The sequence below is a fragment of the Bacillus horti genome, from assembly GCF_030813115.1.
Lineage (GTDB): Bacteria > Bacillota > Bacilli > Caldalkalibacillales > JCM-10596 > Bacillus_CH > Bacillus_CH horti.
In genome coordinates this window covers 1-177,439 of sequence record NZ_JAUSTY010000009.1, presented here as the reverse complement: position 1 = coordinate 177,439, position 177,439 = coordinate 1, and the positions used below count along the sequence as shown (strand labels likewise).

Annotated in this window: 144 protein-coding genes, 13 tRNA genes, 1 pseudogene and 2 riboswitches; of the genes and pseudogenes, 18 read left to right on the top strand and 140 right to left on the bottom strand. The window is 40.5% G+C overall.

Annotated elements, in window-relative coordinates; all coding sequences use genetic code 11:
- The 15 genes from J2S11_RS12360 to J2S11_RS12290 form a co-directional block, all read right to left on the bottom strand.
- Positions 1-1,865 (bottom strand): hypothetical protein (locus tag J2S11_RS12360; RefSeq protein WP_307394958.1); only part of this gene is annotated, 1,865 nt, incomplete at its 3' end.
- Between the two features lie 22 nt (positions 1,866-1,887).
- Positions 1,888-3,720: a hypothetical protein gene (locus J2S11_RS12355; protein ID WP_307394957.1), complete on the bottom strand. Its 1,833-nt coding sequence runs from the start codon at positions 3,718-3,720 to the stop codon at positions 1,888-1,890.
- 18 nt (positions 3,721-3,738) lie between these two features.
- Positions 3,739-5,487 (bottom strand): fibronectin type III domain-containing protein, encoded by a 1,749-nt coding sequence (locus J2S11_RS12350; RefSeq protein WP_307394956.1) that lies wholly within the window; start codon positions 5,485-5,487, stop codon positions 3,739-3,741.
- 173 nt (positions 5,488-5,660) lie between these two features.
- The gene (locus J2S11_RS12345; protein WP_307394955.1) at positions 5,661-6,953 is read right to left on the bottom strand and encodes a hypothetical protein; all 1,293 of its coding nucleotides are present in this window, start codon (positions 6,951-6,953) and stop codon (positions 5,661-5,663) included.
- Positions 6,954-7,016: 63 nt separating this feature from the next.
- A complete protein-coding gene (locus tag J2S11_RS12340; RefSeq protein WP_307394954.1) occupies positions 7,017-7,223 on the bottom strand; it encodes a hypothetical protein in 207 nt (68 codons plus the stop codon).
- A 197-nt stretch (positions 7,224-7,420) separates the two neighbouring features.
- Entirely contained in the window at positions 7,421-8,773 is a 1,353-nt protein-coding gene (locus tag J2S11_RS12335) for a hypothetical protein (RefSeq protein ID WP_307394953.1), read from the bottom strand.
- 19 nt (positions 8,774-8,792) lie between these two features.
- Complete coding sequence (locus J2S11_RS12330) at positions 8,793-9,227, bottom strand: hypothetical protein (RefSeq protein WP_307394951.1); 435 nt, start codon at positions 9,225-9,227, stop codon at positions 8,793-8,795.
- Positions 9,228-9,240: 13 nt separating this feature from the next.
- Complete coding sequence (locus tag J2S11_RS12325) at positions 9,241-9,705, bottom strand: hypothetical protein (protein WP_307394949.1); 465 nt, start codon at positions 9,703-9,705, stop codon at positions 9,241-9,243.
- Between the two features lie 87 nt (positions 9,706-9,792).
- Positions 9,793-12,849: a M23 family metallopeptidase gene (locus J2S11_RS12320; RefSeq protein WP_307394947.1), complete on the bottom strand. Its 3,057-nt coding sequence runs from the start codon at positions 12,847-12,849 to the stop codon at positions 9,793-9,795.
- Positions 12,850-12,854: 5 nt separating this feature from the next.
- Complete coding sequence (locus tag J2S11_RS12315; protein WP_307394946.1) at positions 12,855-13,952, bottom strand: S-layer homology domain-containing protein; 1,098 nt, start codon at positions 13,950-13,952, stop codon at positions 12,855-12,857.
- 1 nt (position 13,953) lies between these two features.
- Positions 13,954-14,571 (bottom strand): S-layer homology domain-containing protein, encoded by a 618-nt coding sequence (locus J2S11_RS12310; protein WP_307394944.1) that lies wholly within the window; start codon positions 14,569-14,571, stop codon positions 13,954-13,956.
- Between the two features lie 54 nt (positions 14,572-14,625).
- Positions 14,626-17,028 (bottom strand): coiled-coil domain-containing protein, encoded by a 2,403-nt coding sequence (locus J2S11_RS12305; protein ID WP_307394942.1) that lies wholly within the window; start codon positions 17,026-17,028, stop codon positions 14,626-14,628.
- A gap of 83 nt (positions 17,029-17,111) precedes the next feature.
- Positions 17,112-17,354 (bottom strand): hypothetical protein, encoded by a 243-nt coding sequence (locus tag J2S11_RS12300; RefSeq protein ID WP_307394940.1) that lies wholly within the window; start codon positions 17,352-17,354, stop codon positions 17,112-17,114.
- Positions 17,355-17,422: 68 nt separating this feature from the next.
- Positions 17,423-17,881: a DNA polymerase III subunit gamma/tau gene (locus J2S11_RS12295; RefSeq protein WP_307394939.1), complete on the bottom strand. Its 459-nt coding sequence runs from the start codon at positions 17,879-17,881 to the stop codon at positions 17,423-17,425.
- A 188-nt stretch (positions 17,882-18,069) separates the two neighbouring features.
- Entirely contained in the window at positions 18,070-19,179 is a 1,110-nt protein-coding gene (locus J2S11_RS12290; protein ID WP_307394938.1) for a hypothetical protein, read from the bottom strand.
- Positions 19,180-19,454: 275 nt separating this feature from the next.
- Here J2S11_RS12290 and J2S11_RS12285 point away from each other — a divergent pair, with 275 nt between their 5' ends.
- The 4 genes from J2S11_RS12285 (at position 19,455) to J2S11_RS12270 (ending at position 22,762) form a co-directional block, all read left to right on the top strand.
- Positions 19,455-19,625 (top strand): hypothetical protein, encoded by a 171-nt coding sequence (locus J2S11_RS12285; RefSeq protein ID WP_307394936.1) that lies wholly within the window; start codon positions 19,455-19,457, stop codon positions 19,623-19,625.
- Positions 19,626-20,486: 861 nt separating this feature from the next.
- Entirely contained in the window at positions 20,487-20,756 is a 270-nt protein-coding gene (locus J2S11_RS12280; protein ID WP_307394934.1) for a helix-turn-helix transcriptional regulator, read from the top strand.
- A gap of 799 nt (positions 20,757-21,555) precedes the next feature.
- Positions 21,556-22,092, top strand: a complete 537-nt coding sequence (locus tag J2S11_RS12275; protein ID WP_307394933.1) for a sigma-70 family RNA polymerase sigma factor — start codon at positions 21,556-21,558, stop codon at positions 22,090-22,092.
- A 163-nt stretch (positions 22,093-22,255) separates the two neighbouring features.
- The gene (locus J2S11_RS12270) at positions 22,256-22,762 is read left to right on the top strand and encodes a metallophosphoesterase family protein (protein WP_307394932.1); all 507 of its coding nucleotides are present in this window, start codon (positions 22,256-22,258) and stop codon (positions 22,760-22,762) included.
- A gap of 40 nt (positions 22,763-22,802) precedes the next feature.
- Here the strand turns inward: J2S11_RS12270 and J2S11_RS12265 are convergent, their stop codons facing one another.
- The 12 genes from J2S11_RS12265 to J2S11_RS12210 all read right to left on the bottom strand — a co-directional run bounded on the left by J2S11_RS12265 (position 22,803) and on the right by J2S11_RS12210 (position 37,217).
- Positions 22,803-24,152, bottom strand: coding sequence for a Zn-dependent hydrolase (locus J2S11_RS12265; RefSeq protein ID WP_307394930.1), 1,350 nt, complete (start codon positions 24,150-24,152; stop codon positions 22,803-22,805).
- A 9-nt stretch (positions 24,153-24,161) separates the two neighbouring features.
- Positions 24,162-25,193 carry a threonine aldolase family protein gene (locus J2S11_RS12260; protein WP_307394928.1) on the bottom strand — a complete coding sequence of 344 codons (1,032 nt, stop codon included), beginning with the start codon at positions 25,191-25,193 and terminating at the stop codon, positions 24,162-24,164.
- A gap of 188 nt (positions 25,194-25,381) precedes the next feature.
- Positions 25,382-26,593 (bottom strand): M20 family metallopeptidase, encoded by a 1,212-nt coding sequence (locus J2S11_RS12255; RefSeq protein ID WP_307394926.1) that lies wholly within the window; start codon positions 26,591-26,593, stop codon positions 25,382-25,384.
- A 262-nt stretch (positions 26,594-26,855) separates the two neighbouring features.
- Entirely contained in the window at positions 26,856-27,221 is a 366-nt protein-coding gene (locus J2S11_RS12250) for a DUF423 domain-containing protein (RefSeq protein WP_307394974.1), read from the bottom strand.
- Between the two features lie 183 nt (positions 27,222-27,404).
- Entirely contained in the window at positions 27,405-28,259 is an 855-nt protein-coding gene (locus tag J2S11_RS12245; RefSeq protein WP_307394924.1) for an amidohydrolase family protein, read from the bottom strand.
- A 93-nt stretch (positions 28,260-28,352) separates the two neighbouring features.
- Complete coding sequence (locus tag J2S11_RS12240; protein ID WP_307394923.1) at positions 28,353-31,541, bottom strand: GNAT family N-acetyltransferase; 3,189 nt, start codon at positions 31,539-31,541, stop codon at positions 28,353-28,355.
- 283 nt (positions 31,542-31,824) lie between these two features.
- Positions 31,825-31,965 carry a hypothetical protein gene (locus tag J2S11_RS12235; RefSeq protein ID WP_307394921.1) on the bottom strand — a complete coding sequence of 47 codons (141 nt, stop codon included), beginning with the start codon at positions 31,963-31,965 and terminating at the stop codon, positions 31,825-31,827.
- A 308-nt stretch (positions 31,966-32,273) separates the two neighbouring features.
- Entirely contained in the window at positions 32,274-32,429 is a 156-nt protein-coding gene (locus tag J2S11_RS12230) for a hypothetical protein (protein WP_307394920.1), read from the bottom strand.
- A 326-nt stretch (positions 32,430-32,755) separates the two neighbouring features.
- Entirely contained in the window at positions 32,756-33,295 is a 540-nt protein-coding gene (locus tag J2S11_RS12225; RefSeq protein ID WP_307394918.1) for a 1,2-dihydroxy-3-keto-5-methylthiopentene dioxygenase, read from the bottom strand.
- Between the two features lie 83 nt (positions 33,296-33,378).
- Complete coding sequence (locus tag J2S11_RS22400) at positions 33,379-34,659, bottom strand: 2-hydroxy-3-keto-5-methylthiopentenyl-1-phosphate phosphatase (protein WP_307394916.1); 1,281 nt, start codon at positions 34,657-34,659, stop codon at positions 33,379-33,381.
- A gap of 3 nt (positions 34,660-34,662) precedes the next feature.
- Positions 34,663-35,901 carry a 2,3-diketo-5-methylthiopentyl-1-phosphate enolase gene (locus J2S11_RS12215; protein ID WP_307394914.1) on the bottom strand — a complete coding sequence of 413 codons (1,239 nt, stop codon included), beginning with the start codon at positions 35,899-35,901 and terminating at the stop codon, positions 34,663-34,665.
- Positions 35,902-36,026: 125 nt separating this feature from the next.
- Entirely contained in the window at positions 36,027-37,217 is a 1,191-nt protein-coding gene (locus J2S11_RS12210; RefSeq protein WP_307394911.1) for a pyridoxal phosphate-dependent aminotransferase, read from the bottom strand.
- A 150-nt stretch (positions 37,218-37,367) separates the two neighbouring features.
- A riboswitch (SAM riboswitch) is annotated at positions 37,368-37,550 on the top strand.
- Between the two features lie 115 nt (positions 37,551-37,665).
- Between J2S11_RS12210 and mtnK the strand changes: the two genes are divergently transcribed.
- Both mtnK and mtnA read left to right on the top strand, forming a co-directional pair.
- Positions 37,666-38,919, top strand: a complete 1,254-nt coding sequence (mtnK, locus tag J2S11_RS12205) for an S-methyl-5-thioribose kinase (protein ID WP_307394909.1) — start codon at positions 37,666-37,668, stop codon at positions 38,917-38,919.
- Positions 38,885-39,973, top strand: a complete 1,089-nt coding sequence (mtnA, locus tag J2S11_RS12200; protein WP_307394907.1) for an S-methyl-5-thioribose-1-phosphate isomerase — start codon at positions 38,885-38,887, stop codon at positions 39,971-39,973. Before mtnK ends, mtnA begins: the two co-directional genes overlap by 35 nt.
- Positions 39,974-40,324: 351 nt before the next feature.
- On the opposite strand, the gene J2S11_RS12195 is transcribed toward mtnA, so the two are convergent.
- The 4 genes from J2S11_RS12195 to J2S11_RS12180 form a co-directional block, all read right to left on the bottom strand.
- Entirely contained in the window at positions 40,325-41,050 is a 726-nt protein-coding gene (locus tag J2S11_RS12195) for an HAD family hydrolase (RefSeq protein ID WP_307394904.1), read from the bottom strand.
- 59 nt (positions 41,051-41,109) lie between these two features.
- Complete coding sequence (gene trmL, locus J2S11_RS12190; protein WP_307394972.1) at positions 41,110-41,577, bottom strand: tRNA (uridine(34)/cytosine(34)/5-carboxymethylaminomethyluridine(34)-2'-O)-methyltransferase TrmL; 468 nt, start codon at positions 41,575-41,577, stop codon at positions 41,110-41,112.
- Positions 41,578-41,776: 199 nt separating this feature from the next.
- A complete protein-coding gene (locus J2S11_RS12185; protein ID WP_307394902.1) occupies positions 41,777-42,730 on the bottom strand; it encodes an amidase domain-containing protein in 954 nt (317 codons plus the stop codon).
- 71 nt (positions 42,731-42,801) lie between these two features.
- Complete coding sequence (locus J2S11_RS12180; RefSeq protein WP_307394900.1) at positions 42,802-44,247, bottom strand: aminotransferase-like domain-containing protein; 1,446 nt, start codon at positions 44,245-44,247, stop codon at positions 42,802-42,804.
- 164 nt (positions 44,248-44,411) lie between these two features.
- Between J2S11_RS12180 and J2S11_RS12175 the strand changes: the two genes are divergently transcribed.
- Complete coding sequence (locus tag J2S11_RS12175; protein ID WP_307394898.1) at positions 44,412-45,029, top strand: LysE/ArgO family amino acid transporter; 618 nt, start codon at positions 44,412-44,414, stop codon at positions 45,027-45,029.
- Between the two features lie 104 nt (positions 45,030-45,133).
- Here the strand turns inward: J2S11_RS12175 and J2S11_RS12170 are convergent, their stop codons facing one another.
- The 7 genes from J2S11_RS12170 to J2S11_RS12140 all read right to left on the bottom strand — a co-directional run bounded on the left by J2S11_RS12170 (position 45,134) and on the right by J2S11_RS12140 (position 54,578).
- Positions 45,134-45,661: a hypothetical protein gene (locus tag J2S11_RS12170; RefSeq protein ID WP_307394896.1), complete on the bottom strand. Its 528-nt coding sequence runs from the start codon at positions 45,659-45,661 to the stop codon at positions 45,134-45,136.
- 168 nt (positions 45,662-45,829) lie between these two features.
- The gene (locus J2S11_RS12165) at positions 45,830-45,988 is read right to left on the bottom strand and encodes a GNAT family N-acetyltransferase (RefSeq protein WP_307394894.1); all 159 of its coding nucleotides are present in this window, start codon (positions 45,986-45,988) and stop codon (positions 45,830-45,832) included.
- A gap of 119 nt (positions 45,989-46,107) precedes the next feature.
- On the bottom strand, positions 46,108-46,821 hold the full coding sequence (locus J2S11_RS12160; protein WP_307394892.1) for a GNAT family N-acetyltransferase: 714 nt from the start codon (positions 46,819-46,821) through the stop codon (positions 46,108-46,110).
- Entirely contained in the window at positions 46,805-49,279 is a 2,475-nt protein-coding gene (locus tag J2S11_RS12155) for an MFS transporter (RefSeq protein WP_307394890.1), read from the bottom strand. Before J2S11_RS12155 ends, J2S11_RS12160 begins: the two co-directional genes overlap by 17 nt.
- Positions 49,272-50,495, bottom strand: a complete 1,224-nt coding sequence (locus J2S11_RS12150) for an ABC transporter substrate binding protein (protein ID WP_307394888.1) — start codon at positions 50,493-50,495, stop codon at positions 49,272-49,274. Before J2S11_RS12150 ends, J2S11_RS12155 begins: the two co-directional genes overlap by 8 nt.
- 90 nt (positions 50,496-50,585) lie before the next feature.
- Complete coding sequence (gene alr, locus J2S11_RS12145; RefSeq protein ID WP_307394886.1) at positions 50,586-51,764, bottom strand: alanine racemase; 1,179 nt, start codon at positions 51,762-51,764, stop codon at positions 50,586-50,588.
- A 24-nt stretch (positions 51,765-51,788) separates the two neighbouring features.
- Positions 51,789-54,578: a HAMP domain-containing protein gene (locus J2S11_RS12140; protein ID WP_307394884.1), complete on the bottom strand. Its 2,790-nt coding sequence runs from the start codon at positions 54,576-54,578 to the stop codon at positions 51,789-51,791.
- A gap of 199 nt (positions 54,579-54,777) precedes the next feature.
- On the opposite strand from J2S11_RS12140, the gene J2S11_RS12135 reads away from it, so the two are divergent.
- Positions 54,778-55,164 carry a DUF4280 domain-containing protein gene (locus J2S11_RS12135; RefSeq protein WP_307394882.1) on the top strand — a complete coding sequence of 129 codons (387 nt, stop codon included), beginning with the start codon at positions 54,778-54,780 and terminating at the stop codon, positions 55,162-55,164.
- A gap of 16 nt (positions 55,165-55,180) precedes the next feature.
- Entirely contained in the window at positions 55,181-56,794 is a 1,614-nt protein-coding gene (locus J2S11_RS12130; protein WP_307394880.1) for an MORN repeat-containing protein, read from the top strand.
- 73 nt (positions 56,795-56,867) lie between these two features.
- Here the strand turns inward: J2S11_RS12130 and J2S11_RS12125 are convergent, their stop codons facing one another.
- The 21 genes from J2S11_RS12125 to J2S11_RS12025 form a co-directional block, all read right to left on the bottom strand.
- Positions 56,868-58,559 carry a hypothetical protein gene (locus J2S11_RS12125; protein WP_307394878.1) on the bottom strand — a complete coding sequence of 564 codons (1,692 nt, stop codon included), beginning with the start codon at positions 58,557-58,559 and terminating at the stop codon, positions 56,868-56,870.
- Positions 58,560-58,613: 54 nt separating this feature from the next.
- The gene (locus J2S11_RS12120) at positions 58,614-60,713 is read right to left on the bottom strand and encodes a phage tail protein (RefSeq protein WP_307394876.1); all 2,100 of its coding nucleotides are present in this window, start codon (positions 60,711-60,713) and stop codon (positions 58,614-58,616) included.
- Between the two features lie 77 nt (positions 60,714-60,790).
- On the bottom strand, positions 60,791-63,088 hold the full coding sequence (locus J2S11_RS12115; RefSeq protein WP_307394874.1) for a baseplate J/gp47 family protein: 2,298 nt from the start codon (positions 63,086-63,088) through the stop codon (positions 60,791-60,793).
- Between the two features lie 55 nt (positions 63,089-63,143).
- Positions 63,144-66,167: a putative baseplate assembly protein gene (locus J2S11_RS12110; protein ID WP_307394872.1), complete on the bottom strand. Its 3,024-nt coding sequence runs from the start codon at positions 66,165-66,167 to the stop codon at positions 63,144-63,146.
- Positions 66,168-66,194: 27 nt separating this feature from the next.
- Positions 66,195-66,596, bottom strand: coding sequence for a GPW/gp25 family protein (locus J2S11_RS12105; RefSeq protein ID WP_307394871.1), 402 nt, complete (start codon positions 66,594-66,596; stop codon positions 66,195-66,197).
- Positions 66,597-66,609: 13 nt separating this feature from the next.
- The gene (locus J2S11_RS12100; protein ID WP_307394869.1) at positions 66,610-67,329 is read right to left on the bottom strand and encodes a phage baseplate assembly protein V; all 720 of its coding nucleotides are present in this window, start codon (positions 67,327-67,329) and stop codon (positions 66,610-66,612) included.
- Positions 67,326-68,432, bottom strand: coding sequence for a phage late control D family protein (locus J2S11_RS12095; RefSeq protein ID WP_307394867.1), 1,107 nt, complete (start codon positions 68,430-68,432; stop codon positions 67,326-67,328). Before J2S11_RS12095 ends, J2S11_RS12100 begins: the two co-directional genes overlap by 4 nt.
- 7 nt (positions 68,433-68,439) lie before the next feature.
- The gene (locus J2S11_RS12090) at positions 68,440-69,069 is read right to left on the bottom strand and encodes a CIS tube protein (protein ID WP_307394865.1); all 630 of its coding nucleotides are present in this window, start codon (positions 69,067-69,069) and stop codon (positions 68,440-68,442) included.
- A 21-nt stretch (positions 69,070-69,090) separates the two neighbouring features.
- Positions 69,091-72,645, bottom strand: coding sequence for a hypothetical protein (locus J2S11_RS12085; RefSeq protein WP_307394863.1), 3,555 nt, complete (start codon positions 72,643-72,645; stop codon positions 69,091-69,093).
- A gap of 59 nt (positions 72,646-72,704) precedes the next feature.
- A complete protein-coding gene (locus tag J2S11_RS12080; protein WP_307394861.1) occupies positions 72,705-73,163 on the bottom strand; it encodes a phage tail protein in 459 nt (152 codons plus the stop codon).
- A 14-nt stretch (positions 73,164-73,177) separates the two neighbouring features.
- A complete protein-coding gene (locus tag J2S11_RS12075) occupies positions 73,178-73,345 on the bottom strand; it encodes a DUF6760 family protein (RefSeq protein WP_307394970.1) in 168 nt (55 codons plus the stop codon).
- A 20-nt stretch (positions 73,346-73,365) separates the two neighbouring features.
- A complete protein-coding gene (locus tag J2S11_RS12070) occupies positions 73,366-73,743 on the bottom strand; it encodes a phage tail assembly protein (protein WP_307394859.1) in 378 nt (125 codons plus the stop codon).
- A gap of 152 nt (positions 73,744-73,895) precedes the next feature.
- Positions 73,896-74,330: a phage tail protein gene (locus J2S11_RS12065; RefSeq protein WP_307394857.1), complete on the bottom strand. Its 435-nt coding sequence runs from the start codon at positions 74,328-74,330 to the stop codon at positions 73,896-73,898.
- Between the two features lie 22 nt (positions 74,331-74,352).
- The gene (locus J2S11_RS12060; protein ID WP_307394855.1) at positions 74,353-76,089 is read right to left on the bottom strand and encodes a phage tail sheath family protein; all 1,737 of its coding nucleotides are present in this window, start codon (positions 76,087-76,089) and stop codon (positions 74,353-74,355) included.
- A 110-nt stretch (positions 76,090-76,199) separates the two neighbouring features.
- Positions 76,200-77,021, bottom strand: coding sequence for a hypothetical protein (locus J2S11_RS12055; RefSeq protein WP_307394853.1), 822 nt, complete (start codon positions 77,019-77,021; stop codon positions 76,200-76,202).
- A 9-nt stretch (positions 77,022-77,030) separates the two neighbouring features.
- Complete coding sequence (locus tag J2S11_RS12050; protein WP_307394851.1) at positions 77,031-77,576, bottom strand: Pvc16 family protein; 546 nt, start codon at positions 77,574-77,576, stop codon at positions 77,031-77,033.
- A gap of 47 nt (positions 77,577-77,623) precedes the next feature.
- The gene (locus J2S11_RS12045) at positions 77,624-79,813 is read right to left on the bottom strand and encodes an AAA family ATPase (RefSeq protein ID WP_307394849.1); all 2,190 of its coding nucleotides are present in this window, start codon (positions 79,811-79,813) and stop codon (positions 77,624-77,626) included.
- A 69-nt stretch (positions 79,814-79,882) separates the two neighbouring features.
- Complete coding sequence (locus J2S11_RS12040) at positions 79,883-80,608, bottom strand: eCIS core domain-containing protein (protein WP_307394846.1); 726 nt, start codon at positions 80,606-80,608, stop codon at positions 79,883-79,885.
- Positions 80,609-80,800: 192 nt separating this feature from the next.
- Positions 80,801-81,718 carry a stalk domain-containing protein gene (locus J2S11_RS12035; protein WP_307394845.1) on the bottom strand — a complete coding sequence of 306 codons (918 nt, stop codon included), beginning with the start codon at positions 81,716-81,718 and terminating at the stop codon, positions 80,801-80,803.
- A gap of 253 nt (positions 81,719-81,971) precedes the next feature.
- Positions 81,972-83,114 carry an MGDG synthase family glycosyltransferase gene (locus J2S11_RS12030; RefSeq protein ID WP_307394843.1) on the bottom strand — a complete coding sequence of 381 codons (1,143 nt, stop codon included), beginning with the start codon at positions 83,112-83,114 and terminating at the stop codon, positions 81,972-81,974.
- Between the two features lie 59 nt (positions 83,115-83,173).
- Entirely contained in the window at positions 83,174-83,704 is a 531-nt protein-coding gene (locus J2S11_RS12025) for a phosphatase PAP2 family protein (protein ID WP_307394968.1), read from the bottom strand.
- Positions 83,705-83,976: 272 nt separating this feature from the next.
- Here J2S11_RS12025 and J2S11_RS12020 point away from each other — a divergent pair, with 272 nt between their 5' ends.
- A complete protein-coding gene (locus J2S11_RS12020; protein ID WP_307394840.1) occupies positions 83,977-84,711 on the top strand; it encodes a SurA N-terminal domain-containing protein in 735 nt (244 codons plus the stop codon).
- Positions 84,712-84,810: 99 nt separating this feature from the next.
- On the opposite strand, the gene argH is transcribed toward J2S11_RS12020, so the two are convergent.
- The 16 genes from argH to J2S11_RS11940 all read right to left on the bottom strand — a co-directional run bounded on the left by argH (position 84,811) and on the right by J2S11_RS11940 (position 104,404).
- A complete protein-coding gene (gene argH / locus J2S11_RS12015; protein ID WP_307394838.1) occupies positions 84,811-86,184 on the bottom strand; it encodes an argininosuccinate lyase in 1,374 nt (457 codons plus the stop codon).
- Positions 86,177-87,421 (bottom strand): argininosuccinate synthase, encoded by a 1,245-nt coding sequence (locus tag J2S11_RS12010; RefSeq protein WP_307394836.1) that lies wholly within the window; start codon positions 87,419-87,421, stop codon positions 86,177-86,179. Before J2S11_RS12010 ends, argH begins: the two co-directional genes overlap by 8 nt.
- Positions 87,422-87,560: 139 nt before the next feature.
- Positions 87,561-88,499, bottom strand: a complete 939-nt coding sequence (gene argF, locus J2S11_RS12005; protein WP_307394966.1) for an ornithine carbamoyltransferase — start codon at positions 88,497-88,499, stop codon at positions 87,561-87,563.
- Positions 88,500-88,670: 171 nt separating this feature from the next.
- Entirely contained in the window at positions 88,671-91,913 is a 3,243-nt protein-coding gene (gene carB, locus J2S11_RS12000) for a carbamoyl-phosphate synthase (glutamine-hydrolyzing) large subunit (RefSeq protein WP_307394834.1), read from the bottom strand.
- Positions 91,900-93,012 (bottom strand): carbamoyl phosphate synthase small subunit, encoded by a 1,113-nt coding sequence (locus J2S11_RS11995; protein WP_307394831.1) that lies wholly within the window; start codon positions 93,010-93,012, stop codon positions 91,900-91,902. The genes carB and J2S11_RS11995 overlap by 14 nt, the downstream gene beginning before the upstream one ends.
- A gap of 84 nt (positions 93,013-93,096) precedes the next feature.
- A complete protein-coding gene (locus J2S11_RS11990; protein ID WP_307394964.1) occupies positions 93,097-94,260 on the bottom strand; it encodes an acetylornithine transaminase in 1,164 nt (387 codons plus the stop codon).
- Between the two features lie 112 nt (positions 94,261-94,372).
- On the bottom strand, positions 94,373-95,176 hold the full coding sequence (gene argB / locus J2S11_RS11985; RefSeq protein ID WP_307394829.1) for an acetylglutamate kinase: 804 nt from the start codon (positions 95,174-95,176) through the stop codon (positions 94,373-94,375).
- 14 nt (positions 95,177-95,190) lie between these two features.
- Complete coding sequence (gene argJ, locus J2S11_RS11980; protein ID WP_307394827.1) at positions 95,191-96,495, bottom strand: bifunctional glutamate N-acetyltransferase/amino-acid acetyltransferase ArgJ; 1,305 nt, start codon at positions 96,493-96,495, stop codon at positions 95,191-95,193.
- An 18-nt stretch (positions 96,496-96,513) separates the two neighbouring features.
- The gene (argC, locus tag J2S11_RS11975) at positions 96,514-97,548 is read right to left on the bottom strand and encodes an N-acetyl-gamma-glutamyl-phosphate reductase (RefSeq protein WP_307394825.1); all 1,035 of its coding nucleotides are present in this window, start codon (positions 97,546-97,548) and stop codon (positions 96,514-96,516) included.
- A 315-nt stretch (positions 97,549-97,863) separates the two neighbouring features.
- On the bottom strand, positions 97,864-98,400 hold the full coding sequence (locus tag J2S11_RS11970) for a methylated-DNA--[protein]-cysteine S-methyltransferase (RefSeq protein ID WP_307394823.1): 537 nt from the start codon (positions 98,398-98,400) through the stop codon (positions 97,864-97,866).
- Positions 98,397-99,575: a tRNA epoxyqueuosine(34) reductase QueG gene (gene queG, locus J2S11_RS11965; RefSeq protein WP_307394963.1), complete on the bottom strand. Its 1,179-nt coding sequence runs from the start codon at positions 99,573-99,575 to the stop codon at positions 98,397-98,399. Before queG ends, J2S11_RS11970 begins: the two co-directional genes overlap by 4 nt.
- 45 nt (positions 99,576-99,620) lie before the next feature.
- On the bottom strand, positions 99,621-100,052 hold the full coding sequence (gene rnhA, locus J2S11_RS11960; RefSeq protein WP_307394821.1) for a ribonuclease HI: 432 nt from the start codon (positions 100,050-100,052) through the stop codon (positions 99,621-99,623).
- A 201-nt stretch (positions 100,053-100,253) separates the two neighbouring features.
- Complete coding sequence (locus J2S11_RS11955) at positions 100,254-100,436, bottom strand: H-type small acid-soluble spore protein (protein WP_307394819.1); 183 nt, start codon at positions 100,434-100,436, stop codon at positions 100,254-100,256.
- A 193-nt stretch (positions 100,437-100,629) separates the two neighbouring features.
- Positions 100,630-101,934, bottom strand: coding sequence for a globin-coupled sensor protein (locus J2S11_RS22395; protein ID WP_307394818.1), 1,305 nt, complete (start codon positions 101,932-101,934; stop codon positions 100,630-100,632).
- Between the two features lie 221 nt (positions 101,935-102,155).
- The gene (locus tag J2S11_RS11945) at positions 102,156-103,409 is read right to left on the bottom strand and encodes a DUF418 domain-containing protein (protein WP_307394817.1); all 1,254 of its coding nucleotides are present in this window, start codon (positions 103,407-103,409) and stop codon (positions 102,156-102,158) included.
- Positions 103,410-103,651: 242 nt separating this feature from the next.
- Positions 103,652-104,404: an SDR family NAD(P)-dependent oxidoreductase gene (locus J2S11_RS11940; protein WP_307394816.1), complete on the bottom strand. Its 753-nt coding sequence runs from the start codon at positions 104,402-104,404 to the stop codon at positions 103,652-103,654.
- A gap of 127 nt (positions 104,405-104,531) precedes the next feature.
- Between J2S11_RS11940 and J2S11_RS11935 the strand changes: the two genes are divergently transcribed.
- Positions 104,532-105,407, top strand: a complete 876-nt coding sequence (locus tag J2S11_RS11935) for a LysR substrate-binding domain-containing protein (protein ID WP_307394815.1) — start codon at positions 104,532-104,534, stop codon at positions 105,405-105,407.
- A gap of 90 nt (positions 105,408-105,497) precedes the next feature.
- A complete protein-coding gene (locus tag J2S11_RS11930; protein WP_307394813.1) occupies positions 105,498-106,178 on the top strand; it encodes a DUF998 domain-containing protein in 681 nt (226 codons plus the stop codon).
- A 1-nt stretch (position 106,179) separates the two neighbouring features.
- On the opposite strand, the pseudogene J2S11_RS11925 reads toward J2S11_RS11930, so the two are convergent.
- From J2S11_RS11925 to J2S11_RS11915, 3 genes and pseudogenes are all read right to left on the bottom strand, one after another.
- Positions 106,180-106,460: pseudogene (locus J2S11_RS11925) on the bottom strand (4Fe-4S single cluster domain-containing protein).
- A 91-nt stretch (positions 106,461-106,551) separates the two neighbouring features.
- Positions 106,552-106,974, bottom strand: coding sequence for a hypothetical protein (locus tag J2S11_RS11920; protein ID WP_307394811.1), 423 nt, complete (start codon positions 106,972-106,974; stop codon positions 106,552-106,554).
- Between the two features lie 457 nt (positions 106,975-107,431).
- A complete protein-coding gene (locus J2S11_RS11915) occupies positions 107,432-109,516 on the bottom strand; it encodes a multicopper oxidase family protein (protein ID WP_307394809.1) in 2,085 nt (694 codons plus the stop codon).
- 235 nt (positions 109,517-109,751) lie between these two features.
- Here J2S11_RS11915 and J2S11_RS11910 point away from each other — a divergent pair, with 235 nt between their 5' ends.
- Both J2S11_RS11910 and J2S11_RS11905 read left to right on the top strand, forming a co-directional pair.
- Positions 109,752-110,441, top strand: a complete 690-nt coding sequence (locus J2S11_RS11910) for a response regulator transcription factor (RefSeq protein WP_307394807.1) — start codon at positions 109,752-109,754, stop codon at positions 110,439-110,441.
- Complete coding sequence (locus J2S11_RS11905; RefSeq protein WP_307394805.1) at positions 110,441-111,787, top strand: sensor histidine kinase; 1,347 nt, start codon at positions 110,441-110,443, stop codon at positions 111,785-111,787. The genes J2S11_RS11910 and J2S11_RS11905 overlap by 1 nt, the downstream gene beginning before the upstream one ends.
- 102 nt (positions 111,788-111,889) lie before the next feature.
- On the opposite strand, the gene J2S11_RS11900 is transcribed toward J2S11_RS11905, so the two are convergent.
- The 16 genes from J2S11_RS11900 to J2S11_RS11825 all read right to left on the bottom strand — a co-directional run bounded on the left by J2S11_RS11900 (position 111,890) and on the right by J2S11_RS11825 (position 130,355).
- Positions 111,890-113,074, bottom strand: coding sequence for an MFS transporter (locus J2S11_RS11900; protein ID WP_307394803.1), 1,185 nt, complete (start codon positions 113,072-113,074; stop codon positions 111,890-111,892).
- 375 nt (positions 113,075-113,449) lie between these two features.
- Positions 113,450-113,746: a Fur family transcriptional regulator gene (locus J2S11_RS11895; protein ID WP_307394801.1), complete on the bottom strand. Its 297-nt coding sequence runs from the start codon at positions 113,744-113,746 to the stop codon at positions 113,450-113,452.
- Positions 113,747-113,806: 60 nt separating this feature from the next.
- A complete protein-coding gene (locus tag J2S11_RS11890) occupies positions 113,807-115,546 on the bottom strand; it encodes an ABC transporter ATP-binding protein (RefSeq protein ID WP_307394799.1) in 1,740 nt (579 codons plus the stop codon).
- A 64-nt stretch (positions 115,547-115,610) separates the two neighbouring features.
- The gene (locus tag J2S11_RS11885; protein ID WP_307394797.1) at positions 115,611-117,434 is read right to left on the bottom strand and encodes an ABC transporter ATP-binding protein; all 1,824 of its coding nucleotides are present in this window, start codon (positions 117,432-117,434) and stop codon (positions 115,611-115,613) included.
- 123 nt (positions 117,435-117,557) lie between these two features.
- Positions 117,558-117,830 (bottom strand): hypothetical protein, encoded by a 273-nt coding sequence (locus J2S11_RS11880; protein WP_307394795.1) that lies wholly within the window; start codon positions 117,828-117,830, stop codon positions 117,558-117,560.
- Between the two features lie 196 nt (positions 117,831-118,026).
- Positions 118,027-119,649, bottom strand: a complete 1,623-nt coding sequence (locus J2S11_RS11875) for an ABC transporter substrate-binding protein (protein WP_307394793.1) — start codon at positions 119,647-119,649, stop codon at positions 118,027-118,029.
- A 47-nt stretch (positions 119,650-119,696) separates the two neighbouring features.
- Positions 119,697-120,482, bottom strand: coding sequence for an ABC transporter ATP-binding protein (locus J2S11_RS11870; RefSeq protein ID WP_307394791.1), 786 nt, complete (start codon positions 120,480-120,482; stop codon positions 119,697-119,699).
- Complete coding sequence (locus tag J2S11_RS11865; protein ID WP_307394789.1) at positions 120,479-121,270, bottom strand: ABC transporter ATP-binding protein; 792 nt, start codon at positions 121,268-121,270, stop codon at positions 120,479-120,481. Before J2S11_RS11865 ends, J2S11_RS11870 begins: the two co-directional genes overlap by 4 nt.
- Positions 121,267-122,091 (bottom strand): ABC transporter permease, encoded by an 825-nt coding sequence (locus J2S11_RS11860; protein WP_307394787.1) that lies wholly within the window; start codon positions 122,089-122,091, stop codon positions 121,267-121,269. The genes J2S11_RS11865 and J2S11_RS11860 overlap by 4 nt, the downstream gene beginning before the upstream one ends.
- Positions 122,088-123,023 (bottom strand): ABC transporter permease, encoded by a 936-nt coding sequence (locus J2S11_RS11855; RefSeq protein WP_307394962.1) that lies wholly within the window; start codon positions 123,021-123,023, stop codon positions 122,088-122,090. Before J2S11_RS11855 ends, J2S11_RS11860 begins: the two co-directional genes overlap by 4 nt.
- A gap of 126 nt (positions 123,024-123,149) precedes the next feature.
- Positions 123,150-123,620, bottom strand: coding sequence for a MarR family winged helix-turn-helix transcriptional regulator (locus J2S11_RS11850; protein ID WP_307394785.1), 471 nt, complete (start codon positions 123,618-123,620; stop codon positions 123,150-123,152).
- 369 nt (positions 123,621-123,989) lie between these two features.
- Positions 123,990-126,815: a cadherin-like beta sandwich domain-containing protein gene (locus J2S11_RS11845; RefSeq protein WP_307394784.1), complete on the bottom strand. Its 2,826-nt coding sequence runs from the start codon at positions 126,813-126,815 to the stop codon at positions 123,990-123,992.
- Between the two features lie 215 nt (positions 126,816-127,030).
- The gene (locus J2S11_RS11840) at positions 127,031-127,849 is read right to left on the bottom strand and encodes a polymer-forming cytoskeletal protein (protein ID WP_307394783.1); all 819 of its coding nucleotides are present in this window, start codon (positions 127,847-127,849) and stop codon (positions 127,031-127,033) included.
- A gap of 98 nt (positions 127,850-127,947) precedes the next feature.
- Positions 127,948-128,703, bottom strand: coding sequence for an SDR family oxidoreductase (locus J2S11_RS11835; RefSeq protein WP_307394781.1), 756 nt, complete (start codon positions 128,701-128,703; stop codon positions 127,948-127,950).
- Positions 128,704-129,127: 424 nt separating this feature from the next.
- Positions 129,128-129,724 carry a GNAT family N-acetyltransferase gene (locus J2S11_RS11830; protein ID WP_307394779.1) on the bottom strand — a complete coding sequence of 199 codons (597 nt, stop codon included), beginning with the start codon at positions 129,722-129,724 and terminating at the stop codon, positions 129,128-129,130.
- Positions 129,725-129,806: 82 nt separating this feature from the next.
- Entirely contained in the window at positions 129,807-130,355 is a 549-nt protein-coding gene (locus J2S11_RS11825) for a CGNR zinc finger domain-containing protein (RefSeq protein WP_307394777.1), read from the bottom strand.
- Between the two features lie 119 nt (positions 130,356-130,474).
- Here J2S11_RS11825 and J2S11_RS11820 point away from each other — a divergent pair, with 119 nt between their 5' ends.
- Positions 130,475-131,374 carry an arginase family protein gene (locus J2S11_RS11820; RefSeq protein WP_307394775.1) on the top strand — a complete coding sequence of 300 codons (900 nt, stop codon included), beginning with the start codon at positions 130,475-130,477 and terminating at the stop codon, positions 131,372-131,374.
- 67 nt (positions 131,375-131,441) lie between these two features.
- On the opposite strand, the gene J2S11_RS11815 is transcribed toward J2S11_RS11820, so the two are convergent.
- The 9 genes from J2S11_RS11815 to J2S11_RS11775 form a co-directional block, all read right to left on the bottom strand.
- Positions 131,442-132,671 (bottom strand): MDR family MFS transporter, encoded by a 1,230-nt coding sequence (locus J2S11_RS11815; protein ID WP_307394773.1) that lies wholly within the window; start codon positions 132,669-132,671, stop codon positions 131,442-131,444.
- Positions 132,672-132,976: 305 nt separating this feature from the next.
- Complete coding sequence (locus J2S11_RS11810) at positions 132,977-133,855, bottom strand: alpha/beta fold hydrolase (protein WP_307394771.1); 879 nt, start codon at positions 133,853-133,855, stop codon at positions 132,977-132,979.
- Between the two features lies 1 nt (position 133,856).
- Positions 133,857-134,450, bottom strand: a complete 594-nt coding sequence (locus J2S11_RS11805) for a TetR/AcrR family transcriptional regulator (protein WP_307394769.1) — start codon at positions 134,448-134,450, stop codon at positions 133,857-133,859.
- Positions 134,451-134,639: 189 nt separating this feature from the next.
- Positions 134,640-135,032 (bottom strand): VOC family protein, encoded by a 393-nt coding sequence (locus J2S11_RS11800; RefSeq protein WP_307394768.1) that lies wholly within the window; start codon positions 135,030-135,032, stop codon positions 134,640-134,642.
- A gap of 217 nt (positions 135,033-135,249) precedes the next feature.
- Positions 135,250-136,236 carry an iron-hydroxamate ABC transporter substrate-binding protein gene (locus tag J2S11_RS11795; RefSeq protein ID WP_307394961.1) on the bottom strand — a complete coding sequence of 329 codons (987 nt, stop codon included), beginning with the start codon at positions 136,234-136,236 and terminating at the stop codon, positions 135,250-135,252.
- Between the two features lie 200 nt (positions 136,237-136,436).
- Positions 136,437-136,841 carry a (2Fe-2S) ferredoxin domain-containing protein gene (locus tag J2S11_RS11790; protein ID WP_307394766.1) on the bottom strand — a complete coding sequence of 135 codons (405 nt, stop codon included), beginning with the start codon at positions 136,839-136,841 and terminating at the stop codon, positions 136,437-136,439.
- On the bottom strand, positions 136,822-137,649 hold the full coding sequence (locus J2S11_RS11785; protein WP_307394764.1) for an ABC transporter ATP-binding protein: 828 nt from the start codon (positions 137,647-137,649) through the stop codon (positions 136,822-136,824). Before J2S11_RS11785 ends, J2S11_RS11790 begins: the two co-directional genes overlap by 20 nt.
- A 22-nt stretch (positions 137,650-137,671) precedes the next feature.
- Positions 137,672-138,730 carry a FecCD family ABC transporter permease gene (locus tag J2S11_RS11780; protein WP_307394762.1) on the bottom strand — a complete coding sequence of 353 codons (1,059 nt, stop codon included), beginning with the start codon at positions 138,728-138,730 and terminating at the stop codon, positions 137,672-137,674.
- Positions 138,720-139,754 (bottom strand): ABC transporter substrate-binding protein, encoded by a 1,035-nt coding sequence (locus J2S11_RS11775; RefSeq protein ID WP_307394760.1) that lies wholly within the window; start codon positions 139,752-139,754, stop codon positions 138,720-138,722. Before J2S11_RS11775 ends, J2S11_RS11780 begins: the two co-directional genes overlap by 11 nt.
- A 474-nt stretch (positions 139,755-140,228) precedes the next feature.
- On the opposite strand from J2S11_RS11775, the gene J2S11_RS11770 reads away from it, so the two are divergent.
- Complete coding sequence (locus J2S11_RS11770) at positions 140,229-141,764, top strand: ATP-binding protein (RefSeq protein ID WP_307394758.1); 1,536 nt, start codon at positions 140,229-140,231, stop codon at positions 141,762-141,764.
- A 377-nt stretch (positions 141,765-142,141) separates the two neighbouring features.
- Complete coding sequence (locus J2S11_RS11765) at positions 142,142-142,852, top strand: DUF421 domain-containing protein (protein ID WP_307394756.1); 711 nt, start codon at positions 142,142-142,144, stop codon at positions 142,850-142,852.
- Positions 142,853-142,905: 53 nt separating this feature from the next.
- Here J2S11_RS11765 and J2S11_RS11760 read toward each other — a convergent pair whose 3' ends face one another.
- From J2S11_RS11760 to J2S11_RS11695, 14 genes are all read right to left on the bottom strand, one after another.
- Complete coding sequence (locus J2S11_RS11760) at positions 142,906-144,492, bottom strand: alkaline phosphatase family protein (protein WP_307394754.1); 1,587 nt, start codon at positions 144,490-144,492, stop codon at positions 142,906-142,908.
- Between the two features lie 289 nt (positions 144,493-144,781).
- Positions 144,782-145,165, bottom strand: coding sequence for a VOC family protein (locus tag J2S11_RS11755; RefSeq protein WP_307394752.1), 384 nt, complete (start codon positions 145,163-145,165; stop codon positions 144,782-144,784).
- A 188-nt stretch (positions 145,166-145,353) separates the two neighbouring features.
- Positions 145,354-145,758 (bottom strand): gas vesicle accessory protein GvpU, encoded by a 405-nt coding sequence (gene gvpU / locus J2S11_RS11750; RefSeq protein ID WP_307394750.1) that lies wholly within the window; start codon positions 145,756-145,758, stop codon positions 145,354-145,356.
- A gap of 25 nt (positions 145,759-145,783) precedes the next feature.
- A complete protein-coding gene (gene gvpT, locus J2S11_RS11745; protein ID WP_307394748.1) occupies positions 145,784-146,530 on the bottom strand; it encodes a YtxH domain-containing protein in 747 nt (248 codons plus the stop codon).
- Entirely contained in the window at positions 146,511-146,867 is a 357-nt protein-coding gene (locus J2S11_RS11740; protein ID WP_307394746.1) for a gas vesicle protein, read from the bottom strand. The genes gvpT and J2S11_RS11740 overlap by 20 nt, the downstream gene beginning before the upstream one ends.
- 4 nt (positions 146,868-146,871) lie before the next feature.
- Complete coding sequence (locus J2S11_RS11735; protein ID WP_307394744.1) at positions 146,872-147,168, bottom strand: gas vesicle protein K; 297 nt, start codon at positions 147,166-147,168, stop codon at positions 146,872-146,874.
- Positions 147,155-147,415, bottom strand: a complete 261-nt coding sequence (locus tag J2S11_RS11730) for a gas vesicle protein (RefSeq protein WP_307394742.1) — start codon at positions 147,413-147,415, stop codon at positions 147,155-147,157. Before J2S11_RS11730 ends, J2S11_RS11735 begins: the two co-directional genes overlap by 14 nt.
- Positions 147,412-148,239, bottom strand: coding sequence for a GvpL/GvpF family gas vesicle protein (locus J2S11_RS11725; protein WP_307394741.1), 828 nt, complete (start codon positions 148,237-148,239; stop codon positions 147,412-147,414). The genes J2S11_RS11730 and J2S11_RS11725 overlap by 4 nt, the downstream gene beginning before the upstream one ends.
- Positions 148,240-148,243: 4 nt before the next feature.
- A complete protein-coding gene (locus tag J2S11_RS11720) occupies positions 148,244-148,507 on the bottom strand; it encodes a gas vesicle protein GvpG (protein ID WP_307394739.1) in 264 nt (87 codons plus the stop codon).
- Positions 148,504-149,274, bottom strand: coding sequence for a GvpL/GvpF family gas vesicle protein (locus J2S11_RS11715; RefSeq protein WP_307394737.1), 771 nt, complete (start codon positions 149,272-149,274; stop codon positions 148,504-148,506). Before J2S11_RS11715 ends, J2S11_RS11720 begins: the two co-directional genes overlap by 4 nt.
- A gap of 38 nt (positions 149,275-149,312) precedes the next feature.
- Positions 149,313-149,600, bottom strand: coding sequence for a gas vesicle protein GvpO (gvpO, locus tag J2S11_RS11710; protein ID WP_307394736.1), 288 nt, complete (start codon positions 149,598-149,600; stop codon positions 149,313-149,315).
- Positions 149,601-149,663: 63 nt separating this feature from the next.
- Positions 149,664-149,930 carry a gas vesicle structural protein GvpA gene (gvpA, locus tag J2S11_RS11705; protein ID WP_307394734.1) on the bottom strand — a complete coding sequence of 89 codons (267 nt, stop codon included), beginning with the start codon at positions 149,928-149,930 and terminating at the stop codon, positions 149,664-149,666.
- Positions 149,931-149,958: 28 nt separating this feature from the next.
- Entirely contained in the window at positions 149,959-150,489 is a 531-nt protein-coding gene (gene gvpQ, locus J2S11_RS11700) for a gas vesicle protein GvpQ (RefSeq protein ID WP_307394732.1), read from the bottom strand.
- 345 nt (positions 150,490-150,834) lie between these two features.
- Positions 150,835-151,824: a Gfo/Idh/MocA family protein gene (locus J2S11_RS11695; protein WP_307394730.1), complete on the bottom strand. Its 990-nt coding sequence runs from the start codon at positions 151,822-151,824 to the stop codon at positions 150,835-150,837.
- A 193-nt stretch (positions 151,825-152,017) separates the two neighbouring features.
- On the opposite strand from J2S11_RS11695, the gene J2S11_RS11690 reads away from it, so the two are divergent.
- A complete protein-coding gene (locus J2S11_RS11690; RefSeq protein WP_307394728.1) occupies positions 152,018-153,400 on the top strand; it encodes a DHA2 family efflux MFS transporter permease subunit in 1,383 nt (460 codons plus the stop codon).
- A 131-nt stretch (positions 153,401-153,531) separates the two neighbouring features.
- Here the strand turns inward: J2S11_RS11690 and J2S11_RS11685 are convergent, their stop codons facing one another.
- The 23 genes from J2S11_RS11685 to J2S11_RS11575 form a co-directional block, all read right to left on the bottom strand.
- Complete coding sequence (locus J2S11_RS11685) at positions 153,532-154,257, bottom strand: ECF transporter S component (RefSeq protein ID WP_307394726.1); 726 nt, start codon at positions 154,255-154,257, stop codon at positions 153,532-153,534.
- The gene (locus J2S11_RS11680; protein ID WP_307394724.1) at positions 154,248-155,876 is read right to left on the bottom strand and encodes an ABC transporter ATP-binding protein; all 1,629 of its coding nucleotides are present in this window, start codon (positions 155,874-155,876) and stop codon (positions 154,248-154,250) included. Before J2S11_RS11680 ends, J2S11_RS11685 begins: the two co-directional genes overlap by 10 nt.
- The gene (locus tag J2S11_RS11675; protein WP_307394722.1) at positions 155,849-156,736 is read right to left on the bottom strand and encodes an energy-coupling factor transporter transmembrane component T; all 888 of its coding nucleotides are present in this window, start codon (positions 156,734-156,736) and stop codon (positions 155,849-155,851) included. Before J2S11_RS11675 ends, J2S11_RS11680 begins: the two co-directional genes overlap by 28 nt.
- Before the next feature lie 6 nt (positions 156,737-156,742).
- Positions 156,743-157,753 (bottom strand): DUF4430 domain-containing protein, encoded by a 1,011-nt coding sequence (locus J2S11_RS11670; protein WP_307394721.1) that lies wholly within the window; start codon positions 157,751-157,753, stop codon positions 156,743-156,745.
- A gap of 4 nt (positions 157,754-157,757) precedes the next feature.
- Positions 157,758-159,410, bottom strand: coding sequence for an S-layer homology domain-containing protein (locus J2S11_RS11665; RefSeq protein ID WP_370875514.1), 1,653 nt, complete (start codon positions 159,408-159,410; stop codon positions 157,758-157,760).
- A 124-nt stretch (positions 159,411-159,534) separates the two neighbouring features.
- Positions 159,535-166,035, bottom strand: coding sequence for an S-layer homology domain-containing protein (locus tag J2S11_RS11660; protein ID WP_307394719.1), 6,501 nt, complete (start codon positions 166,033-166,035; stop codon positions 159,535-159,537).
- Between the two features lie 168 nt (positions 166,036-166,203).
- Positions 166,204-166,393, bottom strand: a riboswitch (cobalamin riboswitch).
- A 240-nt stretch (positions 166,394-166,633) separates the two neighbouring features.
- Positions 166,634-167,728, bottom strand: a complete 1,095-nt coding sequence (locus J2S11_RS11655) for a response regulator (RefSeq protein ID WP_307394959.1) — start codon at positions 167,726-167,728, stop codon at positions 166,634-166,636.
- The gene (locus tag J2S11_RS11650) at positions 167,709-169,463 is read right to left on the bottom strand and encodes a sensor histidine kinase (RefSeq protein ID WP_307394717.1); all 1,755 of its coding nucleotides are present in this window, start codon (positions 169,461-169,463) and stop codon (positions 167,709-167,711) included. The genes J2S11_RS11655 and J2S11_RS11650 overlap by 20 nt, the downstream gene beginning before the upstream one ends.
- A gap of 117 nt (positions 169,464-169,580) precedes the next feature.
- A complete protein-coding gene (locus J2S11_RS11645) occupies positions 169,581-170,465 on the bottom strand; it encodes an alpha/beta hydrolase (protein ID WP_307394715.1) in 885 nt (294 codons plus the stop codon).
- Between the two features lie 146 nt (positions 170,466-170,611).
- A complete protein-coding gene (locus J2S11_RS11640) occupies positions 170,612-175,111 on the bottom strand; it encodes a leucine-rich repeat protein (RefSeq protein WP_307394713.1) in 4,500 nt (1,499 codons plus the stop codon).
- Between the two features lie 618 nt (positions 175,112-175,729).
- Positions 175,730-175,813, bottom strand: a tRNA-Leu gene (locus J2S11_RS11635).
- Between the two features lie 86 nt (positions 175,814-175,899).
- Positions 175,900-175,988: transfer RNA gene (locus J2S11_RS11630), tRNA-Leu, on the bottom strand.
- A gap of 43 nt (positions 175,989-176,031) precedes the next feature.
- A tRNA-Cys gene (locus J2S11_RS11625) sits at positions 176,032-176,105 on the bottom strand.
- A gap of 10 nt (positions 176,106-176,115) precedes the next feature.
- A tRNA-Gly gene (locus J2S11_RS11620) sits at positions 176,116-176,190 on the bottom strand.
- A 5-nt stretch (positions 176,191-176,195) separates the two neighbouring features.
- Positions 176,196-176,270: transfer RNA gene (locus J2S11_RS11615), tRNA-Gln, on the bottom strand.
- Positions 176,271-176,281: 11 nt separating this feature from the next.
- Positions 176,282-176,357 (bottom strand) — tRNA-His (locus J2S11_RS11610).
- Between the two features lie 6 nt (positions 176,358-176,363).
- A tRNA-Trp gene (locus tag J2S11_RS11605) sits at positions 176,364-176,437 on the bottom strand.
- 17 nt (positions 176,438-176,454) lie between these two features.
- Positions 176,455-176,539, bottom strand: a tRNA-Tyr gene (locus J2S11_RS11600).
- Positions 176,540-176,578: 39 nt separating this feature from the next.
- A tRNA-Thr gene (locus J2S11_RS11595) sits at positions 176,579-176,654 on the bottom strand.
- A 39-nt stretch (positions 176,655-176,693) separates the two neighbouring features.
- Positions 176,694-176,769, bottom strand: a tRNA-Phe gene (locus J2S11_RS11590).
- A 156-nt stretch (positions 176,770-176,925) separates the two neighbouring features.
- A tRNA-Asp gene (locus J2S11_RS11585) sits at positions 176,926-177,002 on the bottom strand.
- Between the two features lie 54 nt (positions 177,003-177,056).
- A tRNA-Met gene (locus tag J2S11_RS11580) sits at positions 177,057-177,133 on the bottom strand.
- 8 nt (positions 177,134-177,141) lie between these two features.
- A tRNA-Val gene (locus J2S11_RS11575) sits at positions 177,142-177,217 on the bottom strand.
- Positions 177,218-177,439: the final 222 nt, after the last annotated feature.

The following is a 177,439-nucleotide window of genomic DNA, read 5'->3' as shown; positions in this document are numbered from 1 at the left end:
GCTCTTTCCATAGGTAATTCATTCACGATTTCATAAGAGCTATCACTACTTTGAGCTCTTTCCATAGGTAATTCATTCACGATTTCATAAGAGCTGTCGCTACTTTGAGCCCTTTCTATGGAGAATTCGCCCAGATCATCGATATGCCAATTTTCAGCTTGATCAATTTTTTGGAATAAATTCACATCAGAAGCCAAAGTAACCGTACCTTTGCTACTTTCATTGCTAAGCCCAAGAGATTCTATTCCTGCATGGTCTGCTAACTCATGATCAGCTAAGTAAAAGTCTTGACCATAGAATTTATCGGAGGTAGACTCCTCTACCTTTTCTAGGTGAAACGGCTGCGAGAATATATTTGTAGAAAGGTCATGGTTAGATAACTCTACTGGGTGACGAGAATTCATATCTTCATGATTATGAAGCTCTACTGACAAAATTTGATCAGTATGTTTATTAACCATTTCTACAGTTGAGTAGCTAGTTTCTACAGTACTTGACGCACGAGCTTGATCGTCATCAATTAGATCCACCCCAAGCTGAGAACTAGATTCAGTGAAGTCATGCGAATGAATAACAACATCCCGCTTACTGTTTACATCTGCTTGAATAAAGTCTTGACTAACATCTATCATAAATGGAGATAAGTCATTAGCCTTTTCAAACATTTCTGATAGAATGCTTTCTGTTTCAATAGTTGCACTTCTCTGAAGAGGAATGTATTCTTCAGAATGCACAGCTTCTCTACCATTATTGATAGATCCTTCTTGATAGCTATGCATCTCAGCTTCACGTCTACCCTGCTCCATATTTACTTGCAGTAAATCGTCTTGACCAAACAAAATGGCTTCATTATCCACTTGTTGTTTATCAGTAAGAGTAGTTTCTTCTACCTTCCCTTCACTATCCAACACATTCTGAGCTAGATCATCTTTTTCTAAAGAAGTTACAACATCACGTATTTTAGAATGAATTTGCTCTAAGACTTCTGTGCCATACATAATCTGTAGAAGCCTTGAAGAATCAGTAAGTAGCTCATCTGCCACTATAAAGTTGTTTTCTTCATTCAGATGCATAGAGATTTTTTCTTCTATATTTACGTATTCTATATGTTCATTCTCTGGAACAAGAATTTCTTCTTGCATCTGACCAGCTGAATCCCTTAAAGTAGATGGACTAGATTCTAAATGAGTAAATTCATGATTGATCACATTAGCATACTCATCAGAGAGTCTCTCTATATCTTGTAAAGATAACGCCTGAGCTTCATTAAGCTCGACACTTAACATATCACTAGTTAATTTTTCAGCAGATAAACTCTTATTGAAATTGGCCTGTAAAATAAGCTCTTTTTTGTTTTGGAAAAGTATTCTATCTATATTAACTTCTTGAATGTTAGGTTCACTAGAGGATAAGTTTAGGTTTTCAAGGTCATATACTTTCTCTTTTTCAAGGTTTAATCCAGATATTTGTTGCTCATCTATACCATATAAGTAGCGATGAAAAGGCTCAACAACCTCCTCAATTTCAGAAGTCCTAATAGGCTCACCCATCGACATATACTCATGATTATCAGCTTCTATTTGTATACCTTTTGAATGTAAGGGAGCTCGTTCAAGCTCTCCCTCCACATCTGTTAAAATGCCTAGCTTGTGTAAAGGATAAAGCTTACTGTATTTTGCCCTTCTCTTCATACCATGCTTTAGCTCATCCATTTTTAATGCCTGAAATCTACTCCATGGATCGAACATATAAGGGTATTTATTTTGGGTTGCAATTCTTTGGTGAAGATTATAGGAGATCGAGTACTGCTTCCCAGTATGAAAAAAGGCAGTGAAACTGAGAAGGTATTGTTTACCGTTACCCATTTCCACCACCTACCTTTCGTAATTAATTGATATTCTCCTTCAAAAACCCAAGCCCAATAGGATTATATGGGGTCATATTGGCTAATCGAAACGGAGTAGTTGGGGTGTCAGCTAACGTAAAACGATAAACTTGATTGTAATTGTAGGTAACATACACTTCTACGTCACGCTCAGGAGCAGATTCTAGCTCAATCAACTTTGTGCCATCCTCAGCATGGATAGTAAACCCTCCACTATCTGCATCTAAATAGCTACAGCCATCGTCACTGACTAATTGAATTCTAAACTCCTCATCTAACACAGGCTTATGGAATAAATGGAACACTTTGTTTGTCCCATCTCCATTTCCAAGATGTTCATCTTTTGCTTTCTCCGTAACTTCAAGCTCATCTAGCTGAGATATATTCTTAGGATGAATCGCATAAACCTCATCTAATCTCCCAACATAGCCATCTGATGGATGAACAATGTACATTGGTGAAATGTGATATTTCCCACTATATACAGAAGGGTTGAAGCGTGATTCATTGGTTCTATCAGCTTCGGCATCATGAGTGATAAAGGATAAATAATACTTCTGATACATAGCACCGCCTACGGATTGTTGGAGCATTACACTAGTATTACCGTTAGAGGTGTTTGGACCGTAGTCTACAACATTTCTTCCTAGCTTTAACCCACTGACATACTCAATTTGATCTTTGCCTCGACTTCCACCAATAAGTGCATTATTTAGCCTTGGCTCTTTACCTATTGTCGAAAGTCTACCAATGTATAAAGGTGCAAAATATGTTTTCTCCGGATCTGGAGCAGGGTCTACACGAAAATAAGAAATAATTCGATCAACTGAGGCGTTACCCCACACATAAATTTGGGAGCTTCTCCCCCATCCTAAACCATATTCATCATCAGGTATAAAAGAAACGGCTGTAGGAATAGATGGGAAGATAAGCCTTAGACCTGAATAAGCTGCCCCAGCCAATTCTTCAGGATCATGGGACTTAAAATCCGGAACTAATAAATCTCCGAAGTCATCATCGTCAGCAGACATAAACGTTGTATAGTCTGCATAAATAACAGGAGGTACAGTATACGTGGATTCAAAGGAAACACTACCTTGGGCATAGTCTATCGTATAGGATTCTGTAGGTATGACCTGTCCACTTCCACCAGCACCTATTCTTCCGCTATAAAGGACTACCGTGTCATGCTTAAGACTTTCTCCGGATTTAAGAGGAAAATGATACTGCCCATTAATTGGATCTTGTAATCGACTAATTTCTAATCCTTCGCTATTAAAAATAGATCTTTCCGGACGGAAATCCTCAAATGTAAAGAACCAAAGACGTTTAGTCATTTCAGGTGCGTTATCGGTCAGAGCAAAAGTAGCTACTAGCTTTTTATCTGGAGCCGAGGTAAATGTAACCTCACCATTTTCACCATCTACCGTATAACTAGCTTCATCTAACAATGCATCCTGCTCGTCATAGATTAGAACAGAGTGATTAAGAACTGGAAATACTTTGAATTTAAACTTCAAACCATTTGATCCTTCTATTTCCTCAAGCTCACCTAAAAATGAGTTTTTAGAAATGATAGGCTCTTCTCCGACTGGTGTAACTTTTCCACCGTATCCACTAATAAAGCCGAAGTTTCTCTTTTTCTCATCACTACCCGTAGAACTAAATAGCCTGACCTCTCCAAATTTCTTTCTATAGCTATCCCCTTGTAAAGGGTGAAATACGCGGTATTTAGCTGTTGTTTTCCAACCAGCTTCATTAAATAATTCCTCTAACTCCTGAGGCATTAACTGAACAGATAAAGTTTCGTCGAAAAAACCATCTTGATTAATCATGTAATCACCTTCCCTATTTTAAAGTACTGTTACTTCTTCTGTAGTTATACCTATAGACTCATTACCATTTATGTCAACAGCTTTTATGGTAACTGTGTGTTTGTCCCCACTTGTAAGTCCTGAAATTAGATACTCGTTTACTGCTGTTACACCTGAGGCATATTTCTCCTCGCTTGAATCGAGGTAAATATTAATACTTTGAAAGCCATCTTCAGATGGATTAGTCCAGGAAAGTGTTACTGTTCCACTGGAGTGACTTTCTATTCTCACATCGACAGGTTCTGCTGGTTGAACTGTGTTTTTAGCATTGACTTGAACAGTCTTTTCACCCGTATTAACTTCAGATTCAAAAATTCCTAATCCCATCGGTCTATACGCTGTACCTGGTCTCTTTGTCAGAGGAGATAATCCACTGATAGGCACATATTTATAAACGTCAAAGATTTTATCAGGGCAATTTTCTTTGCGCACACGAAGCTTTCCAGCACTGAAGTTCGTTGAATTCAAGCCAATAGAGTGATTCAAATGTCCTCTAACCCCTTCTTCTGGATGCACAACATAAATTCTAGAAGTATGGATCTTATTCGAGTATCTAGAGGGATTAAATTGAAACTTGTAATTTGTAGTATCAAAATTTTGGTATGCTCTTTGGTATTTCTTCCTTCCATTTACACCTTGTCTAGCAGGAGGCATTTCATTAGGAGCTGCATTCCACGATAAGAAGTACTCCTGATAGCGCGCACCAAATTTAGAGCGACTAAGCATGACCGTATCTACACCATTTGAAGGATGACGGGGATAATTTTTTAAAATTGGCATAATTCGATCTCCGCCTCTTACAATACCATCAAAATCATACGTAGCCACCTGATCTTCATTTGTACCTGGAGGTACAGTACCTGCAAATAATGCTACCTCTTCATCTCCTTTATCAAGAGGTACAATATTTCCAAAGTACAAGGGTACAGTTGGTATAATATTATTTTCCCATGCAGGTACATTATCAGCCTGTAGCACGACAAAGATGTTTTCGCTGTCAATATAGCCCCTTAGCGAAATCTCACTATCTTCCCACCAGTTTGTTCTCATAAATGGGTGACTAACATCCTCAGTAAAGTTTGGTCTAAGTGAACTCTTAACAATTGGGGATTGCATTATCATTGGATCTGCTCTCTTAATATATAGAGAGCCTTGACTAGAAGTAGCATAATCAGTTTCCACAACCTCACAATCAAGCGCCATACGTAAAATTGTATCAGCGTCCGTTGGTCTGTATGGATTGTTAGGATCGGAATCATTGATATTAGAACCCCCGTAGGGAACAAGAAGTGTAGTTTCATTTTCGATTTCTGGAAGTTCCTCAACCATATAGTAATATAAGGAGGTATTGACTTTGTTATCTTCAAATTTGTTTACAAGCCATGTAATCATACTATTTTTTTGCTCAGTAGTTCCCCCCATCATGTTATAGAAAGGAACTCCCATATGGTGATTGGTAAACTCTGTGAACTCAGCCGCTATTGCTAAGCCCAACATTTTTCCTTTAGCATTTTGATAAATATAATGCTGCGCTACGGCAAAAATTTCATTATGCCTTGCACTCTCAGGATGACCGTTAGATAAGAAGTGAGCTGTTGTTACAGCCTTTTTAAAGGTTAAAGCAATGGTCCAACCTTGAGCCTCAAGTAGCTTTCCTAATGCTTCCTGAACATTGCCCTCTTTAATTTTATACTCAGATAGAGCAGGCGTTGTATCAATAAAAGGCATTAAAACACCCTCTTTTCTTTTATTTTTTTTCTTAGAAAGATGTACTGAACTTGGAAAGTCCATTAACATTGCTCTCTATAGCAGTCGTTTCACTAAACGAAATAGTTGCTAGAAACGAGCAGCACATTCATTATAGGCATTCTTCTCTATTCCATAACATGATTAATGTTTTACTACCATGGAACAGGGCAGCTAATTCTATATTCCCATAAGCTCCCTGATACACCATCATTCATAATTACAATTAAATTCCCCATACTAGGCTCATAATTGAGAACTATTGGACTACCTTGAGTATCTGTAATATAGCCGGTTGTTGCTAATCTATTTCCATGAGAATCGTAGATATCCATGTTATCAGGAGCACTATAAAAATCGTAAGTGACCGTTACTCTACCAGCTTGAGTGCCCATGTAAAACTGGTAATTAGCATATCCCTGTCCACCACTAATATGCTCTCCACACCTTCTAGTAGGTATAGGCTGGTGCTGAGCTTCAATATATACAACCTGTGATTTACATTCCTGATTATTGTTATATAATGCGGTAAATTGAAAAGCATATACCCCTGCCTCTTTAACCAAAAAGCTACGCTCACCAATTTGATCTAATTTATCACTATCAAAGTCTACTTCCATTAAAGCAACACCTGAGTCATTACCATGAGAAAAGGAAAATGAAACAGTATCTCCTACAAAGCAATTCTGATGACTAGGTGAAACAAGTAGCGCACAGGGTGCAAATAGTGGAGATTCTATAATAGGATATTGTGAAGGATTACTTATTGGAGCACTAGGCTTAGTCATCATTCGGCTCCCACATGCACTTTTCTTTAGAATTCCTACGCCTGCAGCTCTATAATGTGTTCCTGGTTTCTTACTTAAGGGTGAAGCCCCTTCAATTAAGGTATAATAATATTCTTCTATTTTGTGTTTCTTCTCCTTATTGGAATTTAAGTTAATAAATTTAAAGGGAACTCGTAAAGTTATATAATCCCCATTGTTGTCATAGGCCAAAACAACAATTTCATATAACCCTTCTCCAGACATCTGCGAAAAATCATAATAAGAAGATTCCTTACCTAAATCCTTTGTATGCAGCTTAATAGGACCAATAATATTAATATTAGAATCCTCTGGATGGGGGGATGAAACATCTACATGAATTTTTTCTTCTATAACTCTATTATTTTTTAGATATCTAATACTTACATTTACAAATGCAAGGTTCTGTAATGCTTTATTTACAAAGACCTCCAACTCTGGTGTAGGATCTATACAAGCATCAATAACCCTAATTGGAATTTCTTCATGATAGGATAAAACTTCTCCACCCTTTGTAAATCTACTAGCCTCTTCGTAAGTTTCATTCCACCACCTTACTCCTGCAATAAGAGTAGAAGTGTTTGAACCATACCCCTTAGAAGGGTAAAGTAGCTGGGGTAATACCGCCTTCTTAATATTCAATTTCAAATGACCTCCTCATCTATCCAGCTACATGCAAAGCCACTAACTTATTTTTACCTATGATTACAAATTAAAAATACGCCTGAAATCTCTACTTTCATCAAGCCTTTCATATTGGATTCCTCCATCGCCTTCAAACGGCTCAAGATGGAACTCATCACCTGTAGTAATAACATCTGGAATACCATTTGGGAAAGCCTTACACTTTGGGACTTCTCCTCTTTTTGTCAGTAAATGCTTACATAATGAACAAGCTGCTATTTTAATCATTTCTTTTCCTCCCTTCCGCTACAAATTCAATCGGAAACCACCAATGTGCATATTCACTAAGATTTATTTCTATATATTTCAAATCTTCTGTACTTAGAGGGGTGTACTCTCCATATTTATCTCTATCGATTGCTTGAATCTCCTGCCATCTTTGTAGTGAAACTGAGTTGTAATGACAATAATGCCCCATTTCATGGTTAGCTAAGTGAAAGTATTCTGGAGTCTGGAGGAGGCTCCCAAGGGGTAATGACTGGCTCTTCAGGAACAGGGTGGATATACTCCTCCTGACAATCTATACAGTAATGAGGAAGCTGTAGGGTTTCACCCTCTGACATATTAATTGATGGGGTTAAAATAATAGCTGGAATATACCCTAATACCCCATCTTCAGGGTGCACAACATAGGCTCTAGAAGAGTGTAAAGTATCCGAATATCTAGAAGGATGGAAATCATATTGATAATAACCCTCTCTTAAATAGTTCCAAGATCTTGGATACTTTCTGTTCACCCGATCCCCCCTAGTTTCGGACCTTGTAGGAGGCATTTCATTAGCCGGAGCATTCCATCTTAAAAAGTGTGATTGATACCTTGCTCCGTATTTTGATCTTTTCACCATAATTGAATCGATTCCATTGGAGGGATAATGGACATAATTTCTATTTATTGGCTGCATGATGGACGTTGATTCTTGTAGGTTATCGTAATCAAAATGTGATGGGACCTGAGTTCCTCCAAACATGCCTATCATGCTACTATTATTTTCAGAATGTATGATATTCCCAAAGAATAGTGGGACAGTGGTCACTAAGTTATTCTGCCAGGTAGGCGCAGAATCTGTCTGGAAAGTCAAAAACATAGACCGTTCAGTAATGTTTCCCTTAACCCTAATAATCGAGTCATCCCACCAGTTTGTATTTGTCCTTATCATTTTCCCACCAATCGTTGAAAGCTCTCCTTCTTCCTCATTTAATCGAAGGGTTACAATAGGAGATTGCATCATTTTGGGGAATTGTAAATTCTCATTATAATGTTCAATATCTAGGCTAGCTAGCAGAACCCCTTTACCAGAGTCGTGACTTAAAATAGTTACTGGTCTAGGATTATTTGCCTCATCTAAGAAATGTGTATAGCCTTCGTAATTATCCATGGTATAAGCATAGACAGTCGTATAAGCAGCTGTATTATTATAAAAGTTGATACTCCAGCGTAGCCATTCATCTTGATTTACTGGAAGCTCCCTCGAGCTAACACGAATAGCTCCCGTTGATTGAGCTAGTCCCAAAAATTCATTATCCCATCGCCTCATAATGATGTGTCTTGTTACACATATATTCCCATTCCTTGCTGTAGAGGGGGGCTGCAATCTACCACCTCTGTTGACTAATAGCCCTCTCTCAAAGGAAATTTTATATATTTCAACCTTATCGATATCTTCGTTAAAATTTTGCCACCAATAGTTCTCTTCGGGGTCTTTAAAGCGCCGTAAGATCTTCCACCAAAATGTATCTAAGAACTTTGAATGCTCAATTTCCTCCTCAACCCAAGGCATTATTCCTCACCCCTCATCTCTAATCTTCATCTCTTAAGCATTGAAAATTAATCCACACATACTTTGCTTTGCCACCTTCATTATTGAATCTAAACGTAATGGGAACATTTTTTTCTACGACCTTTACAGCCATCAGGTAGGCTCCCTCTGGTAAATCCTTTGTGTAGATTTCATCAAAAATGTAGTTTTTCGGCTCATCCTGATTAATAAATACACTCCAATGATCCTTCGGATGATATTCACTTGCTCCCACCGCTATTGATATGAGCTCAATATCAAATTCAGGAACAAAGTGTATATCATATTCCCCTACCATTCCAGGTACCTCTAATAAAACTCCTTTTATGTAAGGAACAGTTTTCAGGGGCATGAAGGGGTGATCTAAACGTCCACTTTGTAGTCGACCAACTCTTTCTAACTCTCCACCAACAATTACATTTGCACCAAAGCTCAATTAATTCACCTTCCTATTCTGTGTGAGAATGTTGAATATGCTCATCATCATACTCCAGCTCTACTCTTTGTATAGAACCAAAATCATTTTCCCTGAGTATTTTAGCTTGTATCACGCTAGTTCCCAATTGATAGCTTGTTTCAATAACAACTTCTCTAATTAAGATGTGATTAATATAGTCACTATCTGGTAAATTGCTATCTATAGGGGGTGTTAAACCTCTTTTTAGAGTAATCATTTCAGAGGCACCGTTTCGGTATGCAATAGCAACCTGACTTATGACATGGGGATCTACTTCATTCTCGGCGTCTCTAATGATCTCAAGGCTCTCAATTTGCCACGCATCAGTGATATAATCATTATTTTGATCAGCATAGCCCCCAATACCACTTAGATGAATTCCATTCTTTTTATTTCTTTCCCTGTTGATCATATCCAATATAGGAAAGACTTCATTTGTGTTCATAAAGTTCTTCATAGCTTAATCACCTTCTTTTCATACTTCATTATAGAAAGAAAGAAGATTATTCTAACGTAATGTTGAATAATCTTCTTTCTATATTTTTTAATCTGTTTGTTGCGTATTCTCCCAAGTAAGCTCTATAAAATTTAGCATTCCTTGCTGATTACCAACCAACCTATTTCCTTTGATCATATAGTAGCCTGATGATGAGGTATTTCTGTCATAAATATAGCACCCGTCCAAGATATCAATCATTGGATTTCCTTTTACTACAACACTATAGCTTCGTGATTGACGTTTCATATCATAAAAAAGACGATTTGCCACTGTTTCTTTTTGCCCTCTTGCTGTCGAACCAAATCTCTCATCTAGCCAATCGACCTGAATCCCAGCTGTACGAACATTTCCCTTTAAAGCTATGGTTAGATCCCTATCAAAAAAATGATCTACTTTCGCTTCAAAGCCTGCCGGGCCTGCAATCATTAGGTGATTTCGGACTCTTGAGTAATCGATGGAAGAGTCCAGTCCATATAGATTCTCTTCATCAATAAAGCTCCATTTTGTACTTGTATTCGTTGGAATCTGCTCCAAAATAAAGGTTCCATATCGATTGCAATAACTTCTATACATTGTATCTGAAATAAGCTGATTTATTGCATCTGAAGCTCTTGCTCCTATTTGAAACTGTGCCGTCTCAACGTACGGATTTTTGTAGCCACCAATGGTTTGTTCAGGCTCAATTTGAACTTCCTGAGGATGTCCATGTTCATCAAGCTTAACTGCTTTTCTTTCACCCTTATCTATGTCCAAATAAACGGATTCTTCTACTATGAAATCCGGATGGGTTATATCTTCTAGGGTATATCTCCAGCCTACTAAGCCTGCTTCACGAACAATGGCTTGGACAATGGATGACTTTAGCCACATGACCTTCGGTTCTTCCTCTGTATGACCCGTTTTTTCATCAACAGGAGGAAAGCTTAATGGTCTCGTGAATACACATTCCTCTAGCTGGTTATACATATCCACACATTTAAAAGTTATCGTTCTTTCAGTAGAATCCTCTTCTACTTCTCCCTTTATTGCTCCAGTAAACACTCGAATTAACTGATCGCCATATCCTGCATAAATTCTGATAGGTGTTGCTTCACTAATAATGTGCTGCACTTGACCATTTTCATACCATGAATAGATGGATTCCTCAAGGTTGTCAGGGAACAGAGGATTTCTTTCATAGGTCGGGGAGAATAATCCTTTACTGTTATCTAAAGTGATTCGAGCTGTAGCAGATTGCATGTCAAAGTGATTATTGATCTCCCATTCTACAATATCACTTTCTAAGGTAATGGTATCTGAATAGACAAATGCGCCTACATCGTGCCATTTTTCCAACAGTCTCTGAGTAACCTCCGCTTGAGTATTCCCGTAGGCAACCTCTACTTCTGCAACTTTAAAGCACCCTAATCCAAAATAAGCTTCTCCACTACTAGATTCTAAATGGAAATCTATAATTTTTGAATTTGCACCACCTTGTGATACATTCGCATATTTAACAATAACAGGGGGAGCATAAATGATTTTTCCATTGGTATCCTCATGTGTATAGATTTGAGTAGGTATTCCGTCGACCCTAATCGTTAGGGTATCCCCCTGCTTCAAATCAGCAATAAAGTTATATTCAAAATAGCCATCAGCTGAGAAATTATGTTTATAAGCAAAGCTTCTATGCTCTCCAGATTTAATGGCTCCTATTTTGTATCCAACAAATTTTTGGGCTAATGTGGCATCTGTAAACCAAGTAACATCTTCGAGATGTAAGAAATCCTCTGATAGATGACCATTTTTGTTATAGCATTTGTTGTAGCGCACGTTCTCTATGATTTCAAGCTTACTATTATCCTGACCTTGGTCAGCTGATACTTTTTGTGCACCTGTCAGCACGGGGTACGGGTCAATCCAATCATTTCCTCCGTAAACCCAACCATTTTTCCATATTTCGAAATGAAGATGTGTTCCAGCAAGTGGATTAGTAGCTGATGGTCTAGGAGACACATTTCCCGTATTCCCTAGCTTACCTAGCACCTGTCCTTTCAATACTTTCTGTCCTACACTCACAACACGGCTCCCTCTTACCAAGTGGGCATATAAAGTCTCCCAACCATTTGTGTGAGTTACAATGACATACTCTCCGTAAGAAGAACTATATTTAGAAACCTTAACTGTTCCTTCCCAGCAGGCTACAATATTTTTACCGTGAGCTACAGTTGGCCCTCCATTAAGAGACAAATCTATTCCTCTATGATTTGATCTTGTTTTGTTGGAGTTCTTACTACTATGAGAGGTTACCCTAGCATCACCCGAATGGCTTCCAAAATAAGATCCCTCAATAGGGAAGGCAGGTACTTCGGCTACTGACTGAACAGCTTGGTTTGCTTGAAATTGGCTGAAGAGGTTTGGAGTAGACAATGCCTGAGTAGAACTACAGGACAAATCTTGCTGTACAAGCTGTTGGTAGTTGATCCATACATTCCTTTTCCAATTTGCTCCGTCTGCTGACCAAACCCATCTCCCATAGCCTTTATCTCCACCTTCATGAAACCAGTCGACATCTGACTGTCTAAGCCCATTCAAAGCGATTTCAGGTAACTTACTTCCTAAAGCTTCTCTATATCTTTTAGCTCCATAATAAAACTGAGTCTTTATTCCAGCATAGCTTGGATTACAATTTCCAGGACAGCCGTAGCCTAGCACATAGCTTCCTTTTCTTTTTTCTCCCTTTCCTGCTGTTCCAAATACGGTTTCATGCTTACAAATCGCCAATAAAAAAGCAACAGCGTACTTATCCAGCCCCCATGCTCTACAAGCATCCTGAGCGGCACAAACAATATACTCATATCTTTCATGTTTATCAGGTTCATGCCCTGTGTCGTGTTGGAAATCAGGCTCATTAACAGCTGGAATTTCATCACCGTTCACATCATTAATTTCATTTTTGAAAATCCATTCCACGATATCAAATCTACTTTTCACACCTGGAACATATGAGAATTTATCCAATTCAATTAAAACCCTTGGCTCCGTTCCATATGCATTGACTTTTTTCATTAAACTATCCATAAATGACTTGGAAGGTGTTTGATGTCCATAAATCATTGTCATCTCGATCACCTGAACCTTTCCAAGGACCACTCAATAAACCTGTGTAAATACACGATAACCTCGGCTCTAGTAATACATGCTTGTGGATTAAAGCTATCATCCTCGTAAAGCGGGAAAACATAACACCCATCTAAATATTTCTCATCTAAACTACTTAAAACATCTTCATCATACCATCTACCTACTATTTCACTTCGATCCCTTATATAGCGTTGAGTTAAGGATTTATTTACTTTCACATAACCCCGATCTGTATATCTATTATAAAAATTCTCTCTCATCCTCTGGATTAGAGATAAGAACTCCGCTCTAGTTAATTTAACATCAGGAAAGAATCTATCATTATAAAGGACACAATTGGAAGTAGGAATAACTCTCTCTCCTGCCGTATATTTAACGATTCCACCATCATTATGGTCGATATAGTTATAATTGATTCTTACAGGCACCTGATTAAGATGGTAGGATACGTATAGTACACCGTTTATTACAGTAAAAACATCTTGTTTAAAACCTAGCACTCTCTCTAAAGCATTCTGAGTGGACTCCCCTGGTAAGAGCTCTACATTGACTCTCTTCAAGGTTTTTCCAAGAGAAATAGCTACCTCATTGCGTAGATAGTTAATATTAAAAGAGTAGCTACCCCTCTGCCTTAAGTTTACACTTGGATATTGAGGCTGACATCCACTACTTAAAGGCACCTCTCTACAATTCCCATTAGAGCAATCTGTTGCATTAGGATCACATGGATATTTCGTCAACCTAGGAACGCCAGAGATAATAATAACGACCTCTTTATTCCCTGCAATGGGGTTAGGAAGGTGAACATAGTCATCTTCTAGTTTTGATGGAAAAACTACAACACCATCAATGTAGATAAGGACTTCCATCCTCGGATCTGGCTTGAAGCCTTGGATTTCAAATTCCTTTTGACCTTCATCACTTATTATGACCTCAACCCTTCTCTCCTTTTCATCCTCAAACATATTATAGGTATGACCATTAAACAATGTTCTTTCTTTATCAGCATCTAAGAAAACCTGCTGGGACTCTAAAATTGATCTATAGAACCATTGCCTTGGATTTATATCAATCCAGCGCATGTTAATACCCCCTTAGAACTTTATTAATATACTTGTATGTTCTTGTTAGAAAGGTTACAGTTTCTGCCCTGTTAATATAGGTTTCAGGTTTAAAGTATTGAACCTCCTCCCCTATACTGTTATAAACAGAAATAAGTCCTCTTTGTTGTAATTCATCAATATATACTTTTGCCCAATGCTGATCGATATCAACAAACGGAGCCTTATGTCTAAATTCAAAGTCCTGCTTTCTTATCATAATTAAAGGCACGGATACTAAGTATTTCGTTTCCTGCTCGACAGCCCTAATATCTAGAGTTCCATTGACCACACCTATATAAATTGTGCCTTTTTCATCATAAAATTTATGTGTTGAGCCAATAAATTGTACCCAATCTGCGTACTCCTTCTTGCTAGAGAATAGAAATGATAATGTCAATGTATAATGAGAGGTTCCTCTTTGGACTAAACCAGCAGATGATTGAATGGTTTGATTAGCATGGGACATTAATACAGGTGTAGGAGGGACATATTCTCTAGTCATTCTCCCTTTAACTTCTTTAAATTCAATCCCGTTGTCATAGAAAAGCTTCTTTTTATATATGTCATCCTCATTACGATATGGTTTTTGCTGGGACAATTCGTTCCCCTCCTTCTATAAAATAGCCCCACCTTTATTGATGGGGCCTACTATCTAAAGTGTCCGGTAATTATACGGCCCACCAGCTTGCATAAACCTCAAAGAATTTTGCCTGCTGTTTGCCAACCCTCTTCCGAATTGTTCAGCAGCCATACGAATCTGATCTGGAGTCGACCAATTATTAATATTAGGTAAGATAACATTTACATTCATATCACCAGCTGACAGAGCATAGCTAGAATGAGTTCCCCTACTCATCATATAGTCAAATTCACTCATTGCTCTGAACCCGTCTGGTAAATTGAAAGTTCCACCCTGTCCTCTTACTTCATCTAATAATCCTAATTGAACCTGTAAGGATTGTTTTTCTAAATTAACTAGTTCTCTTTCATAGGCTTCTCTTTTTTCAGAGTCTGTTTCTCGTGATAGCTCAGACTCTAGCTTAGCTTGATATTCATTAAGCTTAGAAATTAGCTCCTGATTTTGGGCTCTTGTAAACTGTTTGATTGCTGGATAATTACTTGAGCCATGAGCTACTTTTGTTCTCATTAGCTCCAATTCTTGTTCAGAATTAAACTGCTGAAGCTCACTTCTATAACCAGTAATACGCTGAAGGGAGAGATCTTTCAAAGAGACTTCTGCCCCTAGGATCATTTGCTCTAGATTTTGGATCTGCCCCTTTAATTCGTCATCTGGATCAAGAATAGCTTGTTTTTTAAGATTATCGAGATTGTATTTAAGTGCCGTTATCATTTCAGAAGTCGTACTTCTCTGTAGATCTATATATTCAGTAGAGTTACGATTCATGGTTAGAGAACCCATGAGATCCTGCATCGTTTTATTATGCTGTGCGTCATTTATGTTAACATTGGCTTGGGTAATGGCTTCCTCGCGTTTTAGATTATTTAGAGCAAGCTCTAGCTCACTTTTACGTTTTTCATATTTATCTTTTATAGAATCATAATCATCCAATCCATCCAAATTCTCTAGGCTCTGATCGATTAATTCTTGTTCTTCTTCTAACCTCTGTCTTAATACATTAAAGAACTCTGTGGAATACATCTTATGACCAGATAAAATTGATTCTAGCTCCTTTAAATCATAATTATCGTTTAGTTCATTGAGTTGTCGGTCAAGATGTTCCCCTAGAGCTTGTTCAGAGAAGGAACTATAGTCACCATTTTGTATTAATAACGATTCTTTTTCTCTAATGGCCTTTTCCGCTTGCTCTTTCATTTTTTGATTATTAATCAATTCTTCTTTTTCTTGAACAGCTCTACTATTAAAAAGGTCTTGCTCTGCCTGAGCAAGCTCATCATATTTCCCAGTAGAATTTAGAAATTCTTCTAAATAAGCATCTTTTTTAAATATAGGAAGCTGCTTATATGCTTCTTGTCCATATTGCTCCTTAACCCAGTCACTATATTCTTTGTTCGCCTCCCAAATTTCTCTTTGACCCGTTCTAGCATTTGCATCTCCATTAAATAAAAAAGAAGCTACATTGTATAAATCATTTCCAAGATTTTTACCAATATATTTGTTTATCGGGTTGCTGCCAAGTTTATAAGCTTCTAAACTATTCTGCTGGTTTCTGAGGTTCTTTTCTTCTTCAGATAATTTAGAGTCATCTATAAGCGCGCCTATTGATGAAATAACATCCCCTGCTGCAAATGCTAAAGAAATTGGCTTAAATACCTTCCCTACAGTTCTTCCTATTTTACCTACTGTTGCTAGAAAGCCTTTTCCTTTAGAAGTGTTTTGATTACTTCTGTTTGTGGCATTTTTAAAATCATCTGCAAGATCTATCGCTCCGAAAATGGTATCACCTAATGAAATAGCTGAAAGACCTTTACCTCTCATATCCATTCCACCTTGACTAGATAGAACATTCTCTATAGTACTTCTTGCTCCATTTTTATCCATTGTCCTACTAGAGGAACCTAAACCTCCCATAGCACTCGATGAGCCTGTTGTGTTCATATTGCTTTTAATCTCTGAAACTATTTGTGTAAACATACCCGGAAAGCCTTTTAGGTTTTGAGACAAATCTGAAATTCCATTAATCAATAAATCAATTTGGGGCTTTAATGATTCTAGTAATCCCAATAAAGCAGCATCTTGAGACATACCAGATTGTTGATTTACTCCTAGTGATTGAGATATTGCATTTTGAATGGCGTCTCTTGTTAATACATTCCTATGCTGCATCTGAGACTGTAATTGTTTAATATGTGAATCTAGCTGTTTTTTAATATTCGTAAAAAATTGCGTGCTTATTTTATCTAACTCAGATAATAGATAAGCCTGCAAATTTAAACGGAATGGATTAGATGTTCCATTTGGCTGTTGGGCAACGGGGCTGAGCTGCTGAATGTTTTGAATTGATTTTTGAAACTCCGTTATTATCTGAACTCCCAATTTAGAGGTGGCTTGTCCATCCGCCATAGTATTACTCATTTATTCACCTTCTTTATTAATTAGAGACTAAAACTACGTTTTACCGTTTCCTACTTCTATGCACCCCATACAGCATAATAGCGTTACAGAATGCTTGATAGCCATTCCATATCCTCCGCAGTAGCTTCATTGTATGATCCAGAATCTCCTATTGCTGAAGAACTAGTATTTGAGGATGAAGCACTGCCAAACAGACCCATATAGGACATGGAATGAACCTTGATAGTAAACTCGATATGCTCATTACATTTCCTTAAATAATAATTAAGCTGAGGAATCGTTAGCTGCCATACATCTTGTTTTTTAAATCCTAGATAGTGACCCATCAAGAAGAAGATTTCTGCCCAATCTATGACAGATGAGCTATCATATTCTACTTCTTCCTCTTCAGAGTCTATAAGGACTTTTTTAGACCATTCAACCCAATAAGTATGTCAATGATTTCTTTTGCCGTAACGATGTCAATATATTCTTCTAGATAGTCAGTTGTCATTTTGGGATAATAGGGCTTAAAGCCCATTAATAACACTTCCAATAAGTCGTTATAATTCGTATCTCCAGCTTCATTTTCAATCATATTTGCTATAATAATAGCTGTATCAACTGAATTTAGCTTTTTCATTAATTCTTTTGCTGCTTTAATCCCTAAAGGTGGGATTTTATATGAAATTCCATCACGTAATCTGACAGATTCATCCTCTTCAAAGAAAACTTTTTCTCGAAAGCTTGCTTCCTCAGGACTAATCTCTTCTTTAGGTGATAGATCTGTCTCCTTGCTTTCCACTATTTCTTCTTTAGCTACCTCATTAGGATTCACACCATTTTGAGGTAGTACCATATCACGTTTATTCATTTTTATTTCTCCCCCTTTTTTATGCCCCCTAATGTATAAAAAAAGACGAAAGACAGGGGGAAGTCAAACGCCTTCATAAGTAATATAAGAAATCCTCTCATTAAATGAACATGAAAATGTAAGAGTCCCTATGCCAAGAATGGACGATAGGGACTCAAAACTATGTGTAGCTTTAAACTATTTTCGAATTAACATTCTAGGCCCTTACCGCCAGCAACCTGGTATCGCTTGATCGTTCCTAATCGTCCATCAGGTCTTTCAGGATCGATTACTGTTAAGGTTACAGAATGAGTTGAAGCCTGTTGGCGGGCTGCGTCAATTGTAAAGTTTGATTTTACACGACAAGAGAATAACTCTGTTTGGTACCCTTGAAGTGACCCATCCTTTTGTTCAAACAAACCGTCATGAACAATATGAACAGTAAGCGGGAAGTCATTTGACCCAATGTCTAACACATCTACCACTTCAGGACGCTTATAATTTACATATACACCCTCTCCACGAAGATACTCGTTAAAGACTAGCTTATTTTCATTAACATCTACATAAAACTCACCTTGACCTGGATTAGGATTAGATGTTTTCATTAGAAGTTTATTCTCGTGAATTAATCGAGCAGATACATGTTCAATCTTGCTCATCGTACCGTTTACTGCAGATTCAAATAATGGATAATTTAGGTGAGCCGCAGCTGCTCCACCTGTATTTAAAGAATGCTTCTCTTCTAGAACCCATACGAATCCATCTTGATCAATTTGAGAAGAGGAAACAGGGAAGTATACAACTAACTCATCTCTATCAGTAACCCCACTAGTAAAGCTAATTTTATTCCCAGATGCAGTGAAAGTAGTAGAATCAATGAACATTCCTACTGTTTGGTTAAATACTTGCACCTTTGGCATACCTTGTGCGGTAGAGATAGATTGACTTACATTTGCTACAACCGTTCCACTTTCTTCATCAGCTACAAGATTCTCTACCTTCATATCGTAAGTAAGTCCAGAAACACCTTCACGAAGCTTTGAACCTAATACAAGGCGAACCATGTTTAGATCAAACTTCGCATCCTCTGCGGTAATATCAATAACTTTCTTTTGAAGCAACGTATCAATTGGAGTAGCCGTATCTCCTCCCTCGATATCAATCATATCGAGTTGAATATCTAAACGCATATTGTTTAAGTGGCCAAGAGTAATCAATTCAAGACATCCTGGAATCTTAGCCATGAATTTACCTGAACCTTTAATAATCATCTTCTTGTTCTTATTCGGAAACTTCTCATAACGACTTCTTAACATTTACATCTCTCCTATCATTTTTGTTCAAGCAACTATAGATACTATCGATGTGTGTACTGATCTGATCCTAAAGATTTAAAAGATCTGACAGTACCACACCTGATTTCTAATATCTCGTCTACTAATATAAGAAATAGAGAAGTAATCCTTAACAAACAGCAGAAAATGGAACTACAAGATTAATGTTAGCTTTTCAAAAGTTATATTTATAATGCTTGTGATAAAAGCTAAATGATTATCTATTTAGCTTTAAAAGATAAATTTGGAGGGATAAAATGAAAGATATCAAACTTACTCTATGTACCCAAGGTAGCTGTTGCCCTGATGTCATTATTGGAGAAAATGAAGTGAAAATCATTGATGATTTTGGTGGAGAAGCAAAAATCAGCCGAGCAGAAGCAGAAATGTTAGCTGATGAATTATTGAAGCTTCGTAGTAAAAATTAATGGCTTCTATTTATGAACTGTTGCTTTTCACTTTATCAATTAGATTCTTTTTAATTGATTTTAAATTGCTGAAACCGTTAAGAGATGAAGCCTCTACTCGGTGGCCATTATTGCTAGTTTGGTTACAATGCCCATTTTGTAATGGCTTTTGGATTGGGCTAATATTAGCTCTGGTTAATTATAATTTTAATCCTCTACCTTCAATTGCCTTTGCCCTAACCAGTGGCTTTATATCATTTCTTGTTTATTTATTAACTCAAGCACTAGTCAAGTATGTAAACTCGTAAATGTTTAGATACCAATGTTTTAACAAAAAAAGATAGTCTGTTTGTCCTAATAAACAGCTATCTTTTTTATTTATGCAAATTATTTTATTGTATAAATAATCCTATTTTGTTAATATAAATTATATTCAACAATTTGTTCATACAGTTCTTCTTCACCTACAGCAGCAAATATAACAGGCTCTACCATATCATTTATAAGTGACAAATACTCGCACAAGTATAGATTTTCCTCTCTGTATTTCTTAATTAACAATATGCCCTCACGACATTTATAAGCTACCCTACTATAGTTACAATACTTTTCAATAATATTCATAATCTCAGTAAGTTGGTATGTCATTAAATAACCACTCCTAACGAATTATTTATAGTTCCATTAACCTACTCTATCCGATCCTGTCAAAAATGTTATGTTCTCATGTTTTAATAGCCTTATATAAAGGAATATTAAAAGAGCCCGAGAGCTTCTCAATATTATTATAGGTTAGACAATTATTTATTTCCGACCATCTTGAAAACTTGAAAGACTCGCATATCATTCGAAAAGATAACAATGTGAAAGGAGCATACAAGAATGCCACGAACTATCTTACCTTATCGGACTACCAATACTTTATCTGCGATGTTAAATCTGAGAAAAGCTCAGCTTATTAAAGAAAGGGAAGGATATAGAGTACTTATTAGAGAGGTTGAAGAAGAACTTGCTTTGTTTTGTGGTATAAGTAGAGAAGGAATCGTTGCTATAAAAAGGGGAACAAATCAGCCTTCATTAGCAGTTGCCATGAGAATATGTGAGTACTTTAACTGCGAGGTAGAAAATATTTTCAGTTTAAATAAAAATTAAATTTACTCTACCTTTTTGCTTATTGAGAGATTTATCCTGAAAAAATAATTCATTCCATTAAAAAGCCTTTAAATATGGCTTTTTTTATTATTGAGTTGACTTGTAATGGAATAACAGAGTATACTAAATCAATAAAAGGGAACATTTGTTTGTATTTATAGAAAATAAACTATTTATAATACCCTAAAAATGTATTTAAAATACAATTTTAGTATGATATAATATTCATGAAATATAGGTCTTTAGTTGTATGTTATTATTTAATATCTTACAGCTATTGCATTATTTTCATAGAAAAGATTTCTATAGAACAAACGCTTAAGAAGGTACATTAATATTAAAGCATTTAAGCCAGTTGGTAGCCTCCAGCATAAACTTACAGAAGCTTGATGTATAACATTATGACTACCTTCTTTTTAATTTAATATCAAACAGAACATATGTTCTTATAAAATGAAATCTTTTTTGCAACTTAATGCCTACTTTAGACGATTTGTATATTAAGAACTATAAAAGGAGGAAAAACATGAACAAATGACAACCATTTATATCACTTAAATGATATATAAATAATGTTAAAACGATGTGAATACATAATTCGAATACAACTAGATCACTATAGAAAATCGAATAGGAAGCAGAGTATATTGTTGCTGTAAATGAAATGAGTATACGCTATGTGAAGGAAATGTCGCTTAATAAAAATCTAATTTTTAACGAATTTTATTTTAAGTGGTACTAGGGGACGGTAAAATAATCTGAATTTTCTGAAATTAAAGTTGATCAAGGGGATATGTAGATGAAATGCAATCTAATAATGGACATGCTAGAATCTTCATCAATTAATAAAATTTTCAATTATGAACTACGAAAGGTGTGTTTGCAAGACAAAAAAGATGTACAACAAAATTGTATTCTAGAAATATTAAAAGCTTTAAAACGCACAAAAACAGAGATTCCACAAGAAAAATTCTCTGCGTTCTGCCAAACTATTATCCGAAGAACTGTAGTTGACTATTATAGAAAAAAGAACAGAATGATAGACCAAGTCACTACTTTAGTAAATTATTGTGACGGGGCAGATGATGAATCTGGTTCGACCTCTGATTATTTTTCCATGCAAATAAAGGAGTCTGGCTATGATTATGTGGAACTAAAAGTTGATTACAGTCGAAATGAGTCTAAGTTCACTAAACGCGAAAAAGAAGTTCTTGACTATATGCTATACGACTCTTATGGAATGTTCATGTCGATGTCTGAAATCGCAAGAAAACTCCAAATGAACAAGTCAAGTGCAACAAGAGCAGTACAAAAACTTCGTGAGCTATGTTGTTAGTCCATAGTGATACTAGTGTAATACATTTAATCTACTAATTGAATTATACACTTTCAATCTTACTTTTGCAACTGTTTAGGGGATAGGTCAATATAAAAAAGATTAACTATTCAAAAAATGTTTATGGTTAAATCAATATATTATAGAATAAAGGAGATTTCTAATGATTAACACATGGCTAGTAGCTGAAACTGGATGGGAAAACTACTTTTATAAATCTCGATCTATCCATGAAAGTGAAGAAGCATCTCAAAATATTGACTTATGGAATAGCATTGTACAGCCTAATGACATCATCTACCATCTTGGAAATGTCTTTAATAAGAAAAGTAATTTTAATAGGAGAATTTTAAAAGAATTAAACGGATATAAAATACTACGAATTGGTCATTCGGATAAAAGAAATCTAAAGCAAAGCTGCCTAAAGGTATTTGATGAGGTCTATGAAGAAGATATTCTATTAGATGGCCAATTATGCCTCAGCCATTACCCACTAGATGATGTAACTAGCCAAAAACTTATAAATAATGGAATCATAGTTGGTAATGTCTATGGAAGAAAAGGATCAAGGATTCTTGACCCTTCACGTTACTATTGCATTAGTGCTATGCAAACTAGTCATTCCCTTATTCATATTAACGATGTAAGAAAACATTTTGCGATCATTTAATAAGTCTACTTACATGTTGTTTGAAATCACAAATTAAGAATTAAATAACCATCATTCTTTCTATACATGCCTTTAAAGCATGCGCACTTATCATACAATCATTTAGACTTGTCCACTCGCGGGGGTTATGACTGATCCCCTCTTTGCTACGGACAAAAAGCATAGCGGTCGGGACATGCTTCCCTAATATCATTGCATCGTGCCCTGCTCCGCTAATAAGCGAAAAAGGGGTTTCCTTGCTTTGTTCTATTAATGCCGGGGCAAGAATAGGAGTAGATTTTGCCAAATCTTGTATAGCAGCATGTAAAGTATTTTGCATACCCTCATTCATTGGAACAGGGTCAATCTTCAATGTCTCAAAGGCGGAGAAAGATATGTTACCTTGTTTAGCGATACCCTCTCCAAGCCTTAAAACCCTTTGAACCAATTCGTCTCTTGCTTCTAAATCAACATCCCTAATATCTACTGTTAATTGGACCTCTCCAGGAATCACATTAACTCCGTTTGGATATACCTGCAACTTCCCAACTGTTGCTACAGCTGTAGAGGAAACCGTTTGAGGTAAATCTTTTAATCCAGCAATAAATTGACCGGCCGCTACCAAAGCGTCTTTTCGATCTGTCATTGGCGTATTGCCCGCATGTCCGGCTTGCCCTGTAAACGTCACATTCATCCAGCTTGGACCAGCTATTCCTGTCACTACACCGAGTGTAAGTCCCTCTTTTTCCAGTAGCTTTCCTTGCTCAATGTGTACCTCTATAAACGCCTTAATTTCCGATACATCTCGTTTAGCCTGCTTCAAGCTATCTACCCTTAAACCTGCTTGCTCCATCACTTCCTTGAATGGTACTCCATGAATATCGTATAACGTGTGGAGCTTATCAAAGTCAAGCTCTCCCATCATAGCTTGACTACCTGTTAACCCTCCATTAAAGCGTGAGCCTTCTTCATCACTAAAAACAACTACCTCATACGGAAGCTCAGGAAGATACCCTTGATCTTGCCACGCTTGGGCAACCTCTAAAGCTACAAGTACACCTAGTGGCCCATCAAAATGACCTCCGTTTGGTACACTGTCTACATGCGACCCTGATAGGATAGCTGCTGAATCCTTCAGCCTACCTTCCAAACGACCAATAATATTGCCTGCACCGTCTTCCCTTACCTTTAAGTTTGCTTCTACCATCCAACTCTTAATGAAGTCCTTTGCTTTTCTCTCTTCTGTGGAAAAGCCTATTCGATTTGAGCCATACTCATGAGTCATACCTATTTGAGCCAATTCATGGAGTCGCTGAGCCAGTCTCTCACCATTAATGCCAGAGTGGGACAAGCTTTCATCATACCCTACCAGTAATTGCTGTTTTAGGTCTTTACTTGTTAACAAGATCATTCCCCCTTACTAAGTAGCCCTAATACCTTTAAAAGCTTCAATTGTCTTTAACACATGTTCTTCTTCTATTTCTCGATGGGTCATCAGTCTTACCGTGTATGGACCAAATGAGTTAGCCAGAATTTGATATTTATCCTTTAAAATACTTAGAACCTCTGCAGCTGTTAGACCAGACTGTTTCGTATCTACTAAAATAATATTGGTCTCAACCTCCGCAAGCTGGATCGTAAACCCTTCTACCTCAGTAAGCTTTTTAGCTAGACTTTTTGCTCGGTTATGATCTTCCTCTAACCTTTGAACCATTTCAGTTATAGCAATGATTCCCGGCGCTGCCATTAAACCAGCTTGTCGCATCCCACCACCTAAGCGTTTTCTCCAATACCTTGCCTCATCTATAAAATCCTTTGGTCCTGCCAGAATGGACCCCATAGGAGCACATAATCCTTTTGACAAGCATACCTGTACACTGTCCGTGTGCTTTGTTAGCTCACTCACCTCAACACCTAAAGCTACTGCAGCATTCCAAAGCCTCGCACCATCCATATGAACAGGAATCCCATATCTTTTGCTCACATCACCTACTAGTTCCATATAGGAAAGAGGTAGAACAACTCCTCCTCCTCGGTTATGTGTGTTTTCCAAACAAATGAGTGATGTTTTAGGAACATGAATATCCACACCACGGATAGCCGCTTCAAGCTCGTGAATAGGAATCTGACCTTTCTTCCCATGTAATGTTCTGGTCTGAACTCCCGCCAACCCTGATACAGCACCACCCTCATAATAAAAGAGATGTGAATCAGCCTCTAAGATAATCTCTTCACTAGGACGGGTGTAAGTCAATACGGCAATTTGATTTCCTTGAGTTCCACTCGTGACAAAAAGAGCCGCTTCTTTCCCCAATACCTCGGCCGCCAGCACCTCTAATTGATTAACTGTGGGGTCCTCACCATAAACGTCGTCTCCCACCTCCGCGTGATACATTGCATCTCTCATCTGTTTCGTGGGCTTTGTTACCGTATCACTCCGCAAATCTACCATCTTTCTCCACCTATCCTTTTCTTCTTGTCTTTATAAGTCTATCTATAGCTTTTATAGGAAATACAGTTCTATCACAACAAAGGAATTTCTATAAAATAAGAAATTCCTTTGCTTACTCCGACCTATTCAAGTCTTGTACCTACTCTTACCCTTGTTCTATCGAAACGCAAAGTAAAGCTTATCTATCATTATCTTTCAATGACAGCCTGTTCACTTATCGTATTAGTACTAGCAAGATAATCGAATACACTAGCTAAAAAGCACTTCCCCGTAACAAGCATTGATTTCTCATCCACATTAAACATGGGGTGATGATGCGGATAAACAGCGTCAATTTCAGCATTACCTCCCCCAACAAAGAAGAAGGTTCCTGGAACATGCTGCAAATAGTAAGCAAAATCTTCTCCACCCATAATCGCCGTTCTACGTCGTACATTCTTCTCTCCAACGATAGACTGTGCTAGTCGCTCAACACGATCCGTTTCCTCTGGATGATTCCACACAGCTGGATATCCACGCTTGTAAGTGAAATCAGCGGATGCCCCCGCTTGCTCACAGGTCTTCTTTGTAATGTGCTCAAGCTCCTTTTCAATTAGGTCACGTACATCATCATCAAATGTTCTTACCGTTCCAGTCAGCTTAGCCTTATCAGGAATAACATTAAATGCAATCCCACTATTAAGCGACCCTACTGTAACAACTGCCGGCTTTAGCGGGTCCACTTTTCTGCTAACAATTTGCTGGATGTTTAAAACAAGTTGACTAGCGACAACAATAGAATCAACTGTTAAATGAGGGGTTGCTCCATGTCCACCCTTACCTTGAATATCTATATCAAAAGCATCTGAGGCCGCCATCGTAAAGCCCTCTTTTACCTCTACTTCTCCCACAGGGCAGGCAGACCATACGTGTGCACCATAGATTACATCTACCCCTTCAAGACAGCCATCCTCTATCATTGGCTTCGCTCCCCCTGGAGCAAGCTCCTCAGCAAATTGATGGATAAACACTACATTTCCTTCAATTGATTCTCTATGCTCACTTAATACCTTTGCCACCCCTAATAAGGCAGCGGTATGAATATCATGACCACAGGCGTGCATAACTCCTGGAACCTTTGATTTATAGGGAACATCCTTTTCATCCTGAATAGGTAAAGCATCAAAATCTGCACGTAAAGCAACCGTTTTACCAGGCTTGCCTCCCTTAAGATAACCAACGACTCCACGCCCACCTACTCCTGTTTTAACCTCTAAGCCAAGCGCTGTTAAATAACTTGCAATTTTATTTGGTGTGTCCACCTCTGTAAAAGATAATTCAGGGTACATGTGCAAATCTCTACGAAAATCCACCATTTCAGGATAAATTTCTTCCAAGCGAGAATAAAGCTGATCTAACATGGTCACAACCTCCTCAAGATAAGTAATCAAAAAGATTCGTATTTCTAAATATTATATCATGTTTTGGAGATTGCTTTATCATTAAATTCAAATAGTTAAGAATATACAATAAGCAGAAATAAAGGAATAAAAAGGGCTGTCCTCCCTTAGACCGTCCTATCAGCTTACAACCATAGAGACAGTTCAAAGACGAGAAAACCCTCGAAATTGATGCTTATACCATTTTCTTTTTGACACGCACCCTTACCATCACCCCTAAACCTTATGCTTTAATTGCAGCAATTGCAACAAGCACCCAGCTAATTAGAAATAGCACTCCACCGATTGGAGTAATCGCTCCTAAAATTTTTACTCCTGTAATACTCAAAATATATAAGCTACCGGAGAAAAAGATAATTCCAAAGAACATGAGCCAGCCTGCCCAATGAAGAGTACTTGGAACCGCCCACTGAGCTAAAATACCAATTAATACTAGCCCTATAGCATGGTACATATGATACTGTACACCAGTCTCATAGATACTTAGCATGTCCGCTGAAAGCTTCCCTTTTAGACCATGTGAACCAAAAGCACCAAAAGCTACAGCTAAAAGCGCATTTATACTACCTAGAATAACAAAAAGCTTTATCATCCTTACTGTCCTCCTTTATAAAGAGACCTTACCATTTCCCTTTACCGATAATTAGTTTTAAAAATCAATACTGAATTTAGATAACCAACTGTTATTTATCTAATTATACACTTCTCAATTAGCAACCCCATGACAACTTTTTGAACGATGTAGGGATAAGCTTTTCCTATTCATCATTTTCTAATCCTGTAAAAACGCTGCAGCCTTTGGAAACAGCTTTAAGGCTGTCTTAAAAAATACCTGCTCATGGTACTCCTCTGGAATCATCTCTTTGATAAAATCAATATATGGGCCAACCTGTACAAGTGGCCAATCCGTTCCAAACAGAAGCCTTTCATATCGATTACAGTATGCTAATGCATGACGCATATGCTGAAATCTTTCATCATTCATCTTCAGTACATCTTTCTTATCCCCTACAATTAATCCGGAAAGATCAGCATACATATTTCTGTTTTTGTATACCACTTCGGCACCATCCAGCATCCACGGGTCACCAAAATGAGCCATCATAAAGTTAACCTCTCTGTGCTGAACCGCCACTTCGTCCAGTGTTAATGGATGCGAATATTTTAATAGTCCACGCTCTGAGTATGTATCTCCTGTATGGAACACAACAGGCAGCCCATATTTTTTAGCTAGCTCATAAACGGGTTGGTATACGTCATCATAAGCGTAAAAAGGGTAGTAGCCTAAGTAAATTTTCATCCCAACAACATATGGCTTTTGTATCTCAATCTCCAGTCTCTCTAGAGCAGATTGATCTAAATGATACGGATTAACCCCCGCACAATATACAATATTAGCTGGTAGCTCGGAGGCTAAATCCATCCCCATTGGATTTTCAGCATTCGCATCAGGAAAACCTCCTTTTTCCTTTTCCGTAACTCCCATCCCAATACCCAGTACGACGCCATTATCTTTGTATTCATCGATAATGCCTTGATAGGAATAATCTACAAAGGACAGTTCTTTGGCTGTACGTTTAAACTCTTCTATATTTGAAAAGTGCATATGTGCATCTATGATTTTCATTATTAGACACCCTCTCTTTATACTTTTCCCTAAGCAATAACAGGTCAGAACAAATTCTGACCTGTCTTTTCCACACTTTATCCACTTAATATCTTATACCTCGTTCGGCTGGAAACGCAATCCTTTTAGACTTTTTAACGCTGCATCTGCTATACGCTCACCTGTAAACAGATAAAAAGCAGGAGGAAGAACAATACTATTTCCCGAAGCTCCATGTATATGATGGAAGGTCATAACCTCCGTTACATCCTGATTATTATATAAGTACTCATTCCTCTTTGTGTCAGGAGTAATCAGCTGTAGCTTGGATGACGTTTGTGCTTCTGTAAAGAGCAAGCTTTTTTGAGTAGCAACTTCTACTTCTACCGCACCAAGTTTAAACGCATTCTCCTCTAAGCCTTCCCCCATACTTACTACTAAAGGCTGAGCACTACCTTTATTGATTGAGGTATTCATTAGCCAATCAACCTGATTCCAATAGCTCTTGGTGTGCTGTTCAATTTCTATAACATGACAGACTAAAGGCAATCCAGGTAAAGTTACAAAATATTGATTCCAGGATAGTCCCTTAAAAGACTCATTTTCAGTCACTTCAACACGGACCTTTATTCCCTGCCATTCATTTCCATACTGATCACACAAGGAAACAAAGTCACCTTCACATTTTTCTTTAAGTAATGAACGTGAACTTAATTTACTAGCTCTTGAGGAGATCCCACCGCCCCAAGGATTCCACCAAGACTTTGGTTTAGCTTGTGGAAATGCGGTCTGTAGCCATTCTGTTTCTTCTCCCTGCTCCATACTTTGTAGTGAATAAATTCCTGGATAAAAGGTAGGTGCAACTTTAAATTGAATTCTTCCATTCTGGACAACTAGAACATCTTTGTTTTGCTCGTTCACCTTGTACTGCTCTACAGGAAGGGAAGCAGGGTACAAAATAAGGGACGATAGATCTCTTATATAGCTTGGAGTTTGAACAGTACTAGTTAAAATATCAAAAGCAATAGAATTGCTTTTGTTCGTATAAAGCTCACCCAATTTCGAACGGTTACCTGCTAAGACTGAAGATAGCATCTGTTCAGATGATCCATATTTAGATCGCATCGTAAACTGACCTTCTAACGCTGATTGCTTACGCCAAACAATCTCAACGTCCCCTGTATCCTTCATAATAGGGTTGTTCCCATTTATAACAACTTCCACACTCTCCAGCACTTCATGTTTAGCAGCACTTCCCTCTTCATCGTCTGTAGAGATGCCACCATAATAAGACGTGGCAAAAGTCTGAAACTCCTCTGCTGACCGATACGTGTCAAGGCAAATAAAGGTTGGGTCAAGCTGAACCTCCTCATTCCCCTGTAAAGAACCGACCTCATATTCTAAGGACATATACCATGAAATAAAGGATAGCTTATACTTAGGTGACCAGCATAAACCACGGGACCCTTTATTGCCTTGGGAATAAAACCAGTTCTCCTTGACCTTTCCAGCGTTCCAATCACTATACTCCTCACCGTCTGCTGTACTCAACTGAAGGTAGCCGTTTTCATAGGGAATCCGGCTTTCACTTAGATCATACACGACAGAATCCGCTAACAAAATTTGCTGAGGCAGTTCCCCAGTAGACAGGTTTCGAAGCTTATATTTATGTTCCACACACCCATCAGAGTAAAGCATAACAATTCTTTCAAGCTCCACTGTGGGGAAGTCCGAAGGGTGATACAATGCATGTAAGCTCACAGCACCTAATTCCTGACCAAAATGTACAACTGTTGGGCGTTTTTTAGAAAGCTCTAATGAATATGGCTTGCCAAGCTGTGGCGCTTTCCAAAACGCTGGCGAGCCTTTCATAGTAGCTTTTCGAGGCATTATACTATTGTCAAATTTTGAGAGCTTAACCTCATACAATCCATTAAAGAGATGCCAATTCTCCTCACTTTCACCATAATGTAAAGCTCCTTTACCTAAGAATCCAATACCTATTAGCTTGGAATACTCAAGCTGCTGACCATTATTAAATTTTATGCTCACACTTAAATTCTTTTGATAGAACCCATGCTTCAATAAAGTATAGGATACAGGAATCGAACACTTTTCTTTGGGTTCAATTTGAGCGTCACATTTCTGATTTTTAAAGCTAATCCAGCTTTCCTCTGGCCAATCAAACATAAGTGAAATCGGGTTCTCCATGTTATTTTCTATATCAACATAAAATTGAGCAGATTGACCGACAAAGGATTGTTCGTTAGGCTGCACAATGTTAATCTTTGCTGGAAGCTTTGGTGTGACCCCTAACGTAAACGTAGCTTTTTTACCGTTAATCCAAATATCTGCTTGCACTCCTGGATGTGTACGCCATACACTTTGTTCTTCTGCCATTGGTCCTACAAAAAAATCACCCGTTATATTTTTCTCCTTCTCCACCTGATGATAAGCAGAAAAAGAGAATTGAATGTTACGATGAGTAGATCCCTCAATTTTAATTTCCAAGGACTGCTCTGTTTTATTCACAACGTGATATTCCACCTGATAGGCACAGCCAGTTATGACTTCGGCCTGCTTTAAGCTAGCAGAAATCACATAATCTTCTGTTTCAATTTTTCTTAGTCCTCTTCCTTTACGCTCAAATTCCATAACCAGTCTTTTGCCTTGCTGCTCCCATTCATACGTGTAGAAATCAAAGCCGTTTTCTTTACGTCCATCAGGCTTAACCTCGATAGCTCGTGTAGAAGCAGAATACCAATCAACATCTTCAAAATATTCCTTTACCAGCTCAGACTGAAGGACAGCTGGAATAAAGTTCATCAAATGTGTAGAATCGTCACGCTCCTCCCAGAAGAAGCCGCACTTTTTATATAATGGAACAGCTTTTGTATTTCCTGCCCATGTATACAAATCGAGCCTTGGCCATCCTAGCTCAACAGTGCGCTTTATCGCTTCTAAGACAAGGAGCTTACCAATTTTTTTACCATGATAATCCGTGCGAACGTTAAGCAGAGGAATATATAAAGCACCCTCGTCCTCCTTGTACTCACTTAAACCACAATACCCTACTACTTTATCCTCGTCTAAAGCTAGAAATAGAGCTTTGTTTCCAGACTGCTCTTCCCTTTGACGAACCTGCTCTCCGGTCATAATAGAGGAATGACCGCCCCATCCTTCTCGGCTATGATTCCACATATCAGCTACGGCGTCAGCTAACTCTGGAGTATATTCTATAACTCTAATCTCATTTTGTTGAATGGGTGGTTCATTATCTTTTAAATGGCCCTGCTCTTTCATTTCTTCCTACTCCCTTCTATGTAAACCTCTTCACCCAACAGCAGCAGGGTGAAGAGGGACAAATAGATTATTGTTTTAACAAAAACTCATTAGTACCACATAAGCTTCTCTTCTTAAGCGCTTCATTGGCTCATTTACCTTGGACACTAACCCCTTCAGGTGTCTTCTATCGCTTTAACCTTCCATGCAAACATTCTCAGCTTCCCGTAAATTCTCATCTTTATCTCCTCCTCAGTATTTCCAACCAATTTTCTTTACAATCTTTCTCTGATAGACTAACTTACTACCTATTCATAGTGTTGTAATAAAACATAAGCTTAGCTTGCTCAAGTGGATCCTGTAGCTCTTCATAATGGACAATAGCATCTTTGGGTTGTTTTTTAATCTTAATCTCTATGCTGATAGAAAAAATATTCAGTATCATGTTCATCCCCCCTTTCCAATGTTAATATTTGAAAATCTTGCTTCATCACCAAGCTCTGGTGAAAGAAAAAAGACCATCCTATGGATGGTCCCGCATATAGTAAAGTACAATAAGCACTTATACACAAGGAAAAACCAAAAAACCACAGGTATGCCTATCATGGCACAGCTGTGGTCTGTGTATACGGAGATATAACTGTAAAGTAATTCTACCCTCATGCTATAGCTATTTAATCAATAGGCAATAACAAATAAGCGTAGACTACGTTTCGTAAGAACAACTCTAGCTTCTAGAAGTAGCTAAATTGCTCAGCACTTTCTCCAATTACAAAGTAGGCTGTGTCCATGAGATGGACTATTTAATATTGTATATGGGCTAGTCATGGAGCCATTACGTGCCCCCATAGCTGTTGCTACACCCGTAATTGTCATTTCAAAGCCTGTAAATCCAGTTCCCATCATCATGTCACAAACCTCCTTTTCTTTATTTTGTCTTATAAATTGTATGCAAGTGATACAAAATTAATACTAGCTCTCTTGCCTTTTTCTCACTAAAAGTGCTAATATCTTCGTTCACTAACTTGATTGGAATCATTTAGCAACGATTCCTTTGTCATTATAGCAGATGATTTTTTGCCTTGTAAAGGGGGTATTTTAAATATAGTCAAATTTCCCTATATTCTTTTAAATACGTATATTTATACGTTAAAAATGTATTTTAACAAAAAAACTCTCTTCCCCACATGACATTGTGTAAAAGAGAGAGTAACATCTTCTTAATTCTCCAGTTTTTATTTTTGAAACTCAGGATCCTCAAACGGATGTGCTACCCAGCCTTCTGTCTCAATAAATAATCTTACAGCAACTACCTGACGATCATCCATCAAGGTAAAGAAATGGGGAGTGTTAACAGGAACAGAAATCACATCTCCCGCCTCTAGCTCTACGTCAAAATAGCCTGTATCCTCTGCCCCTTTTATGATAAAGATACCGTGTCCGGCTGTGATAGCACGAACCTCATCCTCCGTATGTGTATGCACCTGTTCAAACTTTTTTAATAGATCTTCAAGATTAGGAGTAGATTCGGATAATGCTACAACATCCCAATTTTGATAACCGTTACGTTCGGCCAAGGAGCGAATTTCTTCGTCATACACCTCAAGCGTCTGACTCTTTTCTTCATCTGTCAGGGAGCATTTTCCTTGTAGTTCCTTAGGTAGCTTCGTTGTATCCCAATGCTCATAAAGAACACCCTGATCTGCTAAAAATGAAGCAACCTGCTCTTGGTTCTCAATTCTTCTTTCTTCATTACGTATAAAAATTGTTGCCATATGGCAGCCCTCCCACTGTTTATATAATAATATGAACCACTGTTGTGATTCATGTACTGCCTCACTTGATTATCTATTTTAGGTTAAATTAAGCTTTTCACTTGCGAAATAACCAACCTCTTATACCTTAGTTCAAAAAGGAATTCAAACGCCTCAAGATGCTTTTTCGCTTCAAAGATACTTTTCCCCCAAGCATAAATACCATGATTACGAATTAAAACACCCGGCACGCGCACATCTAGTACGCTTAAAACTTCCTCAGTCAGCTTTGGTATATTTGCATAATTATGCACAATCGGCACTTTAATCTCGGCATCCTCATCCCAAAGATTAAATGCTTTTATTAATTCAATATGCTGGAATTCAACACCATTTTGTTCAAAATAAAGATCTGAAATAAGATTATTATAAATCGTATGCACGTGTAATACAGATCCTGCTCCAAGCTTAGAATAAATCGCCTCATGAATGGAGGTCTCTGCTGAAGGCTTCAAATCTGTTACATAGCAAGACTGAGATTGATCATTCACTAGTAAAAAATCCTCATTTGTCGTCTTTGACTTATCCTTGCCACTAGCCGTAACTAGAAATTGCAAGGGATCACACTTTGTCCTTACAGATAAATTTCCACTAGTACCAGGGAACCAATCTCTACGGGCAAAAAGCTCCTTCGCTTCTGTTAATTCCTCCCATAGCTGCTGATACTCCCAAGGCCTCGTTTTCAAAACCTGAAGAATATCGTCAAACGTATCATAGGCGTGATATCTTAAACCAAGCTCCTTACATTTTTCAAGTAAATAGCCCCTAGCAAATACAAGATCAGCAAGCTTAGCCGCTGCAAGATCCGTAACACTATCTCCAATCATGATTCGGAAATCATTCTTTTTGGAATAAGAGTTAATAATGCTCGTTTTACAAAGTCCACAATCCACATCACAATCCTCTGTACAAGGATGTGGCCAAAGAATTTGAATAAACTCCTTCGAGAAATCACTTTCGTTACGAAAAACATGTGCCTGTTCTAAGTTAAAAGGCTCTAAAATCGGATCCACAAAAAAATCTATTCCACCCGAGACAATGTAGAATGGGATTTCGTCCTGCTTCAATATTGTTAAAAACATTTCAAAGCCCGGCCTAATCTCGGCTTGCTGTAAAGCAAATTCAGTAACTTCCTTGCGAGCTGAGCTAGGTAGCAAAGAAAAGAGCTTCCCTACTCCCTCTCTGATGGAAATATCCTGATCTAAAATTTGATCCTTGATCTCCTCCCAGCCAAGCGGTGAAAAATGCTTCATGATGGCAATGATGTTATCTCGTAGCGTTATCGTTCCGTCAAAGTCACAGAAGATCACTGGTTTTCTATGCATGTCCTATTTCCTCCCTACTAAGCCCCACATATCAATCGCGCTTTTCAGCTCTGTATGCTTGACGTATTCCTGCTCAAAGCTAGAGCTTGTTTGTAAGATCGATATAGCTTGGCGAAACGCCTGCCCTCCCGCACTTGCTCCACCTGGATGTCCATGAATTCCACCACCTGCATTCATCACACTTTGTAGACCAAAATCCTCATGTAACAAAGGGGTTATCCCCGGATGAATCCCTGCTGAAGGAACAGGAAAGCTAGCCTTTAGCTTACCTCTTTCAGACTTCCATTCTTTTCGAAGCGTGTCTGCAATAGCCAGCGTATCTCCTCTCTCCATAGCTACAGAGCCATACGGTGATGGGAACAGAACAAAATCGGCTCCAGCAAGACGCATCAGCTTACCTAAAAGCAAGGAGGCTGCAATTCCATGATGGGTAGCAGGATAAATCGTTCCAGCTAACGCTGGATGGGCCATCACAGGAATGCGAACCTCCGGATGCTCCGTTATACGTTGCAGTGCATCATAGCCATACGCCAAAACATTAAATAGTAAGGCCGTAGCTCCTTGTTTTGTAGCATTTATTGCCTTATCTAGTAACTCTGTCGTTGGTCCAGTCAGATTTATAGCATATAAAACTTGTTGTCCTGTTTGCTCCTTTGCTCTTTGGGCAGCCTTCAGTCCAACCTCAAGCCTTTTTTCAAATGGAGTTAAAGGATTTTCAAACAGAATTTCATCATCCTTAATCATATCTACTCCACCTAATGCCTGCTGATAGAATTGCTCCTCTAAACTCTGTAGATCCTGACCGATACAGGACTTAAATATACTCATCAGTAATGGACGATCATACACTCCAAGCAGCTCACGAACACCATCAATACCAAACTTTGGACCAGAAAAAGCGTTAATAAAGGACTCCGGAAAATCCAAATCAAGTAGCTTTATTTTTCCGTCCATGGATAGCTTACCGAACACAGTAACTAAAAGAGCGGGAATATCATGGCTGAAATTAAGGGTTGGATATCCGATGCGAATGACAGCTGATCTTTCCTGTGCTGATCCGTCCTTTACCTCCTCCACAGAAATTACACGCCCTAAATGCTTTTTCATCTGCTCCTTTTGTGCCTGTGGTAGGTCAGTCCAAGAGCCTACCGTCAAACCAATCGCTATTTTCTCTGCTTTTTTCTCAAAATCTCCCTTGGCATCGAAGACTAGATACGTAGCAACCACTAGCTCTGTACTCATCAATTCCCCTCCCACATTAACAAAAAACCGTAAATTAAATTCACGTTTCTAGATAAAATCCATAGGTGATTTACTCTATGACAATGTAAAAAGAATTCATAGCCTCACATCAAAGAAATTAATTCTCATGTTACATGAAAGATTCCTAATTGTTCAACCCTTTTTATCGCTTCTCTTGCTCGATCCTCATCGGTCAATAGGCCTACCCGAACAAAGGCATCACCCTGCTGACCAAAGCCAATTCCCGGTGCAACTACAATATGAGCCTCCTCCAAAAGCAGATCGGCAAAGCTGGCTGACGTAAATCCAGTAGGAACAGGTAACCAAGCGAAAAAGGAGCCCTCTGAAGGAGTTGCCTTCCAGCCCATCTGATCTAGTTGTGCAAAAAAGGAATTGCGCCTGTTTTCGTACGTTTGGACCAGCTGTTCTACACAGCCCTGAGAGTCTAACAGGGCCGTTGCAGCAGCTGCCTGAATTCCTCCAAACAAACTGACAAATTGATGATCCTGTAGCAGATTAATTAAACGGATCATCTCTTTATTTCCTAGGGCAAAGCCCACACGCCAACCGGCCATATTGTAGGTTTTAGATAATGTGTAAATTTCTATACCCACTTCTTTCGCTCCAGGAGTCTGCAAAAAGCTAATGGGCTTCTTCCCATCAAAGCCAATCGCTCCATAAGCAAAGTCATGCACAACAGCAATCGAATGATCATAGGCTAGGTCCACCGTTTCACGGAAAAAATCTGCTGTCGCTACGGATGCCGTTGGATTATTCGGATAATTCAAGAACATAAGCTTAGCTTCATCCAGAGCCTCCTGCCCGATTTCCTTATAATCTGGTAAAAACTGATTTTCAGGTCGAAGTGGCATGTAAGACATCTTGGCCTCAGCTAGTGCTATTCCCGACCAATAATCCGGATAGCCTGGATCTGGAACCAGACACGAATCTCCTGGATTTAATAAACACTGACTAACCTCAATTAATCCAGATTTCCCACCAAATAATATGGCTACCTCCGTTTCAGGATCAATATCGACCTGATATTCTCTACGGTAAAATTCAGCAATAGCCTCCTTCAAAAATGGATAGCCTTGAAAGGGGGAATACTTGTGGTATAGCGGATTTTCTGCTGCTTCCTGTAACGCATTTACTATATGTGAAGGGGTTGGCAGATCCGGATTACCCTGCCCTAAATTAATCACATCACACCCTTGATTGACTTTGTTCTGCACCTTTGCTACTAGGCTAGCAAAGAATTGTGTAGGCAAAGCATCCATACGCTTTGCTGGTTGAATTTGAAAGCTCTTCCTCATTTGCTCACCTCTTTACTTTTCAACTATAGTCATTTTGAGAGAAATGTAAAGCAGAAAATGAAAAAGGAATAATTTTTAAAAAATTCATTGACAGATAACCTAGTCTCCATGTATGATGTTTTACAAAATACAAGTAAATAAATATTGCTATTCTTATCCAGAGAAGGCTGAGGGACTGGCCCGATGACGCCCGGCAACCGACCGTATACCACAACTACCGTGGTGCCACTTGTTGTAGAAAAGAATTGATTTACAAACAAGAGGTTCGTGAATACACACGAATATGGCACGGTGCTACATCCTGCAGGATTATTTAATCCTGAGAGATAAGAGTGCGGAACAGCTCATTAGCGCTTACGCCTCTTCCTCAGGAAGAGGCTTTTTATATGCTCAAATGTTTATATCGCTATTCGTTTTTTGGAAATTTTTCGTTTAGGGGGCTAAAAATATGGCTTATCGTGCATTATCAGAAGAAGAAGCAAAGGAATACGCTCTTGGTATCCCAGGGCTGTTTGAACAAGGAGCACAGCTAACCTCAAGAGAAATTGGAGACGGGAATCTTAATCTTGTTTTTCATCTACAGGATAAAAAGTCAGATCGTTCCGTTATTTTTAAGCAGGCACTACCCTATGCTCGTGTGGTAGGAGAATCCTGGCCGCTTTCCTTAGACAGAGCAAGGATTGAATCCGAAGCACTTCAGCTTCAGCATGAAATTTTACCTGGACTAGTACCAAAGGTATATCATTTCGATAAGGAGCTATCTTTAACGATTATGGAGGATTTGTCCGACCATATTATCCTACGCAAGGGACTCATTGAAGCGAAAACGTATCCGGAATTTGCTAAGCATATCGGACACTTTATCGCCCATACAACATTTTATCAGTCTGACTTTTTCTTAGCGCCAGAAGTAAAAAAGCAAAAGCTAGCCGAGTTTATCAATCCTGACCTGTGTAAAATAACAGAGGATCTTGTGTTCACAGACCCCTACTATAATGCTGAAAAAAATTCCTTTAATCCACTGATTGAGGAACAGGTTAAGGAGCTTTGGGTGAATCAAGAGCTAAAAGGTCAAGTAGCCCAATTAAAATACAAATTTCTAACCGCTACAGAAGCGTTAATTCATGGAGATTTACACACAGGAAGTATTTTTGTGACATCGGCAAGCACTAAAGTCATTGATCCTGAATTTGCTTATTTCGGACCAATAGGATTTGATATCGGCGCTGTCTTTGCTAACTTCGTCCTGAATTTTGCAGCTCAAGAGGTGCGTATTAAAAATGTGGAGCAACGAAATGTCTATCAGCAGTATCTGCTTGAATCTATTCATCAAATTTGGGACGTTTTCGAGCAGCAATTTACCCTGCTTAGCCTATCACAGGCTACTGATCCATCCCTTAGAAACGAGGCATTTGTTCAGCAATTTATTCAACAAGTTAAAGAGGATGCCTTAGGCTTTGCAGGATGTAAGGTTATCCGTAGAGTTGTCGGCTTAGCCCACGTAGCTGACTTAGATACTATAGTGGATGACACGGAAAGAGCTTACGCTGAGAAGCTTTCCTTATACGTAGGACAACAGCTCATTCTTCATCGCCAGAAGTGGGCTAAGGAACAATCGATTTCTGCACCTATACGATCATCATTTCAGCAATGGGAGGAAAAGCAGCATGACACAGCCACTCGCTTCGGTTCAGTGGGATAAAGAGCTAGACCAGCTTATCTTAATTGACCAAACAAGGCTACCAAGACATATTGAGTATCTGTTCATTCGTACCATTGAAGAGTCTTGGGAAGCTATTAAATCCTTACAGGTAAGAGGTGCTCCAGCCATTGGAATGACAGCAGCGTATGGCTTATATCTAGGTATCCGGCACGCACAAAACGCCAGTCGGAGGGAACTAGAACAGCTTATCACTGAGCAGGCAAGCTATTTAGCTAGCTCAAGACCCACCGCTATCAACCTAGTATGGGCACTTGAGCGAATCAAAACGAAAGCCTTTAACCACCCTGAGATTAGTCCTCCAGAACTAATCCAGCTAGTGTTAGAGGAAGCACGTCTTATTCAACAAGAGGATGAAAATGTTTGTCGATCCATCGGTGAACATGCCTTAACCCTCTTTGAGGATGGCATAGGGGTACTTACTCATTGTAATGCTGGTAGCTTAGCCACAGCAAGATATGGAACAGCAACGGCTCCCTTTTATTTAGCTCAGGAAAAGGGCTGGAATATCAAAGTTTATGCTGATGAGACACGCCCCGTTCTGCAAGGATCACGCTTGACTGCTTTTGAACTTCAGCAGGCGGGAATTGACGTTACATTGATATGCGATAATATGGCTGCTAGTGTCATGCAAAAGGGCTGGATTCAAGCCGTAATTGTAGGGACAGATCGTGTAGCAGCCAATGGTGATGTAGCAAATAAAATAGGAACATATGGGTTAGCTGTATTGGCTAAGGCCCACAATATTCCTTTTTATGTTGCTGCACCTCTTTCATCCATTGATCTAAATACAGAGCAAGGAGCAGACATTCCGATTGAGGAGCGTGAAGGAACTGAAATTACTCACATCTCTGAAATCCCTGTTGCTCCAGCGGGCATCCAAACCTTCAACCCAGCCTTTGATGTCACTCCTAGCCATTTGGTGACAGCCATTATAACGGAAAAAGGAATCGTCCGTGGAAACTATAAGCAAGGCTTAGCTGAGCTATTTCAAAACCATAACATTGTAGAGCTTCAGATAAATGAAGCAAAATGATTAATAGCTATGAATTAGAGTATTACGTAACATAAATAAGCACAAAAAAGTCACATGTTTTGACCCGAACATTTTGCAAAACATTTTAGGACATATTATAATAGAAGAAACAGTTTTTTTGCAGGAGGTTTATATAGTGGGTACTATAGTTATTTGCCTTATCGGTATTGCTTTTCTTGCCGTTATCTTTACAGCTGGATATGATGAGAAAACAAAAACAGACCAAGTGTAAAAGTATGTTTTAAAAGAAAAAGAGGGCTCTCAAAGTCAATGTTGATCTTGAGAAGCCCTTTTTATTTTGTCCTTTTTTATTTGATTCTTTTTTTGAATTTAGATTATATCTCTACCTTATCAATCTGCTGAGAATATTCCTTCTCTTCCTTTTAGCTTATCCAATAAATCTGAAAGGCTACCTCGATCATTGATAGGAAATTGTGGCTCCCCTCGATCAATAACATTTCCCTCGACTAAATAGGTTTTCACCCCTAGCTGACTAGCGATCATATCCTCCTGCATATCATTTCCAACCATAATACAATCCTCAGGATGTACCTGAATATCATCACAGATTGCTTGATAGTACGGTAAATGCGGCTTGGTAAAATGACTTTCCTCATACACTGTAACCTTTGCAAATGGAGCATCTAATACTCCCGCCCATTTCATCCTATGCTCGATAGCCACCTTAGGGAAAATGGGATTCGTAGCAATAGCAACCTTATATCCTGCCTCTACTGCCTCCTTAATAACAAGCTGTGCGACAGGAGATGGCTGTGAATGCTGAACCAAATCCGGAAAGCTTTCTGCGTAAAACGTATCAAAAACAGGCCAAATCTGTTCTTTTTTTAACGTTGTCAACCTTAAAAAAGCCTCCTCAAACACTTCCATATTCAAACGCTCTGGATCAGTGTTCGTCATAACCTCATGTGTAGCCTCCCACAAAGCTTTCGTGAATTGCTTTGGTTCAATAATCGGGGCTACTTTAACCGCCAACGCTTTCATATAATGCTCTACAAAATAACCCGTATCCATTGGCAACAAGGTTCCATCTAAATCGAACAGTATAGCTTTACTCATTACTTATTCCTCCCCTATATGAGCAGTCGTTTGGTAAAGCATTAAAAAACATGCATGCCTTACTCTAGACCTGGAAAATTGGTTTGACGTAATGCTTCGTAAACTAAAATGGCTGCCGTGTTTGATAAATTGAGGGAACGAACATGCTCAAGACTCATAGGAATTTTGATCCAGTTTTCTCTATGCTGCTCTAGGATTGACTTAGGAATACCCGTTGACTCTTTACCAAAAACAAAAAAATCGCCATCTTTATAAGTGACCTCTGTATAGGTATGTTTACCTTGCGTTTCAATAAAAAAGAAACGATGATCAGAGTAAAGAGCCATACACTCCTCCATCGAATCGTAGTAGGCAATATCTACCGAATGCCAATAATCACAGCCTGCTCTTTTAAGCATTCTGTCATCAGTCGTAAAGCCCATTGGTCTAATAATATGTAGCTTCGTATTCGTCGCTGCGCATGTTCTAGCTATATTTCCTGTATTGTAAGGAATCTCTGGTTGATATAATACAATATGAAAACCCACACCTACACCTCTGTCTGTTATCTTCATTTTCATTATATTGTAAGGGTAATCCTACAAACTGTCCATCAAAAATAGTTAATTGCTCGCTTTTAACAACTTTTTCTACAGATTATATAACATCATAACTTCTGCACGTAAATATTAGGGTTAATCTCTTTCAATCTCTTTACAAATTCTTTAGTGTTCAGCCTCCAAAGTCTTAAAAATAATTAACAATACGAAAGAACCTGTATTCAACCTGCTCTGTCCATGCGTGGGAATCAGTATAGCTCCAATATCGGTGACGGCTGTTTGTCGTATGAGCATTCACCAATGGCATGCCCTCACCATCCTTCATCACTACAATAGTATTATGCTGAAATCTCCCGTCCCCATCAAAATCATAACAAATAATATCTCCTGGCTCCAACTGATCTGCTGAAAAGACCTCAGTCGCTCGTAATCCTGATTGACTACTACCTAAATACAATCTTAAAGCATGAGCTACACTCCAGCTGAAGCTCCAATTAGGTGAGCCTCCGAACTTATACCACCACCCCTTTTCTCTAGAGGCATGCCTCATTGGCGCATTTCCAGCCCACATACATTGTGAGACAAAGTTCGTACAATCCACATCAAACTCCTCAAACTGAGGATTATAATCATTCCACCAAAGCTCTGCATATTGAACGGCTTTTCCACGATCATAAGGACTTCCATTTCTTAATGTCTTAATGTCGGTGGTTAATTCATGTATACGAGATGGTAACTTTTGAATTTCAGACAAGCTGTAACCATCATCCTTATTTAATCGTACATCATTTACAACAGCCCATCCCTGTGTTTGCTTTAACAAACAACTTCTATCCTCCACCCACTCTTCTGTGTAGGTAATCCCATTATGTTCTATTAACCAGCTAATATGCACACGATATGTAATATCAACTAGTGGAGAATCCTCTTCTACTTTAAGTACCTTGTATTTGCTATTGGATTTAAGTAAACGCACACCGCGATATTTATGCTCATCTTGTATTCTCAACCAGCGCTGCTTGTCCTCCCATTCCATACCTGACGTCAGACTCTCTATTGCAGGCGCTAAACGGGAAGATACATATTGTCTGTTGCGGTCCTCTGCATAAAATTTAAAAATTTCACCCCAATTCGATTCCATTTTCTTCTCCTCCTCTTTTAAGCTTTACTATCTAATATGTATGAAGAAGAGAGAACATGAGTAAAACCCAATTACTTAGAAAATTCCTTAATGACTTTTGCTAATATAGCCAAGCCATTCTCAAGCTCTAGTGGGGCTGCATAAGCATAGGAGAGCCTAATATGTGTATTGTCATAACGATCATAAAGATAGCCCGGGTTAATTAATACCCCTTCTTTTAGTGCTTTTTCGAAAACCTGTCTCATAGGCACCGATCCCTTGATCTGTAGCCAAATATAAAAACCCCCTTGAGGAATATTCCACGTAGCGATCTTCTCAAAGTAATGTTCTAATGCTTCTAAAGCCTTTTCTCTACGCATCCTAAGCTGTTCCCTCACATAAGTAAGCTGCTGCTTATAAAGAGAAGAAGATAAAAATTGGGTGACTACCCATTGCGATAATGAACTGGAGCCATAATCCATTTGCATCTTAATATCGGCTAATCGTTCAATCACAGGCTCTGGTCCGATCACCCAGCCAATTCTTAATCCAGCACTTAAAGCCTTTGACATACTTCCTAGATACAGAACAAGTCCTTGTGTATCTATTGCCTTCAGAGCTGCCGGGGACGGTTCCGCCAGCCACAGATCTGCATACGTATCATCCTCTACTATAGGAAGCATCATCTGCTGGCATACCTCTAGGATTTCAGAGCGTCGTTTTTCACCACTCACAATACCTGTAGGATTATGAAAGCTTGGATTTACATAGAGCATCGCCGCCTGATGAAGCTGTTTAAGCTTATTAAGAGCAGACGGCATAATACCTTGTTCATCCAAAGGTATCCCACACAGCTTCATTCCTGCCGATCGAAACACATGAACGGATTGCAAATAAGAAGCCCTTTCCAGAAGAATCGTAGAGTCTCGCGCTAACAATCCAAGAGCTATTAATTGTAACGCTTGTAGGGCTCCTGAAACAATTAAGATCGAAGACGTTGATGTAAGTATTCCTCTTTGTCTAACGTGAGCTTGAATTTCCTCTCTTAATTGCCTATTTCCTCTGGGATCCTCGTACCCTAAATCAAGCTTTTGAGGAGCATGCTTAAATAGCTCTCGAATTTGCTGTATTGGCAACAGCTCTGGTGCTAATTCCCCTGTGCCCAGCCGCACAGTGTTTGGATAAAATTCTGCTTTGTTGATTTCCTGTATGGTACGCAGATTTGGATGGTGCACTCCTTGCTGAACGTATGTATTCCAGTCTGGGGGCGGAGGGCTTAAAGTCTGCCAGGTTTGTGAACTTACCCGTGTACCTGCTCCATATTTTCCCTCAATTAGACCTTCTGCCTTTAGCTCTTCTAAAGCCGCTACTACTGTACTTCTATTCACCCCAAACTCCCTAGCCAGTTCTCTTTGAGCAGGTAACTTTGTACCTACGGTCCAGTCTCCATGACGTATTTTTTCTTTAATAAATTGAAAGATCTGTTGAAACAAAGGTACTGATGACGTAGGATCTGGTTTCCATTTTTCTTGATACATTTGCTTCCCTCTTGTATAGGTTTATTTCATCAATTATAGCACTTGGTTGGCTTAATGACCAACCAATGGTTGGAGACATATTGCCTTTCCCATTTTATAATGGACGATAGAAAGAGGCATATTCAGCTTTATGGGTTTTACAAAAGAAAAGTAAGGAGTGTAAGATGGAGGCTACTGTACATGGATTTTTACTTGCACTGGGACTTATTTTACCTTTAGGGGTGCAAAATATATTTATTTTTAATCAAGGGATTACTCAAAGGGGAATTAGACTGGCCTTACCTGCCGTCATTACAGCCTCGATATGTGATACTTTGCTCATTTTATTAGCTGTATTTGGGCTTTCTTACATGGTCATGACCTTCGAGTGGCTACAGATTGTTTTATATAGTCTTGGTATTATCTTTTTGAGTTATATGGGCTGGTCCATTTGGAGTAATAACCCCGTTTCCCTGAAAAGTAATGACCAAGCTTTATCGCCAAAAAAACAAATTCTTTTTGCCGCATCCGTTTCCTTACTCAATCCTCATGCGATTATAGATATTTTTGGAGTAATAGGTACGAGTTCCTTAGTATATTTTGGAACGGATAAATGGCTATTCACCTTTACCTGTATAGGTGTTTCCTGGATCTGGTTTACAGGGCTTGCTGTAACTGGACATTGGATTGGGAGAGTAGATGCTTCGGGAAGGGTTCTTATGTATATGAACCGTGGGGCCAGTTTAATCATTTGGGGTTCAGCTTTGTATATGGGGTGGAATCTCCTAAAAATTTTTCTATAGAAGATTAGCAGAAAAAATAATGGGCTCTATCTTAACAGTAGAGCCTTGAAAGCTTAATAACTTTTATTATTCAACCTATCCTACATGAAGCTTTTGCAGTCCGCTTATTTACTTTTATATTCACAAAGCTCACCCTGATAAATCTTATGCAGCTGAGCTGATTCTGTAAAATCGTTTGGCTTGACGAAATTAGGTGCTTTATCTACAACCTGTACACCACTTTGTGAAATCACAGTTGCCACAAATTGAGAGCAGAAAAAAGCGTACTTTCTTTCAATTTTACGATTAAATAAAATACCGAAAAGTCCAATAAAGTTATATTTATATTTATGCTGCTGTGATTCAAATTGCTTGACGATTTGAATCATCCGATTATATTCCTCATCCGATACTAGGAAACAATACACCTCACAAGGTGCATTTCTGAAAAGCTCAGAACGAATATCCTCTTTTACAAATCCACCGATAAACGGATTATTTGGTCTTTTTCTCCCAAAGCTATAAACCTCTCTAAGCTCATCATCAAAAGCAATAGAAGCGTGGTTTAAAGGATATCCAGTAAACAAACCGATTAATTTTGTAAGTAACGTACCTGTATCAGAAAGCAGGACATAAACCTTTCTCTTGTTCATGTAGATCCCCCTCATACATCAAAAAAAATATAAGTATACTATATAAAACGTAATTTAAAGTATAGGGTTTCAAGAATCTGAAATAAAGGAACTGAAGAAGTATTTTCCACTAAGACTTAAGTCTGTGTTGCCCTGCTCTGACTGATTTCAGTTAAAACCGCTACTACCTTACTCTAATAACAATTGATAATAATGTACATCAAGCCATTCGTCAAATTTATATCCAACCTGCCGTAGACAACCAGCATATTCAAATCCAAATTTCTTATGAAGCTTAATACTAGCGGCATTGCCAGCTACGATCCCGGCAACAATAGTATGATACATATTCTTCACCTCATCAATAAGGTAACAGAAGTGATGAATATAAAGCTAAGCAATGGCAGAAAATATAACAAAGTAATTGATTTCTATGTTTTCTATTAAACCCTAGCTCATATTATATCCTATTCTTCCGTTTTGCCAAATAGGATTTTTGAATCATTTCCATTTCTGACCATTTGGAAGCCTACATAACCAGCTTTGAGTAGCTCCTCCTGCTTCAAAATATCTTCTGGACAACACTCTACTATAGCACTGAACTCAACAAGCTCGGCTGTCTTTATATCCTTGAAGCAAATATACCGATGTAGCCCATTATACTTCTCTTTTAATTCAACAATGACTAGACCTGATTTCAGGATACTTTTTAAACTTGACCAGTTTCCAGGAGCTACAGTTTCAAGAAGATATCTATATGCTGTATACTTTTTTAGATACTCAATCAAATAAATAGCTAATTGATAGTGCAATCCTTTACCTCTATGCTTGGGATGAATACATACACTTTCTAAATGAGCTACAAGCTCCATCGCCCCACTATCTAGCCCGATATCTAATCCTAGGTTTTCATTACTTTGATGAGGGAAAAGAACTGCATGTAGTCCAACAAGCTCTCCATTAAAAAAAATACCTGCTGTTATCCCCTGTTCTCCTAGAACTTTTTCCCATTCCATTTCTGTTAGAGATACAAAGTACTCTCTCTTTTCTAATCCTTCTACAATTCTATTTTCAAACTCAATAGCTCTTTGCTTAAAGCTTGGATCAAGAAGTTTAATATCGTACTCCCAACCCTCTACCAGCTCATTTTTTGTACCGATACCGTTATAGTGAAAGCTCATTACCGCTCCCCCTTTTCTGTTGCTCAGCATCGTTCCTAAACCTAGTAACCCAGAAAAATAGTAGCATAATTAGAAAGAGGATGCCAAGCAGGCCAATTCCGATTTGCCCCATAAGAACAACTCCACCAAAAATCATCGGGCCAAGCATCTGACCTACCTTTCTCATATTATCGTAATAGCCTATGGCTTTTCCTGTACCAAGCTGTCCAGTTGCCTTCAAGCTCAGATAGTATTTATTCTGAGCAACTAAACCAAAGCTGTCAGATAAGCCGAGTAGAATGACGGCTATAATAGCCGTTAACACAGAGCCTTTTACACCAAAAATCACCATAGCTAAGGCAACCAACAAGCCAGACATAAGTAACGCTTTTTCAACTCCAAGCCATTTGAGAAACAGCTTACTAAACAGAGGAGCTAGGTACACAATTATTAGTCCATTCACTAAGAAAGCCCTGCCTACATCAGAGGTTGAAAGGCCTTCATGATCCGCAAAAATGGGAAAATAGTAGTCCAAAAACATATTACATGCTGCAACAGGCAGCACGATGAGTAGCAGAAAAGCTACAACCTGTTTATTTCGGACAAATCCACCAAGCTGATTAAATGTCTCACCAAAGGATATGTTTTTTTCCTTACGAGGGATAGGGATGGTGTTCTTCATTTGTTTCAGGACGAACAAGCCTGTTAGAACGACTATGATCACTCCAATCGTAAAGACTGGGTGATAGCCGATTCGATCTGCAAGCATAGCTCCTACTATAATTCCGCAATTTATACCAGCATATAAGCCCACGAAAAATGAAGTCAGCCCTGACGTTTGTTTTTCTCCTGAAGCTCCACTTGTAATAAGGGCACGCAAAGCCATAAAACAAACTCCATAACCAAAGCCAGCCAGTCCACGTGCTAGTGAAAAGCCTAGGATGTTGATGGATGGAAGGCTACAAATAAGCATTCCAATAGCAACTGAAAGCGCTCCTAATAAAAATAAAGGCTTCCAGCCTCTTTTATCTACATTAGAGGCAGCTAAAATGACTCCTACTCCAGCTCCAAACATCTCAATTGTCACTGGTAGCGCAATAATTAGATTCTCCGACATTCCCCAAAGAGGCTCGTAAAGCTCCTTAGACATTATAGGAATAAAGGCTGCTGAAAGAAACAAAGCTAGATGAAATATAAAAGATAAAGGCCTAATCATAGTGGTATCAGCAGGAGATTGCTGAGTAAAACGTGGGATCTCCTTTTTCTTTTTAACCCCGTTTGAAAGTCCATTACTTAAAAGTAGAAGCACTAAAATTGAAATCTCAATCATAAATAATATGGATGTAATAAGTACGGTCACCATATCAAGAACAATCATTCTTAGCTCAGTCTTAATAGCCGTTTCTGATAGTAAAACATGTATATACGGAAGATTACCAGTTTGATCAGGTATTAGCCCTACTTCAAACGTATAGTCACTCTCCATAGTGCTCTCTATTCTGTCTCTCCCTCCTTCTGAGGAAGCAAGAACGTTCTCTTCGTTCATCAAGTTAATTTGCTCTATAGCCGGAAGCTCTTGAATGATTCCTTGCAGGTACGTATCAAGCTGATACAAGTCAGAATAGGGTACTCCCTTTTCTATGACTGACTGAATATCCCGCGAGATGATTTCTGCTGCTGAAACAGCTACTTCCTGCGAAGCATTGATATAGGCACGACTAAACAGCTGGTAGTTGATATATCCATATGTTATTTGAATAACACTCATTATTGCTATGATAAGTATGAGCAAAGGTTTGCTTCTAAGCTTTCCTGCATGATCTGTAATAGGAAGCCTGGACATAGTAAGAACTAGAATAAGTGCAGCGAAAGCAGCAAGAAGAAGGAGATAACGAAGTAAAATAAACAAATATTCTCCAGTCCGAGTGCTCACTACGCTACGATCAAATGCTAGCTGTACACTTCCCTCCCAATAACCATGTGGATTGTAAATAGGTACGGAAAGTAGATATTCATTTTCCAAACGCTCCAGCATATAATCATGCACCACTGAATCATTCTCAAGCTTAGTAGCTACCTCATGTCTATCCCGCAAAGTCTCAATAATAGATGTATCCTCAATTGGAACACGCAGTATTACATTATCTCGATTAAAAGCTATGGCTTCGTTTGGCCAAAGCACACGAACTTCATTTACCTCTTCAAGCTGATCTAGTAGCTCATCTATGAGCTCCCTTAGTCCATAAAAATGCTCTAGCTCCTTTCCGTATTTCAGCGCATATTCAATCTTCCCTATGGTTTGCTTCGTCGGAGCAACAAGACTAAACACCACTGACTCCTCATACTTCTTCTGAAAAGAGCTAATGTTAAGGCCCCCTGTAAAAGCAAGAACAACGATAATAAGAAGAAGAGCTGCACTTATAAAAACAAGACCAGTATAGCGAGATTTTCGTCCTAAGGAGGTCGTTTCATTATTCATTCCGGCTGCCTTCTCCTTCTGTAGCAAGAATAATTTCATCAGCCACAAGTAATATTTCAAATGGAACCTGATATTCAATCCGTTTTGCAGCCTCAAGATTAATAGCGATGGTAGGCACATGTGTATAGATTTGAGGAAGGTGTCTTGGTAATTTACCGTTAAACACTTCCCCTATATTTTCAGCGAAGAATAGACCGGCTTCAAGGAAATCCTGTCTAGCTACACTCATTAGTGCACCATAAGCAACCTCCTCTGAGCCTAATTGAGAAAAAACAGGAACATTATTTTCATAAAATGGTGCCAAAAGCTCTGTAAAGTAATCCAATTCCCAGGTCCCAACTGTGATGTACATGGCCTCAACCTCTTGGGCAAGCTTTGTAAAAGCGGCTAAAACCTCTGGATAATAGCGTTCTTGACGATCAAGCCCACTTTTAGCTTCATCCACATACATGTGGGTAATCTTAAAACCCCGCTCCTCAGCAAGAAATTGTACATCATCAACAGCAGCATAGACACGCCCTACGTCGGAATCCTCATAGAGCATTCCTAACGTTGAGAATTCAAAGATATCGTGAAAAACTTCAATTTGTCTGCTATACCGATCTATATCCATATGTGCCCACACATGATCCTTGCCAGAATCCTCTGCCGATTCAATAATTCCAGACTGTACCGCATTACTCGAGGAAAATACCATAGTAGGAATTGAATGAGACTTTTCCGCTAAAAGCTGCCCCGCTACTGTACCCATAGCCATTATAAAATCAATATCACCTGTTTCTGTAAGCCTATGGACAGCTTCATCTGCCGAATAGGGAGCACCTAATAATGAAAAATGAGCGTTATCAACAAACTGTACATAGTTACTTCTTTGATTTGTAACAAGCCAGTTCCACATCTCTGAGGTGTCTTCTTGCCCCTCTTGATAAGGAAGACCTTGTAAATCCTCTAGCCAGCCTAATTCTTCTAAGCCCTTTAAAATGGCGTAAAAGTTTCCGGCAAAGTTTACATACTTCTCACCCTCCAAATAGCCAATTCGAATCTTCTTTTCACTACTAACAGGAGGATAAAACGACTGATTTTGAACCTTAGCATTCACAGCCGTTTCTTGAAAGCTAGCCACACTTACATCCTTTGAGAAGAATAATCCGAGCAGAGCCATACTTAGCAGTAATCCAAAAATGTACAGCAAAGGTTTTTGTCTAGTAAAAAACATGCTTATCCCCTTCTCTTTTTACAAGTATGAAACAGTAACTAGCAACTAACTAATAAACTAAATGCCTTTTGCTAACTAAACGATGAGGTTTCATTTTACAAAAAAGCGCGGGATCGATTCACTAATAAAACAAATGCTTTCACATCTAGAAATATCCAAATCGGTTTCAGCAATAATATCCTGCGCATACAGCTTTTCATTGCCCTGTGCGCCTAAAAGGACAACCTCGTCCCCAATCCTAGTCTCAGGAAGATGGGTTACATCCACAAACAAATGGCTCATGTTCGCTGGACCAAATGCCGAAGCCTTCTGACCTCCAATCAATACCTGTGGCTTTTTCAATAGTAATAAAAAAGGAATATGACTATAGCCGATAGGTAGAGTAGCGACTCTGACCTTTGATTCGGGAAATACCGAATAATAGTAGCCCCGCATTTCTCCCTTTTCAATGTATTGAATATCACAAACTCTAGATTTCACACTCATTACTGGCTTTAAAAGCAAACCGTCCTGATTGACAAAAGACGGCAATCCATATAAACATGTACCTGCTCGAACTAAATCATAATACGCGCTAGGATAATTTAAAATAGACGGGCTACTAGCCACATGACGAAAGATTGGGACGCCTCTTGCCTGTAGCTCTTCCCGACAGGAGGACAGAACATTTTCAAAGGATTGTATGTCTTCTGCTACCTGCTTGGCATCCTGTCGATACGCTGAAACTAAGTGAGTGTAAATCCCCTCTATCAATAAATGAGGAAGCCTACTAATCTGCTTTATTTGGTAAACCGCTTGATCTGGAAGCATTCCTAACCCATTTGAAGCCAAATCAAGTCGAAGATGAATAGGAAGCTCGGCTCCTCTCTGCTTCGCTTCAATTGATACCTTTTCAGCGAAAGCAACAGTATATATCGTGGGGGTCAATTGGTAATCTAACAATTTACTAATCTGCTCAGGCAAAATAGAATTAAGCAATAGGATCGGAGCTTTAATTCCTGCTTTCCGAAGCTCTAAGCCCTCCTCTACTGTAGCCACCGCTAAGTGTTGTACTCCACTATTAAGCAAATAGGTAGCTATCTCCACAGCTCCATGACCATAGGCATTTGCTTTTACTACAGCCATTATCTGTCTCTCTGGCCCTATTTTAGCTCTAATAAATTGAACATTGTGGCTCAAGTGCTGAGTGTTTATCTCTACCCAGGCTGCCACATCCTTCTGTGGAGGGAGCTCATTTATCGCTTTATCAATGATTTTATTCATAGTCATGCTCCTTCCCCTAATCACTTCATTCTATAGCTTTAAAGTTCCTTGCCACTCTTTTGCTGTTCCAGACTGAAAATAGGTATCACATAGGGCAAAGTACAGCTTTGCTGCTTTATCCTGCTCATTTTGCTTAATGACCTCTACGAAAGCGGTTCTAGCATCAAGAAATCTTCCTTCCTGATAGAACAGAACCCCTTCTTCAAAGCGCTTCTTTGTCACTAGCTTTTTTCCTCTCAGTCCCTGCGGATCCCCTTCAAAAACGTCATACAACACAATTGGATCACGTACCTCCGGAAATTGCACAGCACCTAGATATCGGTATTGATAGCTATCCATTGTTGGAATAGCAGCATAGGCGGTATCAGAAAGCAGAATCGATGCCCCAAGCATTTCCGTATACTTTTCTAGGATCAGAGAAATGTTCACATCAACTGAAATGACATTACCCTCCATCCGTTCAGCCTCTCCAACAACACCAAGCATTAGAGGACCTTTGTGTATACCAATCCCTATTTCTGTACGCTTCAAGACCTCATCCTTTTGGGCCTCCTCTGACTGCAAAATCTCCTCAAGCCTTCCTCTTACAGCAATCGCATTTTTTAACGCCTGCTCTGCACCTTGAGGAAATAAAGCCATCACCCCAGCACTTAAATAGCGGTTAATAATTCCATTGTTTTGGCGGATAATTGGACCTATCACACTATAAAAGGCATTCATATAAGCAAAGCTTTCCTTCGGAGTCAACCTTTTAGTCATGCGTTCGAAGGAACGTAGATTGGCAATAAAAATCACCATCTCCTCCTCCATTTGATCACCAAGCTTGACCTGAAGGATACTGTCCCTTCCTAAGTACTTTAAAAATTGCTCTGGAACAAAGCGATAATAAGCCTTACTAACATCCTCCATTTCTTGAACATATGTGCCTAGCTGACTAGCCATTTCATTAAATCTCCTACCTAACTCTCCTACCTCATCCTTTGTGCGTACATCCACTTGTGTATGCCAATTCCCATGGGCAATCTCAATGACACTAGAGCGCAGCCTCCGAATAGAAGATAGCATGATGTAAGTCATTATAAAAAACACCAAGGAAATCAGAGGGATAAGAATTAAGATGACACGAATCACATTTTTGTAGATCGCTTGTTTTGCTTCATTATAGTAATGAAGAGTCATGCCTACCTCCTGCATGCCTATCAAAGCTCCTTGCTCATTATAGATAGGAGCCAACGCGTACAGCCACTCTCCATCTAACTCTTGACTCTCCTTCGTAATAATCCTGCCTTCATCAATTACCTGATCATATTCAGGAAGATAACCGGTAGGATACTGCGTCCCATTACTGGTGTTATACAGCATCAAAATCCGAACTTTCTTTTGCTCATCCACACTATAGATCACACTGTATAACGCACCCGAATCTAAATCTCTGTTGCCTTGTAGCATATGATGATTATGCTGATCAAGCTCACGATAATCCTCGTTCATAAAATCCTCTGGCTTAGTAATACGCTGCATTTTCTCCTTATCAATCAGTTCTGATCCTACATGTGCTAATAGCTTGAGCTTCCCTTTAATTTCATTGTCAAATTCCTCTAGAAAATGTACGTAAACAACCGCTGCCGTAACAAGCATAGATATGACAATGATAGGTGTAAAAATGATAATTTGTTTTAAAACAAGCGTATGACTTTGCCGAATCATATCGACATATAAAAGCTTAATCATGTACACAACAAGAGCCAATGTAACGATCGCTGCTATCCAAACCAACCATCTTTTAAGCATCGGAATAGCCCCGTAAGAGGCTGTCGTTAATACCTCGCTTAATTCACCCGTTTCAGTCTGATAATGAATGATAGCGTTCTGCACCCCTAATACCAAGGATTGATCCTGTAAAATTTGTATGCTATCCGTAGCTTGTAGGGATTGAGGATAGCCCATTGACCTAAGAGTTGAATTCGAAAGGACTGTTGTCACCATCTGATCATCAGCCTGTTCATCTATGCGATTAATTTCTGCTCTTCCTAGATCAACGAAATAGACATTTTGCCTCTGGTCAAAGCTCAGTTCCACAGGGTACGATTCCTCAAGACCAGACAAGCTGCTAGCATACAGCCTATGGGATGTACCTCCCTGATCCACCCTGTAAAGCTCCCCTCTCTTGGTAGAATAATAAATCTCTCCCAGCTCTTTTCCTTCAAGGGCAGCAATAAAAGTTTCTGGCGGCAGTGTGAGCTCAAGCTCTTGGACTAGGTCTCCTGTACTCAAATTGAGTCTTTGAAGTGTAATGACCTGCTCCTCTACTATGTCATTTTCACTCATAAAATAGAAAAAGAGCTGATTATCCTCTGCACTTAGCTCATGAATACGACCAGGACGAGTAACCGCTTCACTGACTTCATAGCTTTGTGTAAAAACTATTCTAGAAAACTTTCCTTGAGGCGTATATTGTAAAATTTCTTCAGCTTTTAATAGTGTTCCCTGTGAATTCAAAACTAGCGCTAGAATATATACATTTCCACGTTCATCGAGGGCTATATCCTTCGCTAAATACAGACCTCCATCACGATGTTCATCCATATAAAAGTGGAATTGGTAGGTTCCATCCTCCCTAACCTTTGAAATTCTATTCAAAGATTGGTCGATTAAAACATATCCTCCATCCTCAGCTCTCAATACCTTAGAGATGTTTTCAAACTCTAAGCCTGATGACCATGGGGTAGCTTGAAATATCTCCTTTTGTGTAAATAGCCAATATCCTAAAGCACTGGCTAGCAGCAAAGCTATTAAAAATAGGATAGAGCTCTTTTTCATATTCGTCCCTCAATTCAACACAGATTTGTCTGCCTGATGCTAAGAAAAGCTTTATAAGAAATGAATTAAATTATGTAAACGTTCTGACATTAATTATAGTATAATCGAGATAGTACATTCTATAAGGAATGCTAATTTATGCCTTTAGCTATTATAGATTTCATCGCCAACCGTATTCTTCCCAAAGGAGGTCTCATATATGGGAAACATCGTTTGTGGCGGAGCCACAATGAAGTGTAGCTTTGGAGCCGCTCCGAGCACTCTAATGGTTTTACCTACAAACACTACTGTCACAGCAACGCCGCTAGCCAACATTATGGATCATAAGCCCGGTGTGAACATCCTACCTTTTGGTACGTGTAGCTCTATGGCTAATCCTACCGTAGCCGCTGCCACAGCTGCCAAATTCGGTACGTTAACTCCTATGCCCTGTGTGCCTGTTACAGCAGCACCTTGGTTTCCCGGATCAGCTACCGTTCTTATAGCGAATATGCCTGCCCTAAATCATACGTCAAAGTGCGTATGCAACTGGGGTGGGATGATAGAATTTGTCAATCCTGGTCAGACAACGATTCAGGTTCCATAGCAAGGAGAGAGATCCGATGATAAAGCCACGACATCTTTTTAACACTTTACCGAAACGCCTTTGGCGTAAGGGAATCAGAAGGGCACGCAGGCTTATTTCACAAAAAAGAGAGCCATCCTTACAGCAATACGTTTCCGTGGGAAGATATTACGTTTCTAAAAAGCTTTTAGGAATTCTTGCATTAGGTGTCCTCCTACTTGCTGTCTATTTAATCATTAACCCCCCTTCCTTTCTAGATTGGAGATCAGGGGTGCAGATTGTTCGAGAACTCCCAGGAAAAACAGTTACAGCTACTGGGCAAGTACAATATTACAATCTAGACCAAGAGCTTACATATGAAGGCGAAATGCGTGATGGTTTATTTGACGGACACGGACGATTATATCGTCAAGGTGTACTTCTTTACGAGGGTGCTTTCTCTCAAGGTGTGAAGGAAGGTACAGGTAAGCTCTACGCAGAATCTGGTTCATTGATTTATGACGGTGAATTTTCACAGAATAATCGGCATGGCCAAGGAAAAGTATTTAATGAGCAAGGATACCTCGTCTATAGCGGTCATTTTGAGCATGATCAGCCTTCTGGCTCGGGCTCATTCTTTGCTGAAGGGACCATGATTTATAAAGGTGAGGTAGCCTTTGGACAATACTCTGGGCAAGGTACATCCTATCATCCTAATCAGGCAATAGAATATATTGGCGAATTCCTAAACGGTGTCTTCCAGGGATCAGGCGAGCTTTATACAACGAGTGGAAACCTACTTTATGAAGGCTCCTTTCACCAAGGTCAATATTCTGGTCCTGGTGTTCTCTATGACAGCAATGGCTTCACTCAATATGAAGGAATCTTTAAAAACAGTCTATATCATGGTGAAGGAAACCATTTTTGGGACACTGGTGAGCTACGTTATCAAGGACAATTTTCAAACGGCCAATACACAGGGACAGGCACATTTTTTGATCCCGCAGGAACGATTGCCTATGAAGGCTTTTTTCAGCAGGATCACTTTCATGGTCTAGGTACCTTATATAATAAAGACGGTCTCATTCTATACAAAGGATTTTTTGACCAAGGACAGATCAGCCTACAGCAGTACATAGATCTTTCTCACGCTCAAGTGATAGACATACTAGGTGAACCCTCTCAAGTAATAAACCTAACTGAATCTGCTTCGCCTTCTACTTTGCCTAATCTCATAGGAAGCTCTGAGACAGCGGTAGCTTATCCTGACACAGAACCTCAGCCTGAAGCTGAGACTAATTCTGACCCTCAGCTTGATACAAGCTCTGAGCCTATAACAGATATGAATGACATGCTAAAGTTTGAGCTCATCTATGATTCATATCAGCTAGCCTTTACAGTAGACAGAGATACAGAGCTAGTACATGCAACAAAAGTCACTGCCGTTCAAAGCTGGAATCGTGAACTCTTGCAGCAGCTGGCTACTCAATTGGATGAGCTTGAGCAAGCAGAGGTAAACGAAAAATCTGTTTCCGATAGAAAAAGCAGCTTCCAGCTTCCTAGCGGAGCAATTCTATTAACTTATACCCTAGACAATACTCTTTTCCTATTCACCCAAACTACGGAACAAGAAGGGGCTTTTTCACATGTACAAGTAAAATCTCTAAACTAACACACTTTTATGTTACGTACCTAGAGTGCCTGACCGATACCTACAAGCAGGCACTTGCCCTTTACCTGAGCTTTTATTCCTCTTGGTGTGATGCAGCAATTTCACTTTCAAGCAATGGTTTTTGATGAACCTGAACGGCAGTCTCTGCCGTTTTTTTGATAGCCCACCACCGAATTTTAATCTTTGAAGCTGTCACAGAGCCTTTTTGTTTAATTCCCAGTCTAAATGTGCCTTTTTCCACATAAAGCATTGTACCTATCGCCAGGTTCGATCCCTCTGATTCATATTCACTATCTTTAAAAACGTCCGTATCTCCAAAAAATACCCTTTGCTCCTGACCAACAACATTACGTGAGATCTCTTCGATAGCGGTAACGATTAATAAAGGTGTGTGGGTACCTAACCCATGCTCAATCTCTTCCGAATAGATCCCCTTTGCTTTTAGAAACCCGCCTCTTTGACCCACTTTCATTTCAACAACCCCTGTACGTACCTCATCCTGTAACTGAACGTGATGAGGAAAACCTACATGAAGCTGTAGCTCTTGCTGGCTTTGTACATATTTGGCCTCTAGATATGGGGCCTTTCCTTCTCTAACCTGCTCGACTTTAGTTGTCACGCTAAAGCCCTGCTCTAGTACAGGGTAAGCTCCTGATTCTGTTGCTTTTTTTGAAGCTTGAGGCTTATCTTTGCCATTAGATAAGAATGAATCAAGCTGGTTAAGAAAAGAGGGATTATGTACATATTCTTGGAAAGGAGCCTCTGTAACTTTTTCAATCATATACGTTGAACCCATTTGTAGAAGGTCTATTTTGGCTAAATAGACACATGATTCCCCTTGACTATGTAAGGATTGATCCAGCGTTCTAGAAAAATAATCCTTTAGTACACGGTTCCTAATGCTAGTGTCAGTTATGCTTAACACATTCATAGCTCCAGAGGATAGGGAAAATTGCTGATCACCCTTAGTAATGGTAGAGCTCGGTGTGTAGCGTAAGAACAAAGATTGTTCTTCTGAAATACCTGCTTTAGCTCTTAGCTGAAAAACAATCGTATATTCCGTCTGTTTTTGACCCTGCGGCTCTAAGAACTGAATGTTCTTTTCCTGCTTCTCACCAACTAGTTCAAATAACTCCTCGTCTAGCTCTAGCTTAAGTTGCAATGTAGGAGATTGCATGGTCTTTTCCACTTTTAACACAACTTCAAATTCCTCATCAGCATAGATATAACGAGGTGTAGTTTGTAAAATCCTTACCTCCTCATCCTGATAAATCGTACTGGTGCTCTTTATTAAAGAGCTAAGCTCAAAGGAACTAGGCTCAGGGGGAGTTTCTTGAATAAATAGTTTATAGGATTCTAGGAATCTATTATATTCACTCACCTCTTCTGTTCTACTAGAGGAGCTAGCAACAGAATGGACAGGTTCCTTACCTTTTTCCTCGTACGCAACACACAGATAAACATTTTTGGCGTATTCATTATTTGAAAAACCCTCGATTGTAGATAGCTTTTGTGTCACAGGTGAAGGAATGATAATTTCCCTTCCATGCTGATCTAATGCAAATCCCATTTCAATAGTTACGGACTTATCATCGACCGCTACTACATGAAGCCCTGATACAATTCCTGTTCCATGAAGAAGACGATTGATCATCCTTCTTTTATTGTTAAAATATTTTTGCTCTGACTCAAAATCTCTTACCGTGAGCAGCTTTCCATAAAAATATCGATTTCTTTCAAACGGGTAGTAACGCGTTACATTCATCTAAATCTCCCCCTTCTATTGGTTATAAATCGCAAATCATAGAAACCATAAAAGCTACTCCAATTCAGAATCTAAGCCTAATCTAGTATGCGTATCTAGACGATTGGCCAGATCCTGATCAATTAATAACGTCTGGTGTGGCATTGCAGCTTGTTGGTCGAGAATAAGTAAAGAAGGCTCTGTTAGTATTGTATTCATCCCTATATATGAGTGCATATCCAAGTAAATGTTTTCTTCTAGCAGTACTAGCTTTCCTTCTGTAAATGCTGGTTTCTCCTCCTCTATAATCCTTTCTACAATGAACCGTTCCCTCTCCGTCTTAATTAAGTTTTGTTCAATTAACACGGTAAAGGTATACGGATTAGAGCCATATAAACGATCTATGATCTGTCCCAGTTGCTGATCCTTTCGCATTTCTTTATACTGATGATACTCAACAATAATGGGTGGTTTACCTGTAAAAAGCTCAATCATTTTTTGCATAGCAAATTTGGTTCCTCTTAAGGGATACAGCTCTGGAGCCAGCTTTATTAGGCTTCTAAGCTGTTGCTCGGACCAGCGATCGGTAGATGAAATGCCCAGCCACGTAGACAGCCAGCTTAAAAAAGGACCCGTTACTACATCAGCATCTAGATAGGTTGGGAGCTGATTAATTTCTTCCTCAACCTCAGTAAATAAGGTATGAAACAAAGCTAGATAACGGGCTAAAAAATCCTGACCTGTATCCTCCTCTTGATATACGGCAGGTAAATAGGGTAGGTAGGTTTGCCTCGGAAAATAAACTCTTAATCTATTTAAAACAGGCGTTTTAAACTCACTACCTATAAACTCTATTTTTACCCATAGATACCTGCCCTTTGCTTTAAATAGTAGAGCATCTCTAGGACTAATAAGAGTACCCTGCCACAGACCTTCAAGCTCCTTACATTTAACCTGAATCGGGTCAGTATCACTTAAAATCCATTCATCAAGAGAACGGTAATGACCTAGAAGCCAATGATCCTTCCGATCTGAGGCAAAATAAGAAATTCTTATCTGTGTTTCATCCGGAATATGGGCCTCCAGTTGAACCTTATGCCATTCTAGGCCGTCCTCTGTGCTGTCGAAAGCAGTTGTCAAAAATATCCCCTTTAGACCACTCGTAGCAGAAGAAAAGTTCGTTCTTTTCCTTCGCTCTAGTACATGTAGTTCATTAGTATTCTTATTAAGAACATAAAGTCGCTGATTTGAATCCATCCTCATTTTCGAGGCGCTGCCACGAAACGCAGCTACATGATCCTGACGCTCTCCTGAGGAATGAAGTTTAAGTATAAAGCGCTCCTCCTCGCTGTGAGTAGGTGTGGCCTGAGTTCCTCCCATAAAAATCGTTTGCTCTCCATCCACCGCTATACTTGATAGCAAAGCGCCTTGCTCTAAGCTTGTTATCTGTTGCATCTCTTTCTCGTTAGATATCCTATAGAGAATACCTGTTGAACGATGATACAGAAGAATAATCCCTTCTGGCGAAGCCGCTAAGGAAAATTGCTTAGTAGGATCAGTGAGAGGGAAAGCAGCGTTTATAAATAACCCTTCAAGCCCATACTCTTTTAGAATCCTGCCGGTAGACTCAATGTGCAGTACACTAAGCCTTGTACCAGAAGGACAAATCAACTTCCCATCCTGTTGAACCATATCCTTTGCTACTAGAACATAAAGGCCTTTTTGATGATCAGAATGAATAGCTAGTGGGTACAGCTTTCTTTGATTCCATTGTGAGATGGCCCATATTTTTTGACCATTTATTGTTGAGTAAGCGGATAGCTTATCTTCTAGAAGAGGATCTGCAAGAAAAAGAACCGATTGTACAGAATCAATCATCGTGTACGGCGAATGCTCGTAATCCTTAGCCTGAAACAGTATTTCTTGATAATGATTTTGCCAATCGTAGCTCCAAATGTTCCATTCCTCATCTAGTAGGTGAATTTGATGTCTTTCCCCCAAGGAAAAATCTGTTACCCTTCCTCTTACTTCTGTTAAGGCAAAGCGTAGAATAAGAGCAGTACTGTATTTTTCCTGCTGCTCAACACTTAGTTCATTCCCGTGGATCATTACGTTATACGCTTTTCCATTTTTCCAATCAGAGCCTTTATTGTAGGAAAAAAATCGTTGCTCCATTCTCACTCCTCCTTACATAGTTAGTCACTATATGCTTTGTCTTTCGTTTATTTACTCGACGTGTTAATTTTATATACCTAGAGTTCCTGGCGACCAATCAGAGTAATGTCATGCTGACCGGAGTAAACAAGAGCATGCGGGGGGATGACAATATCTCCATTACTATTCTTCACGGTGCCTCCTCCTTCTCCGTTAAGCCATATATCCTGAACATAGACAACACCTGAAACCTTACTTATATGACTAATCATTTCTGCTTTTGTCACCGCTTTACCAAAATCCCAACCCTCTTCCCCAAAGTGATCATAAGGGTTTAGGAGCGTATGTAAGGTGTCCATTACTCTCCCCGTATCCTTTACCTCTGGATCAACAACAAGTACAGCATAAACAGAGACTTTTATATATTCAGGAGAAATAACATGAAGCTGGGTCGTCAGTAGACGAAAAGGCTCTAAATGCTGCTTTATTGTCTGTAAGAAACCTGTGCTAGGAACAGGAAGCTCCTGTTCACTGAAAGGTACTGCCACAATAGTAACCTGTCCAGCTACCTTCTCCTGAGGATAATTCTGTAGCCCCTTCACATAGAGCGGAATGGCCTTTACCCTTGCTACTCGTACACCAGGTGTACGTTTTGCGAGGGCTTCAATATCTGAATTCGTCACTGTACGTGTAGGCTGACGCAGACGGTTAAGTAGCCTTTTTTTAGCAGCTTCAATGCTTTCAGCTTCTTGACCTCCTCTAGCATCATAAAAGTTAATGGCTGTAACCTGTCCAAGACTCCCTTCAAGATTCCCCCCAATCTTCAGAGGCTTACCTTTGTGTTCATTAACAGCTTTAGCTTGCTGGGTAGGAACAATAATGTGATCTAATACGCCACTCTTTATATTTCCTCTTTCACCCCCACCAAATTGTAGAAAAGTAATTCTAATATTTCTTTCCTCTGACTTAGGTGGGATAAGACCCTGCTCATGATTACCGAACTGAATGAATTTCCCCTCAGGATCAAGGATATAATGACGGTCATTTAATCCGGATTGATCAAAGTCTGCCACTCTGATCCAGTCCTGCCAGATCCATTCATTCGTTTCTATCTCTTTGAATCCTACCTGAATCTCAATCCTCTGTAAGTATGTTCCCTCTCCTTTTCTTGGAAGCTCAAACCGTTGATAGGGTAAACCATTACTTCTCCCTAACCATACAGCTTCGGAATTGGATGACTCGTACGCTAGTACACGAATATTATTTCTTCCCTGCTCAGGTACTCTTCTATGATGATCATCCCTGAATACAAGCTGCTTCAGGTTGTGTGGGACTTCCTGTAGCTCATAAGTATTTTCTTCACCCGCTCCTTCAGAAGCTGACTGGATACAACACCAATCCCTCCAGCCCTGCTCCTCATAAACTTGGACATCAAGCTTTCCATAAGTATGAAGATAATGCTTTAAAAGAAAAGCTTGATTCCCTTGTCCAGTACTTGAGAAGTTTTGGTAATGGCACACTGTTTCCGTTTGCTGTGCCCGAACCGTATTGATCTCAAGCTTATCAATCCTAGGGGATAGCTCGTACCCTGACTGATCTACCTGAGCATACAGCCAGTAACGCTTTTTATCGTCTGCTGGATGTACCGTCCTGCTTACCATTTGAGTAGGAAGCTTTACATCTATCGAACCACTATAGGACAGGTGATTTGTCTGATCTTGCTCAACCACTACGGGTAGCCAATCCGTCCCATGGTCATTATTTCTTCCATAATAAAACAACGAGATTCGACCCGGGGGAATGGCTACTGGATCGTGCTTTCCTCTAATCATAGAAACAGGGTAGCTCTCATAGAGTGAAAAGGATAGTCGAACAATCTCATTTACAGGTAATTCACTTTGAAATGAAAGATACAGGCGATTTCCTTTTTCCGCTTTGTCCCCAAACGCAAAATAAGTAGAGCCCACATGATCATTAGCAATCGAGTAATCAACACCTTCTCCCTTTGACCAAACCAGTACTTTATCTACCTCAACAGGTAAAAGCCATTGCTCTTCAAGCGTTTCAAATATCTGATCTCTCGCTCCAAATTTTGTGCCCTGAGGAAGGAATATCTTTCTATCTACCCCACTCAAAAAAACGTCAACAGAAGCAGGCTGAGCAGGCTGAGGTATCATTCCCATAAGCTTCAAGTACTTCCGCTCATGCTTACTCGTAATTTGATCAAGATGATATTGCTGCATTTCAATAAGCCATGAGAACAGCTCCATTAACGTTATGCCAGGATCATGAGCATTCTGGTCTGTCCATTCATCCGTTAATGTAGGAATTCGTTTCCTAGCTTCCTCAACTATTTGGGTGTACATCCGATCATCTAAATGGGGGAGCTTCAGCATAGATCATTCCCTCCTTTCATTTGTTTTGTTCTATATTACATTTGGTCATATGGGCTTATTCTTTAACCCTAATCTGAATAGAGTGAACACCGTTACAAATAATCCCATTAAGTAGCTTTGCAGCCTGTTGCTCATCTATTTCCACTCTCTCTCCATTTTTCTCGCCTACCAACGTTAAGGTGCATCTTTCGATATATTCAACTCCCCGAATGGAAGAAAGCAAGCTGTAGAAAACAGAAGGATGAATAGACTGTCCAATTTCCCAGCCCTGCTGCTGGAGATAGCCTGTAACAGGATGCAGAAATGAGCGTATTCGTCGTTCCACTTGCTCCTCAATCATTATTTGATCCTCATCTGGATGTATGACTAAAGAAAGATAAACAGAAACCTCTACATACACCGGCTCAATGACCTTAATTTGCTGTGGAAAAGCGATGACATTAGCTGTTTTTTGTAAGAGGAGCTGTTCGATTTGCTTCTTATAGACTGGAAAGCTCGTCCGATCCATTTTGCCACCTTGCTGTAAAACAACTAGTGTTAAAGAACCAGGTTCTTTTACTAAATCTGCGTTGTAATTAGAGAGGCATTTTACTTGTGTTATGGAGGGGAAATTCTCCTTTACAAGCTGCTCGAAATCCTCTGCCGTAACAGCACGATCCCCATGCCTTATCCTTTGCGGAGCTCTCCTTACTGCTTGTTCCATTCTCTCAGTGTCACTACCACCACTAGCAGCCTCATGATTTATTACTCCTTGAATAAAAGGAATCGGTTTTAACAGCTCAGTAATCTGTTGTGCCGCTACGTTTCCCAGTCTTCCTTTTACTGTCTTATAGGAAACCTTTAGCTGCTCCTCACTAGCTATAGGTAGTTCTCTTCCATGCCTACCATCACCAAATCTTAGCTTCCCAGAATGTGGATGTATGACATAATGTCTGTCCGTAGGTAGGGATTCGAGAATATGCTCCGTAGGGCACCACTTGACCCATACTTTTTGGATATTTCCCTCACTATCATAAAGCACCTCTATCTGCTCAGATGTCCGATTGAAGAGCTCATCTACTTCATCCTTGCTGATTGAATTCGTTTCTTCCACCCAAACTTCTTCCTCTAGTACATTGCCATGTTCCAATTGATATTCCTCAGACCCGCTTACTTTACTAGGAATTTCCCACACGATTCTTTCTTGTTGGACGGCTTTTGTTACGTTTAACATCAGCTCTTGAATAAAAGGGGTTACTGCCCATTGATGATTTGCATGCTGGTGACTGTGTTTAACATGGCTGGCTCTAATCCAGTACCCTTTCTTACCGAATAAGCTTTGCTCTCTAAAATCATTGGCTCCAAAAAATTGAAGGATACCCTTTCTGGTAAAATGCTCTGTCTCATCCACAACATGTAACACTTTCCATACCGTTCTACCACTTTCATTAGCTAGATACTGCCAATTAATATATCCCTTTACCTGTTGTTCTTTGCTTTTAGGAGCAATGGAAATCAGCATACTAATTGGTCCTTTCAGCGGCGCTTGATCAAGCCCTATATACAATGAGGGGTAGTTCACATCAAGCTTATGAAAAGGCTTGAAGCTTCCTGTAGAGCTAAGTAAGGCTGCTGTTTCATCCGTATAAGAAAGATTATTTAAAGTTAGACAGGCCTGTGGTAAAACAGGGCTACTGTATGTATAAGATAAGCGCAGATTTTCTATCCATGGAGTCTGGTAAACAGGATCGGGTGAGTATAAATGCTCCACATCAAGAACTCTAGCTCTAATCCAATAGTTTTCATGGGCATTAACAAATGAGCTATACATATCGTCAGGGCATATAAATTGAATGGTCACCTGTTGTCCCTCAGGATTTTGAAACACCCGTTCACTTCCAGCATTCGTCTGTAGCTTGACCCATGCCTTCCCGTTCCAATATTCCCAAATAACGCTAGCAATACTGATTGGAGGGTACTCCTTTTTATGAAAGGTAGACTTTTTCATTAGCAGCTTCCACTCTACATAAGGCTCTACATTCGGATACAAACGCTGAGACAGAAAACTTAAATCAAAGGTTATGCTAATCCTACTACCTCTTTTGTTTAAAACTTCTGTGCTTCCTATATAAAACACAGAGTAAGGGGCAAATGTTTTACCAAAGGGGAAGAAACCTTCTTGATCTAATTCAACGTCATCCTGAAAAATCTGCTCAGCTAAGCTACCACCCTGATTATCTATATCTACATACTCTGCTTTAAGGCTAAGTCGACTAATGCGTCCATGAGATTCATCTGTATCTGACAATTTCTTTTTCCTGCAGACTATCCAAAATCTGTCCTGACCATTTATCGGATAGCGTACAATTCTGTCTTTTGTGTTCTTTTTTAGAAGGAGCCTATCATTATCATAAAGTATCTCAGTAAAAGGAATCCAACCCTCTGCAGTTGGATACAGCCACTCAGTAATTCCAGTATCCGCTAAGCTTTTATACATGCTTGCTTCCGTATATTTAGCGTCTCTGTTCTCAAGGGTTATAGTAAACCAAGTGGCTTCTCTTACGTTAAACATATCATCTTGGGCTATAAATAGAGCATGCTCCTGCATATTTTTGTTCTGATCCAAGCCACCAGACTCACCTGCCATTCCCTGCACGATTTGATCAGAGCTAGGACATACTTGAATGCAGTGGCTTACACGGGCTGGAGTAATGACTAAACTGCTTAGCGTTTCAAAAATCACTTTTTCTTCTTCTCTTGTTGCTGCAAGCTGAGTTCCTTTAGGAATATGTACAGGATGCTTAACACCCTTCACCGCTTCAAATGTAACGTAAGCAGTGGCAGGCTTGGCAGCTTGTAGACGACTATTCAACAGATTTAAAAAAGCGATATAGTTTTTAAAGGGAACCTTGTTTAAGCGCTTAATGTTCTCATTCATCATCTCTGCTACTGTCAGAGCTAATGTTGATCCTACATCTGGATTATGCTCTGAGAAACGCCATTCTGGAGTATAATACGGGGCAAGCTCCCTAATTTGCTTAACCAATCCCTGTCTATCCTTCGAACTGATCAGTGGTGAGCTAAAGCTCCCCTTATTCATTTTGTGCTCATCCTTCATACTCTCACCCTATTTCGCACCTTCATAGATATAGTAGGGATACACTTGATTAAAAAGGTTATTTGTTGTACGCACCACATAAGTAAGCCTGATCCAAAGCTTCCCCATTTCTTCCTTATCGCGGTCGATCTTAACCTCTACCTGATGCACTCTAGGCTCCCAAGCCTGTACCGCCTCTAAGATACTCGTCTGCATAAGTCGAATCGTGGTTTCATCAATGACGGAAAAGCTGAAGTCACTGAGCCTGCAACCGAAATCTGGACGCATCACTCGTTCACCTTTTGAGGTACGCAAAATAATTTGTAGAGATTCTTGGATATCCTCCTCATACTCCGAGGTCATAATTCTCCCCGTCGTCTCATCAACCTGAATTGGAAATTTCCAGCCCCTTCCTAAAAAGCTTTTGCCCATTGGATCAATCCCCTTAATTTATTTTGACCATACTGCCTTTAATAGTGATAAGTCCGTCAGATTTCAAATTCATGGCTCCACTGGCCTTTAGATTTAATTGGGCCTTCGCTTCAATATTAATATCTGCGGATTGTATGGTTACCTTTTGATTGCTCTCTATCTTAACCTGCCCCTGTGCGTCCAATGAAATAGTAGTGGAATCACTTTTAATGACAATTTCATTCGCGGAGCCACCCTTAATTTCAATTTGATTTTTGCTGCTTTGCTCACTGATCGTCAGCTGATCATTTTTATCGTCTAGCTCAAGCTTATGGCCTTTACTAGAAAGAATCGTCACTTTCCCTTCCGCATCGTCATCATCAAAAATAATTTCATGCCCTGACCTTGACTTCAGCTTACGGACATTATTTCCTTCTGCCGATTTTGGAGATTCACTTTCCTCCGTCCATAGTGCTCCAATAACAAAGGGGGAGCGAATATCTCCTAGATGGAAAGCAACTAAAACCTCGTCACCAACCTCGGGAATAAATAAACTACCACGATCCTTTCCCGCCATCATGGTGGCTATTCTAACCCAATCTGTTTCACTCTCCTCCGTAAAGCCTGGAAGGTTTAATCGGACCCTTGCCAGTCCTTCAGGATCATTGTTATCTGTTACTACTCCGATCATAACGCCATCAACACGGTGGTTTGAGACTGCATTGGCACTTGTAAAGCTTGAAAAAGGTGTCATATAGCATTCCCCCTAAAAGTAAAGCTCGTTGTATATCCCGTTTTTCCTATGGAATGTGTGACCGTAAGGATGTGGTAGGGCTGACTTAGATGTCGTCCTAATTTTGCAAGCTTCAAATATCTGCCTGCTTGAATTTCCGGAAGACCTATGCATTCACCATTTCCTTGCACTAAATTCATCGCCGTCTCATTTAGAATCGCTTCTGCCCGAAGCTTAGCCTCTTCCGCAGATTGAAGCTCCTCCTTATTGTAATCATCTGCATTCGTCCCAAAGCTACGCATCAAATCTGCACCTGTTTTCGCGTTTGAGCCTAGCTTATTGATTTGAGCCGCTTCACCAGAGTAGACCTCTTTACTCTTATGATTTGTACCATAGACATGCACCTTACTAACCTGCTGACTAATATCATGGGTCGCCGAAAAGCTATGCAGATGCTTGCCCCACTCTAGTTCTATAACTGAGGCTGCCTGGGTTAAAGGTTTTTTGAAATATAACGTTCTCCCGACGATTGAAAAATCATAGTTCACCTCTTTGGCCAGCCCTTTTATAAAATTAAAATTGTCCTTAAAGTTTTGAACATGATGACTGTTGGTTTTGGGACAGCTATCCACATCAAGCTTGAGAGAGTAATCTCCCCCAATTTCAGTGACAATCTCACTATAAGATTTATCTGACCATGACTTAATTTTCTTCCCTCTCATCATCAAGAAGGATAGATCCATTCCCGTTACATGAATGGAGGGATGACCATTTTTAGGATACTCATAGCTAATCTTCGTAATAATCCCTTCCATGACCGTTTCAAATCGATCTACGTACCCCATCTTGATCTCTACTGATTTAGTGGGTGAAAAATATTTGTTTATCCAAGAGGAATCGAACTCTCTTTTACCGAAATCAAAAGCATTTGATACAGTGAATGAAAATGTATCAGCTGTAGCTTGAATAGACGTAGACACCTTTACATTAGATAAAACCATTCCTTCTAATTGAATATTACTTCCTTCAACCAATATCTGAAACGCTGGTGCTAAAAAGCCACGATATTTCTCCTCTAGTTGTTGAAAGGAATATGTTTTCGTACTCAGCTTTAAATTACTCATTGTCTTGTCACTCCAGCCTTGGAACAATTAATCGTTTTCCATTTTCGAGCTGCATAGGATTATAAATGTGATTGGCCTTAGCGATACTTCTCCAAAGCGTTGGGTCCTCATACTCCTCATTCGCAATCATCCACAATTGCTCTCCATGATGAACCATTCTCTGCTTCGTCCGATCTGCAGATTGTCTGGGTATGTCCTGATACTGCTCTTTGACCGTTTTTGTCTGCTGGAAGGTGACCTTTAACGTGGCCCGCACCGGAATTCCCGATTGCAAAAACATGGTGAACTGCTGTCCTACCTTTTGGACGATTCCACGAAAATCTAAGGAGCCCCAGACAAACCTGCACATCGGTGGAGTATGAAGATCAGAATCAATGGCCATCAGCTTCGTAATTTTCTTTGTATAATCCCTTACATCCTTTTGAGATTCATACGTGTCAAAAAAAAGCTCCATCGTTAAAGAAGGGGTTTTCCCGCTAATAAATTGCCCTACAGGCATAGATAAACCTGCTGATGTATGCCACGTATAATCGTTTTCCGTATCTAGCGAATATTCATTAGGGTTAAATAAAACATCGATCTTTTCCTCTTTCCTGTTTCCATAATCAGCAATGATTAGTGCTTTGGTTAATGACATGCTTGATCACCCTTACTTTACTTAAAATAAACCTCTGCGTTGTCTTTCAAATTCAAATTTCTTTTCTAGCTGGACGTAAATTCGATCAATAAACTCCTCCAGATTAAAGTCGGGAGAATCGAGATCTAAGGAGGTCTGTTTATGATTCTCGCTAACATCTATTTTCAAACGCTCGTGATCTGTGGAAATATGCTGCACCTTCCCTTGTAGCTCCCCAACCCTCTCATGTAATTCTTCAATGATTTGAAGCTTCTGAGCTTTAGCGTGATCAATGGCTACAAGATTAGTAGAGTCAGTTTCAATAGATGTAGAGCGTTCCGTTTCTCGTTGCTGAGTCGTTTGCTTAACAGCATGTACAACTGGATCTGGTGGATCGCTCATGAATTGAAGCTCTGCTGGACGGACATCTACTTGGCTTTCAAAGGTAGATTCTTTATTGGCAAGGCTAAAACTTCTACTCATAGCCCCCTGTATATTAGATACTCCAGACCACTCCCTCAATGAGTCCAAGTGATCTACCCTGTTTAGTTTTAATAAAGTGCCTAAATTAGCAGGCTTGCTACTCACAATTGACCCTAAACTCAATCCAAGGCTCGTTCTGTTCGATACAGACGTAGTTTGAGAATTATATTGAAGGCTAGATTCAAGCAAATTCTGCTGATTAGTCTGATGAAGGATATGAAGCTTATTCTCTTTAATGAAGCTATTTGTGTATAACATTTGCTTTGATGCCTGCTGTATAAATGAATAAGGCTCCCGGTTCTTCCTTATCATACGATCGTTCAACCTTTTTTTTATACCAGTTATTCTAGCAGCGGCGTTTAATAATAGGTCAGTTGTATGACTTAAGCTTGCAGCTGTTAGAAGTTCATTATGGATCCGTTCAGAGCTACGAATGAGCTCAAGTCTATTAATAGAGTTAGAACGATCTGTGAACGTAGAGCTAAATATGCGCTCTAGACGTTGGATTAAAGTAGTGCTTCTAATTTGCTTAAATCTGCTAGCTAACCCTAACCCTAAAATGTTTAGACGATTCATTCTGTTTAAGGACACAGACCCGTTCTTTTGCTCCACTCTGCTTCTAATCTCGTCATTAAGTATGTATTTGAGTTGAATACGATGAATAGATTCAAAGTTACTTAAAGCAACATCAAGGCTACTAGAATAGTTTGACCTGATCAAAAGTTCTATTTGTGTTCCTAGACCCAAATTGGATACACGATATAGCCTGTTGGAAAACACTCCTCTGCTCATAAGCTCAAGCCTGTTTATGCTTGTTGAATAACTTGCTAGATTACTTCTAAGCTTAGCTTCCCTTTTAGACTCCTGCATGGTTAAAGGCTTAGACTTGTTTACGCCCTTGAAGCTACCTAAGTCTTCAACGTAGTCTATAAGCTCTAAGGTATTAAGGTCCAAGCTATTTAATATCTTTAAGCTATCCCTGTTACGAAGACTAGGTATATACTCTAGTCTATCTTGACCGTCCAGAGTTAAGCTAGCTAGTATCTTCAGACTGCCTCGCTGGTGGAAGCTGTATAATTGCTTTAGAACCCCTTGAACTTTACTAGCTGGATTCATTAATCCAGCTCTATTCGATAAGCTGTCTATCAGCTTAAAATTCCTAGTAAGCACTGAAATATCTAAGTTCTCTTTTTTACTTATAGGCTTAGATGCACTGAAACTATCTATATGACTGGTGAAAAAAACTCTATTCTCTCTTTTAAAGTTATTTATATAGTCATACCTATTCATGCTCTCGAAGTTACTTATGAAATTAACTCTATTTTGGCTCTCAATATTTCTTGTGAGATTAACTCTATTTTGACTCTCAAAATTTCTTGTGAAATCAACTCTATTTTGACTCTCAATATTTCTTGTGAAATCAACTCTATTTTGACTCTCAATATTTCTTATGAAATTAACTGTATTTTGACTCGCAAAATTTCTTAAGAAATCAACTCTATTCTGGCTCTCATCATTAAGCGTACGCTCAGTTCTGTTTTTACTTTCCAAACTCTTTATGAGATCAGTTCCGTGTATACTTTCTTCACTCCGTATGACATCAGTTCTGTTTTCTCGCTTAATGGTACTTATAAGGTCATTCCTGTGTTTTCTTTCTTTACTTCGAACAACATTAGCTCTGCTATTGCCCTCTTCTAAATGATTCACCCTGCTTAGATATTTACTGCTGTGTATAAGCTCCAATCTGTTCATCCAATAGGAGCTACTTGTAAGATTATGACTAGTCTTAATCAGATAGCTTTTAAAGCGTTCTGAAATCCTTACAGATTGCTGTCTATTCATCCAAATGATTCGACCTGTACGTTCAAAACGGTTTACGTTCCTCAAACTCTGAATAGACTCGACTATGTTTGCTTGATTTATCCACCTTGAAAGCCTGTAGCTAATTTTCTGTTCCAGACTATTTTTAAACTCGGGGCTGCTATGATCTTCCAATCCAGCTGACATAGCAGCTAAGCTAGAGTGTTCGGTTTGCTCTAAACTCAATACTTGTGTAAATAATAGCTTCCTTTCTCTAGCTAATACTAACTGACGCCATAAATCTGTAGACGTCAAGCGCATAAACCTTTTCCAATGAATGACTTGCATAAGCGAATGCTCATGATCTAAGTGGCTAAATAATGAACCTGTCTCTATAGAAAAGGAGCCAATTTCATTCAGACCTGTATCAGTACTTTTCTTGAACAAAACCGAATTTTCTTTATACACCGCTGACTCTTGCAATGCTAAAATCTTACTTCTATCTGACCTTATAGCTTCAACGGCTTTGGAAATACGATGCGCGGGAAAAATAAACTCGTGATCATCTACCAAATTGATATTCTTTATAATAAGCTCTAAGTCATTCATTTGATAGTTAAGCTGATGTTCATAACTACGTTCAATAGTCCAGCTATTTTCACCCTGAGTCCATCTATTCTCTCTGCGATCGTCTGAAAGAAAGCGTTCCTGAAATTGGTTAATAGCTTTAATGGCAAACAAATTATGACGGCTAAAAATTCCATGAACCCAAGCAAGATGAAGGGAAAAGCTCTCATTCCTTGATAGCTTTTCTATTTCTTTCAAATTTTCTAAAGTGACCTTATTTTGTCTCATTACTATCTGTTTGATAGATAATGCATTTAGGTTCACTGAGTGAATATAGTGATTATAATAAGCCCGATCATTACTATGTATAGGTGATAGATTCTTCATTAATCGTTGGGTTTGTCTCAGTGTGTTGCTAACATCTGAGTAAAAGGAATAAGAATTAGAATGATTATCTATGAAAACTTCTTGATTAATAGAATAGTAGCCTTCCTTTATCTTTGAAGCCTGCTCTCCTACTTGTAAGACCTGTAAGATTTGAACAAACTGATGATATGCAGTAGTTAAGTCTCCTGATCCTGAACGTAAATGCTTTAAGAAAAATAAAGCTAAGTGCCCTAAATAACTTTTTTCTATATTCGAATACTTGTTTAGAATACGATGAATAAAGCCTGAATTAGAGATACTTATTCTTTTTAAGGAGGGTTGAATACTGGTGCTTTTAATAACCCATTTGCTTATCTTCATATCGTTTCTCCTCACTTAGCCAAACTTCCTAAACAGTATACGTTAGCCTTCACTCCAGCTTAAATTAATTTAGTGTAAATAGCCTTTAAGCCAGTATGGACCAATTCTATAGACTCGATCCCAATCTCATTACGGGTGGCATTAAGATCAGGTCCAGACCACTTGATGGGATAGGCACCCGTAAAGTTCCACCTGCATATTTCCATGCCAGACCGATCCACTAAGATAATTGCTCCATCACGCCTAAAGGACTGGCCAGGCTGTACGCTCATATACCATTCCCACAGTAAGGTTGAATGGGAGATTCCCCTTTTGAGTACTAGGTTAGAATACTTCATTCTTTTAGGAAACTGATGAGGATACTCATTAAGCCCACCTTCATAATACTGATGTAGCTCCTGCTCAGTCTGTAAGCCTGTGACCTCCGAAAAACCTGCCGTGAAAACTCCCCCTAGCTCCACAAAAAATCTAAAGGAACCCATGACATTCCTGCGGGGCATACTCATATTTATTGGCACTTTTTTCTTCACCTCTAACTAAACACGTCAAATGGATTTTTCTTTTCTTCGACACCATTGACATTACGATTAATTTTAGATATTTCATCACACCATTTTCGGCGATCGCGATGCTCCATATTCATGATCTCCTCCTGAGACCAGTGGAAATAATAGGCTATGAAACCAACCTCTTCATAGATTTTATCGATTGGGTAGCTTACTATGCCTCCCTGCTCAGTTCTAAAAAATCCAGCGGCACCTCAAAGGAATGATCACATTTCGGACATTGAGTTTTCAGATTCGGATTTTCTAATTCATTAATACGCTGGTAGAAATTTTGTAGAAAAGCAAGGTCAGTTGTAAAAAGACTCTCGATCGTTTTCGTATCGATTCCTGGCAGATCCCCGAGCTTTGTAATAACTCTGGCTAACATAATAATCGTTAGATAGCTTGGGTTTTGCTGAACGCGCGGATCACGCATAGGTAAAATTTCATCCGCTGCAGTAGCAAGGCGCATCCTACCTTTTTTATGAAGATTACCTTCCTCATCCACGAAACCCTTTGGTAAATCAAAAGAAAATTCTGTTTGAAAAGCCATTTGGCCGACACTCCATTCTAGTTCATAGTAGGTTTAAAAAGTCCCTTCTCTTAAAATGAACATGTAGCTCTTCCAAAAGAAGTGACTTTTTAACCAGATATTAGCTTTCATTATTCTGTCATTCGGAACTCATCCGTAGGACAAACTCATTCTTATTTTGTTCTCTGCATGCCCTCGTGAGCAATTTCTAGAGATTCAATCGCAACCTCGTTCCCTGTCCCCTTAAAGTCTGGCGCACTATATTTTGTTGGCCATGCTTCACTAACCTGCCAAGTTGCTACATCGTTCCCTTCCTCATCAAGGGCGATAATAGTCACTAATTTCCTTGTAATTTTGCCACTGACACACTCACTTAGCCAGTTATATAGCTCCAAGGAATCGGTCACACCACGTTTCAGTGTAATGTTGCCATACTTTGTTAAGCCCGGCAGCTTGGAGACAGTCGTCACCTGATTGCCTTCTCTGTATTCAATCACATCAACAGTTGCATCATAGCCTGATACGTCACTAAAGCCCCCCTGTTGAAATCCATCTATTTCTACTCTAAATCTAAAATTCCGGTAAGGATCTTTTCTTTCAGCAGCCATTTAGCATTCTCCTTTCTAACCCCTATTCCTCATTCGTTTTTTGTGTAATTCTAAAGATGACAAACTCAGCCGGCTTAACAGGGGCTACTCCAATTACGCAAATCAGTCGACCGTTATCAATATCATCCTGGGTCATCGTACTGCGACCAATATTAATATAAAAGGCCTCAGAAGGACTGCTACCCATTAAAGCGCCGTCTCTCCAAACTCTAGTTAAAAAGGCATCGATGGTGCGATGAACTCTCGCCCATAGCTGCTCATCATTCGGCTCAAAAACAACCCAGTTCGTTCCGTTTTTAATAGACTCCTCTAAGAAGATAAATAATCTCCTTACGTTGACATACTTCCAAAGCGTATTCGACGAACAGGTTCTTGCTCCCCACACTCTGATTCCTTGTCCTGTAAATGTGCGAATAAGATTAACACCTTTAGGATTAAGAATGTCCTGCTCCCCTTTGTTATACTGAACGTCTAATCCTACTGTCCCTCTAATCACTTCATTTGCAGGAGCTTTATGCACCCCACGTGTTTGATCTGAACGTGAGAAGACACCTACAACTGAGCCTGACGGTGGGATATAAATATTCCGTTTGTCTAACGGATCAAATACCTGTAGCCATGGGTGATACATAGCCGCATAGCTTGAATCAAAAATGTTACGATGGGTTAATACATCGGCAACTTTCGTTTTATCACGTGGTATATCCAGTACCGCTATGCGGCTTTTTACGTTTTCACAATGAGCTACTAGGGTTAATTGTACGTTAGGGTCCGTAATTCCCGGCGCCGCAATAATACTAACCTCTTCGTTATCAATAAACGCTTGAATACCCGAGCGCTTCCCAGGCCCAAGGTCTTCTCCATTATAATCGGCTGCTGAAAGCTGACCTGCTGAGCCATCACTTCCACCACTAAGTGTAATCTGATAGGAAAGCAGGACTGCCTCTCCCCCAGAAATAACTTGCACAGGTGGGAGAATCGATTCCTGATCTAGGTGGTCAGCCTGTACACTAACATTAACGATAGCGGAACGCGCTAGAACCTTATCGATATAATTTGGAGCAGAAATATTAAGAGAAACCTTCTCAAACGTCTCCGCCTCGTCCCCATAAAAAACGTGGATATTAAACTCTGATGTAGCTAGGATTTTTTCTGGCAATAAATTCTGATCTACCACATCGCCCTCTAGAGCGTTTTTTAGCTTAATTTCATTATCCTGTGCGGAAACAACTCTGTTGTAAACAACCGATTCTCCATCAATGAAGGAAACAACGTCCCCAGCATTGAAGCCTGCACTATTTTTAACACGATACGTATTCCCCTCAAGCACATCATAGATTTGTGTTTTTGCCTTGCTATCCGGCTCTAGCACTATACGGATTTGGTTGCCCCAGGCGCCGGGGTTTTTAGCTGTGATATGTAAGACTGCGCCCCCCTCAGATCCCTCCGATACATTGCTTGCCGATTTAGCATTAGGTGGGGCAACCCTCATCACATAGCATCTTGATCCACCATTAATAAAAAAGTGCTCCACAGCGTACGCTAAAAATCTATATTCACCAAATTCATTTTCGGATAGGTAGCTACCGTATAATCTCCTAAAATCAGCAAAACTAGTAATAAGCTCTGGCAGTCCTTGAATGGCTCCTCTTTGGGCTAACCCGATAAAACCAGCCGTACTTGTACTTGATCCCTCTAAGGGCTGTCCGCCACTATCAAATTCCTCAACATATACTCCTGGAGATAAATATTCTGCCATCCTTCACTAGCTTCAAATCGTCACAAGTAGCATGACACTTGAAGCTTCCCCCCTTTCCCTTACAAGCTTAATAGTTAGTATTTACGTTCATAAACCCTTTGCATCAAAAGTTATTTAGGTAATGTGATCGCACCTAATTGATGGACGTCCCCCGTTAAGATCCTCACCTCTTTCCCTATGCTTTGATCAAGATAGCTAATCCTTAGAGTAGCTTCAAATTCCCTTAGTCTGGTACTGCGAAAAATGACTAAAAGCTCCCCCCTTGAGTCACTATAAGCCTGTACAATGGGGAGTAAATATGTCCCTTTTTCCATTGCCTTTGTCAAAGGATTGACTAGCTTAATCTTTTTTTGAGCCTCCATTATCTGCGCAATCTGACACTCCCCCTGTGTCACTTCACTTTCTTGTATTGAGGATTGAAGAGTATATTGATCTCCCACAGCTATAACACCCTGTACCTGACTGATGAACAGTTGATCGGAAGCCTTGGTAGCGTCCCGCGACAATCTAGCTATGGATGCTTCTCTTGACCTCATCATGGCTCTTACAAGCACCCCAGATAAAGGAGCCCCATTAGAATCTCTGAGCATCGCTCTTAGAATTGTAGCTCCTTGGTGTACAGGATAAGCTGGAGTAGGGAAGAGAACAATGTGAGTAACACTATAAGCATTTTTATTCTCCGAGTGCTGTTCTACAATAACCTCTTTTCGGGCAGGCATGTAATACTCTGATTGAATGGTAATGTTGTATGTACCTGTTGGTAAATCTGTAAAGACATATGTTCCTTGATCCTTTTGGATAGGTCTCTGCCTACTTCCTTCTAAGTAGATTACAGCATCATTCCCTACTGGAGTACCTCCTGTATAAGCATCTATTAATTGAACAACGATCGAGCACCTCGTTTGCCATACCACTTTACGCAGCTCTGTCACACCTCATCCCTACCCCTGTAAATGAATATTTTTCTCCAAAACTCGCTTTGTGGTTTGAATCCTTCTAGAATCGATTTGGATTGGTCCTACGGTGTAAGCTAGGCTTAACTTAAAAGGTGTATCTGGAAAAAAGTTTTGGATTATATCTAGGTTTGACTCCTCCAATACAATGCGTAGGACTTCATTTTTCTCAGCCAATGTTCCCATGAGATTCGGACTTCTTAGAATAGAATGGTCATATAGAACCTGCATGGCTCGTCCTAAAATCCTTTGTTCATCTAACGCACGAGCTTGAAGCTCAGCTGATGAATGAGCAGTAATTAAATAATGCAGATCAACGCTCATCGGTGGATGCTGTAGCTGATCATGCCCTCGCCGAATTGACTCCGTTTGGCGATGAGTCCCATTTTCTGAGATATGATAAAGAAATAAAGATAGCTGTAAATCCCCTTTATCTGAAGGATGACTTAAACCTATTCGTTCTGGCTGGGTAATCGGCTCCGGAACCATGTGCTCTACAAGCAACTGAACAATAGAACGGCTGGCGTCGGCCATTACCGAGTAATCTCCTATAATAATCCCTCCTTCCTAGGTGTACAAGATTAGTAGGTTTCGAGCTCATTTAGCAGAAAAATTTTGCCTGATTTTTGTACCTCATGTTTGGCAGCCTTTATGATATGCCTCATCCCTATTGGTTCTTCTTGCTCTGCAGCCAAAAAAGCAGAAGCTACAACAATATTTTTAATTTGACCCCCTGATAGCTCTAGCTTCTCAGCTAAGTAGACCGTATCTAAGTCAGTGCTGAGGGGCGCTGAGCTCGGAAATAGAGATTCCCAAATTTGCTGGCGATAAGCTTGATCAGGGAAAGGGTACTTGATGACAAACTGAATCCTGCGTAGAAAAGCCTCGTCAATATTCTGTAAATAGTTCGACGCTAAAACAGAAATTCCTTCATATTCCTCAATTTTCTGCAGGAGGTAGGATGTTTCAATATTAGCGTATTTATCATGAGCATCCTTCACCTCAGAGCGTTTTCCGAATAAAGCATCTGCCTCATCAAAAAACAGGATGGCGTGGCTGGATTGCGCTTGAGCAAAAATCTCCTGTAGATTTTTCTCTGTCTCCCCAATATATTTACTAATGACCTGAGACAAATCAATTTTATACAGCTGGAGGTTTAACTCATGGGCTATGATTTGCGCCGACATTGTTTTTCCTGTACCTGGTGGGCCAGTAAAGAGTAAGCTCAATCCTTTACCGTAGGCTAGTTTTTGATTAAAGCCCCAAGCTCCATAGACTACATGCCTATATTTAATCTGATTACAAGCATTTCTTAGTTCCATTTTTTGCTCATCGGGGAGAATCAGGTCATCCCATGAATACCTTGGATCCACCCTTTGCGCTTTACCCTCTAAGCCATGCTCAACTTGCATATAGCAAGCTTGATGAAGATCCTCTAACGTAAGAAAGAAGGACCCCTGAGTATTTCTCCATTGCCCTAAATGTCGAGCTTGGATAAGAGCATTTTCAATTTGTCCAAATGTAAATCGAAATTTACTTGCGATTCCTCCCCAATCTATCTTTTGTTCAAACGGATAAGCTTTAGAAAGCTCCTCCCAAATCAGTTTTCTTTCTGCTATTTCGGGGGTTTTGAGGTGAATCGCAATAAAGCCATACTTCCTTGTCATTTCAACAGGCTTAAGCTGTTTATCAGCTAATATGAAGACAGGTGTTTTTATATTAGCTTGCTCAAGCTCTTGCACAAACAACAGCTTTCTCTTTTCTTCAGTCAGATCGATGGTCGCAGGAGAAAATAATACGTGAGCATTATAAAAGCAAAGAATTGCCTTCTGTAGAATCGACTCTCTTATACTGGAAAGTAACCCTTGATGAAAATCGCCATCCTCCAGAAGCATTTTTCTCAAATCAATTAATATGAGGCTTTGGCCTATGTTTCTAGCATATTGCTTAACCTGCAGCTTTTTCCCCACTCCATTTTGACCATACAAGTGAAAGAAGAATAATGGGCTATTAGATTTACTGCACAGTAAGTGGGAGGACATAAATTGATTAATATGATCTTGGACATTGTCTGCTTGTACAGCTTGGATAACTTCAAGCTGATCTAGAAGAGGATTAAATCTATTGGTGAATGCTGCAATTGAACTTTCTATTTGGTCTGAGTTTAGCAAGAAGCTAACTACTCTCTCTTCTAATCGAAAGGTTCTGGACATAAAAGACAAGGCAGACTGTTCTTCGTCCATCCTCAATAAGAATGTCATGAATCGAGATTTTTTCAAAATAGACTCTCTAGCCTCAATTCGTTCCAATTCTGTTAATTGGCAGAGCTTCATAGCTAAATCAAGGGTCGGTCTTTTATAGGTCACATCATCCTGCAAATAGGCAAAAATCTTTTCATACTTACGATGCTTCTCAAAAGCTACAGCAAGAATAAGAAGCTCTTTTTCAAATGGGCTCAGTTGAAACTCTTCAACCAAATAAGCCAATGGTAAATGAAGCTGATTTGCCCTACTCTGCTCTATTTTGTGTGCGATCAACTGTTCAAAGTGTTCAATCTCTTCCCTTAATTCTTGAATGTATTCCAAAGAGGTAGCTTCTTCCTCTATAAGTAACCGTCTGATTTCCTCTTCAAATAGAACGAGCCCCTTTAAATGATCCATGGCAGGATTATCTTCTGCTGCTTTTTTATAGGTCAAATGAAGGTTTATTCTTAAGTCCAAGAGCTTAAGCTCTTCATCCATATGCTCCTCTGCACAATGATATATTTCCAAAACATCGCCTCATTTTGACAAAATTCGCAAATTGCACAAAAAAACACATACAGCTAAAACACCTGAGTACTATCTGTCCATTTCCTCCCCAAGCTTTAGAGCTTCTGCTCCCATGCGATCTGCCTCCTGCTCTAATCCGCGATCATCATTAATTGGGACCCCTTCTTTAAACTGCATAGTAGGTTTAACTCTACCCTGGCGTTGTTGCACGACATGCCAGGCTTCATGAGCAAGGTGCTTTTCTTGCCCTTGGGCAACATGAATCTGATTTCCTTGAGCATAGGCTAACGCATTAAGCTGAGCAGGCTTGTCCGAGTTATACTGAACTTGAACATCTGATAAATCCATACCTGATAGGCTTTCAACCCCAGCTTTAAGCTGGTCCGGAAGGCCTGTTTGATTTTCTTTACGCTGAATCGTCTTAGGCTGTAGCAATTCCTCTTCATCAAGCTCAACACGTTGCATAGGATCTGTTTTTCGTTGAATGTGCTCTTCTGACTGTAACTGAGTAGACTGAGCACCAGGGCTCATAGGTACTTGAATATGCTGAGATGTTGGATTCAATTGTGAGTAAGATTCAAGGAGCTGTAATGTAGCCTGGTTTCCTATAGCCCTTTGGGCTATAGCTATACTGGAGGATGTAAGTGTCTGGTTGGGATAGCTAAGTATAGCCTTAAGCTGAGTGGCGGCATGCTGTTGTGTAGAGTCTAAGGAGTGATTCTTTTTTTTCTGAGCTGCCATTTCCTTTTCAGTACGTGTTTGAGACTGATTGCCGTGCAATCGTCTATTTTTCAAGTTCCATACTCCTTTCATCATTTACTTTAATTACTGTCTATTTGCTGCATTTATTTTATCATTATTTTTCGAATTTTGGCTATAAGTATTTGATCGAATATCTTAATTTTAATATTTTTTCTTATACTATCTACCTGTACTTATAATTCTGATCATACAATAAAAAGCCGGGAGACCCGGCTTTTTATTGTATTATTTCATAAACATTTGTGTCCAATAGTGATTATATCCTGAGTTTCCATAATGATAACCTACACCAATAAAGCTGAAGTTGTCGCTTAAAATATTTCTACGATGACCATCACTATTCATCCAACCATTCATAACCTGATCGGCCTGCTGATATCCAGCAGCAATGTTTTCACCTGCAGCCTGAAAGGAGATTCCAAAATGGCGCATCATATCAAAAGGGGAACCATATGTTGGTGATGTATGGTCAAAATATTGCTCACTATGCATGTCTCTTGATTTCTCCTTAGCTACTCTGCTCAAAGGAATATGCAGAGATAGAGGGGACACATTGTTTTCTGCTCTTTTTTGATTCACTTGCCAAAACACATCGATTTCACGTTGTTGAAGCTCACTGATATCACCGATTATGCCGTACTGAGTGTATGTGGATTGTCTCAAGCCCTGTGTATACGTTGCAGTTTGAGTCGTACTGTTCCATTCCACTTGATATCCAAGTGCTTCACCAACCGCACGAAGTGGAACCATTGTCCTATTCTGAAGCAGGGTGGAAGGAGTCTCAATGTTTAAAACATGTGAATAGGTTCCACCATTAGATGATTGATATTTCTGAATATATGGTAATTGTAAGGGAACATGTACTTTACGCTCGTTAAGACTTATTTCTGCTCTTCTCTGTGCAGAGTTCCAATCAGCCTTTGCACCCATCGCCTCTACAATAGCTCTTATTGGTACTAGAACTCTATTATCCTGAATAACTGGTGTCGTATCAGAAAACTGTACCATGTTTCCTCCTACATACACTTGAACTGTATTAGCACTTGCTGATGTTGGTAGGATCAAGCCAAACGCTAAACAACCAATAAGTGCAAACAAAAATGATTTTTTTATATTAGTTATTATTTGTTTCCTTTTGTTCACTCATATCCTCTCCTTTGATCTAATCAATTTCTGCATAATAGAATAATCGCAATAATAAAGGTTGCAGATTTAATATATCTATTCGTCTTCTTATAGAAGGAGGTGCCCGTCACACTCTCATCCTGTACTATGTACATTTTCCCAATCTAGCTAACTAACAAACCTTACCACTACATGAAATAGAATAAAAAACAAAAATACTAGATTTGCTCTAGTATTAAAAGTCACAGCTCATCCTAATCATTTGTATAGCTTAGATAGCTGAGGAATAAATATTTCTAGTTAACAATTGTATGATGGCATCTGTACTCGCGCTAGGATTATAGGTTGATATCTTTTTATTGACAATAGGAACAATTAAACGCTCTTCCATGGAATAGCTCTCTAATAAAGCATGCATGCTATGGTCAAGCATGTCTAAAGATTCTAATTTTTTTCCATAGCCCTTATGCACAAAGTGTTGACAGTTGATTTCCTCTTGACCTGGTATCGGATCGTAAAGTAACATGGGTAGACGTTTCGCTAAAGCCTCCGTACATGTCATTCCTCCTGGTTTGGTCAGCAATAAATCAGCCGCATCCATAAGCATATCAATATGCTTAACAAACCCTAGAACGTGAACGTTTTTATGCTGAAATTCGGGATCATTTTTTAGTTTTGTTAAGAGTTTTTCATTATTTCCTGTACAAAATATCAATTGAATATGCTCTCTCCATTGCACAACTCTTTTTAACAGTTCTTCGTTTTGTACAATGCCCCAGCCTCCCCCCATCATTAGAAGGGTTGGCATATCCTGCAGACCTAGCTCTACTTTTATAGATTCTTTATTGTTCTTTCTCCAAAATTTAGGATGTACCGGAATTCCCGTTACCTGTATTTTTTCTTGTGGAATATTAAATCCAATAAGCTGTTCACAAACCTCATCAGATGAAACCAGGAAATGCTCAGCCTCTTTGGTCACCCAAAATCCATGGGCATCATAATCCGTAATTACTGTACAAAGAGGTATCTTTAAGCCCTGCCTTTTAAGCCTTGAAATCACAATACTCGGAAACGGGTGCGTGCTAATGATCAAATCTGGACGCAGAGCATGTATGAGCTTAGCTGCCTCTGTATAGAAGATACGGTGTAGCATAAGCTGAAAAAGAGGTCGCAAAGCTTTTTTCCCTTGCTGTTTGTAAAGCCTTCCGAAAAGAAGTGGGTGAGAAACAATTGTCTTGCGATATAGAGTTACAATCTTTTGGGTAAACACGGGACTTATAAAAGAGCTTAACTCAATCACCCTTGTACGCACGTCAGGACATTGCTCTGTCAGACTAGCTGCTAGTGCTTGAGCTGCCTGAGTATGCCCTGCACCAAAGCCTTCTGATAAAATCAGAACTCTTTTTTTCCTCATACCATAATCACCCTCTACGTTTTAATTGATGTATTCTCTCTTTTTTTCTTTTTTACCTTCTAGCCTAGAAAGCTATTGTATAAAGAAAAGGTTAATACGGCTGTCCACGTACCAATCAAAAAACCTACAATACAGTCTGAGGGATAGTGTAGGCCTAAATAGATACGTGATAAAGCTACTAAGCCTGCAATTGGGACTAATACATAGAGCAAAAAAGGTGCAACATAAATGAAAGGTGTGACCACAGCAAAAATGGCGGTTGTATGACCCGATGGAAAGGAGTAATCCTGTAATGGATTTTTACACACATTCACATCCGTTATAGCGAGATAAGGTCTTTTACGTCTAAATAGTTTTTTTAGTATAGCTATCGGAATATGACTAAGTGTAAGAGCGATTAAGCTCTGAATAGCGGCTGCTTGCCACTCTCCTGAAGTCATGACTATCAATAGTAAAGTTATAGCAATTGTACATACTGCACCACCAAGATGGGTAATAATAGGAAGAAGCTGGTCTAAAAACGTATGTCTTATACGGTGATTGCACCAATAAAACACTCTTTGCTCAAAGTTTTGTAAAGAGAGAAACATACGATTCAATATTGTTCCCACCTGTCCTAATTTCTTTTTCCATACAGTAATCTATGCTTAATTATAGAATATAAATATGAAGATCATGTTAAAACAGTCTAAAGCATTAATTTACCTAAGACTTAAGTCTTGCGGGATTACAGACTAAGGCTCTGATAAAAACTGCTTTCTTTCATTTCTATTCAAGTGCAGTCTATCAGTATGACATGCCCCCAGAAACGTTTCCAGCAGGACGAAAAGCTTTGTTTAGCCCTAAACGAAAGGAGCAGGACATGAAAAAATCACTTCTTTTTTTACTACTAGCTATGACACTTATTTTTACAGCCTGTAGCAACACATCAGATGATCAAAATATGGAGGGAGACGACGCTGCTCAACCTCCCGGAGAAATAGAAGAAGGTAGCAGCAACGATGAAGACAATGGTACTGGACAAGATACAGATCTTAACGGAGAAGTGGCTGCAATAGTTAATGGACAAGCCATTACGATGGAAACGCTAGAGAAACGAACCCAATTAAATGCTATTAACTCCTTAGGAGCAGATCTTTCAGAATTAGATGAGGAGCAACAACAACTCCTTTACTCAACCACTCTTGACCATCTTATTGAGACTGAGGTGCTTTTGCAGGATTCAGAGGAATATAAGCTCTCAGAAGAAGAAATTCAAGCTGAATTTGACAGCATTATAGGTCAACAAGGGGAAGACGAGTTTACTGAGTTCCTAGAGACGTATAATATGACCGAAGAAGATGTGAAGCAAAACCTTGCTGAGTCCTATCAGATAGAAGATTATTTTATGGCTAAGTATGACGAGGTCACATTGGATGAAGGTGAAATAGAAGCTGAATATGAAGCCTATAAAGAAGAAATGGAGGCTGCAGGTAGGGAGGTCAGCCCGTTAGAGGACGTTAGAGCTTCCATTGAAGAAGTTGGTAAACGCAAAAAAATTATTGACTCTCTCATGTCCTCCTCCACAATTGAGATCCATTATGAATCTGGAATTTAACAGAAAATCCTAGGGAGAATTATTCTCTCCCTAGGATTTTTAGTTTTTTTGATTCAGAACCTATAGATTAGGATAGGAGTAAATCAAAAAATAAACGACCTATTTAAGTAACTCTATAGCTTTTCCTAGCTGCTCCTTAACCTGTACAAAGCCAGTTCCACCAGCACTTTCTCTAGCAGCAACAACGTTGGTAGGATCTAAGACAGAGAAAATATCCTCCTGAAATTCAGCATGAAACTCCTGATATTCCTCCATGCTTAAATCTAATAAATATTTTTTATGCTGAATCGCATAAAGCACAATTTTACCAATGACCTCATGAGCATCACGGAATGGGACACCCTTCTTGGCTAGGTAATCTGCGATATCTGTAGCATTAGAGTAATCCTGCTGAACGGCACTTTTCATTTTATCCGTATTCACTGTCATTGTCTCAATCATTGGAGCAAGTAAGCGTAAGGAACCGTCTAAAGTGGCTACTGTATCAAACATGCCTTCCTTATCCTCTTGCATATCTTTGTTATAAGCCAACGGCAAGCCTTTTAGCACCGTTAATAGCCCGAATAAATTTCCGTAAACTCTTCCAGTCTTTGCTCTAAGTAGCTCAGGAACATCTGGATTCTTCTTCTGTGGCATAATACTTGATCCTGTACAGAAGGAATCATCTAGCTCGACAAATTGAAATTCCTGACTGGACCAAACGACAAGCTCCTCAGATAGCCTAGAGATGTGCATCATTAATGTAGAAGCAATCCCTAGAAATTCGACAATAAAGTCCCGATCACTAACAGCGTCCATGCTGTTTGGATAAATATGATCAAAGCCTAATAGTTCAGCTACACGTTCTCTTTGAATAGGAAACGTAGTCCCTGCTAAGGCTCCTGCACCTAAAGGTAAGACATTAATTCTCTTTAAGCTGTCCTGTAAGCGCTCCTTATCACGCTCAAACATCCAGAAGTAAGCCAATAGATGATGAGCGAACGAAACAGGCTGTGCTCTTTGCAGGTGCGTATATCCAGGAAGAATCGTTTCCACATGCTCCTTAGCCTGCTTCACGATCGCTTCCTGAACCGCTTTGACTAAATCAATGAACTCAAGGGTACGATTACGTAGATATAAGTGCATATCAGTAGCTACTTGGTCATTACGGCTTCTCCCCGTATGCAGCTTTCCTCCAACTGCACCAACCTCTTCGATCAGAAGTCTCTCAATATTCATATGAATATCTTCATCTTCTACAAGGAATTCGACCTCACCCTGCTGTACCTTATCTTTAATACGTAGCAAGCCCTGCTTAATTGTAACAACATCCTCCTGTGGAAGGATTCCAGTCTCCCCTAGCATTTGGACATGAGCTAAGCTCCCTTCGATATCCTCAAGAGCTAAAAGCTGATCGAATGCTATAGATGCTGTAAATTCCTCTACAAGCTTATTCGTTTCTTTTGTAAATCTTCCACCCCAAAGCTTAGACATATTCCTTCTCACCCTGCTCTTTTTTGACTGAACCTGTTTGACCTTTCCCGTTCACTTGAGAGAATACCTTTGTTGGTAAGCCCCACAACTGAATAAAGCCTACGGCTGCGTTATGATCAAATGCATCATCCTTGGAATAAGTGGCAAGAGCTTCATTATATAAGCTGTTATCCGATTGACGTCCAACAACAACGTGATGTCCTTTGTGTAGCTTTACTCTAATTTTCCCATTTACATATTGCTGCGTCTCATCAACAAATGCATCTAAAGCATTTTTAAGCGGTGAGAACCAAAGTCCTTCATAAATAATTTTAGCCATTTGCTGATCAATTGTAGCTTTAAACTGGGAAACTTCACGTGGAAGAGTTAAAAATTCTAGCTCCTTGTGGGCATTAATAAGAATTAAGGCTGCTGGATTTTCGTACACTTCTCTTGATTTAATCCCTACTAGGCGATTCTCAATATGGTCAATACGTCCAACTCCATGCTTCCCACCTAGCTCATTAAGGGTTTCAATAAGCTCTACGATAGGTAGCTCTTTTCCGTTCAAGGCAACAGGAACACCTTGGATAAAATCAATTTCCACGTATTCAGCCTCATCTGGTGTAGCGGAGATTGGCTGAGTCCAATCAAACGCTGCCTCAGGTGCCTCATTCCATGGATTCTCAAGCACTCCCGCTTCACATGCTCTTCCCCAAATATTCGCATCGATGGAGAACGGGTTATCTAGATTAACCGGAATTGGAATTCCATTTTTTTCAGCATACTCAATTTCTTCGTCACGAGTCATGCCCCATTCACGTACTGGAGCAAGCACTTTAATTGAAGGGTCTAACGCCTGTACAGAAACCTCAAAACGCACCTGATCATTACCTTTTCCCGTACAGCCATGAGCTACTGCTACCGCTCCCTCTTCCTTCGCCACATCTACTAGCAGCTTAGAGATTAGTGGTCTTGAAAGGGCAGAGGAAAGAGGATATTTTCCTTCATACATAGCATTTGCTTTAAGAGCTGGAAGGATGTAATCCTTAGCAAGCATCTCTTTTGCATCGACCATAATCGCTTTAATTGCTCCTACTTGTAGAGCTTTGTCCTTAATCGCTTGGAGATCCTTTCCTTCTCCAACGTCTAATCCTAAAGCGATCACGTCATAGCCATAATGCTCTTGAATCCATTTCACACATACTGATGTATCTAAACCGCCAGAATAGGCTAATACTACTTTTTGTTTACTCATGATTTCTTCTTCCTTTCGTGATGTTCCTTTTAACGAACCTCTATTAGTTTCCTATTTGTGTTTTCCTAATGACTTATCTATCTACTATACCAAATTTTTATCAATTTGTATGCATATTTATGCATAGATTTGAAAAAAATTAACCCATTACCGCGGCTAGTATAGCTTTTTGAGCATGAAGACGATTTTCCGCTTCATCAAATACGATTGAATGAGGGCCGTCAATAATATCTGCTGTAACCTCTTCACCACGATGAGCAGGTAAGCAATGTAGAAAAATATAATCAGATTTTGCATTAGAGCACAATTCTTCATTCACCTGAAAGCCTTGGAAATCGGCTAATCGCTTTTGGGTCTCTGCCTCCTGCCCCATACTAGTCCAGACGTCTGTCACAACTACATCTGCATCCTTCACCGCTTCTTCTGGGGAGTTCGTTATCGTAACCGTAGCTGCTGTATGCCTTCCTTGCTCTATTGTTTGCTGAACGATTTGCTGATCTGGCTCATAGCCCTGAGGACTAGCTACAGCTATATTCATCCCTACTTTTACAGCACCTTCTAGCAATGAATGAGCCATATTGTTATATCCATCTCCTACGTACGCTAGCTTTAAGCCTTTTAGCTTCCCCTTTGCCTCTAAAATAGTCATTAGATCTGCAAGTACCTGACATGGATGGTGAGTATCCGTTAAGCCATTAATCACTGGCACATCTGCATGCTCGGCAAGCTCTTCAACCTGTGCATGCTTAAACGTTCGAATCATAATGCCATCAATATATCGGGATAGTACCTTTGCCGTATCGTGTACTGTTTCCCCTCTACCTAATTGAATATCTCTTGAGCTAAGGAAGATGGCATGACCTCCAAGCTGGAGCATGCCTACTTCAAAGGAGACTCTTGTACGAGTAGAAGATTTATCAAAAATCATGCCTAGTACCTTGCCTTGTAAATAAGGATGTGGCACTCCTTCTTTCTTTAGCTTTTTTAGGTGGAGAGCAAATTCAAGAGTATCTACGATTTCCTCTCCTGTCCATTCTGCTATCGTTAAGAAATCTTTTCCTTTAAGAGCACCGACCATCTCTTCTATTTTTTTTACCTGCTTGTTACTGGGGTGTGGTACGACCTTTTGCACGGGTCATCCTTCCTTTCCATTTTTACTTAGTCAGCAAATATTTAAAATAATTATCTACGAATCAATATTATTCACTTTTATGCTTACAAAATTACCGCATTACCGCTAACAAGCATTTCAGCTTACAGTGATGAGTTCGTAGTATTCGTTCAAGCTTCTATACTCTACGTTTGCATCTGTTTCGTTATCAAGCTGCATCGTTAACGTGTCTAAGCAGGTATAGCATGGAATCTGCTCGCGAATAGCACTTTCTCTTAGTGAAAAGCCCTGAGTATCCAGTTTACGTCCTTGTTCAGGGATATTAAGAATCAGCTTTACATCTCCCTTTTTCAACCGCTCGTGGATGACTGCTTTTGATTTTTCTACTTCTTCTACGTCTATATGATGGCTTTTAAGAAACCTTGCTGTATTTTCAGTAGCAACAATACGATAGCCTAGCTGGATTAAGTGTTTGATAGCTGGCAAGGACTCTTTCTTTTCACGATCAGCTATGGAGCATAATACAGCATAGGACTCTGCTTTAAGCTGTGTTGCTTTTCCTTTGCCATGCAGCGCTGTACTTAGTGTTTCATAGCCTTTTTCTAGCGCCTCTGTTACTGTTTTTCCTAATGCTAGGATTTCCCCCGTTGATTTCATCTCTGGTCCAAGCACTGGATCGACTCCTTTAAGCTTTGAATAGGAGAACACAGGGCTTTTTATAGCATAATAATCTGGCTCTGGTAAAAGTCCTACATGTGAGCTTAGCTGTAATACTTTCTCTCCAAGCTGAACTCTCGTTGCCCATTCTACCAACGGAACCTGCATAATCTTACTGATAATAGGTACCGTTCGTGAAGCTCTTGGATTTACCTCTAAAACAAAGACTTGCTCATTTTGGACAACAAACTGGATGTTAAGCAATCCTACGACCTGTAGCTCCCTGGCAATAGAAGCCGTGATTTGGATCATTTTATCCTTTATTTGCTGTGATAGGTTAAGCGGTGGAAAAATCGTTGTGCTGTCCCCTGAATGTACACCCGCTCGCTCAATATGCTCAAAGATACCCGGAATAACAATATTGTCTCCATCACTAACAGCATCTAACTCACATTCATGACCAGCCATATAACGGTCGACTAGTAAAGGCCAGATCCTTTCATCCTTCTGCTTTTCAAGCTTTTGAATATACGCTTCAAGCTCATGCTCATGGTAGAAAATAAACATCGCTTGACCACCAATGACATAGGAAGGTCGAACAAGCACGGGATATCCTAGCTCCTGCGCTGTGCTCTTTAACGTGTCAGCAGCAAAAACCGTTTGCCCCTCAATATGATCAATATTTAATTTCGCTAATAAAGCATAGAATCGTTCTCGATCCTCTACCTGATCAATCGCATCTAGAGACGTTCCGAATAAGGTAACGCCCTCCTCTTCAAGGGCCTGTGCCACATTTAAAGCGGTCTGACCACCAAATTGAACTACGGCACCAATTGCTTGCTCTTTCTTTGCTATATGAACAATGTCCTCTACTGTTAAAGGCTCGAAGTACAGGCGATCTGCAACCGTATAATCCGTACTAACCGTTTCCGGGTTATTATTAATAACAATGGCTTTATAGCCCTTTTTCTTTAATGCCAATGCAGCATGGACAGAGCAATAATCGAATTCAATCCCTTGCCCAATACGAATCGGTCCAGAACCAATAACAAGAACCTTTTTCCCTTCAATAGTAGGCACTTCGTCCTTACCAAGCCAAGTAGAATAATAATATGGCGTTACAGCTTCAAATTCTGCTGCACATGTGTCTACCAGCTTATAGCTAGGCTTCCAATCTAGCTCCTGCCATTTGCTTCTTATGATCTTCTCAGGTACGTTATAAATCATTGAGAGCTGTTGATCACTCATATTTTTGCGTTTCGCTTTTTCTAATAGCTCAAGTGGAACTGTATCCCAGCTAAACTCTTTTAGTTGCTTTTCTAGCTGAATGATATGCTGAAGCTTCTCTAGGAACCAGAAATCGATTTGTGTTAGGTCATGAAGCTTGTTCAGTTCAGTTCCTCTGCGTAGAGCCTCCGCTAGGGCAAAGATTCTAAGATCTGTAGCTTGCTCGATATGAGTAAATAGTTCTTCATCAGAAAAGCCTACAACGGCTGCAAGATGCAATCCGATATTTTTCATTTCTAAGGAGCGTAGTCCTTTTTGTAAAGCTGCCTCAAAGCTACGATCAATGGCCATAACTTCTCCAGTAGCTTTCATCTGTGTGCCAAGTCTGCGATCTGCTTCACTGAACTTATCGAAGGGAAAGCGTGGTAGCTTAACTACGATATAGTCTAGGGCTGGCTCAAAGGACGCGTACGTGTTACCCGTAATCGGATTGATTAATTCATCTAAGTGATAGCCAATCGCACATTTAGCTGCCATTCTAGCGATGGGATACCCTGTCGCTTTAGAGGCTAACGCTGAAGAGCGGCTAACCCTTGGGTTTACTTCAATGATACAGTATTGGTTAGAGCTTGGATGTAAAGCAAACTGAATGTTACATCCTCCAACAATATTAAGCGCTCGAATTACTTTTAAGGAAGAGTTGCGCAATAGCTGATACTGTACATCACTTAGTGTCTGTGAAGGAGCAACAACAATGGAGTCACCTGTATGCACCCCTACAGGGTCCATATTTTCCATGTTGCACACAATAATACATGTGTCATTATCGTCTCTCATCACTTCATACTCTATTTCCTTCCAGCCTTTGATACTCTTTTCTAATAAAACCTGATGAATCGGGCTAAGCGCAAGTGCTTTGGCTAAACGCTCCTCTAGCTCCTCCTGGTTATAGGCAAAACCACCACCCTCACCTCCAAGCGTATAGGCTGGACGAAGGATAACAGGAAAGCCTACCTCAGTCACAAAGCTAACTCCCTCTTCAACAGAGTGAACAATCGTAGAATCAGGAATAGGCTCCCCAATTTCTAGCATTAGAGAGCGAAATAAATCTCGATCCTCTCCCTTTTTGATAGATTCCACACTCGTTCCTAGCAGGGCAACCTGATACTTCTCTAGAATTCCTTGTTCATATAGCTTTACTGTTAGGTTTAAGCCCGTTTGACCGCCAAGTGTTCCGATCATTCCGTCCGGCTTTTCCTTCGCTATAATCTGCTCCAATGCCTGCACCGTTAAAGGCTCGATATACACTTCATCGGCAATGGAAGGGTCTGTCATAATCGTTGCCGGATTGCTATTTACTAGAACAACTTTTATTCCTTCTTCTTTTAAAGCTAAACAAGCCTGAGTGCCTGCATAATCAAATTCCGCAGCCTGACCGATGACAATCGGTCCAGAGCCAATTACAAGCACTTTTTTTAATTCTTTACATAACGGCATAAGTCATTTCCCCTACTCTTTCTGTCTCTTTCTCCATGGCGTGTATAAACGATTCAAATACGTAGGCCGTATCACTTGGACCTGGGTGAGCCTCTGGGTGGAATTGAACCGTTTGGATCGGAAGGGCTTTATGCTTTAAGCCTTCAACGGTGCGATCATTAACATTCAGGTACGTAATGCTAAAAGGAGTTTCCTCAATACCTTCCTCTAGCACAACATAGCCGTGATTCTGTGAGGTCATACGTACCTTACCTGTTTCAAGCTCCTTAACGGGGTGATTTCCTCCACGGTGACCAAAATGCATCTTTTCCGTCTTTGCTCCGTAGGCTAGAGCTAGTAGCTGATGACCTAAGCAAATTCCTAGCGTAGGAAATGCAGCACTAATGTCTCTAATGTGGACAAATTGCTCCTCTAACGCCATGGGGTCCCCGGGGCCATTACTCAATAGTACACCATCTGGCTGTAGCTCTTTAACCTGCTCCAAAGTCGTATTATAGGGCATCACAGTTACTTTACAGCCGTAAGCAAGCAAAGCATCTAGAATGGATTTCTTGTAGCCAAAGTCCATTAGAACAACATGCTTTCCAGAATTGAAGTAGACCGTAGGTTCTTTAACTGATACGTTTGGAACCTGATTAATGCCTTTTGCTTCTGCTAGTTTTTCTTCTAAATGTGCGGCGTCAATTGTGTCTGGAGCTGTCGTGGTAATCCAGCCCTTAACTACTCCTTTTTGACGAATGCTTTGGACTAAGCTCCTCGTATCTACTCCTCTTAGCCCTGGAATACCAGCCTTCTGCAGGTGCTCATCTAACGTTCCTTGTGCTTGATAATGGCTAGGCTCACTGCAATCCTCAGCTACGATGACTCCAGCAGCATGAAGCTTTGTGCTTTCATTATCTACAGCATTAATTCCGTAATTTCCGATCAACGGATAACAAAAGGTGACGATTTGCCCAGCATAGGAAGGGTCTGTTAAAATCTCCTGATATCCTGTCATACTCGTATTAAAGACAACTTCACCAACAGTCTCTTGATCCTTCCCCATCCATTCCCCTTCAAACACTTCGCCTGTTTCAAGCACTACATATCCCTTTGCCATCCGGTATTCCTCCTCTATTCACACGTTCTTGTTGCTTCTGTTAAAAAGATATTTGCTTTCTCCAACCAGCTACTTACTTCTTTTTTAGCTAGTCATTTGACTAAGAGCTTTCTTACAGCCGGCTATAAATTGGTTCAATTCTTCCTCTGAAACCGTAAGCGGTGGAAGAATCCTCACTACTTGTGGTCCAGCTAATAGAACCAAAATATGTTCATCCCTTAATTTTTCTACTAGTTTTGCCGCGTGCTCTGGCATGTATAGACCAACAAGCATCCCTTTACCTCTAATTGCTTGTATACAGCTAAACTCTGCTTGAAGACCTTTCAACTGCTGTTGCAAAAGATCCCCTGCTTCCTGAACCTGCTTTAGGAAGTCTGGCTGCGAAATAATATCTAACGTTGCTAAGCCTGCTGCTGTAGCAAGTGGATTTCCGCCAAATGTACTCCCATGAGTTCCTGGTTGTAAAACTCGACTTACTTTCTCTTTTGCTAACAGAGCACCGATAGGAATTCCTGATCCTAATCCCTTTGCTACTGTCATCACATCTGGCTCAAAGCCATATTGCTCGTAAGCAAAAAGAGTACCTGAGCGTCCCATCCCAGTTTGTATCTCATCAACCATTAGCAATATATCATTCTGCTTGCATAATTCTACAAGCTTCTGTACCCATTGGACATCAGCAGGAACAATCCCGCCTTCACCCTGCACAAGCTCCAAAAGCACAGCAACCGTTTGTTCCTGAACTAGATCATCTAAGGCTGCCACATCGTTGTAAGGCAGATATCTAAAGCCCTTAACTAGTGGACCAAAGCCTTGCTGAATTTTTTCCTGTCCCGTTGCAGATAAGGTAGCCATTGTTCGACCATGAAACGATTGAGCAAAAGTAACGATCTCTGCTGGCTCATCTCCCGCTATTCCCTTAACCTCTGAAGCGTACTTCCTAGCTAGTTTTATCGCTCCCTCATTCGCTTCAGCTCCACTGTTACAGAAGAAAACTTGGTCGGCAAATGTATACTGTACAAGGGCCCCAGCTAGTTGTTCTTGGTTTGGAATGTGGTATAGATTAGAGCAATGCCACAGTTCATCTAGCTGTTCCTTTACTTTTTGCTTCACTTTTTCAGGCGTATGTCCCAAATTACACGTCGCAATTCCAGACGTAAAGTCTAAATACTTGTTTCCTTGATCATCCCACACATAGCTCCCTGAGCCTTTAACTAGAGTTAGAGGAAAGCGACCATACGTATTCATGACTGGGTTAACAGCTTCTACCGCCTCTGCTACAGCTGTATCAGACGATCCTGTTGATCCTGCTCCACCTTTTCCATCCAGATCCAAGCTTTTGACAAAATCTGAAGCTTTATCATGATTGAACAACATGAGAATATTCCTCCTCTAACACGATTTTTGTCCCTACCGCATGACCCTCACTGATTTCCTGTAAAATATGCTCATGTAATCCGTTCACAATCGTCACCTCTGGAGCACCATGCTCTAGCGCATAAAGAGCAGCCTGAACCTTAGGAATCATTCCACCTGAGATGATACCTTGATCAATCATTTCTAATACATCCTGACGAGTAACCTTATCAAGTAGCTGTTGCCGGTCTGCATCAGCGTAGATACCCGGGATATCACTAATCATAATTAATCGTGCCTGAAACTTAGAAGCTACCGCACCAGCCACCGTATCTCCGTTAATGTTATAGCGCTGCCCCTGAGCGTCAACGCCTAAAGGAGATAAGACAGGAATATAGCCTTGCTCATGTAAAAGCTGAAAAGTAGCTGGATTAACGTCGACCACTTCTCCCACAAAGCCCAATTGCTCATCCTTAATCTTAGCTATTATACTAGCACCGTCTATTCCACTAAGCCCCCAGCCTAAACCACCAAACTTAAGGAGACGCCTAACGACTTGCTTATTCACTAGTCCACTAAGCACCATCTCAACCACATCTAGCATATCGTCTGTGGTTACTCTCAAACCGTTGACAAACTGTGTTTCAAGCCCGAGCTTATCGGATAAAGAAGAAATCATCGGTCCTCCACCATGGACGATGAGTGGACGCCATTTTTCCTGCTGCTGCAAGTGAACCACGTCAGCAAAAAAGGAGTCAGGAAGCTGACCACATATACTTCCGCCAAACTTTAAAACAACGTGCTCCATTTTATCCCCCTCCTTTACGTCCGGTACGAAGCGTTGATTCTGACATAATCATAAGAAAGGTCGCAGCCCCAGCACGTTGCTTCATGGCTTCCCATTTGTAAGTCAACATAAATCTTTACATTCTCTTGCTCTAAATATAATGTAGCTTCCTCTTCATTAAAGGAGACTGGTAGTCCATTATCTACGACTTGAATCTCACCTAGCCAGACACTCAATAAATTTGGATCTAAACTCTTTAACTCTGATGTATACCCTACAGCACATACGATTCGTCCCCAGTTTGGATCAGTTCCATATACGGCCGTTTTTACTAGACTGGAACCTACAACAGATTTTCCAACAGCCTCTGCTATTTGCTCTGATTCTGCTCCCTTTACCTGAACTTCAATCAGTTTAGTTGCTCCTTCACCATCACGAGCAATCTTTTTAGCTAAATCCTTACACACTAGCTCTAATGCAGCTAGAAATGTATCCCATTGTGGGTGCTGAGGAGATAGGCTGTCGTTTTTCGCTAAACCGTTAGCCATAAGTAATACCATATCATTTGTACTCGTATCTCCATCAACCGTAATACGGTTAAAGCTCTTATTTGTTAAGTGCTTTAGAGCCAGATCCAAAGCAGCAGGTTCTACAGTTGCATCTGTTGTGATAAAGCCAAGCATCGTAGCCATATTAGGGTGAATCATCCCTGATCCTTTTGCCGCTCCCCCAATGGTTACTTTGCAGCCATCAATGACACATTCAACAGCTATATGCTTTGTGCACGTATCTGTGGTCAATATCGCTTTCTCAAAATCAAGCACCGTTGTTTGTGCAACCTGCTCCTTCATCTCTTTTACACCAGCGGATATTTTATCCATAGGCATCAATTCCCCGATTACTCCAGTGGACACAACAGCTACCTGATGCTTTTCAACCTCAAGCTGTTCAGCCAGCATACGACGCATCTCATAGGCATCTTCTAGACCTTGCATACCTGTACAAGCATTCGCATTTCCTGAGTTTACAAGCACAGCATATAAACTTCCATCAACCTGCAGGCTTTCTTTTGTTACTTGTAATGGTGCTGCTTGGATTAGATTCGTTGTATATACACCAGCCGTAAACGCAGGGACTTCACTTATGATCCAGCCTAGATCATGACGTTTCCTTTTGATACCGCAATGTAACCCTCCAGCCTTATAGCCTAACGGACTTGTAACATGTCCATCAAGGTTAATAGAAAGTCCGTCCTTTATATCTTGCTCTGTATGTCCAGCGTCCTGTAACGCAATTCCTGTATCTGTGGAGTCTAGTATGTCTTTATCATCTGTGCTCATGTTTCTCCCCTTCTCTGTTTATGGATATATAGGTGTGTGTAAGAGACCTGTTGTTTGATCCCAGCCCTGCATCACATTTAAATTTTGAATCGCTTGGCCTGCTGCACCTTTGACAACATTATCAATAACCGAAATAATCATTAGCTTCCCTGTTCTTGGATCTGCTAATAAGCCAATATCACAATAGTTTGAAGCATAAACCTCCTTCGTAGAAGGAAATTCTCCTTCTGGCCTAATTCGGACAAAAGGTGAATGCTTATAATAATCTTTATACAGTTCTATGATCTCATCCGTTTGTTTTGATGCTGCTAAATCTACATATATAGTGCTTAGAATTCCTCTTGTCATAGGCACTAAATGCGTGGTGAAGGTTACCTGAATAGGACTTCCCGCAATCTCACTCGCATATCGCTCTATTTCTGGAATATGTTGATGAACACCAAGCTTATACGCCTTAAGATTGTCATTAAGCTCTGAATAATGTGTGCCTAAGCTCGCACCACGACCAGCTCCGGAAACACCAGTTTTGGCGTCAATAATAATTGAATTTTGATTAATCCAATCCGTTTTTAGAATTGGAGCAAGGCCTAATAATGAGGCTGTTGGAAAGCAACCTGGATTTGTTAAAAGGTTCGCTTCCTTAACTTTTGCTTCATAAACCTCAGTCAAACCATATACAGCCTGCTCTAAATATTGGCTTGGAGCTGGCTCCTTTTTATACCATTCCTTATATGAATCAACGTCTAATCTAAAATCACCTGAAATATCTATACATGTCACACCAGCATCAATTAACGCTGGAATCCATTCCTTACTTATTCCTGATGGAGTAGCGAAAAAGACAGCGTCCACTCCTTCTATTAACTCTTGCTCTTGTATAAGAGTAAGCTCTTTTTCAAAGATGTTTGTAAGATGAGGAAATACTCGTCGCAGCGGTACCCCATCCTGTGAAGAAGAAAATACCTTCACTAGCTCAATCCTGGGGTGATACTGTAATAACCTAATCACTTCTACTCCGCTGTATCCTGTAGCTCCTACAACTGCTACCCTCATGCTTTTCACATCCTTTTGGTAAGTTCATCTGTCATATTATCTAACTTAAATATTTGTATCATTATACTAACCATTGTATTATTATACAACGGTTTTTTAATTAATCAATTGTAAAGTTTTTGTTAACGCTTTCATATGCGCTGCTATTTCATTAATGGGTGTATAGTCCATACATTATGTTCAAGAATATAAGACTTAAAAAATATAAAAAAACCGAATCGGGCACCTTAAATATACACAAAAAAGCGGTTCATCCACCCTAGAGTGAATAAACCACTTGTATAAGAAACTTATTAGTGCATAAATACCTATCCTTTATCCTAACTGATCTAACGTTTCTCTTTCCTCAATAGCAATAAGCTTTTCTTTTATGGAGAGTCCTCCACCGTACCCTACCAAAGCTCCGTTTGATCCAACAACTCTATGACAGGGAATAACGATAGGCAGCGGGTTTTTATTATTCGCTCCTCCAACTGCACGTACTGCTTTAGGCGAGCCCATTTCCTGAGCTACCTGCTTATAGCTCCACAACTCACCGTAAGGAATGCGTTGTAGAACAGTCCAAACAAGCTTCTGAAAAGCTGTTCCTTGGACATCAAGCTCCCCTTCAAAGCTGAGTCGCTTGCCCAAAAAGTATTGCTCAAGCTGTTGTTTAATCTCAAATAAGGCTAGGTCATCTTTCTGTAGCTGATCAACAAGAAAATGTCTTTTACACCATCGTTCTATTGTTCTAAGGGCCGTTTCACCTGCTCCAAATTCTATTTTACATAAACCACTTTTTGACCGTACTAGGGTTAGTAAACCAATAGGGGATTCCATCTCAGAATAAAGCAGGTAAGCGGGACGAGTCATAATAAAACATTCTCCTCTCGTATTCGTTTTTCACAGCGTTCAAGCGCATTGATAATTTCTTGATAGGCTTTCTGATCCTTTTCTTTGTCCTTCGCCTCTTGTAAGCTTTTATGGGCTTTCTCTCCGCCAATTTTGGCTAATGCCCAAGCTGCTGTACCTCGAAGAACTGGTCTAGGGTCGTGAAACAAAAGTTCTACTAAATCTGGAATGGCACTTTTGTCCTTGAAATGTCCCAAGGCAAGAACAGCATTTCTTTGGATCGGTTTTTTTCCTCTCCAGGCCGAGGAGGTAGAGCCAAACTTTTCTTTAAACTCTCGTTTGCTCATTTGTAGTATGGGCTTTAGCAAAGGTTTAACCACCTCTGGCTCAGGCTCCATTTCAGGATGGTGAGTAAAGTTTTTCTTTCTATTTTCAGGACATATAGTCTGACACGTATCACAGCCGTACAATCGGTTCCCAATTTTGTCACGATACTCCTCAGGCACAAAGTCCTTTACCTGTGTTAAAAAAGCAATGCAGCGATTAGAGTCAAGCTGTCCTCCCTGAACAATCGCTTGCGTAGGGCAAGCATCAATACATTTTGTACATGTACCACATGACTCAGTAATAGGCTGATCAGGCTCAAAAGGGATCGAGGTTAGCATTTCACCTAAATAAACCCATGATCCAAATTCGGGAGTTATAATAGAAGTGTTTTTTCCACTCCAGCCTATTCCAGCACGTTCTGCAACCGCTCGATCAGATAGCTCCCCTGTGTCCACCATAGATTGTATGACGACTGAGGGTACTTTTGAACGGATGTATTCCTCAAGCCTCTCCAGCTTATTCCTTAGCACAAGATGATAATCAAGCCCCCATGAAGCACGACATAGCACTCCTCTGTATGAGTCTTTTTTAGACTCTGGAGGCTGATCCATTTTAGATGGGTAGGCTAAAGCTATAGCAATAATCGATTCTGCTTCGGGAAGGATTTTTTTTGGTGTTGTTCTCTTTTCTAGATCATCTTCCTCAAAGCCTGATTCATAGCCTAAGTCACGATGCCTAATCAGTCTCTGCTTTAATTCTCCAAATGGATCAGCTGAAGTAAATCCTATCTTATCTATTCCTATTTTCTTGCTGTAGTTAATTATGTCTTGTTTTAGGTTCTGGACATCACTTGGAGATAGATTCTCTATCAAGATTACACCCCTTCCTTTTATATTTTTCTAGCTTTCCTATATCTACTTGGGAACTGCTGCAACAGCAAGCTCATCACAACGATTGTTCCACTTGTTATCGGCGTGTCCTTTAACTTTTATAAATTCAACCTTATGCGTATCTGTCAATGTAAGTAGCTGCTTCCACAGCTCTTGATTTTCTACAGGTTTGCCTTTGCTGTTTTTCCAGCCATTCGCTACCCATTTCACATGCCAATTTTGTTGAAAGCAGTTGACCATGTAGGCTGAGTCACTGTATAGCTTTACGTCACACGGTGCTTTTAAAGCGTCCAAGGCACTTATTGCTGCCTGAAGCTCCATTCTCTGATTGGTTGTATGCTCATGTCCCCCAGATAACTCCTTGACATGCTCTCCATAAAGGAGTACCGCAGCCCAACCGCCAGGACCTGGATTGCCTGAACAGGCACCGTCAGTATAGATCTCGATTTTCTTCATTTCCTTCCTCCTCATTAAGAAGGTTTATAAGCTACATTCGATTATAACATGTTATGAATGCACACTGAAACCAAAAGAAAAAAGCAATAGAGGAAGCTATTTCTATTGCCTCCCCATGCTTTAAATGTACGACTTTATTGAACTTACTAAGTGCTAACCAACTCTTTTCACTTGAATAAACACTCTTAATTAGATTGGTTATTATTTTTCCTCAACTAGCTCACTAACAGAGACAACCATCTCATTATCAGGATTCTCTCGCGTATAAACTCTTGCTGTAGCATCACCATCATTAATATGCTGAATCCAAACAGGGACACCTTGATGGTGTACGACAATTTCATGTGTTGAATCTACAATTTGCTTTGCTCTACCGATATCCATGAATACCTTCCTCCTAATTCTGATGCTGTATAGGTACATGCTGAGTTCATAATGCCCTACTTATTTTGGCAAATTCTACTCATTTTATACATACCTGTGCCGTTCATTAATGAATAGTGCATACTTATTCACGCCTATACTAAGTTACATGAATAGTAGAAGAGTTAGGATGAGAGCAAATTTAATGTAATAATTATTCAATAGTAGAATTTAGTTTCTCAGCTGTCGCTGTTACTTTACTAGACGCTTCATTTATTTCAGCAAAAACCTCTAAGAAGTTACTAACCTCTGCTTCAATACGTCCATTCTGATCACGGCTTTCCTGAATGGCAGCTACAACCTGTTCAAAGTATTCGTTCGTTTTGCCCATTCCTTCTTCACTTCCTTCAACACTGCCACTAACCTCCTCCACTAATGTGGAAACCTGTTGAATCTTACGATTGGTCCGTTCAATTAAATTAACAATTCCACTTACTGATTGCTTTGTCTCTTCAGATAGCTTTCTAACCTCATCAGCTACAACGGCAAAGCCCTTACCACTTTCTCCAGCTCTAGCCGCTTCAATAGCCGCATTAAGCGCTAATAAATTTGTTTGATCAGCAATCCCTTGCACAATTTCAATGACACTTTCAATTTCATTTGAGATTAGTCCTAGTTCCTTCGTCCCGTCTAAGATATGCTTTGTTCTACCTTTTATATCATTAATTCTTCCTACCATGCTCGTTAACAATTCTTTACCCTCAGCTGACTGGCTTTCAACCGTTTGAGAAAGCTCTTTTCCACTCTTGGTAATATATACGATTTGATTTGTCTTCTCCGCAAGCTGTTCTAAGGAGGCACTTGTTTCCTGAGATAAGGCTACAAGCTGCTCGCTCATTTCCAAATGCTTCTTTTGTAATTTATCATTTTCCTGTAGCTGTCTTTGCAGCTGTTCATTAAATCCCTGATCATAGGCTTCGAGCACAAGCTGTTGTTCGATCGTAAGGAGCTTAGTCAAAGATTGAATAAACACAGCATGATTTTCCTCAGCTGGAACGACATCAGAAATCAGTTGGATAATTGCCATTTGAATGTTCTGAAAAGCACATGTATACCACTCAGGAGTCACCCCAATTTGAATATGCTCTTGAACGATTGTAATTCCTTTTTCTAAAAAGTCATCATCAAATTTTCCTGTAAAAATCTCCTTCACATGCTGCTTCTGTTGCTCTTTTAATTTTTTGATTGATTGATGCTGCTTAATAATTTCTGTAAGATCCGGGTTTTGAGAGAGGGTTGTATAAAAATGATTCATTAACTCATCTAGGTGCTGGTCAATGAGAGGCTTAAGTCTTTTCAAATGAATTAAATCTTGCTTGGTAAATTGAATCGCCTGAAGCTGCTTTGTGTATCTACTACTTGAGCTTATTCGAAGCAAAACCTCGCTCTCTCCTACAGCAGGAAGAGTGATGATATCAGCCTTTTTCTTCTTCTTTTTTCCTAAGCTAATCAGTTTCATTTAAACACTCCTTTAGGTTTGTTATTGTTGTAAAATGATCAAACAGATTATAAATTGAATGTATGATGCCAACCAAAAACTAGTTCTTATTTACTATATCGACACAAAAAGAGCTAACTTATAACAAAGTTATCCCTTTTTAAAATATTCCTAAAAATACAAAAAACAAGCCCGAGCAATAGCTTTGACTTGTTTTACTAGTTGGTAGCTGGTAGTTGAATTCAATTCGAAAAGTAATTGACATCTATTTCTTCTTTTTTCTTTTTAAAGACAGGTCTTTTCAAATACGTGATCCATCTCCATAACCATTCCATAGGTCCATATTCAAAATGAGCTAACCATTTGTTGCTTAAGAAAATTTGGAACCCAAAAATGCAAAACGCTAGCACGCTCCCTAGTAAAGGACCAACTGCTCCATACCAGCCCAATCCATAACTATAAAACAAAGTGGTACAAATTATAGATTGAAGTAAATAATTCGTTAAAGCCATCCGACCGACTGAGGCGAATGGAGCAAGCACTTTTTTACCACGCTTTGTTCGCAATAAAATAAGTAGAGAAGAAATATAAAAGAGTGCGATAGCAGGGCCAGATACTAGTATCCCTGTAACTTGTGCAAAATTAAATCCATTATTAGCCTGGTCTATAGTTAGCTTCAATATAATCTGAAGGACAAGAAAGGGGATTCCGATGAACAGGCTCCCTATCCATACCCTTTTGATGATATTACGGTTTTCGTTTAGCTTTTGGAAATAACGTTTCTTACCTGCAAACGCTCCAATAAAAAACATCCCTAGTGATAAGAAAAAGGAGTAGAACATACCAAAATGAAGCAAGTTACCGTCCGTGATTCTTTGATTAAAAATATCTATAAAGCTTCCATTGCTGTAATTGTGTAAGGATTGTTCAGCGGTCTGTTTAATTTGTTCAGAAGGAGGAGCCAAATTAGACATTTCATTATCAAAAATAAATGTTTGAACGGCCATCAGTGTCGTCATCAGCAGCAATGTACCTAATCCTAAAATCAGCAAAGTTTTTGGTGAAGCATTTCGAAAAAGCAATAGAAAAAGTCCAAGTACGCCATAAATTAATAAAATATCTCCGAACCAAATGAAATATCCGTGGATGAGACCCAGCACTAATAAAAAGAGCATTCTTCTGACAAAAAGCCTGCCTGGTTTTCCACTCTTGTCTAAGGAACGCTGTATAAAAATTGTAAATCCTAATCCAAACAAAAAGGAAAAAATCGTAATGAACTTATATTCCACAAAAATATGTATAAGCCATACGACAGACCGATTCCATACATCATTCCATAAAGAAAAGTTTAACATCTCATAATAGGCGTACGGGTAAGAAAAAAGAGACATATTAGCTAACAAAATACCCAATAAAGCTACGCCTCGTATAATATCTAGTTCTTCAATGCGTTCCTTTTTTCCAACTGATGCCAAAATGACCCGTTCACGGTTCATTCAAGATCTTCCTTTCCGTCTTCAATAGTGGTTAATCCTATTTATTAAATGCTTTATTTATTTAACTTTTTTATATTGATTCTACAAATTCATTGATATACCCTTCCTCTGCTGCTTTTCAAACAAATCTTTATAGCCGAATATAAAAGAAAAAACGAGCCTGTGCTATAACCCACACGCTCGCCAAAGATACACTTATATTCATATTAATTGATATCTGAACAAGAAATCTAACGTTCCCATCAACCTCTGCCGAATAGCCAGCCACCATTCACATTAATTACTTGTCCAGTAACAAAGGATGCTTCTTGAGAAGCTAAGTAACGTGCCGTAGCGGCTATGTCATTAACATTTCCACTTCGCCCTACCGGTGTTTGCTGAACAATTCCCTGAACGGCTGTATCCGACCAATGACCTGTAAATAGTGTATCAGCAATGAATCCCGGGGCTATCGAGTTAACGGTTATTCCTTGAGGACTCAATTCTTTAGCCACCCCATAAGTCAGACCGTGCAGTCCTGCTTTCGCTGCAGCATAACCAGCAGCACCTGGGTTTCTTCCACCCGTTAAAGCTGCAATGGAGCTGATATTAATAATTCTTCCACCCGGTTTAGCTAAGTACTGGGCAGCAGCATGAGACAACAAAAAGCTTCCCTTAAGAATAGTATCACACATAGCGTCCCAGGCCTGCTCCAATTCAGTTAATTCCATTGTTGAAAGTGTTCCTTCTACAAATCCTGCGTTATTCACTAAAACATCTAGACGACCATACGTTTCACCTACATGTTTAATAATCTCTTCAATCTGCTTTCTTTGCGATACGTCTGCTTTGAAAGCTTTACAGTTATCCCCTAGCTCAGCTACAGCGCTTTGAAGTCTTTCTTCATTTCGACCCACAATGATGACTTTGGAATCAGCCACAAACGCTTGAGCAATCGCTTTTCCAATCCCACTATTTCCGCCAGTAATTAAGACAATTCTTTGTTCATTTTTCATATTATCTGACCTTCCTTTTTCTATGTACTTTAATAGACTAGCTTGTAAAACTAGTATAGATTGACTTCAATAATATGTGAAATATATAATTATAGATCATGTAAGACGAAAGGAATATAAATAAACAATGAACACTCGATTATTGAGATATTTTATTGCCGTTGCCGAGGAACTGAATTTTAGTCGAGCTGCCAAACGCTTAAATATGGCTCAGCCCCCCTTAAGTCAGCAGATTATGCAACTTGAAAATGAAATAGGTGCTCAATTGTTTAGACGAAATAAACGGATGGTTCAGCTTACTGATGCAGGAAAAGTGTTTTTAAAAGAAGCTCAGTCTCTACTATTACAAATGGAGCAAGCAGGTCAAAAGGCTAGGCTGGCGGAACAGGGGCAGTTAGGTGATTTAAGAATCGGATTTGTAGGCTCCGCTTCAGACGGCAGCTTCGTGGAAAAAATTAAGGAGTTCTACCAACAGAACCCTTCCGTCAACTTACAGCTATTAGAATTAACGTCTAGCGAGCAAATGGATGCCCTGTATGCAAAGGAAATTGACTTGGGGTTAATGCGTCGTCAATCAGTTAATCAGACGCTTCACTCCTCTAGGATTGCAGAAGAACCCCTTGTACTAGTGCTACCTGAACATCATGCCTTAGCTTCAAAGGTTGCATTATCTGCAGAGGATGTTGCCCATGATCGATTTATTTTGTTTCCTAGGAGATTGGGTCCGGACTTTTATGATCTTATCATTGGATTTTTCCAAAGCCATGAAGTAAGTCTAAATATTGTTCAGGAAGCCATCCACATGCATACGATTGTGAATCTTGTATCTACTGGTATAGGAATTGCGGTTGTTCCTGCATCTGTAACAAACTTTAAACGACCAGGAATAGTATACAAAAATTTTATCCACTCTACACCTACTGTTGGACTATATGCGACTTGGAGGAAGGATAATGACTCAGCCGTTCTTCAATCGTTTTTAAGTAAAGTATTGAGAGGATAATTGAGACATAGAATTTGAAATGACAAATGTAACTATCATCCCTCCTTATTTGTCTATAAGCTTTAGATAAACAAGAAGGGAATGATAATATTGATAAGTAATAAGAAGCACTCAGCACCATCGCATTCACAAAGGTTAACGAAATTTTTGTTAGGCTGTGGAATAGTTGGGTCAGTTTTGTTTGTGTTGATTTTTCTCCTTGATGGGGCCACTCGTATCGACTATAATCCCGTCTATCATCCAGTTAGTGCACTCAGCCTCGGTGACAGAGGGTGGCTCCAGATTACAAATTTTATAGCTGCTGGACTACTGATCACCGCGTTTGCTCTTGGACTAAGACGTTCGCTATTTCCTGGTCACGGGGCAAGGTGGGGACCTTTTCTAATTGCTATTTTTGGATTAAGTCTACTGTTTTCAGGGGTTTTTGTTATGGATCCTATGCAAGGATATCCAGCTGGTGCACCATCCGGAGTCATTACCGAAGGGAGCAGTTGGCATCACTTTGCACATGATGTGTTCGGCATAATCGTATTCCTTACTCTTCCAATTGCCTGCTTTGTCCTTGCTCGCAGATTTTCTAAATCTACTCTTCATGGCTGGTCCGTATACAGTATTCTCACTGGCTTAGTCATGCTAGTACTGTTCTTTGTTTTTGGGACGATGTGGGAAAATGACTCTCCGTATGGTGGTCTCGTTCAACGTATTATGCTTATTGTGGGCTTTGTGTGGATTACTTTAGTAGCTACTCATCTGTATACCAAAAGGAACTGACCTAAGCCAGTTCCTTTACCTTGTTTAACTGAATATTACGTTGGTTACGGCTCCCCTTAAAGGTTAGACTTAAGTCACGTTCAGATAGAATGAATGGCCCATCAACTAAAACATCACAACACTTCAGCAATTCAGTGTAATATCCACCTAATTCAGTTGTTCTAGGGTATATCCAGTATAAGCCCAGATGTTCTTCCCTCTTTCCTTCAATCGTCTGGTTCCATGATTGTGGCACCCTGTACAGAAATGCGGACAGCCAGCAAAGAAAATCACTGTACGCATGCCTTCTCCATCAACAACGTAGGTAACTATTAAAGGAAAAGGTCTTTGTTGATTCTGTTACAAAAATAATAGTTTTATCTACCTTTTGAATTCACAATGAACTTTGTATCCTCTCCCAATCAGCTATTTTCCTAAGTATTTCATCAATCATCCATAATACAAAAGAAGATAAAATAGAAGCGATGAACATCAACTTCCCCCACTGAATCCAGTATTCATCAAAAGTTGTATTTTGGAATAAGTAAAGAATAAAGGTTATTATAATACCGAAAAATAAATGAGTTATAAGTGCAGCCATTGATCTTCTTATATTTGTAAATCTTTTAGTAATCCTGTCCGAGAATATTGATACGGGTATTCCGTAAAACAATATCCATAGTCCAGAATAAAATCCTATAAACCAAAACCACCCCCAAAAACTATTTGAAGGCTGGTCAATAATATGCAAAGTTACAAAGATAGATGTTACAATAACACTAGTAAAAATAAAAGCTAATAACTTTCTAATAATCATATATTGTTCCTCCTTTTTTAATTAGAGCGGTGTTGTTCTAGTATCAGACGAAGTGCAATCTGAATCATATTTTGTTGATGGAGCTGCATCTCTAAAAAATGAATGAGTACTATTATTCCAATCAACATTTATATTAATTTGTGTTCTCGATGTTCCAGAACTAGGTGAGAATGATCTACCATCACCAGTTCCACATTCTGTAAAAGTATTTAGGAAAGTAAATTTAAATTGGTTCGGACGAATGAAAGTACGGTGTCTAATAACAGTAATATTATCTACATTATTAGACAAAGAGAAGTTATTTTCAGATATTATTGTTTCTAGATTAACTTCTCTAAAGTCATTAAGAGTAGAAAATGATACATGTAGGTAGTGATCATCTTGTACATCATAAATTCGGGTGAACGAACACCCGATATTCAATTGAACCACATATCGCTACTGCTTGCTATCTTTCTTATTCTGGATAATTGTCATATTTTCCTCCAAGGACAAATGGGGTCGTAACGTTTGAATAAGCTAAGTGCATAGACATACCAAGAGCGGCATGCTCTAAATTGTGACAGTGATCCATCCATAGCCCTGGATTATTTGCCACAAATGCATACTCATATGTTTCACCTGGCTTAACTAAAAGTGTATCTAGCACAAGTGGGCTGCCCGTTAAAGACTTACCATTTCGACTTAAAACATGAATATGATGTCCATGCAGGTGCATAGGGTGATCGGCAAAAGTTCGATTCACTACAGTCGTCTTCACTACATCCCCTTCCTGCACCATAAATGTGGGCACATTAGGAAACACTTCCCCGTTAATGGCCCAAGTTGCTCCTATTTTGCCGTTATAAAAACCAATATAAAACATATCGAGAACCATAGTAAATTGTCTATCGAAGGAAGTAAATTCAGATAAAGCACCCTCTAGCGGGCTCCCATAGGAATAAGGATCAAATATGGTACGGTCGTCACCTAACGTAAAATCACCTTGTCCCCCACTACTAAAAACGATTCCTGCCATCGTATTCGTATAGCTATCTTTGTTAATACCTAAAGAAACAGTAGAGTCTGGCATAGTGAATACAACGTCATAACGTCCACCCCCTCCAATAGGCAGCATCTTTCCACTAAATTCTTCTGGCTCATGAAGATCATATCCATCAATGGCGACGACTGTATAAGGCACACCATGTAGAACATAATGTTTGGTATTACTGCTACTATTCATAAGTCTTAGCCTTACCTTCGTGCCAGGAGCTACTTCATGATGCTCCAAAGTGTCGAGCAACCCCAGTGTCGTCACGATATCTCTGCCACTTTGAAATTCATGAGCAAAAGTAACCAATTCCATAGAATGATCTATGACTTCTCCTTTATCTTCCTTCGGTAGGATAGTAAACGCTCCGAATAGTCCTTTCTGTACTTGAACGGAAGATACCTGATGGGAATGGTACCAATGACTTCCTGTTTCCTCTACAATAAAACGATACGTATACGTCTCCCCTGGCCTCACCGCATTTTGTGTCATACCAGCTACACCGTCTTCGGCATTAGGTACATCTACACCGTGCCAGTGGATCGTAACACCCGCCTCTATATCCTTGTTTACTAGCTTTATTTCAACAAGATCACCTTCTTGAACGACAAGCTCGGGACCAGGGAACTGGCCGTTGAACGTCCAAGCTTCAAACTCAACTCCTGAGCTAAGCTGGACCATCTTTTTGGCTGCCTCTAGCTTAAAGCTTTTATCTGCTTGCCCTTCCTGCGGACCTGTTAAGTCCGTTACAGAGATCATCTCCGTTTCCGAAATTATTGCTTCTTCACTATGCTCAGCATGACTAAAATGATCGTTAAGAACGATACCCCCACCGTAGTCTACTTTGTCATGGTGCACCATTTCCATGTTTTCAGGTAGCTTACTCAGTTCCATCCCTACTACCATCCAAGTCACCACACCGATAAAACCCAGCATCAAAATAATAGCATTCTTTACAAACCTTTTCACTACTCCATGTTTTTTACGTCGAATGGACTTAATGCTCCATCTCTGATAAAGCCAAAGAATAGCAGCTACAAGGAGAAGAATATAAAAGTAATAAATAGTATCAAACCAATGTGGGATAGCAGGAATGATAAACATAACCAAAGCGTTGGACACTAAGGATGCAGCCATCATCGTTTGGATTGGTACAAGCAGGAGAATCATCTCTTTTTCCTGAGCACCTGAAATCCGATTTGCTTTAGACCTAGAAAATACAAGTACAGCTAATGCCGCTAATAGTAAAATGGGTAGCGCTACAAGGATACGATCTGCAGCAAATAACCAACCAAGGAAAAGAACAATGGAAAGCTGTAGGAGTAACCATAATACAAAAATTAGCATTCCCACTCGTATCCCTACTCTGGTTAACAGCTTCCACATGTCCAGCTTGCCCTCATGGATGAGAGCATGTTTTATATTTGCTGCAAAAATAGCCGTAATGGTCCACACCCCAGCTAGGGCAGCTAAAAGAATAATTTCAATTCCATACAACGTCTCTAGCATAAATTTCAATACCTCCTGAAATTGTCTCAATCATTCCTTGCGTTCTATTGATAGCTTACCAAAAAGATGTTGCATTCCTATGAAGATCGCTTAGGAATGTTATGAATTTCACTTAAGGAAGAAAATAGAGGTATAATAAGAAAAGCTTTTATTTATCAAAAATGAAGAAAAATCATAGTATCAAAATTTAATAAATTCTGATTTCTGTAATAAATTCGATGTAGAAGGTGAAAACATGCTCCATAAGCTATTACTCGTCGATGATGAAAGTAAAGTGCTAGATTTTATGCAATCCTTCCTATCCCTAGAAGGGTTTGAAGTGCTGACCGCTCAAAATGGGATAGATGCTTTGAACTTAGCAAAAATGAAGAAGCCTGACCTAGTTATTTTAGATTGGATGATGCCCGGTATGAATGGCATTGAGGTATGCCGAGAGCTTAGAAAAATGGGACCAATAGGAATTATTATGGTGACGGCCAAATCAGAGGAAGTGGATAAAATTATTGGACTAGAGGTAGGGGCTGATGATTATATCACGAAGCCATTCTCCCTTCGTGAGCTATCTGCACGTATTCGTTCTGTCTTACGAAGAATGGATTCTTCAATAGCTATGAATCATTCAGAAACGATAGAGTGGAAGGGTCTAACGATTTCAGAGGAAAAACGTAAGGTATTGAAAAAGGGTATTGAGGTCGCGCTAACACCGAAGGAGTTTAAAATCCTCTTGACTCTAGCTACTAGGCCAGGTGTTGTGTATAGTCGTTTACAGCTGCTCCGAACTGCCCTTGATGATGAGTATATGAATGATGAACGGACTATCGATGCCCATATTAGCCATATTCGCAAAAAAATTGAAGATGATCCCTCATCTCCTACATACATTCAAACTGTCTTCGGTTTTGGGTACCGGTTTGGTGATGAATAATGAGCGTAAGTAGAAAGCTGTTTTTTACGACAGCTACTATTATTATCACTCTTGGACTGCTGTTCATCCTTACTGTTCAGTTTGCTCTACGAGACAATCTTTACTTTATGATGGAGGCAGCCAGGAGCGAAGAAGTACAGTCCTTAAATAATCAGTTAACGGACTTCTATACATCCAATGGGGAGTCTTGGGATGGTCTCCAATCGTTTGTCGATAGCCATATTGCGCTCCCTTCTGATGCAGGATTAGTTGTGCGAAGTAGAGACATGCACATCCTGGCACAGAGTGGGTCGGTGGACTCAAGAACGATTATTGATGATGGTCTTAGAAATGTTATTCGAAAGGGACAGACTTACGTTGCTGTCTTGTATCTCTATGATCATGAAATTGCAGAGATGTCAGTATGGAGAAAGTCATCCTTCTTCGCTACTTTATTTTTTCTGGTTTTTGCGGTTATTGTACTAGTTGCTCTTTCTCTCCTTTTGGCATACTGGGTTTCTAAGCGATTAACAGCTCCCTTAAAAGCACTGTTACAGGCCATCGAGCAACTAAAAAAAGGTGAATTCGGTGTTCGTACCCCCGTTACTTCTAAAGATGAATATGGAAAGGTAGCAGAAGCATTTAATGATATGTCGCAGGAATTATTGCATGCCGAAACGGTCAGGCGTAATCTTGTAGCAGATGTTGCTCATGAATTAAGAACGCCATTAACAATAATGAGAGGAAAGCTAGAGCTAATCCAACAAAATAAACAACCTATCCAACCAGTCGCTCTGCTTCCTATTCAAGATGAATTGCTGCGATTATCCACTCTTGTGGAAGAGCTGCATCAATTGTCTCTGGCAGAGGCAAAGAGGCTACGGATTGATAAAAAGCCGATCCATGTGAATATGTGGCTAGCCCAGGTGCTAGAAAATGTGAAGGATGAAGCGGCTCTAAAACAGATTCAGTTAGTTTTAAAAGAAAACGATGATCAGCTTTGGGCTAATTTGGATGCCAATCGAATGACACAAGTCCTTATGAACCTTCTAAGTAACGCTCTAAGACACACACCTGAAAAAGGAACTATATTCATAGAGCTGGCAGCTTTCAAAAAAGAAGACTCTTTCTCCAATATGAATATAACTGTACGTGATACGGGAACAGGCATAGCAGCTGAGCATCTTCCCCACCTCTTCGACCGCTTTTATCGCGCCGATGATGATCGATCTAGGGAAAGTGGAGGTACAGGTTTAGGACTAGCAATAACGAAACAGCTAGTTGAGGCTCATGGGGGGCAAATTCACGTTCAAAGCTCACCTGGTATAGGAACGACTTTCACCATCAATATTCCCTTGGATAAATGAGAAAGAAGCCCCCTTATTGTAGACAAGTTTTTCTATCTAACCAGTCTACAGTAAGAGGGCATATCCACCCAAATGAAGTCTACTAACGACTACCTTCTAATTTTATTCATCCACTTGCTTTGCCATCAAGATAAAATAGACAACAAACAATCCACAAACAAAAGCAATGAAGCCGTATCCTCCAAATACATCCCATTTTGTTGAGAAATAACCAAATCCTAAGCCTACCACAAGCATAACCGCATTTTCTCCAAATGATTGAGCAGAACCAAGCGTAGCCCGTACATTTGAGGGGATACGATGATGCAAATAGCCGGTCGTTAATGGTTCAATCAGTCCTGAAAACAAACAGACCAACCCCATGGCAACCAATCCACTATAGTCCTGAAAATATGAAAGGTAACTAAAGCCTAGTGCAGTCATAACTGATACAAAAAGTAACAGCCCTCTGTAGCTAAACCTGTTCTTCAAGGAGTAAGCGAGCAGATTACCAGGCAAACGAAGCACATAAATAGCAGCTGAAAACAGTCCAAAATAAAGCACGGGAACACCTACCCGATCCAGGTAAAGCTGCCAAAATTCATCAATGAAGTTCATAGCTGCTCCAATCACCATACCTGACATCAAGACAGGAACGACACCTTTACTCTGAGCAAATAATCGGACGAACGCCATCCCATAATCCTTGAGTGTGAGTGGTGCCTCATCCTCCACTTTTGTACTCAATGAAGGTTCAATCAGCAGCAAGGAAAAACAAAAAGAAACGAGCATAGCGATAAAGGATAGCCAGTAATTAAACTCGAACCCAAAACGCCCAGCCAACAAGCTTCCAGATAAAGCTGCAATCATAATGGCTGCAATGTCCAGTGTGTTCAGACGCCCCAGGTATTTTTCAAATTCATGTTCTTTCCCGCCAATTAGTAATGTATCATAAAGCAAAGCATTGCCTGCACCACTACTAGCAGACATGCCTATAGCAGCTAAGAAAACCACTACAGCAAAATGCCAAAATTCAGTGGCAAATACAAGAATAAAAAATTCAAGGCAGCCAAGGAGGCCTGCTAAAACGATCATCTTCTTCCTGCCCCATTTGTCAGCTAAAATCCCTGAAGGAACCTCTAGCAAAACAACTGTAACAGCAAATATAATTTCTGTGTACACAACCAGCTGTATGGTCATGCCTCTTTCTTCCCAAAATAAACGCTCAATCACATACGCCGGAATCAAGTAATAAAAGAAGCGTATTGCATATAGTTTCCATACATTTGATAAAATGAAGCGACTCATTCTATTAATCTCCCTCCACCGTTTTGGTTTAAGATAATAAACCAAACCTGGTGGACCTCGAGAAAAAGACCCATTTAAGGATTAGCAGGGCGGTCTTGGCATTTGTGCCATATGGTCAACTCCTTTTTAAAAACAGACTATTAACTATTTATCATCCTATTGTACGTGTTTCCCCTGTTTCTAGTAAAGTTTTTTTCCAGAAAGAACAATAGGTAGTCCTTCTTCTAGGGTAGATCTCAGAAACAATCCCGTGAATGGGGGACCTCAAAAGTTGCTTTGCATTAAACTATTACTTTTTCGGTTATGGAAGTTAGATCACTTCCATAATATTCATTGATGTATTCATTCACGATCTCAGGGCGATCCATGTTCAAGTTATGTCCTGCCTCTAAGACCACACTTTTTATTTAGACAATACCTCGCTTCTCTATTATCCATACACCGCTGAAGAAAATTCAACTCACTTAACAGCTCTAACGTACGGTAAACAGTCGATATCCCCATTTTAGCACGCTTTTTTTTCATTAGCAGGTAGACCTCCTCTGCCGTTAGATAGCCGTTTTTTTCCAAAAACAGTTCGATGATAATCGCGCGCCGCTCCGTCATTCTATGACCTTTTTTAATGATCTCTTGAGTTGTGTTTTCGAGTAATTTAAGCTTAGCGTTTGTCATGATAAAGACACATACCTCTCATCCATTTTTTCATCTCTTTTTATCAATAGAGCCTTCCATTCATGCTTTAGTGGAAATATGCCAGCTCCGAGCACGTGAATATTGGTCGTATAGTCGAGCAAAAATGCCACCTGCTTGACGAAGCTCTGACGGTGTCCCCGTTTCAAAGACCCTTCCAGCGTCAAGAGCAATCACCTGATCGGCCGTAGAGAGAGTTGATGGACGGTGGGCAATAACGATTACTGTTCGGTTCCTATCTTTAGCTAAGTTGCCAATCGCCTCAGCGATGGCACGCTCATTCTCTGGATCAAGTGCTGATGCTGCTTCATCAATAAGTACAATACGTGCTTTCTTAAGGAATGCACGGGCAATGGAAACGCGCTGGCGTTCACCACCGGACAATTGGGCTCCAGCCTCACCAACCCGTGTGTTCCAGCCATCAGGCAGCCTGGCAATAACCTTATCTAAACGTGCTGAGCGAGCCGCTTTTTCGAGCTCTTCCTTCGTGGCCTCAGGACAAGCTAAGCGAAGATTCTCTTCAATAGTGGCATCAAAGAGGTAGACCTCTTGAAAAACAATGGCAATATCGTTTAATAAAATAGTATGGTCAAGATGGCGAACATCCACACCACCTACCTGTATACTTCCTTTATCCGTATCAAAGAAACGAGCAATAAGTCGTGTCACGGTCGTTTTACCAGACCCAGACGGGCCAACCAATGCTGTGGTGCTTCCTGGGCGACATTGGAAGGATACATTTGACAAGGCAGTCGTATCACCATAAGAGAAGGTGACGTCTCTGAATTCAATACTTGCTTCCTTAAGCTGACGTACAGGCTTAGAGATGCTAGGAAGTGCTGAAGTTTTTAAAATAGACTGGACACGGGCAACAGCGTTTTCCATCGCACGCAGTGCACCTATAAGCTCAATAAGTGTGCCAAGAGGCTCTAGAAAACGAACCGCAAGCACTAGCAGGGCAACGGTCTCGGCAACAGTTAAAGATCCGCTAAGAAGCAATTGGACACAAAGGATCAGGATGGCAATAAAACCACCCATGACAACGGCCGTATAGGTTAGATCAGGCACCATCGATCGACGAAGCCCTCGGCGATACGTCTCTCGGTGTTCGTCCAGCGCGGTCCTCATTCGTATGCTCCCCGTGCTCCCTTGGCCGGCAGCCCGCAACACTGGTTGAGCCTGCCCTAGCTCAATAGACCTTCCTGCAATTTCTGTCGCCGCTTCTTCGAGTTCAATTTCAGCAATGGAGGCGATACGCCCTGCACGTCTCAGTGTCAGCCAGGCGATAGGAACAATAGCCAAAAAAAGTAAGGCGATACGCCAGTCCACCACAAAAGTAACGACGACAATCGTAAGAGGGACAAGTGACGCAGTAATCGATGGCGCTCCGATGACTACGGCCAAGTGGGCAATATTCCCGGCGTCTGCCGTGACGGCGCGGGCAAGTCGTGCTTTACGATTGGTCGTAAACCAGCCTAGAGGCAACGTGGTAACATGGTTCATTAGATGACGACGAAGCTGTGCAGCTAGCTCTATGCTGGCGGTGAAGCCAACAGGGGTAGAGATGACGCTAAGAATCCAATAAACTAGTAGCCCCACTGCCCCTATAACCAGCCAAGGTGTGGCAGCGACAAAATCGGGCTCAGCCTGCAGTAGAGCACGTAAAATGGGAACCAGTAGACCAAGCAGGAGACCTTGGAGGATCGCCATGACGGTATGCAGTCCTCCCATTCGCAGTAAGATTTTAGGATTTGGCCATAGTCGATAAAGCTTGCGAATCATGCGAGCACCCCTTTCTGCTGTCTTAACTCATTTTGATTTTTGGTAGACAACGGTTGATTAGAAATCATACTGTCTCCCCTTTCTGCTGTGCTTGCCACATTCTTGCGTACAAGCCATTAAAGGAGAGCAGCTCTTCGTGGGCTCCACGCTCAACGATGCGACCTTCATTCAGAACGATAATCTGATCGGCACTCTTAATCGTGTGCAGCCTATGGGCAATAACGATGACCGTTTTTCCTGTTGCCAGCTCAGCCAATGCTGCCTGAACGGCCGTTTCACCATCTGGGTCAAGTGAAGCAGTCGCTTCATCCAATACGACGATTGGAGCCCCAGAGAGAATCGCACGAGCAATCGTTAGCCGCTGTTTCTCCCCTCCTGATAATCCTCCGTCGCCCGTTCCAAGAACAGTGTCATAGCCTTGAGGCAGCCGCTCAATAACATGATGAATACGAGCTGTGCGGGCAGCATTACGCACCTCTTCATCGCTAGCATCTGAGCTTCCGATACGGATGTTTTCAGTTACCGTATCTCGCAAAAGCACAACGTCTTGAAAAACTAAAGACATGGAGGACAATAGGGTTTGTGAGGAAATATCTCTCACATCCGCTCCGCCGATGCGGATAGAACCGGCAGAAACGTCGTAGAAACGCGGCAGCAAGTTGGCCAAGGTCGTTTTTCCAGCGCCAGAAGGCCCCACTAAGGCGGTAACCGTTCCTGGCTCAAAAACAGCACTAATATCTTGAACAGCGTTGTTTACACCGTCATACGAAAAGAAAACATGGTCAAGTTCAACCTTATGTCCTGACGGCTGCTGCGGAGACTCTGGTTCAGGCAGAGGTTCACGAGAGAGCAGATCCTCAATGTTGCTTGCCGCAACGCGGCCCTTTCTTACTCCCTGAGCACCTTGAATGGCCGGTGTAATTGACGTAGGAAGTCCAACACCCACAATCAAAAACGGTAACAGCGCAGCCATCGTAAGCTCACCCATGCTCACAAATCCCAAACCGACTATTAGAACCACACCTAATACAGTCATTTCAGAAGAAAGTAGACGAGAGGCAGCCGAGCTATAGCGAGTTTCAGAGGCCCAAGCGCGCATAGCCGTTGCGTGCTCACGTACAGCAGCAAAGAAGCGATTCATCATTTTCCCCCCTGAGTTAAATGCCTTGACGACAGAGATTCCATCTGCATATTCCACGCTCGCTGCGCTTATCTTTCCTTCTGCGGTTAGGAGTCTAGACATATGCGTGGTCATTGAGCGCATCGCAATCCGATAGCTGATCATCATAAGCATTAACACAGCCATCATCACTAATGCCATGCGCCCATCTACAAAAACCAGATAGGTAAAGCCTACAACGATCGCTGTAGCAGCACCAACTACTTCTCCTAACGCATGGGCAATCAGTTGATGCATCTCCTCCAAATCGTTGGTCATGCGCTTCTTTACTTCTCCAGAACCGCTGGCACGGAACCACCCCAGCGGTAAATAGCCGAGTTGTCGTATAATCCTTACCCTGATATCATGCAGGATTTTGGCATCTGCATAATGGCCCAATCGTGAAGATGCAAATAGCAATACGAGGCGTAATCCTGCACCGCTAGCCCCGATGAAAACCCACATCCACACGATTGCTGCTGCACCCTCGGCTTGCGGGCTAGTGAGCATAACACGAGCTATCTCTGCAACCGCAATATAAGGGGCAAAGCCCGCAGCGGAACCAAGAGCAGATAGCAAGGCACAGATGATCAGGTGAGTACGAACTGGACGCATCAAGCGGGCTAACGCTCCGGGTCGTAGCATATGCTGTACCTCACTCTTTCCCGACTGATAACCTGATTGCGCCTGTTGATTATCCTTTTCATAATGAACATTATCGTTAATCATGGTATCCTCCATTCTGTTACGCTTTTGAAGTAATCACTTTTTATCGAAGTACCCTTAAGGGACTTGTTATTGCATAATCATTTTCTTGTAAAATGCCTGTTGTAAAATGCCTGCCGACTTTCTTCATTTGGAGATGTGCCAGCTTCGTGCTCGCTCATACTGGTCATAAAGGCGAGCAAAGATTCCATCCGTTTTCCGCAATTCAATCAGTGTACCCGTTTCTGCAACCCTATCTTTCTTCAGTGCAACCACATAATCAGCAACAGCAAGGATCGAAAGACGATGAGCTATCACAATCACCGTTTTATTTGTATCTCCCGCCAAGTCTGCAATGGCCTCACTAATGGCACTCTCATTCTCTGGATCAAGGACGGACGCTGTTTCATCAATAAGCACGATCCAAAAGTATATAGCAGCTATATACTTTTATTAAAAAAATATAATTTTACCTTTTTTTGTACATTTTTTATTTCTTCTCTTCTAAATATGCTGATATTTCTTCTCTTAATAATAGCTTCTATATCTTCTCTTTCTATAAATAGCTTCTATTCCGTTTCTTTCTGAATATCATCTATTCTTTGCTAACAACTTATTATTTTAATGTAATAGCTGTTACATCTATAAAAGAAGGGTAACTATAGAAGGTATACTCTTCAATTTTTGCACTGTTGTATACAGCTAGCTCTTTCATATAAGATATGGGAAGAAAGATTGCCTTTTCATGGATCTCGGTCAGGATAAAGCTATACGTTTCTTGAATTTCTTCCTCATCGACGGACACATTTAAGGCGTTAATGATTTCATTGCTGTTCTCCACGAATGAAAGCCCAAGTGCTGCAAAGTTATCCATCATGTGATCTGGGTTCATATTGCTGATGTATGTGTAGGGATCGTAAATGATGCCATAGGTCTCATTAAAGGCGATGGTAAATTCATTCTGCTGTATTTTAGAATAATAAGCCATTCTCTCCATTCCATTCGGCTTGATGGCCATACCAATCTCATTAAGCTGTGTAGCTAAAGCTAGGATAAGATCATCAATCATAGCCTGACCTGTCATATAAAGAATTTCTCCCTCTAAGCGGACGCCATTCTTTTCCCTGACGCCGTCCCCATCCGAATCAACCCAGCCAGCATTTTCAAGAAGTTCCTTAGCTTTTTCCTTATCATATTCATAAGGAGTGAGGTTTACATCGGTATATGGCATAGAAGGATCAAAAATACTGTCAGCTTTCGGCTCAACCCCTGAAAAAATACTGCTACTAATCCCTAGTTTATCTATCGCGTAGCTTGCAGCCAGACGAACGTCCAGCTCGTCAAAAGGAGCCTTAGTTACATTAAATCCTAGGGTACGAGTACTGGAAACAGCCTCGGATATAATCGCTTCAAACCCTGCTACTGCTTTCATTTCATTAAATCCATCATGAGATACATGCTTGGCTCCCACAATCATATCTATCTCTCCATTGCGCAGAGCCAATAGCTTTGTGTCATTGTCGGGAATGACCTTGATATGGAATTTTTCCACCTGGGGATCTTCCCCCCAATAATACGGATTTTTAATGAAGGTATACGTCGTACCGTCTGTTTCCCCTTCATACATATAAGGGCCTGTTCCGAAGGTCGTCGTCTTCCATTCCTCTGACATCGCTCCATCACTTTCAAGTCCATTTGGAGATACCATGGCCATCGGGTTGGGCATAGTGAAATCCTTAAGTGCTCCATAATAGGGAGAGGTTAGATGCACCTCAACCGTATAAGGATCCATAACTACAATCTGATCCAAAAGCGTAGTTACCCTTCCCATCGTACCATTGTAATCACCAAGCATGATCGGAATCACTTCCAGGTTTTTCTTAACCGCCTCGGCATCAAAGCGTGTTCCATCGGAGAACTTCACATTCTCTTTTAAGTAAAAGGTATATACCTGACCATCAGCAGAGATATCCCAGCTCTCGGCAAGTCCGGGGACAAACTCACCATCCTTATAATTGACTAGCGTTTCATAAAAGTTTGGCATGTACGCTGCAGGGCCGTGATTAGTACTGACGGCAAGTGTATTAATCGGATGAAAACCACTGGCAAAGTCCCAGCTCTCCACGAATGTTACTTCGCTTGCCCTATCATCACCAGCGGAGGAAAAAGAGCATCCTACGATGGCGGAAAAAATGATCAGCATGATTGTGGATAATAGCAAAACATGTTTTTTGTTCATCGTCACCTAGCTCACTTTCTTTGTTTATTTATATCAAGACTAGCGAATTAGCGATGTTGGGGTACTTTCGGCGGAAGTGATTCAATAAGCTGCCTAGAGTACTCATGACCAAAATCGGCATATGAAGTAGCCTTTTCAACCTGCTCAACAATCGAACCATCCTTCATCACTAAAATGTGATCACTCATGTAGAGGGCCACATCTAGATCATGAGTAATGAATAGAAAGGCACTTAAGCTGTCCTTTTTCAACTCTAGGATCAAGTCAAGGATCTGCTTTCTGACGGTCACATCCAGTCCGCTTACAGATTCATCAAAAACGATGAATTTAGGGCAGACACTCATGGCTCTAGCTATACAAACTCTCTTCTGCTGCCCACCACTCAATTCATGCGGTAAGCGTGTGAGCAGCGCTGTAGACAGCTGCACCTTGTCAGCTAATTCCAAAACTCTCCTTTTCTCAGTTGCTCTATCCATAGGTCTTAAGCATCTGATAGGCTCCGCAATGGAATCATAGACCGTCCACCTAGGATCTAACGCACTTTGAGCGTTTTGCAGAACCATCTGGAAATCTATTCTTTTTAAACGCAGCTCTTTTTGGCTCATAGTGGCCACATTTCGATGATCCATCCAAATCTCCCCGCTAGTCGGTTGCTCGATACACATCAGCAATCGGGCAAGGGTTGTTTTCCCGCTGCCGCTTTCACCTACAAGGGAATAGCCGCGGTAATGATCTAGAGACAGAGAAACCTGTTTGACAGCATCAACTATCGTTTTATTTCCACGTTTATCTTTAACCATGTAACGCTTTGATAGATTTCGAAGCTCAATCACTTTGCTTCCCCCCGTGTAAGATTACTGGCTTCTAGTAGCTTCTTTGTATACTTTTCTTTCGGTGAAGAAAAGATATCGAATACTGTACCTCTCTCAATGATCTCCCCCTGACGCATAACGATCATATCGTCTGCAAGCTTTGCCACCACTCCAAAATCATGAGTCACAAGGAGGATTCCTATACCGCTGCTTTTTATTTTTTCAAACTCTTCTAGGACTAAATTCTGATTTTTGACATCTAATGCCGTAGTAGCTTCGTCAGCAATCAAGATATCAGGATCATGAATAAGAGATAAAGCAATTATTATCCTTTGCAGCATCCCTCCGCTTAAGCTATCTGGATAGCTATTCATCAGCTGTTCACAACGGGGAAGATTCATTCTTTCAAGAGCACGAATACCTGCTGCATAGGCCTCCTTCTTTCCCAGCTTTTGATGTGCTCTAATCGTTTCTACGATTTGTGAGCCTATCCTGATGGTTGGATTAAACGCTGTCATAGGATTCTGAACAACCATGGCTATCTTTTTTCCCCGCCATATATGGATATCTTTTTCAGCCATTGAAAGAAGTTCTTTTCCTTTAAACTGGATGCTTCCCGATAGCACAAATTTTTTTGTGTCGAGTAGCTGCATCAACGCTTTACAGGTCAGGGTTTTCCCACTTCCACTTTCACCAACTATGGCTAGCACTCTTCCCGTTCTAAGAGCAAAGCTTATAGGCTGGACAATAGCCCTAGAGGAGTGCTTTAGCCTAACACTTAGGTCACTAACTTTTAATAGTTCACTCATACGCTCGCCTCCTTAGGAGAAAGTACGTCCCTAAGAGCTTCTCCGAAAAGGGTAAACCCTGCTGCCGTCACTAGAATACACAGACCTGGATAAATCACTAATGTTGGATGAGAATAAAAGCTTGACCTTGCTTCGCTAAGCATAGCCCCCCATTCTGGTGTCCCTGCTCCAAACCCCAGCCCAAGAAAGGAAAAGCTAGAAACCATAATAATAAGTGAAGCTATTCCATTGCTTAAATAGACAATAAAATGAGGCAGGACATTGGGAATAATATGAGAAAAAACAATTCTGGTATCACTGCATCCAGCCATTTTGGAGGCGATGATATAATCCTTTCCTTTTTCCAGGCATGCATAGCTCCACACTATTTTGGCGAACCAAGCCCACATGGAGAAAATAATAGCTGTTAGAATACTAACTATGCCCTGTCCCAGTGTGCCAATAAGAGACAATACAATGACTAAAGGAGGAAAGGCCATGAAAATATCGCACACAAGAAGGAAGCCGCATTCAATTCGTCCACCTAGATAAGCTGCTGTTGTTCCAAGGCTTAAGCCAAGGAGCCCAAGTACAGTTAGAGTGGGTACGGCGATACCTAAGGAATAGCTTGCACCAATTAGCAGCCTTGATAACACACAGCGTCCCAACTGATCCGTTCCCAATGGGTACTGTGAGCTTGCAGACATAAATCGGTTCAGTACATCAATTTTGTTTGGGTCGTTCGGCATAATGATTGGGGCAATAGCAGCAATCAATGATACAAAAGCAATTAAGATAAGACCTATAAGTGCCTGCTTGTTGTTAAGAACTTCTTTTATCATAAAAGGATCTCTTCCCTCTCCACCATACTAGGATTCAGTAGCATATTGATCACTTCTGCAAGGCTTCTACTGCAAACAAAGATCAAAGCGATGATTAATACACAACCGTTAATAGTCGGCAGATCGCGAGCCAGAATGGCATCAACCAAATGCATTCCGATTCCTTTTAGTGAAAAAATACTCTCTACTATTGCGCTTCCAGCGATTAAATTTCCGATGTACTGAAAAAACAGAGTCACTATAGGTGGAAGGGAATTTTTTAATACATGCCCCCAAACAATTCTACTTGTTCTAATTCCCCTGGCCTTTGCGTAAACAATGTAGTCCTCGTTAAGGTTGGATAAAATCGTTGCTCGGAAGAGACGAATAGACAAACACGCTACGGGTAAAGCAAGAACGAATGACGGAAGAATGAGGCTCTTGATATTTCCGTAGTCAACAACTCTAAAGATTGGGAAACTTACAGCTAATAGAAAGAGCAACAAAAACGCCAGCCAGAAATTCGGAAGCGAGGCACCTAAAATGGTCCCTCCCCTAACCAAGTGATCAAAAAAGCTATCCTTTTTTAATGCACAGATAAGACCAATAGGAATGGATAGAAGTATAATCCACAGCAATGCCATCCCTACAAGCAGCATTGTTGCTGGCAGCTTTTGAGCAATATCCTCAGTAACTTGATTTCTTGTAAGCACAGAGGTCCCCAGATCACCCTGTAACGAATTGCTTAACCAGTTGAAGTATTGTTGATGTAAGGGTAAATGAAAACCCATCTCCACTCGAATTTCTTCTATTTGTTCAGGCGTTGGATGCAAGAAGGTATTTCGTGCATAAGCTTCGGCTTGATCAATCGACGAAAGGTTGGATAGTAAAAACGAAAGGATGGTTACCCCAAAAAGTACTAGTATTAGACCGATTAAGCGGCTTCGGATCATTCTAATCAAGCATAGTCACTTCACTCCCCAATTGATTAAGAGAATCATTCTCAATAATATCCTTTTTATATTCCACCATCTCTGGTGGAATAGGATTATAGCAGCTATAGTGTTTGCCTAAAAAAATTATTTCTTAATCTTCTTTTCTAGCTTCTCACATACCTCAAGCAAAAATCGCTCTAAAAAATCTACTTTTTCCTTAGGCTCGCCTTGAACTGAGGCAAACAGCAGACTATCGAATTCCTCATGAAATTTCAAATGATTTTCGTGTGTTTTTTCACCTTCAGTTGTCAATTTAATTAAGAATCTAGATTGGTTCTTAGGATCTTTTTCTTTTTGTATAAGTCCTTTTCTTTCCAGCTTTATTAGTAGCTGTGAAACTGCTCCTATGGTCACACCCAGCTTATCAGCTAGGCCTGTAATATGAATACCTTCATTTTCTTTTATTGTAGAGATTAGATGAATCTCGGCATAATAAATTTGTTTTCCGTCTTTCGTTTTTAAGAAATGTGTTTCTTTTTCGTATTCCGTATAGGCATATACAGCCCCTAAAAAAGCGTTACTAATTTCCTTTTTACGCTGTTCCTCACTCTTCAAGCCACCACCACCTCAGTAAAAGAGTATATAGTAGCTATAGTCTTTTTGTCAAGTTATACCCCGCAAAAAAAATCCCCGATCTAAGCTACTTAGCACTACTATTCCTTCTCCTCATTCGTAAACGATAAAAGCAATTGATATTATGACATTGTAGCCTATGATAAAATCAAATGGGAAAAAGTGAACGCCGAGGAAGTCATCATTCTTGTTCATGGCTATATCACATATCTAAGGAGTGACTTTGATTTAGATAAATCCTAATCACTCAAACTATTACCTATGTAGTCATTCAAAAGTTTGAATTAAAAGATGCCTCATACCTTAATTCGGTTATGAGACATCTTCTTCATATTCTTCAGTATTATTAAGTTACTCTATTTTATCAATTAAGCCTAAAACGCTAAGAGTTCTAAGAAGTGCTGTTACAGCCTGCACACGGGTCACTTCACCCTGAGGATCAAATTTACTTGTACTCATTCCGATCATGATATTACTTCTAATCATAGCTTCGACAGCATCATAATAAGCAGGATCGACTTGGCTCTTATCCTCATAATTTTGCAAGCTAGAGACATTCTCTCCTTCATTATCTAGAAAATTCCCCCACTCTGTCTCTTCTAAAAGGAACCCCGCCATTTCTTCTCTAGTCAGGAGGCCATTTGAATCCTCACTATAGGTTTCGTATTCTTTGCCGAGAGCCCTATCTAGCATTAACTTAAAATCATTTTTACGAACCTCTTGGCTTGGAGCAAATTGATCGACACTCATTCCACGAACTAAGCCTTTAGCTGCTGCTAAGTGAACGGTATTCTCTCCCCAATGCCCTGTCATATCAGCAAATTGCACATTGTTTTGAGTAATAAGGTTTATTCCATTTTTAGAGGATCTAATTTCCACAAACCATTCATTCCCATCTTTCACCTTGTGTGCTGAAGAATATTCAAACGCCTTTGTAGCTTCATCATAGTTAAATGCGCCCCAGAAAGCTTCAGAAATTCCTTCTTCCATCGAAAGAGGTATTTGTCTAATTAAAGGCTCTTCAATTTTATCCACCTTTGCTAGTATATGATTTATATTATGATTTAAGATATTAATCTCGTAATCTACAATGCTTCCTAACACATGAGTATTAGGCCAAGTTTCTTTTAGTTCTCTCTGAATTTTTGCGTCATTTGACCTATCCGTTAAGGTGATCTTAAAGCTAATATCTTTTAGGCTTAGCTTTTCATTTTTTAGAATATCCTCTAATTCCAGGATGGTAGCAGTCAGGTCCACAGGTAGATGGTAGCTTCCAAAAGGAGCTTTTATCTCAATAGAAAGCTCGTCATTCTTTTCCTGTAGCGTTTTTAAAACACTAGCAGGGACTGTAGCAAAAACACGACTATTTATAGGTTCAGCCTCGAGAGTTATAGACGATTGAGTAAGGTCAAACGTTCGCAAATTTACTTGTTTGCCATTTAGATGAATAAATAGACCTTGTAAAGCCGGTTCAGTGACTACATTTTCTCCATCATGTATACTCCCATTTCCCGTAGGTGCTGATTGCCTAACCACTGTAATCGTGTATATTCTAGTCTTTCCACTTGGTGCAGTTACTTCAACCTCAATGGTATTGTTCCCAACCTGCAATGGGACAGGACCAAAAGGAGTTCCGCTCTCCGCTTCTTCTCCATTAATCGTTAGCCCTGCATCTGCATCGACTGTAGTTGGAGTTATCATAATATTACTAGTTGAATGATTAACACTTGCTGTATACTCCGTAGTTCCTGCCGAAAATGCCGGGCTAAGCTCCCCTGCTGACAACGTCAAAGCACTTAAATTCGTATTATAAGGCTGAAGAGTTACACTCACTTCATTAGATGACCTACTTTCTCTAGTAGGAAACTTAGCCTTCACCGTATAGTAGTGCGTAATATTAAGTGGTAGATCTGTAACCGTATAGACAGAATCAGTGACTGTTACCATTTCAGATCCTTCTGTTGAAGGAACCAGACTTTGAAAAATAGAGTACCCTGTAGCTCCATTGACAGGGGTCCAAGATAAATTAACCTCTCCATCTACTACATGTGCTGGATGCATATTTGGAATACTGGACAGTCGAAATACCTCGGCAGTAGTACCACTCACTGTACCAAAAGGGATCATCCATACATTCAAACCATCATAGACTGCCGAATAGCTACCAGCATACTCATTTGGCTTATTGAATCCTTCTACCTCTCCAGTATCCGTATCTATTCTATAAAATTGATTACTACCATATTTAGTCCATATATATTGTCCGTCGTATGCACCAAGGGATAAGTTGGGAACACTAGAATAATTATGTCCGCTCGGCCAATCATTATAGCCTGTCATCTCTCCTGTAACTGGGTCTAGCTTAATAATCATATTTGCCCCATTAGGAAGCATCCATATGAATTCACCGTCAAATATACCATCTGCAAAGGCATATCCACCTCTAGTAAAACCAGTTGGCCAATCGTTATAGCCTGTCATCTCACCGGTTTCGGGATCCAATTTAATCACTCGGTCAGCTTGAGAAGGAATTAACCAGATATTCTCGCCATCGTATACGGCTCCATTAAAGGCATAGTTTCCTTTTACAAATCCAGCTGGCCAGTTATTATATCCAATCATTTCTCCCGTTGTTGGGTTAACCTTTACCACCATATTTGCATTAGACGGAATCAGCCATATATGTTCCCCATCATATACACCCTTGTTAAACGGACCAGTGCCACCAACAAATCCATCTGGCCAACTGTTGTACCCTGTCATTTCTCCATCACTATCGACTTTAATAACTCGATCAGCTAATGCTGGAATCATCCAGATGGATTCACCGTCAAATACTCCACCACTAAATGCACCGTTTGACTTTGCAAAACCATCTGGCCAATTGTTATATCCAGTCATCTCTCCTGTCACTATGTTCAGTTTAACCACCATATTCGTTTCCTGAGGAATCATCCAGATATGCTCCCCGTCGTCGAATACCGCTTCTCCAAAGTAAGCAGAAGAATTAGCAAACCCACTTGGCCATTCGCTAAAGTTTGTAATCTCAATAGATGGACCTATTGGTCCAGAACCGTTCCCCTCTATTGCTGCTGGTAGCCAGCCGAATGCTATGATAAAAGCTAGCAAACCAGCTAATAGTCTTCTTGGCACTTCTATTCTTTTTCTGGTTTTCATGTCAGCATTCCCTTCTACATCTATCCATAGTCCATTATACCTTTGACAAAGTAAGACGGATATCCTTCTTTAGAAGGATATAAGGGGATCTCTAAACGAAACAGAGTAAATTTTACGGATATTCTACCATTCTTTTTTTTACAATTTTTTGGATTTATAATGTTCCCCATATAAAAAACCACACGTTAGAAGCTACGACGTGTGGTTTCGGGTTACTATTGTTTTTCATTTCCTGTAAAGGTAGCTAAGCCATATTGCTTCACAAGAGGTTTTACGGCACTCACACTATAGCCTCCCCCACCATACTCATCCTGCACGCTAGAACTAAGAATGGCATAAGGACGAAGCTCTTCACTTGAGTCAAATTCTTCAGGGGAAACCCCATCTGGAAGATGTAGGAGCCAGAAAGCGTCCTCTTCCTCATCGAAGCACACTTTTATCACTTCCTGTTCATCCCCACCCTTGACTGTAATCTCATAGGCGAAGTTCGGATCTTGATGTGGATTTACAGCAGCATACAAAGTACCTTCAAGTCTTCCACCGCAATAAATGATATATTCCTCTATGACAAAAATACTAGCCTTTAAATCTCCTTTGCACCTCAGTTGACCCCCAGCAAACTCTCCTGCGAGAACAATGTCTTGGATATGTATGTCTCCCCATACAATCACCTCAAATTGTGAGGTCAAAAAGAGGTCTCGAGCCGTTAAATTCCCACGCACACAAAGATATCCTGGAGTTCCAACATCCAACTGCTCAACATCTAAATCTCCCTCAATAACTAAGTTCCCATCTATAATCAACATATCTGCAACAGGATCGATAAAATGATTCGTATCAAATTCAAGTTTGTCTACCTTTAAATCTCCACGATGTACAAATACTCTCATCCTCTCGCATGGATCTTCATACGTTGGAGAAGGCTGTTTTCCCCATACTAAGTAAGGCGCTGTATTCGGATATAACTCGTTTTCATGATCGATAATGGAGAATTCACGTTTGGCTGTTTCGTAATCTATTTTCTCCCATGACATGTGCTTACCCAACTCCTTGATCTCTGATTCTAGTAAAAGTATATCATAGGGAAAATAGAGAAGCATGAGTCTAGTAGGCTACTTTATTCGCAATTTTTTCAGCCTAAATTAAATCCACCATTTGAATGGATGACTTGACCCGTTATCCATTTTCCATCTTCACTAGCAAGAAAGCCAATTAAAGAAGCAGCATCTTCTGGTAATCCTATTCGTCCCATAGGAAATCTTGGCAAAAGCCATTTTCGTATCTCATCTGTCATCCACGTTGAATCCGTTGGTCCAGGATCTACTGCATTTACTGTAATGCCTATTGACCCAACCTCAGCAGCAAGGGTTCTCGTGAAAGCCGAAATAGCCCCTTTTGTTGCCACATAAGCTAATTCATTTGGCATTGGACCCAAATCCTGACCAGATGTCATGTTAATAATTCGCCCAGAATGTACCTTGCTCTTTGTAAAACGGCGAGCAAATTCTACACTGAGAAGAAAGGTTGTACGCATGTTCACAGCATAGTGATCTTCCAGAGTTTTGGCGTCGAGCTTTAAATATCCATCTCTTGTAGAATGTGCTGCATTATTAATAAGAATGGATGGGAAACCTATTTGTTTAGATACAGTATCTAGTACCTCCCTCGCAGCCTGAGCAGTTGATAAATCAATCTCTAGAGAAGCGCTTTGGACTCCAAGCTCTGAGAGTTCTGCCACAAATCTGTCTGGCCATTCTTTACTAGAATTCCAATGTGTAAAAAAAATATCTATACCTTGAGAGGCAAGTTTACGGCAAATAGCTGTACCCATGTCTCTTTCACTACTAACACCCGTAATAAGGGCAATTTTACGCTGTAATTTTTCCATTTATATCTCCCCTATAATAGGGAACGATTGATATATTTTATAGGAGATGTATGATTTCCAACAAAAAAACAGATACACAAGGTACCTGAATGTAATGGATTAATAATTCCATATCAAGCGTCCCTTGAATGATTAAAATAATAGCATTTAGACACACTTTCCCATTATGAGTTAAGGTGTGTTCCCTATGCTTTTTTATTTCATATCATTACAATGTTGGACACATACGAAATATTAATCCCCCTTTTACATACATCTCAATTCCTATTTTACTACTAATATGGGAGATGTTCAATTTTTTATGAAGAGACAAGACTCTTATCTTCAAAGGCTGTCGAGAGTACAATAAATGTGGTCGAAAACCCGAACGCACTGTATTTATCAAGAACAACGAACCTACTAATTGAATGGAAGGCAAGTGCTGTTACCCAGCTGATTTTATATATATCATAGATAAGTAATAGTTAATGCCACTTATTCTAGTATGCTTTTGCTTAGTTCGTTTGAACTCTTTGTAACCTAGCTTTTCATATAGTTTAATGGCAGCAAGATTCGTATCAGCAACTCCTTCTAATATATACTCTTTATACTGCGGTAGCGTCAATAAGTGATTTAGAATTGCTGTTGCGACCCCTTTACCTCTGTGCTCCCTGGCTGTAGCAACAAATTCAACAGATGCTGCTCCATTACGTACATCACCTGAAAATTCTTGAAACTGATTTTTAAACACCATGTTGGCGATAGTACCTTTGTACCAACCAAGATGTTTTCTTAATTCTTTTTTGTTGTGGTTAATGGAATGAACGGTGCCATCTGTACATGCAGTGATACCCGCGATTTCTCCATCTATTAAAGCAACATAAAAAACGTCTAAATTAAACATGTGCTCCAGTGCTCTTTCTAGTTTCTTGCGATCTTTAGAAAAGAAGTTCAGGTGCTCTCCAAAGCCATCAATATAAACTTCACTTATTTTCTTTCTTACGTCCATATTTACCTCTTTCGCGTGCACCACTTTAATCATGATGATCCTCCTTAATTAGAAACGCTGTAATAACTCCGATATTTGGTATCTTAAACTGATCCTTTAACATTCACCATAAATATTAAGCCTGTTCTCTATGCTTTTTCACATGATAACGCGTTGAACAACGCTTGCTGCAAAAGCGTTGCATACCATTTTTTGATTGATCCACAAAAATCTCCTCGCAAGGCGTAGAAGTACATGATTTTAAACGCGATCGTCCAAAGTCCACTATCATTCTTCCTAATGCATGTGAACAAATCGCCAATATACGATCCTCTAAGGGTTTTAAACCACCCTTATTTAGTTGCTCATAAATAAGGGTAAACTTCCCTTCCCCCGCTGCCTGTAATCGAGTTGTGATTGGAGCTCTAGACTCATACTCAGATAGAAACTTGACCAAAGTCTCATCACTTTCTTTTAAAATAAGGAAACGCAGGCTATCACGAAACAGTTGCACTGCTCCTAGCTGCTCTGTAGTAAGAGATTCTTCTTGAAATAATTGATATTTCACCAATAATTCGCTCAGCTTCTCTGTACTCCCCAATCTTTCAGGATCTGCATAAAAAGGATCATAGCTATTTAAGACGTCAAATAAAAATAGATTCCACTTTTCATTGTAATATCTCATTTCGTCTTTACTCCTTACAAATATTCTGATATATTGATGTTAATTTCATGTAATACTTAAATTATATTTTAAACATTACACGTGAGCAAGTCACAGCAGGTGAAAGGGGATTTTGTTTTATGAAAAGAGATATTCAAATCATTCATGCACCAACTAATATTGGTTTAAGCCGCCATCCAGACGGAAGAGAACGCGGCTGCGGGAAGCTTCCAGAAGCTTTAGAAAAGGTAGGCTTACATACCACACTAGGAGCTCAAGTGTTCAAAAGATTCGAACCTCCTATTTATCCAAAGGAAAGGACCTTTAATGATGGGGCTCTAAACGCTCTTCAGGTCGCTGGTTTTTCAAGAGAGTTGGCAGATGTTGTAGAGAGTGTATTGGACCAAGGAAGCTTTCCACTGGTTTTAGGCGGGGACTGTAGTGTTTTAGTTGGGAGTGCTCTGGCTTTAAAGCGAAATGGTCATTTTGGACTCCTCTATCTAGATGCACATCATGATTATTATCATAAAGGGAACAGAGATGAGGCCGTTGTTGGAGGAATGAATTTGGCCATAGTTACGGGAAAAGGCACTGAAATTTTAACAAACCTAGGGAATCAAAAGCCATATTTTAAGCCTGAGCATGTGTTTAGCTTTGGTATTCGTCAAGCAGATGAAGATCAAGACATATTTGAAGAAGTCAGAGAAAGTGGAATCACTTTACAGGGTACGGATCACACCATAAAAAATGGGGCGGAAAGCACCGCAGCTTTGTTAAAAGGCTTTATTCAAAAAACTGCAGCAGTAGACGGGTTTTGGATCCATCTAGATGCTGATATTCTAGATGCTTCTATTATGTCATGCGTAGATTGCCCTGAGCCGGAAGGTTTGCAATGGGAGGAGCTCAAAGTAATCCTAAAAGAAGTATTCTCTACTAATAGAATTATAGGTATGAATGTCACCATACTAGACCCCGAGCTCGATCCCAAATTTGAAGTGGTTAAGGCTTTTTCAAACATGCTTACTGATGTACTAAGCTAAGATAAATAACGTTTTTGCAATGTCAATCAAATCAGGCTTTTGAAAAAGGGTAAACTGAATCCATATGTTAAACATAAGGCTGCCTTGAGAGATAAAGCCTAAACACATACAAATAAAGCAAACTGCTAATGATACTAAAACCAAGTAAAAGACTAAAAACGACAATAGGCTGCACCCATGCGGAAAGAAAAACAGTAATTGGAGCTAAAAATCGCCCAACAGTGAATTGTAAATTGGATGCACCTAGATATTGTCCACGTGCATGCTCAGGGGCGTAGTTGGCAACAAAGCTTTCTGTAACTGGAGCGCGAATAAGCTCTCCTAGTGTAAAGATAACAGTCACTATAAACAAATACCATAGGGATGAATGCAGTCCTACAGCAAACATCCCAATACCTGCTAATAATGCAGAAAGAATAAAGACATTTCTTTCACTCCATCCTTTCAACCATTTTGTAACGGGAAGAATGAGCAGAACGAAAAGCAAACCATTTAGGCCTAACACCCAGCCAAAAATCTGTTCACTGGTTAACGTTAAAGACCATTCATTCCAGCTAAATAGTGTCTGTTCCGGAACGTAGTTCACGATATAAATAGCTAAATAAAGATCAAGCTGCATGATTGTCATAATGGAAAAGACACCTGCCAAAATGAAAAAGAAAAAAAGCTTATCTTGAAAAATAAAGCGATAATTCATTGGTGTTTGTTGCTTTGGGGTATCTGCTGCCTTCTCCACCTGTGGCTTTGTTTCACGAATCATGAGAAAAATTGTAATAGCATAAAGAAGTAGAATAAAAGTTGCCGTCCACAATAATTGATCACGATATTGAAAAAAGAAAAAAGCACCTAATGCTGGTCCAAGCACAGCGCCGATATTGTTTGCCGTTGTAAATGTGGCAATCACCTGTCGTCGTTCCTCTTTAGGGACAAGATCAGCGACCATCGCCATACTTGGTGTCCGATAAATCGCTCCGCCTAAACCAACAAGTACATACGCCGCAAACTCAATCCATGAAGAACTAGTTGCTGCAAATACAGCAAACATACTTGCTTGTATACATACACCAAGTAACATCAATGGTCTTCTTCCAATCAAGTCTGTATAGTGACCGCTAATTAAGCCACCTATCATCCCCACTATTGGAGGAATCATCATCAATAATCCGGCAATATGATTGCCAAATGCTGTACTGAAATAAACCACAAGAAAGGGGAAGATCATCCAATAAACCAGATTAAAAAATGCCTCCCCAAACAGACGAACCTTTAAATTCACTGTCCACACCTTAGCTTCCATCATTCGTCCTCATTTCAACTTTACTTCCTGATCAGGTAAGCTAAGAATACGGGATATAACAACAAAAATATAGACTTATATTTCATTCTGATTTATACTATTAATATAAGAAGCAAGTACATACCTTTCTAGTTTAACTGCTTCATAAATCGAACGTTTGTTTGCAACCAATCATCTTTCAGATGATTTTTTTTATTGTTTTAATACAGTCAACATCATTCATCTTCTCATTTTCACTCCTAATAAATGAATAAAGGATGTCCACATCATCATAGCAGATGATTTGTGAACATCCTTTTCTTTGCTTATAAGTCTTGCTGTGCTAAAAATTCTCTCGTTATACGAATGAAATCTTCTGGCTTTTCCTTCTGTGGCCAATGCCTAGCCTCTTCAATTAGGAACAATTCTGAGTTTGGAATAAGCTGATGTGCCTTATGGGCGTGTGCTACCGGAACTGTCCGATCCTCTGTACCGTGTACGATAAAAGTCGGAGCCTTGATCTGTGGCATTCGACTAGAAAAATCACTTTTCAAGCCTTGTCGACCAAGATACTCACTTTTCTGTAAAGAACCAAAAGCTTTTCCGGCATGAGGACTTTGAGCAGCCTTTTGACAATCATCAAGTAGCTTTTCTGTTACATTCTCAGGGTTATAGAAAAGACCAGATAGCACAATTTGCTCAGTCATTTTTCTGCTTTTCGCCATCATCTTGTAGGAAAGTGCATTTAAAGGCGTGTTTACATAGAAGTGATAGGTGAAATAATGCCATTGCCATTTATCCAAAATGCCATTAGAGTTTACTAGCCCAAGCACCTGCAATTGATCTGGATACGTTATAGCATACTCAATCGCAATGCCTCCACCCATTGAAATTCCAATGATAATTGGATTATTTAAGTTTAATTCCTTTATAAGATCATGCGTAAATTTGGTGTAAAACGTATTTGAATATTCAATTCCTTGTTTATACTCTGATTGACCGTAGCCCGGAAAATCAGGTGCATAAACCTGATAATTCTCCGCTAAAGGCTCAATGACCTCGCTCCAGGAAAGCATAGCGGAATCAACACCTGCACCGTGGATTAAAAGGATTTCTGGACCAGATTCACCAGCCATGTAACAATGTGTTTTAAATCCTTGAACTTCTAGCGTTTTCGTTGTCATTTTGGTCGTTGTTTTGCTCATGTCATTTCCCTCCTTGTACTATGACTGGACCAAGCACCATATCAAAACAATCCTGTATCCATTCCTCTGCCTGTCTCTCACTATTTGTGGCCCACAGTAATAACGCTCCGGTAATAGAGGACTGCAAAATTCTGCTCATTTTAGGAACATCGCAGGATAAAAGCTCTCCATTATCTACTCCTTTATTAAGAAAGAACTGAATCCCCTCATCCACTATCTCTAAACGCTTCTTCGCTTTTTCCCTAAGCTCAGGGTCACTGATACAATCCGTGTAAAAGGAACCGATATTTGCGCAATGAATGGGGTCTCCATTTTTGACCACCCACATTAAAGCAATTTCTCTAAGCGCAGCTATCGAAGAAGAAGAATGCTTCTTAACATCATTGAGACTCTGCTCTGACAGATCATTTAAATAATCGAAAAAAGCTAGGAATAGCTCTTTCTTAGTACTAAACCGCTGAATAAGAGCCGCTGGAGAAATACCTACATGCTTGGCTACTGCACTTAACGTAACCTTGGAATAACCAAGATCTCCTAAAGCAGCCAAAATGCCCTTAAAAATACGATCATCTGTAAATTCCTTAGGTCTTGCCATTGTTACCACCTCGCAATAGTAAGAAATGAATAGTAAATTTTATTTGAGCATACAATTAATTAATGAACGTTCATTTATTAATTATAATACATGTATATACGTATCTCGTCAACCTTTTTATATCAAGAAAAAAAGTGACTCTAATGAGCCACTTCATAAACTTGCGATAAGCTTCTATAAGAATATTATCTAAGAGCTAATCATCCAGGAGACTCCAAACTTATCTTCAAGCTCACCGTACAGACCGCCCCAAAAAACAGAATCAAGAGGTTTGACTATCCTTCCACCTGTAGCGAGATTTTCAAAAGCTGCCTTACCCTCATCTGCATCTTTGAACTCTAGATTCAAACTAAAGTCATTTCCACGTGTAAGAGGATCAAGTGAGTCTGCCATAAAAATCGTTACTCCACTTACGGTGATACACATATGCATTACTTTATCTTTACCTGCCGTATTCCCCTCAGCTCCTGGAGCCTCTCCATACGTGATAACAGAATTCATTTCTCCTCCAAGCGCGTCTATATAAAATTCAGCCTGTGCTCTTGCATCTTCTGAGAAAAGAAATGTTTTAAGTGTTGCCATCTTCTTCATCCTTTCATTCTTAGATTAGGTATATTGCTTATTATATCTTTATGAAGCCTGTAGATTTCTTCTAGCTTGCTATTTTCACCCTAAGATTACGAGCAAAAAGCTACAGCACAATGAAAAAAATGACGGTAAGGAGTTAAGACCTTATCGTCATTTTTTATATCGCCAATATTTCTTTTTCATAGAAGAAAGCATTTTAATATATAAGTTATTACTCAGCTTGTCCAAGAAATCCTTCTGTAAAAATCTCTAAAAGGTACTCAAGAGTAATCGGATCACTGTAGGATGAAGCTTTTGCTTCAATTTCAATGACTCTATTGTTCTGAACGGCAGGAAGGCCATTCCAGATTTCTGTATTCATAACATCAGCCGTTCCAGCAAGACTCCTGCTGGCTACGATAAAGTCCCCTGAATACTCGGGCATCACTTCAAGTGATAAGTTATACATTCCCGGACCTAAAGCATCTTCTTTTACTTTCTCAGGCATCTCTAATTTCATAGCTTGATACAGTATTTCTGTTCCACGAGCCCAGTTATCTCCATAAACATAAAGACCGCTATCTGCAACTTCAAATACCGATACAGTCACATCATCACCATATTTAGCTTTGATTTCATTACCGATAGTAGCTGTTCTCTCTTTAAAGTCATCTACCCAATTCAGTGCCTCTTCCTCTTTGTTTAACAGCTTTCCAATTTCAATCTGTTGGTCTAAATAATCTAGCTTACCCCATGTATAGACAACCGTAGGAGCTATTTTAGCATATTCCTCGATATTACTCATATGTGAGCCGGCTATAATAAGATCAGGAGTCTGAGAGGCAATACTTTCTAGATTTCCCTCTGATACGACTGTCACACCCTCCAATTTCTCAGTGAATAGAGGATTTGCCTCTGTCCATTCATCTACACCAACTAAGTTCCCTCCTAGCGAGAGTACATTAGGAGCATTTGTCAAAGCAACAATTCTAGTTGGGTTTGCTGGAATCTCTACTGGTCCTAATTCAGATTCGTAGATGACTGTTCCAGAAGCCTCCTCCTCAACTGGCTCTGTTATATTCTCCTCTTCATTTGACTCTTGTGAAGCTGTTTCTTGTTCCTCTGAAGCAGGTTCGTTAGCAGAATTACTTCCACAAGCACTTAGAACCAAGGTCAATAAAAGTAAGGCAAGCATCGCTAAGTATGTTTTATTCTTCATCATCAAAGATTCCCCTTTATGTTTGCATATAATGATAATCATTATCAATCACGAGTATGATTATAAAACACATCATAGCTGATGTCAATCTGTTGTCACTCTCGTTTCCTATCTGTCATTAAACTGACAAAAGTTACTCTTACACAAAAAGCACCTCAATTGTTTATTTGTACAAACAATTGAGGTGTAGCTTAATTTGCTTATTTCATTTTTTCAATAAATCTACCCTCCTGATAGGAATATATCATATGGCTTTCATCAACCGATCCTGTTAACAAATAATCCTTAACGAAGCCTTCAACTTCCTCTGGCTTCATATGCTGATACCAGGTACCCTCAGGATACACAACAACTGAACAAGCATCTCCGCAACGAGCAAGACAAGAGGTTGCCGTAACCCGGACTGTTTTCTGATCATCATACTCGTCAACTACCTGTTTAAACGCCTGTAATACCTCTTCACCTGCACCTCTATTTGAGCAGCAGTGTCCGTTACATACGAGGACATGACGCTGTAAACTCCCCATTAGCTTCCTAGATAGAGCTCGCTTTTTCTGACGCTCCTCTTCCGTTAATACCTTTGGTTTAACTTGATTTGACTCCATAGTCATCCCCCTCCCTGTTCTTCTCCTTAGTAAGCCCAATGATTTCAAAGGTTAATTTCCCCGTTCTCTTACTCTCACTAACCATGGCTTCTACCGAGAAAACCTCACGAAACATAGATTCTTTAGCGACCTTACTTGGTTCACCAGAATCGTAGATTCGGCCATCCTTAATGACGAATATCTGATGAGAATACTGAATCGCCTGCTGAATATCATGCAGGATCATGATGACTGTTAAACCGAGCTCCTTATTCAAGCTTTTAACCAGCTCAAGCATCTCTAGCTGATGGTTAATATCCAAATAAGTGGTTGGTTCGTCTAGTAGCAGGATGGTCGGCTGCTGAGCCAAAGCCATCGCCAACCAAGCACGCTGACCTTCACCACCTGACAGGCTATCTAGCTTTCTAGCAGCCATATGAGCAACACCAGTCTGAGTCATCGCCCATTGGACAATCCTCTTGTCATCAGACTCCCCTTTTTTCCACATTCGTCGATGCGGAAATCTGCCATGCTCGACCAAATCCAAGACCGTTAAATCCTCAGGAGCTTTCGGTTTTTGAGTTAATACAGCCATTTGGCGTGACAGCTCTTTAGCAGAAACCTTAAAAAGATTTCGATCGAGAAAAAACACTTGTCCCTCTAACGGCTTTAGATTTTTGCTTAGTGTTTTCATTAATGTGCTTTTTCCAGAGCCATTCGGACCAATAATAGAATGTATCTTTCCTTGCTCTATCGTAAGACTCAGCCCGTTAATAATCACATGCTGATGGTAGCCTAGCTTTACATTGTCTAGCTTCATCATTGTCATTCTTTAGTGCCCTCCTTATCGATTACCGCGCTTCACGCCGAAGCAGGTAGAGGAAAAATGGCGCTCCTATTACAGCCATTACCACACCTACAGGAATTTCTGTTGGTGAAAAAGCAACTCTAGCTAAAGTATCACTTAGCGTGACAACCCCTACTCCGAGCAACGCAGATGCCGGAAGCAAAATCCTATAATCATTACCAACAAGCAATCTAGCAGCGTGAGGAACAATAAGTCCGACGAAGCCTAACAGCCCTACTATTCCCACAGCACTCGCTGCTAGCAAAGCTGCTACGGCAGTTAGAATCAAACGTGTTCCTTCAACATTGATTCCTAAGCTACGAGCATTTTCATCCCCTAATAAAAGAATGTTTAATCTCTTAGCATAAAGTAAAGCTAAAATAAGACCCACTATTGTATAAGGAAGCAACGTTTCAAATTGTGGCCAGCTTCGTGTAGACAAGCTTCCCGCCATAAACATCATTGCTCCATGTACTCGATCACTATAGAAAACAAGAAGCCCAGTAATTCCTGCACCGAAAAAGGCTGAAACAGCAACCCCTGCTAAAATAATACGGATTGGACGAATGCCATCCTTCCAGCTCAAAATATAGATGATAATAGCAGCCAGCATCGCTCCAACAAAGGCAACAGGAGTAACCAAATGTGAATACTGCGGATATAGGATTAATAAAATTATGGCAAAGAATCCAGCTCCAGCATTCACTCCAATAATTTGAGGATCAGCTAAAGGATTCTTCATCACTCCCTGCAAAATTGCCCCAGCGATAGCTAAATTAATTCCTACCATGGCTCCGATCAAAGTTCTTGGGAACCGAATATTCCAAATGACCTCTCTAGCCGACCCTTCACCACCCATAATTAAATAGCTCCAAACATTTCTCCAAGGAATCGTCATTGTCCCTTTACTAATGCTTATCGTTACACTAACAAGAGCAAGGACAAGAAAGGCTAAAACAACCCATAAGCGCCACATTTTCCGCTCACGAACCTGCTCCCATCCAATTGGATCTACTTGAGAGACCTCCTGATTCGGATGCACATTCGATGAATTAAGGCTCATTAGAAAAAATCTCCGGATACAGAAGTGTAGCCATGTATTCTACAGCATCGTCAAAATAAAGACCGGGGTGCACCAAAAATAAATCCTGAGGTAGAAAATAGATCTCGTTATCCTTTACCGCCTGAAGGCTGCCCCATGCTGGATTATTTTCTATGTCCTGACGAATACGGCCCTGTACGACCTCATCATCACCCATGGTTGTTAGTAAAATTTTATCTGGATTATCCTCTACCAATTTCTCAATGCTATAGGGTGTTTTATCTGGACGATCATTTAGTGGAGAGCTCCCTGCAGCAACATTATTCAAACCAAGTATTTTTGCTGCACTTCCAGCTATAGAGCCATCAAGCTCTAAGGCAACATCACGTGGATTAATATGGACAATAGCAATCTTTGGCTTATCTTCAGGGAGCTTGTCTTGAATAGAACTAATTTTCGCCTTCATGTCATGTAGTCGTGTATCAACGATATCCCGATTACCTGTAATTTGGGCAAAAATCTCTGCTTTCTCCACAGCATCGTCATAATCATTAATACGCAGCAAAATAATTGGAATACCACTTTGACTCAGGATATCTACCAATCCATCATGATGATTCAAACTACCAATAACTAAATCTGGCTGTTGCTCAACAATTGCCTCTGCATATCCACCTAAGTGGCCCACATTAGGAAGCTCATACGCCTCTTGGGGCAAGTGCTTCATGTCAATATGCTCTGGAATGGTAGGTCCACCAACTGGCGTTGCACCAGCGGCATACGTCATGTCTAAGGTCGTAGGTAAAAGTGGTAAAATTCTCTCTGGCTTCTGTTCTAGAGTGACCGTTCTTCCCGCGTCATCCATGATCTCAGCATATATGCCTTCTCCCTCAGTTCCCGTTGCTACCTCACTTGTCTCCTCTTGGTTCATATCAATAGCCTGATTTCCACCATTCCCTGGAGCTTGTGATTCCGTGTTTCCTGAGCAAGCTGTTAAAATAGCCATAAAAGCAGCAAGACTAAGTATGATCATCTGTTTTTTCATTATTCATTACACCTCTCTATGTATTAGCTAATAAATGATTAGTTAAAAGTCATTCGCTATAAAGTTGATGTATGTGCCTCTTTCAGAAATAGTGTCACGATTCCTAAGTACTGTATGTGACATTTATCACATGTACCCTACTACCTTTATAACCATTTCCTCACCATTTACTCCTTTATAGTCTATATCTTTTGAACGATGTGAAGGACATGCACCTTGATCTTCTTCCTATTATTTAGATACCTCTTTACAATACTCTCTTTCTACCAGCTCCCTATAGCTACACTAGCATCTTTTCAATCCTCCTAACATGACCCTTATGAGCTATTATTGTTACTAAGCTGTGAAAAATAAATATAACTACCTAAATGACACGCACCCACTCTATCAGCATCCCATTAGTTTGTATAAAATGCCCTATGATATAATACTTAATGAAAAAATTATCAGATATATCAGAAAGGAGTAATAAAAATGTACGAGAAGCAGGCTTCAAGGAGAGACGACAACCATTTAAATCAACTCGCTTCTGTCGGACAAATTGCTGCAGGTATTGCTCATGAGATTAAAAACCCTTTAACGGCTGTAAAAGGTTTTTTACAACTACTTGATGAGCAATATGACAAAAATTATATTGAAATTGCGCAGAAGGAACTTGAAAATGCACTTGATGTTCTGCATAACCTACTACAAGTTTCAAAGCCAGATTTTGAAAATGAAGCTATTGTTCCTATCGATATCACCATTGAATTGGAAGCTTTAATACAATTGTTTCAGGATCAGTTTTATCGAGTTAAAGTACATACAGACTTTAGAAATCCAGGCCAGCTTATAGTAGGAAAAAAAAATTTGCTAAAAAAAGCCCTATTTAACCTGATTAAAAACGCGATTGAGGCTATTCCTGAAGAAGGAATCATTCATATTTCCCAAGTTGCCTTTCATAACTTTGTGAAAATAACCATAGAAGACAGTGGGAATGGCATTCCAGAAGACAAACTTCACATGCTAGGCACTCCATTTTTTACTACCAAAGTAAATGGGACAGGTATGGGTTTGACATTTGTTTACTCGACTATGCACCAACATAATGCCACCATCAATGTGGAGAGTAGTGAAACAGTGGGGACAAAATTTACTATTATTTTTCCTAAGAAGCAAGATGCTTTAGCTAAAAAAGAATTAGCCTTATTAGACTTAAATCCCACTCAAAGTATAAAAGATTTTTTTGCTCTGAATAGAGAAGCCTTCGAAAAACAGCTTTTTACTGGAGCTGTAAAAGAAAAAATGGATAAAATACCTCCTATTAAAAACATCAATATAATAGAAGATACTCATAAGCTTGTAGATTATATAGTTGACGGGGAAGATCATGATATTATTGATTTTGCTAAAAGTGAAGGAAGTATTTGGGCCAAACAATCTCTACCCTTCGAATTAAAGCTGGAATTGGTCCAAGCAGTTCGCCGAGTTGTATTGGAATTTTTAAATAATTATAAGTATAGTAATAACCATTCAGATACTGAACAATTTGATAATTTGTGGAAACGAATTGAGGAACTAATAGACCTTTATCTTATCCATCTATTCGAACGTTACTCCCAATTAAATGAAGAGCTTATACGTACACAGAAAAAAATAATAGAGGATCTTTCTGTACACATTTTACCCGTTTCACATGATATTTTCATTCTTCCTCTAAAGGGGACTATTGATATTCTTCGTTCAAATTTTATTAGAGATGAATTGATTGAACAGATTAGAGCTCTAGGGATTAAAACCATCATTATTGATTTTTCTGGTGTGAGCACTATAAAAACTAACGCCTTTAAGCAGATTTCTCTTATTTTAGATGGCGTAAGAATGATGGGATGTCAGGCTATCGTTACCGGGTTAAGACCCGAAGTTGTCAAAACAATGCTCTCTTTAGAATTTTCCTTTGAGAACAAAGCTACAATAAAAGGGAGTCTGCAAGAAGCTTTTTATGACCTCAATATATTATCTAATTCATAGGCTGTTCCAGTCCATGTTTAAAATATAAGATATTAATAGCCTCTGTCCCTGAAAGGGAAGTTAAAATAAAAAAATAAACGCCTTATCCATTTGTTATGGGTACGGCGTTTTTAGGAGGATTCATCGCAGTGAAAAATGGACCTAATTTCCATGTATAAAATTAAAACCATTGAGCCATATTATTTTCATTATCTGTTAACTTAACAGCCCCGCTTATATTAGAAAAACTTGGGCTTATCACCAAGTCATGTCGAAAGCCTTAGTTTTTTATACTATCTACCTCTGGAAGTTATTAAATTCTGATAGTACAAGCAAAAAACTCTTTCGCCTCCTTTCTGGAAGCATTAGTGTAATCTTAGTTCGGGAAGGTGTGTAGATTGGATTTTTACAAAAGTCAGGAAGCATTAACAGCCGTTGAATGGGTCTTAAGAGGCGCAGTAAGTTTTATTTTTTTATTGCTTGCTGCCAAACTAATGGGACAGCGTTCTATTTCTCAATTGAGGCTTCTTGATTTCATTGTTGCCTTGACCCTCGGCAATATTATTGCTCATCCGCTCTCAGACGAGAAATTAGGCTTAGCAGGCTCTATGATTACTACCCTTGTTCTCATTTTGTTATATATTGCAGCGACGTGGATTGGTTTGAAGTGGTCATTATTCAAACAATTTCTTGATCCATCTCCAATCACACTCATTAAAAATGGACAAATTCAATTTCATAATCTGTCCTCAGCAAGAATCTCTATAGATTTTCTATTTTCCGAGCTTCGTAAAAAACAGGTAGACGATGTTGAAAAGGTTACTCTTGCCATGTGGGAGCCTGGGGGGACAATATCCGTTTTTCTGAAATCTCCATATCAATCACTTACTCCATCTGATATAAAGCTGGAAACTCAACCCTTAAGTCTCAAAAGGCCCATCATCATAGACGGGAAAATTGATAAGTCCCTACTTAAAGAATTAGGAAGAGACAGTGTATGGCTTGAGCAAAAGCTCGTACCTTCTAATACATTAATCCGCGACGTGCAATTAGCAACCATTGATGGTAACGAAAATGTATGTGTGTACTCTAAACTGACAATCAAATGAATTCAAAGTTTCGGCAAGAATAGTGAAGTAACATTAATAGTTGTTACTAGCGTTTATTGCTTTGTCAGCAGGTCAAGCAAATAAGTCTTTAAGTCGACAATCCGTAAATATTGAGGTTTGTGTTCCGTGCCGCTAATAATTAAAGGGACAAGCGATTCCATTTTACGTATGGAACCGTGACCGCCTCCACCCTTATGCGTTGGTGAACTTCTGTCTGCCAGTTCGTATCCGGGCTTTGCTGTCACAACCAAAAAGTTACCTTCATGCGAATTTAACGCTCCTGATAGACGTTGTAGTGCATCAGGATACTCTCCATAATTTATTGTTTGATCAGCAGTATTCACTTCAAGATCCAAAACCTCATAGTCCTGTTCGACGGTCCATGACTGTTTGTACTGATCGATCATGTTTCCGTTTGCTTTGAATCTGAGCTGTTTGCCAGTTAACCCTTGGATAGCATAAATCCATTCCCTTTCTTTCCACGCTATAATATCGATACGCGGTTCCCTTATTAATCCATTTGCCACATCTTCAAGAGAACGATCCTTATTTAAAAGATAGACATAGGCCATCGTTTCGTTGACGGCGAGAATGATATCTGTATCCGTTGAGACGGCTTCACCCGGGCGCAAAACTTTGGCATCTCCGAACAATTCGTGCAGTTTGATTTCTGGATTTTGATCAGCCGGAAGGATTTGAGTCATTCCACTGTCCCCTAGAATCATAATAATTGCTTCGTTTAAAGCTTTCTCCGGTGAACCAAATGCTTGTAGCAAAGATTGAAGCTGCTGATCGACCTCTTTAACACCACTCAGATCTGTTGGACCTTTCTTATGCAGTTTTTGGTCCAAATCGGATAAATAGACATACAGAAAATCCGGTAGTTTATTGGCTTGAATTAAATATTGTGCGACTTCAATTGCATATTTATTATTGAACCCCATTCTATTGGTAAGACCATCGGGAAGATTTAACACACTAGCTAATGGATTGGACAATGAACCAAACGCCAAGAAATCCGGTCCCTTCACTGAAATTTCTTTATCTAAAGAAGTGAAGCTTTGAATCCATTTTGGAATTGACAGCGTATGATCGTAAGCTCCTCGGTAAATCAGGCCATTAATTGAACCTGATTTTAATCCCCGCCACGCCAAATCATCATAGATGGTGGGGAGCTCTCTGCTTAAATGCCTTCCGTTCAAATGGATTAATCCATCAATAGCAACAGAATTGATACCCTGCTTAAATACTTCCATCGGTCCTGTTCCATAATTGATTACCTTCTGGTCATCCGTAGAATACCACGTCAAACCCGGTACAAGGTGACCATCAGGATATGTTCCGGTAAGCAGTGTGCTATCGATCGTGACCGACATTGTAGGAAAAGAGCTAACCAAATTTTGGTAATATTGTCCGTGCTCGATCAAAAATTGAAAAGTAGGAAGCTCTTGTTCACGAATTCCTTGATCGATGGACTGAGCCATTAAAGAGTCCACCAGCATTACAATAACTTTCTTTTTTTGTCCTCCGGCGGATTTAATATGTATTAAATCTAGCTCATTAGTCTTAGAGTTTTGGCAGCCACAAAGCAAGAGCAATATAAGAATGACCAAAACGATGTTCTTTCCAATTTTCCGCATCACAATTCACCCACTTGATGATATTCTGTCGCGGAAATTTCGGTGATATACAAGGAAAAATTTTCTTCCATGCCACTTTTTTCTTAGAGTCAAAGTCATGAACTTTAATTTTGCACTGGAGAAGCTCCCAGATCGGTTATTACACTAAATGATGACGGTTGGTTAATCATAATTATAGAACTAAAAAATCCAAAGAAAATCACTCAAAATCAAGGAGGTGTTTTCTTCTGGATTTTTTAATGTTTATAGCTGTTCGACTTTTTAAATAATCTATCTGCAGGTACCCTTTTTACTTTTGCTCCATAACTGCAAAGTAGTTCTCCTCATCATCGGCAAAGTTAAAAACTCGACCGAAAGGCATTTCTACCAGTTCTCCAACCGTCACTTCCTTATTTGATAAATCACTGTAGAGTTGTTCAATATCCTTTGTGAAGAACATAAGAGAAGGTGTACCTAGATTCAACTCGGGAGACATCTTTGCCACGAAATCCTTATTGTGAAGAATAAGGCTTGTCCCAGCATCATCCTTTGAAGGAGCAACCTCAATCCATCTCATTCCTTCTCCATTATCCTCTTCAGCCATTAAATGAAACCCAAGCTTTTCTGTCCAAAAATGGAGCGCCTTATCCTGATCATTCACATACAACATAATCTGGCCTACTTTACTAAACATGAGATTTCACTCCTCTTTCATATTTTCTCTTATAACTTAAGTGTTTCGTGTTGATTACTCTTCAATTTCTTCTTTTCAATATTTAATCTATCTTACAACTTCTATTTTATTATGCTTCAGCCTATAGTCAATATTTAAAAAAACACTCCGAATCGGAGTGTCTCAGTCTACAAAATATAACTTATGCTTTAACTTTTGCTACCTGAACTTTTACTCTCCTTAATTTTCCCAAGGAAGTAACCGTCTACTTCGTTTAGCTTGCCTCTCCATAGAACCTTCCCTTTGGAAGGCATGCCTTTATTGTCGGCCAAATAAATTTGAACGTTCTTCAGATGAATAAAATGAATCTCATCGTCGTCTGCTTCCCCAGCCGACTCCCCAGCGTTACTCAGCTGATCGCCCAATTTTTTCGAAATATCGTTGCCTTCCTCAAAAGATTCGGCTAGTGATTGAAAATATTCCTGTGCGGAAATGGTCGTACCGGATATCATTGCTCCGTTTACATTCAATGTAATGTCTAATGAGAAATCATGCTTATTCGTCGCTTTAACAAAAAATTCAAGTGTGCTGTCTTTGGAAGCTGTTGAATTCATGGTCATTACTCCTTTCTACCGCAGATTATTTAGATGTATCGTCGTCTCTTGAAACGGATGTTTCCGCTTTTGAACTACCTGCCGACTTTCTTTTCCCTGCACCTGAAGCAGTTGTCGATGTTTTCTTGCTCTTGGAGCTGGACTTATTCGTCGAGCTTTTTTTCGTAGTCTTTGATTTGCTGTTTGAATTGTTGTTTTCTTTCTTCTCTTCTTCGTCGTTCCCTTCGTCTACTTCTTCTTCCTCCTTTTGATCGTCATCTTTTTTTTCACTCTCTTCTTCAACTTCATCGACCTCGTTATCTTCGTCTTCATCAGCCGATTTATTTTTATTATCTGTGTCTTTGTCGTTATCATCGATTAGCCTTTGCAGCTTGTCTTCCAATCGTTGCAGCCGATCTTGAATTTCTTCGTTTTCTGACTCAAGCTTTTCGTAACGATCATCGTCTTCCGAATCCTGAGAGACCTTACCCTCTACTTCAGATTCTTGGTCCTCATTGTTTTTTGAAAACGTGTCCTTAACCTTGCCAACGATTCGTTGTGACTTCTCAAGACCGGAGTCTTTGATATCCTCTGCCTTCTTTTTTACTGCTTTGCCAAGATCCTTGCTCTTCTCTTTAAAAACAGTTGATCCTGCCGCAGCAACCACTTTCTTCCCGAGCTTCGGTTTAAGCATCAGAGCGAGCCCCGCCCCCAACACACCTCCTGCGATGGAGCGATAAACTGGACTATCAGCAATCTGAGCGATTTTTCCTTTATTGTTCTCCTCTGCCATCATTATTACCTCCCTCTTCCGTTTCTTTTAACCCGGATATTTTATCTTCCAGTAACCGCAATCGTTCATTAAGTCGCTTATTCTCTTCCTCCAAATCCATATTATTGTTTTGGGCCGCCTTGGAATTCAAATAGGGGTCAGATTCCCACCAATCCAGACCAATCTCTTTGGCTTTGTCTACAGAAGCCACGATTAATCGAATTTTGATCGTAAGCAGTTCAACATCAGCAATGCCGACGGTAATGTCGCCTGCAATGACAACCCCCTTGTCCAAAACCTTCTCCAAGACATCTACCAACGTGCTTGAATTATTAGGCATAAGTTGTCGCTCTTCCATGTGATCACTTCTTTCTTGGCAATAGATTGCCCAGAGGTCCAAGATCAATGTTCAAATCTTCATCCTCTAGGTTGAAAATCTGTTTCAGCTCATCCATTTTTACCTCGAGGTTCATCAATGCTACCCCAAGATCTTCAATCTGTTGATCGGTCAAAGTCCCGCCCTCCACACGCCGAATCGCATGTCGCTCAACGATTTGCCTGAGCAACTCGATCACCGTCATGACCAGTTGGGCAAGACCATGCTCAGCTTGATCAGGGTCCAAATGGATTCTGCCTCTCTTAAGTCTATCCTGTGGCATCAATTAGCGCCTCCTTTTGCTTGTCGAATTGTTCAGACGTGACACCCTGTATTGGATCTGCCAATGATGACTGAACCAAGGTTTCTACGGAAGCAATAAGCACTCGAAGATCAAGATACACCAAGTCCACTCCAGCAACCGAAATAATTAGGTCCCCTTTAATGGCGACTCCTTTATCAAGAATGACATCCAAAATGTCGATCAGTGAGACGTCTTTGTTAGCATCCATTGTTTCTCTTGTATTCATGTGACCAGTTCACCCTTCCCGCTAAGCTCAGCGAAATGATAAGCGGGCCATGGCCCGGATACCTCAATCGTCCATCCGTCTTCAGCAAATGAGGCTTTCTTCTCTCGAATATCCGTCAGGAAGTTGTCTATCCTTTCATCCTGCAAGAGATAGACACTGTTCCAGCTCATATTATCTTGTCGGCCTGTAGCCTCTTTGCTCCAATTCCTTTTAACTGTATCGGCCAGAGCAAATCTCTTTAATTCTTCATGGAACTGTGCGCAAAACTGGGTCTTATTCTCTTCCAGGTGTCGCTCCACCCACTGGTCAAGTTTTTTCTTCTCAAAGAACTGACGCCCGGGAGAAAGCTGGCTGATTTCTTCCTCCTTTGCAGCAATAACCGGGTCATGCTGCATCACATTTTCTCTTAGCATCGAATCGTTACAATAAATTTTGACATTCCATTCCTGACTGTTTTGTAGTTTCGCAAATAGCTGTCCTATTTCCTCTCGGACGTTTTCGATTTTTAACTCTAAGCTTGATTTGCTCTTGTGTATCGTGAAGAGCTTCATCGGTATGAGTGTATACTTTCTGTCCAGTGCTAGTAGCATTTCATGGTGACGCATCGCTTTTTCCTGTAGCCAAGCTAGGTTGGTGTTCATTCGCTCCTGAAGGACATCCTCCGCATACTCCCCAGCATCAAGCTCGCATACCACGGCAGTAATGGTGTCGCATGGAAGCGCATAGACGGCATGAACTCCATCCATTCCCTCAAAAGAAGGAAGGGATATGTATTCTAATTCCTGGCTAGGAATGAGACCATAAACATATATAAATGTGGACATCTTTTTATTCTCCCTTTTGTTTATTGATTCGTTTTTCCCACTGCTCCATCTCCAGCTTTTTCGCTATCTCGTAACGGATCAGAAGGTCTTCCTCCATAGATTTATAAGCTTTCTCAGATATCTCGCCAAGTTCATACATCATTTGCAGCTGAATGAGTTTTTGCTGAATATGTGAGAGGTCATAAAGCTCCTTATCTACCTCCTCCTGAATCTTCTCCCCTACTTTCACCACTAATTGGAGAGGGGCGCTGAAAAGCTTAAAAATCATCGTTGCGTCGCTGCCTGAATCTGAAGATTGATCTGAATAAAATTGTAAGCAGCCCATGGTCCGGTATATTTAAATTCAACTCTATCCTTCCACTTTTCATATACTTCGTTTACTTCCCTATCGAAGCTCTCCTCCTGATCGCAGTCGATTAGAAAGGCAGCATTCAGCAGCATAGTTTCGCTCGTCGGCTCGTTTGCTTTTGCAGCTGCAGACAATTTCTTCAAAGATTCATAGAGACTGCTTTTTACATCCCGCCGCAATTCATCTATTAAGTTCTGTGCCATCTCACCAAGCCTGATTCGGTCATAGTAACCTGCGCTTTTTGTTTTCCCGTTAACGGTCTTTTTCACTTTAGCAAACTGTGGACGCTTTTGAATTTCCTTCTCCAGCCATTCCTTCTTGCCGATTATTTTCAAACCCAGCTCGACCTTTCCTTTAATTTCCGGAAACAAAACAGCAAATTGCGAATAGAGACTCTCCAGCAGAAGAGCTACATCCTCACGTGTTTTAAATACATGACCAAAGCTGATCGGAATCACCGTATCGTTCTGTGCCATAATCCTTGAAACCACATCATGATGAATCATCAAGTTTTCCTTGTTCGGATGATAAATACTTAAAGGAACCTCTGCCGCAATTAGGGCTGAATCCTTGTAGTGAATCGATACAAGCCTTCGTTTGCTGTCAGCAATCTCGACATCACCTATATTCAATTCTTCCTCAGTTGTTTGTATCGCACAAAACACGTAAAACCCCTTCTCATTCATTTACAGTGTCACCTCGTTTTACTTTTTTGCTTCTATCTTTACCCGTCATCAACCGAACTGCGATACCTACGACCTACTCGTGAATAAGAGGTAATCTCATAATTCTTATTCATGGTCACTTGGTACACTCCCAACATTTCGTCCTTAGCATATCTTTTCATATAATCTTTTTCCTCGATTACTTCAATAGTAAGATCCCAGCCCTCATCTTTATTTCCCTCATCGTCCTGCTTTCTCTGTTCAACCGAAGTTATTTTATGGGGGGCTGCAATGTGTTCTTCAAAAAAATCGTTAGTCGTTTGTATTATCTTTTTAATTTCCATCATCTGCTCACACACTTTCCCTTGTAAGATAGTAACTGCCGGAGCCCATCAGCTCCGGCTTACATATTAGATACTTAATTGCATACTTCCACGATCAGTGGACTGTTCATGAGACAGTCCTTCCTCCAGCACCTCATCACGGAGCAAACCAACCGCTTCTGCATAACGCAACCACGTATCCACACTGGCTATGACGACTCTGGCTTCGACAGTTATTAGCTCGATGCCGACCAAAGAGACCCTCGCGAACACATCAATAACGACACCTTTATCCAATATGCGGTCAATAACTTCAGCCAAACTGGAACTATCCGTACTTTTTTGTATACTCATATTACTTTCTCTCCTTTCTATTGATTAATTAAGAGCCTAGTTTTTTGATTTGGGCATATCCTTTCACGTTCTGATGACTTTTCATCTGTCGGATGCCTTTCATACGATGTGCGCTTTTGATCTGGCTGATGCCTTTGATCTCATTAACGCCTTTTATTCTGGATCTGGATGAATTGGAGTTAATTTTATTCTGAAACTCCTCCCCAGCCTCCTTAACTTTTTTCAGCTTGTCCCGAACATCTAACATGACATCCTGAACTTTTTCCTTGGCTTTGTCCGCCAAGCTATGGACTGTTTCAGCATTGTTCTCTTTCACATACTCCAGCTTGTCCGCAGCATGATCCGCTTTTTCTTGAACTTCCTCTTGAAAGTTGGATTTAAGCTGCTCCAAGAACCACTCCTTCGATTTATCCTTGATCTTATCCTTAACATTTTCAGGGGTTTTGTCGATGATTTTGTCGGTCAATTGTTTGACACCCTTCTTCGCTTTCTCAGCAAGGCTTGCTTCTTCATTTCCAGAGTACGATTCTTTGGAGTCGCTCTTTGATGGTTTACTCAATCGACGGTCCTCCTTTCAAGATCATATAATGTCATTACCACCGATTAAAAAAAATAAACCATGCAAGTTACAGGAAACAAACATAACCCATCCATGTCTTATTTTATATACAGAATATTCAGATATTAATTATCGTAAACTTGTTGGGTCATTTTTTGTGTGTATACCGTTATCCCTTTCTCTTCATTTCAGCCTAGATATTGACTTTGCCATCGATCACTCTAAAATCCGAATAGTAGAGTAAAGAACTGAAATTTTCTTGACGGTCGTAAGGTCACCATTCTCATTCCAGCTCCTCCTCATCAAACTGTACGTAAGGTTTTCCCTTTTACGCTTTCCAATGTTCTACTTTCTTTGTGCGAACCTAAGACCAGCTGAATCTTTCGCCAACTGTACGACCTCCATAACTCTTCTACTGTGCTCAAGTAATAGTTTGACTGTCTCCGTATCCTGGTTGGCAATGATCTGTTCAAACTTAACGAACTCTTCATACATTCTGTGTGCATGGGCTTGTTGATTTACATTTACAGAATCCTGCTGATTCAAAGTGTAGACAAAGGATTCACATGTATTAGCTGGGCTATTTACTTGAAGCGTCCCCTGATCCCCTTGAATACTACAGAAAGAGTTTCCAGTGCTATCCTTAGCTCCCACACAAACTGCTTTAAAGCTTTCATAATCTAAAAGCAGTACTCCAGACGTATCGATATCCCTCTCCATATTTGGAAGATAGTTGACCCTCTTCGGACTTCCAAACAACCCTACTACCCAGTGAATATTATAAATATTAATATCCATTAGCGCTCCACCAGACATATCTGGATTAAAAGCTGGCAGGATGTTTCCCTGCTTAAAGGCATTATAACGAGAGGAATATTGAGAGTAGTTACATTGCACAATCTTAATTTCTCCAAGAGAATTCGAATCCATATATTCTTTAATCAGTTTAAAATTCTGAAGATGTAGAGTTGTAATCGCCTCAAGAAGAATAAGGCCCCTCTCCATTGCTAAGCCCTGTAGCTCCAAGAATTCCTCTAAATTAGAGGTAAACGGCTTCTCACAAATCACATGCTTGTCCCGAAGCAGCGCTTGTTTAACAAAGGGAAAATGCAAATGGTTCGGTAGAGCCACATAAATTGTGTCCACATCATTCTCCAGCATTCTAGAAAAGTCTGTATAGATGGCAGGTATTTCGTACTGCTGCTGCAAATCTCTTAGCTTATGTTCACTTTTTGAAGTGCCACATATCCCCTGCACCGATATATCAGGAATCTCATGAATGAAACTCAGTAGATCTATAACAATCTTTCCTGCTCCTACTATGCCTAGCTTCATATGTAACATTCTTCCTTTCTCTGAGAAGCACTAAAATAATATCTTACTATTATAATCCTTAGACTTAGAAAAGATCGAATAGTAGATTTGGTGCCTTCTCCTTCAATGAATCCCTCCTATACCAAGCACTCCACAAGGAATGAGTAAGATGTTATGATTGACCTGTTACTTTACAGAGAAAGGTTTTGTTCTCGTGCAAAATAAGGGCGTCATTATTGTCATCATTTCTGCAGCTTTTCTATTCACGTTTAGCCAATTCTTATTAATCACTGCTTATCCAACTATTATGAAAGAATTTAATGTAAATACAACGCAAGTTCAGTGGTTAACTACCGCCTCTTTACTTACCACTATTATCTTTATACCCTTAACCGGATATCTAGCGGATAAATTTTCATCTAGATCTCTTGTGATCTTTTCACTCGGATGTTTAGTACTGGGAACACTGATTGGATGCCTTTCCGTGGCTTTCAGTCAATTGATTTTTTCAAGAGTGGTTCAGTCCATAGGTGGTGGCATGATGTTGCCGCTTGTGCAGATAATTTTATTGACCGTGTTTCCCTATGAGCGACGAGGATTCGCTATGGGACTTTTGGGAGCTGTTGTTAATGTGGCTCCTGCAAGTGCTCCAGCTCTTTCCGGTATAATTATTGATTTACTTGATTGGCGTGCTTTGTATTGGGTTTTACTGCCACTAGCATGTGCAGTGCTATTGCTGGCTTTCATTGTCATGAAAGATGTTTTAGGGAAAAAAGACACAAAACTTGATCTCTTCTCAATTATGCTTTCTGCACTGGGATTCTCATTTTTTGTTTTTGGTTTAAGTAATATCAGTGTAGTTGGATTTATAAATGTGATGGTGATCATTCCGTTATTAATCGGTATATTTACGTTGTTCCTTTTTGTTCGCCGACAATTGCTTTTAAGAACGCCTGTGCTAAATCTTAGATTAATCAGCAATTCAACTTTCCGTTTAACAACTTTTTTAATATTTATTAATATGATGCTTCTCCTGTCTATGGAGACATTACTTCCTATGTTTTCCCAAGAGGTCCTGGGCACAAGCGCTTTCCTATCAGGCTTACTTTTAGTTCCCGGAACGATTATTTTATCGGTTGTAACCTTTATCTCCGGTAACTTGTATGATCAATATGGAGGTAAGAAAATAGCATTAATGGGATTCTCGTTGACATTCACCTCATTAATTTTAATGATTACGATAGGAATGGAAAGCTCGCCCTATTGGATTATGATCTTTTTTTGTGTGTTTATGATGGGATTTGGATTTACTCTCATGCCACTTGTAACCGTGAGTATGAATGCTCTTGAAAATACTGATATTTCACATGGATCAGCTATTATTAACACGGTGCGTCAATTTGGATTAATCTTCGGAATTATTGTATTTTCTTCTATCGTTAGTATGACTACCTCGGTTATGGGAACTCCTTATGAAGTTGGAGCTTATTGGGGAACGACTTATGCTTTTATTCTGATGGCAATTTTTGCGCTCATTGGTCTTATCTTGGCATGCTTTCTAAAGGAGGAAAATAAAGCAGCTAACCACGCTACCTGAAAGGACTCGTTGCAACACCTTAGGTGAGTCAAGAAGAAAATTTACTGAATTTAATAGGCCTTCAAATATGGAGATGCCGCGAGCATCCTTGAATGGAGAACCCCATTTTCACATTCAAGGATGAATTGCAGCTAGCTATACTTTTCTCGTTCAATAAGACCATACTTCACCTTGATCCGATCCAGCTTCTCTAGCATCGTTTGCGATAAAATATACAAGAAAAACACTGTCGCCACCGCGTGTATGAGGTCAAAACCGATCGCTGAAATATACGTTGCCACTAACGCTTCGAACGAAAACTCGGCCGTGAACATCATCAGGCTACCGATGTTGATTATTCCTCCGTAAATAAAGAAGGTGGCCAATCCCCCGTACACACAAAGAGATAGTTTGGTCCGGTTTAGCTTTCCTTTCTTAAATAGCAATCCGGCTATAAACCCAATAATTCCAAAGCAGAACATCTGCCAAGGTGTCCATGGCCCCTGTCCAAAGAAGAAGTTCGATACAAAGCCGGTCAATACCCCCACCAGAAAACCGGCTTCAGCCCCCAGTGAAACTCCTGCGATAATAACAATGGCGACGACCGGTTTAAACTGCGGAAGCATAAAGAAAGCCGCCCGACCTGCAACCGCGATTGCTGATAAAACCGCGATGACAATAAGCTCACGAGCTTGAGGCGCACGCTTCTCAAAGACTAGCAGGAATGGGACGAGAGTAAAGGTAATGATCAGCATACTGATAAAATAATATTTTCGATCGTTTAAAAAATAGATACCGTACAAAATAGTTATCGGAATCACGATGACAATCAAGGCGGTTGCGATGATTAAACGATAACGACTCAACTTTACCGACATATTGCAATCACATCCTCTACAGTTACCGCTTCAGGATCATAATGCCGGGCAATCCGGTTGGCCGATGTCGTATAAAAGCTATTGCCCGCAAAAAATTTCCGGGTTGTATTGGCCGTGACGATTCCCCCATCAAAGAATAAGGCGCAGCGATCGGCATACTTCGCACAAAATTCAATATCATGGGAAACCATCACAATCGTTATCCGTTTAGCGGTTAACTGCTTAAGAATATGAGCAAATTTCGCTTTGTAAAAAGCATCCAGCCCCTTGGTCGGCTCATCAAGCAGAATGATCTGGGGTTCCCGCAGTAGGATTTTGGCGAAGGCCGCTCGCTGCTGTTCCCCTCCACTTAGATCATAGGGATGCCGCCCCATTAACCCGTCCAGTTCTGTCATCCGCACGACCTCCTCTATTCGGGAGGACCTCTCTTCACTAGTCATAGCTTGGCCTGACAACATTTCCATCAAATCTAATTCAACCGTTTTCTTGACGAAAAGATTTTGCGGACTTTGCGAAAGCAGGGCCAGGTTTTGCGTACCTAGCGTCACCTTTCCCCGATACGGCTTGTGCAGTCCTCCCATTAACGAGAGGGCTGTTGTTTTACCGGTACCGTTGCCTCCAACGATACAATAAAACTCCCCCTGCCTCACATCCAAGGACAAATCTTTGATCACATCGGGTGAGGTTTTTTCATAGCGGAACCAGACATCCTTAAGCTGTAGCACTGCTGTGTCACTACGCTCAGCAGCCGTCTGTTCTTGGGATGGTTCAACCTCAACCACCTGATGACCACTCATTCGCTCTGCCAGCCAATGCCGCGCTTCATTGATCGTGATAAGGGATTCCTCTTCTGGGTTTAGACCTTTTACAATTCGCATGGCCGAAGGCAGAGCACTGAACATGGGGTGGTCCCCGTCGTGGATGTGATTCCCGACATCACGGGGAGGTCCATCCGCAATGATTCGCCCCTGATCCATCACAACTAAACGATCTGTATTCACCAGCACCTCTTCCAACCGATGCTCGGATAGAATAATCGTCGTTCCCAAGTCTCGATTAATTCGCTTTAATGTTTCCAAAAACTCGTTGGCTGCAATCGGATCGAGCATCGAGGTTGGCTCGTCCAACACAAGCACAGAAGGCTGCATCGCCATAATAGCAGCCAGATTCAAGATTTGCTTCTGTCCTCCGGAAAGCTCCGCCACTTTCTGGTGAAACCAAGTCTGAATGCCAAAGAAACTAGCCATCTCAGCAACGCGCAGGCGAATCGCCCGCTGATCGTACCCTAAGCTCTCCAGTCCGAAGGCCAGCTCGTGCCACACTTTATCTGTTACGATTTGATTATCTGGGTTCTGAAGCACATATCCGATGTCCGAAGCCTGACGCTTTGGATCCATATCTGTCAACGGCTTTCCCTCGTAGTAAATTTCGCCATCACGCAGTCCATGTGGCGTAAGCACCGGCTTCAAATGTCTCAACAACGTACTTTTCCCTGAACCGGATTGCCCGCACACCGTGACAAACTCACCGTGTTGAATAGAGAGGACCACGTCATCGAGTACGCGGTTCTCCTGTTCAGGATAGGTAAAGCTTACATGTTCGATTCGATACGCTTCCACTTTCGTTCCCCCTGAATCGTCATAATAACTGGCAGCAAGCACAGAAGCAGATAGGCTCCGTAAACCAACACGCCGAACAGAGAAATATCTGCTATTCGGATCGACGGGAAGAAGCGCATGGAATTCACGCCTAGGATGGCTCCAGCCATAATCACAATGATCATTCCTATGAGGATCATAAGAACCCGTCCATCCCGCTGATCGAAACGAAAGAGGGCAAAGCTTGTCCTTCCCGGCAGCCCGTATCCCCTCGATTTCATTGAATCTGCCGTTTCGATCGCGTTCTCCAAGGCCCAAGTGGTCAGGATAGACAGGATACGCAGCCCGTTTCTAGCTTTCTGCAGTAAGCTACCTTGGGACACATCTCTCCCAATGCCTTTTTGCGCAGCTGAAATTTCTTTTGCTTTGTTCACATAGCGCGGAACAAAACGCAAAACCATAGAGAAAAGCAGTGACATTGCCGGAATGATTTTACCGAACAAATAAATAAATTTATCAGACGTCATCACTGCGTTATAGCATGCAAACCAAATGATGACAGTAATGAACATCACTGCCGCGGACACGCCATACAAAATCGACTCAAGCGTCACTGGATTACCGCTGTTCAAATAGAACAAAATAGTGACGCCTTGATGGTTGAAGAGTGGATTAAGCAGCGCCATAAAAAGAAGCAGGGGCAACATATAGATCAGGTTAAAGAGCAGCCCCTTCCTTCCCTTCAGCAAAACCGACCAGGTGAAGGCTCCGAGCAGTGCCATGGTCTGTAGCAAGGGATGTGTGAAGAACATACTAAACCCGATGACCGCTACAAAATAGGTGAAAAGGATCACCGGGTGCAAGCTGGCAAAGCTATTCATTGGTATTCATCCCCCATTCGCCGCTCCGTAACCACCGATGTCCCGCCCTAAATCACAGGTGTATACCCACTCAATATCATCGCCGGGCTCCAACTGGTAACGGCTAGCTCCATAGTTGGGGAACCAGTCGTTTACTTTATACATCCACCCGCTCAGCTCCCCGCAATCGAACTCGTAAATATTGTTGATTCCCTCAATGTAATGGCTGTTGTAGATCGGTGTCATTACAAATTCCATATGAATCTTATGCTCCTGCATCTCCCTTAGCAGTACATCAAATACGGATTCCCCTTCATAAAACGTAACCGTCTGTTCCTCAAAAATCACACCGTCTTCCGGAAGCACTTCCAGTTTATCTTCATTGAATAAGTTCAAATTGTTAAGGATCGTCAGAGCGGTTACAGACAATGTTGCTGTGTAGGCCGTTCCTTTGTCAACGGTAACGTCCTGCCATTCTACAGGTTTAGGTTTTCCCTCCGGAACCGGATCAGTTAAGTATTGATCCTTCTCCCCACCTCTATCCTCTTCTTGATGATCAGCTGGCTCTTCCGGTGTTTGCGCTAGTTCCGGAGCGTCCGCTTTTTGTGTAGAGGAACGCTCTTGAGCAGTATGATCTTGATTCCCATTTGCTTGGTTGGCACTCTCTTGAGTGGTATGGTCTTGATTCACACTCTCTTGATTGATGGCCTCATGGCCCGCAGATTCGGACGCTGTTTCATCACGTTCTGAATCAGTTGGTGCGTCTGATATTTCTTGTAGTTGTTGCCCCGCACCACCATTCAGCTCGGCACCCTCCATTTCATCCTGAGGTTCAAGCTGTTCTTCATCGTTTGGCAGGGATTCTTCTTCATCCATATCCGTATTCCCAGCCCCGGTCTGTTTCCCAGGCTGGGCGGATTCTTTCTGTTCATTGGCACTCTCAAGCGGGACAACATGATCTTGACTCCCCATAAAATAAGAGATGACCAGTAAAATAAGAAGCGTAGCCGCCAAGCCAATCAAGGACTTCTTTTTCATGCTCTTACCTCCCCTTTAGCAAGGAAGAGCTTGTTTGATCCGTCATATCGTATAAGGTGTTGTGCCCTTCAAGGAAACGCTGATAAGCAACCAGCGCATACATCGCTTGGTCAGTAGCCATGGCGTCCACCTCACCTGGTGCCGCCCCACCGTTTCCGGCTTCTCCAGCTAGTATGTGGTAGAACCCGCCCTCTACTGAAGCAAACGATAGCAGCGCATCAATTGCGGATTGTCCACGCTTCACAAACCTCGGATCCTTATCGGCATCAATACCAAGTCCGGACAGAGCCACAATCACCTGTGCAACACTCTCCGCATTAAGAGCACCCCAGCTCCGGTAACCTCCACTGTTGTCCTGGACAGCAGACAGCCAATCAAGACCTCGGTCAACTGCCTTCTGTACATCTGCTCGTTTTTCATAATAAGGCGTTAATCCTTGAATGGCCATCGCCGTAATATCTGGATCCGGCTCATCTGGATTGACACCCAAAGCCCATCCACCGCCTTTAATCTCTCTGTCTAAAATAAAATCAATCAACTCTTCTCTCGTTGTCTGTGACTTTGCGTTCTCATCAAGCGGTATGTCATAGCCTAGACTGTCAAATGCGATCAACGCAAAAATAGGTCCATTAATGCCTTGAATGCTGACATAATTCATGTCCGCCAACGCTAGGCGAAGGTCATAGCCCCCCACGTTCTCTATATCATGACCAATGGAGGTGAGTCCCAATATAAGTCTAGAATGCTCCGTTCCTTTGCTTCGGTCCAATCTGCCCTCCGCTTTGCTTGCGGTAGCAGGCATTAGCTTCTGTACTTCCTCCACAATATTCTGATAATACGTCTTGTAATAATGATCCGGCACCTTCTCACCCGAACGGGCCAAGCCGAGAATAGTCCATTCCCCTGCAAGGCTGCCCAGCGTAGGATTCGGCACCATCTGCTGCATAAAACCAGCATTTTCTCGGATTAGCCGCTCGATCTCCTCTAACCGGTCCTGCTCAGCGACAGGTTTCTCTTTCGCTTCTTCCTCGTCCAGTTCTTCGGTGTCGACATAGTGATAAGCTCTCATCACTACGGTGAAAGCCATTTCTCTAGTTGCATGGTCGTGTGGCCGGAAGGATTGAGCATCCCCCTGCATCAGCCCAGAAGCTATTACTGTATTGACGGAAGTGCGCGCCCATGCCGACACTTCTACCAGATCGCCTCGTTCAGCTCCGACCTGCTGCTCCTGCAGCTCTAGCGCACGCACCATCATGACTGCCATCTCCTGCCGTGAAATAGGACCGTTCGGCAGAAACTGAGTATCCGTATAGCCGGAGATCATCTGCTTGTAATAGCCTGCCTGAACATAGGGGTAAAACCAATCGGTTTCACTCACATCTTCAAACGGCAGGACGCTGACGATCTCCGTGTCAATCTCTAACATCGCTACCATCAGCTTGGTGAATTCAGCACGAGTTATTGTGCCCTTAGGGTTGATTTTACCCCCGCTACCTTCCACGATCGCCTTGTCCGTCGCTTCTTGAATGGCCTTATACGCCCACGTGGATATCAGGTCCGCATCGGTATAGACAGTTTCCAATCCCGCTTCCTGTCCTACATTCTGTGTAGAATCTGCGCTTACAGAAGGAGAGAGCAGCAGAAACGGCAGCAGCATTACCACAAGAATGAGGGCAATTCTCCTATTTCCTTGACACATAAATCATCCACACCTTCCTTTTACGGTCTCCTTATGAAAGACCAGAATCACTTCTCAAAATGAGCACGGAAAGGGCTGTTCCCTAGAAGGCTTTTTCACCTTCCAGAGAACAATCCCTTTTTCTTCTGCATATCTGTTTAAGCTTACTGGCCAGCTCTATAATTGTAAGCTTCATTGCCACAACGAAAGCCATCTCTCTTGTTGCTGTACCTTTCGGGTGAAATCGTCCTGCGTCCCCTACCATAATGCCCAACGAAGCAAGGTTATGCACACCGGTCTTTGCCCATGGCGCAATATGGTCCTCGTCTTCAAATAGCATAGATACCTGACCTAATTCTAGTTCCAATACTCTTGCCATCATCGTTGCCATTTCCTCTCTTGTAATGATGGCATTTGGCAGGAAATGGTCGCCATAGCCTGACACAATTCCTGAAGCATAGGCGGCATTTACATAGGAATAGAACCAGTTTGCTGCCTGCACATCATTGAATGGACTGACCGTTTCATTTTCTTTTTCTATGTTGAATACTTCCACCAGCAGCTTGGCAAACTCTGCTCTTGTGATTTTTCCTTTCGGATTAAGCCTGCTGTCACCGTACCCATTAACATATCCTTTCTCCGTTGCTTCCAAAATCAAGTCATACGCCCAAGACGATACGTCCCCTGCATCTGTATAAATCTCTGATAAAGAAGTAACTGTTGTATAGAGGAGGAAGGTAGAGAAGTGATTCGTTTTAATGACCAGATTCCCCTCTTCAACGTATGCATAGGCTGCTTTTTCTTGACCTCTGGTCGCTCGCTGTCCTTCAATATCTGACGAGTAAATACGTACCGGAACCCACTGGCCTTCATGGTCAATAATACCTGTCTGACGAGCACTTGCCCCTTTAAACTGTAGCTTCACGGATTGATCAAATAATGTTACATCAGCATGGTCACCCATTTCAAAGGCGTCTACCATGGTGGCTGTCGCTTCCGTCAAGTTCTTGTTAACTAAGTTCGTAAGCATTTGCTGTTGGTTCGGCACCGGTGCGAACAGCTTAATCTTGCTTTGTTCGGATTTTAATTTGGTTCCTTTCTCGAGCGTCAGTATTCGGGTTCCTTTGTTCACTTCAATAAAAGGAACATTCTGTTTCACAGCTTCTAAATCAAGCCACACTGTTATTTCTTCATCCGGAATGTTGATCGTAATTTTATCTACATCCTGTGATTTTTCTGAGATCCTGACGATATACGTTTCGCCATCCTTTGGTACCTCGATCACCGGGTTATTATCATTCGCATCGACAATAATTTCCTTGCCAGGACTGTTTCCTCCACCGCTAGGATCCCCTGCTCCACCTGGCAGTTTTTGACCCAAGTCAACGCCTAAATTCGTCGTATAGCGCCATTGGATGCGATCACCCTGAGTCAGATTGTATTGACTGGCCCCGTAATTCGGGTAAACGCCATTGACATTATACATCCAGCCACTACCGCTACCATGGTCAAACTCACCATCACCATCGATAGATTCAACATACACACTGTTATATCTATCATAATAAGAGTATTGATAAGCAATACCTTGACGATCCATCTCACGTTTGAAAACATCCCAGACTGTTTCACCCGGTGAAAATTCAACCGTTGTTGGAGACAAGACATAGCCTTTATTTATTGTGAACTTGTCAACCGATAATTGAGCTGTTAACTGAGGAGGAGTCACTCCTCCACCGCCGCCATTGCCAGGAGGCGTTCCGCCACCTTGATTCTCTTTCTCTTTCGTGGAGAAAACGGCAAAGTCTGTGAAATGACTTGTTTTCACAATGAGGTCATTTCCATCCTCATACGCAAACTCATTTTTGCCGCTTGCTAATCCATCTTCTTCATTAGCAAACTTTTGAATAGCTGAAATCTGGCCGTTCTCTATGAATGCAGCTTCGTTGCCTTTCATCCCCTTGAAGGTCAGCGTGACAAATCCGTTAAATTGAACCGGCTGTTCTCCACCCATGGTGAAGAATGAGTAGACTTCATCAAGCTCCCGATCCGAATCAATTAAACCGACCAACTGATTCTTAAGCGACGCATCGTTTAGATTTTTGGACGTGAGCAGCTCCAGAACTTTGTTGGACTCACCATTCATTCGAATTCCCTTAGGGAACTCAACAGTGTTGCTGCCTCTCACTATCGAAAGATTCGGTAAATCCGTATTTGCGGGCAGATCAAGAAATGTCCTAGCCTGTGTGTTCTCAGGTAATTGAATACTCACTTCTTTTTCACGGTCTGATTCTTGTACACGTACGGTGTAGTCTTTACCATCCCTTGGGATTTCGATCTGCCCGTCGTCGGGAAGTGAAATACCTTCACTCGGCTCCTCTTCAACAATGTCTACATCGGTCATATCATACAAGCTGTTTTGACCTTTAACAAAACGGTTGTAAGCGACCAGCGCATAGGTACCCTGGTCCGTCGCCATCCAATCTACTCTTCCACCCTTGGGATGAACAAATCCGCCGTTTGGCACTGCATAGGTCAGCAAATTGTCAATTGCTGAATGACCATTCTTGATAAACCGCTCATCCGTATGTGGATCAATACCCAGACTCGTCAGGGCCACAATAACTTGAGCAACGCTCTGGACATTTTCTACGCCCCAGCTTGCGTAACCGCCATATTCATTCTGAGCAGAGGTTAGCCAAGCAATCGCACGGTCCACGGCCGCTTTAACTCTATCATTTTTGTCATAATAAGGTGCTAAAGCTTGAAGCGCCATGGAGGTTATATCTGGATCGGCTGGTCCAGATAGAGACCATCCCCCTGTTGTTGGAGCTTCTCTAGCTAAAATATAGTCAATCATCTTCTCACGAGTGGTTGGATTCGCAACGCCATCCTTGACGGGGATATCATATTGATGGCTATCCAGCGCAATTAGGGCAAAAATCGGTCCGTTTATCCCCTGCCGGGTCACATAATCAAAATCGGCTAGTGCCGCACGGATGTCATATCCCGCTACATCGTGAATGTCTTGCCCAATCGCGGTAAGACCTAGTATAAGGCGCGAATGCTCGGTTCCTCGGTTGCGATCCAATATGCCTTCCGGCTTATTAGTAGTCGCAGGCATTAATCTTTGCACTTCATGAACAACGTTGTTGTAGTACGTTTCGTAATAGCCGTCCGGCACATTATAATTGGCGCGTGCAAGAGAAAGAATCGTCCATTCCCCACCAGCAGTGCCAAAAGTGGGGTTACTCACGGAATCCACTAAATAGGCCAAGTGCTTGTTCAGTTGCTCCGTGACATCGGACGTTTTTTCTTTCAAACCGGGACGCTTAGCATCACGGAATGAAGCCGTCGCTTGATTAAGCGCTAATACCTTGGCATCCACTGTGCCTTGCGTGGCATGTTCGTCCGCAATGAGCTCTTGGGCTGATTCAATACCACGAACGAATTGGTTATACCTTTCTTCTGTCACCCAATAAAAGCTTGGATAAAGATCAGTTCCATCCGCACTCACCATGACCGATTCTAATTCATCCTGAGCATGTTTGATCGCCTGACGCAAAGAAGCCTTATCCGCTTCTTCCTGCTGGCCCTCATCGTCATCGGCAATTTCAATCACGATTTCAGGAAAAATACTGTAGTATCCTTCTCTGCCTAATGCGGTAAAGTTAGGGTTCGCCCCTTGCAAGGGATCAATATTCCGGTGGTCGCCAATCGGACTGCCGAAAGAGCCTACTCGAATATGCCCATCCTGCAGCAGATAGCTTTCTTCTACATCTTCGGGAATTTGCAAAGTTAAACTGTTGGCCTGGGTCGTAATGTTATATTGTCTGGCAAGGCCAAATACCGGCTCCTGTTCCGGTCCCGACGTGAATCTTAATTGTCCAGTAAAATTGTAAATGCCCGCTAGCTTATTAGCTGGAAACGACAAGCCTTCCAATAAAACTGTAACTTCATCTCCAGCACGAATTTCATCATCCTGGCTCGTCACGTTAGTGATTGCCACTTTCAGTGGTCTTGCGGTCATGACCTGGTACTCGGCCAAACCTTCCTTCTCGACCTTGACGATGTTGCGGCCTTCCTTTAGCAGAACGCTGAACGAACCGCCCTCATTGGAGGTCACGTTTTCCTGCGAGAACGTCCCATCTCCATACAAGAGCGTACCGGCCGCATGGTCGATCTCTGGCTGGAGCACGCTCACGTTACTGCCTGTGGACGGAGTAAACGTAAATACTGCTCCAGGCTCCGTATCCAGGAAGTAAACACTATCGATATCCGCATCAAATGAGCCATTTTGAAGGTTCATGAGGTTATTACCCGTTCTGCCTTCGTTAGCCTTTTGATTACGTTCCTTATTGCTCTCAATGCCGGTGGCAATCCCCGTCTCTTCTTGTCCTACCGTAACAACAAACAAGCCTACATTCTCCGGCCATACCGCACTGAAGGCATTATTATCATCTGTAATATAATGTGACCCATTCACCTTTATAGCATCATAAGAGACTTTGACGATGGCAGTTCCTTCATTTAATGCTTGAATCATTGAATAGCTGCCTGGTTCCCCTTCGGTTATGTCGATCACGTCTTGACCTGAAATAATCTCATAATGGAAATCCGGCTCGAAGAAATAGTTGCCCACTCCTTCTATTAGTGCTTGCCAGCTGCGCAAAGTCAACAAATGAAATTCATCGCCTGGCCCCGCCAGCTTCAAATGATTCTGTTCGTTGATATTTAAATAAATATTGCCTTCCAAGTACGTTCCGCGATTCAAAATCGATTGCGGTGAAAGAACACTTAATTGTTCCGCCGTAACCTCAAGAGACTCATTCGCCTCATTCGCTCTAAACGAGCCAGCGTTTGTTAGCTTCCCTTTCTGACTCACGCGGTAATTGTATTCCTGATTGTTTACCATTTTAAAGCGATAGATAGTTAAACCATTACTACTTGTAGTTTCTATTGGCTTAATTTCTTCAAAGGCCACAAAATGTTTTGTTTTCCGACCGAGAAAAAGCGTCGCTTCCTCCGGCACCGTAAAAGTTATCTCACGTGCTAACGGAATCGCTCCAGAAACTGATTGTGCAGAGGCAGCTATGGTGACAGTGACACTGCTGCTTAATGTCGTAAAGCCTTCTGCGATGCGTCCTTCGCTTGGTTCAAAAGAATAGAAGTACGTATTGCCCGCTATAACCAATACGGGATATTGCCCGGCAGACGTCTTTTGGCCCAACGTTAAAGAGGTATCGTTTGGACTGTTCTGGCCGATCTTGACGGAATAATCCTCATCAACATTCCAGCCTGCATTACTCGCTTTAAGGTTGAGTTGACGGAGCTCAAAGGCCTGATTCGATTCATCCGTTACCGTTAAAACGCCGCCGCCAACACTGAGCCCCTCCGGATCAATACCTCTGTATCGATATTCGCCTACAGGCAAATAAGCCGTATAAATTTTATAAATGTCCTCTTCCCCTGCTCCAATATCTACCTGTTGTCCATCCGGCTTATATACCTCTAAAGTTACGGTTTTGGGTGCCACGGTAAATGTGACATTATGTTCAGGCTGAGTGTTTTCCTCGAATAAACCGGGTTTCTTCGCTTGTTCAAAAGCATGCTGAGCCTGGTCAAGAGCCAATACTTTGGCATTCACCTCTTCCTGCGTCGCGCTCAGGTCGGCAATTAGCTGCTGAGCCGACACAATGACGTCGACCAAAGCATCAAGTTCTTCCTGAATGACCCAGTAGTCCGTTGTGTTGACATCCGATCCGTCTATACTAACCTGTACCGAATTCTGATTTACTTCGGCCTCTTCGATAGCCCTCTCCAAATGTCCCGTGTTCACTTCACTAACGTCATCTTCTTCAGTGGTATCCAGTGCTACGATTAAAGATGTTAAAGCGGCATCCACCAGCTCTTGACTACTTTCCATGTTCGTGAGAACTTGATACGCGTTGTCATATGCTAATTGAACTGCTGAATCGGCAAGAATCTCCCATTTATCAGGAGCACTGTTGATCTCTGCTACTTTTGCCGTTAACGCATCCTTATTGGCAGGGTTAATAAGAACCTCTGAACCATCATAGGTACTGCCTAAGTCTGCCCCAAGCCCATACACCGTGAATTGCCAGCGAATCACATCGCCTGTTTCAACCCGCAGTTCAGCAGCCCCTACATTCGGGAAGCGATCGTTTACTGCATACATCCACCCTGAATCGGAAGTGTAATCAAATTCCTCTAGCCAACTAGCATCCGCTCTGTCGCCTATCCGATCTTCTCCCCCAATTGCATCCAAAATATAGGAAGGAATCTGAAGGGCACCAGGATCGTGGTCGTAAACACTTGCCAGATAGAAGCCGTTCTCAAAACTGCCTCTATAATGGGACCGATCTTCTCCTAACAGTCCTATAATAACCTCTGCTGCATTATCTCCTACTTCAAAGGGCACACGAACCGGCTCTATGATGTAGCCCTGTCCCAAAGTAAACTTTTCAACCGATACTGTCACATAGTTTTCCCCAGAACTAAGCTCCGTTACGTCTTCTGCGGCCATTGCCAATGTCGGACTAACTAATGAAAAAAGCATCAATATAGACAACCACAAAGCCAAAAACCGATTTCCCCTGTTATTCAAAAAGCTCACACCTCTCCCAAATTCGATTGGTTCACCCCATACAAAAACACCTTTTACTGGAAATCAGAAAAGGTGTTTGACATCTGGACATGCCATGCCCAAATAAAGACACAGCTAAACATCTCTCCTTCCATCCTCGTGGAATTATAGACTAAATAAATGGCATGTCTCCTGGCTTCGCTTCATCGCAAGACTAACCTACCTTCCCGTATCCAAACGATACAGTGGCGTATCTCGTTAGCCTGCTCTGCGTTACAGTGGCGGGACCGCGTCAGATTTACACTGATCTTCCAAGCTGTTGTTTAATAACAGCACCATTTACTGAGTATATGAAATTGACAGTCAATCATACAAAGGTGTGAGGTATCTATGTAAGTTAAAACACTATGAAATGACTGGTATTAATATGATAACTTCATCTTATGCTTAACCACATGGAACGTCAAGCTTTATAAGTCTTTGATCGATTCAAAACAATTAAATGGATGAGACAGTCAACTTGAAAAATCCTTCAACTGGATTCCATTTGGAATGATACTGTCCGTTTTTTTCAACAATCGTATTCCCAAATCATCTATTTTTCGAAAAAGCTCTCCTTTCCAATGGCGGGAAGACTTCCCATCTCTTTTTGATATACTTTTATAAAATGCTCGTAATGACTTCGGAAAGATTGATAATCCTTTGCTGCACGGTAAGCTTTCATTAAAAACACGTTTGCTTCCTCGTCCAATTCATTACGCGAAACGATCTTTCTAGCAATTAATATGGATTGGGTTACTTGATTATTTGTAAGAAGCCAGCGAACTAGCCTTATAGCAAAATCGTGATAGCGTATCGCGAGTCCTTCTTGTTCTGGAACGGACCACGTATAAAATTTGTTTTCATACAAGTCGCCAGTAAAGCTTTTTTCCCATTCGAGCGCTTCTTTAACCGTAAATTCATTCCATTCTTTCACACGGTAAACATAGGATTCGAATGAAATAAAGTCCGCATCTATATGAGTCATTTCTAACATAAACTGTTCGTCGAAAGTACGGACTATTGATTTTAAACCATGTGATTGCAATGCCTTACGCAACTGGTAAACTGCCGTATTAAGGTATCCCACCGCATTCTCTAATGGCATTTCTGGAAAAACTTCGTCAATAACTCTATCCCTTGAAACCGCTCGACCTCGCCCAAGAAGTAAAAATGCAAATAATTCTTGACTCTTTTTTGAAATGAACTTCACTTTGCCCGCATCCACACTACTAACCTCTAAACCGCCTAATGCTTTCACTACTAATCGGTTGACATCCATCTCTTTAGGCGGCTTATTATTTTTCTCTCTTGCCCTTTCAATGGTTTGTATCAATCTTTTTTGCGATACTGGCTTAACCATATAATCAAGCGGATACGTATCAAAAGCATCAACCGCATATTCTCGATGAGAAGTCACAAATACAATTTCCATATTTTTTTGACCAGCGCGCAATTGTCGAGCAAGCTCTAATCCACTTTCGTCTGCAATCATAATATCAACAAATGCTATATCGACCACTGTATTTTGCGTGAATAGAAGGGCGTCTTTTACACTTTGAAATCCACCGATTATTTCTATATTTTCTATTCTTCTTAACATTCTTTGCATAATTGCGAGCATCGCTTGTTCATCGTCGATGATGATCACCTTCAACTTTTTCACCTTCTCTCAACGAAAGATAGACGGCACTGCCTTTCCCTAATACGCTGTCAATCCATAAATCTCCGCCACTCATCTTCGCAAATTGGCAACTGACTTGTAGACCTAATCCTGTCCCGCGTTCCCCCTCGGTTCCGATCGTAGAGATGACTTGTCTTTCGGTAAATAATTGTCCTAATAACTTTTTAGACATGCCAATACCTTGATCGCGTATGGTAATCACGATTTTTCCTTCATGATACTTTTCGGCTACAACCTCAACCATTGCCCCCCGGTTAGAAAATTTAATCGCATTGGAAAGTATATTGCGAATTACCATGACAATCGCTTCTCGATCGACATATACAATTATAGCTTCGTCAACTTTAATTGCGATGTCAATATCTTTCGCCTTACTTTTAATAGATAGTATACGATAAGCTTCATAAATAAGATCGACTAAGGCCAACGATTCAGGGTTAAGCGACACGTCATTTTTTTGATTGCGAAACCATTCAAGCACATTGCCAACCGTCATATATGTCGAACGAATTTGTGTACTTAAAAAATCAAGCAGCTCAGCTGTTTCCGACGAGAACATTTGCTTTTCTTCTTCTAGCATTTCTATCAAATTCACCTGAAGAGCAATCGGTTCGCGGATGTCGTGGGAAACAAGGGTAAACAACTGATCTTTCATAAAATTAAGATGTGCAATTTCTTCTAATCGTTGTTGCTTTTCTGTTATATCAAATAATATCGAGACCGTTCCGAGTAATCGGAAGCCTTTGGAATAAAGTGGATACACTTTAACCATGAAATATTTCTCTTCACCATCCATTTCTTTCTTTACTTCTATCGACTTCTCTACCATACTGTTGCACGCATCCAACCACTCAGGCCAATCTTTTAGGAATTCAGACACGTCTTTTCCGATTATTGATTTGCTGTTTTTTTCTTCGAACAACGGCTGTATAAAGATATTGCAGTCAATGATCGTTCCTTTTTGATCGACAGTTAAAACTCCTTCTCGGATGGTATCAACGATAAAATCCCTTGCCATTGGCACGATGGTAAATATTTTATTTTTGTAGATAATCCATAGCATAATAATGCCCAATACACCACAATAAACAGAAATTGGGAGCAACCATTGCGATAAATCCGGAAAAACCAATTTAACCACTTCTATAACGGCTGATATTGATGCGAGTAAAATGACGATGATGCCTGGTTTACGCACCTCCGGCCTTGCCTTTCGTAAATACATAATAAAGAAATAAACGCAGGTCAGCAAAATAAAATAGCAGAATATATTAAATGCAATCGCTAGACTAGTCCTAGGCACATCTAGGTAGCCATTAACGAGTGCCGCTGTTTCGAATATGAGATGAGTTTTATCATTTGTCCATATAAGTACGGACCATCCGATGAAAAAAAGCAACAATAGGAACTGTTTATACCATTTTAACCACTTATCCCTAGCATATAAATCCAGTACACAAAGAACAACCAACGGGACGGTAATCGCAAGCGCTGTTTGTTCTATTTGTCGAAAAAAAAGCTTGCTTGCTAGATCATTGCTATATAATTCGAGAATGACACTCCAACCAAAGACAACTCGACAAACCATGACCCATGCAAAATAACGGACTCCGCGTTTTTGCAAGTGTAAGAATGAATAGATTAGCAACATGCACATCATCATTGCTGACACAATCATGGTTAAAAATATGACATTATCCATTGTTATTCCTTTCTATCATGTTGAAGTACTTCAGGTGAGTGATGTTGATATGCATTCTTGTCTCTATATTATACCCTTCGTGAAAAGCTTGTTGTTCTACTACTCGTTTTTTATTTATCATGATTTATCAAAAAATTGAACAACCCGTCTTGTATATTCTTCTCTATTTAATCTGTATCCCTGAACGTGATCGGCATTAGAAACCGTCCACAATTCCGAATGCTCCTTGTAGGCTTCGTGCAAACGCATACTGTTTTCATAGGGTATTGAATAATCCTGATCACCATGAATAAATAAAACGGGACGCGGATGTATTTTCTTTAAAGCTTTCCTTGGATTTACCTTCTTGGCACTTCCCACATGCATTCTTATAAAGGCAAGCGTGAGTGGTGTAAATGGGAAACTAGGCAGTTTCGTCCATACGTAAAACTTTTCAGCTAAATAGGTAGATAATTCGTCAAAAGGACTATCCGCAACTACACCAACTACTTCAGGTACGCGGGCAGCCGCAAGTAAAGCAGTAGATGCACCCATAGAAAAACCGATCAGGCCAATTGAAGAAGGGTGATTTGCTTTCACCCACGCAATCGCACTTAATAGATCCTCCTGTTCGTACAGACCAATTGATGCAACATTTCCACTAGATTCCCCACAACTGCGAAAATCGAACATCAAAACATGAAAACCATTCTCCGTCAAATCCTTAGCTAATTTTAATGCAGGTAATTTCTTTTCCAATCGATTTCCCCGATAACCGTGCGCAAAAATAATTGTCCTGTTTTTTGGTTGCTGTGCTGGAATAAACCATCCCTCCAAAGAAATATCGTCTCTGCTTTGAAACGATATTAAATCAAAATCGAGACCGTAATCTTCTGGCGATTCGTTTATCGGTTTTCTTACATTATTACGCGTTAGTTTCAGCGATACGATAAAGGAGATAATAAGGCAGGCTAAGATGGCCAAAGCAACGACAGATATGACGATCCAAACAAGGAATATCATCCGTAGCACTTCCTTTCTTTGTTATAATGAATTATTGTAAAATGGCGCAATTTCTCGTGGAAACTATTCAAGTATCGTTATAAAAGGTTAGAAAATAGAAACTCCCACAATATATCCGTTTCTGTGGGAGTTTCCAATCATAATCGCTACTTATCTTCTAGGCGGCCTAACACTTCTTTAAAATTTACAAGCATTTTTGCTGCCTGCGCTCTTGTTACTTGATCGTTAGGCATAAATTTTCCGCCTGACCCCTCTGCAATTTTTAATTCAACAAGCATCGCAATGGCATTTTGTGTTTCTTGATCGTATCCTGCGATATCTGGGAAATATGTCAACTGTTTCGGCTTGTATGGTGTTCTGTTTAACTTCTCATAGGTACGGTAAAAAATTAAGGCAAGGTGAGCACGTGTCACATCTGCATAGGGTTTGAACGTCTGGTCTAGATAACCTTTTACCATACCATTTGTATATGCCTTTTCAAGTTCCTTCATAGCATCTTTACCGATCGATTGAACATCTATAAATGGCACTTGCTTTTGTTCATCCAATTCCAATAATCGTACAAGGACACTTGTTACCTCCATACGGCTTATCTGGTCATCCGGTCGGAATGTTTTATCTGAATAACCATAAAACATTTTCCCCCAATAGGTCTTCTTGATATAGCCTTCCGCCCAATGTCCCGCAATATCGGTGAATGGGACCTTTTCCAATTGATTCAATATAATGGTATATGCTTGTTCAGCGCCATTTTCGGCGATGATAACGATATCGAAAATGTTTTTTCCTTCGTTCAATAGCAGCGTTTGCTCATCTACAAATGCTTCGTCATCTAATGTGATTTTCGCCTTAGGATGATGTGTCTTCACGATAATTTCTACGATTTCTGCTTCCGTATCACCCAAATCATATTCGAATTGGGCTGGATCGAAAGGCAATATATTTTTCCCATCAACAATTACTTCTAATCTGTCTAAACTTATATCTCTGGAAGGAATATAAACTCCCCCTCCCCCACCTGGGGACGGTGCTTTTGTTCCATCAGAGGATAAAACCACCAATTGCACTGTAGCGTCATTCAGAATATTATAGTCCGCTATCGTGCGACCATCTTCTAACACTTTTCCGGCAAAAGTTATTTTTTGGTTTTTGGGTGCAATCCCCACAGCATCTTGAATTTTTTGTTTCAGTTGCTGAATAGAGTCGCTGCCATATACGTGAAGGGTAATTGTCTCCCCATCTACTATTTGCACATGAATGATTAATAGGGATTTATCAATATTGTTGATCTCTATCCGCTCGACTTTTTCATTCCCTGTCTTATCTTTTACATATACGGTATAGGTTCCATTTTCTGAAACAGTAAATTGATTGTCCGTCACATCCTCACCGTCTCCATCACGGAAGTCGACAAAGTCTTTACTTCCTTTTGCCCATTTCAACTCCACCACATTGGCTATATCGCTTATGACATCAATTAAGACCGTTACATCCTCATTCGTCGGTTCGGTTCCGCTCGGGGTTAGTGTGATCATTAAACATTCGTCCACTTCGAGCTGCTCGAAAGAATATCCCCAATGATTTGCAAGTTCATTGGCTGTCGATCCACAATAGCCATGAATCGTTAATTCTTCAGGATTAGCTGGATTCGAATCATGTAATACATCCGGATTAATATTTACCTGATTGCTCAATACTATAAATTCCTTTATCTGATTATTACTAAAAGCACTCCGGCCAATAGACCTGACAGATTCCGGTATTGTTACCGATTGTAAATTATTAAACCAAAACGCAGCGGCCTCTATGGTCTGTACATTTTCACCCAAAGTTAGTTCAGTTATGTTATTTCCTACAAATGCACCGTAATCAATGAGTGTTACTGTATCTGGTATGGTCAATTCGGTTATATAATTATTTAAAAACGCATTTCCTCCTATCCTCTCCAACCCTTCTGAAAAAGTAACCGAAGCTAAATTATTGTCACGAAAAGCATGATTGCCAATCGTTATTACACTGCCTGGAATCTCAATTTCTTGTAATATATTTTCAAAAAATGCATACTCCCCAATGCTCGTAACACTATCAGGTATAACCACACTCTCCAAATTCTTTTCACTAAAGGCATAATTCCCGATAGCCGCAACAGTCTGCCCATCCAGTGTATTCGGGATTTCTATACTTGTATCATTTCCCCTGTACCCTGTGATTCTTACCGTATTACTTCCATTATTTACATATATATAATCAGACTGATTCATCTCAAATGTTACAGTTGTTTCGTTACCTGCTTCATCTGTAACGATTAATTCATACTCGCCATTCGCACTCACCGTTGTTCCACTTGTGAAGGCAATCCCATTTAATGTTGCGGTCCCTTCATTGAAGGAGATGATTACAGGTGCATTATACACTTCACCATCCGTCACACCAGTAACTACGGGAGGGGTCTTGTCGATATTATTGATTTGTATCGTTGCAATCAACTCTCTCCCAAGAACGTCTTGTACATATGCTGTATACGTATCATTTTCGGAGACGATGAATTCATTTGAGGTAACAAGCTCTCCTCCGCCAGCTTGAAAATAAGCAAGGCTTTGATCCCCTTTTGCCCATTTCAATTCCCTAATGCTTTCCGGTAATCTGTTAACATTTACAGAAATCGTCACGTCTTGATTGGTAGGATTGGTTTCACTTGGTGTCAAATTCATCCCTAAACATTCTTCCTCCCCACAATCCTCTTTCCATTTTCCATAAATCGTCATGGGTCCCGGGACTGTATGATCCCATGCATTATCAAAATTCTCATCGGTATACCAACCTTCAAAGTTTGCGTCCAAAAGTGGTGTAGCAAAAGGATTTGCTCCAAAAATGGGTACAGCTCCCTCAAACTGCACCATTTGTAAAGGATTTCTGCCGAATGACTGTTCCCTAATGTTTTTCACGCTCTCCGGGATCGTTACACTGGATAACTCATTAACACTAAACGCGCTTGCTCCTATAAACTCCACAGAGTCAGGGATGGTTATTTCAGTTAATTGGTTCACCCAAAACGCGCCATACCCTATTGTCACTACCGAATTCGGAATCGTCACACTCGTTAATTGATTGTCATGGAATGCCCGTTGTCCTATGTTGACCACAAAATCTGGAATAACTAAGCTTGTTAATTGATTCGCTTGAAAAGTCCCTTCCTCTATACTTGTCAGTGAATTCGGTAGGATTACACTCGTTAATTGATTATACGTAAACGCATCCTCACCTATATCTGTTACTGAATCAGGAATCGTCACACTCGTTAATCCCTTAAAAGCAAACGCTCCCTCCCCTATGACTGTCACTGTTTTTCCATCTATCAGCTGCGGAATCACCACATCCTTAGTGGCATAATCATCGTACCCAGTGATCGTTACCGTGTCATCATCGTTAACTGCACATTCAAAATCTGTATGTTCTCCACAAACCGTCGAACCACTCTCTTCCAATACTTGAAAGGTGTAGCCGTTTGCTATTGCATATTCCTCTGTTGTCGATCCACTACGACCAAATAGCGTTATATCCCCTGGTGCTGCAGGTGGAGCTTGCATAAAAGGGAACATCCCAAATTCCAGCTCGTCATTATATACCTTTACTTCATTTAATGGATTAAAGGCAAATGCAGCATCGCCAATCGCTCCCACAGCAACGGGCAACGTTAACGTATTGATCTCGTTTCTTAAAAATGCACTCGACGAGATAAGGTTCACAGTACTGGGGATCACTACTTCTTCTATATTATTCTGTTCAAAGGCTTGCTCGCCAATGGCCCCTATACCTTCATTTAAGATAAGCGTTTGTATCGCATTTCCCATGAATGCTTCTTTTTCAATTACAGACACGCTGCCAGGAATATGAACCGATTCCAGCAAGTTATCTTTAAAGGCACTTTCCCCTATTGAACTTAATCCTTCGTGCAAAGTTAACGTACGAATGTTATTTTTACCGTCTTCACCTAAAAATGCCTGCTCGCCAATAGAAGTAATGGTGCCAGGCAGCTTCACTTCCTCCAGCTTGTTATCAATAAATGCCTTCTCACCAATTACCTCCACGCCTTCCGGAATATGCACTGCTTGTATTTCATTATCCCAAAATGCTTGATCTCCTATTGTTTTCAAACCTTCTCTTAAGGTTAACGTACTCAAGTTTCCCTGACTGAATGCTCCCTGAGCAATTGTTGTCACTGTCCCCGGTATGTCCACATGCTCCATTCGATTGCCCGCAAATGCCATCGCGCCTATTTCTTCTAATCCTTCATTTAAAATAATAGAGTCCAATTCACATCCCATAAATGCCCCCATTCCTATGGTAGTGACAGTCCGGGGAATCGTTACGGAATTCAATGTTTTCATCATAAATGCCTGATCTGCAATCACTGTAACATCTTTTCCCTCAATCTGTTCCGGAATCTCCACGTCCATATCCGTACCCAAATACCCTACGATCGTTACCGTTTCACCAACAACCAAAAAATCGAAATCCGCCTCGTCCGCAAAAACTTCTGATACGGAGCTAATTAGCATATTAGGAAGAACGAGTAACATCATGAGCCCAATCATCCCGGTTTTACGAATATAACCTTTCCATTTATGGCGTTTTCCCTTTAACATTTTCCTCCACCTTTCCTTTTATGAATGTATAAGAACCATTCTAATAATCCGTAATGAAAGAAAAATGAAAGATTTGATACTTGAACTTTTTTATAAATTCGAAGCCGTGCCGCGTGCTCATATTGATAGCAGTAATGCATGAAAATTAGAAACCGACACAGCGGTACCCCTTTTGCTACCCCCGTGTCCTTAAAATAAGGTAACTTTAATACACCCTCCGCATTTTCCATTTTTTCAAATGAAAACGGAGTCTTGGATTGTTATTGCAAAACCGCCGTTAGGCTATCTGTATTTTGTTTAGATGCATAAAACACTGCCGCCACAACAACGTTTTTTTATTTTGCCGTGTGGCAGTGTAGAAATTACTAACTTTATCTATAGAGATAAAAACAATAAATTTATAAAACCTTACACTTAAAATAAATTGTTAGCTAATGGTGTTGGTATAAAGGAAGTTTTCAGGAAAGGTTAGGTCACAGTGACTACGCACCAGCGAATATCTACTCTTACTTCGAGTAAAGTTCCAAAGTGTCTTCGGCGTGGATACCAAATGAGGTTGTAGCTATAAAATAAAAAAAGCTCATTAGAATAATCTCTAATGAACATTCGAATTATAAGTGGTACCGGTGAGAGGACTCGAACCTCCACGGGTCTCCCCATTCGATTTTGAGTCGAACGCGTCTGCCATTCCGCCACACCGGCCAATCTAAGATTAAATTCTAGTAAAAAAAATTATTTCGCACAGGTGCAAGTGTAATTAGCTTCATGCATGTACAAAATAAAATCAATGGTGCCGAGGGCCGGACTTGAACCGGCACGATTGTCACCAACCGCAGGATTTTAAGTCCTGTGTGTCTGCCAATTCCACCACCCCGGCAAAGCAGGACAATCATTTGATAGAGTGTCAAAGATTTTAAAATTGGAGGCGGCACCGAGACTCGAACTCGGGGTAAAGGTTTTGCAGACCTCTGCCTTACCACTTGGCTATGCCGCCAAAATATGTCTGGAGCGGAAAACGGGGGTCGAACCCGCGACCTTCGCCTTGGCAAGGCGACGCTCTACCACTGAGCTATTTCCGCAAGAATGGCTGGGCTACTTGGATTCGAACCAAGGAATGACGGAGTCAAAGTCCGTTGCCTTACCGCTTGGCTATAGCCCAATATAAAAAAATGGGGCGACCGATGGGAATCGAACCCACGAATGTCGGAACCACAATCCGATGCGTTAACCACTTCGCCACGATCGCCACATATGGCAGGGGCAGTAGGAATTGAACCCACACCAAAGGTTTTGGAGACCTTCGTTCTACCTTTAAACTATGCCCCTATATTCAATTAAGTGAATGGTGGAGGGGGACGGATTCGAACCGCCGAACCCTTAGGGAACAGATTTACAGTCTGCCGCGTTTAGCCACTTCGCTACCCCTCCGTAAATATAAAACCAAATCAACATAACCTAATAATAAGATGGTGCCGGCGAGAGGACTTGAACCCCCAACCTACTGATTACAAGTCAGTTGCTCTACCAGTTGAGCTACACCGGCAGAAACCCTGGTAATAGTTCATCTTACGGTTATGAATAATGGTGGCTCGGGACGGAATCGAACCGCCGACACGAGGATTTTCAGTCCTCTGCTCTACCGACTGAGCTACCGAGCCTCAACACATTTAACTATAACATATCTCAAAAAATCGAGTCAATCTGAAATTAATGGTCGAGCTGACGGGATTCCGACGCTTTAGCTAGTCCCGTGAACTACTCCTATGGTTCTGCACCTTGGGGAGAACCCTTTGGTGAGAATTCCGTGTTTTTAATGGCGGAGCTGACGGGATTCGAACCCGCGATCTCCTGCGTGACAGGCAGGCATGTTAGGCCTCTACACCACAGCTCCACGGCACTTTTAGAGAAAAATAAATCGTTTGTACAACAAACTACAAACGAGTTTTGGTTGCGGGGACAGGATTTGAACCTGCGACCTTCGGGTTATGAGCCCGACGAGCTACCAGACTGCTCCACCCCGCGATAATATATGGTGGAGGATGACGGGATCGAACCGCCGACCCCCTGCTTGTAAGGCAGGTGCTCTCCCAGCTGAGCTAATCCTCCATGTTAATGTTCTTTGAATAAAGATGGTGACCCGTAGGGGATTCCGACGCGGAGCTAGTCCCGTGAACTCGCTTCCTTGTTTCTGCACCTTCGGGAGAACCCTTGGTGAGAATCCCTAACTACTTCATTTGAATAAAGATGGTGACCCGTAGGGGATTCCGACGCGGAGCTAGTCCCGTGAACTCGCTTCCTTGTTTCTGCACCTTCGGGAGAACCCTTGGT

Bases quoted from the DNA above. Each gene is read 5' to 3' on its own strand.
- J2S11_RS12265 (WP_307394930.1), bottom strand. From the start codon at position 24,152: ATGATCTTGTTAACAAGTAAAGACCTAAAACAGCAATTACTGGTAGGG.
- rnhA (WP_307394821.1), bottom strand. From the start codon at position 100,052: ATGAAGAAAATCGAGATCTATACTGACGGTGCCTGTTCAGGCAATCCA.
- J2S11_RS12305 (WP_307394942.1), bottom strand. From the start codon at position 17,028: ATGAGTAATACTATGGCGGATGGACAAGCCACCTCTAAATTGGGAGTT.
- J2S11_RS12230 (WP_307394920.1), bottom strand. From the start codon at position 32,429: ATGATGATGGGAACTGGATTTACAGGCTTTGAAATGACAATTACGGGT.
- carB (WP_307394834.1), bottom strand. From the start codon at position 91,913: ATGCCGTTATGTAAAGAATTAAAAAAAGTGCTTGTAATTGGCTCTGGA.
- argJ (WP_307394827.1), bottom strand. From the start codon at position 96,495: ATGAGCACAGATGATAAAGACATACTAGACTCCACAGATACAGGAATT.
- J2S11_RS11785 (WP_307394764.1), bottom strand. From the start codon at position 137,649: ATGACAATGATGAAGCTAGACAATGTAAAGCTAGGCTACCATCAGCAT.
- J2S11_RS11650 (WP_307394717.1), bottom strand. From the start codon at position 169,463: ATGGATAATGTCATATTTTTAACCATGATTGTGTCAGCAATGATGATG.
- J2S11_RS12110 (WP_307394872.1), bottom strand. From the start codon at position 66,167: ATGAATAAGGGGAGCTTTAGCTCACCACTGATCAGTTCGAAGGATAGA.
- J2S11_RS12010 (WP_307394836.1), bottom strand. From the start codon at position 87,421: ATGAGTAAACAAAAAGTAGTATTAGCCTATTCTGGCGGTTTAGATACA.
- J2S11_RS12100 (WP_307394869.1), bottom strand. From the start codon at position 67,329: ATGACACCTTTTTCAAGCTTTACAAGTGCCAATGCAGTCTCAAACCAC.
- J2S11_RS12070 (WP_307394859.1), bottom strand. From the start codon at position 73,743: ATGGCTTTTCAAACAGAATTTTCTTTTGATTTACCAAAGGGTTTCGTG.
- J2S11_RS12275 (WP_307394933.1), top strand. From the start codon at position 21,556: ATGAAATGCAATCTAATAATGGACATGCTAGAATCTTCATCAATTAAT.
- J2S11_RS11970 (WP_307394823.1), bottom strand. From the start codon at position 98,400: ATGACTCGTCCCGCTTACCTGCTTTATTCTGAGATGGAATCCCCTATT.
- J2S11_RS11790 (WP_307394766.1), bottom strand. From the start codon at position 136,841: ATGGAGTCAAATCAAGTTAAACCAAAGGTATTAACGGAAGAGGAGCGT.
- J2S11_RS12295 (WP_307394939.1), bottom strand. From the start codon at position 17,881: ATGAATAAACGTGATATGGTACTACCTCAAAATGGTGTGAATCCTAAT.
- J2S11_RS11665 (WP_370875514.1), bottom strand. From the start codon at position 159,410: ATGCTGCTGCCGTTTCTGCTGCTCTCTCCTTCTGTAAGCGCAGATTCT.
- J2S11_RS11835 (WP_307394781.1), bottom strand. From the start codon at position 128,703: ATGGAAAAATTACAGCGTAAAATTGCCCTTATTACGGGTGTTAGTAGT.
- J2S11_RS12160 (WP_307394892.1), bottom strand. From the start codon at position 46,821: ATGAGCTTTCACTATAACGGTATCGGTACAAAAAATGAGCTGGTAGAG.
- gvpA (WP_307394734.1), bottom strand. From the start codon at position 149,930: ATGAGTATACAAAAAAGTACGGATAGTTCCAGTTTGGCTGAAGTTATT.
- J2S11_RS11940 (WP_307394816.1), bottom strand. From the start codon at position 104,404: ATGAAAAATGAACAAAGAATTGTCTTAATTACTGGCGGAAATAGTGGG.
- J2S11_RS12285 (WP_307394936.1), top strand. From the start codon at position 19,455: ATGAAAGATATCAAACTTACTCTATGTACCCAAGGTAGCTGTTGCCCT.
- J2S11_RS11645 (WP_307394715.1), bottom strand. From the start codon at position 170,465: ATGATATTCCTTGTTTGGATCGTCATATCTGTCGTTGCTTTGGCCATC.
- mtnA (WP_307394907.1), top strand. From the start codon at position 38,885: ATGACACAGCCACTCGCTTCGGTTCAGTGGGATAAAGAGCTAGACCAG.
- J2S11_RS12270 (WP_307394932.1), top strand. From the start codon at position 22,256: ATGATTAACACATGGCTAGTAGCTGAAACTGGATGGGAAAACTACTTT.
- J2S11_RS12240 (WP_307394923.1), bottom strand. From the start codon at position 31,541: ATGAAAGAGCAGGGCCATTTAAAAGATAATGAACCACCCATTCAACAA.
- J2S11_RS12120 (WP_307394876.1), bottom strand. From the start codon at position 60,713: ATGGAGCAACGATTTTTTTCCTACAATAAAGGCTCTGATTGGAAAAAT.
- J2S11_RS12355 (WP_307394957.1), bottom strand. From the start codon at position 3,720: ATGATTAATCAAGATGGTTTTTTCGACGAAACTTTATCTGTTCAGTTA.
- J2S11_RS12315 (WP_307394946.1), bottom strand. From the start codon at position 13,952: ATGCGCTGGATTGATATAAATCCAAGGCAATGGTTCTATAGATCAATT.
- J2S11_RS12290 (WP_307394938.1), bottom strand. From the start codon at position 19,179: ATGTTAAGAAGTCGTTATGAGAAGTTTCCGAATAAGAACAAGAAGATG.
- J2S11_RS12225 (WP_307394918.1), bottom strand. From the start codon at position 33,295: ATGGCAACAATTTTTATACGTAATGAAGAAAGAAGAATTGAGAACCAA.
- J2S11_RS11695 (WP_307394730.1), bottom strand. From the start codon at position 151,824: ATGAAGCTAGGCATAGTAGGAGCAGGAAAGATTGTTATAGATCTACTG.
- J2S11_RS11755 (WP_307394752.1), bottom strand. From the start codon at position 145,165: ATGTTTAGTAAAGTAGGCCAGATTATGTTGTATGTGAATGATCAGGAT.
- J2S11_RS11845 (WP_307394784.1), bottom strand. From the start codon at position 126,815: ATGAAAACCAGAAAAAGAATAGAAGTGCCAAGAAGACTATTAGCTGGT.
- J2S11_RS12280 (WP_307394934.1), top strand. From the start codon at position 20,487: ATGCCACGAACTATCTTACCTTATCGGACTACCAATACTTTATCTGCG.
- J2S11_RS12085 (WP_307394863.1), bottom strand. From the start codon at position 72,645: ATGAAGATAAGCAAATGGGTTATTAAAAGCACCAGTATTCAACCCTCC.
- J2S11_RS12065 (WP_307394857.1), bottom strand. From the start codon at position 74,330: ATGGCTGCTGAAAGAAAAGATCCTTACCGGAATTTTAGATTTAGAGTA.
- J2S11_RS12030 (WP_307394843.1), bottom strand. From the start codon at position 83,114: ATGAGGAAAAAAAGAGTTCTGATTTTATCAGAAGGCTTTGGTGCAGGG.
- J2S11_RS11895 (WP_307394801.1), bottom strand. From the start codon at position 113,746: ATGACAAACGCTAAGCTTAAATTACTCGAAAACACAACTCAAGAGATC.
- J2S11_RS12170 (WP_307394896.1), bottom strand. From the start codon at position 45,661: ATGAACAAGAGAAAGGTTTATGTCCTGCTTTCTGATACAGGTACGTTA.
- J2S11_RS12090 (WP_307394865.1), bottom strand. From the start codon at position 69,069: ATGTCATTAACCAAAGCACTAATCATTGCTGATTATGGAAACAGGAAA.
- J2S11_RS12175 (WP_307394898.1), top strand. From the start codon at position 44,412: ATGGAGGCTACTGTACATGGATTTTTACTTGCACTGGGACTTATTTTA.
- J2S11_RS12115 (WP_307394874.1), bottom strand. From the start codon at position 63,088: ATGCTGAAGCTCCCCCATTTAGATGATCGGATGTACACCCAAATAGTT.
- J2S11_RS12350 (WP_307394956.1), bottom strand. From the start codon at position 5,487: ATGCCTTTTATTGATACAACGCCTGCTCTATCTGAGTATAAAATTAAA.
- J2S11_RS11830 (WP_307394779.1), bottom strand. From the start codon at position 129,724: ATGATTAAAGTGGTGCACGCGAAAGAGGTAAATATGGACGTAAGAAAG.
- J2S11_RS12105 (WP_307394871.1), bottom strand. From the start codon at position 66,596: ATGGGCAAAAGCTTTTTAGGAAGGGGCTGGAAATTTCCAATTCAGGTT.
- J2S11_RS11805 (WP_307394769.1), bottom strand. From the start codon at position 134,450: ATGGCAAGACCTAAGGAATTTACAGATGATCGTATTTTTAAGGGCATT.
- J2S11_RS11860 (WP_307394787.1), bottom strand. From the start codon at position 122,091: ATGATAAAAGAAGTTCTTAACAACAAGCAGGCACTTATAGGTCTTATC.
- J2S11_RS11820 (WP_307394775.1), top strand. From the start codon at position 130,475: ATGAAAAGAGATATTCAAATCATTCATGCACCAACTAATATTGGTTTA.
- J2S11_RS12340 (WP_307394954.1), bottom strand. From the start codon at position 7,223: ATGATTAAAATAGCAGCTTGTTCATTATGTAAGCATTTACTGACAAAA.
- J2S11_RS11770 (WP_307394758.1), top strand. From the start codon at position 140,229: ATGTACGAGAAGCAGGCTTCAAGGAGAGACGACAACCATTTAAATCAA.
- J2S11_RS12185 (WP_307394902.1), bottom strand. From the start codon at position 42,730: ATGGAATCGAATTGGGGTGAAATTTTTAAATTTTATGCAGAGGACCGC.
- J2S11_RS12320 (WP_307394947.1), bottom strand. From the start codon at position 12,849: ATGACAATGATTTATGGACATCAAACACCTTCCAAGTCATTTATGGAT.
- J2S11_RS12020 (WP_307394840.1), top strand. From the start codon at position 83,977: ATGAAAAAATCACTTCTTTTTTTACTACTAGCTATGACACTTATTTTT.
- J2S11_RS11810 (WP_307394771.1), bottom strand. From the start codon at position 133,855: ATGAGCAAAACAACGACCAAAATGACAACGAAAACGCTAGAAGTTCAA.
- argH (WP_307394838.1), bottom strand. From the start codon at position 86,184: ATGTCTAAGCTTTGGGGTGGAAGATTTACAAAAGAAACGAATAAGCTT.
- J2S11_RS12335 (WP_307394953.1), bottom strand. From the start codon at position 8,773: ATGCCTTGGGTTGAGGAGGAAATTGAGCATTCAAAGTTCTTAGATACA.
- J2S11_RS12140 (WP_307394884.1), bottom strand. From the start codon at position 54,578: ATGAAAAAGAGCTCTATCCTATTTTTAATAGCTTTGCTGCTAGCCAGT.
- J2S11_RS11725 (WP_307394741.1), bottom strand. From the start codon at position 148,239: ATGTCCACATTTATATATGTTTATGGTCTCATTCCTAGCCAGGAATTA.
- J2S11_RS22395 (WP_307394818.1), bottom strand. From the start codon at position 101,934: ATGAAACTGATTAGCTTAGGAAAAAAGAAGAAGAAAAAGGCTGATATC.
- J2S11_RS12255 (WP_307394926.1), bottom strand. From the start codon at position 26,593: ATGTTAGATCAGCTTTATTCTCGCTTGGAAGAAATTTATCCTGAAATG.
- J2S11_RS11815 (WP_307394773.1), bottom strand. From the start codon at position 132,671: ATGGAAGCTAAGGTGTGGACAGTGAATTTAAAGGTTCGTCTGTTTGGG.
- J2S11_RS11760 (WP_307394754.1), bottom strand. From the start codon at position 144,492: ATGCGGAAAATTGGAAAGAACATCGTTTTGGTCATTCTTATATTGCTC.
- J2S11_RS11735 (WP_307394744.1), bottom strand. From the start codon at position 147,168: ATGCCACAGGATAGACTTAAGAGAGGCAGAATCCATTTGGACCCTGAT.
- J2S11_RS11990 (WP_307394964.1), bottom strand. From the start codon at position 94,260: ATGAATACGTATGGTCGCTTTCCTCTAACTCTAGTTAAAGGCTCAGGG.
- J2S11_RS11720 (WP_307394739.1), bottom strand. From the start codon at position 148,507: ATGATTTTTAAGCTTTTCAGCGCCCCTCTCCAATTAGTGGTGAAAGTA.
- J2S11_RS11640 (WP_307394713.1), bottom strand. From the start codon at position 175,111: ATGTTAAAGGGAAAACGCCATAAATGGAAAGGTTATATTCGTAAAACC.
- J2S11_RS11885 (WP_307394797.1), bottom strand. From the start codon at position 117,434: ATGATTAACGATAATGTTCATTATGAAAAGGATAATCAACAGGCGCAA.
- J2S11_RS12150 (WP_307394888.1), bottom strand. From the start codon at position 50,495: ATGTTTTTTACTAGACAAAAACCTTTGCTGTACATTTTTGGATTACTG.
- J2S11_RS11855 (WP_307394962.1), bottom strand. From the start codon at position 123,023: ATGATCCGAAGCCGCTTAATCGGTCTAATACTAGTACTTTTTGGGGTA.
- J2S11_RS11740 (WP_307394746.1), bottom strand. From the start codon at position 146,867: ATGGAAGAGCGACAACTTATGCCTAATAATTCAAGCACGTTGGTAGAT.
- J2S11_RS11825 (WP_307394777.1), bottom strand. From the start codon at position 130,355: ATGAGATATTACAATGAAAAGTGGAATCTATTTTTATTTGACGTCTTA.
- J2S11_RS11955 (WP_307394819.1), bottom strand. From the start codon at position 100,436: ATGGATATCGGTAGAGCAAAGCAAATTGTAGATTCAACACATGAAATT.
- J2S11_RS11670 (WP_307394721.1), bottom strand. From the start codon at position 157,753: ATGAAAAAGAAGTCCTTGATTGGCTTGGCGGCTACGCTTCTTATTTTA.
- J2S11_RS12300 (WP_307394940.1), bottom strand. From the start codon at position 17,354: ATGGGTCACTATCTAGGATTTAAAAAACAAGATGTATGGCAGCTAACG.
- J2S11_RS11875 (WP_307394793.1), bottom strand. From the start codon at position 119,649: ATGAACAAAAAACATGTTTTGCTATTATCCACAATCATGCTGATCATT.
- J2S11_RS12260 (WP_307394928.1), bottom strand. From the start codon at position 25,193: ATGGTAGATTTGCGGAGTGATACGGTAACAAAGCCCACGAAACAGATG.
- J2S11_RS11865 (WP_307394789.1), bottom strand. From the start codon at position 121,270: ATGAGTGAACTATTAAAAGTTAGTGACCTAAGTGTTAGGCTAAAGCAC.
- J2S11_RS11730 (WP_307394742.1), bottom strand. From the start codon at position 147,415: ATGAATACAAGAGAAACAATGGATGCTAACAAAGACGTCTCACTGATC.
- J2S11_RS11775 (WP_307394760.1), bottom strand. From the start codon at position 139,754: ATGAAAAAACAGATGATCATACTTAGTCTTGCTGCTTTTATGGCTATT.
- J2S11_RS11800 (WP_307394768.1), bottom strand. From the start codon at position 135,032: ATGGCAACACTTAAAACATTTCTTTTCTCAGAAGATGCAAGAGCACAG.
- J2S11_RS12165 (WP_307394894.1), bottom strand. From the start codon at position 45,988: ATGTATCATACTATTGTTGCCGGGATCGTAGCTGGCAATGCCGCTAGT.
- J2S11_RS12245 (WP_307394924.1), bottom strand. From the start codon at position 28,259: ATGAAAATCATAGATGCACATATGCACTTTTCAAATATAGAAGAGTTT.
- J2S11_RS11905 (WP_307394805.1), top strand. From the start codon at position 110,441: ATGAGCGTAAGTAGAAAGCTGTTTTTTACGACAGCTACTATTATTATC.
- J2S11_RS12125 (WP_307394878.1), bottom strand. From the start codon at position 58,559: ATGAATGTAACGCGTTACTACCCGTTTGAAAGAAATCGATATTTTTAT.
- J2S11_RS12050 (WP_307394851.1), bottom strand. From the start codon at position 77,576: ATGGCCGACGCCAGCCGTTCTATTGTTCAGTTGCTTGTAGAGCACATG.
- J2S11_RS11910 (WP_307394807.1), top strand. From the start codon at position 109,752: ATGCTCCATAAGCTATTACTCGTCGATGATGAAAGTAAAGTGCTAGAT.
- J2S11_RS11900 (WP_307394803.1), bottom strand. From the start codon at position 113,074: ATGAGTCGCTTCATTTTATCAAATGTATGGAAACTATATGCAATACGC.
- J2S11_RS12060 (WP_307394855.1), bottom strand. From the start codon at position 76,089: ATGGCAGAATATTTATCTCCAGGAGTATATGTTGAGGAATTTGATAGT.
- J2S11_RS11945 (WP_307394817.1), bottom strand. From the start codon at position 103,409: ATGAACCGTGAACGGGTCATTTTGGCATCAGTTGGAAAAAAGGAACGC.
- J2S11_RS22400 (WP_307394916.1), bottom strand. From the start codon at position 34,659: ATGCATAGAAAACCAGTGATCTTCTGTGACTTTGACGGAACGATAACG.
- argF (WP_307394966.1), bottom strand. From the start codon at position 88,499: ATGGTCGGTGCTCTTAAAGGAAAAGATTTCTTAACGATAGCAGAATGG.
- J2S11_RS12095 (WP_307394867.1), bottom strand. From the start codon at position 68,432: ATGAGTAATTTAAAGCTGAGTACGAAAACATATTCCTTTCAACAACTA.
- alr (WP_307394886.1), bottom strand. From the start codon at position 51,764: ATGACTATGAATAAAATCATTGATAAAGCGATAAATGAGCTCCCTCCA.
- J2S11_RS12235 (WP_307394921.1), bottom strand. From the start codon at position 31,965: ATGATACTGAATATTTTTTCTATCAGCATAGAGATTAAGATTAAAAAA.
- J2S11_RS11920 (WP_307394811.1), bottom strand. From the start codon at position 106,974: ATGATTATTAGAAAGTTATTAGCTTTTATTTTTACTAGTGTTATTGTA.
- J2S11_RS11715 (WP_307394737.1), bottom strand. From the start codon at position 149,274: ATGAATGAGAAGGGGTTTTACGTGTTTTGTGCGATACAAACAACTGAG.
- gvpO (WP_307394736.1), bottom strand. From the start codon at position 149,600: ATGATGGAAATTAAAAAGATAATACAAACGACTAACGATTTTTTTGAA.
- J2S11_RS12215 (WP_307394914.1), bottom strand. From the start codon at position 35,901: ATGAGTACAGAGCTAGTGGTTGCTACGTATCTAGTCTTCGATGCCAAG.
- J2S11_RS11995 (WP_307394831.1), bottom strand. From the start codon at position 93,012: ATGGCAAAGGGATATGTAGTGCTTGAAACAGGCGAAGTGTTTGAAGGG.
- gvpT (WP_307394748.1), bottom strand. From the start codon at position 146,530: ATGGCAGAGGAGAACAATAAAGGAAAAATCGCTCAGATTGCTGATAGT.
- J2S11_RS12210 (WP_307394911.1), bottom strand. From the start codon at position 37,217: ATGAGGAAGAGCTTTCAAATTCAACCAGCAAAGCGTATGGATGCTTTG.
- mtnK (WP_307394909.1), top strand. From the start codon at position 37,666: ATGGCTTATCGTGCATTATCAGAAGAAGAAGCAAAGGAATACGCTCTT.
- J2S11_RS12195 (WP_307394904.1), bottom strand. From the start codon at position 41,050: ATGAGTAAAGCTATACTGTTCGATTTAGATGGAACCTTGTTGCCAATG.
- J2S11_RS11840 (WP_307394783.1), bottom strand. From the start codon at position 127,849: ATGTCATGGGAGAAAATAGATTACGAAACAGCCAAACGTGAATTCTCC.
- J2S11_RS12180 (WP_307394900.1), bottom strand. From the start codon at position 44,247: ATGTATCAAGAAAAATGGAAACCAGATCCTACGTCATCAGTACCTTTG.
- J2S11_RS12025 (WP_307394968.1), bottom strand. From the start codon at position 83,704: ATGTTTCTCTCTTTACAAAACTTTGAGCAAAGAGTGTTTTATTGGTGC.
- argC (WP_307394825.1), bottom strand. From the start codon at position 97,548: ATGAGGGTAGCAGTTGTAGGAGCTACAGGATACAGCGGAGTAGAAGTG.
- J2S11_RS11795 (WP_307394961.1), bottom strand. From the start codon at position 136,236: ATGAAGAATAAAACATACTTAGCGATGCTTGCCTTACTTTTATTGACC.
- J2S11_RS11915 (WP_307394809.1), bottom strand. From the start codon at position 109,516: ATGCTAGAGACGTTGTATGGAATTGAAATTATTCTTTTAGCTGCCCTA.
- J2S11_RS12155 (WP_307394890.1), bottom strand. From the start codon at position 49,279: ATGAATAATGAAACGACCTCCTTAGGACGAAAATCTCGCTATACTGGT.
- argB (WP_307394829.1), bottom strand. From the start codon at position 95,176: ATGGAGCACGTTGTTTTAAAGTTTGGCGGAAGTATATGTGGTCAGCTT.
- gvpU (WP_307394750.1), bottom strand. From the start codon at position 145,758: ATGAATTCAACAGCTTCCAAAGACAGCACACTTGAATTTTTTGTTAAA.
- J2S11_RS11685 (WP_307394726.1), bottom strand. From the start codon at position 154,257: ATGTCGGTAAAGTTGAGTCGTTATCGTTTAATCATCGCAACCGCCTTG.
- J2S11_RS11935 (WP_307394815.1), top strand. From the start codon at position 104,532: ATGAACACTCGATTATTGAGATATTTTATTGCCGTTGCCGAGGAACTG.
- J2S11_RS12130 (WP_307394880.1), top strand. From the start codon at position 55,181: ATGATAAAGCCACGACATCTTTTTAACACTTTACCGAAACGCCTTTGG.
- J2S11_RS11780 (WP_307394762.1), bottom strand. From the start codon at position 138,730: ATGAGCCTTAATTCATCGAATGTGCATCCGAATCAGGAGGTCTCTCAA.
- J2S11_RS12135 (WP_307394882.1), top strand. From the start codon at position 54,778: ATGGGAAACATCGTTTGTGGCGGAGCCACAATGAAGTGTAGCTTTGGA.
- J2S11_RS12325 (WP_307394949.1), bottom strand. From the start codon at position 9,705: ATGAAGAACTTTATGAACACAAATGAAGTCTTTCCTATATTGGATATG.
- J2S11_RS11890 (WP_307394799.1), bottom strand. From the start codon at position 115,546: ATGATTCGCAAGCTTTATCGACTATGGCCAAATCCTAAAATCTTACTG.
- J2S11_RS11675 (WP_307394722.1), bottom strand. From the start codon at position 156,736: ATGAATAGCTTTGCCAGCTTGCACCCGGTGATCCTTTTCACCTATTTT.